Raw genomic sequence first — 226716 nt, 5'->3', positions numbered from 1 at the left:
AGGATTACGACCAGCTCTTCGAGGAGAAGCTCGATCTGCTCCTGGCGCTGCGCGATAATGAGACCGTCGCGTGGAAGGGCGAGCTTCGCGCGCCGATCAACGGCCGCAGCGTCTATCCCCGGCCGCTGCAGGATCCGCTGCCGCTCTGGGTCGCCGTCGGCGGCACACCGCAATCGGTGGCGCGCGCCGGCGCGCTCGGGCTGCCGGTGGCGCTCGCGATCGGCGGCGAGCCGCGCCGCTTCGCGCCGCTCTTCGATCTCTACCGCGAGGCGGCGCGCCGGGCAGGTCAGGACCAGGCGAAGCTGAAGACCAGCATCAATGTTCACGGCTTCATCGCCGACACGACCGAGGCCGCCGCCGACCAGTTTTACGGTCCGCAGGCCGAGGTAATGAACCGTATCGGCCGCGAACGCGGTTGGGGGCCGACCAACCGGGCGCATTTCGATCTGTCGCGCGGACCGAACGGCGCGCTCTTCGTCGGCGATCCCGAGGTGGTCGCCGAGAAGATCATCGCCCATCACGTGCTTTTCAAGAATGACCGCTTCCTGCTGCAGATGGCGATCGGCCTGATGCCGCATGATCAGATCATGCGCGGTATCGAACTCTATGGGACGAAAGTGGCGCCGATCGTCAGAAAGGCATTGACTGAAAGGGGCGAAGGGGCGAAAGCCACGGCTTAACCAGCGCAACCCCTCAGCGCGTCCTCGCGCTCTAAGGCGGCTGCGGCCGTCCCGCGCAAGGCCGGAAGAGACGAATGGTAATCGCAAACGACGATGAACTGACAAAGCTCAAGGAGATCGGCCGGATCTGCGCCAACGCCATCCAGGTGATGGCGGCAGCGATGGAGCCGGGCATGACGACGCTGGAACTCGACCAGATCGGCCGCAAGGTGCTCGAGGAATCCGGCGCGCGCTCGGCGCCGGAGTTCTGCTACCAGTTTCCCGGCGCCACCTGCATCAGCGTCAATGAAGAAATCGCCCACGGCATTCCAGGGGCGCGGGTCATCCAGGCCGGCGACCTGATCAATATCGATGTCTCGGCGGAAAAAGACGGCTTCTTCGCCGATACCGGCGCCTCCTTCGCGATGCCGCCGGTCAAGCCGAGGATCGAACGGCTCTGCCGTGACGGCAGGCGGGCGCTCTGGGTCGGGCTCAACCAGGTGAAAGCAGGCGAGCCGCTGGCAAAGATCGGCACTGCCGTCGGCGCATTTGCGCAGAAGAACCGCTACACGCTGGTCGCCAATCTGGCGAGCCACGGCGTCGGCCGCTCGCTGCACGAGGAACCGGCCGAGCTCTCGACCTGGCCGGATCCCTCGGAAAAGCGCGTGATGACGGATGGCCTCGTCTTCACCGTCGAGCCGTTCCTTTCGCTCGGCGCGACATGGGCCGAGGGCGGCGACGATGCGTGGACGCTCTATGCCGATCCCAAAGCCCCGACTGTCCAATATGAGCACACAGTGGTTGCGACGCGGAATGGACCGGTGATTTTGACCTTGCCGGACGGGCGGGTGTAGGGCCGGGACCTGGAATTTAGAGTGGAGCGCCCGCATCACCCTTCGAGGTTGGTATCTCCATGACGCTTTGTAAGCGCTCACCACCTTGTCCTCCCTCATTCCTGTGACGAGCACAGGAATGAGGGAGGAGGGGTTAGCGCACCATCAACTTACTGGGCCTGTTGGCCGTTCTTCCTCCTCACCCCCGCGCGTCCGGCCTGCCGCCCTGCAGGATTTCGGTGGCGGCGCGTTCCAATATGCCGGCGATGCGGGCTGCTTCGGACTTCGACCAGGGATAGCGCATCTGGAGAGCAGAGCGCAGCAGCATGCGGGCAGCGCGGATATCGCCGCCGTCCTGCATGAAGTCGCCGTCATCGCTGTCGACGCCGTGACGGTCGGTTTCGAAGACACGCTTCACATAGGCCATCTTCTCGCCGATGCGTTCAAGCTTGGCGAGCGTGTGCAGGATCATATCGCGGTTTTCCTCGACACGCTGGCGACCGGCTTCGGTGATGCGATAGAGCTTCTTGGTCCCTTCGTTCTCCACTTCGGCAAGACCGGTTTCCTCGAGATAGGTGAGCGCGGGGTAGATGACGCCGGGGCTCGGCACATAGAAGCCGCCGGAACGCTCCTCCAGCAACTTTATCAATTCGTAACCGTGGCGCGGCTGCTCGGCGAGCAGCGCAAGGATAACGAGCTGCAGATCGCCTGCTGCGAATTTGCGGCCCATGCGGAAAGCTTCGCCGAACATGCCACCTTTAAAACCTCTCATGGTCTTTCCTTTCATCGTCAGATGTATCGTTGGCTATGTCGTAAAACATATATCGTAAGATAGTTGCGTTCAAGGCAGGTCGAGAATTTTTCGACCTTTCCGGAAATTGATCGATCGATCAGAAATAGTCGTTTGCGATGCCGGTGCTGCGGCGCGATAAGCGCTGCATGCTTTCCCGCCCGCCGCACTCCCCGCCAGATCTTGTCTCCACCGCTGCTGCCGGCGCCGTTGCCATGGCGGCGGCCATGGGTTTCGGGCGCTTCTCCTACACGCCGATCCTGCCCGGCATGATGAGCGGCGTGCCGCTTTCGGCCGCCGATGCCGGCTTTATCGCGTCGGCGAATTTCGTCGGTTATCTCGTTGGCGCCGTGCTTGCGGGCTATGGCTGGGCGGCGGGACGCGAACGGCTGGTGGCGCTGCTGGCACTGCTTGCCACCGTAATACTGCTCGCGGCGATGGCGGCCACAGATTCCGTCGCGATCTTTGCGGTCATCCGGTTCCTGGCCGGTCTTGCCAGCGCCTTTGCGATGGTCTTCACCTCATCGATTGTGCTCAGCCACGGGGCTGCTGCCGGCAACGATCATGTGCAGGCGGCGCATTTCGGCGGGCCGGGCGCGGGCATCGCGCTTTCCTCGGTCATGGTGCTCCTGATTGGACTCGGCTTTCACGACGGTCCGGACGGCTGGCGCGCCGACTGGATCGGCGGGGCGCTTTATTGTGCTGCGAGCCTGCTCATCGTCTGGTGGCTCCTGCCTTCGGCGCCGGCGCAATCGGCACGCGCGGGCAAGGAGCCGGCGCTCGTCTGGAACCGGCCGATGGTGCTCGTCACATTGTCCTACGGCCTGTTCGGCTTTGGTTATGTCATAACCGCGACCTTCCTCGTCACCATCGCGCGCCTGTCGGCAACGGGAGCTTTCGTCGAATTTCTCTGCTGGTTCATCGCCGGCGTGACGGCGGCGGTTGCGCTCTTTGGGTGGAAGCCGCTGGTGCGGCCGCTCGGCCTTGGCGGCGTCTATGTCGCGGCGCTTCTCATCGAGGCGGCCGGCGTGCTCGCCACCGTGGCGCTGCCGCCTTCGGTCGCGCCGCTGATCGGCGGCGCGCTGTTCGGGGCGACGTTCCTGGCAATTACCGCTTACGGGCTGCAGATCGGCCGCAAGCTATCCCCCGAAAGCCCGCGGCGGATATTAGCGATGATGACCGCCGCCTTCGGCGTCGGCCAAATCCTCGGGCCGGTCGTGGCGGGCTGGATCGCCGAACGCTCAGGCAGTTTCACCACGCCGACAGTAATCGCCGCCGTCGCCCTCGTCGCCTGCGCTGCAATGGTGATGCCCGTGATGAGGAAAATCGCTTAACCGGTTACATCTCCGTAACAATCGGCCGAACCCATTGCTGCTTCCTTCGAACTGCCTTAGTTTCCGGCACAATCAGTGTTCCGTGACACTCCCGAGACTCACAGTTCAGGAAAGCAAAGTCCCCCGTGTTTCATTCCTTCTTTCCCCAGCCGAAGCCATTCTTCATTTCGCTCGTCGTCTGGACGCTAATTTCAATATTGGGCTGGTATTTCTTCGCGGCCGGTCTCGGCGCGTCGTTTGGCTTTGCACCGGTTGCGGAAGAGCAGCAGCCGATCGATCTTTCATTCTTCCTGCTGCCGGAAAATATCTGGTTTTACAGCTATTTCTTTCTGTCGGCGCTGATCTTCTGCGGCGCGTGGCATCTGATAGCGCGGAACCATCCCTGGAAGCTGTGGTCGATCTGGGGTTCGGCACTTATCATCTTCGTGACATATTTCGGCGTCCAGATCAGCGTCGTCATCAATAACTGGCGCCGGCCATTCGGTGACCTCCTGCAGAATGCATTGTCGAAGCAGCCGGGCATAACCGTCGACAATTTTTACAGCCTTATGTGGGTCTTCTGTCAGATCGCTTTCCTCAGCATGTTCGTGTCGATCATGACTGACTTTTTCACCAGCCACTACATATTCCGCTGGCGTACGGCGATGAACAATTTCTACATGTCGAAGTGGGAAAAGCTGCGCCATATCGAGGGTGCCTCACAGCGCGTCCAGGAAGATACGATGCGCTTTTCGAGCACGCTCGAGGGTCTCGGTATCAGTCTCATCAATTCGGTGATGACGCTTGTGGTCTTTCTTCCGATCCTTCTGGCGCTATCGCATTACGTGACCGAATTGCCGGTCATCGGCCGGCTGGCGAATTCGCTCTTCTGGCTGGCGCTCTTCTGGTCGGCGTTCGGCACCCTCCTCCTTGCAGTCGCCGGTATCAAGCTGCCGGGCTTGAACTTCCGCAACCAGCGTGTCGAAGCAGCCTATCGCAAGGAACTAGTTTATGGTGAGGATCATGCGGACCGGGCGCAGCCGCCAACGGTACGGGAACTCTTCGGCAACGTTCGACGAAACTATTACCGCATGTATTTCCACTATATGTATTTCAATGTCGCGCGTTATTTCTATATCCAGGCCGACGCGCTCTTCGTGGTCTTCATGCTGGTGCCGACCATCGTTGCGGGCACGATCACTTACGGCATCTTCCAGCAGATCTCGACCGCTTTTGGACAGGTCAGCAACTCGTTCCAGTATCTGGTCAACTCCTGGACGACGATCATCGAACTGCTCTCTATCCACAAGCGCCTCAAGGCTTTCGAAGCGGCAATCGACGACGAACCGTTGCCGGAGATCGATCAGCGTTATCTGGAGCGTGAGGGGGGAGTTGTGCACGCGGATGGTTGATGGGTAAAGCTTGCTTGTGAACGGTAGGCGGTGAATTCAATACGCGGGGTGCATGTGGCCCCCTCATCCGCCTGCCGGCACCTTCTCCCCGATGGGGAGAAGAGACTTGCGGCAACGTCTCGTTTCCTCTTCTCCCCAGCGGGGAGAAGGTGCCGGCAGGCGGATGAGGGGGCCACACGGCACCGCCCCTCATTCCAAAGCCCGGTCAGAGCCCCGACGTCCGCTCCAGCTTCCCGCGTCCCTCGATCATCGGGATCGCTTCCGAATAGCTGACGCAGGCCACCTCCGCCCGGTGGCAGACGTCGCCGACCAGGCGGTTCAGGGCGCGCCAATAGGCGCCGCCGTTCATTTCGACGAAGTGGAAGCCGAGCTGGAGGGGGATGCGGTTGCCGTCATACTGGCGGTCGAAGGCCCTGGAGAAGGCGGCGTAGGCGCGGTCCTCGAACTCCTTCGAATCCGCGCTGTCTTCCTCACCCTTGGAATGGCGGACGAAGAGGTTGTAGTCCATGCCGATGATCGGCTTGTCGTTCGGGCCTTCCGGGATCAGGGGAAGGCCGAAGCGGATCATGCCGTCTTCCTCGACAGGCATGGCCGGGCCTTTGGTGACGAGGCTCGCGTCATAGGTGAAGCCCGCCTTCTTCTCGGCGGTGATCATGTCGGCGCCCGCCGTCGCGGAGAGATAGGGGGCGCGAAAGCCCTTGATGCCGTGATCGACCAGATCCTGCCAGCCGGCGGGTTCCTCGAGGCCGACGCTCTTCCAGGCATTCTTCAACGTGGCGTGAAAGGTTGCGTATTCGGCCGACCAGTCGGCTTCGCTCCATTGCCGCCCGTCGAAATGGCCGCAGGCATGGCTCGATATGTCGTGACCTTCGAGATGGGCATGCCAGATATTGCCGAGGCGTTCGCGAACCTCGTCATCGCTCTGGGCAAAACCGACATTGGATTTTCCGCGTTTCTGATGCGGCGCTTGGTAGGCCTTCTTCGCCGCCTCGTTCATCAGAAAGGTGCAGGAGAGGAAATAGGTGAAATGAGCGCCATTCTTCGCCGCCATCTCGCGGCTCTTCAGCCAGAGCGCATTGTCGTGGGCGCCGTCGAAGGAGATGATGACGAGCTGCTTCGGCCTGTCGGCTGCTGTTGCCGTCGCAGGAAGAATGAGGGAAGCAGCCAGACAGGTGGCGAGAATAGGACGAGACATAGGCACCGCGACAATTTGTTCGCGGTTTCCCTCCGATAGAATTGCGGCGAAGCTGCGGTCCTGCTGGTATTTTTTCCCGCCAGGCTCTAAGCCATGAGAAACGGCACGGAAGGGATGCGCAATGACGCTGCTTATCGTCGGAATCATACTTTTTCTCGGGGTGCATCTGGTGCGGGTAGTCGCCCCCGATTTCCGTCGCTCGATGATCGCAAGCCTCGGCGAGAGGGGCTGGCGGGCCGGCTATTCGATTGCCAGCATTCTCACGCTCGTCCTCTTGATCTACGGATTCGGGCAGGCGCGTGGCGTGACCGGCATGCTTTACAATCCACCGGTCTGGACGGCGCATATCGCCATCACGCTGATGCTGATCGCGATGATCTGTCTCGTCGCATCGCTGCTGCCGGCGGGGCATATCGCGACGAAAACCAAGCATCCGATGGTACTGTCGGTAAAGATCTGGGCGCTGGCGCATCTGCTCGCCAATGGCGAGACGTCATCGGTTCTGCTGTTTGGCGCTTTTCTCGCCTGGGGGGTGATCGTCCGCATTTCGCTCAAGCGCCGCGAGCGAGCGGGCGATACCACGCTCCGCCCCTTCGTCTCGGCCAAGTACGACCTCTATGCCGCCGTCATCGGCATCGTTGCCTGGGCGCTGATCATCTGGAAGCTGCACGAGTGGTTGATCGGCGTTTCGCCGCTCGTCGTGTGACGATTCTTTGATATCCCCCTTACAACGGCGGCAAAATCGGGTAGAAGGCCCGGCAACGTGCGTTTTGCACAGCCTATAGCTATTGCCGCGGCCGGAGACGAGAATGGCATTCAATGACGACAGCTTCATCCGTGAAGTCAATGAGGAACTGCGGTCCGACCAGATGAAGGGCGCCTGGCGCCGGTTCGGCCGCTATATCATCGTCGTTGCCATCCTGATCGTCGTCGGCACCGCCGGCAAGGTGCTCTTCGAATACTGGGACGATACCCGCTCCTCCGGCGCCGGCGATCAGTTCCTGGCGGCGATGAAGCTTGCCGATGAGAACAAGAACGACGAGGCGCTGGCCGCGCTCGACAAGCTGGAGAAGGAAGGGCACGGCGCCTATCCGGTGCTGGCGCGCATGCGGGCCGCGACGGTACAGGCGCAGAAGGGTGACGCCGGCGCGGCGATCGCCGCCTTCAACGAGATTGGTAAGGACAACGGCGTTCCTGCTGCCGTGCGCGATGCCGCAAAAATGCGCGCCGGCTGGCTGTTGATCGAGAACGGCTCTTATGAGCAGGTTTCGGCCGCAATCGAGGAAATGGCTGTGCCGGGAAACGCCTTCCGCCATTCGGCCCGCGAAGCACTCGGCTTGGCCGCCTACAAGGCCGGCAACATGGCGCAGGCGCGGCAATGGTTCCAATCGATTATCGATGACACTGACAGCCTGCGCCCCGTTGCCAATCGCGCCCAGATGATGCTTGATCTCATCACCGCATCCGGCAAGGCGCCCGCCGCGCAGGGCTGAGTTTTAAGGAAAAAGAATGAGTTTCACGGTCGCCATCGTCGGTCGTCCGAATGTCGGTAAGTCGACGCTTTTCAACCGCCTGGTGGGCAAGAAGCTTGCGCTCGTCGACGACACGCCCGGCGTGACGCGCGACCGCCGGCCGGGTGAAGCGCGGCTGATGGGCCTGACCTTTACGATCATCGACACGGCCGGTCTGGAAGAAGCCGACGAGGAAAGCCTGCAGGGTCGGATGCGCGCCCAGACGGAAGCGGCGATTGACGAGGCTGATTTGTCGCTTTTCGTCGTCGACGCCAAGAACGGCCTGACGCCCGTCGATACCGCGCTTGCCGAAATGTTGCGTCGGCGCGGCAAGCCGGTGGTGCTCGTTGCCAATAAATCCGAAGCGCGGGGCTCCGACAGCGGTTTCTACGACGCCTATACGCTCGGCCTCGGCGAGCCGACGCCGATCTCGGCCGAGCACGGGCAAGGCATGCTCGATCTGCGCGACGCGATTGTCGAGGCGATCGGCAAGGACCGGGCCTACGCCAAGGACGATGTTGCCGTCACCGACGTCGATATTCCGCAGACCTCGGATGAGGGTGAGGACGAGGACGAAGAGCCCGTCTATGACGAAACCAAGCCGCTGAGGGTGGCGATCGTCGGCCGTCCCAACGCCGGCAAGTCGACGCTGATAAACCGCTTCCTCGGAGAGGACCGGCTCTTGACCGGGCCTGAGGCAGGCATTACCCGCGATTCCATCTCGGTCGAATGGGACTGGCGCGGCCGCACCATCAAGATGTTCGACACCGCCGGCATGCGCCGCAAGGCGCGGGTGACCGAGAAACTGGAGAAGCTTTCGGTCGCCGATGCTCTGCGCGCCATCCGTTTTGCCGAGACCGTCGTCATCGTCTTCGATGCGACGATCCCGTTCGAGAAGCAGGACCTGCAGATCGTCGACCTGGTGCTGCGCGAGGGCCGTGCGGCGGTGCTTGCCTTCAACAAATGGGACATGATCGAGGACCGTCAGGCGGTGCTTGCCGACCTGCGCGAAAAGACTGACCGGTTGCTGCCGCAGGCGCGGGGCATTCGCGCCGTGCCGATCTCCGGCCAGACCGGCTGGGGGCTCGACAAGCTGATGCAGTCGATCATCGATACCGACAGGGTCTGGAACAAGCGCATCTCGACGGCGCGGCTCAATCGCTGGCTGGAGACGCAGCAGATCCAGCATCCGCCACCGGCCGTTTCCGGCCGCCGGATCAAGCTGAAATACATGACGCAGGTGAAGGCCCGCCCGCCAGCCTTCATGATTTCGTGCACCCGCTCGGATGCGCTGCCCGAATCCTATACACGCTATCTGATCAATGGGTTGCGCGCCGATTTCGACATGCCGAGCGTGCCGATCCGTATCCATTTCCGCTCGCCTGATAATCCTTACGAGTCGAAGAAGAGGCGGACATAGGGGGCTGGACGTCGCTGACTGGCGTTGCTTTGCTCGGCACCCCCTCTGTTCCTGCCGGACATCTCCCCCACAAGGGGGGAGATCGACTCGCGGATGGAATCTCACCAGACCATTGATGTTGAAACGAGCGGGTGCGCCCACCCAATCTCCACCCTTGAGGGGGAGATGCCCGGCAGGGCAGAGGGGTGTCACAAACTTTGTGACAGCCATCTGCTGTTCAGCGCCTAAGCCACGCTTCCATTCAGCGCCTCACGCAACGCCACGATCTCAGCCTGAAGGCGGGTGAGGTCGACTGCATCGCGACCACTGGCGGCGGCGATGCAGTCGGGGATGGCGAGCGCTTTTTCCTTGAGGCGCTTGCCCTCCTCCGTCAGCCGAAGCACGACGACGCGTTCGTCCTCCTTGCTGCGTTCGCGTCTGACATAACCAGCGGTTTCCAGGCGTTTCAGCAGCGGAGTCAGCGTGCTCGATTCCAGGAAAAGCTTCTCGCCGAGGCCGCCGACGGTCTGCCCGTCCTCGCCCCACAGCGCGACCATGGCGAGATATTGCGGGTAGGTGAGGCCGAGCGTGTCGAGAAGCGGCTTGTAGACGCGCTTCAGAGCGTGGCTTGCCGTATAGACGGCGAAGCAGATGAAATCGTCGAGCTTCAGCTGATCCTGCATGGTCATCTCCAGAACTGATTGAAATTATATCGTGCGATAAATAATAGGAAGCGATTTTCATGCATGGCAGATATGCAGAGATTTGAATTGTTCAACAAATAATCGTGCGCGATACAAATGCTGTGTTCACGATGGACACCGAAACCGAGAGGACAAGACAATGTCGACCATCAAGACCGCAGTTTCCGCAGCAGCACTCCTGGCAGCTTCCGCCATCGGCGCGCTGGCCGATCCGGTACTGGAACCGACAACGCAGAAATTCATAGATAGCCTTGCCGGCGGCAAGCCGATCTATACGCTGTCGCCGGCCGATGCCCGCAATGTTCTGGCCGGCGCGCAGAAGGGCGAGGTGAAGAAGCTTGCCGCGCAGGAAGAGAACAAAGTCATCAAGGCAGGCCCGACTGATAGCATCAAGCTGCGCATCGTCCGCCCGGAACATGCCAAGGGCACGCTGCCGGTCATTCTCTATTTCCATGGCGGCGGCTGGGTGCTCGGCGATGCCGATACACATGACCGGCTGGTGCGCGAGATGGCCAACGGCGCCGATGCCGCCGTCGTCTTCGTCGATTATGAGCGCTCGCCTGAGGCTCGTTATCCCGTCGCCATCGAGCAGGCCTATGCCGCGACCAAATATGTCGCCGAACATGCCAAGGAATTCAATGTCGACGCCAGCAGGCTCGCGGTTGCGGGTGACAGCGTCGGCGGCAATATGGCGGCGGTGGTGACGCTGCTTGCCAAGGAGCGCGGCGGCCCTGCCATCGACCAGCAGGTGCTGTTCTACCCTGTCACCGACGCGAATTTCGACAATGGTTCCTATAACGAGTTTGCCAATGGCCCGTGGCTGACGAAGGAAGCGATGAAGTGGTTCTGGAACGCCTATCTGCCCGACCAAGCCAAGCGCAAGGAGCCGACAGCTTCGCCGCTGCAGGCATCGCTCGAGCAGCTCAACGGTCTGCCGCCGGCTCTTATCATCACCGATGAAAACGATGTGCTGCGCGATGAGGGCGAAGCCTACGGCCGCAAGCTCAGCCAGGCCGGCGTCAAGGTCACCTCGATCCGCTACAACGGCACGATCCACGATTTCGTGCTGCTGAACGCGATTACCGAAACGCCGGCCGTCCGCAGCGCGATTGCGGTCGCGAACGATACGCTTCGCAGCGCCCTGCACCAGAAGGATTGATCAGTCTCCGGAAGGGAGAGGCCCGGCGGTTTCGCCGGGCTTTCTGCTTCTCGGAAGCGACTTGGCGAATTGCCAGGCCTTCTTCCATTTCGGCGTGATCACGCCGTTGGCGGCGCGGATGTTGTTGATGAACTGCAACGTCGCCGCTTCCCAGGAATATTGCATGGCAAGCGCATGCGCCTTCTCCCGTGAAGCGGAGAGGGCGGCAAGGCAGGCGGCGCGCAGATCCCTATCAAGCGCGCCGACCTCGTTGTCCTCGCCGATGATGTCGAGCGGGCCGGTGACCGGATAGGCGGCGACCGGCACGCCTGAGGCCAGCGCTTCCAGGATGGTGTTGCCGAAAGTGTCGGTGAGCGAGGGGAAGACGAAGACGTCGGCCTGGGCATAGGCTTGGGCCAGCTCCTCGCCGAACTTCACGCCGGCGAAAAAAACATCGGGATATTGCTTTTCGAGCTCGGCGCGGGCCGGCCCGTCGCCAACGACGACCTTCGAGCCCGGCAGATCGAGATCGAGGAAGGCCGGCAGGTTCTTTTCCAGCGCCACGCGGCCGACGGTCATGAAGATCGGGCGCGACAGGCCGAACGGTTTTTCCTCGAGCGCCATCGGGCGGAACTGGGTGGCGTCGATGCCGCGGCTCCAGGGCATGAGATTGCGGATGCCTTTTTCCGACAGTTCACGCGCAAGGCTCGGTGTCGCCACCATGCAGCCGGCGCCGCCATTGTGGAACCAGCGGACGAAGGAATAGAGCCAGCTCTTGGGGATCGGCAGGCGGGCTGCGACATATTCCGGGAAGCGGGTGTGGTAGCTCGTCGAAAACGGCATGCGGTTCTTCAGGCACCAGCGGCGGGCGGTCAGTCCGAGCGGCCCTTCGGTGGCGATATGCACGTAGGAGGGATTGTGCTTTGCGATCTCGCGGGCGATGCGGCGATAACTGGCGATCGACAGGCGGATCTCGGGATAGGTGGGGCAGGGGATGCTGTTGAAGCGCTCCGGCGTCACCATCGCAACCTCGACGCCCATCTTCGCCAGCTCGCGATTGGTGTTCTCGATCGAGCGCACCACGCCATTGACCTGCGGATGCCAGGCATCGGTGACGATCACCAGCCGTTCCGGCAGTTTGCAGGCGGAGGCGGCATTGGCCCAGCTCTCGCCGCTGTAAGTGTTTGCCGGACGTTGCAGCATGTCGCGATTTCCATCCGCGTTGCAGTGATCTGTCAACGCTCAACCCCAAAGCGGGGTTCCGGAACGGCGATTCCCGCTTGCTTATTTTGAGGCATGACCATGATGGAAATATTACAGCCGCATGCCAGCATTTTCAGGCTCTTAGCGGCTCGATCACCGCGAATATGTCAGCGGCCGATCTGATATCCAGGGAGAAAGAATGACGGCGCCGGTCGAGGACCGGCGCCGCTTGGGAGGTTAGGCGGCAGCGGAAGAGGAACCGGCGAGCGGAACTTCCGAAATCGTCTTCAGAACCTGCGAAGCGATCTGGTAGGGGCAGCCCTGCGAATTCGGGCGGCGATCTTCCAGATAGCCCTTGTAGTCGTTCTTGATGAAGGAGTGGGGAACGCGGATCGAGGCCCCACGGTCGGCAACGCCGTAGGAGAACTTGTTCCACGGAGCCGTCTCGTGCTTGCCGGTCAGGCGCTTGTCGTTGTCAGGACCGTAGACATTGATGTGGTCCATCAGGTTCTTTTCGAACTGCGCCATCAGCGCTTCGAAATAGGCCTTGCCGCCGACTTCGCGCATGTACTTGGTCGAGAAGTTGCAATGCATGCCCGAACCGTTCCAGTCGGTATCGCCGAGCGGCTTGCAGTGATACTCGATGTCGATGCCGTATTTTTCGGTCAGGCGCTGCAGCAGATAGCGTGCCATCCAGATCTGGTCGGCGGCCTTCTTGGAGCCCTTGCCGAAAATCTGGAATTCCCACTGGCCCTTGGCCACTTCGGCATTGATGCCTTCGTGGTTGATGCCGGCAGCGAGGCAGAGATCGAGATGTTCTTCGACGATTTCGCGGGCGACGTCGCCAACGTTCGAATAGCCGACGCCGGTGTAGTAGGGGCCCTGCGGAGCCGGGTAGCCCTGCTCGGGAAAGCCGAGCGGACGGCCGTTCTGGTAGAAGAAATATTCCTGCTCGAAGCCGAACCACGCATCTTCATCGTCGAGGATGGTCGCACGAGCGTTGCTCGGGTGCGGGGTGACGCCATCGGGCATCATGACTTCGCACATGACGAGCACGCCGTTGGTGCGGGCCGGGTCGGGATAGATGGCGACGGGCTTCAGCACGCAATCGGAGCTGCGGCCTTCGGCCTGCATCGTCGACGAACCATCGAAGCCCCAGAGCGGAAGCTGTTCCAGCGTGGGGAAGGCGTCAAATTCCTTGATCTGCGTCTTGCCACGCAGGTTCGGTACCGGAGTGTACCCATCGAGCCAAATATACTCGAGCTTATATTTTGTCATCGTGACTCTCTCAAATGCTACGAAGGTGAGCAAATCCGGAGACGATCTCGACGCGTGAACGCATCCGACCGCCAGGGGATGCACCTATCGAAGCACGTAGCGTGCCAGTTTGATTGCCGACGAGCGAAAAATCTGGAATCAGCCGGCCATCGGCACTTTTGTTTTCCTTGAAAGGAGCCCGGCTGGCGCGGCCGAAGGCTGATTCATCAGCAGGATAAAGAGATTTCCTGCCTTGGAACCGGATGAAAATTTGGGCGTTAAGTGGAGGTGCTGAAGTGTTGAACAAATAGGCGGAAGCTTCTGGCGTAAACAGCATACCGATCAATCACATGGTGGTTGTGCTTATATTTTATGCGATTTGCATAAACCATGTGCATCATGCTATGGTTTTGCTGCCAAATGTTGATGCGCGAGCTGAATGGAGGCGATCTGATGCCCACCGGTTTCCATCGTGAATCCGCAACGATCTACCAGTTTCCCGTCAGGCCGTTGCGGGCCGCCAGCCGGTTCGAACGCACCCGAGTGATGGAGCGTGAGGCAGCCGAAATCTGCGATTCGGCCCTCGACAGCTGCTGGTATCATGACGAGGCGGTTCGCGAGGCCGATCGGCCGACGAAATCCTGACTTCTGTTTCACTCCTGGGGAGCGGAAATGCCGTAAGGCCCCTCCGCATGGCGTCTTGTTATATCGTCGTGCGCGGGGCTCAATCGCCCAAACCGAGCTTTTCCTTTACGACCAAAGCGCCGTGTTCACTGACCACCCGGGCTGCGACGCGTGCGGCGAAGCGGGCGGCGGCCGTTGCGTCCCCTGTTTCCAGATAGGATGCGAGAAAGGCACCGTTGAAACTGTCGCCAGCACTGGTGGTATCGACGACCGTCTCGACTTTTTCGGCCGGAACGAAGGTCTCCTCGCCGGCGAAATTCAAGCTGACGCCATCCGCGCCATTCTTGACGACGATATGGAGAGCGCCGAGCGCGCGATAGCGATGGATCGTCGCCTCGATGGAATCGTCGCCGAAATGGGCGGCCTCATCGTCGAAGCTCGGCATGACAAGCACGGAAGAGCGAGCGCCCTCACTGATCGTCGCGTGCATGACATCGTAGCTGGACCATAGGCGAGGGCGGATGTTCGGATCGAATACCACGAGTTTCCCGGCCGCCTTGGCGCGGCGGACCTCCGCAAGCAGCGTCGCGGCATCCTCCGGCGGCAGGATGGCAAGGGTGATGCCGGAGAAATAGATGAGGTCGGCGCTTTCCACCGCCTCGCGCAGCCGGTCGGGATCGGCTGCGAGGCAGCGGGCGGCCGAACTGTCGCGCCAGTAGCTGAAGGAGCGTTCGCCGTCCTTGAGGTTGATCATGTACAGACCGGGGGTCTTGCCCTTGATGCGGCGGATGAGGCTCGTGCCGATTCCCGCCTTGGCGATGAAGGCGGCCATCTCGTCCGACATGGCGTCGTCGCCGAGCGCGGTGAAATAATCGACCGACCAATCGGAGCCGAGGCAGGCACGCGCATACCAGGCGGTGTTGAAGGTATCGCCGGCAAAGCCCTTGCGCAGCAGGCCGTCGCCGGCCTGAGAGAGCTCCACCATGCATTCACCGATCGACAGAAACCGTCTTGCGCTCACCTGATCCTCCCGGCATCGGAGCGCCGTTGATCAAACAGGACGCTCTATTTACTTTGAATGGACGCTTTATCCGCTGATACGCGGAGCCGGGCGGAGTGACAAGCGCCGATGTTGCGAGCGCCGATCCGACAAGAAATGAAAAGCCCGCCTTCGAGCGAAGGCGGGCGCGGCGGAGGATGTTTATTCGTGGATGGTGTAGCTGCCGAGCTCGCATAGATCCTGCGTATCTTCCGTCGTGTCGAGGTTCGAGTTTTCGTCGAATTCGAAACGCATGTCGTATTTGCAGACGGTGCGGCCATCGGCGATGGTGATGTTCGCGGTTTCGCCCGGATTGAGGACGTTCTCGCCGAATACGTCTTCTTCCCAGCTATCGACGCCCGCCGGCGAGCTGTAGAAGCGGGTCAGCACGGAGCTGGTGCCGTTGGTGAGTTGGAATTTCAGATCTTCGGCATGCGACGGCACGGCGAAGGCAGAGACGATCGCGGCTGCGAGCGCGATAGATCCCAATAGTTTTGATTTCATGTATGCGTTCCCCAGGCCCATGATTAGGCGGAACCGGAATAGCACATACTCATCTAAGGCTTTCTTATCTTGCACTTTGGATTCCGAAATAAGTCTGCTGAATCTTGACGATGCTGGGCCGTGGGAGAGGGGCGAAGGCCGCTTCATGCGGCCGTCGTTTCGTTCATGGCCTGTCCATATGATAGCAGGCTGCCTTCTGGCCGGGGCGGACTTCCTCGGTCGGCGGCATTTCGGTGCGGCAGATATCGGTCGCCTTCCAACATCGCGGCGAGAAGACGCAGCCTTTCGGCGGATTGAGCGGCGAGGGCGGATCACCCTGCAGGCGGATGCGGGTGCGCAGGCGCGCGAGCTTCGGGTCCGGGATGGGGGCTGCGGAAAACAGCGCCTGCGTATAGGGGTGGGCTGGATGATCGAAGACGGTTGCGCAATCGCCCGATTCCACCACGCGGCCGAGATAGAGCACCAGCACATCGTCCGAGATCAGGCGCACGACGGAGAGGTCGTGGCTGATGAAGATCAGCGTCAGGCCGAATTCCTTGCGCAGCTTGCGCAGAAGCGTGATGACCTGGCCCTGGATGGAGACGTCGAGGGCCGAAACCGGCTCGTCGCAGATGATGAGCTTCGGCCGGGTGATGACGGCGCGGGCAATGCCGATGCGCTGCGCCTGGCCGCCGGAGAACTCATGCGGATAGCGGTTGATCATTTCGGGCACCAGGCCGACGGCGGCCATAATCTCGCGGACGCGCTCCAGCCGCTGGGCTTTCGAAAGCTTTGGCTCGAAGACGGTGAGCGGTTCGGCGATGATGTCTCCAACGGTCATGCGCGGGTCGAGCGAGGCGATCGGATCCTGGAAGATGATCTGCATGTCGCGCCGCGCGGCGCGCATCTCCTCCTCAGTGAGGTCGAGAAGGTTGCGGCCCTGCCAGAGGATGCGGCCCTTCTGCGATTTCAACAGCCGCAGGATGGAGCGGCCGAGCGTGGACTTGCCGCAGCCGGACTCGCCGACGACGCCGAGCGTACGGCCTTCCGCGAGGTCGAAGCTCACATTGTTGACGGCGGTGAGGAAGACCGGCGGCTTGAAGAAGCCTTTCGCCGGCAGTTCGAACTGGGTCGTCAGGTTTTCGACCCTCAGAAGCGATCGGTCAGCCATGGTTCAGCAACTCCTCACGACGCGGGAAGGGATGGTAGCAGGCGGCACAGTGGCGCGGTGCCAGCGTTTCCAGCGCCGGCGGGCGGTCGATGCAATCGTCCTGGACCTGCGAACAGCGTGGCGAGAAATTGCAGCCTTTCGGCAGGTGCTGCAGGTTCGGCGGGCGCCCGGGAATGACGACGAGGTCGTCGACGTCCTGGTCCGGGCGCGGGATCGAGGCATGCAGCGCCGCCGTATAGGGGTGAGCCGGATTGTCGAAGAGTTCGTCGACCGGCGCCTCCTCGACGATGCGGCCGGCATACATGACGGCGACACGCTCGGCGAGGCCGGCGACGACGCCGAGATCGTGGGTGATCATAATGAGCGCCGTGTTCATCTCCGCCGTCAGGTCGTTGAAGAGATCGAGGATCTGTGCCTGGATGGTGACATCGAGTGCGGTCGTCGGCTCGTCGGCGATGAGGAGCTTCGGCTTGGTGAGCAGCGCCATGGCAATGACGATGCGCTGGCGCATGCCGCCGGAGAGTTCGTGCGGATAGAGATGGAAGCGCCGCGTCGGGTCGGGGATTCCGACGCGCTTCAGCATGTCGAGGGCAGCGTCCGATGCGGCGCGGGCCGTCAGGCCGCGGTGGACCTCGAGCTGTTCGGTCAGCTGCCTTGAAATCTTCAGCGACGGATTGAGCGCGGTCATCGGGTCCTGGAAGACCATTGCCATATCCTTGCCGCGGATGTGGTCGAGGTCGCGCGGTTTCAGCGACAGCACGTCCTTGCCTTCGAGCAGCGCCTGTCCCGTCGTCCTACCGTTCTTGGCGAGCAGCCCCATGAGGCCGAGAAAGGTCTGGCTCTTGCCGGAGCCGGACTCGCCGACGATGGCGATGCGCTCGCCGCGCCGGACGGTGAGGTTCATGTTGGAAACCGCCTTCACCTCGCCGTCGGGCGTTGCGAAGGTGATCGAGTAGTCCTTGAGTTCGAGGAGGATGTCTTTTTCCTTGGGCATTTATCGATCCTTCGGGTCGAACGCGTCGCGCAGGCCGTCGCCAATGAAGAGCAGGCTGAGCAGCAGGGCCACAAGGAAGCTGGCCGGGAAGATCAGCAGCCAGGGCATGCTTTCCATGGCGTCGGTCCCCTCGGCGATCAGCGTGCCGAGCGAGGTCAGCGGTTCCTGCACGCCGAAGCCGAGGTAGGAGAGGAAGCTTTCCGTGGCGATGATTTCGGGCACGGTCAGCGCTGCGAAGATGACGACCGGGCCGACGAGGTTCGGAATGATGTGTTTGACGATGATCTTGAACGGCCGCTGCCCGGATGCGCGCGCCGCCTCGATAAATTCGCGGTGCTTGATCGACAGCGTCTGGCCGCGGACGATACGGGCCATGGTCAGCCATTCCAGTGCGCCGATCGCGGCGAAGAGCAGGTAGACGTTGCGGCCGAAGATCACCATCAGCAGGATGACGAAGAGGATGTAGGGAAGCGCATACATGATATCGACGAAACGCATCATGATCGCATCCAGCCTGCCGCCGATATAGCCGGAGATTGCCCCATAGAGCACGCCGATGACGACGGAAACGACGGTTGCCGTCAGCGCCACAGCCAGCGAGACGCGGGTGCCGTAGAGGACACGCGCAAGAAGGTCGCGGCCATTCGGGTCAGTGCCGAAATAATGGCCGGTTTCGATCGACGGCGGGATGCGGAAGGCGGCCCAATCCGGGTCTTCGTAGTTGAAAGGAATAATCCAGGGGCCGAGGAAGGCGGCAAGGATCAGCAGCGCCAGGACGGCGATGGAGAGGACCGCGGCCTTGTTGCGTCCGAGACGGCGCAACGCATCCCTGGTGAGCGAGCGGCCTTCGGGCGCCAGACCCTCCGCTTCCAGGAGCTCCTGGGCGAGCAGTTCGCGTTTTGCGGGGTTGAGCATCATCGGTTTCTCACTTTCGGATCGAGCCAGGCATAGGCGATATCGACCAGAAGGTTCAGGAACACGATCAGCACCATGTAGAAGATGACCGTGCCGAGAACCATGCCGTAATCGCGGTTCAGCGCCGCATTGACGAAGTAGCGGCCGATGCCGGGCAATCCGAAGATGCTTTCGACAACCAGCGAGCCGGTGAGAAGATAGCTTGCCGCCGGGCCCAAATAGGAAACGACGGGCATCAGCGCAGGCTTCAGCGCGTGGCGCATCACCGTCAGCCGCGGCCCGATGCCCTTGGCCTTGGCGGTGCGGATGAAGTTCTGGTTCATCACCTCGATCATCGAGCCGCGCGTGATGCGCGAGATGCGGCCGGCATGCGGCAGGGCAAGCACGACGATCGGCAGGATCAGGAATTTGATCGAGCCGTCACCCCAGCCGCCGACAGGAAACCAGGCAAGATGAATGCCGAAGACAAGCTGCAGGATCGGTGCGATCAGGAAGTTCGGCAGCACAACGCCCACCAGGATGAGGGCGCCGAGAATATAGTCGGGCGCCTTGTTCTGGTAGAGCGCGCCAAGACAGCCGACGGCGACGCCGACGATGATTGCTATCAGAAAGGCGGCGGTGCCGATGGTGAAGGTGTAGGGCAGGCCGATCATGATCTGCTGGGCGACAGTGAAATCCTCGCTGGCGAAGGACGGGCCGAGATCGCCCCTGAGCAGGTCGCCGACATAGATCAGGTACTGTTGGATCAGCGGCTTGTCGAGATTGTAGTGGATGGCAAGATTCTTGAGGATCACCGGCGGCAATGGCCTTTCGCCATCGAAAGGGCCGCCGGGGGCAAGGCGCAAAACAAAAAACGAGGCTGTCACGGCGATCCACATGACGGGGATCGTCGACAGAAGGCGACGGAGGGCGTATTTGATCATGGTCGTGGGCCGGTCCTTCCCGCTCTGCGCGGAAAGGACCGTTTTCCCTTACTCTTTTATCGACAGCCAGCGGGTGCGGTGGATGTCCTGAATGTTGTCGACGAAGCCTTCGATTTTCGGCGACACGACGTTCTTCGAGACATAATAGTAGATCGGCAGGGCGGCGGATTCATCCAGCGCCAGCTGCTCGGCCTTCTTGAAGATTTCGGCGCGCTTCTTGAGGTCCGTCTCGGCGTTGCCTTCCTTGATCAGCTTGTCGTAATCAGGATTGGACCAGCGGCCGTAGTTCATCTGCACGCCCGTTACCAGCAGGTTCAGGAAGTTGTCCGGGTCGTTGTAGTCGGCAAGCCAGCCGGCACGGCCGATTTCCACCTGACCACGCTGCATCTGGTCGTAATGCACCTTGGTTTCGGCGTTGACGAGCTCGACATCGACGCCGAGCGGCTTCCACATGGAGGCGATCGCGACGGCAATGCGCTTGTGGTTGTCGTTGGTGTTGTAGCTGAGGACCGCATGGAGCGGCTTGTCCGGGCCGAAGCCGGCGTCGGCGAGCAGCTTCTTGGCTTCGGCGACCTTGTCCTTATAAGGCAGGTCCTTCCAGCTGACATAAGCCGGCTCGCCGTAATTGGCCGTGCCTGGCGGAACCCAGGAATAGGCCGGCAATTCGCCGGTGCCGAGGATCTGCGGACCGATCACTTCACGATTGATCGCCATCGACAGCGCCTGACGAACGCGCTTGTCGCTGAAGGGCGGTTTCTGCGAATTGACGACATAATAGTAGAGGCCGGAGAAGGGCGCGACATGCGCCTGGCCCGGCAGGTTCTTCTTCATCCACTCGTACTGGTCGGTCGGAAAGTCGGTGAGGATGTCGAATTCGCCGGCGCGGTAGCGTTTCAGTGCAGCTTCCTGATCCTCGAGGACGAAGAACTTGGCGCCGTCGATCTTCAGGTCCTTGGTGCCGTACCACTGATCGTTTTTGACTGTCGTGACGTGTGAACCGGGGACCCACTCGACCGGCTTGTAGGGGCCGTTGGTGACGATGTTGCCGATCTTGACCCAGTCCTGGCCCTTTGCCTCGACAACATGTTTCGGCAGCGGATAAGCGGTGTAGTGCATCAGGGCATTGATGAAATAGGGGGTCGAGTTCTCAAGAGTGATTTCGAGCGTCTTGTCATCGATCGCCTTGACGCCGAGCTGGTTGAGATCGGTGATTTCGCCCTTGTTGATTTTCTCGGCATTCTTGATGGTGAACTGCAGATAGGCGTATTCGGCGGCGTTCTTGGGGTCGACGAGGCGCTGGAAGGCGAAGACGAAGTCTCCTGCCGTTACCGGCTGGCCATCGGACCACTTGATGCCGTCGCGAAGTTTGAAGGTGTAGACCTTGCCGTCAGGCGAAATCGTCCAGCTTTCGGCCTGGCCGGGAATCGGATTGTCCTGGGTGTCCTCGGTGACGAGACCTTCGAAAATGTCGCCGGCAATACGGTTCTCCCAGTCGCCGGAAAGTTTCTGCGGATCGAGCGACTGCGGATCGCCGCCGTTGTGGATGTTGAGCGTGGCCGCGTGCGCCGAAAAGGCCAGCAAAGTGCCAAGCATTGCGGAGGCGAGAAATTTTTTCGTGAACTGGTTCATGGTGGGTCCACCTTTCTAGGCTTTGCGCCTTTATTAGACATTTGTTCCCGGTATTCGACCTCTTACGTGCAGGTCAGAGCGCACCTTATCGCAAAGGAATCGCGTTGCAACCCCAAATCCGGAGAGTCGAAACCGGTTGTGGACAAGCCAATATGCGTCTCCCCCTTGTCCGATCACGACCGTGCCTCGCGAGTATTCCGCGCACCTTCATAACGGCTTCATGCGGTTGTCTTTTGCGTCGTCCGCTTTAGTGTGGCGGGCGCAAACGAGGCAGGAGATGTAGCCGATGGCATTGCAGGCAGGCGGGAATGCGGATTGGTGGCGCGGCGCGGTGATCTATCAGGTCTACCCGCGCTCATTTCAGGACACCAACAGCGACGGCCTCGGCGACCTCAAGGGGATTACCCGTCGGCTGCCGCATATTGCCAGCCTCGGTGTCGATGCGATCTGGCTCTCGCCCTTCTTCAAGTCGCCGATGGCCGACATGGGCTATGACGTTTCCGACTATTGCGACGTCGACCCGATCTTCGGAACGCTCGCCGATTTCGACGAGATGATGGCCGAGGCGCACAGGCTCGGCATCAAGGTCATCATCGACCAGGTGATCTCCCATACATCGGACCGGCATCCCTGGTTCGTCGAGAGCCGGGCCAGCCGGACCAATCCGAAGGCGGACTGGTATGTCTGGGCCGATCCCAAGCCGGATGGCACGGCGCCGAACAACTGGCTGTCGATCTTCGGCGGGCCGGGCTGGGAATGGGACGGCGTGCGCCGGCAATATTACCAGCACAATTTCCTGACCTCGCAGCCGGACCTCAATTTTCACAGCAATGAAGTGCAGGATGCCGTGCTGGAGACGGTGAAGTTCTGGCTCGACCGCGGCGTCGACGGCTTCCGGCTGGATACGGTCAACTACTATTTCTGCGACAAGCAGCTTCGAAGCAATCCGCCGCACGAACCCGATACCAGTGACGGAGGGCTCGATGCGCCGGACACCAACCCTTACGGCATGCAGAACCACCTCTACGACAAGACGCAGCCGGAGAATATCGGCTTCCTCAAGCGCTTCCGGGCGCTGCTCGACCAGTATGAGGATCGCACGACGGTCGGCGAAGTCGGCGACGGCGCGCGCTCGCTGAAGACGGTCGCCGCCTATACAGGCGGCGATGACAAGCTGCATATGTGCTATACCTTCGATCTGCTCGGATCGGATTTTACCGCCGCGCATATTCGCGGCTGCGTCGAAGCCTTCCAGAAGGTAGTCACCGACGGCTGGGTCTGCTGGGCTTTCTCCAATCACGACGTCATGCGCCATGTCAGCCGCTTCGCGCTGACCGAGGAGGAGCGCCCCGTCATCGCCAAGCTCGCAATCTCCGTGCTGGCGGCACTGCGTGGCTCGATCTGCCTCTACCAGGGCGAAGAGCTCGGCCTGCCGGAGGCCGAGCTCGCCTTCGAGGATCTGCGCGATCCCTACGGCATTCGTTTCTGGCCCGCCTTCAAGGGCCGCGACGGATGCCGCACGCCGATGCCCTGGGAAGCCGGCAAGGCGCATGCGGGTTTCACTTCGGCCGAAAAGAGCTGGCTGCCGGTGCCTTACGAGCAGGCTGCGCTTTCCGTGGATACGCAGGAGCATAGCGACAGCTCGGTGCTGCACCACTACCGCAGGACGCTCGCTTTCCGAAAGAGCCACCCGGCGCTGATCGACGGCGAGATGACCTTCATCGGCACCAACCAGGACCTGCTCGCCTTTACCCGCGAGAAGGACGGAGAAAATCTGCTCTTCGTCTTCAACCTGACGCGCAAACCGGCGGAATTCCGCCTGCCTGACGGCATGGCGTTTGGGGAACCGCTTGAGATTCCGGGCTTCGAGGCGGTGGCGGGCTCAGGGTCGGTGAAGCTTGCGGCGCTGGATGCGTTTTGTGCTCGGGTTTCGGCAGTTGGCGCGACCGGGGATGGTCTGTCGAAGCTGCTCGACAAGGTATCTGATGCCGAGCCGATCGAAGGCGACGAACTGCCGGAAGGTTGGCGATAATTCGAGGCTTGTCGACCTGCCGCCGCGCGAGTCGTCAGTCGATCAGCGCGAACTTATCCACGTCGACCATGCCGCGGTCGGATATCTTCAAATGCGGGATTACGGGCAGCGGCAGGAAGGCGAGCTGCAGGAAGGGTTCTTCAAGCGTGGCGCCGAGCGCGAAGGCGGCCTTGCGCAGATGGTGCAGCGTGTCGCGAACCGTCTCATAAGGTTCGAGGCTCATCAGACCGGCGACGGGCAGGGCAATTTCGCCGGTGACCTTGCCGTCCTCCACCACGACGAAGCCGCCCTTGATTTCGCCGAGGCGGTTTGCCGCGCGCGCCATGTCGTCTTCGTTGACGCCGACGACGCAGATATTGTGACTGTCATGGCCGACGGTGGAGGCGATCGCGCCCTTCTTCAGGCCGAATCCCTGGACGAAGCCGTTGGCATGATTACCGTTCTTGCCGTGGCGCTCGATGACGGCGACCTTGATGATATCGTTGGCAAGATCGACCGTCGTCTCGTTGCCCTTGACCGGCAGGCGGTAGCGGCGGTGCTCGGTGATGATCTTTCCCGGAATGACGCCGATGACCGATGTTTCGCCCTCGGCGACCGGAACGCCGAAATGGGCGGCGTTGACGGGTCTGGCCTTGACGCTGTCGAGGCCGATCGGGGCAACCGGCCTGCGCGTGGCAAAAAGTGCATCGGTCACCCGGCGGCCGGCGGAAAAGACCATCTCGGCGCGGCAATTTTCCAGGCTGTCGAGAACCACAAGATCGGCGCGCCAGCCCGGCGCCACCAGGCCGCGGTCCCGAAGGCCGAAGGCGCGGGCGGCGGAGATCGAAGCGGCGCGGTAGATTGCCAGGGGTTCGACGCCGTTGGCGATCGCAGTGCGGATCATATGATCGAGATGGCCCTGTTCGGCGATATCGAGCGGATTGCGGTCGTCGGTGCAGAGTGCGAGGTAGGGTGAAAGCCGCTCGGTGATGATCGGGATGAGCGCGGCGAGATCCTTGGAAACCGAACCTTCGCGCACGAGGATATGCATGCCCTTGCGGATCTTTTCCAGCGCTTCGGCTGCGGTTGTGCACTCGTGCTCGGTGCGGATGCCGGCCGAGAGGTAACCATTGAGGTCGTTGCCGGACAGAAGCGGTGCGTGACCGTCGATATGGCCGCCCTGGAAGGCGTCGAGCTTGGCCATGCAGACGGAATCCTTATGAATCACCCCGGGAAAATTCATGAACTCGGCAAGGCCAATCACTTTGGGATGGTCGCGGAAGGGCAGGAGGCGCTCGATCGGCAGGTCGGCGCCGGCGGTTTCCAGATGTGTTGCCGGCACGCAGGAGGAAAGCTGGACGCGGACATCCATGATCGTCTCCAGCGCGGATTCGAGAAAGAATTCGATGCCTTCGGTACCGAGCACATTGGCGATTTCATGCGGATCGCAGATGGCGGTCGTGACGCCATAAGGCAGGACGCAGCGGTCGAACTCATGCGGCGTCACCAGCGAGGATTCGATATGCAGATGCGTATCGATGAAGCCGGGAACGACTGTTCTGCCCGATATGTCGATCTCGGTCTCGCCCTCATAGTCGCCGGAAGTCCCCACGATGCGGTCAGCGCCGATGGCGATGTCGGAGCGGACGACCTCGCCGGTGACAAGATCGAAGAAGCTGCCGCCCTTCAGCACGATATCGGCAGGCACGCGGCCCACACCCTGGTCGATGAGACGTTCGAGTCTGTTGGTCATGGCATGGCTCACATTGCAACCGATTCCGGAACTTATAACCGATCTGCGGCGACATGCGATGCCACAAACGAAAGCGGGCGCCTTATGGCGCCCGTCCCAGTCTCTATATTCCTGACTTATTCGGCAGCGACGATCTTGCCGTCTTCCCACTTGTAGAGCGAGAAGCTCTGCGAGGTCAGGTCGCCGGTCTCGCCATAGGTGAGTTTGCCGATGGCGGTCGGGATCTCCATCCCGCCCTTCAGCGCGGCGGCGACGGCTTCCGCATCCTCGGCGCTGCCGGCCTTCTCGATGCCGGCTTTCAGAACCTCAACGGCGGCATAGGCGTTGAGCGTAAAGGCCTCGGCCGGGATGTTCTTGGCGGTGAGCGCATCGGCGGCCGACTTGGAGTCAGGGCTCTTGGTGGCGTCGGAAGCATTGGTGAACAGCGTGCCTGCAGCCGCATCCGTGCCGATCGCCCAGAATTCGGTGTTGGAGAGGCCGTCGCCGCCGATGATCTTCGCATTGGCGGAGAGGTCATGCAGCTGGCGGGCGAGCAGGCCGCCTTCCGGGTGGTAGCCGCCGAAATAGACGATGTCGACCTTCTCGGACTTGATGCGGGTAGTGAGCGCACTGAAATCCTTGTCGCCGGGCGTGATCGCGTCGTTGACGACTTCGGTGACGCCGCCGGCGTTCAAGGTTGCCTTGAAGGCATCGGCGAGGCCCTTGCCGTAAGCGCCCTTGTCGTTGACGATGGCGATGCGCTTATCCTTGAAATTCTGCAGCACATATTTGGCGGCGACTTCGGCCTGCTGATCGTCGCGGCCGCAAGTCCGCAGCACGTTGGTGAGGCCTCGCTTGGTGAGGTCGGGAGCGGTCGCGGTTGGGGTGACCATCAGCACGCCGTTTTCAGCCAAAACGTCCGACACGGGGATGGCAACGCCTGAGGTCACTGGGCCGACGACGAAGCGGATGCCATCGCCGACCACCTTGTTGGCGGCGGAAACGCCCTGCTTCGGTTCGCCGGCATCGTCGGCCAGTTCGAGGACGACCTTTTCGCCGAGAATCCCGCCTTTCTTGTTGATCTCATCGACGGCGGTCTGAGCGCCGTTCTTCACCTGATCGCCATAGGCGGCAACGGGGCCGGTCAGCGGCGCGATCAGGCCGATGGTGATATCGGCATGAGCAAGCGGCGCAAAGGCGAGTGACGCGACGAGGGTCGCCGTCAATGTCTTGAGGGTCATTGTGTGTCTCCTTGGATGGGGTCCTCGACCCGCGATAAGATGCCGCCGGCTTTCCCGACCATTCCACAGCCCTCAGGGGCCGTGCCAAGGACGATCGGTAACCGTGCGATCAGCGAGCCCGCCGGCCATGTTTGACTCGGAGAGGGCTCATGGCGAGATTTTTAGAAATTTTGACGAGATTGCGCAAGTTCATAACAAAAGAGAAGGAAAATTCGGTCGATCCGGCCGCAAATCCGTTCGAGAGGATCATTTTCTGCGTTTTTTGGTGATTTTCGGGAGTGGCGCGAGGCCGCGACACGCGTCCAAAGAAAATCATAACCGCAAGGTGGTCTTTATCTTCCGCATTAACCGTTAGTTCGGCCAATGGCGGTAGTATTCCGTGAGACCCCCATGCCGCCGCATTGAAAAGAGAACTATTCCAAGATTACATAGATATATAGGGAAACAGAGATCTGGATGCTCAAGCGTATCGATGCCGGTCAGGTGCGTATCGGGATGTTTGTGGAGGCGATCGAGGGCTTGTGGCAGGACCCGTTTTTGTCCAAGCGCAGATTTCCGCTGCGGCGCGAGGTGGATGCCGCCAAAATTCGTAAATGCGGTACTGTCAGCGTCGTCATCAATACCAGCAAGGGGCTCGATACCAACGGCCTGCCGGGCCGCGACATCGAGATCGACATCCAGGCCGCCCGCGAGAGCGTCCAGAAATCCGTGCAGCTGCTGGAAAAGGCTTTCGCGCGGCTGCGAAATGGTGAGGGAATCAGCGTCGATCACTTGGCGCCGGTGCTTTCTTCGGTCTCCAAATCCATGGATGAGAACCCTGCGGTTTTCCTGAGCGTCACGCGTCTGAAATCAAAAGACGAAGTGACCTTTCTGCATTCCATTTCGGTGAGCGCCCTGATGATTCTTTTCAGCCGCCATCTCGCTCTCGACGAACATACGATTCAGATGCTCGGCACCGCGGGTTTGCTGCACGATGTCGGCAAGCTTGAAATTCCGCTTGAGGTGCTCAACAAGGCAGGGCCCCTCGAAAAGGACGAGATCAGCTTGCTCCGCGACCATCCGGAGAAGGGGCACGCGATCCTGTCGCGGCAGGAGGGTCTGTCGGAGATCGTTCTCGACGTTTGCCTCAATCATCACGAGCGCATCGACGGCAAGGGCTATCCGCGCAGATTGTCCGGCAGCGAGGTGAGTCTCCACACGCGGATTGCAACGATCTGCGACGTCTATGACGCCATCACGTCCGTGCGGCCGTATAAGGAGCCATGGAGCGCGAGCGAGGCATTGAAATGGATGTTCGGCGCTGAGGGGCATTTCGATCGCCAGCTGCTGAAAAAATTCGCCCTTTGCCTTTCCGTCGCCTCTGTGAGCTGAGGTTTCGCATCTTCAGACCAAAAGACCCGCGAGACCATTGGTCATCGCGGGTCTTGAGTGGAAAGGGCTCGGAAGCGCCTTCAGATATTGTTCTGGAGGATGGATCGCAGCTTGCCGAAGAGCTCGTCGATATGATGTTTCTCGATGATCAGCGGCGGGGAAAGCGCGATGATATCACCGGTGGTGCGGATCAACAGGCCGCTTTCATAGGCCTTTAGGAAAGCAGTGAAGGCGCGCTTGGTGGGCTCGCCGGCGATCGGATTGAGTTCGATCGCGCCGATCAAGCCTGTGTTTCTGATATCGATGACGTTGGGGCAGTCCTTGAGCGAATGCAGCGCATCGGCCCAATAGTCGGAAAGCTCGGCGGCGCGGGTGAGCAGGCCTTCTTCCTTGTAGGTGTCGAGCGTGGCGAGCGCAGCGGCGGATGCGATCGGATTGCCGGAATAGGTATAGCCGTGGAAGAATTCGATCATATGCTCCGGGCCGTTCATGAAGGCGTCATGGATCTCGGAGGTGACGAACACGGCGCCCATCGGGATGACGCCGTTGGTCAGCCCCTTTGCCGTGGTGATCATGTCGGGCTTGACGTCGTAATATTGCGCGGCGAAGGGGGCGCCCAGACGGCCGAAACCGGTAATGACTTCATCGAAGATCAGAAGGATGCCGTGCTTGGTGCAGATTTCGCGCAGCTTCTGCAGATAGCCCTTCGGCGGGATCAGCACGCCGGTGGAGCCCGCCACCGGCTCGACGATGACGGCGGCGATGGTTGAGGCGTCGTGAAGCGTAACGATGCGCTCGAGTTCGGTGGCGATGTCGCCGCCATGCTCAGGCTCGCCGCGGGTGAAGTTGTTTTTGCCGGGCTGGTGGGTGTGCGGCATGTGATCGACACCGGTCAGGAGCGTGCCGAACATCTTGCGGTTGGCGACAATACCGCCGACGGAGATGCCGCCGAAGTTGACGCCATGATAGCCGCGCTCGCGGCCGATTAGGCGGAAGCGCGAGCCGTTGCCCTTCACGCGGTGATAGGCAAGCGCCACCTTGAGCGCGGTCTCAACGGATTCGGAACCGGAATTGGTGTAGAGGACGTGGTCCAGGCCTTCCGGGGCGATGTCGACCAAGCGGTTCGCCAGTTCGAAGGCCTTGGGATGTCCGAGTTGGAAGGCCGGCGCATAATCGAGTTCGCCCGCCTGCTCGCGGATCGCCTCGGTGATCTTCGGACGGCAGTGGCCCGCGTTGACGCACCAGAGGCCCGCGGTGCCGTCCAACACCTGGCGGCCGTCATGGGTGGTATAATGCATGTCCTTGGCGCCGACGAACAACCGCGGCTCCTTCTTGAACTGGCGATTTGCCGTGAACGGCATCCAGAAGGCGCGAAGATCGTTCGGTGCATTGAGACGGTTGGACATGCTGTTCTCCTGGCCGTTGATGGCCCGTTCCCGGGGGCTTGTCGCCCCGAATTTTTACTGCCCGGTCAAATTATCAGGGCTTCCCCAGGCGTCAACGAGAAAAGCCGCACATGCTTCTATTCAGCATCCGACGCTGCATCGCCAGCAGAAGCCGGCAGTCGGACCAGGGCGGCACCCGACGAAGGTCATCAAGAATTCCCCAAAAAGACACGACCGGCAAATCGCGCGATTTGCCGGTCGTGTCGTTAAGGTTCAGGTGCTGAAATACGAGTGCCGCGGCTTGCGGCCGGTGCAATCCCGTGCGGGGCGGCACCGGCCGACGTTCATGTCAGCGCTATCATCAGGCGGCAGATCTGTTTCTGCTCGCAACGAGATAGATGTCTTCAAGCGTCGCGAGGATCTTCATGACCGGCTCGGACGTGCTCGAATAATAGATGGTCTGCGCGTCGCGGCGGGTCTTGACCAGTTTCTGTGCGCGCAGCTTCGAAAGGTGCTGTGAAAGAGCCGACTGGCTGAGGCCAACTTGTGCGGCAAGCACGCCGACGGCGACTTCGCCCTTCACCAGGCTGCACAGGATCAGCAATCTTTTGGGGTTGGCCATGGCTGACAATAGTGCTGCCGCCACATTCGTGTGGTCAGCCAAATCAGGGGTTTCCATAATGTTATCTTCCTAATGCGAAACGTACGTCATCTGTCTGTACAGGCCGCCTGCCGAAGCTGGCGGACGAAATTAGCAACTAGGCTCGAAGATTGTATATACCTAAATTTAAGGTATCGAGTATGCTATTTTAGATATGTTTGAACAAATGTGATCGGAATCCGCAGCGAGGGTTTCGAATTCGTATCGCAGCAAAAAGTCACCGGAAATGATCTCGAAACCTGCCGGATCGATGCCGCAGATGCGCCAAGCAGCCGATTTCGGGGCGTTTAAGCGCTCTGCAAGGCTATCCGCCACATCGGGATGGCGCTCTACTAAATCTCGCACTGTTTCGGCCGCTTTGGCGGCGATTGCCTCGTTTGCGGACGATTGGATGATGAGGTCCCTTCCGTCGAGACGGTAGGCGCGGCCGAAGCCGCCGTTGAGGCTCGCCTGCTCCGGTTTGAGGCGGAAGAAGAGGAAATCGGGAAAATCGATATAAAGTTTTGCCTTGGGATGGCGATCAAGAAAACGCGCGCGAATGCGCTCGTGGAACCGATGCCCCCTCTCCACCGGCTCCGCAATGCATTGGGTCGTCAGCCGGCCATAGGCGAGGGGATCGCCCTTGCCTGGTTCACCGGTGAGCAGCGAGGCGCGTGGATCTTTCGTGAGCGCCTTGGTGTGAGCCGAAAGCTTCGAAACAAGGATGACGGGCGCGCCGTCGATATCCGTGGCGAGGAGGACGCGGCTGGCGAAGGGAAAACCGGTGTCCGGATCGAGAACGGCAATCGCCGCGTACCGTGCGGAGCGCAACAGCACGCGGGCGAGCCTGCGGGCCTCATCGTCGGTTTCGCGTAAGGGCGAGGGTTGATCTTTCATGACCGCCTTGTCGCAAAGCGGCTTGAAAACATCAAGCGTCCTCCTTGCGGCGATGGCGGGTGAGGCCGGCGACGATATCCTGGGCGGTGATGGTGCCGATGACCGCGCCGTTTTCCACGATGCCGATGCTGCCCGGCTGGCGGGCGAGGACGTCGAGGACATCGACGAGCGGGGTCGCGGCGCGGGCCGTGGCGCTGACGCTCATGCCGGCGGCCGTCTGGCCGAGGCCGGGCTGCATGACGTCGGCGGCAGTCAGCATGTTGATCGGATTGAGGTTCTGCACGAAGTCGGCGACATATTGGTCGGCAGGATTCTTCACGATGTCGTGCGGCGTTCCACACTGTATGATCCGGCCGCCCTCCATGATGGCGATGCGGTTGCCGATGCGGAAGGCCTCGTCGAGATCGTGGCTGACAAAGAGAATGGTCTTCTTCAGCCGCCGCTGGAACTCCAGGAGCTCGTCCTGCAGCCGGGTGCGGATCAAAGGATCGAGCGCCGAGAAAGGCTCGTCCATCAGCAGGATCGGTGCGCCAGTGGCAAAGGCGCGGGCAAGACCGACACGCTGCTGCATGCCGCCTGACAGTTCGTTGACCTTGCGGTCGGCCCATTTCGTCAGGTTGACGAGCTCGAGCTGCTCGCCGACGCGGACCTTGCGTTCGGCCTCCGGCATGCCGGCAAGCTCGAGGCCGAAGCCGACATTCTCGGCGACGGTGCGCCAGGGCAGCAGCGCGAACTGCTGGAACACCATGGAAACGGTGTGGGTGCGCAGGTCGCGCAGGGCTTTGGCATTGCATCTATAGGGGTTGACGGGACCAGTGGATGTCGACACCGAGACGTCGCCGCGCACTACGGGGGCGAGCCCATTGACGGCGCGCAGCAGCGTCGACTTACCGGAACCGGAAAGGCCCATCAGCACGAGGATCTCGCCTTCCTCGATCGTCAGCGAGGCATTGGCGACGCCGAGCACCAGGCCGGTCGCGGTGCCGATCTCGTCACGCGTTTTGCCCTGGTCGGCCATGGCAAGCGCGGTTTCCGGCCGGTCGCCGAAGATGATGCTGACATTCTTGAAGCTAACCGCGGTCATGCGCCATCTCCTTCATCCGCCGTGCGGAACATGCGGTCGAGAATGATCGCCAGGATGACGATGCAGAGACCGGCTTCGAAGCCTTTGGCGACGTTGACGGTATTCAGTGCGCGCACGACAGGCACGCCAAGACCATCGGCGCCGACGAGGGCAGCGATGACCACCATAGACAGCGACAGCATGATGGTCTGGGTGAGGCCCGCCATGATCTGCGGCGCGGCGAAGGGAAGCTCGACCTTGCGCAGCACCTGCATTGGCCTGGCGCCGAAGGCAACCGCGGCTTCGACGAGGGATGGCGGGGTCGAAATGATGCCGAGGCGCGTCAGCCGGATGGGGGCAGGGATGGCGAAAATGACGGTCGCGATCAGGCCCGGCACCATGCCGAGGCCGAAGAGGATCAGCGCCGGAATCAGATAGACGAATGTCGGAATGGTTTGCATCAAATCGAGCGCCGGGCGCATCGCGGCATAGACCCAGGCGCGGCGGGCCGCTGCAATGCCGAGCGGAATGCCGATCACCATACTGACGAAAGTGGAGGCGAGCACGAGAGCGAGCGTCTCCGTCGTTTCCTTCCAGTAGCCCTGATTCATGATGAGCAGCAGGCCAAGGCAGGTAAAGAGGGTGACCGCGATCGACCGGCGTAGCCAGAAGGCGATGGCGGCGATGGCGGCGATGACGATCAGCGGGGGAGGCTCCTGCAGCACGAAGAGCAGGCCGTCGATGACGTGCGACAGCAGGGAGGCGAGCTGGTCGAAGAACCAGGCGCCGTTCGAGGTGAGCCAATCCACGAAGGACTTGGCCCCGGGGCCAATGGGAATCTTAAAGTCGGTGATCCAATTCAAGGGGCGCGCCTATCCGAAAAAATCAACTATGGACAAAATGAAAAGGGGCGGCGAGCCGCCCCGTTCACATTATCAAAGGCCAAGGCTGGTCTTGGCAGCGGCCAGCGCATCGCCCTTGCCGTCGCGGGTCTTGACGCCCGCAAGCCAGGGCTCGAGGGCGGAAGGATTCGCCTTCAGCCATTCGGTCGCCGCGGCCTCGGGCTCCTTGCCGTCGTTGAGGATCTTACCCATGATCTGGTTTTCCATGTCGAGGGAGAACGTCAGGTTTTTCAGCATCGCGCCGACATTCGGGCATTCGCCGAGATAGCCGGCGCGGACATTGGTGTAAACCTTAGCGCCACCGAAATCGGGACCAAAGACGTCGTCGCCGCCTGTCAGGTAGGTCAGCTTGAAATTGGTGTTCATCGGATGGGGTTCCCAGCCGAGGAAGACGACGGGCTTGCCTGCTTTCTCGGCGCGAGCGACCTGCGCGAGCATGCCCTGTTCCGAGGATTCGACGACTTCCATATCCTTCATGCCGAAGGTGTTCTTTTCGATCAGATCCATGACGAGGCGGTTGCCGTCATTGCCGGGCTCGATACCGTAGATCTTTCCGTCGAGTTCGTCCTTGTGGGCGGCGATATCCTTGAAGTCCTTGATGCCGAGTTCCGCGCCCTTGGCGTTGGTTGCGAGCGTGTACTTGGCGCCGACGAGGTTGGGGCCGAAGGATTCGACCGATTTGTCGTCGATATAAGGGCGGACATCCTTTTCCTGCGTCGGCATCCAGTTGCCGAGGAAGACGTCGATATCCTTGTTCTTTAGCGAAGTGTAGGTGACCGGCACCGAGAGAACCTTGACGTCGGTCTCATAGCCGATGCTCTTCAGGACGACGGATGCTGTGGCGGTGGTGGCGGTGATATCAGTCCAGCCGACGTCCGAGAAGCGGACGGTGGAGCAGCTGTCGGGATCGGCGGCGAAGGCAGCAGTCGCGACGGAGAGGGCAGCGACGGCAGTAGCGGTGACGAGTTTGAATGTGCTTATTGTTTTCATATTAGACTCCCAGTCTTTAGTTCCCCAAGCCAATCACCAATAACCCAGTTTGACAAGCGACCTCAGTGTGTTTGCGTCGTATCGACGGGTGCGATTGCGACGTCTGCAGATTTTTCGCAGTGGCCGGTTTTGGCGCCGATTCCTGTGATTATTGCCGTTACGGGCTTTTCTTTGCCTGTCGGAGCTTTCAATAAACCGATCAAGGAGAACTCGGATGGCAAAGCTCTATTTCAACTACTCGACGATGAATGCCGGCAAATCGACGATGCTGCTGCAGGCCTCCTATAATTATCAGGAGCGCGGCATGCGTACCGTGCAACTGATCGCCGCCTTTGACGAGCGCGCCGGTCGCGGCGTCATCGGTTCGCGGATCGGACTGGAGGCGAGTGCCATTCCGTTCGAGCCGGACGAGGATCTGTTCCGGCTGATCACGGCGCTGAACGCCGATGGGGCGTCGATCTCCTGCGTCTTCGTGGACGAGGCGCATTTCATGACTCCTCTCCATGTCTGGCAGCTTGCCCGCATCGTCGACAGGCTCGGCATCCCGGTCATGGTCTACGGGCTGAGAACGGATTTTCAGGGCAAGCTGTTTCCGGCCTCGCAGGAGCTGCTGGCGATCGCCGACGAGATGCGCGAAGTGCGCACGATCTGCCATTGCGGGCGCAAGGCCACGATGGTGGTGCGGCTCGATGCGGGGGGAAAGGTGTTGCACGAAGGCGCGCAGATCGACGTCGGCGGCAACGAGAAATATGTCTCGCTCTGCCGCCGGCATTGGGACGACGAAATGAACGGCGCCTGGATCGCCGAGCCGGTCTGAGGCCGACGCCGCCTGTTTTCTTCGGCGCTGCAAGCGGCTAGGTTGGGCAGGAGATTCCCTGGAGAGATCAGGTGCGCAAAGCCCCGCCATTCGACAGCCAGCGTGAAGCCGCAGGCGACCTCGCCGAGAAGATCGCGGCCGAGGCAGCCTATTGTGTGGCGTGCATCCGTGCCTTTGACGGTGACGAGACTCGGTCGGCCGACGAGGTCTTCCTCGAACAGAATGGGCGTTTCCAGACCCACATCGCCGATAATGCCGCATTGGATGCATTGCTTGCCGGGCTGGTCTTTTCGCTCGACCGGATGACGGCCGAGGTTTCGGCCGATCTCGACAGTTTTCGCGGATTGACGTTGCGCGAGAAGATGGCCGGCTGGACGTCGCGCCAGCGGATGTGGCGCATGTATACCGAACGCGTGCGCGAGGCGCCCGTCATCGAGCGGCTGCTCGACCTCCTGGCGAAATCGGATGCACTCGCCAGGCTGATCGCCAGCCAGCGCACTTCGATCATCGAACGCCATAAGGAAGCCGAACGCGGCCTCGTCGACATCGTCGAGCAGCGGCGCCGGCTGGTCGATTCCATCGATATCGCCCGCCTGAAAATGAAGGAACTCAACGCCAAGGCGCTGACAACCGAGGGCCGGATCGGCGTCTACGGCAACAGGGCGCATTGGGAGCAGATGGAGGCTGAGCGGCGGGCGCTGAAGGCGGAGGCAGAGCGCATTTCCGGCGAGGAGCACGAGATGCGGGACGAAAGCCAGCGGCGCGAGCGCTTCATCGGCCTGTTCCAGGCCTTCGTCGATTCACTGAATGGCCGGATCGCCGCCTGCAACGTGCTGCTGCGCAAGCTGATGATCGATGTCGAGGAGCGGCTGATCATCTATCAGGCGCAGGTCGATACCGACCGGCCGGGCATGAAGGTCAGGATCAAGCCCGAATTTTTTCCGGACATCGCGGCGCCAATCAGGCTGTTCGAGAAGGGTATGCTGGTCGCCCAGGATCTGGAGCGGCGCAAGGGCCGCGCTGATCTCGAAGCCGCCGGAAAGTTTAAGGCCTATGCCGAACCGCCGCCGGAAATATCGGGAGCGCCGCTGATCGACCCGGCCCGCAGGCCCTTCCGCTTCAACCTGCCGTTCCTGCGCTCCTGATCCGCAAGGCACGCCGTTCGCGCTGCTTTCATTCGCAAAAATCGAGAGGCGCGTGTTGTGCTCGGCCTACCGAGCGCATATGTGGATGCAACGGGGCGGCGATGTCCTCCTGCATAATTCCTCAGATCGGAATCGATTTAAGGAATTATGCAGCAACTCAAAGTGCTGCAGCGTCCTTAGCGCGTCTTAAAAACGCGCGGCGCTGCAGTGTCCGCCTCGCCTGACAGGAGACGACGATGCTTGACCGGATAGCCGGTTTTTTCAGGCTGATCGGCCAGACGATCGGCCGCCAGGTCCGCCTGTTTTCCGCCTGGGCGTTCTGGCCCTTTCTTGCCGCGCATGGCTGGTACCAGCGCCGGAGCTGGATGATCCGGCTGCCTATCATCGCATTCGTCGCGCTCTTCGTCGTGCTTTACGGCTATTTCTTCTGGCAGACGCAGGTCTGGTCGAACTTCAACACCGCCTTCGTCGAGCAATACCGGCTTTCCGAACGCAAGGTCCCCGCCGGGCAGCAACTGCCGGCCGCCGAGGGTGCTGCGACCGCCAAAACCTGCCAGCGCTCGGCTATCGTCGACGTCACGGCCGACCTGACCGATTTCAATGTCAACCAGAACGCATGGATATCCTCCATGCTGCTCTACAAGGCGGGCTTCTTCGGTATCGACTGGGATCACACGCCCTTCCTCGACAACAAGGCTTCGTTCCAGCGCGGCATCAATCAGGCGGTTCGTCGTACTTCGGCGGAGCTTGTCGATACGCTCGGGCGCGTGCGCGGCACCTCGGGTATCAATAACGATTTGCAGCGCGCGCGCGGCAATCTGCAGTTCGACGAACACAGCTGGTATTTCGGGCTCAATCCCTTCGGTCCGAAGACGCCGACGCCTTCCTTCTATCGCACGGCGATCGGAGACCTGCGCAAATTCAACACCGATCTCGCTGCCTGCAATGCCATTTTCGACGGCCGCGCCGACAATCTGATGCAGTTCATCGACCGTATCGCCAATGATCTCGGCAGCACCTCCGACATGCTCGCAGAACGCTCGGAGCACCATAATCGCGGCTGGTTCGATACGCGTGCCGACGATCGATTCTGGTTCGCCTACGGCCAGCTCTACGCCTACCACGCAATTCTGAGCGCCGCGCAGGCCGATTTCTCGCAGGTGGTTCAGGAACGCAATCTCGGCGCGATCTGGGGCGGCACGACGCGGCAGTTCCAGGCGGCACTGCGCATCCAGCCGGCGATCATCTCGAACGGGCGCGAGGACGGCTGGATCATGCCAAGCCACCTCGCCACCATGGGCTTCTATATTCTGCGGGTGCGCTCGAACCTCGTCGAGATCCGGTCCATTCTCGATCGTTAAGCGTTGCGCGTCAGAGGCTGGCGGCGCGCTGTATGATCCTCGAAGCCAACGACGCGCAGTTTCTCTACGAATTCGTAGGTGACGCCGACGATGCCGCTGCCGCTCGCATCGTCACGGAAGCGGCCGATGCTGCGCACCAGTTTATAGCCGCCAAGCCGGTTGTCGACGCGATAGACGAAATGGAAGCCGACGCCCTGAAGGCTTGCCTCCTCGAAGGTCTGGGCGATCAGACCGCGGTCTTCCTCGTGAATGCGCGACATCAGTTCGGTCAGATTGACCGGTCCGTCGCTATAGGGAAGATCGAAGATCGTGTGGACATCCTGGCTTGCAAAGAAATGTCCGGTTTCGATGTCGATGCGCCAGAAGCCGAAAAGACGATAGGCAGCAACCATCTGGACGATTTCCGCATCGGTGATGCCGATATGGGCGCGGGACTGTTCTACCTTGTCAATGACGGGCTGTTCGAAGCGAAGAGACACGATTCCCCCAATTTCACGGGACGACGTGCTGAAACTGTATCTGATTCTTCAGCTGATCAGCTTCAATCGAATTGCTTTTGCTACCAACTGGGTGCGATTGACGCAATCAAGTTTTTTGATCGCATTGGTCATATAGGCATTCACCGTATGATCAGAGAGCGTCAGAATCTGGCCGATCTCGATCGAGGTCTTGCCCTGTGCCGTCCAGCGCACGACTTCGAGTTCACGAGCCGACAGCGCATTGTGCGCGCTTTCCTCGTTCCGTCTGACGGCGTTGTATGCGTCTAGGGCGTGGAGGATGATGATCGCCAACTCGTTGATCTCGCTCTGGCCGAGCGCGGCACGCTCGCCGCAGAACCAGAAGACCAGGCGCCGGCCATCGACTGCAATGGTAGGCATGGCAACGCCGGCAGGTATTGCATAGCGCAGCATCAGGGCGCGCAGTTCGGCCGGAAAGGCCTGCCCATTGACGGCATCGTCGAGATGCCAAGCCTGCGGCACGGCCGACTCTCTCAGCCGCACGCCAAAAGGGCAGCCGCGCATCATGTTGCCGCGATCGAAATCTCGGATGTAGGCTGCGGGAAGCGAGCTTTCGATCAACAGCGGTTTCAGGAGAAGGTCTTCCGGCGAGGGGGCGTGCATCAACGTCGCATGCGACAGCCCGAAGGCGGCGGACACTCCGCCGAGCGCCTGCGCAAACTGGCCGCGCGTCCCTGCTACTGCAAGCTCCGCCGAAAGCAACGACTGTCTCTGAGAGGTGGACATGTAAGACATTTGTACGCCCCCGGCAGCCTCAATGTTAACGCAATCCAATACAGAAACACCGCTGGATGCTAGCCCAATTGACTTGTCATAAACCGATTAATGCGAATTGTGAAGAAATAGTCACACAATTGCGCGCGTCTTCGGTCGAGTCGCGGTTGTGCAAGTAGCGTTGTGGTATCTTTGACTTCTCCTGCGGCGGGATAGTTGCGGATCCGGCTGCGCCAGGCGGGAAGAGAATCACCTCGGGAAGAGCCAGGCGGCGAGAGACGTCGAAATCCGACTTGCTGCGATATGATGCAATTGCTAAGCGTATCAGCATGTATAACTGAGGCGATTTAATCGTGCGCTTTGCATCCCGCTTGCATCTGAGGTATCTGTTTTTTCTTATATTACTTGGTTTTCTTCTATTGAGCTTGCCGATCGGTGCCGCAACCTCGCAGGCTGCCGGGCAGAAGAAGCCGGCAGGGCAGCCGCCGATGCGCTTCATCCTTGTGAATCGTCTTCTCTGTATGGAAGACTGTCCGGGATGGATATCGGCAGAGGGACGCATAACCTCCGATACGCCGGTGCAACTCCGAAAAATCCTTAAGAAGATCGGCGACCGGAAGCTCCCGATCGTCTTCCGTTCCGAGGGCGGTGATGTCGATGCCGCCTATGCGATGGGCCGGATGATTCGCAAAGCCGGTTTGGAAACGGCGGTGGGCGGCACGAGGCTGAAGGATTGCCCGGCGAACGATCCGCGCTGCGATGCGGCTATCGCAAAGGACGGGACGGCGCTTGGCAACACCTATTCGGACGGCGCATATTGTTTTTCCGCTTGTCCGCTGGCATTCGCAGGCGGTACGTCGCGTGTCGCGTCGCAATGGGCCCTCATCGGTGTCCACCAGATCACGACGGTCTATAACAAGGTGCGCGTCTCCTACCGCATCGAATATAAGATCGTAAACGGGAAGAAGAAGGAAATCTCCCGCAAGGAAGTTGGACGCAAGTCAGCTGGGCAGAGCAGCTCCACCAAACTCGGCAAGAAGGCCACCGCCGCCCTGAGGGGCTATTTGAAGGAAATGGGCGTCGACGAGGATGTGATCGGCATGATGATGAGCGCCGCGCCCGACAGCATCCACATCGTGCCGTCTGGAGACGGTCTTCGAACAGGTCTCATGACGGAGATGCTGGCGTTCAACGAGTGGCCCGGCATGCCGCTTTGCGCACCGGACGCTGCGGCCGAAACGGTTTGCCGTCGCCGTCCGGCAGCTCAAGCGCCCGTGGCAGCTAGCGCACCCGTGGCAGCTGCCGCCGTGCAGAATGCCGCCGTGTATGGCGAGAGCCTGCCGAAAACCCAGCCGATGGATTTTCTGCTGATGTTCAACGGTAATTGCCAGGAAGAGTGCTCGCAGTGGATTTCCGCTGATGGTGACATCACCCCGGATACACCGGCTCGGCTGAAGGCGTTTCTGGAGACACTCGACGGAAGAAAGCTTCCGATCGTCCTTCAGTCGTATGGTGGGGATTTGAATGCGGCTTTCGCGATGGGGCGTATGATCCGTGCGGCAGGCCTGGAGACCTCAGTCGGTAGAACGCGGTTGCCGAATTGCCCAATGCAGGATCCCCGTTGCAAGGCGAGCATGGCCAAAAGCGGACCGACCGAAGGGGAGGTTTTTGCGGGTGGTGCCTACTGCTTTTCGAGCTGTACCTTTGTCCTGATGGGCGGAACACCGCGGCTCGTGGGAAATTCCGTCGTCGGCCTCAATCAACCCGGCAAGAGCGAGCTCACAGAGGCTGAGCGTGAGAAATTTCTCTCCTATTTCCTGGAGATGGGCGTCAGTAGCGACGCATTCGACACGATGATGATCACGCCGCCCAGCGGCAGAGGCGATCTGCTTCAGTACCAGCAGATGGCACTCGGCATCATCAATGGCGCTATTCCCTATGGGGAAGAGCCGGGTTTGCATGTCTGTGGACCAGGGGCGAAGGAGAGTCTCCGATGCCCCAGAAATCAGAAGGCCGTAGAGATTGCTCCTGCCGCGGGTTTGGCAAATTGAAGCCGGGCTGAGGGCTGTCCCGTCAATTCCCGTCCTTCATCGTTTTTCGACGTGACGCTCATCAGCTTCTCCAGGAAGCCGAGCATGACGGCGGAGGTGACGAAGGTGAGGTGCATGAGCGTTAGCCACATCATTTTGCCGTCGTCATATTTGTCGGCATTGAGAAAGACCTGCAGCAGGTGGATGGAGGAGATGGCGACGATCGAGGAGGCAACCTTGATCTTCAGGCTGCCTGAATCGAGCTTGCCGAGAAAGGAGAGTTCGTTGTCGGCGTCGCCGGCCTCATCAAAGCGGCTGTCCCGGCTCGACAGGATAGGTAGCCACAAGGCGCCGCGCTATTCACACCCCGCCGATATTTCGTTATCCGATGAAGAGGAAACATCGGCTCCGCTGCTGCGGAGGCCGGGGAGGGGGAGCACCTATGCCGTCAATGAAATCCGATATCGAAATCGCGCGCGCGGCGGCCAAGAAGCCGATCTTCGAGATCGGGGCGAAACTCGGTATACCAGTCGAGCAGCTCGCTCCTTACGGTCACGACAAGGCGAAGGTCAGCGCCGAGTTCATCGCGGCGCAGGCGGGCAAAAATGACGGCAAGCTTATCCTCGTCACCGCGATCAATCCGACGCCGGCGGGCGAAGGCAAGACGACGACGACCGTCGGTCTCGGCGATGGTCTGAACCGCATCGGCAAAAAGGCGGTCGTCTGCATCCGCGAGGCTTCCCTCGGTCCCTGCTTCGGCGTCAAGGGCGGTGCGGCCGGCGGCGGTTATGCACAGGTCGTGCCGATGGAAGATATCAACCTGCATTTCACCGGCGATTTCCATGCGGTCACCTCGGCGCACAATCTCCTGGCGGCGATGATCGACAACCACATCTACTGGGGCAATGAAGAGAATATCGACATCCGCCGCGTGACCTGGCGGCGGGTGATGGATATGAACGACCGGGCACTCAGGAGCATGGTGTCCTCGCTCGGCGGCGTCGCCAACGGCTTTCCGCGCCAGGGCGGCTTCGACATCACCGTCGCCTCCGAGGTGATGGCGATCCTCTGCCTTGCCACCGATCTCAAGGATCTGGAGCGGCGGCTCGGCGATATCATCGTCGGCTACCGCTTCGACCGGACGCCGGTGCGCGCACGCGACCTCAAGGCCGACGGCGCGATGGCGGTGCTGCTCAAGGACGCTATGCAGCCGAACCTCGTGCAGACGCTGGAAAACAATCCGGCCTTCGTGCACGGCGGACCCTTCGCCAACATCGCCCATGGCTGCAATTCGGTGACGGCAACGAAGACGGCGCTGAAGCTTGCCGATTACGTGGTGACCGAAGCGGGATTCGGGGCCGATCTCGGTGCGGAGAAATTCTTCGACATCAAATGCCGCAAGGCCGGGCTGAAACCCAATGCGGCCGTCATCGTCGCGACCGTCAGGGCGCTGAAAATGAATGGCGGGGTGAAGAAGGATGATCTCGGCACCGAGGATGTCGCGGCGCTGAAGAAGGGCTGCTCCAATCTCGGCCGGCACGTCGCCAATGTGCGCCGCTTCGGCGTGCCCGTCGTCGTCGCGATCAATCATTTCGTCACGGATACCGATGCCGAGATCGCGGCGGTGAAGGAGTTCGTCTCGAGGCTCGGCGCCGAGGCGATCCTCTGTCGGCACTGGGCCAAGGGTTCGGCCGGCATCGAGGAACTGGCGCATAAGGTGGTGGAGTTGGCCGAATCGGGCCAGGCCAAATTCCAGCCGCTCTATGGCGACGACATTTCGCTGTTCGAGAAGATCGAGATCGTCGCCTCGAAGATCTACCACGCCGGCGAAGTGACGGCCGACAAGGCGGTGCGCGATCAACTGCAGACGTGGGAGGAGCAGGGTTACGGCAAATTGCCGGTCTGCATGGCGAAGACGCAATATTCCTTCTCTACCGATCCGAACCTGCGCGGCGCGCCGGAAGGCCATATCGTTCCCGTGCGGGAGGTGCGGCTGTCGGCCGGTGCCGGTTTCGTCGTCGCGATTACCGGCGAGATCATGACGATGCCCGGCCTGCCGAAGTCGCCATCGGCGGAACGAATTTTCCTGAATGACCAAGGTTATATCGAGGGGTTGTTCTGATCCGGAAATGGCTTTCCGAAGCGCTCGCCCAGACGACGCTCCCGGCGCTTTTCAAAGTCTGGATCGACAAACAGCCAGATAAAAAGGCTTTGCAGCGCGCCGAGTAACAGCATTCCGACGGCAAAGAGCCAATGCAATTCACCGGTAAAGATGAAGCCGACGGCGACGGCCAGGAGAACCGCGATGATGTTCGCTATGATCTGAATTCGCCACCGGCCCCTCTACCCATTTTGCAGCCTCTATGTGGTCATTTCGCCGCACGGTTCAAGCGATGATCGCAGCCATTGAATGATCAGTGGCAATAACGATAACCGCCCTTCCGCTTGATCACGTCGAGATGGAAATGGGTTTCGTGGGCCGAGTCGCTTTCGGGGTCTAGGACGGTGGTGAAATAGAGGCAGCCGGCGGCGCTGACGGTGCGTTGGAAGGCGCCGGTGAGCGTTGCGTCCTCGCGCCGGGAGCGGACGGCGACATCCTCGCCCTTTTCGAAATGGAAGCTCGCAATGTCGATGGCGTTGCCGCGGGCATGTTCGGAGATCTTGCCGGTTTCGGCGCCGTTGCGCAGGCGGCACATATAAGCCGTTGCCTGGTTGACGGTGTTAATGCGGCCCTGCTCGGGCAAGGCGGCGGTGGCTGCCGGGATAACGCTCTCCCTCATCCAGCGGGCAAGGGCAAGAGCTGCCGGGCAGCGGATCGTCGCCTCCGGCTTCAGCTTGATGCCGGGCAGGGCTTCTGAAACGATGATTGGCTTGTCGATGCCGCAGCCGTTGCCGTCGTCGATGCGCGGGGCGTCCTTGAAGACGACGCCGAGCGCCTTGAGGGCGGCGGTGCATTCGGCATGCTCGGCATCGCTTTCTGGTTCGATCGTCAGATGCTGCTCTTCGAGCGTCTGCTCGGCCGGGGACTTGGTCTCTTCCGGCGTCTGCGAACTTTCGAGTTTGCCCGGCGGCAGCGGCGGGCCTTGCATGGGTTCTGTCGGCGGGGGCTTCGCCGTTTCGGCTGGCGGAGCGGACGGCTGGTCTGGCGATGTTCCCGGCGCCTTTACTTCAGGTTTCGGCTGAGGGGCCGGCACCTCTTCAGGCGCGGGCGGTTCCACCTTTTCAGAGGGGGAGGCCGGGCTTGTCGCCTGTGCGTTATCGGGCCTGGGCTGAGGCAAGGGACCTTGTGAGGGCAAGCGGGTGCCGGCAAGAAAGGCTGTAGCGGCGAGAAGGATCGCCAATGTCGAAAGTTTTCTCAACGCGTCCAAATCCTAGTATTCCTTAACCGGAAACAACGCATGAGAGCGTTTTTCGTTGCAATTGTGCAACGTCTGAAAAGATCGCTAAAACTTGATATGAATATTCAACATAAGGGAACCGCTTATGTTGACAATAGGGCTCATGTTTTTTTATGCGGCGAAAAGAAGGCGGAATTCTGCTTCGCCTTCATCCGTAAAAGCCCAGCCAGCCCCTCGAGCGTTCGACGCGCCACGACCAGCCAGCCCGGTAATCATCATGAGAGGGTAGGTTATGATCGTCCGGCATTGGCGCTCGGTTCTATTGGTCTGCACAGCCGTTGCTGCTGTTCTTCCTGTTTCGCAGTCTTTCGCTCAAACCGCTTCGGCAACGACGCCTCAGGCGACGACAGATGACAGTACCATTCTGCAGAAGATCGTCGTCAAGGGCAAACGCGTCGCGCCGGGCAGCGTCGCCGATACGCCGCTCGCGACCGAGATTACGAAGAAGCAGCTGGAAGAGAAGCAGGTCACCAACTATGACGATATCGGCCGCAGCGTCGATGCGGGTGTGAACTATTCGCGCGCCGACGCGGGCTTCAACCTGCGCGGCCTGTCCGGTGCTCGCATCCTGACTACCATCGACGGTATTCCGATTCCTTATATTTCGAACAGCTCGCGCCAGGGTGCTTTTGCGCCGGCCAACGCCAATGGCGGCGGAGACACGTTCGATTTCGATTCGCTGTCATCGCTCGATATCGTGCGCGGCGCGGATTCGAGCAAGGGTGGTTCGGGCATGCTCGGCGGCGCCATCGTTCTCAATACGCTGGAGCCGGAAGATCTCATTCCTGAAGGCCGCGACTGGGGTGCGATCGTCAAATCGACCTATGACAGCGAAGACAGGAGCCTTTCCGGCTCGGCCGCGGCTGCCAAGAAGATCGGCGGTACCTCGATCCTGTTCCAGGGCGGTTACCGCAAAGGCCACGAACGCGACAATATGGGCGATAACGACAGCTACGGTGCTCTTCGCACCGAGGCGAATCCGGCTGACTTTGATCAGAACAACCTGCTCTTCAAACTGCGTCAGGAACTGGAAGGCGGCCATCGCATCGGCTTGACAGCGGAACGGTTCCGCTGGGATCTAAAAACCGACCTGCGCCACCTTCAGGGAGGAGCCAGCCCTCGTAACTTCATGATCGACAATTATGACGGTCGCGAACTGCGCGACCGCGATCGCGTATCGATTGATTATGATTATGAAGCGCAGTCCTCCGACGCGTTCTTCAGCAGCGCGCGGGCTACGCTTTATTGGCTGGATTTGAAGAAGGAAGCTGGTAGCGGGGGGCGTACGACCGCAAATGTCGCCTATGGCCGTAACAACGAGATCGAAAACGAAACCTGGGGCTTCAGCGGGACCGCGACGAAGGATTTCGAATATTCTGGCCTCAGCCACTCGGTTCGCGTCGGCCTCGATGTCGGCGTCTCCAGCTGGAGCCAATACAGCTGGGCTCTTTGCCCGACGTCGACGACCTGCCCGTCGCTGAACAATCAGGCGGAAGTTCCCAATGTGGACAGCCAGACCCTGGGGCTTGTTGTCGAGGACAAGATTGAGATCGGCAATACCGGCTTCACCCTGACACCCGGCTTCCGCTTCGACTGGTTCAACTACGATCCCTCGACCGGCGGTGGTTTTGCCAACAATACCGGCATTACCCGTTTCGGCGAACTTCGGGACCGGACGGAAGCTGCCATGTCGCCGAAGATCCTTGCGACATACGACCTGACGCCTGATGTAGAGCTCTACATGCAGCTGGCGGTCGGCTTCCGCGCGCCAACCGTCGACGAACTCTACAGCCGCTTCTACAACCCCACGGGCCGCTACGCCCAGCTCGGCAATCCTGATCTGGAACCGGAAATCGGCCGCGGCATCGAAATCGGCGCCAATTTCGACACGGGCGATTTTACCGGCCGGGTCGCGGCTTTCCATACCCGTTATCAGAACTTTATCGAGACGGTGACGAGCGTCGACGCGACAGGCTTTACTGAGTTCAATTACACGAACGTGGCAGCGGCGACGATCTCGGGTCTTGAAGTCAGCGCCGCCAAGTCGTTCAACAACGGCATCAATCTGCATGCCTCGCTTGCCTATGCCTATGGCAGGAACGAAGAAACTACCCAGCGCCTGCGCTCGGTGGCGCCGTTCAAGGCGATCGTCGGCGGCGGCTGGAGCAATGAGACCTTCGGCTTCGACCTTTCCTCGACGCTTTCGGCCGGCATGCTGACCGACCACCTCAATACTCCCGTCACCAACACCGCCGACACGACCTTCGATGCGCCCGGTTATGCAATCGTCGACCTGACCGGCTGGTGGACGCCGGAACAGTTGCCGGGCCTGCGCGTTCAAGCCGGTGTCTACAACATCTTCGACCAGGAATATTTCAACGCGCTCGCCGTGCGCGACGTCAATCTCAGCTCTGCGACCGCATCGCAGCCGCGCGATTGGTATTCCGAGCCGGGCCGTACCTTCAAGGTCTCGCTCACCAAGACCTTCTGATTGCGCCTTTAAGGCTGAGGGAGGGCGGCTTTCGGGCCGCCCTTTTCATTCCCGCAATCGCCTCTTGCGCGACGGCTGATCTCAGGCTAACAATTTCCCATGATCAAGTCTTCGAACATTGCTGTTTGGTGGTGGGCTCGCTGAGGCGGCCTCGACCAATCGTGTCCAAATACGACGAGTGAGCCGCCCGAAACTTCGAGGCGGCTTTTTTTGTTTTATCGCCGCCTGTCGTCCGGGCCCCGATAACGGAGTGGAATTATGGTAACGATCCTGCGGGATGATGGTGCGGAAATCTACGAGACCAAGGGCGGGATATCCGTCACGCGGCAGCGGCGGGCGATCCCCTATAGCGACGCGGTCTCTTCCTATGTCGACAAGCTCGACGAACGTCGCGGCGCCGTCTTTTCGTCGAACTACGAATATCCGGGCCGTTATACGCGCTGGGATACCGCCGTTGTCGATCCGCCGCTCGGCATCTCCTCCTTCGGGCGCGACGTCTGGATCGAGGCCTACAACGAGCGCGGCGAGGTGCTACTCGGCTTCGTGACCGAGCGGCTGAAGACGGTGCCCGAACTCGTGCTCGGCGCTTCCTCCACTCGCCGTCTCGACCTCTCCGTCAAGGCCCCGGACCGGGTGTTCACCGAGGAAGAGCGTTCGAAGATGCCGACGGTCTTCACGGTGTTGCGCGCCGTTACCGATCTGTTCTATTCGCAGGCGGATGCAAGCCTCGGTCTCTACGGCGCGTTCGGCTACGACATCGCTTTCCAGTTTGATGCGATCGATCTGAAACTGACGCGGCCCTCCGACCAGCGCGACATGGTGCTCTATCTGCCGGACGAGATCCTTGTCGTCGACAACTACGCCGCCAAGGCCTGGATCGACCGGTATGATTTCGAGAAAGGCGGCCTTTCAACCGAGGGCAAGGCCGGCGATATCGCGCCGGAGCCTTTCAGACATACGGATGCCATTCCGCCGAAGAGCGACCACCGGCCGGGCGAATATGCCGAGCTTGTCGTCAAGGCCAAGGAGAGCTTCCGCAAGGGCGATCTATTCGAAGTCGTGCCCGGGCAGAAGTTCATGGAGCGCTGCGAAAGCAAGCCTTCAGACATTTCCAAGCGGCTGAAGGCGATCAATCCGTCGCCCTATTCCTTCTTCATCAATCTCGGCAATCAGGAATATCTGGTCGGCGCCTCGCCGGAGATGTTCGTGCGCGTGTCCGGCCGTCGCATCGAGACCTGCCCGATCTCGGGCACGATCAAGCGCGGCGACGATCCGATCGCCGACAGCGAGCAGATCCTGAAGCTTCTGAATTCCAAGAAGGACGAATCCGAACTCACCATGTGCTCGGACGTCGACCGCAACGATAAGAGCCGTGTGTGCGAGCCGGGCTCGGTGAAGGTGATTGGCCGCCGGCAGATCGAGATGTATTCGCGCCTCATCCATACGGTCGATCACATCGAGGGGCGGCTGCGCGACGACATGGACGCCTTCGACGGTTTCTTGAGCCACGCCTGGGCGGTCACCGTCACCGGTGCGCCGAAACTCTGGGCGATGCGGTTTATCGAGAGCCATGAAAAGAGCCCGCGCGCATGGTATGGTGGTGCAATCGGCATGGTCGGCTTCAACGGCGACATGAATACCGGTCTGACTCTGCGCACCGTGCGCATCAAAGACGGAATCGCCGAGGTTCGCGCCGGCGCGACGCTGCTCAACGATTCCATTCCAGAAGAAGAAGAAGCCGAAACTGAACTGAAGGCCTCCGCCATGCTTTCCGCCATCCGAGACGCCAAGATCGGCAATTCCGGCAAGATGCAGCGCGACGTCGCCAGCGTCGGCAAGGGTGTCAGCATCCTGCTCGTCGATCATGAGGACAGCTTCGTCCACACGCTCGCCAATTATTTCCGCCAGACCGGCGCGACGGTTTCGACCGTGCGCACGCCGGTAGCGGAGGAGATCTTCGACCGGCTGAACCCGGATCTCGTCGTGCTGTCGCCGGGTCCCGGAACGCCGAAGGATTTCGACTGCAAGGCGACGATCAAGAAGGCGCGGGCGCGTAACCTGCCGATCTTCGGCGTCTGCCTCGGCCTGCAGGCGCTCGCCGAAGCCTATGGTGGGGAACTGCGGCATCTCGCGCTGCCGATGCACGGCAAGCCGTCGCGCATTCGCGTGTTGGAGCCGGGCATCGTCTTCTCCGGCCTATCGAAGGAAGTGACCGTCGGCCGCTACCACTCGATCTTCGCCGATCCCTCGACGCTGCCGCGGGAATTCATCATCACGGCGGAGAGCGAGGACGGTACGATCATGGGCATCGAACACGAAAAGGAGCCGATTGCCGCGGTGCAGTTCCATCCGGAATCGATCATGACGCTCGGCGGTGATGCCGGCATGCGGATGATCGAGAATGTCGTGGCGCATCTGGCGCGCAAGGTGAAGACCAAGGCTGCTTGAGGCCGGTTCCATCTCGCCCCTTTCTGTGCGCGGATGGGGGCGAGGGTTGACTCTGTCGGGCAAATCAGAACATTTCCGGAACGGTCAACCGGGAATTATCGCTGTGGCCAATGCCGAGAAGTTCATCGTCCTTCCCTACCGCAAGAACCGGGGCAATCTCGTGCCCGGTGAAATGCGCCAGGCATCGAACGCCGTCAGCGCGGAAAAGATTGCCTCGGCGATGGCCGAGCGCTTCGTCGGCGTTGCGGCCTATGCCGTCATGGTCGATGAGGAAACCGGCGACATGACCTCGCCGCGGCTGCTTGCCCAATACGGCGAGATTGCCGATCTCAACGCCGCGTGAGGCGGTTTTTCGATGGAGACGTCGCTCTATCTGCCGGTCAAAGCCTTCCTGGAGGCTGCGGGTTATGTCGTCAAGGGTGAGGTCGCAGGATGCGATCTCGTCGGCTTGAGCGACGGCGAGCCGCCGGTTGTGGTGGTCTGCGAATTGAAGCTCTCCTTCAACCTCGAACTGCTTCTCCAGGCGGTCGACAGGGCCTCGATGAGCGATGAAGTCTGGATCGCGGCGCGCATTTCGGCCAAGGGGCGCGGGCGAGAGACCGACAAACGCTACCGCGACCTCTGCCGGCGGCTCGGCATAGGCATGCTCGGCGTTTCCGATGGCGGCGAGGTCAGCGTCATCGTCAGCTCCGTCTCGCCGATGCCGCGCACCAATCCGAAACGGCGCTCGCGGCTTGTCAAGGAACATCAGCGTCGTCGCGGTGATCCTGCCATTGGCGGCGGTTCGCGGGCGCCGATCATGACGGCCTATCGCCAGCAGGCGCTGCTGTGCGCGGCCGCGCTCGACCGGGGCGTCGTGCGCCCGCGGGATATGAAGGCACTGACGCCAAAGGCCGGGCCGATCCTGCGCGACAACGTCTACGGCTGGTTCGAGCGCCAGGAAAAGGGCGTCTACGCACTGACGCCGGCAGGGCAGGCCGCTCTTCTGCGATGGCCGCAATCTGTCCAGTCCGATCCCGCTCCCTCGGGGCTGTAACAAGATCGCCTGTCGTGCGTCTGTGCCGCTGCCTGTCGGGGCGGGAACAGCTGCGAAGGACGCGTCATTCTCTTTGACAAATCCTCCGTCATCGCCCATATCACCCTCAACTGGGCCGCCTGCGCGACATTCGCGTGGGCGGTTTTGCATTTCAATGGCTTAGACCCTGCAATTCATTCGCAACCGCAGGAGGACGATATGAGCGATAACGGCGATCTGACGGTTCAGAAGCTGGCGATGTGGGGCATCCCGCTGTCGCTCGGCGTCATGGGGCTGAAGATGGTGGCCTGGTGGGTGACCGGCTCGGTGGCCCTGCTGTCGGACGGGCTTGAATCGACGGTGAATGTCGCTGCCGCCTTCATCGCCTTCTTCGTCATTCGCTACGCGCAGAAGCCGGCCGATCACGACCACCCCTTCGGCCATCACAAGGCGGAATATCTGTCTGCCGTCACCGAGGGCGTGCTGATTGTCGTTGCGGCGCTTTTGATCGTCAACGAGGCGATCGGCTATCTCAGCGAACCGCGCATGCTCGATGCGCCGGTGCTCGGCCTGGCGATCAATTTCGCGGCTGGGGTCATCAATGCGGTCTGGGCGCGGCTGCTGATCCGGACCGGGCGCAAACATCGCTCGGCAGCACTGACGGCCGACGGCCAGCATATCATGTCGGATGTGGTGACGTCCGTCGGTGTGCTCGCCGGCCTGTTGCTGGCCCTGGCGACGGGTTATGCGATCTTTGATCCGGTGCTCGCCATTCTCGTTGCTTGCAACATCCTCTATCAGGGCTGGAAGGTGATCTCGCAATCAATCAGCGGGCTGATGGACCAGGCGGTCGATCCGCAGGAGGAGGAGGCGATCAAGCAGGCGATCGCCACCTATGCGACGGGCTCGATCGGCGTGCATGACCTGAAAACAAGGCGGGCGGGCACCGTCACCTTCATCGATTTTCATATGGTGGTGCCCGGCTCTATGTCCGTGCGGGAGGCGCATGATATATGCGATCGCCTTGAGGATGCCATCAGTGCCGTGCATGAGGGCGCCAAAATCGCCATTCATGTGGAGCCGGAGGGCGAAAAGGCCCATGGCATCCGCGTCAAAGTCATCAAGGAGGCATGATGCCGAATACCGATGTTTCCAGCCTGTCAATGCTGGGTCACCAAACCGAAACTGCGAAATCGCCTGAGGAGGCGGTGCTGGAAAAAGTGCCGTCCAATCATGCCGGCACGGATTATGTCGTGCGCTTCACCGCGCCGGAATTCACCTCGCTCTGCCCGATGACCGGCCAGCCCGATTTCGCCCATATCGTCATCGACTATATTCCGGGCGAGTGGCTGGTGGAGTCGAAGTCGCTGAAGCTCTTCCTGTTTTCGTTCCGTAATCACGGCGCCTTCCATGAGGATTGTTCGATCTACATCGCCAAGCGCATCGTGGAGCTGCTCGATCCCAAGTGGCTCCGGATCGGCGCCTACTGGTATCCGCGCGGCGGCATTCCGATCGACGTTTTCTGGCAGACCGGAAAGCCCCCCGAAGGCGTATGGCTGCCGGAGCAAGGGGTTGCTACATATCGCGGGCGTGGGTGAGAAGCGGTCGGGCGCAGCCCGAGCAATCGATCTTGTGAATCGATTGCAGCGACGAACGCGCTGAGCCCAAGCGAAGGGCCGGGCAACGGTGCGGCAACCGCTGCCCGTTTCCGACTGCTAAACCTCCGTGATGTCGTCACCAGAAGGGCCGTCACTGTAATCACTGTCGTCATAATTGGCCTGCTGCACGTTGGCGTCATCGTTGTCATCGGCTGTATTGTCCGAAGCTTGGCGCGTGTCGTCGTTGCCGAAATAATTGTTGATGACGGTTTCCTCTGTGGGGGCGCTGGCATTGCCGAAGGGGTTGGCGCCGAAGGGCGAACCCCAGCCGAGCGAGGACATGTGATTGCCGAAGATGCCGCTCAGTGAATTGGCGAGCAGCATGCCGCCGGCTACGCCCGCTGCCGTGCCGAGCGCGCCGCGCAGGAAGCTGCCGCCGGCGGACGGCGCATAGGCCTGCTGGCTCCAGGGACCGCTTGGATGCTGCGGCATCTGGCGAGCGTTGCTCTCGTAGCCACGTGGTTCGTCATAGGAGCGGGAGGGCTGACCCCAGGGGCCGGGATTGGATGGAACCGGTGCGGGCTGTTGCGTCTGGGTGTTGCCGAATATCGAGCTCAGGAAGCCGCCGCCCTGCTCGGCTTGGCGGTGCTCGCTGGCGCCGGCTTCGAACTGCCGCACACGCTCTTCCAGTTCCTTGATGTGATTGGCGGCTGCTTCCAGACCTTTTTCCTGCACGATGACGGCCTGGGCGAGATAATAAGTGGCGGACGGCTGCGCCCGCGTCGCCTGGTCGATCAGGGCTTCGGCCTCGCGGTCGCGCGGCGTGGCTTCGGCCGTGCGCACGCGGTCGAAGAGGGCGGTCAGCAATTGGCGTTCTTCGGGTGACATGTCCTGTCTCCTCTTGATCTGGTATGGCGGTTGCCACGTGAGGGTGGAGGTAGGAACCGATTCAGGCTTTTCAAAGCCTTCCACCGTTACATTTCAGTAAGGCTTGCGGAACGCTGCGCGGCTTCTTAAGGATATCTCCATCGCTTCGGTGCCTTGTGTTTTTCCCGCATTGTTTTAGGCATTGAGTCGCACTATGTGCGAGGAACCCGAATTCATCTCCGAGAGGTTCGAATGAACGACGAAGAACAGGACGACAAGACGAAGGAACTGCCGCTCGGCAAGGAAACGGAGGCGAATCTTTTCAAGTCGCGTTCGATCTTCATCTATGGACCGATCAATCAGGAACTGGCGCAGAAGGTCTGCTCGCAGCTTGTGGCGCTCGCCGCGGCCAGCGACGAAGACATCCGCATCTATGTCAATTCGCCCGGCGGCCATGTCGAATCCGGCGATTCCATCCATGACATGATCAAGTTCATCAAGCCGAAGGTCTGGATGATCGGCACGGGCTGGGTCGCCTCCGCCGGTGCGCTGATCTATGTCGCGGCTCCCAGGGAGCGGCGCCTGTGCCTGCCGAACACGCGCTTCCTGCTGCACCAACCGTCGGGCGGCACGCGCGGCATGGCATCCGACATCGAGATCCAGGCGCGCGAGATCATCAAGATGAACGAGCGCCTGAACAAGATCATGGCTGAGGCCACCGGCCAGCCGCTCGACAAGATCGCCAAGGATACGGATCGCGACTACTGGCTTTCTGCCGAAGAGGCGAAGGACTACGGCCTCGTTTCGCGCATCGTGACGTCGCAGGTCGATATCTGAGCTTTTCGAGCGGAAGTTTTGAAACGCCTCGCCTGCCGATCGCAGACGAGGCGTTTCATTTTATCGCAGTGCTTCTACCTGTCTTAGTACGAGCGCGTGAATCCGCCGTCGTGCATGATGTTCAGACCGGTCATATGGTCGGAGAAGGGCGACAAGAGCCCTTCAACGGCGACGGCAACTTCTGCCGGTTCTCCGTATTTTCCCAAGGGAATGTTCGACGTCTCCTCGGCAAGGCGCTCCTCGAACGTGATGCCTGCGGCCTCGGCTCGCTTTTCGATCCCTTCTCGATACCAAGGGGAGAGCGTACCGCCGAGCGAAAGCGTGTTGACGTGAATGCCGCGGGCGCCGAGCGCAAAGGCCAATGTCTTTGCCTCGCCAATCCAGGCGCAGCGCAGCACGTTCGAGGTAGCGTAATGACCAAGCACCTGAGCGGATGATATCCCAGATATGATGACGATTTTTGCGCGGCGGCCGTTGATCGGGTCGGAGCTCATCCGGTCGATCGCGACCTTCAGGACCTCGAGAGGTCCGATGAAGCAGTTTTGAAATAGCGCCCGCCATGCCTCACTTGATGGCATCGGGTCATTCGTGCTGTGAGCCTGTGGCGGCATGAGCACGGCGCCGTCGAGAGCAATGTGCTTCGCCGCCAATTCCTCCGCGAATTGACGGATCGACTGATCGCTCGTCATATCCAACCGCAGCCACATATGGCCGTTGCCCGTCACGTCGTCTGAAAGTGCTTTCAGCTTCGCCTCGTCGCGTGCCGCCAGAACCAGTGAATAGCCGCTCCCGGCGAGCTGACGGCAAATTGCCGTTCCAATGCCTCCGGTCGCCCCGGTGACGAGAATTCTTCGTGCTTCGCCAACCATTCGTCTATCCCCTCATCTGACGAAAATGGAGATACTCTATGCGCGCGGCAAGCGAGCGCAAAGGCGTTCGCTTGCGAAGTTCTCATGGCGGGGATGACGCTAATACTTCCATCGGCGGCCAGTGAACCGAAAGCTGTAAATCTGAACTTGCGCATTTACCAATGCTCATGCTCCATGCGCATTCCCGCAGCCCGCGAGTCTCCGCCATGCTCAAAGATTTTTCCGTCCAGGCCCTGTTCATGGGGCTGCTGACCGCTTTCGTCGGTTCCGCCAGCTCTTTTGCCGTCGTGCTGCACGGGCTGCGGGCGGTCGGCGCCACAGAGGCGGAGGCGGCCTCGGGGCTGATGGCATTGTCGATCTCCATGGGAATCTGCGCCATCGTGCTCAGCGCCGTAACCCGATTGCCGATCAGCATCGCCTGGTCGACGCCGGGCGCAGCACTGCTCGCAAGCACCGGGGCGGTCGAGGGCGGCTTCACTGCGGCGGTCGGCGCATTCCTGATCTGCGGGCTGCTGATCATCGTCGCCGGGCTGTTCAGGCCGCTCGGCCGGGCGGTCACCGCCATTCCTGCGCCGCTCGCCAATGCGATGCTAGCCGGCGTGCTGATCGGCCTCTGCTTTGCGCCGGTGAAGGCGATCGGCTTCAACCCGCTGCTCGGGCTGCCGATCCTAATTTCCTGGATCGTCGTCGGTGCCTTCAAGCGGCTCTGGGCGGTGCCGGCCGCACTCGCAGCCTTCGTGCTGGTACTTGCCTTCGGCGTCGATATGCCGGACGGCGCCTTCGCCTCGCTCGAACGATCGCTGGTGCCGGTGGCGGAATTCGTCCGGCCGGCGTTCAACCTTGCGGCCTTCATCTCGATCGCGCTGCCGCTTTTCATCGTCACCATGGCCTCGCAGAACATTCCCGGCATCGCCGTCCTGAAAGTCTGTCATTACGATCCGAAGCCGGGCCCGCTCTTTGCCGTCACCGGCTTCTTCTCGCTGCTGTCGGCACCCTTCGGGGGCCATGCAATCAATCTGGCGGCGGTCACTGCGGCGATGTGCGCCGGGCCGGATGCTCATGCCGATCCGAAACGGCGCTATTGGGCATCGCTGAGCGCGGGGGTCGGCTATATCATCCTGGGGCTGCTTGCCGGCGCGGTGACGGCCTTCGTGGCGCTCGCGCCTCCCGTGCTGATCGAGGCGGTGGCGGGACTGGCGCTGGTCGGCGCTTTTTCGTCCTCGGCGATGTCGGCGTTTCAGGCGCCGGAATCACGCGAGGCGGCGGCGATCACCTTCCTCATCACCGCATCCGGCGTGTCTTTCGGCGGCATTTCAGGCGCCTTCTGGGGATTGATCGCCGGCGGGCTGATGATTGCGCTGTCGCAGCTGCTGAAGATGTCGAAAGATCGCGCTCAGGAGAAGTAACGGAAGCTGACGGGCCGCAAGGGCTTGCCAGTTCTGCAGCCCAAGGCTATAAGCGCGGCCATGAAGACCACTGGCGCCAAGATTTCCGACACGATTGCACGCGGCCGCATGGCCCTGCGTGACAACTCGCGCGCCCTGACCTCGCTTCTTCTCCTCGGCCTTACGCGCGGTTGCCGGGTTCTTTGAGGAGCGCCCGGCGGCCGAAAGCCCGCCCGGCCATCGCTCCTCGCGACTCACTTTGAAAATTGACCTATCGACCGACGAAGGTCCGCATTTGTTTATCGCCAAGCCCGATGTGATCGGCTAAGAGCGGGGGCAAATGCCGGGACGAGGAGACAAGACAATGGACAACACCACCAGCCGAGCCTCCGCCAAGGGCATGCCCGATGCCGCGGTGAAATACCGGCCCTATCCTCAGGTTAACATTCCTGACCGTACCTGGCCTACCAAGACCATAACCAAGGCGCCTGTCTGGTGCTCCGTCGATCTGCGCGATGGCAATCAGGCGCTGGTCGACCCGATGGGCCACGACCGCAAGGCGCGCATGTTCCATCTGCTGCTCGAAATGGGCTTCAAGGAGATCGAGATCGGTTTCCCCTCGGCTTCGCAGACCGATTTCGATTTCGCCCGCTGGTGCGTCGAGGAGGGCAACGTGCCCGCTGACGTTTCGCTGCAGGTGCTGGTGCAATGCCGTCCGGAACTCATCACTCGCACCTTCGAAGCGCTGGAAGGGGCGAACCGGCCGATCGTGCATTTCTATAACTCGACCAGCGAGCTGCAGCGGCGCGTCGTCTTCGCAAAGGATGTGCAGGGCATCAAGCAGATCGCCGTCGACGCCGCCAAGATGATCACCGACATGGCCGCCAGGGCCGGCGGCGGCTATCGTTTCGAATATTCGCCTGAAAGCTTCACCGGCACGGAGCTGGAAGTGGCGCTGGAAATCTGCAACGCCGTCATCGAGGTGGTGAAGCCGACGCCCGACAACAAGCTCATCATCAACCTGCCCTCGACCGTCGAGATGGCGACGCCGAACGTCTATGCCGACCAGATCGAATGGATGTGCCGCAATCTCGACAATCGCGAGAACCTGATCGTCTCGCTGCATCCGCATAACGACCGCGGGACCGGCATCGCTGCCGCCGAACTGGCCCTGCTGGCGGGCGCCGACCGCGTCGAAGGCACGCTCTTCGGCAATGGCGAGCGCACCGGCAATGTCGACGTCGTGACGATGGCGCTCAACATGTTCACGCAAGGGGTCGATCCCGGGATCGACTGCTCGAACATCGAGCGCATCAAGGAAGTATTCGAATATTCGAACCAGATGACGATTGCCGAGCGACACCCCTATGTCGGCGAGCTGGTCTATACGGCTTTCTCCGGCTCGCATCAGGATGCGATCAACAAGGGCATGAAGGCCGCGCAGATCGCCAACGATCCGGTGTGGGAAGTGCCATACTTGCCGATCGATCCGCGCGACGTCGGCCGTTCCTACGAGGCGATCATCCGTATCAACTCGCAGTCCGGCAAGGGCGGCATCGCCTATATCCTGCAACAGGATTATGGGCTGAACCTGCCGCGCAACCTGCAAGTCGAGTTCCGCGAGGACATCCAGCGCATCACCGACGTAGAGGGCAAGGAGCTTCCCTCGAAGCGCATCCATGACCGCTTCATAGAGCGCTATGTGACGCAGCCCGATGCGCGCCTGAAGTTCGTCGACCACCACACTTATCCCGACACAGAACGCAAGGGCCAGCGGATTGTGGCGGCCGAGATCACCGACAATGGTGAGATCAAGCGCATCGAAGGCCGCGGCAACGGCCCGATCGACGGCTTCATCAACGCGCTGTCGCATTATCTCGGCATTGAAATGTCGGTCGAGGACTATTCCGAGCATTCGCTGCAGCACGGTTCGAACGCGGCGGCGATCTCCTATGTCGAGACATCCTATCCGGGCGGCAAGCTCTTCGGTGCAGGCATCAACACCAACATCGTCGCGGCATCGCTGGAAGCGATTGTCTCGGCGGCCAACCGGGTGCTCGAGGTGAGGGCCGGCAAGGCCTGATCTGATTGTGTTTCAGGCCGCGATCGCTTCGGCGCGGTGCGGCCTGACGATTAGGTTGGCTTCGTTGCGTCTTCACTGAGCAAGAGCAATAAAGGCTTGCCGTGTGGCCCCCTCATCCGCCCTACGGGCACCTTCTCCCCGAGGGGAGAAGAGGGAACAAGCCTCCCGCTATGCCTTTCTACTACAGACGCTTTTAGGAGCCGAGACGTAGCCACACGTCCCTTCTCCCCAGCGGGGAGAAGGTGCCGGCAGGCGGATGAGGGGGCGGCTGATGCTGACGGTCGGGTTTGGTTCGCTGGCATGCTCACCATTCGCGACATGCGATAGGCGGAATCAAATCGCGGTCGCGATCTTCATGGCGAGTTGGCCGAGGGCGGCTTCGGCGGACGGGCCGGCAAGCACATAGGATGTGCCGGCATTGTGCCAGGTCACCAGCCCGATCTCGTCCCTGATCGTTTCCTTGAAGTCGTCGGTCTCAGGCAGCTGGGCATCCTTGCGGAAGCAGATGGAGATGATGTCGCCGTCGGTGTTGGAATAGACGAGCTGGCCGACAGGGCGGTTGTCGCCGAGAATGACGCGGGCGCCCTGGAAGGTCCAGGATTCGGCGCTGAGATCGGGTACGCGGAAGGGCACGCCGATCGCGGTCGTCAGCCAGCTGGAAATTTCCTCGGCCTGCGAGGCCGGCACTTCGACGAGGTGACGGGGCTGGCGGATCAGCAGGCGCTGATAGGCGGTGACGTCGCCGAGCCAGTCGTTGGTATTGGCGGGCGCCGTGGCGGTTGTGGTGGCGATCTCGTCGGCATCCGGACTGATGCCGACGAAATAGCCGATGCCGCAGCCGACGACGAAGAGGATGAGCGCGGCGGCCAGCGCCTGCGGGCCACTCGGCGCCAGCTTCACCGGCGGACGGGTGGCGCGCTGCGCGATCGGCGTCTTCGGCGGCTGCGTGCTCTTGATCGAGCGGACCAGGGCAAGCGGCACCGGTTCTTTCAGCACATCGTCGAGGCGGCGGCGGCCGAATTCGGCGCCATGGCGGAGCTTTTCATGCAGCCGGCGCGCGTTCTCATCGCTTGCCAGGCGCTGCTCCAGTTCGTGTCGCTGTTCGGGCGAGACTTCGCCGTCGAGGAGGGCGGTGAGCTGGACTTCGAGCGGCAATTTCCTGAGATCGAGCAATTCAGTACCTGTGGATGGGGTGGGTGCCGGCAAGTCCGGCGAAATGCAGCCTTGCGGCGGCAAGCTGGGACACGACGCTTGCCACGGAAATGCCCATGATATCGGCCGCCTGTTGGTAGCTGTGGCCTTCGACGTCGACGAGCAGGAAGACGCTGGAAACGCCGTCCGGCATCTCGGAGATCATGCGGTGGATCGCGTCTGGATCGACCGAGGCCGAGCGATCGCGCGCAGCCTCTCTGATATCGGTGACGTTGCCGCGGGCGGACGCCTTTGGCTTGCGCTTGCGGCTGTCGTCGGCCCATTGCTGGCGGGCAAGCGTGTAAATCCAGCTTTCCAGCCGGCCTTCGCCGCTCCACTGATGCCCCTTGGCAATGGCGCGCAGACAAACGGCCTGGACGAGTTCATCGGCAACGGCAGCCTCACGCGCGAGCGTGATCGCGAAGCGGCGAAGGCGGGGCAAGAGGCCGACGAGATCACGCCGGAGGTCGATGGTCGTTGCGGGCTGACGCATTGTCTATCCAAGAAGCATTCATGATGGTTTCGCGGACGAAGGGGGTGGCCGTCGGGCGCGAAACCGGCTTTTATCGGCATCGGAGATGCAGGTACGTTATGAAACAAGTCTCCTGCACTTCGCAAGCATTCGGTCGTCTTATCCCCCTTTCCCAAGGGGTTTTCGCAATCTAGCCCGCAAAGCTTGCGTCAATATGTCCTGTAACCGTTCAGGCTCTGCAGCAGGGAGCGATAGGCCCAGGTGCCTTCGCCGCCGCGGTCGCGGATTTCGACGAGCTGGACGCGAGCGCCTTGGATATCTCCCTGTTCCACCAGCGCCATGCCCATATAGGAGCGGGCGAGGATGTAATTTTCATCCGCCTGCAGCGCCTTGCGGTAGTAGGACATGCCGAGCTCCATGCGGCCGGCCTTGCGGTTGGCGTAGCCGAGATAGTTCAGGAAGCGCGGATCGTTCTGGTTGCTGGCGAGATTGAGCACGGCGATGGCGTTCTCATACTGGCCGGCATAGGCGAATTCGCGGGCGAACTTATAGAGATCGTCGTCGTTGAAGCTGTTCTTCTTCGGGGTGACGCATTCTTTCTTGGCTTTGTCCCAAACCTTGCCGCCGGTACAGGTCCTGGTCGTCTCGGTCTTCGGCGGCGGGTTGGTATCATCGTTGCTGTCTCCAGCCGCGAAGGCGGCGGTCGCAATGCCGAGGGCAAAGCCGGCGGCAAGGGTGGTTCTGCACAGGCGATGGAGGGGGGAAGTCATTGGCGGCTCCGTTCTGAGGCGATGCAGTTGCGCGGATTGTACGCTTACGGGTAAAAATACCAAGAGGGGTAAGCGACCTCGATGACAAATGTTGCGATGGAAGCGAGGCGCTTTTCGAGATTGCTTCAAGTGCCGCACAAAGAGAGTCCGAGGTCGACGCTAAGGTGCGAAAATATCGACGCTTTCCGGCATGACGGCGTCGCCGGCCCGGTTCAGGCTGAAGCGTTCGCCGCTGAGTTCCCAGGCGCCCGGAGAGCCATCGATGGTGAACAGGTTGTAGGCGGCTGGCGGCTTGACGCTGCCCGGTCCCTGAGAGGCCGATGCGATGCCGACGACCGGCACTGGCTGCACCTGGCCGCGCAGCCAGTGCAGTGTGTTCAGATGCGTGTGGCCGTGCAGCACGAGTTCGGCGCCGCCGGTCGAAATCACGGCCGCGAAACGGCGGATGCCGATCATGCGTTTGTAGAAGGTGGTGGCGCCGCGGATCGGCGGATGATGGATCATCACGACGCGGAAGAGGCCGGCCTCGCCGGCCGCGCGCAGCATGTTCACCGTGTCGCGGGCCTGGCGTGCGCTGAAAAAACCGGAGGCGGCGAAGGGGGGCGTGGCGACGGCCGTCGAACAGCCGACGATCGCGACCTTGCCGCGGACGCGCAGATAGGGAAAGATGTGACGGTCTTCCTGCCATTGCGGCGAGGCGAGGTCGCCGCGGACATAATCGTACCAGGCGCGCATCGACTTCTCGTAGGCACCTGGCACATAGGCGTCGTGATTGCCTGGAACGACAGAGGTGTCTGCGGGATCGCCGAGCGCGCGCAGCCAGGCGGCCGCCGCCCGGATTTCAATGCCACTCGCCAGGTTGACGAGATCGCCGGTGACGGCCAGATGATCGGCCTGATGCGCGCGGATATCCTCGAGCAGCAGATCCAGCGTGCTGCCAAAAAGGTGCTTGCGTCGATTTCGATGCCAGTTCACAAAGCCGGTTATGCGTTTCGAAAACAGCTCTTGAATAGAAAGACGGGGCAGTGGTCCGAGGTGGACGTCGGAAATATGCGCGAGCTTGAACATGCTACGAGACATAGACCAGCTTATTGACAAATCAAACACATCCGGCGCGATGAAGAGCCGAAACGGAACGAAGGTGGATAAAGAAAAGCGGCCCCCTCACATCAGGCTGGCCTTGCGCCTCCTGCATGTCTATTTCTCCTTCGCGCGCGGCATGACCATGGGCGTCAGGGCTGCCTGCTTCGATGCGGACGGCCGGATCTTTCTCGTGCGCCATAGCTATGTCGGCGGCTGGCATATGCCGGGCGGCGGGCTGGAGCGCAACGAGACCGCCGAAGAAGCGCTGGTCAAGGAGCTGCGCGAGGAAGGGAACCTCAGAATCATCGGCAAGCCGCAGCTGGTCCAGGTCTATTTCAACACCACCACCACCCGGCGCGACCATGTGGTGTTTTATCGGGCGACCGTCGAGCAAACGGCGCCGCGGCCACCGGATTGGGAGATATCCGACAGCGGTTTCTTTTCGCTCGACAGCCTGCCCGCAGGCACGACCGAGGCGACGTATCGCCGCCTGGCGGAACTTCGCGGCGAGCAGGAACCCGACCACCGCTGGTGAGAAGCGTCAGGCGGCATTCAGCCTGGCACGGCCATGCGGACTGTCGAGATCGAGGGCCGGGCCGACCGGGACGATGCCGGTCGGGTTGATCGTCTTGTGGCTGCGGTAATAGTGCTGCTTGATGTGGCTGAGGTTTACCGTCGCGGCAACACCTGCCGTCTGGTAGAGATCCCTGAGATAACCGGGCAGGTTGCGGTAATCGACGATGCGGCGGATGTTGCACTTGAAGTGGCCGACATAAACAGGGTCGAAGCGCACCAGTGTGGTGAACAGGCGCCAGTCGGCCTCGGTCAACCTGTCGCCGAAGAGGTAACGGCCCTTGCCCAGGCGTTCATCGAGAATGTCGAGCGTTTCGAACAGCTTGCCGACGTTTTCCTCATAAGCCTCCTGAGTGGTGGCGAAGCCCGCCTTGTAGACGCCGTTGTTGACGGTGTCGTAGACGGTGGCGTTCAGCGCGTCGATTTCGGCGCGAAGCTCCTCCGGGTAAAAATCGGTCTTCGAGCCGGTCAGCCCGTCGAAGGCGCTGTTGAACATGCGGATGATCTCGGCCGATTCATTGCTGACGATCGTGCCGGTCTTCTTGTCCCAGAGGACAGGAACGGTGACGCGGCCGGAATAGTGCGGATCGGCCTTAACGTAAATCTGCCAGAGGGTGGAGGCGCCGAAGAGCTGATCGCCGGTGGCGCCGTTACCGACCTTGAACTCCCAGCCGTTTTCGAGCATCAGCGGATCGACGACGGAGACCGAAATCAGATCCTCCAGCTTCTTCAGCTTGCGGAAGATCAGGGTGCGATGCGCCCAGGGGCAGGCGAGCGAGACGTAGAGATGATAACGCCCGGCCTCGGCCCTGAAGCCGCCGCTGCCGGAAGGGCCGGCCTCACCATCCGATGTCACCCAGTTGCGGAACTGCGAGGGCTGCCGTTTGAATTGGCCCTTGCTCTCCTTCGTGTCGTACCAGACGTCATGCCAGACGCCGTCCACCAGCATTCCCATGATCTTCATTTCCTTTGACTGATGTGTCGGGATCGAAGGTAGCTGAGATAGCGTGGCTTTGCAGGCGGTAAAGATTGAACAGTGCGTCACGCCGCTGACGCATTGCACAATCCGGATTGGTGCAGCCTGCATTTTGCGTTGGACGGCGGAAATTTTTCCTGCTATCGGCCTCTTCACGATTTGAGAGACGCCTGCTTGATGTTCATTTCCAGAAACCCGCGACGACGCTGATGCTCCCGAACGCCCAGGGCGTGTTCGAGACCCATCAATCTGTCCATCCGGTTTCTGTCATCATGTACAAGCACGATCTCGTCTACCTCACTGAAGACGCGTCTCATGACGCCGCCATTGAACACATCAACGAAGAAGCCTTCGGTCCGGGCCGCTTCGCGCGGGCGGCTGCACGCATCCGTGAGCAGGGGCCGCATGACCTGTCGCTCTCCTTCATCTGCGCTGACGACGGCGAGACCATCGCCTCCGTGCGTATGACGCCGGTGCTGGCCGGGGCTGTGAAGGGGCATCTTCTCGGTCCGCTTGCCGTCCGCCCCTCGCATAAAAACATCGGCATCGGCCGGGAACTGGTGCGGATCGCGGTGGAAGCTGCGCGGCGCAAAGGCTCGGAAGCCGTCATCCTTGTCGGCGATCCGCCCTATTACGGTCCGCTCGGCTTCGAAAAGGTCGCCTACAACGCGCTTTCCTTTCCAGGTCCGGTCGATCCCGGCCGCGTACTCGTCGTTCCCATCGCTGCCGGCGTGCACGAGCGGCTGAAGGGCACGATTGCATGGCGCGATATCTATTAGAGACTTTTCCGTAGGAAGCTGCGAATGCGGCCTTGCGGGAAATCCTCGAGTTCACCGAAGACTTCGTAACCCTGCCGCCGATAGGCGTGGAGGGCTTGTGGGCTGAACGTATCAATCCAGGCGCCACGGCAACCTCGGGCCCTGGCTTCTTCCTCCGCCTTTGCCAGGATCTTGCCTGACACACCCGTGCCGCGTAGCGCCTCGGGAAGATAGCGCATCTGGATGAAGAGCCAGCCCCAGGCAGTAAAGCCCGAGAGGCCGCCGGTCACCTGACCGTCGGTGTCGCGGATGAGGACGGCGAGCGACCGGCGATCCGAGGGGCCGACATCGCCGGTGTTGAAGGCCGCGAGCGCGTCGGTGATCGCCGCGAGTTCCTCCGGCGAAGGCGAGGCAGTAAGCTCGAATTCCGGCATGCAGTTATCGTCCCTCGCGCCACCACATGGCGCCGAAGGCGAAGAGCAGGATGCCGACACCGGCAAACCCGGCAAAGAGCGGCAGCGTATTGATGCCCTTCAAGACCGTTTCGCTGGTCATGCGGATCATCATGCGATCATTGTCGGAGACGCGGACCTGGCCGCGCACCGGCAGGATCGGCGGCACGCTGATCGCGCCATTTGCGTTGGAGACACGGGTCACGAGACCTTTGCTCCTGTCGGCAACCGGCTTCAACATATCGGTCGTCGAGATCATTGCCTTGAATTCCGGCGCGTCGACCGCGCCGATATGGACAAGTGTCGACAGCTTGCCGTTGCGGATTTCAAAGAGGCCAATTTCGTCCATCCGCTTCTCGGCCTTGTAGAGCCCGGGTTCGGATTCGGTCAGCGGCAAGGTCTCGGTCTTGCCGGAGGGGTAATGCACGGTTGCGTTGCCGGGATTGTCGCCGATCGTCTGGCGCGTGACCTCGAGGGTCCGGCCGGAGGCGCGGGCGGTCAGGGCTTCTTCCTCGAGCGCCGGCTCCTTCATCAGCCAATGGGCGATGCGGCGATAGAGCGACACATTCGGACCGCCGCCTTCGAAGCCGCGCGCCCAGAGCCAGCCCTGGTCGGAAAGCAGCATGGCGACGCGGCCCTGGCCGGCGCGGTTCAGCACCAGCAGCGGGTGATTGTCGGAGCCGAGCATGATCGTCTCGCCTTGTGGTCGGTCGACATCGACACTGCGGAACCAGCGGCCCCAATGCGGCGGGTCCTCGCCCGAACCATCAAGGCCGCGCGTAACGGGGTGTTTGCGGCCTTCCTCGGAGAGGCGGGGATAGAAGGCTTTCTCGATCATCTCTCCGGTGGGCGTTGCAGGCAGTACCGTGGACAACGGCGTCAGCGCAATGGAATCGGGGCCGGCATGCTCGGGACCGGCGGCAATCAGCAGCGCGCCGCCGTTTTCGACATATTGCGAGATGTAATCGTAGTACAGCAGCGGCAGCACGCCGCGGTGCTGATAGCGGTCGAAGATGATCAGGTCGAAATCCTTGATCTTGTCGACGAAGAGTTCGCGCGTCGGGAATGCGATCAGCGACAGTTCGTTGATCGGCGTCCCGTCCTGCTTTTCCGGAGGACGCAGGATTGTAAAATGGACGAGATCGACCGAGGCGTCGGATTTCAGGAGGTTCCGCCAGGCGCGCTCGCCGGCATGCGGCTCGCCGGAGACCAGCAGAACGCGGAGATTCTGACGGATACCGTCAATGACGTGGACGGCGCGGTTGTTGGCGGTGGTGACTTCGCCGGGGAGGGCGGCGACCGAGAATTCGAGCACATTGCTGCCGCCACCCGGCACCTTGAAGGAGAAAGGCGTGTCCTGACCGGGCGTTGCCTGCAGGGTGGCGATCTCGTCACCGTTCAGCTTCACCGTGACATCGGCTGTTCCGCCGGGGCTCGGACCATCGTCGAAAACGCGCAGGACGACCTGTTGCTCCTCGTTGACAATGCCGAAACGCGGCCCCTTGATGACTTCGATGCGGCGATCGAATTCATTGGCCTTGCCTGTCACGAGGCCGTGGATCGGCGCGTCGAAAGCAAGGGCCTGATTGGCTGCAGGAACGTCATGGACCTCACCATCGGTCAGCATGATGGCGCCGCCGATGCGGGCGGGCGGGACATCGGCGATGTTGGCCGACAGCGCATCGAACAGCCGGGTGGCAGGCACGTCGGAATTGACGTCGCCTTCGACATCGATGAAGCGGGGCTCTATCTGCGGAAAGCGGGCGAGCTGCCCCTTCAAGGCCGCAAGGGCGTCGTCGGTCATCTTGACGCGATCGGCCGTCTGTTGGCTCTGGCTTCGATCGACGAGAACGGGGACTATGGTCGACAGCTGGTCCCGGTCCTCCTGCAGCAGCACCGGATTGGCGAGGGCCATTAGCAGGGCGGCTGCAGCCAGCGTCCTGATCCAGGCGCCGCGAATGCCCCGCCAGATCGCGAAGGCGGCGATAACGGCGCTGACGGCCGCCAGTGCAGCCAGGAGCGGCCAGGGCAGGAAGGGCGAAAAGTCGAAGGTCATCTCACTGTCCTAACCGTTCCAGTAGGTCGGGAACATGAACCTGGTCGGTCTTGTAGTTGCCGGTCAGCATGTACATCATGATGTTGACGCCGGCACGGTAGGCATATTCACGCTGCGCTTCGTCCGAGGGCACGGTCGGCAGCATCGGCACACCATTGGCATCGACGGCCCAGGCGCCGGCGAAATCGTTGCCGGTGATGAGGATCGGCGAAACGCCGTCGGCTGTCGCCGCCGATTTTTCGCTTGGCTCGCGACCGCCCTGGCGGGCCTCGATCCAAAGGGCGCTGCCGGCGTAACGACCCGGAAAGCTCGACAGAAGATAGAAGGATTTCGTCAACACGTGGTCTGAAGGCACCGGCTCGAGCGGCGGAATGTCGAGATTGGCGAGGATTTGCTGCAGCCTCTGGCCGTTGGTACTGACATTGCCGCCATTGTCCAAGGCGCTGATCTGATCACGCGTGTCGAAAAGCACCGTGCCGCCATTGCGCATATAGGCGTCGATGCGGCTGATCGCCGCCGACGACGGCATCGGCGCCGTTGCCGATATCGGCCAGTAGATGATCGGATAGAAGGCGAGCTCGTCCTTGGTGAGATCGAGACCCACGGGCGGCGCCGGTTCCAGCGTCGTGCGGAAGGTCAGGAACTGCGTCAGGCCCTCGAGACCGCGCTCGGATATATTGTCGACGTCCTGCTCGCCGGTGACGACATAGGCGAGGTGGGTATTGTCGAGACGCTGCAGGATAAGATCATCGCCAGGCTGGGAGTCGTCGGCGTGAAGCGTGCCGGGCTGCGCGAGAAAGCCTGCCGCGACGGCGATCGCGATCAATGCCGCCGTACGGCCGGCCGGCCGCAATCGCGAGAAGGCGCCATTCATGAAAAGCACGATCAGGCTATCCGCCAGCAGCAGCAGAAAGGCTACGAAAAACAGCGCGGGTTTTGCCGACCAGCTTTCGCCGCCGATCAGGCCTTCACGCACGGCATTCGTCCCCGTCGCATCGAGCGGCTTCAATTCGGCCTCCTCCGGCAGCACGTTCAGTGAGGTGAAACCGTCCTCGGAACCGTAGAGTCCGGGCGGGTTGTCGAAATTCGCGGTCGGTTCGGCTCCGGCTTTCGGAATGAGCGGCCGCGCAGAACCGGTCTCGGAGACGAGCGCCCCCTTGGCCGTCAGCATGCGGAACGGCGGCAGGGTTTCGGAGACGCGCGCATTGCCACGGGTTTCCGATGTCACTCCACCCGAGCGCGAGATCTGCAGGAGGTGACGCAGCATATCGACGAAAGTGCCTGAGATCGGCAGATCGGACCAGGTTGCTTCCGCGGTGACGTGAAAGAGAACGATCTGGCCGGATGCGAGCTGCTTCGTCGTGACCAGCGGCGTGCCGTCGGCGAGGCTTGCCCAGGTGCGTTCGGCAAGGTCGGGCGTCGGCTCGGCGAGCACCTGCCGTTTGACGACGACATCAGCGGGACGCGGGATGCCCGCGAACGGTCCGATGCTCGGAAATTCTGCAAGCGATTGTGGCTCGCTCCAGGACAAGGTCCCGCCCAGCGCCCGTTCGCCCTGGCGCAGGATGACGGGAATGAGCGGATCGTCGGCAGGCGCCGCCGCCATGCGCGGGCCAGCGAAACGCAGGAGCATGCCGCCATTCGATATCCAGCGCGTCAGGGGCTGGTAAGTCTCCTCGGGCAGCCGGCCTATATCGGCCATGATGATGATAGAGGGGTTGTTGGCGAGAAGTTTCGGTATCGCGACCGAAAGATCGGAATCGGTCGGCTGGATCAGATCGGCATAGGGTTGCAGCGCCCGCTGGATATAATAGAGCGGCGAGAGCAGCGGCTGGAATGCATCGCCTCCTCCACCGGACAGCAAGACGACGCGGCGGCGCTTGAAGGCGTCGTCGAGCAGATGGACTGCGCCTGCCGTCGCGCCGTTGTCGACGCTGATGCGTGCGAAGTCATTGCGCATTTCGAAGGGAGCGGTGATCGAACTCGTCGCGACGCTTTGGCCGGGTCGGAAATCCGCCCTGCCATTGGCGATCGAGCGGCCTTGGGCGTCGACGGCGTTGAGGCCCACGGACGCTGTACGCGAAGGGTCGAGCCGCGTCACCTTGACCGTCATGGCATCTGCCGCATTGTTGGCGGCGGTGATTGCGACCGTCCGCCCGGCATCGCCCTCGATCAGGCGGAGATCGGCGGGCTGGAGTTCTGCGAGCTTGCGCACCGTGTCGTCGGCGGCGCTGGCGGCGGCGCCGTCGGTCAGGAAGGCGAGGGTGCCGGGTTTGACGCCGTTCAGCGCGGCGCGCAGCGCCTGCAGGGCACGGCCGCGGTCCGGCACCAGCGGCCGCGGCTCGGCGGCGCGCAGCTTGTCGCGGGCGCTCGCGGCAGTCCCAGGTACGGCATCGTTGGTCGGATCGGCGGTGAAGGCGATCGCTACAGGCGTGCCGGCTGACTCGGCATCGTCTATCAGCGCGTCGGCGGTCTGGACACGGCGCTCCCAATCGGGTGCCGCCGCCCAGCTGTTGTCGACGAAGAGGACGAGCGGGCCGCCGGATGCGAGCGAACTGGTGCGCGGATTGAAGACCGGATCGGCAATCGCAAAGATGATGACGGCGGCGAGCAGCATGCGTAGCAGCGTCAGCCACCAGGGGCTTTGTGCCGGCGTTTCCTCACGCTTCAGCACCGACGCCAGGATCTTCAGCGGCGGAAAGAACTCCGCCTTCGGACGTGGCGGCGTCAGCCGCAGCAGCCACCAGATGACCGGCAAGGCGATGAGGGCGCCGAGAATGGCAGGAAAGGCGAAGGCGAAGGGAAGGGCGTTCATAGCTGCCCTCCATGCGTTGCCTTGGCCGGCATGCCGGAGAGGTACATGTGGACCGCGACCAGCGCCTGCGAGGCAAGATGATCGGTGCGGTGGGTCGTGAAGGTCCAGCCGAGGTGGCGCAGCGAGTGACCGAGACTTTCCCTGCGGGCGAGGTAGGCGTTGCGATAGGCTTCGCGGATGTGTTCGGCGCGGCCGGAGATGAGCTTGGTCCCGGTCTCCGGATCGGTGAATTCGGTGCGGCCGCTATAGGGGAATATCTCTTCGGCGGGATCTGATATCTCGACCACATGGCCGCGCAGGCCGCGGCGGGCGAGCGGGCCGAGCCGCTCCATGATCGCCGGCGCGTCGTCAAGGAAATCGCCAATGAGCACGAGGTCGCTCCAGCCGCGGATCATACCCGTTTCCGGCAGGCCGCCGGTCAGCGGCGTGTGCATCAGCGCGGATGCGAGGCGTTCGGCGGCATTGCGGCTGGAGGCGGGTTCCATGATGCCGGGGCAGCCGATGCGTTCGCCGGAGCGGGCGAGGATTTCAGCAAGCGCCAGCATGACGACCAGCGCCCGGCTTTCCTTCGAGACGCTCCCGTAGCTCGATTTGTACATCATCGAAGGCGACATGTCGCACCAGAGCCAGATTGTGTGAGCTGCCTCCCATTCGCGCTCGCGTACATAGGTATGGTCGTCGCGGGCGGAGCGGCGCCAATCGATACGCGACAAGCTTTCGCCCTCGGCATAGGGCCGGAACTGCCAGAAATTCTCGCCGATACCGCGCTTGCGGCGGCCGTGCCAGCCGGCGATCACGGTGTTGGCGATGCGCTTGGCTTCCACCAGGCAGTCCGGCAGGAGGGCGGCCCGCTGCCTGGCGCGGGAAAGGGCATCGCTGCCTGGAGTCGGATTGACGATCTGTCCGATAGATGCCACGCGTCCGGCTTCCTTATCCCTTTGCCTGCCTGACCAGTCCGGCGATGACGTCGCGCACTGACATGCCTTCGGCGCGGGCGGCGAAAGTCAGCGCCATACGGTGCTGGAGAATAGGTTCGGCAAGCGCGAAGATGTCGTCCAGCGATGGCGCCAGACGGCCTTCGTAGAGGGCACGCGCACGCGCGCAGAGCATCATCGCCTGGCCGGCGCGAGGGCCTGGGCCCCAGGCGACGTTCTTGTCGGTCGAGGCATTGCCCTGACCGGGGCGGGCGGAACGGACCAGAGCCAGAATGGCGTCGACGACCGTGTCGCTCACCGGCATCTGACGCACCAGGGTCTGGATCTCGATCAGCCGTTGCGCATCGATGATGGCTTCCGGCCGGGTGTCGCCGAGGCCCGTCGTCTCGAGCAGGATCTGGCGCTCGGCGGCAAGGTCGGGATAGTTGACGTCGACCTGCAGCAGGAAGCGGTCAAGCTGAGCCTCGGGCAGAGGATAGGTGCCTTCCTGCTCCAGCGGATTCTGGGTGGCGAGCACATGGAAGGGCGCCGGCAGGTCATAGCGCTGACCGGCGATGGTGATGTGGTATTCCTGCATCGCCTGCAGAAGCGCCGACTGGGTGCGCGGCGAGGCGCGGTTGATTTCGTCAGCCATCAAGAGCTGGGCAAAGACCGGGCCTTTGACGAAACGGAAGGAACGGCGGCCGCTGTCGTCCTGATCCATCACCTCGGAGCCCAGAATATCAGACGGCATCAGATCGGGCGTGAACTGGATACGGTTGGCGGCAAGGCCGAGCACTTCGCCGAGCGTCGTCACCAGTCTGGTCTTGGCAAGGCCGGGGACGCCGACGAGCAGGGCATGACCGCCTGACAGCACAGCGAGGATGGTGTTCTCGACGACGCTTTCCTGACCGAAGATCACTTTCGAGACTTCCCCGCGGATGGCGGCGATGTCGGAGAGCGCCTTTTCGGCGGCGGCGACGATCGCCTTTTCATCGAGGCTGGCTTCGGTCTTCATCATACCCACGGGCATCTCCAACGGCTGAAATCATTCGGCAGCGAATCGGCGGACGTATACATCTGCCTCATACTCGATAGAGTTATGGAGATGCGACGGGCTGACAAGTTCGTTACGAATGACTATCTCGTGACTTCACTTCGTTAAGGACAAACCGGGACGGAAGAATGGCAGCCGAGGAAATCAGCGGACAGGCGGATGCGGCGGGGCTTGCCGCGCTGATTTCGCGCGCGTCCGAGGAAAACAGCGGTAAAAAACGTGGATTACCGCCGGTCGATCGGTGGAATCCGCCTTTCTGCGGCGATATCGACATGGAAATCCGGGCCGACGGTACGTGGTTCTACATGGGCACGCCGATCGGCCGGCCGGCGCTTGTAAGGCTGTTTTCGACCATTCTGCGAAAGGACGACGATCAGAAGACCTATCTGGTAACTCCTGTGGAAAAGGTCGGGATAAGGGTCGTCGACGCGCCGTTCATCGCCGTCGAGATGAACGTGAGCGAGCGGGAGGGCCAGCAGGTGCTGACCTTCCGCACCAATGTCGGCGATGTCGTCGAGGCGGGAGCAGAGCATCTGCTGCGCTTTGCCATTGCGGGCGGCAATGCCGAACTGAAACCCTATCTGCATGTGCGCGGGCGGCTGGAGGCGCTGGTGTCGCGTGCGGTGATGTATGAACTGACCGCGCTTGGCGAGACGCTCGAGGTGGAGGGGCAGGCGATGTTTGCGATCCGCTCCGCCGGCGCGGTCTTCCCGGTCATGCCGGCCGACGAACTGGATGCGCTTTCCCGATGAACGATGCGATCACCCAACGTTATCCGCTGTTCTCAGCAGCTGAATTCCGCCGCCGCGCGCTCAGCCAGAATGGCGGCCCGGTGGACCATGCTTGGCGCGATCATGGCGATCATCTCCTCAACCCGGACATCGTGGCTGAGGTCGAGACCTTCAAGCTGCGCGATGCCGCTGTGCTCGTGCCGGTCGTCGACGACGGCGAGGAAGCGCGTGTAATCTTCACCAAGCGCACGACGACCCTGCGCAAACATTCCGGCCAGATCGCCTTTCCCGGCGGCTCGATCGATCCGGCCGATATCTCGCCCGAAATGGCGGCGATCCGCGAGACGGAGGAGGAGATCGGCCTGCCCGGTTCCTTCGTCGAGACGGTCGGGCGGCTGCCGGACTACCTCGCCTCGACCGGGTTCCGCATTACGCCGGTGCTTGGCGTCGTCACGCGGGGTTTTGCGCTGACGCTGAACCCGGCCGAGGTGGACGACGTGTTCGAGGTGCCGCTTTCCTTCCTGATGAACCCGGCCAATCATAGCCGCGACAAGCGCGTCATCGACGGCATCGACCGGCATTTTTACCGGATGCCCTATCAAACCAGAATGATCTGGGGCATCACCGCCGGCATCGTTCGCACGCTCTATGAAAGGCTTTATGCATGACCGGCATTGCCGACCAAGCATGGTTCCGCGATCCGGCGCTCGCTCGGGTCCTTGCGCTGCTCAATGCCGATGACGGCGAAGGACGGGTGGTCGGTGGCGCCGTGCGCAACAGCCTGATGGGTCTGCCGGTCAGCGATATCGACATCGCCACGACGCTGAGGCCCGAAATCGTGATGGAGCGGGCGGCGGCGGCCGGCATCAAGGCGGTGCCGACAGGTCTGCAGCACGGCACGGTGACGCTCGTCATCGACGGCAAGCCCTTCGAAGTGACGACGCTGCGCACCGATGTCGAGACCGACGGACGTCGTGCCAAGGTCGCCTTCAGCACCGACTGGAAGGCAGATGCCGAACGGCGGGACCTGACGATTAATGCGCTCTATGCCGATGCCGATGGCGAGGTGGTCGATCTCGTCGGCGGGCTTGCCGATATCGAGACGCGCAACATCCGCTTCATCGGCGATGCGGCAAGACGTATCGAAGAGGACCATCTGCGCATCCTGCGCTTCTTCCGCTTCTTTGCCTATTACGGTTCCGGACGGCCGGATGCCGAGGGGCTGAAGGCCTGTGCGGCGGCGCGTTCGAAACTGAAAACGCTGTCGGCGGAACGTGTCTGGTCGGAGCTCAGAAAACTGCTCGCTGCTGCCGATCCCGGCCGGGCGCTCCTCTGGATGCGGCAGGTGGCCGTGTTGACGGAAATCCTGCCGGAATCGGAACGATGGGGGATTGATGCGATCCCTTCGCTGGTTGCCACCGAGAGGGCACTCGGCTGGGCGCCGGATCCGCTGCTGCGCCTCGCCGCGATCGTGCCGCCCGATGCGGCGCGGCTGGAGGCGCTTGGGGCCCGGCTCAAGCTCTCGAATGCGGAAGCGGCCACCCTGAAGGCCTGGGCGCTGGCGGCCCCGGTCAAGGACGAAATCTCCTCGGCCGCCTTCGAACGGCTGCTCTACCGCAACGGCGCCGACGGCATCACGACGCGGCTGAAGCTGGCGCTTAGCCTTGCGCGTGCCAAGGCCGAGAGCGATCTTGACGAAATGGCGCGCTCGGCGCGGCTCGGCAAGCTATTGGATCAGGCCATGAACTGGAAGAAGCCGCAATTTCCTCTGAATGGCGGCGACGTGCTCGCGGCGGGTGTCGCCTCCGGCCCTCGAGTCGGCGAACTGCTTGCGGTGCTGGAAAACCAGTGGGTGGAAGAAAATTTTACGTCCGACCGAACGGCCCTGCTCGCCCGGCTGAAGGAAAGCGCGCAATAGCCGACATCGCGCCGCATCGGGTGGATGCGGCGCAGCTTCGATGGTTGTTGCCGGGACTCGCTCACCGGCCGTCAGGCGGCGGTGGCTTCGTCGCGGATGCGGGCCTTGATGTTGTCAACCATGTTTTCGCGTATGGTCGTTTCGCCGTGAGCGGTCTTCAGGTGCTCGACGGCGCGGCGAACCACTTCTGCGTCATTATCCGCCCGGGTGTGCCAGGCGCAGCCGGGAACGAGCGTGCCGCATTCGAACAGTCGCATGGTTTTCTCCTCTGTCTGGAACGCAACGGCCATCGCGCTTTCACGCGATTGATGAAATGTACGTGCGAAGAGAAGGTTCCGGCCGGCAGGAGGTGGCGACCGGAGAAGGTGGTTCAGTCGGGCATTGCCCAGGCTTTGTAGGTTTCCGAGAGATGGCCGGGCGTGTTGCTGTTGGCTGCGTCGTTCTGCAGATCCTCCGGCGACTTTCCGCCGGCCAGCTGCAGCTTGACCTGCTCGATGAAGCAGCACAGCGGCAGATCGGAGCCACTCTTGGCCCGCAGTTTCTCGGCAATGCGGACAAGGAACTCGGGTGTGTCGATGGCACGGAATGTTTCCTGGGCATCCGTGGACGCATGCGAGCCGCTTTCTGTCGTCATGACAATCCTCCTCCGATTGTTACGCACGTACATATAAAGTTAGGACTCACTGAATTTTTATGAAGGTCCCTCAGCTCGAATAATCGATGAGATTTTACAGTCTCACGGCCAGCGCACAACAGGCGGCAACGAGGAGAGAATGGATTCCACGTTGCCGCCGGTCTTCAGGCCGAAGATGGTGCCGCGATCATACAGCAGGTTGAACTCGACGTAGCGGCCGCGGCGGATCAATTGTTCGTCACGATCGGCTTCCGTCCACACTTTGTTGAAGTTGGAGCGGACGATCTTCGGATAGACCATGGCGAAGGCCCGGCCGACATCGCGCGTGAAGGCGAAATCGGCGTCCCAGCCGCCGGCTTCCTCGCTCGAATGCAGCCAGTCGTAGAAGATGCCGCCGATGCCACGGGGCTCGTTGCGGTGCTTCAGGAAAAAATAGTCGTCACACCAGGCCTTGTAGGCGTCGTAATCGGCGACGGCATGGTTGCGGCAGGCGATTTCCATGGCTTTGTGGAAGAGCTGGCTGTCCTCGTCCTCCTGCGTTCGACGGCGCGCGAGCACCGGCGTCAGGTCTGCCCCGCCGCCGAACCAGCGGCTTGTGGTGACCACCATGCGGGTATTCATATGCACGGCGGGAACGTTGGGATTGACGGGATGGGCGATCAGGGAAATGCCGGAGGCCCAGAACCGCGGATCGTCCTTGGCGCCGGGAATCTGTGTGCGGAACTCCGGAGAGAATTCGCCATTGACGGTAGAGGTATGGACGCCGACTTTCTCGAAGACGCGGCCTTCCATCATCGACATGCGGCCACCGCCGCCGGCGCCGTTTTCACGCGACCAATCCTTGGCGACGAAGCGGCCGGGCTCCTGATCGGAAAGCGGGCCTTCCAGCTCATCCTCCAGCGCCTCGAAAGAGGCGCAGATCGTATCGCGCAGCCCTTCGAACCATTTGCGGGCGGCTTCCTTCTTCTCCTCGATATCGTCAGGCAAGCCGATCGGCAGTTCCGGTCTTTCCATGTCACGCCTCCGCGGCCGGCTTCCTTTGCGGAGGCGACTCGCTCATTCCTGGTTGCCGGCCACATCTAGCAGGCGGCGCGGTATCTCGCCAAGCTGGGCTTGGGGCATAAGATTCGACTCGCAAATCAAGTATTTCGATACTACCTTTCCTCTGCAGAGGTAGGTTTAATGGCAAAAATACCGGGACCTCCGTCCTTCGACGGCCTGAAGCGCAGAATGGCGAGACACCGGGCGGAAAATCCTCCCCGTAAGAAAGACCATTTCGTGCGTGAGACATATTGCCTCGGTCTTCTCGACGCACGCGCCAAAGCGCGCGAATGGTTCGACGAATATCCGAAGGCAGCCTATTGGACCGAGGTGGAAAGCTGGCGCCAGCTCGAGGGCGACCGGATCGAATTCACCATGCGCCGCCTGCCTTCGGCCGACTGACCGTCACTCCGCAGCGGTCCTTACACGGCTTTCGATCAGCAGACCGCTTTCATCCATGATCGGATGCGCTACCGACACGATATGGGCGTTGATCCGCTTCAGGTCGCGCAGCATGTCGAGATGCAGCGAACTCGTCTGCAGGCTGTCGGCCCGGCCGTCGCGCAGGCGTTCAAGATGGTGTTCGGCCGATTGCTTTTCCATGCGCCGCACCTCGACCTTCACCTCCATCATCTGGCGCGCGAGCTTGAAATCGCGGGTGACGAAGATCGTCTGGGCGACGCGCAGATTGTCGATCGTCAGGTCGAACAGTTTGCGCAACTCCTGATGACCGTCATCGGAAAATTTGAGCCCGAGCGAAATTTTCTTCGATACCTGCTCCAGCAGGCCCTTCTCGATGATATCGCCCATATGTTCGAGATTGATGGCATAGTCGATGACGACGATCGAGCGGCGGGCATTTTCGTCGCTGAGGCCTTCGCGGCCGAGCTTCGAAAGATAGACTTTCACTGCCTGCTGCAGCCGGTCGACGCGCTCTTCGAGAGAGGGGATCTCGGTAAGCTTGGATGCGTCGTTGTGTTCGAAAGCATCGGAAACCCGGATCAGCATGCGCTCGATAAGGTCTCCGATGCCGAGCACTTCTCGAGTGGCGCTGGTCAGGGCAATGACCGGCGTCGAAAGTTCATGCTCATCCAGATATTTCGGCCCGTTGTCGGGCTCGGGCTGGTCCGGCACCAGCCGGGCCATCAGGGCGGCGAGCGGCCTGGAGAATGGCCAGGCGAGGGCGGCGAGCAGAAGGTTGAAGAGCAGATGCGCGTCGACCGGGAGCTTTGACGGTCCGAAGGGCAGCATCTGGATGAATTGCGCGCCGTAGCCGGCGAGAGGCAAGGCGATGATGCAGCCGAGCGCACGGACGGCCAGGTTGCCGAACGTGACGCGTCGCGCCGAGACCGGGCCGGACATGGTGGCGACGACAGGCGGTATCGCGCCGCCGAGATTGGCGCCGAGCACGAGCACGATGACCAGCTCGGCAGAGATCAGGCCGGCTGAGGCGAGGGACAAGATGAGGACCACAACCGCCAGGCTCGACGATGAGACGAAGGCGAGGGCTGCCGAGAAGAGGAGCGCCACGGGCAGAGCGTCGTCCAGCAGGCTGATGAAGGCGGCGAGAGCAGGGGAGGCGCGCATCGGCTCCGTCGCAAGCCCGAGGAGATGCAGCGACAACAGCATCAGGCCGATCCCGATCAACGCTGCGCCGCCGCCCTGGCGGGTGCTGGAACGGCCGCGGTAAAGCACGATGCCGGAGAGGACCAGGAGTGGGGAGAGCCATTCGATGCCGGTGGCGACGATCCATGCGGTTATCGCCGTGCCGACATTGGCGCCGAGCAGGACGATCTGTGCCATGCGAGGTTTGATCAGATCCCGTTCGACGAAGGAGGCGGTCATCAGCGCCGTTGCCGTCGAGCTCTGCAGTGCGACGGTCGCCAGCAACCCTGACAGGAATGAGCGAAGGCCGCCGCGCGTGCCGGTCGCCAACCCCGTTCGCAGCCGGGCACCGAAAGCCCTAGAGACGCCGTCCTTCACCTGCGCGAGGCCGAACAGCAGCAGGGCCACGGCACCGAGCAGGTTGATCATGATGATTGTCGAGGCCATTTTGTTGTTATTGTTCTTCTTTCATCTCAGGAGGGAAACTTCCAGGCATGACCTTCCAAGTCATTGGAATTAAATGAGGTCAGTCAGAAAACTTATTGTTCGGCTAAAGAATATAGCCTAGTTCGAGGACTTGGCAATGTCCTTTTCCGACACGGGGCGTAGCTGTTTGCGAATCCGCGCCTATGTCCGATTTCGCACCGAAGTCGTCCGAAGCGCGTCTCTCTGGATCCGTTCCTCGCGCTTCAGGTCTCGTATTTACCCATGTCGTCATCGCAAAACCGCTGCACACTTTCGCGCGGCGTGCTCTAGGTCCAAAGCGTTTGGCGCATGGCCTCGCCAACAATCATCGCGGCCGAGACGGCGACGTTGATCGAGCGCTGGCCCTCGACCATCGGGATGAGAATGCGGGCGTCAGCTTTCTCATGCACCTGGTCCGGTACGCCGGCGCTTTCGCGCCCGAAAAGCAGCACATCGTCGGGGCGGAAGGTAAAGTCGGTGTAGCGATCGGCGGCCTTGGTCGAGGCGAGGATGAGACGGCGGCCGGTCGTGGCGCGCCAGGCCTCGAAACGGTCCCAGCTGACATGGCGGGTCAGTGCGGCGGCCGCGATATAATCCATGCCGGCGCGTTTCAGATTGCGGTCGGAGACGTCGAAGCCGGCGGGCTCGATCAGGTCGACGGCGAAGCCGAGGCAAGCGGCAAGGCGCAGGATCGTGCCGGTATTGCCTGCTATATCCGGCTGGTAGAGTGCCAGTCTGAGGTTGGTCATTCAAGCGCTGCTTGTTCGTTTCGACGCGGCAGGCCTAATACAACTGTGATTTCGGCGCAACAGGGCGCGGTGTGGCCCAGAAACATTCCGTTCGCGCCAGTTCAGGGCTGGAAATTTCGCGTTTTTCGCGTTATGCATGCACGTCTTCGAACGCCAGCAGGGAGGGCCACATGAATATTTTGCTCATTATGCGCTTTCCCGCCGTGATGCCGATCAAGGTGACATGGCACCGCTAGAGCGGGCTTCTTTCTAAAACTTCCCTTTTGATCCATTGCGCGGCTGATTGAGCCTCGCCCCTTGAACGTTCGGCTCCCATATGTGCTTGCATGGCGTCCAGATGGCGCGAAGCCGGGAGCCGGAACGCTGATGTTTCGGAGCAAATTCATGTTTGGCTGGTTCGAACAGCGACTCAATCCCTTTCCGAGCGAGGAGCCGGTGGCTCCGCCGAAAGGTCTCTTTGCCTTCTGCTGGCATTACAGCAAGCCGGCCGCGCCCTGGCTCGCTCTGATGGCCGTGCTGACAGCGTCGATCGCAGTCGGCGAAGTGGCGCTCTTCCAGTTTCTCGGCGACATCGTCGACTGGCTGACCAAGGCCGACCGGGCCACCTTCCTGGAGACGGAAGGCCACAAGCTATTCTGGATGGCGGCGCTGGTGCTGGTCGGCCTGCCGCTGGCGGCCGGGCTCGATTCCCTCATCATGCACCAGATGCTGCTCGGCAACTATCCGATGATGGCGCGCTGGCAGATGCACCGCTTCCTGCTGCGCCACAGCATGTCGTTCTTCGCCAACGAGTTTGCCGGGCGCGTCGCAACGAAGGTGATGCAGACCTCGCTTGCCGTGCGCGAAACGGTGATGAAGATCCTCGACGTCTTCGTCTATGTCGTCAGTTATTTCCTGACGATGATCATCGTGATTGCGGCGGCTGACTGGCGGCTGATGATCCCGATCCTCGTCTGGCTCGTCATCTACGTCAGCATCGTCTCCTATTTCGTGCCGCGGCTTCGCAAGATCGCGGCGACGCAGGCGGATGCGCGCTCGATGATGACCGGCCGCGTGGTCGACAGCTATACGAATATTGCAACCGTCAAGCTGTTCTCCCATGCGGGGCGCGAGGAGATCTACGCCAAGCAGGGCATGGATGAGTTCCTGCAGACCGTGCACAAGCAGATGCGCAAGGTGACGCTCTTCCATATCAGCGTCTACCTGAACAACTGCGTCGCGCTCTTCGTCGTCTCGGGCCTGTCGATCTGGTTCTGGCTGAACGGGGCGATTTCGGTCGGCGCGATCGCCATCGCCATCGGCCTTGCCATGCGCGTCAACGGCATGTCGCAATGGATCATGTGGGAAGTCTCGGCGCTGTTCGAGAATATCGGCACGGTCTATGACGGCATGGAGATGATGAGCAAGCAGCACGATATCGTCGACAAGCCGGGGGCGCCCGCGATGACGGCGAAGAAGGGGGCGATCCATTACGACCGCATCCGCTTCCACTACGGCAAAGGCAAAGGCGTCATCGACAACCTGTCGCTCGACATCAAGGCAGGCGAGAAGGTGGGGCTGGTCGGTCGCTCCGGCGCCGGCAAGACGACGCTGATGAACCTGCTGCTGCGCTTCTACGACCTGGAGGCCGGCCGCATCACCATCGACGGGCAGGATATATCAGGCGTCTCGCAAGAGAGCTTGCGTTCGCTGATCGGCGTGGTGACGCAGGACACTTCGCTGCTGCACCGGTCGATCCGCGACAACATCGCCTACGGGCGGCCGGAGGCGACCGATGCCGAGGTGATCGAGGCCGCCAAGCGCGCCAATGCCTGGGAGTTTATCGAGGGGCTCGTCGACATGCAGGGCCGCGGGGGGCTCGACGCCCAGGTCGGCGAACGTGGCGTCAAGCTCTCCGGCGGCCAGCGGCAGCGCATCGCGATCGCCCGCGTCTTCCTGAAGGACGCGCCGATCCTGGTGCTCGACGAGGCGACCTCGGCGCTCGATTCCGAAGTCGAGGCGGCAATCCAGGAAAACCTCTTCGCCCTGATGGAGGGCAAGACGGTGATCGCGATCGCCCACCGGCTTTCGACGCTGACGGAGATGGACCGGCTGATCGTGCTCGACAAGGGGCGGATCATCGAGGCCGGCTCGCACGCCGAACTGATCGAGAGCGGCGGCATCTATGCCGACCTCTGGAACCGCCAGTCCGGCGGCTTCCTCTCCGATCACGCCGAGGAGGCAGAAGAGGCCGCGGAATAATGATCGGCCCTCCCGGCGCAAGCGGGGAGGGCCTTTTCACCACGACGATCTGGGCTCGCCAGACGGTTGCGGAAGACCGGTGGCGGGCGTGCCGTTCAGAGGCTGTCGGCCCAGTCGATCACGCGGTCGTGTGCGACAACGACGATGGTGTTGGCGGCGGCGAGCGTGCGCAGTGTGGTGATGCGGCGACGCTCCTCGCTGTCGAGCCAGGCGGTGATGGCCTCGGTGACGATTACGTCGCGCGGCAGCGCCAGGTCGAGAGCCAAGGCATCCAACCTGTCTGCAAGCGGAAGCGGAATATGCGTATCGAGCATTTTCGTTTCCATGGACGTTGTCTCCGGTGAAGCGCGATCGTATCGTCAGATTGTGACGGGTTCGGGGGCAATCAATGGCGATGCCGCCGATGTTATCGTTTATTACCAAAATATTAGGTTGCGTCCGTTTTCATTCCCTTTGCCGCTCCCCTCAATCCGCCTATATCGCTTCCATGTTCCTGCGACCTGTCTTCCGCCTGTTCGAAACCTGGATCGATCCGTTCCGCCCGCGTGACAACTTGCAGCCGCCGCGCGCAACGCTCGGTTTCATCTGGTTTTATATCGGCCAGGCGAAAATGCCGTTCATCGCCATGCTTATTCTCGGCGGCACGTCGGCAGCCATCGAGGCCGCGCTCTTCTGGTTTGTCGGACGCCTTGTCGATATTCTCGCAAGCATTACGCCCGGCGCCGGCTGGAGCGGCCTTCTCGCGGCCCATGGCGGCGAGCTGTTCGGCATGCTCGCTCTGATCGGGCTCGTGCGTTTCGTCGTCGCCTTCCTGATTGCCCTCGTCGATCAGCAGGTGATCACGCCGGGCTTCTACAATCTAGCACGTTGGCAATCTTATCTCCACGTCTCAAGACAATCATTGTCGTTCTTTCAGAGCGATTTTTCCGGGCGCATCGTCACCAAGGTCTGGTCGGCCGGCCAGGCAACCGGCGATCTCGTTACTTCGTTGATGGAAAGCGTCTGGTTCGTCGGAATTTATGCCGTAACGACGCTGGTGCTCGTCGCCCGGCTCGATCTTTCACTCGCCGCCGTCGTGCTGTTCTGGCTTGGCGCCTTCAGCCTGCTTGCCCGCCATTTCGTCCCGCGGATCCGTCATCATTCCCGCGAAACGGCGGAGGCCGGATCGATGCTGAACGGCCGGATGGTCGACGCCTACAGCAACATGCAGACGCTGAAGCTGTTCGCACGCGACGAGGAGAGCGACCGCTACATGCGCCAAGGTTTCGATATCTATCAGGATACGGTGCTTCGCTTCACCCGGTTCATCACCGGTGTGAGGGCCTCCATGGCGCTGCTCTCCGGCCTGATGATCGTGACGATGGCGGGCTTGAGCGTCGATCTCTGGCTGCGCGGCCTCATCAGTTCTGGTGCGGTGGCATTCTCGCTGGCGCTGGTGCTCCGGCTGAATTTCCTGCTCGGCCGATTGATGACGCAGTTCAATGGCATCATGCGCAATCTCGGCACCATCCAGAATGCTGCTGAACTGATCTCCCAGCCTCTGGGACTCGTCGATCGGCCTGACGCCAAGAGCCTGGTGATCCGCCATCCCGGCATTCGCTTCGACAATGTTTCTTTCCGCTACGGCAAGGATCAGGAGCCAGTGGTCGAGAACTTCTCCCTGACCATCCGTCCAGGCGAGAAGGTCGGGATCGTCGGCCGTTCGGGCGCCGGAAAATCAACGTTGATGAACCTGCTGCTGCGTCTCTACGACATTCAGGAGGGCCGCATTCTCGTCGACGGTCAGGATATATCGGCAGCGACCCAGGAATCGCTGCGGATGCAGATCGGCGTCGTCAGCCAGGATACTTCGCTGCTGCATCGTTCCGTGCGCGACAATATCCTGTTCGGCCGGCCCGATGCCGACGAGGGGCGGCTGATCGAGGCGGCCAGGCGCGCCGAAGCGATCGACTTCATCGCCCGGCTGCAGGATCAGCAGGGCCGCAGAGGTTTCGACGCGCATGTCGGCGAACGCGGTGTCAAACTCTCGGGCGGCCAGCGGCAGCGCATCGCCATTGCGCGGGTCATGCTGAAGGACGCACCGATCCTCGTTCTCGACGAAGCGACGTCGGCGCTCGATTCGGAAGTGGAGGAAGCGATCCAGTCCAATCTTCATCGGATCATGGAGGGCAAGACGGTGTTGGCGATCGCCCACCGGCTGTCGACGATCGCCGCGCTCGACCGGCTGATCGTCGTCGACCTCGGCCGGATGATCGAGGAGGGAAGCCACGATGAGCTGCTTCGTCGCGGCGGCCTCTATGCCGGGCTTTGGGCGCGTCAGTCCGGCGGTTTTCTCCCGGCCGACGAGGATGCAGACTCAAGGATCGACGACGAATTCCGCCATGAGGCCAAAATGGTTTGATCCGAAGCTATTCTCGATGCGGCGGACAGATTTCAGGCGCAAGGGCGCTTTGCTGAAGACGTGATCGATCGCAATGCCGAGCGGGCCGGCGGCGATCGGCCATGTCGCCGGTTCCAGCGATGCCGTGCCCAAGCCCTGGCTGCGCATAAGATACTGCATGTCGGGCGCCAGAATCGACGTGTTGAAATCACCGGCAAGCACGAGCGGTCCCGGCAGAGAAGGGATGATCTCGGCGAGGTCCCCGATTTCCAGGCCGTGGAATTCGTCATAATAGGGTTTGGTCAGGTGCGCGGCGAGGAAATTGACCTTCTGGCCGTCGAAGTCGATCGTCGAGATCGTCAGCCGGTTGCGCCAGAGCAGCCCAAGGTTGCGGATGCGGGGCTCGATCAGCGGGCGCTTCGACAGGACGAGTGTATCGCATTGCTCCATGCCGACGCCGCAGCCGATGTAGTAGGGGTAGACCTCTAGTAGCCGCGGCAGTTCGGACAGTAACGGTTCGGCTTCCAGGATGTTGACGACATCGGCGCCCGAGGTGATCGCCATGTCGGCGATCGCGGTGCCGTTTGCGAAATTGTCGTTCTCGATATTGAAGGACATCAGCTTGAAGAGAGCGGGGCGGCCGTCGTCGAGCGCGGGCTCGACGAATTCACGCGTCATCACGATGCCGTGGACGACGAGCACCATCGATGCGCCGAGCGTCAGCAGTCCGTACCAATGCCGCTTGACGAGGAGGGCTATGCCGGACGCCACGGCCGCGGCCGCGGCCAGATGAATCTGAAAGCTGTAAAAGAAAGAAAGCAGATAGAAATCTTTGGCATAGCGCAGCGAGACGACGGCGAGGACGAGAGTCGTGAGGACGCTGAATACGCAAAAAATCGTGTCTCTCATCCGCTCCGGTCCGGCTCGCTGGCGTGATTGCGACTGCGCCTATCACGGCGGCCTTTTTGTTGCAATGCAACATAACTGCAGGGGCGTGTTTGCCCTAATAAATTCATCGGAAATTTCCCGCGACATTGTGCCCTCGTGCCCTTGTCAAGGCTGGACATAATTTGCGATCAAGCTTAGAACGCGCCGGATTGCCGGGGAATCTATGGCCGAAATGTGTCCAGATCGATTCGTCAGCAGAGGGGGCAGGGCGGAATTCCGCGATAATTGCGCAGAGGATGGTTAAGCCGTGAGCGAACACGAAACGACAAGCGAGGCTTCGACAGAGCCCACTCGCCGTGATTTCCTTTATCTCACCACTGGTATGGCTGGTGCCGTCGGCGCCGCAGCGTTCGCATGGCCGTTTATCGACCAGATGCGCCCGGACGCGTCGACACTGGCGCTGGCTTCCATCGAAGTCGATGTCGCAAGCCTTGAGCCCGGCATGTCCTTGACGGTGAAGTGGCGCGGCAAGCCGATCTTCATTCGCAACCGCACGCCGGAAGAAGTAAAGGCCGCAGCCGATGTCCCGGTGTCGGATCTCAAGGATCCGGTGGCCCGCAATGCAAACCTTCCTGCCGACGCTCAGGCAACGGGCGCCGACCGCTCGGGCGGCGAAGGCAAGGAAAACTGGATCGTCATGATCGGTACCTGCACCCATCTCGGTTGCGTCCCGCTCGGCCAGGCCGGCGAATACAATGGTTGGTTCTGTCCCTGCCATGGCTCGGTCTACGATACGGCCGGCCGCATCCGGAAGGGTCCTGCGCCTGAGAACCTGGCGATCCCGACCTTTTCATTTGTGTCCGATACCAAAATCAAGATCGGTTGAGGGGAGACTGATTCATGAGTGGCCATTCCAGCTACGAACCATCAACCGGCTTCGAGAAATGGGTCGATGCGCGCCTGCCGCTGCCGCGCATGGTCTATGACAGCTTCGTGGCATATCCGGTTCCTAGAAACCTGAACTATGCCTATACCTTCGGCGCCATGCTCTCCGTGATGCTGGTTGTGCAGATCCTGACGGGCATCGTGCTCGCCATGCACTACGCCGCCGACACGACGATCGCCTTCAACTCTGTTGAAAAGATCATGCGTGACGTCAACCACGGCTGGCTGCTTCGCTACCTGCATGCTAACGGCGCATCGTTCTTCTTCGTCGCCGTCTACCTGCATATCGCCCGCGGCCTCTACTACGGCTCCTACAAAGCCCCGCGCGAGATCCTCTGGATCCTCGGCGTCGTCATCTACCTCCTGATGATGGCGACGGGCTTCATGGGCTATGTTCTGCCCTGGGGCCAGATGTCCTTCTGGGGCGCTACCGTCATCACCGGCTTCTTCTCTGCTTTCCCGATGATCGGCGAATCGCTGCAGCAGTTCCTGCTCGGCGGCTTTGCGGTCGAACAGCCGACCCTGAACCGCTTCTTCTCGCTGCACTACCTGCTGCCCTTCATGATCGCCGGCGTCGTCGTCCTGCACATCTGGGCGCTGCACGTCACCGGCCAGACGAACCCGACGGGCGTCGAGGTCAAGACGAAGACGGACACGGTGCGTTTCACGCCTTATGCGACGATGAAGGATGCGCTCGGCGTATCGGTCTTCCTACTGGTTTATGCCTATTTCGTCTTCTACATGCCGAACTTCCTCGGCCATGCCGACAACTATATCCCGGCCGACCCGTTGAAGACGCCGGCCCACATCGTCCCGGAATGGTATTTCCTGCCCTTCTACGCGATGCTGCGTTCGATCACCTTCAACATCGGCCCGATCGACTCCAAGCTCGGCGGCGTGCTCGTGATGTTCGGCGCGATCATCGTGCTGTTCTTCCTGCCCTGGCTTGATACCTCCAAGGTCCGCTCTGCGGTCTACCGTCCCTGGTACAAGCTGTTCTTCTGGCTGTTCGTGATCAACGCGATCATCCTCGGCTGGCTCGGCTCTCAGCCGGCGGAAGGGAGTTTCGTCATCATCTCGCAGATCTGCACGCTCCTCTACTTCGCCTTCTTCCTGGTTGCCATGCCGGTGCTCGGCCTCGTCGAGACGCCGCGCCGCATCCCGAACTCGATCACCGAAGCGGTGCTCGAGAAGCGCAACAAGACAGCTGCCGCCAGCGCAGCGGCCAATGCGTAAGCGCGCGACGGAAGGGAACAGAAACATGAAAACGCTTGTTGCAAGCATTCTCTCGCTCGCTGTCGTCGGTCTCGGCAGCGCTGCTCTGGCCGAGGAGGCGCCCGCCAACGGTGCGGCTCCGGCTCATCACGCGGAAGGTGAGACGCCGCATTATCCGCTGAAGCATCCGAAGGAGGAGGAATGGTCTTTCGCCGGTCCGTTCGGCCATTATGACAAGGGCCAGCTCCAGCGCGGCCTCAAGGTCTACACGGAAGTCTGTGCAGCCTGCCATTCGATGAAGCTCGTGCCTTTCCGCATGCTCGGCGAACTCGGCTATTCCGAAGCGCAGGTGAAAGCCTTCGCGGCGAATTACGAGGTCCAGGACGGTCCCAACGCCAGCGGCGAGATGTTTACCCGCAAGGCGGTTCCTTCCGATTACTTCCCGTCGCCTTTCCCCAACGCTGAAGCCGCGGCTGCTTCCAACAATGGCGCGGCTCCGCCCGATTTCTCGCTAATCGCCAAGGCCCGCGCCGTCACCCGCGGCTTCCCGCAATTCGTTTTCGACATCTTCACCCAGTATCAGGAAAGCGGTCCGGATTACATCCATGCACTGCTGACCGGCTATGAAGAGCCGCCGGCGGGTTTCCAGGTGCCGCAGGGTGGACATTATAACCCTTATTTCAATGCCGCCGCCGTTCTCGCCATGCCGAAGCCGCTCTCCGATGGTCAGGTGACCTATGACGATGGGGCGCCGGCGACCGTCGACCAGTATTCCAGGGATGTCTCCGCCTTCCTGATGTGGGCTGCCGAGCCGCATCTCGAAGAGCGCAAGCGCACGGGTTTCATGGTCATCGTCTTCCTGGCGATCTTTACGGTGCTGATCTACCTGACGAAGCGTTCGGTCTACGCCAACAAGGAGCACTGAGCGTTCCTTGCCTGACTCCGAAAGGCGGCCTGCGAGCCGCCTTTTTTGTTGGTTCCATCCTTGGCAATTGATAGGGTGCGGCCAATTTCCTGCGCTCGCTACTACGGATTTTCGATGAACAATACGATTTCGGAGCTCGCAGCCAGCATCCGCTCCATCCCCGACTATCCCAAGCCCGGCATCATTTTCCGCGACATCACCACGCTGCTCGGCAATCCCCGCGCTTTCCGCCGGGCGGTCGATGAGCTGGTGCAGCCCTATGCGGGGACGAAGATCGACAAGATCGCCGGCATGGAGGCCCGCGGTTTCATTCTCGGCGGTGCGGTGGCGCACCAGCTTTCCTCGGGCTTCGTTCCGATCCGCAAGAAGGGCAAGCTGCCGCACGAAACCGTGCGCATCGCCTACAGCCTGGAATATGGCGTCGACGAGATGGAGATGCATCGTGATGCGATCGAGCCCGGCGAAAAGGTGATCCTGGTCGATGATCTCATCGCCACCGGCGGCACGGCCGTTGGGGCCACCAAGCTTCTGCGCCAGATCGGCGCGGAGGTGGTCGGCGCCTGCTTCGTCATCGACCTGCCTGACCTCGGCGGCCGCCGGAAGCTGGAAGAGCTCGGCGTCGTGGTGCATACGCTGGTCGAATTCTCGGGGCACTGAGCCGGCGGCGTCAGTCGAACTCCAGGACACCACTTTCGAAGCGCATGACGGGATCGCCGTTCTGATTGACGCCTTCGCAGAGGATGGTGTTGAGGTGCCAGCCCGGCCGCGAAGCGAGCGGCCGGCTGGAGAGAAGCGTGACGGAATAGGTCACGACATCGCCTGCGAAGACCGGCCGCAGCCATTGCAGCTTCTGGAAGCCGGGTGAGGGGCCGAGGTTCGGCGCCGTCAGGCCTCTTTCTTTAAGGGCGGTGCTTTGCTTTTTCCAGAAAGCGAGAAAGGTGCGCATCCAGGCCGCTGTGGTGTGCCAGCCCGAGGCGCAGAGGCTGCCGAAGAGGGTGTCCTTCGCAGCTTCCTTGTCGATATGAAAACGCTGCGGATCGTAGCGTCTGGCAAAGCGGACAATATCTTCCTCGGTGAAGGTGTAGCTGCCGATTTCGGCTTTCTCTCCAACGGCGTAAAGTTCGGACATTCTCATGCCGGCAGCTCCGAGCTCATATTGGCGCCCTCCGGTGGAAGGCGCATGCGGATCATTACCGAATTCTCGGAGAGGCAGACGACCTCCCCGCGCTGATTTTCCAAAGCGTGGCGGAATTTGACGATGCCCATGCCCGGGCGCGAGCGCATCTGCCGGGCTTCGAGTACGGTGGAGTGGCCTTGCAACGTATCGCCTGCCAACACCGGCTTTCGCCATTCCATCAGATCGATGCCCGGCGCACCCTCGCAAAGCGCCCTCACTATATAGCTGTCGGCCATCATGCGCATCAGCATCGCGGAGGTATGCCAGCCGGAGGCGGCAAGCCCGCCAAGGATGCTGGCGCGGCCGGCGGACTCATCGAGATGCATCGGCTGCGGATCGAACTCTTGGGCGAACTCGATGATTTCCTCGGCGAGCACCGGCTTAGGGCCGAGGGCGAAGCGACGGCCCGGCTCAAAATCCTCAAAGGAAAGCTTTTCTGCCGACATTCGCCCCTCCGTCATATGCAGCGCCTGGAACAGGATGTTTTTAGGCCGGTCGGCCGAATCCCGTTCTACATTAAAGAGTTAGAGCATGATGTGGTCCGAAAACCGCTTACACTTTTCGGCATCATGCTCTAGTGCTTACAATAGCATCCACGCGGGCTCAATGATTCCGGGGAGACAAACCGGCATGACTGATCTGAGGTCGATACTCAACGAGGCCGCCCGCCAGGGGCTGATTTCGCCGGAGGCCGGAGGGCGGCTTCTGCCGTTCCTTATCGAGCGCGGCGTGGCTGTCGCCGAAGCGCGGCCGGCAGCCGCAGCCGAGGGGAAGGCGTGGTCGGATACGGAGACGCCGCGTTTCGTGCGCGGCTTCCACGATGTGCTGATCACCATCGGCGTTATTGTCGCGATCATCGGCCTCTGGGGGCTTGCGTCGCTTTACGCCGTGCCGGCTGCCATCATCGTCCTTTCGGAAATTCTGGTGCGCCGCCAGCGGCTCGCCCTGCCGGCCGTCAGCCTGACGATCGCGCTGTTCTGCTGGACATCTCTGTTGATGTCCCATTTCTTCCCGCCTTGGACACCCTCCAGTTCCTTCGGCCCGGCGGTGACGCACTTCGTCACCGGCTTCCCGATTCTACTCGGCGCCTATTATGTCCGCTATCGCGTGCCTCTGTCGCTGGCGCTCTCCATCATGTCGGGGCTTGCCGTCGTGCTCACCCTGCTTTTGCGTTTCGTGCAATGGCGCAGCGGCAATCCCGCATTTTTCGTCGATCATCCCGCCATGTTGGCTGCGGTGGGCCTCGTTTGCGCGCTCGGCCTCTTCGCTATGGCTCTCTATTTCGATCTCGGCGACCGGCTGCGGCGGACGACGCGTTCGGATATCGCTTTCTGGCTGCACTTAGGCGCGGCCCCTGCGCTGCTCTACAGCACAGTCTCCCTGCTGTCTTTCGGAGAAGGCGGCAATATTTTTTTCGTGGGGAACATGTCGTCGCGGGCACCTGTGGTGGTCGCGACGGTGGCAGCGCTGATGCTGATCGGTCTTGTCATCGACCGCCGCGCCTTCGTCACCTCAGGGCTGCTGTCGCTCGGCGTTGCAATTTTCGGCGTCTTCCGCCAGGGAAGTGCGACTGTCGATACCTACATCTATACGACGCTGATCGTCGTCGGCGCGATCGTGCTCATTATCGGAACGGGATGGATGCCGCTACGCCGCCTCGTGCTGCGCGCGCTGCCTGCCGCGATTTCAGGGAGACTGCCGCCCGGTTGAGCGGCAGCTTATTCCGATCAGGTATTGAAGCGGAAGTGGATGACGTCGCCGTCCTGGACGACGTATTCCTTGCCTTCGTCGCGCGCCTTGCCGGCATCCTTGGCGCCGACCTCGCCGTTGTACTTGATGTAGTCGTCATAGGCGATCGTGTTGGCACGAATGAAGCCGCGCTCGAAATCCGAATGGATAACGCCGGCAGCCTGCGGCGCCTTGGTGCCGCGCTCGATCGTCCAGGCGCGCGTTTCTTTCGGGCCGACGGTGAAATAGGTGATGAGGTCGAGCAGCTTGTAGCCGGCGCGGATCAGCCGGTCGAGACCCGCCTCGTCGAGGCCGAGGGCGGAGAGGAATTCCTTGGCTTCCTCCTCGGCAAGCTGGGCGACCTCGGCTTCGATCGCCGCCGAGATGATGACGGTTTCGGCACCCTGCTCCTTCGCCATGGCGGCGACGGCCGCGGTGAATTCGTTGCCGGTAGAGGCGTCGCTTTCGGCGACATTGCAGACATAGAGCACCGGATGCGAGGTCAGGAGGTTGAGCCCCTTGAGGATGGCAATCTCGTCAGGCGCGAGCGTCGACAGCAGCGTGCGCACCGGCTTGCCTTCGTTGAGCAGCTTCAGCGAGGCTTCCATGATCGGCAGCATCGCCATGGACTCCTTGTCCTTGCCGGTGGCGCGCTTGCGCGTCTGTTCGGTGCGACGCTCCAGGCTTTCGAGATCGGCCAGCATAAGCTCGGTTTCGATCGTCTCGGCATCGGCAACGGGATTGATGCGGCCTTCGACATGGGTGATGTCGCTGTCTTCGAAGCAGCGCAGCACATGGACGATCGCATCGACTTCGCGGATATTGGCGAGGAACTGGTTGCCCAGGCCTTCACCCTTCGAGGCGCCGCGGACGAGGCCGGCGATATCGACGAAGGAGATGCGGGTCGGGATCAGCTCCTTGGACTTGGCGATATCGGCCAGCTTGCGCATGCGCGGATCGGGCACGGCGACTTCGCCGGTATTCGGCTCGATCGTGCAGAAGGGATAGTTCGCAGCCTGTGCGGCCGCCGTCTTGGTGAGCGCATTGAAGAGGGTCGATTTGCCGACGTTCGGCAGACCGACGATGCCGCATTTGAAGCCCATGGCTTAATCCATTCTATTGGTAACTTTGCCCTGCCTATGCGGGAATGGCCGCCTCGGGTCAAGGGTTTGCGGCATGAATTGGAAAGGCATTGAGGCGCGAACGGCGATCCATGCCGCAAGTTGGCCTCGCCATACTCGCCGCCTTCGATCGGAAGCGGGTGCAGTGATTTAAGAGAAGCGATGGTAACTTCTGCTGTCCATAGCGACATTTACGTCATTGAACTGCCGTGCTGACGGTGCAATATAGTCCTGCGGAGGGTTCCTCCGCCTTTTCATGTCATCAACGGGTGGATTTTCCGATGAGTGACAATGACGTTGCCCTGAAACCGAAGACCAAGGTGAAGCCGAAGCTGGACAAGCCGAAGCTCTACAAGGTCATTCTCGTCAACGATGATTACACACCGCGCGAATTTGTCATCCTGATCCTGAAGGCCGTCTTCCGCATGAGCGAGGAGACCGGCTACCGGGTGATGATGACCGCGCACAAGCTCGGCTCCTGCGTGGTCGTGGTCTGCGCCAAGGACATTGCCGAGACCAAGGCCAAGGAGGGTATCGACCTTGCCAAGGAGATGGGCTTCCCGCTGATGTTCACAACCGAGCCGGAGGAATAGGCCTTCGGATCAGGACCGGCGGATCTGGTAGCCGGTTTTGTCCTGCGTGAAGCCGCAATTTTCATAGAAGCGCAGCGTGGCCGGATTCTTCGAGCCGGTCAGCAGCATTACCTTATAGCAGCCGGCTTTCCAGGCCTCGGCCACCGCATGGGCGATGACGGCGCCGGCATAACCGCGCTGGCGGTGCTCGGCGTGGGTGACGACGGTTTCGATGAGGGCATAGGAGGCGCCGTTTCGGGTCAAGTTCGGCACGACGATCTGCGTCACCGTGGCAGCAGCCAGATCGCCGGCAAAGCCGATGAAAACAGTCATGCCCGGCTGGGCGAGTATGGCGGAGAATCGCTCTTCGGCCACGGTTTCGTCGAGATGTGGGTCTGTCGGGTTCAAATGCCGGTAGAGGACGGTCAGCCCCGGGAGATCGCCTGATACGGCGGGGCGGATGATGAAATCCTGATCCGGCATCGGTCTATTCCCCTTTGTTGCCGAACATCTTCTTCAGCATGTCGGCCATCGGACCGCTGGCGGGCAGTTTCGTCTGATGGTTGCGAGCCTGGTGAATATGCGACTGAGCGGCCGGCTTCTTCTCGCTGTTTTTCTTTTCCTTCCGCGGCTTCTCCTCCTCCGCATTGCCGCCGAGCGCCAAGGCGATCTTGTTCATCAGCTGCGAATCCTCGTTCCGCACCAGCATGTCGGCATTGTCCGCGAGCGTGTCGAGCAGCGGCTCGAGCCAAACGTTGTCGGCCTTGGCGAAATCGCCGAGCACATGATGCTGCACCATTTCCTTGACGCCGGGATGCCCGATGCCGAGGCGCAGCCGCCGGTATTCCTTGCCGCAATGAGCGTCCAGCGACCTGATGCCGTTGTGGCCGCCATGGCCGCCGCCGGTTTTCAGCCGTGCCTTGCCGGGAGGAAGGTCGAGTTCGTCATAGATTACGACGAGGTCGGCGGGCTGCAGCTTGTAGAAGCGCATCGCTTCGCCGACGGCCTCGCCGGACAGGTTCATGAAGGTCTGCGGCTTGATCAGCAGCACTTTTTCGCCGCCGAGTTCGCCCTCGGCGATCTCGGCCCGGAACTTCTTCGACCACGGCGAGAAGCTGTGGCGACGCTGAATGGCATCGACGGCCATGAAGCCGATATTGTGGCGATTGCCGGCGTATTTGCCGCCGGGATTGCCGAGACCCGCGATGATCAGCATGGCCTGTTTTCCTCGCTAAAGCATGTCGCGCAAAAGCATGCGGCGGTTTTGCGAAACGACATGCGTAAGAATAAAAGAGCTAAAGCGCGAGGCGCGAATGCAAAAAGATCGCGGGCGCGCTTTAGAGCGTCTCGCTGTTCACCACCCGGAAACGAGGGCGATGTCAAGCGGAAAGGGCAGGCCCGCCGGCAGCATTACTCCGATAGGTCCATGCCGTATTTGAGGAAGATCTTTTTCTGCTCGCCATTGGCGATCAGCACATCGAGAGCGGCCTGCATCTTGGCGCGCAGGTCCTCGGGAAAGCTCTTCTCGCAGGCGATGCCCATCGGCTGCGAGGAGAGCACGGTGACCATCTCCAGCGGCTGATCGCCCTTCAGCTTTTCGAAATAAAGTTCGGAGATCGGCATCATATCGATGCGGCCACTCAAAAGCTTGCGCAGCGTCGCATTGAAGTCGCTGGCGACATCGAGCTTCGTGAAGCCCTTCTCCTTGAGGATCGTCTCGGTGTAATCCTCTCGCTGGGTCCCGATCGTATATTTCTTCGCTTCCTCCAGCGTGCCGGCGGTGACGCCCGAACCCTTGCGGGTGATCAGGATATTGCGGTCGACGAGCAGCGGTTCCACCCATTTGAACAGCGGATCGCGCTGGCCGTTGTGGGCGGTGGCAAAAACACAGGTCATCGGCGCCGTGCGGGCGAGGCCGAAAGCGCGCGCCCACGGCAGAACCTCGATCGTGTAGTCAACGCCGATCGCCGCCATGACCTTTTCGACCTGCTCGACGGTCGCGCCCTTGATCTCCTTGCCTTCTCGATAGTTGAAGGGGGCATAATCCTCGGTGGTGAAGGCCACCGTTTGCGCCTGGGCGACGCAGGGCAGCGCCAGGCATGCGAGAAACAGGAGCTTTTTCATCGTATCATCTCCTTCGTTCTTCGTTTACGAGGCGCGTGCAACTGCAGGCTGAGGGGCCGTCAGTTCCTCGATGAGCGTGGCTGCGTGTTGCGGACGATGGAACAGATAACCCTGGCCATAGTCCAGCCCCATCAGGTGAAGCGTGCGGCATTCCTCTTCGGTCTCGATGCCCTCGGCAATGACGGTGCAGTTCATCTTGTGGGAGAGCGTGGTGATTCCTTCGATCAGCATGCGGCTCTTCTGGCGCACGTCGTCGTCGCCGTCGTTGATTGCGCGGGTAAAGGACTGGTCGATCTTGATGATGTCGACAGGGAAGCGGTTGAGGTAGCTCAGCGACGAATAGCCTGTTCCGAAATCGTCGAGCGCGATGCGGCAGCCGAAGCGACGAAGCTCTGTGACAATCATGCGGATCTGCGGGTTGTCGTGCATCAGCACGGCTTCGGTGATTTCGACGACGATGCGCTCGGGGCGGATGCCGTGACGACCGACGATGGCGGCAAGGCGGGCCGGCAGCGTCGCCTCGAACTGCAGCGGCGAGAAATTGATGGCGAGATAAGTATCCTGCATGGCTGGAATGCGGGAAATCTTCGCCACATTGGCGATCGCCTTCTCCATGATGACGTTGCCGATGCGGACGATTTTTCCCGTCTCCTCGGCGACGTTGATGATCTCGGCCGGCGGCATCAGCCCCTTCTGCGGATGGTTGAGGCGCATCAGCGCCTCGAAACCGGCAATGCCGCGGCCATTCAGATTGACGATCGGCTGCAGGAACGCCTCGAACCAGTTTTCGGCAAGGCCGGCTTCGATATTGGCCTCGGTCTCGGCGCGGCTGCGGGCGCGGTCGAGCATGGCGCTGTTGAAAAGCTGCGCGCCATTCTTGCCATCGCGTTTCTTGGCATACATCGCCATATCGGATTTCTGCAGCAGCTCGGCCGCGGTTGCGGCGTGGCGCGGATAGATGGCGATGCCGACGGAAGCACTCAGATGCATGTCGGGGGCGAACGGCGTTTCGAAGATCGAGGCGATCTGCTCGCACATCGCCTTGGCGCGCCTCTCGGCGTCCTTTGCCGGCAGCAGGATGGCAAATTCGTCGCCGCCGAGACGGGCGGCCTCGTCGGAAGGCGCAAGGTGGGTCTTCAGGCGCTCGACGAGCTCGATCAGCGCCGTGTCGCCCGCGGCATGGCCCATATTGTCGTTGATCCACTTGAAGCGGTCGAGATCGACGAAGAGGCAGGCGAGTTCCTGGCCGGCAGCGTCGGCGGCGGCGATCTTGCTGTCGAGAACGGCTTCGAAGCCCTGGCGATTGAGCAGCCCGGTCAGATGGTCGGTGATGGCCTGGCGGTGGTTGCGGTCTTCGGAAGCCTTGAGTTCGGTGACGTCGGTCATGACCGATAGCGAGAGGCGGTCGTGAGCCTCGGCATCCGCTTCCGATTCCATGATCAGCACGTCCATGATGCGGCCGTCCAGGCAGACGAACTTGACGGTGACGGTCATGCCGCTTTCGGCCTGGCGGCGCTTGATGAATTTGTCGCGGGTGGCAGGAGTGACCAGATCGGCGAAGTTGCGGCCGATGACGGCGGCGCGCGTGTAACCGGTGGCAAGCAGCCAGTAGTCGCTGACGGCGGTGATGCGGTCCTCCTCGTCGAGCGAGAAGAGCATGGCAGGCGTCAGATTATAGATGTCGGTGGCGCGACGATGAGCAAACTTCAGCTCCTTCTCCTCGCTTTCGAGCTTTGTCTGCATCTCGTTGAAGCTGCGGGCAAGCCGCCCCATCTCGTCGTTCGACTGCCAGTCGACGTGGTGGCGGGAGCCGAGCTGCCGGGTGGCTTCGATCGCTGCCGTCAGCCGCATCAGCGGCTGGATGACGAAGAAGCGATTGCCGATCAGCGCCGTGCCGAAAACGGCCAGAACCGCGAAGATGAAGATCGAGATGAAGACGACCTCTTCCTGTTTCAGGCCGGAAAAAAGACCCAGCGCGGGATAGTAGACGCTGATGCTGCCGAGGTTCTTCGGGCCGTCGACGGTGTTGTAGATGATGGCGCGCGACACCTGCTCGAGCTTGCCGTCAAAGGAGCGCGGAATGGTGGACTGGCTGACGTCGAGCTGGCCCGACTGGTCGCGCACTTCGACCTTGACGATGGCGCCCTGGGAAACGACCGTCGCGCTGATCTGGGTGACGCTGTCCTCATCGAGGTCCCAGAGGGGTTTTGCCAGCGCTTGGGCGTTGGCGACAAGAAGAACGGAAATATGATCGCGTATTTCCTTGTCGGCGCGCTCCGAAGATAGAAATAGAAAGAGAACAAAGAGGGGAGCGACAAAAACAAGCAGCGCTCCGCAAACAATCCCAAAAAACCTGTTCTCAACGGAATTGTTCATGGTTCCGTCTACTCCCCCAGGCCGGCCATATTTGCTGTCGCGCGTTTGGGCCGGCTTCTTCGCAGCTGACGGCACATGCTTTCACGAATATGTTAAATGTTGCTGAAACGGGGGGCTGTCGGGCAATGAAAAGCCCGCCTTCCCTAGGGGAGGCGGGCCATATGCTTTACAAGTGGTCGAAGCGATCAGGCTTCGGCTTCACCTTCAGCTTCCGCGGCGCTGTCGTCGACGCCGGCAGCCGGAGCGACGATAGTCGCGATCGTGAAGTCGCGGTCGATGACGGTGGTGACACCCTTCGGCAGGGTGACTTCCGAAATATGGATGCTGTCGCCGATCTTCTTGCCGCTGAGGTCAATGTTGAAGAATTCCGGGATCGCATCGGCCGGGCAATGAACTTCGATTTCGTGGCGAACGATGTTCAGAACGCCGCCGACCTTGAGGCCCGGGGACTTGGCATCGTTGATGAAGTGGACCGGGATTTCGACGGTCACCTGGGTATTGCCGGAGACGCGCAGGAAATCGACATGCAGCGTGAAGTCGCGGACCGGATCGAGCTGATAGTCCTTCGGCAGAACCTTGTACTTCTTGCCGCCGACTTCGATGGTCGCTACGGTGGTCATGAAGCCACCGGCGTGAATGCGCTTCGTCACCTCATTGGTGTTGAGAGCGATGGCAATGGGGGCCTGCTTGTCACCATAGATGACAGCGGGAATCAAACCGTTGCGGCGAAGTTCACGGGCGGACCCCTTACCAACCCGTTCGCGCGCCTCGGCCTTGAGCTCGTAAGTTTCCTGGCTCATGGCTATTCCTTTCGAGGTTATTTGGAGAGTTCGGCGGCGGCGGGAAGCCTTGTTCCGTCGAACCGGAGGCGGGTTTCCCCATCCTCATCCGCGTTGCCTCCAAGGGTGTCTACGCGGACCGGTGGCCTATATTATAAGTCGGCCGTAAAGGCAAGTTGCGGATTGCTGCGGCTTTCCGATGGTATGTAGGCATTCGCCGAGGCGCTCAATTATCGAGTCCTGGCAACCTGCCGAGATCGCATCCGCCCTCCGGTCTCAACGCGACTATTCTTAAATCAGTCGCGATCTGCGCCTGTTCAAAAGCAAATTTGTCAGTGCCTGCCGCCACTTGGCTTGACATCGGCGCGCTTCGCATCTTTGGATGGCCGCAATCAAAAAAGCGGCTGAGGAGAAACTGGACTATGCGTCTTAAACTTGTCACGGCAACGAGCATGCTTGCCCTTTGCCTTTTTACCGCGGCCGAAAGCGCGGAGATTAACCAGGACGGCGCCGATGCGGTCAAGGAGACTTTGACCAAGCTGCTTCCCGATGATCTGGCGAAGAGCGGCTTTATCACCGTCAATCCCGCCGGCACGCGCTACGAGATCATCTATGATCTGGCGAAGCTGCTCACGAAAGGCGATCCGACGACCTTTACGATCAACGGGCTGACGCCGCTTTCGACGTTCGCGACGCCGCTCGACAGCGGGCTCTGGAACATCGAAGGCGACAACAGCTTCAACGTCTCCGGCCATTTCAAGGGTCCGGATCAGAAGCCGACGGATTTTACCTATTCCATCGCGTCGCTTGTTTATACCGGCGTCTTCGACCCGGCGATCAGCTATCTGCGCTCCGGCACCTTCGGGGCCAAAGACATCAAGATGGCCAGCAAATCCGAAACCGAGGAGGTCCATGCCAGCATCGCCAGCATGGACCAGAAGCTGAGTTCGACGGACAGCGCAGGCGGCAACGGACGTATCGATTTTGCCGGCAGCGGCTCGATGAGGAATTTCGTCGAGAAGGTTTCCGGCCTGCAAATGCCGCCCGTCGAAATCCGTGCCGATTCGATCGATGTCGACGCCAAAGTGAATGGTCTGCCGGCCAAGCAGATCCGCGAGATGGTCTTCTTCGTTCTCGATCACGTCGACGAAAAGGAATTGAGCCCTGAAAACAGTGACAAAATAAAGGGAATAGTAAAGGAAGCATTCCCGCTTCTTACCCTGTTCAGCGAGACGATCGGGGTCAACAATTTGACCATCAGCAGCGAGATGGGCAAGGGTGGCGCCAAAGCACTCGGCTATAGCCTGGCCATCAACGGGCCGAGCGACGCCATGCGTTTTGGGTTCGGTATGAATGCCCAGGAGATCAGCCTCGACACGCCGTTGATGCCGGCAAACTACGCCACCTTCATGCCGACCAACTTCGATTTTCAGCTCGCTATACCGAATCTTGATTTCGCAAGCTTCGGCGATGCCCTCATGGCGGTGGATTTCAAGGATGGGGCACCCGAGAAGACCGGCGAAGAGATGGCCAAGAAGCTCTTCCGCGACGGCCGGCTTGCCGTCGAGTTTCCGAGGATCAGCGCCAAGTCGCCGGTTTATGACGTCGATATGACGGGCAAGATCGAGGGGCGGGTCGACACCGAGAAGGATTATTCGATGGAGGCGACGATCCTTGCCCGCGATCTCGACAAGACGATCGCGGCAGTTCAGGAGCTGGCCAAGACGGATCCCGATCTCAACCAGGTCTCCTTCGGCATCATGATGGTTAAAGGCTTCGCCAAGACGGACCCCGACGGCCGTTCGCGCTGGGACGTCAGCATCAGCCGCGATGGTTCCGTGGCGGTCAATGGCCAGCAGATCAAGGGACCGGATGGCCCGGATCAGGATCAGGGGCTGGAGCCGGATGAGGAGCAGGAACCAGATCAAGGTCAGGACGCGGTACCTGCGCCGCAGCAGCAGCCTTGAGCGATATCAATTGGGATCAGAAATGAAAGAGAAAGGCCGGCCTTGTGCCGGCCTTTTCCGTTGGCTCAAACCGAGTCGCGATTCATGCGGCTCGGAGAGCATGCCCGGTGCTTGGTTCATCCGATGCGAAAATGGAAAGAGCCGGTCAAATGCCGGCTCCTTTCAATCAAATAGGCTGGAGACGGACTCTTCCTGGCTCGTTCGGCTGATGGCTTCGCCGATCAGCGGCGCCGTCGTCACGACGCGGATATTGTGCGCGGAGAGCACCGCCGTGGTTGGCTGGATCGAATCCGTGATGACGAGTTCGCGCAGCTTCGAGGAGGTGACACGGGTGACCGCGCCGCCGGAGAGAACGCCATGCGTGATATAGGCGGTGACGCTGGAGGCGCCCTGGGCGAGCAGTGCATCGGCCGCGTTGCAGAGCGTGCCGCCGGAATCGACGATGTCGTCGATCAGCAGGCAGTCCTTGCCGGTGACGTCGCCGATGATGTTCATGACTTCGGATTCACCTGGCCGATCGCGACGCTTGTCGACGATGGCCAGAAGACAGTCCAGCCGTTTGGCGAGCGCACGGGCGCGCACCACGCCGCCGACGTCGGGTGAGACGACCATGACGTTGCTGAGGTCATAATGGCTCTTGATGTCGCGCGTCAGCACGGGCAGGGCGAAAAGGTTGTCCGTCGGTATATCGAAGAAGCCCTGGATCTGGCCTGCGTGGAGATCGAGCGTCATGACGCGATCGGCGCCGGCTTCGGTGATCAGGTTTGCGACCAGCTTTGCCGAGATCGGCGTGCGGCCGGAGGCGCGGCGGTCCTGACGGGCATAGCCGAAATAGGGAAGAACAGCGGTGATGCGGCGTGCCGACGAACGACGCATGGCGTCGATCATGATCAGCAGTTCCATCAGGTGGTCGTTGGCGGGAAAGGCGGTGGGCTGCACGAGGAAGACGTCCTCGCCGCGCACGTTTTCCTGGATTTCCACGAAGATTTCCTGGTCGGCAAACCTTCGGACACTGGCTCTCCCCAAGGGAACATTGAGATAGTTGCAGATCGCTTCGGCGAGTTGCCGGTTCGAATTGCCTGCGAAAACCTTCATTTTGGTCCGCCTGTTATGCGCTGATAGCCGCGCTTTTTAGTCAGCTTCCCCGTGAATGCAAGGGCAAAGGCGTCACAGGCTTTGATATTTGCAAAAAGTTTGTGACTAACCGCCCTGAGTCTGCCGCCAGGAGGTGAATTCCGCGATGGTTTTCGATCCGATCTGCTGCATCACCGAGGCCGGAACGCCCGCCCAGGGATCGGCCGCCGCCGTGGGTACGCTTTCCTGGCCCTGGATGCGGTGCAGGCGAGCGCCGCCATTGTCGAGAATGTCCCAGACATAGACGACGGTAACCTTGCCGTCGTCGCTGAAGGCGGAAAGATAGCCTTTGAGGATGTAGTCGCTGCTCGCGTCGTTCGAACTTTTGATGGAAAGGCCGTGCGAGCGCGCCTCGGAGCCGAGCTGGCGCGAGAGGGGCGTCACCACCTGAACCGGCGCGCCGATGATCGGCAGGAAGCGCACGGTATTGCCACGGGCGGACGAGGATCCGGGGTCGAGCGCGGCGGTCTGCTGCGGCTGCCGCGTCTCGGCCGCCGGAGCGGCAGGCTCACCGACGCCGGCAGCCGGCGGCAGCGATTGGCCCACGATCGGGGCGGAGGCGGCGGGCGACGAGCCGCTCCTCGACAGGGCGTCTGCCTGCTCCTGCATTGTTGTCGGCGGCGCGCCGCTGCCGGGCCTGTAGGCCCGCTGCGATTGATTATAGGCCGGGTGATAGCCGCTCGGCTGCGCGCTTCCGGCGAAAACCGGCTGGCGGGCGCCCGCCAAACGTTCTGCCTCGCCCTGCGTGACCGGGCTCGACGGCGGGGGTGCGGAGGAATCGCCGATGCCGACTTGCGGCGTCAGCGCGTCGGTGGTGTTGCAAGCGGTCAGCAGAGCCATGACGGACAGGAGAGTGGGCACAGTCGCAGCTCGCGTCATCCGTCATCCGTCCTTCCCGCAATCGCATCAGCCCGCCCGAATTTATGCGGGCGGCGACCGTCGTCTGTCAATTCCGGATTCTCACCGGTTAATCTCGGTCTTCAAAGCCCGATAAAATCGAGCGGATGACGGGAAAGCGTGCGCGGTGCATCTGCCGTCGTCAGATAGGTCTGTCCGAGCGTCATCGCCGTACCCGTATCGGAATCGGCGATGATCATGTGCACGAAGAGCGACATGTTCGGCTCGATCGGCTGCGGATTGCCGACATGGAACATCTGGTGCTCCATCCAGGAGGGAGAGAAGCGGGCGCCGAGCGAATAACCGCAGGCATTCAGCCGGTGGCGGGCGAGGCCGCGCTCGTCCATGATCCGGGCATGCATGTCGAAGACGTCGCCGAAGGTGTGGCCGGGCTTCAGCACGGTCTCGATCGCCTCAATGGTTTCGCGGCAGGCATTGTAGAGCTCGCGGTGGCGTTGCATCGGCTCGCCGATGACGATCGTGCGCATCATGGCGGCATGGTAGTGCGCGTAGGTGCCGGCCCATTCGAGCGTCAGTTGGTCGTTGGCGTCAAGCTTGCGGCGGCCGGCCTTGTAGCGGCAGAGCAGGGCGTCGGCAGCGGAGCCGATGATGAACTCGTTGGCGGGATAGTCGCCGCCGCCCGAAAAAATCGCACCTTGCATGGCGGCGAGGATGTCGGCCTCGTCTGCCCCCGGTTTCGTCAGCCGGATTGCGGCGTCGAGTGCGTCATCGGCGAGATCGGCAGCGCGCTCGACATAAGCGACTTCCGTCGGGCTCTTGATAAGACGAAGGCGGCCGACGAGATAGGAGGCATCGACGATCTGGCCGAAGGTGGTCAATTGCGCGTCGAGCAGGCGGGCGACGTGGCCGGTCATGCCGTGCGTATCATATTCGACGCCGATGCGGGCGCCGAGCAGATCCATCTCGACCAGGAGGTTCTTCAGGTCGAGCGTCGGATCGGCATTGACCCTGTCGACCCAGATGTGGATGTCTTCGAGGATCGACGTGTGCTTGGCCTGGCGGAGATCGGCCGAGCGGGTTATCAGCGCCATTGTGCCGTCGCTCTTGACGACCAGCGTCTGGAAAAAGCAGTAGCCGAAGGTGTCGTAGCCGGTCAGCCAATACATGCTTTCCTGGGCGAAGAGCAGCAGGGCGTCGAGCTTTTCTTCCTTCATCTTCTCGGTGAGGCGTGCAAGCCGGCTTGCGAACTCGGCCTTTTCGAAATGCAGTGCCATTCTGCTCAAGTCTCCCTGATTGATATCGCTGAAATCTGGCGGCCGTAGTCAGGCTCGTTGCGATGTGTCGTCCTGCGGTAGGAAAAGAAGCGCTCGCTATCCGGATAGGTGCAGAGGCCGAGGCTTTCGGCCTGCACACCAGCCCGCGTCAGCCTGTCGATCGTCAGCGCCGGCAGATCGAACATGGCGCGGCCCGGCGTTGCGGACGGCTTGAAAAAGCGCTCATATTCCGGATTTTCGGCGACGAAGCGATCGACGAATTCCGGTCCGACCTCGTAGCTCGTCTGACTGATCGAGGGGCCGAGGCAGGCCAGTATGCTGGCGCGACCGGCCCCCAAGGCTTCCATGGCCGAAATGGTGTTTTCGAGAACACCATTCAGCGCACCCTTCCAGCCGGCATGGGCAGCGCCGATGACGCGATTTTGGGGGTCGGCAAAGAGGATCGGACCACAATCGGCGGCCAGCACGCCAAGCGCAATGCCGGGAACCGCCGTCACCATCGCGTCGGCGTCGGGGCGGGCGCCGTCGTAATCAGCGCCGATGGTCACGACGTCGGACGAATGCACCTGATGAACGGTTGCCAACCGCTCGAGCGGCAGATTGAACCAGGCAGCGACGCGGCGGCGGTTTTCCATGACGTTTCCGCGCTCGTCGTTGGAGCCGAGGCCGACATTGAGACCGCGATAGATCCCTTCGGAAACGCCGCCGGTCCGGGTGAAATAGCCGTGGCGGATAGTGCCGCCCGTCGCTTCGTTCAGCAGCGTGCTTTGGATCGGTGCGGGAGAGGCCGCGTCCTGCATCTGTAATTCCGGGTTTTTCGAGGGGTTTGTTTTTGTCCCGAGCGCATCGCATCCACGGCGCGCTTCAAGTTCCTGTTTGGCGCGGATGTTGGCTCAGCCGCGTGCGCCCTGTCAATCCACTGGGCGAAAGGGCATGAGATCGACTGCAGGATGGGAGACTGCCATGACCTTGAAGAGTTCGCCCATCCGGCCTTCACCGGCGCCGGCAAGCCTGTCGACTGCCGACTGGATTACCTGCTGGGTCTGCGGTTCGCGGTCACGCCCTAGGGCGGCGGCGCGTTCGAGAATGCCGAGGCCAGTCAGAAAATCGCCCTGGTGCAGGGCACCGTTCAGATGCAGGCCGGCCGAGAGCGCCGTTTCGGCGAGCTGTTGGAAATCGACATGGCTTGTCAGATCGGCTTCGCCGGGATGGGCGAGCGGCGGATCGAATTCATGCATGCGCACCGCCTGCAGTGTATCGCCGAAACCGGTGACGAGATGGCCGTAGTCGATCACCAGCGCCGTCCCGCCGAAGGCGCGCAGCCGCTCGCAGATCGCCATCATCACCGCCTGACGGGCCGGCGAAATCTCGAAAAGCGTGCCGAGCGCCAGATTCTGCACCGGTTCGGGAAGAAGCGCAGGGTCGAGACCGGCGACGCCGGCTGCGAAGGTCAGCTCGCCGTCGGCGTCAAGCCCAACCATACGCTCGCGGAAGCCGGTCTGCGTGCGGATGAACTGGCGGATCGGGATCGCGTCGAACAATTCGTTGGCGGCGATCAGCGTGAAGCCGGGCGGGACTTCGTCGAAACCGTCGTGCCAGAAGATTCTTTCGCCATACGCTTCGAGAGTCTGGCTCTGGACGTCGCGCAGGCGCTCGCTGGTTTCGACGAGATGAACGCTCATCGTGTCGAAAAGCGGCGGGGCGATGCGGGCGATGACACGCAGCATATCCGCCATCATCGTGCCGCGGCCGGGGCCGATCTCAACGAGGCGCACCTCTGTCGGCTTGCCGTGGCGCTGCCAGGCATGGACGATGAAGACGCCGATCATCTCGCCGAAGATCTGGCTGACTTCAGGCGCGGTGACGAAATCGCCGGAGCGGCCGAACGGCTCGCGGGTGCGGTAATAGCCATGTTCGGGATCGGCGAGGCAGAGGGAGAAATAGTCGGTAACGCTGATCGGGCCGTTGGCCTGGATGATCGCCTTGATCTTTTCGCCTAAAGCGGTGGTCATGTCGCGCGTCCTGCCATGGTCAGAGCTGCGGCGCAGCCTGGTGGCGGGCGCGAAGGACCGCCCAAAGGCCGAGCAGGATCATCGGGGAGGAGAGAACCATGCCCATGGTCAGCCAGCTCGTTCCGAGGAGGTAACCGAGCTGAGCGTCGGGCTCGCGGAAGAATTCGACGAAGATGCGCGACAGCGCATAACCGCAGACGAAGACGCCGGTGACGAAGCCGGGGCTCTTCAGCGCGCGCATGCCGTAGACGAAGGCGGCCAGTACCAGAAGCAGGACGATGCCTTCCAGGCCGGCCTCGTAAAGCTGGCTCGGATGGCGGGCGAAGGGGCCGCCGGTCGGGAAAACCACAGCCCAGGGGACGTCGGTCAGCCGGCCCCAGAGCTCGCCATTGATGAAATTGGCGATGCGGCCGAAGAAAAGGCCGAAGGGAACGACGGCGGCGACAATATCGAACAGGCTCCAGATCGGAATCGCGTTGCGTCTAGCAAAGATGATCATGGCGATCGTCGTGCCGGCCAGTCCACCGTGAAAGGACATGCCGCCGTTCCAAATCTCGACTGCGCGGATGGGATTGCGCAGGACGGCGGACAGGTCGTAGAAAAAGATATAGCCGAGACGGCCGCCGAGGACGACGCCGAGGGCTGCCCAGACGATGAAATCGTCGAGCTGCGTCTTCGTTATCGGCGATCTATTGCCGGGCCAGAGACTGTCATTGGCAGCGATGCGACGCGCATAGGCCCAGCCGAGCAGGATGCCGGCGACGTAAGCCAGGCCGTACCAGTGAATCGCCAGCGGACCGATCGAAAAAGCGATCGGATCGATGTCAGGGAAAGGCATGATGGCAAGGAGATTGGCTGCTGTCGGCAAGGTTTTCCCATCCGTTGAGGTCGGCGGAACATGCCGCCGCGATCCCGGACGGTCAAGTGCATTGTTCGTGATCGCTCCTGCGCGCGCCCGCGTCCGGACAAGGCTAGCCGGCGCAAAGCGCTTGCATCGCGGGTGGCGAAGCCCTACCTCAATCTTCGAAGCCCTGAAGGGCTGAATTCACCTTATGCGAAGGAGAAAAACGCCATGACGACCGGAACGAACCGCATCATGGACGAGTTCGCCAAGCTGATGACCGACGCGGCAGGTGCCGCGCAGGGAGTCCGCAAGGAGATCGAGACGGCTTTCAACGCCCAGGCCGAGCGTTGGTTGAACAGCATGGACGTGGTCAAGCGCGAGGAATTCGAGGCCGTGCGCGAAATGGCGATCAAGGCGCGCGACGAAAACGAGGCGCTTGCCGCCCGTATCGCGGCGTTGGAGGCCAAGCTTGCCGGCGAGAGCAATTGAAATCCCGGTAGGGTGCAGATGCGGCGTTGCCTTCATGTCACACGCCGCACCTGTCATAAAAAATTCCAGGTGAGTTTTCCACCTGTGGACACTGCCAAAAAAGCCAATTCGCAGAGTCGCTTATTCTCCCTTCTGAATTGAGTTTCGAAGAGCTTTCCACAACGGCCCGACCGTATTTTCCTCTCGGGGGGCTGGCAGGTGGCAAGGGTCATTATACACTGATTTTAAATGATGATTCGAAGTGACTTGGTAAGCTCCGGGCAGGTTATCTGCGTTAAGTCTGGCAGCGGTTCAACGATCATCCGGTGGTGGTTTCCGGTATTTGCGTGTGTCTTTCTTGTGTTCGTATACCAAGCTAAGTCGCATTCGTTCCGGTCAAGAAGGTGCTGCATGAACCTGATGGAATTGGAAGTCGAGCGTCAGTCGAACCCGGTCGATATGATCGAGTACGTGGCCTCCAACAATGACTGGTCGTTCGAGCGGTCCGGCGAGGACGAGATCGCGATGACGGTCGAGGGGCGCTGGGCCGACTATCATGTGTCCTTCTCCTGGATGGAGGAATTCGAGGCGCTGCATCTTGGCTGTGCTTTCGATATCAAGGTGCCCGACATCCGGGTCAACGAAGTGGTCAAGCTGCTCTCAGCGATCAACGGGCAGGTGCTGATGGGGCATTTCGACCTCTGGCGTCAGGAAGATGTTGTCATCTTCAGGCAGTCGCTGCTGCTTGCCGGCGGCGCGGAGCCGACCAACCGTCAGGTAGAGGTGCTGCTTTCCAGCGCGCTCGATACCTGCGAAGCCTATTTCCAGGCATTCCAGTTCGTCGTCTGGTCCGGTATGGACGCGACGAAGGCGATGGAAGCTGTGCTCTTCGAAACGGTCGGCGAGGCATAAGATGCCGGCGAAGGCTTTCTCCTCCAGGAATCCCGTTGTGCTGATCGGCGCCGGAAACATGGGCGGGGCGATGCTCTCCGGCTGGCTGAAAAGCGGCGTGCCCGGCTCGGCCGTCATCGTCGTCGATCCCGGCCCGTCACCGGCGATGCTTGCAACGATCGGCGAGGCTGGGGCGAGGCATCTGACAGCAGTTCCGGCCGAGCTGAAGGCAAGCGTGCTGTTCCTGGCGGTCAAGCCGCAGGTGATGGAGACGGTGTTGCCAGCGGTGAAGAGCGCCGTCGGAGCGGAAACGGTCGTCGTTTCGGTCGCCGCCGGCAAAACGCTCGGCTATCTCGAGAAGCACCTTGGTAAGGCCGCGATGGTGCGGGCCATGCCGAACACGCCGGCGATGGTCGGCCGCGGCGTCACTGGAGCCTTTGCCAATTCAGCGGTTAGCGATCAGCAGCGCGAGCGCGTCGATTCCCTCCTGCGCGTCTCCGGCCCTGTGGAATGGGTGCCTGCGGAGGCCGATATCGATGCCGTGACGGCGCTTTCGGGCAGCGGTCCGGCCTATGTGTTTTATCTCGTCGAATGTATGGCGGAGGCAGGCCGCAAACTCGGCCTGCAGGCGGACCTCGCCATGCGTCTTGCGCGGGAAACTGTCGCGGGGGCTGGTGAGCTTTTGCACCAGTCCCCCGACGAAGCTGCGCGGCTGCGGCAGAATGTAACTTCTCCCGGCGGCACGACGGCGGCCGCACTTGCCGTGCTGATGGCCGAGAACGGCATGCAGCCGCTGTTCGACGCGGCGCTCGCTGCGGCGCGCAAGCGGGCCGAGGAACTGGCCGGCTAGAGCGCCGCGCGTCCATAAGAAGCGCTACTACTTTAAACATGCGCTAGGGGAGCCCCTATGGCCGAAGAGATCACCTATGCCGATTTCGAGCGTGTCGACATCCGGGTCGGCACAATCGTCGAGGCCAACGCCTTTCCGGAAGCGCGCAAGCCGGCGATCAAGCTGGTCATCGATTTCGGCCCCGAAATCGGCGTGAAAAAATCCTCGGCGCAGATCACCGTACATTACACGCCGGAAAGACTGATCGGCCGGCAGGTGCTCGGCGTCGTCAATTTCCCGCCGCGGCAGATCGGGCCGTTCCGCTCGGAAGTGCTGACGCTGGGATTCGAGGACGAGAACGGCGCGATCGTGCTTGCGGCGGTCGAGCAGCCGGTGCCGAACGGCAGGAAGATGATGTGAGCATGGGCTCACATCGTTTTATGAGTCTCGCCTGACGCCTTGGCGCTGGAAGCTCCACCGGTTCTGATTTCCTGCAGAAACGGATTGCTCCGCCGTTCGTCGCCGATGCGGCTGCCGGGACCGTGGCCGCAGATGAAGCCGACGTCGTCGCCGAGCGGCAGGACCTTGTCGCGGATCGAATCCAACAGCTGCTGGTGATTGCCGCCCGGCAGGTCGGTGCGGCCGATCGAGCCGTTGAAGAGCACATCGCCGAGATGGGCGAAATTCTGCGCCCGGTTGAAATAGATCACGTGGCCGGGCGCATGGCCGGGCGCGTGATAGACCTCGAAGTCGTGGGCGCCGAAGGAGACCTTGTCGCCGTCCTTCAGCCAGCGGTCGGGGAGGACGTTGCGCAATCCCGGTATGCCGTATTTTTCCGCCTGTGCCTCGATCCGCTGCAGCAGCGGCAGGTCGTCCTGATGCGGCCCCACGATGTCGACGCCCAGGGCTTCCTTCAAGTCCCGGGCGCCGCCGGCATGGTCGAGATGGCCGTGCGTCAGCCAGATTTCCTTTATGGTCAGGCCGCTTTTCTCGATCGCCTGCAGGATGAGCGGCACGTCGCCGCCCGGATCGACGACGACGCCTTCTTGAGTCTCGGGGTCGAAGAAGACCGTGCAGTTCTGCTGAAAGGGGGTCACCGGAATGATGCCGGCCTGGAGCATGCCCATGGGTGCCTCGCTTGGGTGTCTCGGGTGCTCAGGGTATAGTCCGAAACGGCGGCGAGGACAGCCGAAATCTTCTGCTTTTGACGGGTGTTTCACGGCAACAAGACCGGCTGCAACACAAGTTTATAGAGCTTCTCCGCCGTCCCGACATCGATAAAATCAAACTTTATTCTATTTTTTCAAAGGCTTGTGCGGATGTGTCTACAGTTGTCGTTTTGGCGGACGGGGCGCATGGGAACATCGTGGAACCCCATGCGTTGTCCGGCCATCGAAACCAAGGAGACGCTCAAATGACCTTGAAGAGAAACATCTTGCTGGCTGGAGCCGTGCTCCTGGCGAGCAGCGGTCTGGCGCAGGCGGAGATGGTAGCGACCGCGGTCAACGATCTCAACGTGCGTGCCGGTCCGGGCCCGCAATATCCGGCCGTCGGTCTTGCAACCCGCGGCTCGACCGCGGTGCTTGATGGCTGTATCGAAGGCAGCCGCTGGTGCCGTGTCGACGTCAACGGCATGCGCGGCTGGGTCTATGCGGATTACCTGCAGATGGAATACGCCGGCAACCAGGTTATCGTCGAGCAGCATCGTGCCGAGATCGGCGTTCCCGTCGTGACCTACGAGTCGACCGCCAGCGTTGTCCCGGCTGACCCGCAGCCGGCGCCGGGCGATGAATTGATCGGCCCGGTCGGGGCTGTCGACGCCATCACGCCGCCGGAGACGGTACGCACCTATATCGAGACCAATCCGGCTCAGACTGTGCGGCTCGGCGGTGACGTTGTCGTCGGTGCGGAAGTGCCCGGCGATGTCACCTTCCAGACCATTCCCGACTATGAATACCGCTATGCAAGGATCAATGACCGTCCGGTACTGGTCGATCCCGGCACGCGGCGGATCGTCTATGTCTATGAATGACGGGATCGATCACTCGAGATGAGGCGGCCGCCGGCCGCCTCATTCCTGCCAAAACCCCGTCCACTCTTCCCTCCCGTATGGGTTGATTTTTCCTCACTCTTTCTTTTAGGATATGCTAAAATAAAGATATGCCGAGGGTTCGGCATAGAACGGCGATCGGGGAGATTGCCAGAGGAGGAAATCATGGAAGCGCTACTTCCGTTCATCGTCCAACTGATTGCCGGTGCCATCGGCGGCAACGCTGCGAGCGCCGCCTTGAAGCAGCATGCGATCAACGTCGTCGGCCGGACGATTGCAGGTGCGATCGGCGGTGTCGGCGGCGGCATGCTGCTCGGCATGGTCGGTGGTGACGCCACGATGGCCGGCCTGATCGCCGGTGGAATCGGCGGCCTGATCGGCGGTGGTATCCTGTCGACGCTCGCCGGCCTGGTGATGGCGCGGGCACACAGGTAAAGTCCGACGGGCGTTTGCTGCGCCGGACCGATCGCGTGGGAACCGTTATCCGGCGGCGACCGCCGCCGGATAAACGTTTTTCATATAGTCGTTCATCAGAGTCTGGGAGATCGTCGCCGGCCGAGCCGGTGAGAAACACTTGCTGAACACAGGTGGTTTCTCCGGCAGGATCGCGCGCTCGATCACCAGATGTCGCGGCGCCTGGCGAGTTCGATGACGGGCTGGCGGGTGATGCCGTTTCAGGAATTGGTCCCGGGTCGCCGTATCAATGACGCCATCCTTGACGAAGAAGATGTTGGCGCCCGTGGCTTCGGCGACCTGGTCGCGATAATCGGGAATCATAACTAAGCCATCCCAAAGCTCCTCCGGCCCTTCGCGCGCCATGCCTGTTGATTGTTGTCCCAATTACGTTTTATCCACAGACGCAGGAGGAAATCATGTATTGCGTCGGAGCTCCGGGCAGGCCTTGGTTTCTCCTGCATAATTCCTCAAATCGGAATCGATTTGAGAATGAAGTTATGCAGTAATTCAAGGTGCTACAGCTTCTTGTGCGTCTGAAAGACTGCAGCACTGTGGGGAAATACAGTCCAGGCGGGGCTCCCGCAGAGTTCCGGGAAGCTAACAGCGACGCAAAAACTGACATACCGTCGCGGTGCGTTTCCCGGAATGCGCGGAAAGAGAAAGGAAATGCCGAGTGTCACGACAGACCGGTCCGAAAGCAGCCAAGCCGGAGCCGCTGGCAACGCCAATGGAAGATGCAGGGGGTATCGATTTCGAGATCATCGAGCTGTTCTTCTTCGCCTATCGCGACTTCGTTTCCGATCCTGACGCCATCCTCGAAAAGAGCGGCTTCGGCCGGGCGCATCACCGCGTCGTGCATTTCGTCAATCGCAATCCCGGCATGACGGTGGCCGATCTTCTCGACACGCTGAAGATTACCAAGCAGAGTCTCGCAAGGGTGCTGAAACAGCTGATCGATTCAGGCTATATTCGCCAGGTGGCCGGTCCCGAGGACCGTCGGCAACGCAAGCTCTATCCGACGAAATCGGGGCGCGAGCTGGCGCTTGCGCTTGCAGAGCCGCAATCGCGCCGCATTGAGCGGGCATTCGAAGGAGCTTCTGCGCCGGTGCGGGAGGGCGTGAAGGCCTTCCTCAGCGGCATGCGGGACAGGAAGAAGGCGGATTGAATGGCGGTCAAGACAGGTATTTCCGACGATGCTGCGCATCTGCTGGTGGTCGACGATGACTCCCGCATCCGCGCACTGCTCAATCGTTATCTCGCCGAGAACGGTTTTCGCGTCACTGTTGCGGCCGACGGCGCCGAGGCGCAGCGTAAGCTCGCGGGTCTTGATTTCGATCTCATCATCATGGACGTGATGATGCCCGGTGAATCCGGCATCGACGTTACCCGTGGGCTTCGGGCGATCAAGAACGTGCCGATCATCATGCTGACCGCGCTGGCGGAATCGGGCAATCGCATCGAAGGCCTCGAGGCCGGCGCCGACGACTATCTCTCCAAGCCCTTCGACCCGCGCGAGCTGGTGCTGCGCATCAACAATATCTTACGCCGCAACGCCAGCGGCGAGGGGCTGAAGATCGAACAGGTCATGTTCGGACCCTACACCTTCTCCTTGACCCGCAAGGAGCTGAAAAAAGCCAGCGAGGTGATCCGGCTTACCGACCGCGAGCAGGAAATCATGCTGCTCTTTGCGCGGCGCGCCGGTGACACCATCCCCCGCCACGAGCTGATCGGCAATGACACCGAAGTCGGCGAGCGGACGATCGACGTGCAGATCAACCGGCTGAGGCGCAAGATCGAGGAGGATCCGGCCAACCCCGTCTGGCTGCAGACGGTGCGCGGCATCGGATACAGGCTGAGCATCGACTAGAATTGAGGAAGTGGAGTATAATGCCGATTACGGTTCGCACTTTCCGGCATTATGCTTTGAACGGCCGGGACGGACGCTGATGGCGACAATGGACAGCTTGCGGCGGGAAGACCGCGCTCCTGCGGCGGGCTGGCGCTGGTTCGTCCGTTGGCTGCGGCGCCGATTGCCCACAGGACTTTACGCCCGCTCACTGCTGATCATCATCATCCCGATGGTGCTGCTGCAATCCGTCGTCGCCGCCGTCTTCATGGAGCGTCACTGGCAAATGGTGACCGAGCGGCTGTCGCTCGCCGTCACCCGCGACATCGCCGCGATCATTGAGATCGTCGAGACCTATCCGCAAAATTCGGATTATAGCGAGATCACCCGCATCGCGCGCGATCAGCTCAACTTGCAGATCTCGATCGAGCCGGACGGCGACCTGCCGCCACCGCGCGTCAAGCCGTTCTTCTCGATCCTTGACGGCATCCTCACCGACGAGATCACCAACGAGATCCACCGGCCTTTCTGGATCGACACGGTCGGCAACTCGAATCTTGTCGAGATCCGCATCAAGCTCGAGAACAAGATCCTCAGGGTGTTGGCCAAACGTAGCCAGACCTATGCTTCCAACACCCATATCTTCATCGTCTGGATGGTCGGCACATCGCTGGTGCTGATCGGCATCTCGATCCTTTTTCTGCGCGGGCAGATCCGGCCGATCCTGACGCTGGCGCGGGCTGCCGAAAGCTTCGGCAAGGGGCAGAAGCCAGACAATTTCTATCCGCGCGGCGCCGACGAAGTCAGGCGCGCCGGCCTTGCCTTCATCCTGATGCGCGAACGCATCGAGCGGCAGATCGAGCAACGCACGGCGATGCTTTCCGGCGTCAGCCACGACCTGCGCACCATCCTCACCCGTTTCAAACTGCAACTGGCGCTCGCCGGCGACAATCCTGACCTGCATGGCCTGAACGACGACGTCAATGATATGCAGACGATGCTGGAGGCTTACATGGCCTTCGCCCGCGGCGAAGTCGAAGAGGATGTCGGCGAGCTGAAGCTCAGCGAGATTTTCGCCAAGCTGGAATCCGATTTCGTCCTGCACGGCAAAAAGTTCGCCTATTCGATCGAGGGCGACGACGACATTTCCGTCAGGCCGAATGCCTTCATGCGGCTCGTCACAAACCTTGCCTCGAACGCGCGCCGTTATGCCGATAGGCTCGACATCGAGGCCAAACACAATGCCAAGTGGTTGACGGTTATTTTCGACGATGACGGGCCGGGCATTCCGGAAAAGAATCGCGAGGACGTGTTCAAGCCATTCTTCCGGCTGGACACGGCCCGCAATCTCGATGCGTCGGGCACCGGGCTCGGTCTTGCCATCGCCCGCGATATTGCCCGCAGCCATGGCGGCAACGTTACGCTCGGTGACAGCCCGCTTGGGGGCTTGCGGGCAACGATCCGTATTCCCGCTTAACTCTTTGCCGTCAACTTTACGGCGTTGCGCGTATCGAAATCATCCAGGCGCTCCACGATCCAACGCCAGAGGGTGACGACCTGCATCAGGAGGTCGCGGCCGAGCGGCGTCAATTCATATTCGACGCGCGGTGGAATCTCGGGATAGAGCGTACGAATGACGAGCCCGTCGTTCTCGAGCGTGCGCAGCGTTTGCGTCAGCACTTTCTGGCTGATGCCCTCGACCCGTTCCAGCACGCGTGAGAAGCGTAAGGGCGCGCCGGCATCGGAGAGCACGTGCAGGATGCGCAGCGGCCACTTCGCCGCCGCCCGCTCGATCAACGCGCGCGCCCGTGCATCCTGTTCATCCGTCATGTTGCAGCAGAAATCGAATATGTCATCGGCCACTCGGTTACCTCGAGGTGTCTATAGATCGTTCTGGTACCTTCTTTCGATTGGAAACAATAGTACATACATGGTCCGGGAGCCAATCAAGGAGAGGTTTCCGATGTCGAAGGTATGGTTGATTACGGGGAGTTCGCGTGGTCTCGGCCGCGCACTGGCGGAGGCAGTCCTCGCCTCCGGCGACAATCTGGTGGCGACGGCCCGCGATCCCGCCCGGCTTGCCCATCTTTCCGAACGTTATGGCGGCCAGGTGCTGACGCTGGCGCTCGACGTGACCGACGAGGCGGCGGCAACGGCGGCGGTGGAGGCCAGCGTGAAACGGTTCGGACGCATAGACGTGCTTGTCAATAACGCCGGCTACGGCAATGTCGGCTCGGTCGAGGATACCAGTCTTGCCGATTTCCGAGCCCAGATCGAGACCAACCTGTTCGGCACGATCATCATGAGCAAAGCGGTCATCGCTCTGATGCGCGGACAGGGGGCGGGACATATCATCCAGCTCTCGTCCGTGGGCGGGCGCATCGGGCCTGCCGGGCGTGGAGCCTATTCAGCGGCGAAATTCGGCGTCGAGGGCTTTTCCGAGGTGCTGGCGAAGGAGGTTGCGCCATTCGGCGTCAAGGTGACGGTGATCGAGCCCGGCGGCTTCAGGACGGATTTCGCTGGCGCCTCGACGGTGCTTGCCGAGGGGCGGGCGGAGTATGCGGAGACGGTCGGCGCTACGGTGCGCTTCCAACGTGAATATGACGGCCGTCAGCCTGGCGATCCCGCCAAAGCGGCTTCGGTCATCATCCACATTGCCGGTCTCGACGCACCACCGTTCCGGTTGCTGCTCGGCAGCGACGCCGTGCGCAATGTCGAGAAGGCGGACGCGGCACGCATCGAGGCCGATCGCGAATGGCGCGCCGTCAGCGTCTCGACAGATTTCGAGCCTGATGCGGAGGTGCAGGCGATGCCCTGGGAGAAGAAGGCCGGCTGAAATGAGCCAAAAACAAAGCGCCGCGGAAGAGCGGCGCCTTGCGATGCATGGGTTGGAAGATCAGCCGGCGGTGCAGAAATGGCTGCGGCCGTCATAGCCGATATAGGTGCCGCTGCGCGGATCGAAGGAGCGGTAGCGGTACGAGCAATAACGCTCCCATTGCGGTGTCCAAGGCTCAACCGACGCCCGGACCGGCGCATAATATCGCGGCTGCTCAACATAGCGCGGCTCTTCAACGTAGACGCGGCGCGGGGCGCGGTAGACAGGAGCGGGTTCATAGTAGTCCGACCCGTAGGGCGGGTCGATGTAGCGGGGTTCGTCGTAAACAGGGCCGTTATTGGCGTTGGCGATAACCGAGCCAACAATCAAGCCGGTGGCAAGACCGACAGCGCCGCCGACGAGGGCGTCGTTGTTGTTATGATGGCGCCAGTGGCGGTCGCGGGCCGAGGCCTCGCCGATGACGGAGAGAGTAAGCGCAGCAGCCGTTGCGGTCAGCAGAAGAGTCTTGGCGAGCCTGTTCATAACCATCAAGTCCTAATCCCGGAAGCCGAACGCCGGCTCCTTCTCGATGGTGTCAGTCCTAGAGATTTCTAGCTGAACGAAGGCTGAACGACAAAACCCGGCATTGCTGCCGGGCTTCAACTCGAATTCGACAGCCTTGTTAAGCGCTCAGCCCGCAATCTGCAGATTGACGGCCTTGGGGCCCTTGCCGCGGCGATCCGGCTCCGTGTCGAAGCTTACCTTCTGGTTTTCCGTCAAACCGGCCAGCCCAGAGGCCTGAACGGCAGAAATGTGAACGAAGATATCGGCGCCGCCCCGGTCCGGCTTAATGAAGCCGAAGCCTTTGTCGGTATTGAAGAATTTTACAGTGCCAGTCTCGGCCATGCGTCAGGTCCTTTTCTCTCTGCCCGCCATCCACACGGGCAGCATCATAGCATTTGCCTCCTTGCGGGAGGTGTTGGCAGGCAAGTCTTGAAATGTGAGAAAAAGGTCCCCTCTACCTCGGCCTTTTCCAAGCAGGACTTTCGCCTGCCTTATTTGGAACCGGCTGACCGGAATATTAGCGTTCCCGGCGCGCAAATACTTAAGGACTTCCCATGCTCGCAAAATGCCCGAACGCGCCGAGAGTGCTGCGTTTAGGGGATTTTGGCAAGCAAAAGTTTTTTAACGTGTCCTTCCGGGCACACTTTCGCCGCTATCCGATTTGGCGCAAAAACGCAAAATTTCCTTCGCGAATGGCGAATGATTAACGTTTTATATCGTCTGCAATCTAAGTTGCGAGCAGATTTTCCCAAAAATGCAACGTAAACGGGCTTTCCGGGTTCCCTAATTTTTTTTTAGAATCCGGCATTCACCCATATTTGGACGCGTGTTCAGGCCGGGGGCAGCGGCGGCGGGCGAATCCAGGCACGAGTTCGACTACAAGCATAGCGGTAAACATTAGCGCACAACCTGTATATCCCGTCGCCGGCATCGACTCACCGAGGAGCACGGCTGCAAGCGACGCGCCGAAGAGTGCTTCCGAAGAGAGGAAGATCGCCGCCTGGGAGGGCGTCGTATAGCGCTGGGCGATCACCTGCAGCACGAAGGCCAGCCCCGACGAGAAGATGCCGACGTAGAGGATTTCAGGTGCTGCGGCCCATATTGCCGAAAAACTGATCGGTTCGACGGCCGCGGCAATGGCGAGCGCGCAGACCGCGGTGACGGAAAATTGCGTGGCCGACAGGGCGAGTGGCCTTCCAGTCTTGGAAACTGTCGTGCCGGCAAGGGTAATCTGGATCGCCCAGAAGACGGCGCAGACGACGGTCAGCAGATCGCCTGATGTGAGCGCCGAGAGATGGCCGCCGGACAGGAGATAGATGCCGGCGAGCGCCATCAGCGCGCCCGGCCAGATGATCCAATGCGGGGCACGACGCAGGAAGAAAACGGCGATAACAGGCACGAAGACGACATAGAGGCCGGTGATGAAGCTGGAGTTCGTCACCGTTGTCGTCTGCAGGCCGATCTGCTGGGTGGCCGCGCCACCGAAAAGGGCAAGACCGGTGAGGATGTAAAACTTCGCATGGCGGACGCTCGTCTTCTCTCTCGGTTTACGCGCTTCCAAAAGAACGAAAGGCAGCACGGCCAATGCGGCGACGGCAAAACGCAAGGCGATGAACCAGAAGGGGCCGATCGCCTTCATCGCGGTCGACTGGGCGACGAAGCCGCCGCCCCAAATGGCGGCTGCAAGCAACAGGAGGAGGTTCGCCTGAATGCGTGTCATGTCGTCCTCAAAGGAGAAGGGAGATTGTCCAAGCGGTTAGCAGTTGCGTTTCCTGTAAGCAAGGGCGAAGACTTGGCGCCTGATGATGGAGTCGAGGGCATGCAACGCGAAAAGCAGCAGCCGGCCAGCAACACGGAGGCACCGGTCACGGCAGGCTATTCCGGTACGCCGCTCGCCAGGAAGCTCGGGCTTGCGCAGGGGCAGGCTGCCGCTCTTCTCGGTGTTCCCGAAACGATCAAAGACATCAATGGTTTCGACGGTTTTGCCTCGGTCGTCCGCGTGCTTCCCGAGACGCTGCGGGCCTTCGACTATGTGCATTTCTTTGTGGCTGAGCGCAGGGTCCTGGAAGCAGCCGGGCCCACGCTTTTCCGTGCTCTGAAGCCCGACGGCATGATCTGGATCTCCTGGCCGAAGAAGAGTTCACGCGTGCCGACCGATATCACCGAAGACGTGCTGCGGGAAATCCTACTGCCTATCGGTCTGGTCGACATCAAGGTCTGTGCAGTCGACGAGATCTGGTCCGGGCTGAAATTCGTCATTCGCAAGGAATTGCGCGGCGCGTTGTGACCGCTCAACCATTGTTGGCTTGCGCCCGCGAGACTCTGAGCAGTGCGCCGTCATCCTCGTCCGTCACCATCAGCAGTGCGCCATCGGGTGCCACGACGACGTCGCGCAGGCGCCCATATTCCCCTTCGAACAGGCGTTCCTCGGCGACGAAGGCGCCGCTCTCATCACGCTGCATGCGCGAGAGCAGCTGGAATTTCAGGGCCGCGACGAGGAAGTCGCCGTCCCATTCCGGGAACATGGCGCCGCGATAGACGGCGAGCGCGCCGGGCGCAATCGACGGGTCCCAATACTGCAGCGGCTGCTCCAGTCCTTCCTTAGCGGTGCCTTCGCCGATCTCGGCGCCCGAATAGTCGCGGCCATAGGTGATGATCGGCCAGCCGTAGTTCTTGCCGGCTTCGGGCTGATTGATCTCGTCGCCGCCGCGCGCGCCGTGTTCGACGGTGTAGAGCTTGCCGTCCTTGGCATCGAAGGTGATGCCCTGGGGGTTGCGGTGGCCTTTCGACCAGATCTCCGGCAACGCCTTGCCGCCGCCCTTGAACGGATTGTCAGAGGGAATACTGCCGTCGGCATTGATGTGGATGATCGCGCCGGCATTGTCCTGCCAGTCCTGCGAACGCTCGCGGTCACCGCGGTCGCCGACGCTGATGAACAGCGTGCCATCACGGGCGATGGCGATGCGCGAGCCATAATGCATGTTGGTTGATGTGAAACGCCGCATGGTAAAGACAGGCTTCACGGCCTCGAGCGTCTTTTCGTCGGCGGAAAGCGTCGCGCTGAAGGCTGCGGTGCCGGAGCCCTGAGCATTGGCGATGGCGGCGGTGAAATAGAGTTTTCTGCTCGTGGCAAAATCCGGGGCGAGCGCCAAGTCCAGGAGGCCGCCCTGGCCGCGGGCACTGACCTTGGGCACGTTCCCGAGCGGATCGGACAGTTTGCCGTCGCGGATAATGCGCATGCGGCCGGGCCGCTCGGTGACAAGATAGGCGCCGTCGGGCAATGCCTCGACCGCCCAGGGATGTTCGAGGCCATCGGCCAGTTTTTCGACACGGACGGTTGGGCCTTGCGTGTTCACGGTATCTGCCGCGTTGGCCGATATGGCGCTGACCAGAACCAGCGCCGCCGCGAAATGCAAGGCGGATATTCTCTTCATCTTTGCTCCCGTCGTCTTTTCATGCTGAACGTGGAGCGGGCAGGGGGCGGCTTCAAGCCTTATTCGCCCTTCAATAACGGCTTTGTGTTCGGCGCTTGAACGGAGCCGGTCGCCTCATCGTCCACCAGTTCCGCCTCGAGGATGTAGCGCAGCGGCCCGCGTTCGGTCGCATCGAAGGGCCAGCAGGTGGTCAGCACGAGTCGGCGGCCATCCGAGGCGGGGTCGATGCCGCTCGCATCCCAGGCGGCGATCCGGCCCTCGCCGGCCTTGAAGGTCAATAATTTGCCGTCACGGCGGGTGACTTCGATCGTGTCGCCCGGCTTTACATATTGCAGCCAGCGGAAATGCGTGTCGCGATGGGCGGCGATGACGGACGTGCCTTGCTCTCCCGGCTGCGGTGTGTTGGCGAGCCAAGCCGGACCGAAGGCGAGCGCCTCGCCGGAGGCGCCGGAGAGCACGATCGCCTCCTTGCCGAGGCGCGGCGCGCGCACTTTGGCTTCGGTGGTGAAATCGGCCCAGGGCCATGGTTTCGCTTCCCTGCCGCTCAATTCGGCGGCAAAGGCGCGCTTCAGCAGCACCTGCGAGACTTCCGCCTTCGCCTTCAGCAGGAAGCCGTCGCCGATCAGCGCCAGACCGTAGAGGGCAAGAGCTGATATGGCGAATGCAACCCCTTTTTCGATCGGCGAAAGGCGCCAGAGGAAGAAACCTTTCTTCCCACGCGCCTTCGGCATGTCGTGGGCCGTGGCGGCGGCCATGGCGAGCTCCAGATAGGTCGGAAGCGGCTCGAATTCAGCCGCCTCCTCGATCTGGTTGCCGGAGAGGCTAGAGGCCATTGCGCTTGGCTCCAGTCATGAGGCCCTTGAGGCGGCGACGCCAGACGGCGAGTCCGCTTGCGGCCGCCAGCGCCAGGAGCAGCATGGTGAGCCCGCGCATGATCTGCTCGTCGGCGCGGGTCGCCGTCTGCGGCAGGTTCACGGTCGCGCTCTTCTGCGCGATCAGCGTGGCGGCTTTCGCCGTCGGCGCCGCGGCGATCATGTTCGCGATCTCCGGCGTTGCCGCTGCGGCCTGTTCCGGTTTCGCGCTCCCACCAGGCGTGGCTGCGCCGTGGCGCTCTGCGCCGCCAGGCGGAACAGCATTTTCGCCGAAGACCTTCGCGAAATCCCAGCCCTCCGGCAGGTTGAGCGGTAGCTTCGCCGAGCCGAGCGCCTCGTTTTCCGGTCGCGACGGCGTGACGTCGACGGCGACAAGACTGGTGACGCGCGAGACGAGGTGGTGGGCGAGCGCGACCGCCTCAATGTCCTTGTCGAGTGCCGCAGGATCATGGCGTTCATAGGCGCGGGCTTCGAAATCGTCGATCTTGCGCCGCGCCCATAGCTTGGAAATGCCGCTGCCGTCGGCGGCATTGGCGATAGCCATCTCGACGCGCCAGGGCTGATCGCCGGTCTTGCCGACGATCTGCAACTTGCCGGCAGGCTTGTCCTGCGGCAGTTCCGCCGTCAGCACGACAGGTTCGCCGCTATAGAGATCGGGCATTGGGTTCGGCGTGATATCCTCGGCCGCGATGCCTTCGAAATTTGCGGCGATATCGGTCATGGCGGGGTTCTGCAGCTTGGCGAAGAGCTCGCCCATGCGGCTTGCCACCTGGTCGGTCGAGCCGATCTGGGTGAATGTTCCGCGGCCGATCTCGGCGGCCTTGGTCATGAAATAGGTGTTCGGCGCCGAGCCGATGCCGACGGTGAAGACGCGGGCATCGCCGCGGTTTTCGGTGATTTCCTGGAACAGCTGCTGTTCATTGCCGATCGCGCCATCCGTCAGGAACACAACCTGGCGCAGCGCGCCACTTGCGACCGGGCCCTGGTTGCGCAACGCCTCTTCGAGGGCGGGCAGCATTTCGGTGCCGCCGTCGGCGGTCAGGCCTCTGACATAAGCGATGGCCTTTTCGCGATTATCGGGCGTGGCGGCGACGAGGCCCTTGAAATAATCGGTCATCGTATCGTCGAAACGGATGACGTTGAAGCGGTCGTCCGGGTTCAGTCTGGAGATGGCAAGCGCCAGGCTCTGTCTTGCCTGCTCGATCGACTGGCCGGACATGGAGCCGGAATTGTCGATGACGAAGATCACCTCGCGTTTTGGCGGGGCTGCGGCATCGGGCGCCGTGGGCGGGGTGACGAAGGCGAGAAGATAGGTCTTACCATCAATCACCTCGCGGAAGAGGCCGGCGCTCGGCGTCTTGCCGGCAACGGCCTTCCAGGTGAGCTCGAAATCCTTGTCTGCGGGAACTGCATCTCCCTTCAGGCTGATCGTCCTCGCCTGCTCGCCGTCCTGCCGGATATCGATGTCGTGGAAGGAGGATCTGACGTCGCCGAGCGGGAAGCCGGCCTTGAGGTCGACGGTCAGGGAGACCGGATTGATCCTGGCGTTTTCGCTGGGATTGAGCACCGGGGCTTCGATCTTCTCCCGATTCTCCACCGGGTCGCGCGGTTTCGCGAAACCGGCGCCGTTGTTGAATTCGACGGTCTGGACGATCGGCGCCGGATTGTAGCGCGGCGCGACGACCATCGGGAAGCGCAGCAAGAATTCGCCGCCCGATTGGCGGACCGTCTGCTGATATTCGATCTGCACGACGATTTCTTCGCCGGGGCCGACATTGGCGACCTGGTTGGTGAAGATGTTCGGTCGCTGCTGTTCAAGAAGTGCGGTCCTCTTGCCCTCGGCCTTGGCCTGCTCGTAAATCTCGCGGGCTTGCTGGCGCGGCTTGATCTGGCCTTCGATGAAGCGCTTGCCGATCTGCATCTTCAGCATATCGACGGCGGAATTGTCCGGCAGCGGGAAGACGTAGGTGCCCTCGACCCAGCCCTGGCTCGGGTTGCGGAAGCGCTGCGTCACCTTCACCCTGGCGATCGGACCGGAGACACCGACTGCGACATCGGATTTCACCCGCGGCGCTTCGACAAAGAAGCCCGGCTCCTTCGACGGAAAGAGCAGTGAGCCGCTGTTCACGTCGTTCGGCCGGACAAGGGCCGCGAGCTGGCTGGATGCCTGCGCCGTCTCGGCGCGAGCGGCGGAGGCAAGCCCGAACATCGCGGCGATGCAGGCGACCAAGGCGGTGATAGCAACAAGGAATGAAATGGAGATCCGGCGCATGCGTATGCGGCCGATGGCGAACTCATCTTCCAGAAACATTGGCCTACCCTCAATAACCAATTTTGGATGAGGGAATGATGCGGCTTCGATCTCGGCGCGCTCGCGACCGAATTAAGGCGGCGTGCGGCATTTGTTGCGGCTTATTCGTGGCGATGACGAAATCCGACGATCTGTCTGATTTTAAAAGATATAGGTGACGAAAACGCGTGATCGTCGGCTCAGGGACGGGTGATCCTGTAGACCAGCAAATCATCCGAATCCACAAGTTTGGTTGCGGTCCTGTCCAGATGGTCGATGACCCCATCATGATGCTCGACGAACAGCAGATCCTGTTTGTCGGTGGCGTTCTTGGCCACGCCGAACAGATCCGCGCCCTGCGCGCGCAGTTCCTCGAGCTGCGCGATCGCAGTGGCGTCGTCCGCGACGAATTTCGACCATTCGGAATCCCCTCCGCCAGGCGGGAACACCCATCCGCGCGCCCTGCTATAATAGACTGCTACGGGATCGCCGACCTCGGGCGCGATAGCGACCACGAGGTCGCCTGGTTGCGCTAACCGCGCCATTTCCTCGCCCAGCAGCTTGCCCTTCATGGCAATCGGCTTCTTCATCGTCCTGACGAGGGGAAGGGTCGACCAGGAAAGGGTGACGGCCACGATGCATATCGCGCGAAGCACGACCGCCGGCGTCAGAGCGGTTCCCGATGCGAGCGTTGCCAGCAGAAGCGCGCCGCGGCCGCAGAACATTGCGGCCGGCACATGGAAGATGTGGAAGTTCCACACATTGCTGGTGATCTCGCCCGCCGCCGCCAGATAGATGATCATGGCAGCAACCAGCCACACAAAGGGAATGGCGGAAAGGATGCGTTGTTTCGGATCTTGAGCGGTTCTCGGCGGCATCCACAAACCGACCGCGAGCAGCATGAGGAACGGATAGCCGTAGAACCACAAGACCGAGGTATTCCATGCTGAATTGAAGTAGAACCTGTCCTTGACGTATGCCCAGAAGCCGTAATCCCAGATATAGCCGCCGCTGCCGGCGACGTGAAACGGCGGATAGCTGCGGCCGAGATAAATCGCCCAGCCGAAATATGCGCCGATGACGGCCAGGCTCAAAAGCCCTGACAGTAAGACTGAGGTCGCATGCTTCCACCTCTTCTCCAGGATCCAACAGATCATCAGATAGAAGATGACGGCGCCGGCGGCGAGGCCTGGCGGCTTTGACAGCGCGCCGAGCGTGAAGCTGACCGTAGCCAGCGGCAAGAGCCAGCGGCTTCCGCCGGCCCAGTATTTGACGAACAGCCAGACCCCAAGTGTCACCAAGGCCAGCATTGCGGGATCGGGAAGAAACGAGCTGTCGATCATGATCGCCGCCGGCATCAGCGCGTAGGCCAGTGCCGCTGCATGAGCGTGCATCTCGCCCCAGCATAGCGCCGTCAGCCGGTGCAGTGAAAACAACGTCACCAGTCCGAAGAAGGCCGCAACCACGCGGCCGAACCAGTCGTGCCAGCCGAAGAGCTGATAGAGCAGGGCTGTGAGATAGCTGACGATCTGGAATTCGCGGCCCTGATAACTGGGCCCAGGCCCGGTCCAGCTGACCTCCGGAAAAAAGATGTTCCAGCTGCGCTGCTGGAAATTGTCGGCCATCATTGCGGTGCTGGTCTCACGCCAGCTGAAGCCGTCGACCAGCGGCAAGGTGATCTTGTAGAACCTGAAGACGATCGCGATAAGCAGGATCCCCAGCAGGATCGCCGTATCGAGGTTCAGGTAGCTGCGAACAGCTATACTTCGGCGGGTCGTCTGCGGCTCTAATTGCTGGCCTTCGGCTTGATTCAATTCCGGGATATCAGTCATCTGAAACCGCATCCAATCGGATCGAGCGGAAGATTGGGCTGGGCGTGATTTCACCGCCGGCGCGGCCGGCTGCGGGGAGCGGCGCGTCGATATCACTGAGCAGCGGCTTCAAAGACTTGCGAGGCGGCTTTGTCATGACGGCAGTTCACCAACAATGCCTCGAAAAGCAATTAGCCCAGAATGATTAGTGACCTCATCCCTTGAACCGCTCGCCGCAAGCCTTGCGGGAAAGGACGGCGGGCCGGCTTGCCGGTGCGGCAAAGCGATCAATAAGAATCATTGCTCCCATCACGCCTTTGCGCTTGAAATGCCGTCATACATTGGACATAGAGCTAACCGCAGAACTCCGGTCCCGGCTTTCTGCCCGTTTCAACCATTAGGACCGATATCATGGCCTTCCTTGCCGATGCTCTTTCCCGTGTGAAGCCTTCAGCCACCATCGCCGTCTCCCAGAAAGCGCGCGAGCTGAAAGCGAAAGGACGCGACGTCATTGGCCTCGGCGCAGGTGAGCCGGATTTCGATACGCCCGACAATATCAAGAAGGCCGCCATCGACGCGATCAACCGCGGCGAGACGAAGTACACGCCTGTTTCCGGTATCCCTGAGCTGCGCAAGGCGATCGCCGCCAAGTTCAAGCGCGAAAATGGTCTGGAATATTCCTGGGAGCAGACGATCGTCGGCACCGGGGGCAAGCAGATCCTGTTCAACGCCTTCATGGCGACGCTGAACCCCGGCGACGAAGTCGTCGTCCCCGCGCCCTACTGGGTTTCCTATCCGGAGATGGTGGCGCTTTGCGGCGGCACGCCGGTTTTCGTTTCGGCCACGCAGGAGCACAATTTCAAGCTCCAGGCCGCCGATCTCGAAAAGGCGATCACGCCGAAGACCAAGTGGTTCATCTTCAACTCGCCGTCCAATCCGACGGGCGCTGCCTATACGCATGCCGAGCTGAAGGCGCTGACCGATGTGCTGATGAAGCATCCGCATGTCTGGGTGCTGACCGACGATATGTACGAGCACCTGACCTATGGCGACTTCAAGTTCGTCACGCCTGTCGAAGTGGAGCCGAAGCTCTACGACCGCACGCTGACGATGAACGGCGTCTCCAAGGCCTATGCGATGACCGGCTGGCGTATCGGCTATGCAGCCGGCCCGATCCAGCTGATCAAGGCGATGGACATGATCCAGGGCCAGCAGACCTCGGGTGCGACGTCGATCGCCCAGTGGGCGGCTGTCGAAGCGCTGAACGGCACGCAGGACTTCATCCCCGAGAACAAGAAAATCTTCGAAGGCCGCCGCGACCTCGTGGTATCCATGCTGAACCAGGCCAAGGGCATCGTCTGCCCGGTGCCGGAAGGCGCCTTCTACGTCTATCCGTCCTGCGCCGGCCTGATCGGCAAGACGGCGCCGTCGGGCAAGGTCATCGAGACGGACGAGGATTTCGTTTCCGAACTGCTGGAAACCGAAGGTGTTGCCGTCGTCCACGGTTCGGCCTTCGGCCTCGGTCCGAACTTCCGTATCTCCTACGCAACGTCGGAAGAGCTACTCGAAGAAGCCTGCCGCCGCATTCAGCGCTTCTGCGCAGCCTGCAATTAAGCGGACTGCGATTGTATTGATCGAAGGCCTGCCGGTGACGGCGGGCCTTTTTATTTGTTGTGATGTTGATGGTGTAGCGGCATGTGGCTACATCGAATTTCATGAAGACCGTCTCGATCCGCGATGCAAAAAAACACCTGACCGAGCTCGCCCGCGAGATCAGGGAGGCGAGACCGTTGTCGTGACGCGGAACGGCCGGCCGGTATTCGATCTCGTGCCGCATCAGAAACGCGGTGGTTTGAATCTGGAGGCCGGCGAGGCCTATCTTCGTTCCAAGGGGATCAAGAGGACGGAGATGTATATCGCCGATGACTTCGACGATCCTTTGCCGAAAGATTTCCTTCTCAAGCCACTGCCGTGACTATGTGGGTGTGTTGCTCGATACGCACAGGATGGTCGCGATTGCCCAGCAGAAACTGCAGGGGCTCTAAGTTCACGTTTCGATTCAACATGCTCCGCATCTGAATCCGCTTTGCCTCGCAAGTCGTTGAATTCCGATTCAAAACGTGAGGGCGAGTGCCGGTGGGATGGGCGGTCTGTAGTTGCGGGCGGACACCAAACCAACTAGATATCCGGCATCAAGTTCAATTGCCGCTTCGGGAGGCCGGATTTTGCAGCAGAGTGCCGTCATCGTCTGTTCTGACGTCAACATGCTGCCGGCCGCCTGCTGCACCCTGCTTTCCGTCAAGCGCAATCTCGCCAACGCCGGTGTAGAGTTCCTGCTTCTCGGCATCGACCTCAAGCCGAACGAGGTCTCCGAGGTCGACAATTTTGGGCGGCTTCACGGTATGGCGATCAGGGTGCTGCCCTATAAGACGCCCGACACCGGCCTCCAGGCGCGGGGCCGCTGGTCCGGCGCCACGCTGGCGCGGCTCTACATGGATCGTGATATACCCGGCAATATCGAGCGCCTGCTTTACCTCGATGCCGACGTACTGGCGGTCGCGCCTGTCGATGAACTCTTTAATCTTGATTTTCAAGGCAAGGCGCTTGCCGCCGTCGACGATTACGTCATGGCTTTCCCCGAGAAATCAGGCGCGCGGCAGCGCAAGATCGGCATGGGTGAGGGCGGCCGCTACTTCAATGCTGGCGTGCTGCTGTTCGACTGGTCGGCCTGCCGGGCGAAGGGGCTTTTCGCCAGGACCCGGGACATCTTCGAGGAGCGGTCGCATCTGTTCGAGAACAACGATCAGGATGCTTTGAATGTCACCTTCGACGGTGATTGGCTGGTGCTCGATCCGCGCTGGAATACGCAGACGGGCCTGCTGCCTTTCGTCGATCGGCCCGCGATCTTTCATTTCACCGGCCGCAAGAAGCCGTGGCAGGCGACCGTTCCCTGGGTGCACCGGCGGATGGCCAAGCGTTACGCCGAGGATCTCCGCGACACGTCCTGGGCCTCCTTCAGCAGGCAGCCGTCGACGGCAGGCCGAGTCGCGGGCTTCCTCTCGCATGTGGGAAAGCAGATCGGCGGGCTGACGCGGCTTGCACGGATGCGCGCCTATTTCAGCAACAGCTAGTGGGGCGGGCCGAGCGCATCGTCCTTGGAAAGTGCATGTGAGCCGATATGGAATCAATTCCCAGCGAGACGCAAACCATGGCCACCGCAGATGACGGTTTCAATGTCTTGACGCCGGACGCGTGGAAGGCGCTGCTGTCACGCTATTCGCACATCGTGCTGGTGGCAAACAGCGAAGCGGTCGATTTCGAACGGCTGCTCAGCGAATTGCCGGAGTCGGCGCTCTACGTCTTCTTCAACAATGTCTACAAAGTGCTCGACGAACCCTTTGCCGGCCATGCGGTGCTGGTTGCCCGCAGCGGCGTGATGGGCGCCAATATCGTTCACCGGCGCGAGGTGGGGGATGTCCTGCGTTTTTTTGCCGGCGACGATTTTCTGGGCGTCGTCAACATTCGCGTCTCGCCTGAGGAAAACTTTAGCGAGGAGAGCGGCTTCAAAGGCGCCAAAACTCGCCACCTCGATCTGACGCAAATGCTCGTCGATCTCTATCCCGCAGGCAAGATTGCGACGAGCGGCTTTGCGATGGCGCTCTGGCTCGCCGAACTGCAGCTGCCGGGCAAGATCCTGCTGGCCGGCTTTTCGGCAAAGAGAAGCGAGAAGTGGAAGGTCTTCGACGTGCATGATTGGACGTTCGAACAGATCTTCCTGCGTCTCTTTGCCCGCATGGGTGCGATCTCGATGATGGGCGGCGTCGATGCCAGCCCCTATGCCGCGCTCGCCAAACGGTTTCCACAGGTGCCGCCGATCGAGATCGCGATGACGGCGGCCGAAGTCTTGTCCGAGCGCCTCCACAATGCGAACGGCCAGATCGATAGGCTGATGTCGGTCACCAAATCCATTCGCGCCATCGAAAACTTCTTCCGGCGCTTCAAGCCGAAAACCCGTAAAGAGCGCTTCCTCGAAAAATCGAAGCAATGACTGTCGCCTTTCAGGCGTGACCTGCCGAGAGCTTCTCTCGCACGCCGGTCTCAGCGCGCCGTCTTCAAAGGCCCAGCGCCGTCAGCATGACGAAGGTGGCGAAGAGGATGAAATGCGTCATGCCTTCGATGGCGTTGGTCTCGCCGTCGTTGAGGTTGATTGCGGCGGCAATCAGCGTGATCGCCACCATCACCGTCTGCACGGGGGTCATCGCCATGATGAAGGGCTGGCCAGTGTAGAGCGCGATCGCCTCCATCACGGGGACCGTCAGGATCACTGTCGAGAGCGACGCGCCCATCGCAATGTTGACCGTCGCCTGCATGCGGTTCCTTAGTGCCGCCCTCAATGCGGTCAGGATCTCGGGTGCGGCGGAAATCGCCGCGACGACGACGGCGGTGACGGCGATTGGTGCGCCGCTGTCGCGCAGGCCTTCGCTCATGAAGGCCGACATGAACTCCGCCAGCAGGCCGATGATGACGACGCCGACGAGGATGGTGGCGATTGAGACGACGGCCGGTCTGTCGGCGCCCTGTTCATCGTGACTTTCCTTCTTCCGGTCGGACCGCGGATAGCTGTAGCTGAAGAAATAGCTGTGCTGGCCGACCTGCATGCGCAGGAAGAGGCCGTAAAGCGCAATCATCGCGACGATGGTGAAGGCGGAATAATAATGCCACTTATCTCTCGGCACGAATTCCGGCACGATCATCGAAATGCCCATGGCGGTAAGGATCATCACGCCGTAGGTCTTGCCCGAATTGTCGTTGTAGGGCTGCTCGCCGTGCTTGAGGCCGCCGAGAAGGGCGGCGAGGCCGAGAATGCCGTTGATATCGATCATCAGGGCCGAATAGATCGTGTCGCGCACCAGTGTCGGAGAGCTCTCGCCGGCCATCATGATGGCGAGGATGATGACTTCGACGGCGAGAGCCGAAAGCGTCAAAATCATCGTGCCATAGGGATCGCCGACCTTGACGGCGAGCAGTTCGGCATGATGCGCAACACGGATCGAAGCAAGTACGATGGTGGCGACCAGGACGCCGGCGGCGAGCAACGCGACGCCGCGTCCCAATTCGACCACAGCGTGTTCCAAGAGATAGGCGATCATCGCAACGATCAGTGCGGCGATCAGAAACTTTTCCTCTTCAAAGCGTGAAACGATGCTCAAACCCAGCTCCTGTCGCCGTGGACGCGTCCGCTACAAGCCCTTGATCTCGCGACGGCAGCATGCTCCGATACTCGTCCTATTTGCAGTCTTCAGCGTTTAATGGAATACTGACGATTATCGGGGCCGGAAAGCAGATCGCGGCGTCCTCGTATTCTCGTCTAGCGGCCGCGATGATCCGGATCCTGTCCGGAAGCGCGCGTATGTGCAACAAGAAGATGAGGAGACGGATGCATGGTCAAGGTGGTCTACGAAGTCGTGCCGCATGACGGCGGTTGGGCCTACAGACTGGGAGGCGTTTATTCCGAGGCATTCCCGACCCACGCCGAGGCGCTCGAGGCTGCGCGTATCGTTGCGGCCGAACAGCAGGTCGGCGGCGATTCCGCCGAGATCAGCTGGCAGGACGAAAACGGAAAATGGCATGAGGAATATGCCGAGGGCGGCGATCGGCCGGAAACCGAAGTGGTTGACGCCCTGTGGAAGGACCGTGCGGCCGAGGCCTCGCAAGGCATTCGAAGCTAATTATCGCCCGCCAATGCCCGCGCGACGACCGTATCGACGAATTCACGCTTAAGTGCGGTATAGCGATCGCCATCCATCCTGAATTCGGCGGCCAGCTCGCGCTTGAGCGCGGCATAATCGCTCGCCGACTGAGGATGCGCGATGAGATAATCCCGGAAAGCCAGTCTGTCTCGATGCGTGTGGTTGCCGGCCGGGCAAAGATAGACGCGTTCCGCCGGCACCGAACCTCTCGACATGAATGCCCATACTTCGTCGTCATAGCGATTGCCGCGCGGTTCGTAACCTTCTGCCAGAAGTACCCGCGTCGCATCCTCGACATGCTCGAGGCTGGGAAGAACGATATCGACATCGATGAGCGGCTTGGCGGTCATGCCCGGTATGGCAGTGATTTCATTATGTGCCGGTGGAATAACGCTGATAGGTCTGGAGGCCCTTGACCAGTGCGTCAAACGTGGCCCGGCAGCGCGGCGAGGTCTTCAGGCTCTCATGCATCACAACCCATGTGCCGAGCGGTATGACGAAAGCATCGGGCAGGACGTGCACGAGGTCGGGATTGTCTCGCGCCAGTCCGATCTGACAGATGCCGATGCCGACGCCGGCACGGATTGCGGAAAGCTGAGCAAGATTGCTGTCGGTCCTGTAGGCGAATTTGATGCCCTCGGGTGCCGGGTAGCGTTTCATCACCATGCGAACATAGGCTGTCTGCCGGTCGAAGCCGATCAGCCGGTGGGTGGCGAGATCCGCCATAGTCTGCGGAATGCCATGGCGTTCGAGATAGTGGCGATGAGCATGGAAGCCGAGCGGAATATCGCCGATGCGGCGCACGACGAGCGCGTCTTGTTGCGGCTCGGCCATACGCACGGCGATATCGGCCTCGCGGTTCACCAAGTCCTCGATTGTATCCGATGCCGAGAGCTCGATCTGGAGCTCGGGATAGGTTTCCTGCAGCGGCCCGAGAATCCCAGGCAGGACCTCGACGGCGACAACCTCGCTGGCGCTGACCCTGACCGTTCCCGCCACGCTCTCGCGCTCGCCGGATGCGGTGCGTAAAAGGGCGGCGGCGGTTGCCGCCAGCGTCTCGGCATAGGGTTTCAGCGCCTGCGCCGCGTCGGTCGGCAGCAGGCCGTTCGGCGATCGGATGAAGAGCTCGGCGCCGATCGCCTGTTCCAGAGCATCGACATGCCGGCCTATTGTCGGCTGGGTCAGCCCCAGCTCGCGCGCGGCGGCCGAAAGCGATCCCTGCTGGAGCACGGTCAAAAAACTGCGGTAGAAATCCCAGCTCGGTTCGAAAGTCATATGTTTTTGTATAGCCAATGCACTTTTTTCGTCAATTTCGTTTATCTTAAGTCGGGAGCATAGTCGTCTCATGCAATCGAAGGAGATGATTGTGATGAGTGGAGATATCAAGAAGACGGCACTGGTTCTCGGCGCGACGGGCGGTATCGGCGGCGCGATCGCGCGCAAGCTTCTGGCGCGAAGCTGGCGCATCCGGGCGCTCAACCGCGACGCTGCCAAAGCATCGAAGAACGAGCCGGCATTCGAATGGGTGCAGGGCGACGCAATGAACGCCGGCGATGTGCTGAGGGCGGCCGAAGGCGTCGGCTTGATCGTCCACGCCGTCAATCCGCCGGGTTATCGCGACTGGGAAAGGCTGGTGCTGCCGATGCTCGACAATAGCATCGCTGCGGCTCTCGCCGTCGGTGTGCGCATCGTGCTGCCGGGTAACGTCTACAACTTCGGCCCCGATGCCCTGCTGGCGCCGACGGAGGAAAGCCCGCAGCATCCGGTGACGAAGAAGGGGGTGATCCGCGTCGAGATGGAGAAGCGGCTGGAGGCTGCGTCGCGATCGGGCGCCGGCGCCATCATCGTTCGTGCCGGCGATTTCTTCGGTCCTGGCGCCACAGCCAACAGTTGGTTTTCATCGGGACTCGTGACACCTGGAAAACCGGTCGGCACGATCAAGAATCCCGGGCGGCGCGGCGTCGGCCATCAATGGGCCTATCTGCCCGACATGGCGGAAACCATCGCCCAGCTCGTCGAGCGGGCCGATCGGCTGTCGCCCTTTGCCGTCTATCATATGGATGGCTTCTGGGATGCGGATGGCATGCAGATGGCGGAAGCAATCAAGCGCGTTTCCGCCGGCAAGGCAAAGATCGCGCGGTTTCCCTGGTGGATCGTGCCGCTCGCGGCACCCTTTATGCCGATCATGCGGGAGATCCAGGAGATGCGCTATCTCTGGAAGGTGCCGCTAAGGATGAGCAACGCCAAGCTTGTGGCCGAACTCGGCCGGGAGCCGCAGACGCCGATCGACGAGGCGGTGAGAGCCTCACTCGTGGCGCTCGGCTGCCTGCCTGAACCGCGTCAGGACACGGCAACCGCCTTCGTCGGGCATTCGCTGCAGAAGGCGCACTAGGCCGAGAGTTCCGAAAGGGCGATCCGGGCAACCGTCAAGGCCGTCTCGGCCTGCTCCATATTCGGGTCACCAAGGAACCAGGCGGCGGAAAGGCCGGAATAGGCGGCGATCCATTGCAGCAGCCGCTTCGGCTCGAGCCGGGCCTCCGCCGAGACGATCGCGAGCTGGCGGCGGAAACGGGCGGGATCGGTGATGGTCGGCAGTTCCTCATTGGCGAAGATATTGGCGAAATCGAAGCCGCGCTCGCCATGGAGCCGCTTCGGATCGATCGCCAGCCAGCCGCGGGCCTCGAAATCGAGAATGTTGCCGTGATGGATATCGCCATGGAGGACGACGGGCTCGCGCGGGTCGGCAAGGAGGGCGTTGGCTATTGCCGAGCAATCGGTTAGCGTGCCGCCATATCTGCCGGCGGCCGGTTCGAGATCGCGGAACCAGCGGGTGAGGGGAATAGGATTGGGAAGCGGTTTTTGGCGCGGCGCATGCAGCCGTGCGGCGGTGCGGCAGAGGATGCGGCTCGCCTCATCGTCTTCGCCGTCCATCGCCATGGAAAGCAGCGAGCGTTTTCCCAGCGCCCGTTCCAGGAGCACGGCGTCGCCCTCATGGGCATAGACATGGGCTGCGCCGTCGCCCTCCCACCACTGCATCAACAGCGCGCCGTATCGTTCGTCGATATCGGCCGCGACTTTCAGCATGGCGGGCCGATCCTGCCAGAGGACCGGTAGCAGGCGGCTCGAATGGGTGATGATGGGCTCGCCGTCTGAGATGAGCGACCAGCGATCGAGATAGGGAGCGAACATGGCGGCTTATATAGGGATCTTGAACGCAGAAATCCCGCCTCTCGGCGGGATTTTGCGGTTCGTATCCTGAGGGTTCAAGCGACCTTTTCGAGCGTGGGGTAATCGATATAGCCCTTGGCGCTGCCGCCATAGAAGGTCGATTGATCCGGCGTGTTGAGCGGCAGGTTCTTTGCCAGCCGTTCGACGAGATCCGGATTGGCGATGAAGGGCTTACCGAAGGCGACGAGATCAGCGCGGCCGCTTTCGGCAGCATCGATCGCGAGATCGCGGTCATAGCCGTTGTTGACCATCCAGCTGGCCTTGCCGCCGGCCTTTTCATAGGCTTGGCGCAGCGCCTCGTAGTCGAAGGAGGGGTTGTCGCCCTGCTTGTAGTCGCGGTCGCCGCCGGTCTGGCCTTCGACGACGTGGATATAGGCGAGATCGTATTTGGCCAGCCTCTCGACGACGTAGGTGAAGGTCGTCTGCGGATTGGAATCGTAGCTATCGTTCGACGGCGTAACCGGCGAGATGCGGATTGCCGTGCGGCCGGTGCCGATTTCCTTCACGACGGCATCGACGACCTCGAAAGTCAGGCGGGCACGGTTTTCGATCGACCCGCCATATTCGTCGGTTCGGTCGTTGATGCCGTCGCGCATGAACTGGTCGAGGAGATAGCCGTTGGCGCCGTGGATTTCGACGCCGTCGAAGCCGGCATCGATCGCGGCGCGCGCCGCTTTGCGGTAGTCCTCGACGATGCCGGGAATTTCAGCGGTTTCGAGCGCGCGCGGTTCGGAGGTGTCCGCAAAGCTGCCGCTGCCGTCGGGATTGACCAGATAGGTCTTGGATTTTGCGGCGCGGTTGGTCGAGGAGACCGGCTTTCCGCCGTCCGGCTGCAGCGTCGTGTGCGAGATTCGGCCGACATGCCACATCTGGACGACGATCTTGCCACCTGCCGCGTGAACGGCATCGGTCACGCGCTTCCAGCCGTCGAGCGCTTCCTTGGTGTAGAGGCCTGGCACGTTGGCATAGCCCTGGCCCTGATGGGTTATTGGGGTCGCTTCGGTGATGATCAGGCCTGATGTGGCGCGCTGGCGGTAATATTCGACATTGAGGTCATTGGGGATCGCGCCCGGCGAGCGATTGCGGGTGAGCGGCGCCATGACGATGCGGTTCTTGACACTGATGTCGCCAACCTTGGTGGGTTCGAAAAGCTTGGCCATGATGGTCCTTTCTTTTGCGGGAGGATCACTCGGCAGGGGCAAGGGCGGCCCGGCCCTTGGCGGAGAGATAGGTGAGCGCCGTAGCACCCAGGCCGATCAGGGCCATCAGGGCTGCGGCGAGAGGAACGCGGGTGAGATCGAAGCCGGCATCGATGACCAGGCCGCCTGCCCAGGCGCCGAGCGCATTGCCGGTGTTGAAGGCGCCGATATTGATCGTGGAGACGAGGTTCGGCGCGTCCTTGCCGAAGCCGACGACGCCGACCTGAAGCGCCGGCACGGCGGCGAAGCTTGCGGTCGCCCAGAGGAAGAGGGTGATCTCAGCCGGGATGAACAAACGGCTCGTATAGCTGAAAGCGAGGGAGGTGATGGCGATGGCGGCGAAGACGCCGGCGAGCGTCGTGCCGAGCCGCCAATCGGCAAGCTTGCCGCCGACGAGATTGCCGACGGTCAGCCCGAGCCCGATCAGGAACAGCGTCCAGGTGACGCCTTCCGGCGAAACGCCGGTGACATCGCGCAGCAGCGGCGCGATATAGGTGAAGAGCGCGAACATCGAGGCGGCGAAGAAGACGGTGGTGGAGAGCGCCAGCCACAGACCCCCATTCCTGAGGGCCGCGATTTCACGCAGAATGCTGCCGCTTTCCTGCTGCCGGTCACGCGGCAGGATGGCGATCAGGCCCGATATGGTGACGATGCCGATGACGGTCACGACCCCGAAGGTGGCGCGCCAGCCATAGGCTTGGCCGATCGCGGTCCCGAGCGGCACGCCGAGGACATTGGCGAGCGTCAGGCCGGTGAACATCAATGCGACGGCGCGGGCCTTGCGGTCTTCGGCGACCAGGCCAGCGGCGACGACCGAGCCAATGCCGAAGAAGGCGCCGTGGCAGAGTGCGGTGACGATACGGGCGACCATCAGCACCCAATAATCGCTCGCCAGGGCGCAAAGCAGATTGCCGGCGATGAAGAAGGCCATCAGCGCAATCAGTGCCGTGCGCCGCTTCAGCTTCGCAGTCGAAGCGGCCATGACGGGTGCGCCGATCGCGACCGCCAGCGCATAGCCGGTTACCAGCCATCCGGCCTCAGGGATGGTGACCGAGAGGTCGGCGGCGACCTCCGGCAGCAGACCCATGATGACGAATTCCGTTGTGCCTATCGCAAAGGAGCTCAAGGCAAGCACGAGAAGAGCGACGGGCATTCTAAAGATCCTGGGCTAGCTGCTTGAGGAAAGCGGCGATCGTTTCTTCGTTGCGTTTGTAGAAGATCCACTGACCGACGCGCCTGGTGGTGACGAGGCCGGCGCGATGCAACGTTCCGAGATGGGCCGAGACCGTGGATTGCGATAGGCCGCAGCGTTCGAACTGGCTGGCGCAGACGCCCATCTCGAAGGGATGCTCCTGCGTTGGAAAATGCTGCTCGGGATTTTTCAGCCAGTTCAGAATGTCCATCCGGGTGGGATGGGCGAGCGCCTTAATGATCTCGTCTTTGTCCATCGTCGTTTGCCGAACTATAAATCGTCTTTGATCGATATATCGATCGGCCAGCTTCGATATGCAAATCACGGTGACGTGAGGCGGCTGCTTTTTGCCCGTGCGCAAATTTTGGGCAAAAAAAGAGGGCCACCGGAAAACCAGGGCCCTTTGAATTGTGAAGGTCAATAACCTCCAGAGGGGAACAGCTAATGCGGTGGTACTGGGAGAGAAACCACGAAATGCATCAGCTGAAAGGGATATGGTGCTTCCTTAGGCAGGTTTCAATGCTTTTTTGTGCATGCCTGCTATGCGCCGCACAATTTTTTTGCGGTGCGGCATTTTCCGCTGAGCCAAGGCAAAAAAAGAGGGCCGCTGGAAAACCAGGGCCCTTATAAGTGTGAAGGTTAAAAACCTCCAGAGGGGAACAGCTAATGCGGTGGAACTGGGAGGAAAAGCCACCATGTGCATCAGCTATGTGCGATATGGTGGTTTAATGGGCAAACGGCAACCCACATTTGTGCATGCCAGTTATGCGCTCTCTGCATAGTATGGAAATCATTCCATAAAACTGGCTTAAAAGTTCCAGTTTCTGGCTTTGCTGACGATGAAGTCGCGGAAGGCTTTCAGCTTGGCTGCGTTCTTGATCTCATCCGGATAACAGAAATAGGTGTCGAAGGATGGCACATCGGCGTTGATCGCCAGCTGAATCAAGCCGGGATCGCGGCCGACGATATAATCCGGAAGGCAGGCGACACCGATTCCGAGCAGGCAGGCGCGTTTGATCGAGGTTTGGCTGTTGATCTGCAGATGCGGGATCCGCTTGTTGTCCGAGGAGCGGCCGGCGACTTCGAGCCAGTTGACGTCGAGCAGATAACTCGGCGCCGGTTCGCCGAAGGTGATGATGCGGTGATTGTCGAGATCCTCGATCTTCTGCGGTTCGCCGTGGCGATTGATATAGGAGGGGGCCGCATAGACGTGCATGTGCACGGTGAAGAGCTTGCGCTGGATCAGGTCGGACTGTTGCGGCTGGCGCAGCCGGATCGCGCAGTCGGCATGGCGCATGTTCACATCCACTTCCTCATTGTCGAGGATGAGCTGGATCTGCACGTCGGGATAAAGCTGCAGAAATTCCTGGATTTTGTCGGTGAGCCAGCCCTGGCCGAGGCCGACCGTTGTCGTGACGCGCAGCTTGCCGGACGGCGTCTCGGTGGTCTCGGTGAGCTGCATCTTCACGGTTTCGAGCTTGAGCAGCACGTCATGGGCGGTGCGGTAAAGCAGTTCGCCCTGTTCCGTCAGGATCAGCCCGCGCGCGTGACGGTGAAACAGCTTGGTGCCGACATCCTGCTCCAACGCACTGACCTGGCGGCTGATGGCGGATTGAGACAGATGCAGTTTGTCCGCCGCATGCGTGAACGAACCCGCTTCGGCAGCTGCGTGAAAAATACGCAGCTTGTCCCAATCCAATGGCATTCCCCCGCCCCTCATGCCGATCTTACTCCGCGGCCACGGCGACGGGCATGTGACCCGTCAGATAGCGCTCGGCCTCAAGCGCTGCCATGCATCCCAGGCCGGCGGCGGTGATAGCCTGGCGGAACGTATCGTCCGTCACGTCGCCGGCGGCATAGACCCCTTCCAGACTGGTCGCAGTCGAATCCGGCGCGGTCCAGAGATAACCATTCTCCTTCAGCTTCAGCTTGCCCTTGAAAAGCTCGGTTGCCGGCGCATGGCCGATCGCGACGAAGACGCCGTCGATCGCCATTTCGGTGATCGCGCCGGTTCTGACATCGCGCAGGCGCGCGCCGGATACCGACGGCGGCATCGGCGGCTTGGCAGGCGTTCCCGTGATCTCGGCCACCTCGGTGTTCCACAGCACCTTGACGTTCTCCTTGGCGAACAGGCGTTCCTGCAGGATCTTCTCTGCCCGGAAGGAGTCGCGGCGGTGCACCAATGTGACCGACTTGGCGATATTGGAGAGATAGAGCGCCTCTTCGACGGCGCTGTTGCCGCCGCCGACCACGATCACATCCTTGTTGCGATAGAAGAAGCCATCGCAGGTGGCGCAGGCCGAAACGCCGAAGCCCTGGAAATGCTGCTCGCTCTCGATACCGAGCCACTTAGCCTTGGCGCCGGTGGCGATGATCAGCGTATCTGCGGTCCAGACTTGGCCGCTGTCGGTACGTGCGACGAAGGGGCGCTGGTTCAAGTCGACTTCGGTCACCAGATCATTGACGATCTCGGCGCCGACATGTTGTGCCTGCTGCAGCATCTGCTCCATCAGCCAGGGGCCTTGGATCGGATCGGCAAAGCCCGGATAATTCTCGACATCGGTGGTGATCATCAACTGGCCGCCCTGTTCGAGGCCGGCGATCAGAACCGGCTTCAGCATGGCGCGCGCGGCATAGACTGCGGCAGTATAACCCGCGGGTCCGGAACCGATGATGAGCACCTTTGTGTGGCGGGCGGGCATGTCATTTCCTTTCGACTGGCAGGAGGGCGGCGGCTAAAATGCGATTGCGGCCGTTTCGCGGTCCATGCGCCATTTATGAACGTCCAATGCTTTTATTCAAGGGCAGCCTTGCATTACCAACAAGGCAAATCGCCTTGATGTGCAAGAATCCGTCATCAGCTTGAAACTTTCTTGCGTATTCCGCCGCTTTATATAGAAGCTCGCCGCTGCGAATTAAAGAAAGGCAAGGATGTGGGTCGGACCGAGCTCGACGTCATCGACATAAAGATCCTTCGGGAGCTGCAAGCCGACGGCCGCATGACTAATGTGGAGCTCGCCGACCGCGTCGGCATTTCCGCGCCGCCGTGTCTGCGCCGGGTGCGCAAGCTCGAGGAAGCCGGCATCATCGAAGGCTACCACGCCATGCTAAACAGCCCGAAGCTCGGCTTCGATCTGGTGGCTTTCTGCATGGTCGGCCTCAAGCACCAGTCGGAAGGCAATCTCAAGGCGTTCGCCGCCGCCACCACCGAATGGCCGCTGGTGCGCCAGGCCTGGATGGTGTCGGGCGACAGCGATTTCCTGCTGCATTGCGTGGCTGAAAATCTCACCCACTTCCAGGATTTCGTCATCGAAGTGCTGACGGCGAACGAACATGTCGATACCGTGCGCACCATGCTGACGATCCGGCAGGTGAAAAAGCTGGGACTGGTCGAAGTCTAGGGCAAGGCGACATTCAGCCCCAACGGATCTGCAAAGCGCGATTTCCTGCTCGAAACCTAGTTTCCGGCGCCATCTGAACGGACGGTCGATCGGCCTGGGCCGGAAACGACGCCGTCTGTCTGATCGAGGAGAGCATCGCATCCGACGGCGGCACTCTCCTTCCAATTCCTTGGGGACCTATCCCTCTCGATAATAGTAGCTGTAGCCATTGAGCGCCGGGGCGCCGCCAAGATGGGCGTAGAGAACCTTCGACCCCTCCGGGAAGAAGCCTTTGCGTGTCAGGTCTATGAGGCCCTGCATGGATTTTCCTTCATAGACCGGATCGGTGATCATCGCCTCGGTGCGGGCGGCAAAGCGTATGGCCTCGTTGGTCTCCTCTGACGGTACGCCGTAGGCCGGATAGGCATAGTCGGGATTGATGACGATTTCGTCGTCTCGAATGGCTCGGCCCAGCCCGACCAGCTCGGCAGTGTTGTCGACGATGTGGCGGACCTGGGCTCGCGTCTGATCGGGCGTGCCCGATGCATCGATGCCGATCACGCGATCGGCGCGGTTCTGCGCGGCGAAGCCGACAATCATGCCGCCTTGCGTCGATCCGGTGACGACGCACACGACGACGTAGTCGAATCTGAAGCCGAGCTCTTCTTCCTGCTTTGCCACTTCTTCGGCAAAGCCGATATAGCCGAGGGCGCCGTATTTATGCACCGAGGCGCCCGCGGGGATGGGATAGGGCTTGCCGCCCGCATCCTTCACGGACTGGATGGCATCTTCCCAGCTCTTTCGGATGCCGATGTCGAAACCGTCATCAACAAGGCGGCTGTCGGCGCCCATCAGCCGCGTCATCAGGATGTTGCCGACGCGATCATAGACGGCGTCATAGTGCGGCACCCATTTCTCCTGAATTACCACGCATTTCATGCCAATCTTGGCTGCAGTGGCGGCGACCATGCGGGTATGGTTGGATTGCACGCCCCCGATGGAAACCAGTGTATCGGCACCCGAGGCGATTGCGTCCGGCACTATATATTCGAGCTTTCTGAGCTTGTTGCCGCCCATGGCGAGGCCCGAATTGCAGTCGTCGCGTTTGGCGTAGATCTGCACCTTTCCGCCGAGCGCTGCCGTCAACCGCGGGAGATGCTCGATCGGGGTCGCGCCGAAAGTGAGGGGATAGCGTTCGAATTTTTCGAGAAGGGACATCAGGCGGCTCCGTCGTGTGGCATCGGCGCCGATTTTAAGGCAAACGGCGTGAGAGGTGCTCTCTATTTTGCGAGTAAAGCTTTTGTGATCCGCGAATTTATTGTAGTCGAATGAAGCTTTCAGTAGGTGAATACTCGAAATATGAAAGATTCTTTCATGGAGCCGCTGGACCGGATCGACGTCAAGATTCTGAGGGCTTTGCAGGCCGAAGGCCGGCTGACGAATGCCGAGCTTGCCGAACGCGTCAACGTCAGTCCCGCCACCTGTCACAGGCGCACGCAGCGCCTGTTCGACGATGGCTACATCACGGGCGTGAGAGCGGAGGTGGCACCCGCCTCGGTCGGTCTCGGGGCACTCGTCATGGTCGGTGTCGTGCTCGACCGCTCCACGCCGGAGAGCTTTGCAGCCTTTGAAAGTGCGGTGCTCGAATTGAAGGAAGTCCTCGACTGTAATCTCGTCGCCGGTGACTTCGATTATCTTCTCAAGATCAGGGTTCGCGACATCGCTGATTTCAACAAGCTGCACGGGCAAAAACTGATCGCGCTACCCGGCGTCAGGCAGACCCGTACATTTTTCGTCATGAAGGAAGTCAAGGAGGATGCGCGTCTGCCGTTCTGACAGCGCGGTTCAATGCCGGTTCGGCTCACTTGCCCTTGATGTAGCCGCCGCGGCTGATGCCGTGGCGCTGGAGCTTGTCGTAAAACGTCTTTCTGGGGATGCCGAGCGCTTCGATGGTGCGGCGCACGTCGCCGTCATTGGCCGTCAGAGCCTCGCGGATGGTCTCCGCCTCGTAGCGTTCCAGCCGTTCGGGCAGCGTGCCGCCCGCCGGCTGCGGAGGGACCGCCGCAACGCCGCCGCCTTCCACGCCCAGCACAACGCGTTCGGCATAGTGGGAGAGCTCGCGGACGTTGCCCGGCCAAGCATGGGAGGCGAGATGGCGGCGAACATTTTCTGAAAGCTGCGGGACATCGCGGCGGAAGCGCTCGGCGGCGCGGGCGGCGAAGTGGGAAAACAGCAGCGGAATATCGTCGCGGCGCTCCCTCAGCGGCGGAATGGAAATCGTCACGACATTCAGCCTGTAATAGAGATCCTCGCGAAAATCGCCGCGCAACTCGGGATCGCCGAGGTCGATCTTGGCGGCGGCGACGACGCGCAGATCGACCGGGCGCACCTCATTTGTGCCGAGCGGCGTGATTTCGCGCATCTCCAACACACGCAGCATCTTGACCTGCGTGGCGACGGGCATGCTTTCGATCTCGTCGAGGAAGAGCGTGCCGCCGCTTGCATGTTCGATGCGGCCCATGCGGCGCTTCTGGGCGCCGGTAAAGGCGCCGGCCTCATGGCCGAACAGCTCGCTTTCGATGACGGTTTCGGGGAGCGCTCCGCAGTTCAATGCGACGAAATTGCCCTTCCGGCGGTAGCTCCATTGGTGCAGGATCTGGGCGACGACTTCCTTGCCGCTGCCGGTTTCGCCGGCGACGAGCACGTCGACATCTGTATCGGCGATATGGCGAAGGATCTTCCTCAGGTTTTCCATGGCGGGTGTCTGGCCGATCAGCGGCAGGGTTTCCTGCGCATTCTCGGCCGCTTTGCGCAATGCGCGGTTTTCCAGAACGAGCCGCCGCTTTTCGCTCGCGCGGCGCACGCTCTGCACCAGCCGATCGGCCGGAAAGGGTTTGGCGATGAAATCATAGGCGCCGTTCTGGATCGCCTGAACGGCCATGGGGATATCGCCGTGACCGGTCATCAGGATTACCGGGAGGTCGGCATCCATGTCCTTGAGCGTGGCGAAGAGCTGCAGCCCGTCGATCTCCGGCATGCGGATATCGGTGACGACGGGGCCGGCAAAATCGGCCGTCAGCTCCGCCAGCACCGCTTGCGCGCCGTCATAGGCCGAAACCGAAAAGCCGGCGAGTTCAAGCGTCTGGGCGGTGGCGCGGCGCAGATCCCTGTCGTCGTCGATCAGCGCGACGGGACTCAGTGTGTCCATGACATCAAGCCCTCCTCAGATGAACGATGAACCGGGCTCCCTCGCCATCGCTCTCGACTTCCATTCGGCCGCCGTAATCGCTGACGATATCCTTGGAGATCACGAGCCCGAGGCCGAGACCTTTTTCCTTCGAGGTGTTGAACGGGGTGAAGAGGCCCTTGCGGATCTCCGGCGAAATGCCGGGACCATTGTCGGCGACCGTCAGCGTCACGGTCTCCGCATCGGCCGAGGTCCTGACTCGGACGCGGGCCTGATCGGCTTTCGGCGCCACAGCCTCCAGGGCATTCTGGAGCAGGTTGATGAGCACCTGTTCCAGGCGGATCCTGTTGCCCATGACCTGCAGCTCGGCAGGCGGCAGATCGATGTTGAGCGTATCCATGCGCCCGGCAAAGCGGCTCCGCAGCAATATCACCGCCCCTTCGATCACATCCTTCAGGCCCGTCGGCTCGGCGCTGCCGCGGCCCTTGCGCGCGAAGGTCTTCAACTCCTCGGTGATCGCGCCGATGCGCTCCGTCAGCGCCGCGATATTCTCGAGATTCTTGCCCGCAGGTACGGTCTGGCCGCGATCGAGGAAGATGCGGGCATTATCCGCATAGGCGCGGATGGTTGCGACCGGCTGGTTGATCTCATGGGCGACGCCAGCGGCGACCTGGCCCAGGATCGCCAACCGGTTGGCCTGCACCAGATCCTGCTGCACCGCCTGCAGCCTCTGTTCCGTATTCCTGTGGCCTGTGATTTCGGCCTGCAGCCGGTCCCGCGCCTGTCTGAGATCCAGCGTCCGCTCGGCCACCCGCCGCTCCAGCTCCTCGCGTGCCTGCTGTTCTCTGAAAATTCGCAAAGTGACCGCCTGGCGGCGCCGCAACAGCAAGGCTCCGCCAGCAAGCAGCGGCAAGAGTATCAGCAATGCCAGCATGCGGGCTTCGCGAATGCCTGCATCGACGGCCGGCCCGAGCGCCACCAGATGCTGCAGCACCCATCGGGTCCCGGGAACCGGGGTGCCGATATCGAGAAACCTGGTCTTTCCGGCGCCTCCCGGCATGACGATCTCGACGACATCGAGCCCGTCGCCGAGGTTTCGGACGGTGTCGAGCGGCAGGGGCTGAAGCGGCGCATCGCCGAACTGCAGGCTTTCGCGGATCGCGGTCAGCCGGTCCTCGGCGATCCGGCCGATCGTCATGAACCGCCACGAGGGGATGCTTGTTATGAGGACTATGCCGCGTTCGTCGACGACGTAGGAGGGGGCGTCGGTGGCATCCCAATCCGCCTCGACGTCGTCGAATTCAAGCTTAACGACGACGACGCCCAGGAGGCCGTTGCTGCCTGATATCCGCTCGGAGATATAGAGGCCGGGTTTCTTGCTGACGGTGCCGAGCGCGAAGTGCTCGGCCTGGCCATTCGCCACCGCACCCTGAAAATATTCGCGGAAACGATAGTCGTTGCCGACGAAGCTCGTCGGTTCGCGCCAGTTGCTGGCCGAAACCGCAATGCCGTCCTTGTCGATGACATAGATGACCGCAGCCTTCGTGCCTGCCGCCAGCATTTCCAGCTTCTGGCTCAGCTGCTCGAACGTGCCGGCGTCGTTTTCCGCCAGCGCGGCTGCGAGCGCGGCGTCCTGCGAGAGCACGAAGGGAAGCGCCCGGTATTTTTCGAGGACAGTGCGCAGCAAAGCTACATTCAGCCTGGCATCCATGCGGGCCTGTTCCTCGAGAGCGCTCTCGGCTTGCTCGCGGCCGATTTCGCCGCTTGCCCACAGGCTCGCGACGACAGCCAGAAGCGCGATCGCCGCATAGGCCCACCACATCCGCCGGATGCGATGATGCAGCGGCAGGGACGGCCACAGCTTTTTCGAGACGGATAAGGACATGGCGGATTTGTGCATGTTTCTGCACGAGATGCAAATGAGTTTGTGCGGATTTCCGCATTTCTCGGCGGAGCGCGACACGTCCAAAAATTTTTTACACTTACAAATCAATAGTTTAATTCATATTGTCAAAACTGGCACGGCGATTGCGAAGAGGGACGGCAACAACGGCTGAGCTGTTGGACTTGAAGCGGACGGCTCGGGAGGCCGGAGTTCGTTCCGGACGAGCCTTTAGGAGGACATCATGATCGCAGCCCCATTCGACGCAGTCGCAGACAGCAAGGGCAAGAAGCCCTTTTACACCCATCTCTACGTTCAAGTACTCGCTGCCATCGCCGCGGGTATCCTGCTCGGCCATTTCTATCCCGAGCTCGGCACGCAGCTGAAGCCGCTTGGCGATGCCTTCATCAAGCTGGTGAAGATGGTCATTGCGCCGGTCATATTCCTGACGGTGGCGACCGGCATTGCCGGCATGAGCGACCTGAAGAAGGTCGGCCGCGTTGCCGGCAAGGCAATGCTGTACTTCCTGACCTTCTCGACGCTGGCTCTCGTCATCGGCATGGTCGTCGCCAATGTCGTTCAGCCCGGTGCCGGCATGAACATTGATCCGGCTTCGCTCGACCCGAAGGCCATTGCTACCTTTGCCGAAAAGGCGCATGAGCAGAGCATTGTCGGCTTCCTCACCAACATCATCCCGTCGACGATCGTCGGCGCGTTTGCCGACGGCGACATTCTGCAGGTGCTGTTCTTCTCGGTGCTTTTCGGCATCGCGCTCGCCATGGTCGGCGAAAAGGGCGAGCAGGTCGTGACCTTCCTCAATGCGCTGACGGCTCCGATCTTCAAGCTCGTCGGCATCCTGATGAAGGCTGCCCCGATCGGCGCTTTCGGCGCCATGGCCTTCACCATCGGCAAGTACGGCATCGGGTCGATCGCCAACCTCGCCATGCTGATCGGCACCTTCTACATCACCTCGCTGCTCTTCGTGCTTGTCGTTCTCGGCGCCGTCGCCCGCTACAACGGCTTCTCGATCCTGGCGCTGCTGCGCTACATCAAGGAAGAGCTGTTGCTCGTCCTCGGCACTTCGTCTTCCGAAGCCGCCCTTCCGGGGCTGATGAACAAGATGGAAAAGGCTGGCTGCAAGCGCTCGGTCGTCGGCCTCGTCATCCCCACCGGCTATTCCTTCAATCTCGACGGCACCAACATCTACATGACGCTGGCCGCACTTTTCATCGCCCAGGCAACCGGCATCCAGCTCTCCTGGGGTGACCAGATCCTGCTGCTGCTCGTGGCGATGCTGAGCTCGAAGGGTGCCGCAGGCATCACCGGCGCCGGCTTCATCACGCTTGCCGCCACCCTTTCCGTCGTGCCCTCCGTGCCGGTTGCCGGCATGGCGCTCATCCTCGGCATCGACCGCTTCATGTCGGAATGCCGGGCACTGACGAACCTCGTCGGCAATGCTGTCGCGACGATCGTCGTGGCGCGCTGGGAAAAAGAACTGGATACGGCGCAGCTCGCGGCGGCGCTCGGCGGCCAGACGGAAGAGACGGCTCCGGCTGCGGGACTTCAGCCGGCGGAATAACAAGGTTTGATTTTTGGCAATCTTTGCAGCGGCCCGTTTTTCAGCGGGCCGTTTGCTTATGGTAATTTCGTTCTCTACCATCGTCATCCTCGGCCTTGTGCTGGTCAAGCCCGAGCATGGTGGAGGAGGGGGTGGCGGACTTCTTTAGTGGCCCTTGCGCCCCTTATCCAATCGGCCGTTTCTCTTTTCGCTCAGCCGCGGTTCTCACCGAGAAGGCGATCGTAGATAGCGCCGATCGCGCTTGCTTCCTTCTCCAGCGCAAAATTCGCCCTGACATGGCGCAGCGCATTCTCGCCATGGGCGATCGCCAGCGTGGGATTTGCGATGTAGGGCGCGATGGCCCGCGTCAGCGCCTCGCCGTCGCCGGCGGCCACCACCGTGCCGGTCTCGCCTTCGGCGATGAGTTCGGCATAGGCGCCGGCATTCGAGGCCACCACCGCAGTGCGCGAGGCCATAGCCTCGAGCGGCGTCAGGCCGAAGCCCTCGTTGCGGGACGGGGCGACGTATAGCGTCAGACGGCGATACCAGACCTTGATATCGGGCACTTCGCCGAGGAAGACGATCCGGTCGCTCAGGCCGGCGGCGGCAACATCCGCTTTGAGTTTGTCGGCGAAGCCGGTGTGCTCGACGGTCACTCGGCCGGAGACGACGGCCGTCCATTCAGGATGGTCTGGCAGCAGCTCGATCATCGCCTGGACGAAGAGATCGGTGCCCTTCTGGTGGCGGACGCGGCCGAAGCAGCCGACGAGATAGCGGCCGGGCAGGCCGGTGGCGGCAATGCCGTCGTCGGCCGTTTCCGGCGGGTGGAAGAGGGAAAGGTCGACGCCGTGCTGGATGACCGTGTGCGGCACCTCAAGGAAGGAGCCGGAACGGTCGCTGGTTGCGATGACCGCGTCCATGCGGCGGATCAGCCATTTCGTATAGGCGGTGTGGCGGCGCTGCGCGGCCGAGGTGAAGAGCAGCTTCAGCGGCATGCGAAGGACATGGCGAAGCAGGATGCCGACGGCCATCTCATTGTTGCGGCGGGCGTGCCATACGCGGCGGCGCCGACGCGCAGGCGGGCGCCACAGGCCAAGAAGCTGCGGCCATCGGAGTTTCGCCAAGCCCTCCGGCAGGCCGGGACCCAGTGTCGCGATCCTGATGCCGAGCCGGCTCTGGCAGGGAATGAGCTGGACGATGGTCGACGTGACGCCGGAGAGCCGGCGCTTGAAATTGGGCGCGATGATCTCGACGTCACGCATATCAGGCAAGGAAGGGATCTCGTGTCTGGCGGGCGATCAGCCCCAGGAAACCTGGAGAATTTCGTAGGCCTTGGAGCCGCCGGGTGCATTGACTTCGATGGAATCGCCAACTGCCTTGCCGATCAGCGCACGGGCGATCGGGGAGGAAATCGAGATGCGGCCGGCCTTGACGTCGGCCTCCTGGTCGCCAACGATCTGGTAGGTCTTTTCTTCCTCGGTGTCCTCGTCGACGAGCTTCACCTTGGCGCCGAACTTGATCTTGTCGCCCGACATCTTGGTGAGGTCGATGACTTCGGCACGTGCTGTCAGATCTTCCAGCTCAGTGATGCGGCCCTCGTTGTGGCTCTGGGCTTCTTTGGCGGCGTGGTATTCGGCATTTTCGGAAAGGTCGCCGTGGGCACGGGCTTCGGCGATCGCCTCGATGATTCGAGGACGCTCCTCCTGCTGGCGCCAGCGCAGTTCTTCCTGCAGCTTGACGAAACCACCCTGTGTCATCGGTACCTTATCAACCATTTTTCTGTCCTTCACTCCTTGTGGCCGCCCGTCTTGCTTCAGCACAGTTAGGCACACACAAAAGAAAACAGGTCCCGAAGGGAACTTCGGAACCGTGCCACAATCCTAGTCGCGTGCTTATAGCAGATCGGTAAGGCCGATTTCCAGAAAATTCGCATAAATGAAACGCTACCCACTGCGACACCGGGCGATGCGCCCCAAAAATGGACAGGGGCGGGGTCGGCCATATTGACTTTGCCGACAAGAACATATAGCGAACATAGGGATGAAGAAGTCGCTTGCCGAACGCTTGGCCATTCTTTCCGATGCCGCCAAATATGACGCCTCCTGTGCCTCCAGCGGTACGGAGAAACGCGATTCGGCCGCGAGCGGCGGGCTCGGTTCGACCGAGGGGTCGGGCATCTGTCATGCCTATGCCCCGGACGGGCGGTGCATTTCGCTTCTGAAGATATTGCTGACCAATTTCTGCATCTACGACTGCGCCTATTGCGTCAATCGCTCCTCCAGCAATGTCGAACGCGCGCGCTTCACGGCGGAGGAGGTCGTCTGGCTGACTCTGGAATTCTACCGCCGCAATTATATCGAAGGGCTCTTCCTTTCGTCCGGCATCATTCGCTCGTCCGACTACACGATGGAGGAGATGGTCCGGATCGTCCGCGAGCTGCGCCTGACGCATAATTTCCGCGGCTATATCCATCTGAAGGCGATCCCCGAAGCATCGCCGCATCTGATCGAGGAGGCGGGGCTTCATGCCGACAGGCTGTCGCTCAACATCGAATTGCCGACGGACAACGGCATCACCCGCCTGGCGCCGGAAAAGAAGCCGGCCCATATCCGGCGGTCGATGGCTGATCTGAGGCTGAAGATCGAGGCGGCCGGCGAGCCGACGCTGCAAAGCAAAAAGCGCCAGCGTTTCATTCCGGCCGGGCAGAGCACGCAGATGATCGTGGGTGCAGACGGAGCCAGCGACGCGACGATCCTTGCGAGTAGCGGCCGGCTCTACAGCAGTTATGGCCTGAAGCGGGTTTATTATTCCGCCTTCAGCCCGATCCCCGACGCCTCGAAGAACCTGCCGCTGATCAAGCCGCCGCTTGATGCGCGAACACCGGCTCTACCAGGCCGACTGGCTCTATCGGTTCTACGGTTTCGGCGTCGAGGAGATCACCGCAAACCAGGCCGGCGGCATGCTGGATCTCAACCTCGACCCGAAGCTTGCCTGGGCGCTTGCCAACCGGGGCGAATTTCCCGTCGACGTCAACAAGGCCGAGCGGGAACGATTGCTGCGCGTGCCCGGCCTCGGCACCAAGACAGTCAAGGGGATCGTTTCGGCGCGGCGCTTCCGCCGTCTGCGGCTTGACGACCTCTCCCGGCTCGGTGTTTCGATCAAGAAGGTTCAATCCTTCATTTCAGCGGAAGGCTGGTCGCCGCGTCGGTTGATCGACCGCCCGGATCTGCGCGCCATGTTCGAGCCGCAGCCCGAACAATTGTCGCTGCTGTGATGCGCCGCGTCGTGCTTGCAGGACGCGGAGACCTTGCCGAATGGCGCGATGCGGCACGCGCGCTTGCGGCTGCCGGCATTTTGCCAGAGGAAATCGACTGGCGCGAGAAGACCGCGGAGGCGGATCTTTCGTTTCAGCGCGACGCCATGCCGCCGGTGCCTGCAACATCGCGCAAGCCAATGACGGTGCCGCCTGCCTTCATCGAGCTTGCCGAAACCGTTCTCTGCCATTCCGACCCGGCGCGGTTTTCCCTGCTTTACCGCCTGCTCTGGCGGCTGCAACTGGACCGGCAGTTGCTCGAGGTGACCTCCGATGAGGATGTCGTGCGGGCCAGGCTGATGGCGAAGAACGTCCGGCGCGACGCGCACAAGATGACGGCTTTCGTCCGTTTCAAGGAAATCGATGCCGCGTCGGCAGGCCGTCGAAAATTCCTCGCCTGGTTCGAGCCGGATCATCATATCGTCAGGCGCACCGCTCCCTTTTTTCAGCGGCGCTTTAACGACATGGACTGGCTGATCGCAACCCCGAAGGGATCGGCAGCCTGGGACGGCGAGCGACTGACGATCACCGATGAGGCATGCGAAAGGCCCAACCTCAGCGATGCGACGGACGAGCTTTGGCGGACCTACTATTCCAGCATCTTCAATCCGGCGCGATTGAAGGTGAAGGCGATGCAGGCGGAGATGCCGAAGAAATACTGGAAGAACCTGCCGGAAGCCGATCTCATTCCTGGCCTGATTGCCTCGGCCGAGAGCAAAGTGCGGGAGATGGCGGCGCGGGAGGCGACGCAAGCGCTGCCCTTTCACGACCGGCTGCAGCAGGCCGCGCGCCATCTGCCCGCCGAACCGCAGGCACCGAAGGGAACGCTGGAAGCGCTGCGCGCGGAAGCCGCCGTCTGCACCCGCTGTCCGCTTCATGCCAATGCGACGCAGACGGTGTTCGGCGAGGGGCCGCGGGATGCACAGGTCATCTTCGTCGGCGAGCAGCCGGGTGACCAGGAGGATATTTCGGGGCGTCCCTTCGTCGGCCCCGCCGGCAGGCTTCTCGATCAGGTGATATCGGAAGCGGGCATCGACCGTTCGAGGCTTTATGTCACCAATGCTGTCAAACATTTCAAATACGAGCCGCGCGGCAAGCGGCGCATCCACCAGAAACCCAACATGGGCGAGGTAAGGCATTGCCGCTGGTGGCTTGATCGGGAGTTGGCGCTCCTCAAGCCGAAGCTGATCGTCGCGATGGGGGCGACCGCGCTTGCGGCGCTGACCGATGTGAAGGAGCGCCTGCAGGATGTCAGGGGCAAGGCGATGGCGATCGACGGCGAACGCACGCTTTTCGTGACCGTGCATCCGTCCTATCTCCTGCGTATTCCGGACGAACAACTGAAGGCGGAGGAGATGGCGCGGTTTCGCGAGGACATGCTGAAAATTCAGCGGCTTATGGTGTCAGGTAGATAAACTGATTCCGGCTGGGTTCGCGCCACCGCCTGTCGAGCGATGGCGCTGTCTCTTTGTTTTTACGCAATCCCGGGCGCAAAACCACGGCACAGTTTTGCTGGAATTGCTTTCATCTCAGGCGAAGTAGCTCTGCAGCGGTCGGACTTCGAGATTGCCTGCTTTCAACGCCTTGATCGCCTGGGCTGCGGCTTCGGCGCCGGCCATCGTCGTGTAGTAAGGCACTTTCTGCATCAGCGTCGCACGGCGCAGCGATTTGGAGTCCGAGATCGCCTTGTTGCCGTCGGTGGTGTTGATGACAAGCTGGACCTGGCGGTTGCGGATTGCGTCTTCGATATGCGGGCGGCCTTCAAGGACCTTGTTGATCTTGGTGGCAGTGATGCCGTTTTCGCCGAGGAAGCGGGCAGTGCCGCCGGTTGCCAGCACCTTGAAGCCTTCCTCGACGAGAATGCGGATCGCCGGCAGCACGCGCGGCTTGTCCTCGTCGCGCACGGAGACGAAGACCGTTCCGTCACGCGGCAGTTCGACACCGGCGCCGAGCTGCGACTTGGCGAAAGCCAGCGCAAAATCGGTGTCGAGACCGATGACTTCGCCGGTCGAGCGCATTTCCGGGCCGAGCAGCGTGTCGACGCCGGGGAAACGGGCGAAGGGGAAGACGGCTTCCTTGACGGCGATATGGGTGAGGTTGCGCGGATCGGGCTTTTCGCCATAGGCGGCGAAGGTCGCGTCGAGCTTCTCGCCGGCCATGACGCGGGCGGCGATCTTGGCGATCGGCGCACCGATGGTCTTGGCGACGAAGGGCACAGTGCGCGAAGCGCGCGGATTGACTTCGAGCACGTAGACGGTGCCGTCCTTGATGGCGAACTGGACGTTCATCAGGCCGCCGACGTTGAGCGCCTTGGCCATCGCCTTGGCTTGGCGCTCCAGTTCGTCGATCAGTTCGACGGGCAGCGAGCGCGGCGGCAGCGAGCAGGCGGAGTCGCCGGAGTGGATGCCGGCTTCCTCGATGTGCTCCATGATGCCGGCGACATAGACGTCGGTGCCGTCGGAGAGGCAGTCGACATCGACTTCGATGGCATGGGTGAGATAGCTGTCAAAGAGCAGCGGGTTCTTGCCGAGCAGGGTATTGATCTGGCCGGTCTTGTCGTTGGGATAGCGCTGCTTGATGTCTTCCGGTACCAGTTCGGGCACCGTATCAAGCAAGTAAGTCTGCAGCTGGCCTTCCGAATGCAGAATCTGCATGGCGCGGCCGCCGAGCACGTAGGAGGGGCGCACGACCAGCGGGAAGCCGATTTCGGCAGCGACCAGGCGGGCCTGCTCGACCGAATAGGCGATGCCGTTGTTCGGCTGGTTGAGGTCGAGCTTCATCAGCAGCTTCTGGAAGCGGTCGCGGTCTTCGGCGAGGTCGATCGCATCAGGTGCGGTGCCGAGGATTGGGATGCCGTTCTTTTCGAGCGCCTCGGCAAGCTTCAGCGGCGTCTGGCCGCCGAACTGGACGATCACGCCGACGACTTCGCCCTTTTCCTGTTCGGCGCGCAGGATCTCGATCACGTCTTCGGCGGTCAGCGGCTCGAAATAGAGGCGGTCCGACGTGTCGTAGTCGGTCGAGACAGTCTCCGGATTGCAGTTGATCATGATCGCTTCATAGCCTGCATCCTTCAACGCGAAGGCGGCATGGCAGCAGCAATAATCGAACTCGATGCCCTGGCCGATGCGGTTCGGGCCGCCGCCGAGGATGACCACCTTCTTGCGGTCGGAGACCTGGGCCTCCGAGCGCGCGGCGCCGACGAACGGCGTCTCGTAGGTCGAATACATATAGGCGGTCGGCGAAGCGAATTCGGCCGCGCAGGTATCGATGCGCTTGAAGACGGGGCGGACGTTGAGACCGTTGCGCAGTTCGGCGACTTCCTTCGGGCGCTTGCCGGTCAGCGTCGCGAGGCGCGCGTCGGAGAAGCCCATCGCCTTCAGCATACGCAGGTTGGCGGCATCGTTCGGCAGGCCGTGCTCGCGGATGCGGGCTTCCATGTCGACGATGTTCTTGAGTTCGGCGATGAACCAGGGATCGATCTTGCAGCCTTCATGCACCTCTTCGATGCTGAGGCCCTGGCGCAGTGCCTGCGCGACCATGCGCAGGCGGTCCGGCGTCGGCGTGCCGATGGCGGCGCGGATGGCGTTCTGGCTGGACTCGCCTTCCTCGAAGTCGGGAATCTCGATTTCGTCAAGGCCGGTCAGGCCGGTCTCGAGGCCGCGCAGCGCCTTCTGCAGCGATTCGGCGAAGGTGCGGCCGATCGCCATGACTTCGCCGACGGATTTCATCGCGGTCGTCAGGACCGGCGAAGCGCCGGGAAATTTCTCGAAGGCGAAACGGGGGATCTTGGTGACGACATAGTCGATCGACGGTTCGAAGGAGGCCGGCGTTGCGCCGCCGGTGATGTCGTTTTCGAGTTCCTCGAGCGTGTAGCCGATGGCGAGCTTGGCGGCGACCTTGGCGATCGGGAAGCCGGTGGCCTTGGAGGCGAGTGCCGAGGAGCGCGACACGCGCGGGTTCATTTCGATGACGACGAGGCGGCCGTCCTTCGGGTTGACGGCGAACTGCACGTTGGAGCCGCCAGTCTCCACCCCGATCTCGCGCAGCACCGCGATCGAGGCGTTGCGCATGATCTGGTATTCCTTGTCCGTCAGCGTCAGGGCCGGAGCGACGGTGATGGAGTCGCCGGTGTGGACGCCCATCGGATCGATGTTCTCGATCGAGCAGATGATGATGCAGTTGTCCGCCTTGTCGCGGACGACTTCCATCTCATACTCTTTCCAGCCGAGCACCGATTCTTCGATCAGCACTTCAGTGGTGGGGGAGGCATCGAGGCCGCCGCCGACGATCTCGAAGAATTCCGAGCGATTATAGGCGATGCCGCCGCCGGTGCCACCGAGGGTGAAGGAGGGGCGGATGATGGCGGGAAGGCCGACATGGTCGAGCGCCTGGGCGGCGATCGCCATGGCATGGTTCAGGTAGCGCTGCTTGCGGTCGCTTTCGCCGAGGTTCCACTGGTTTTCCAGCTCATCCAGCGCCTTGTCGAGATCGGATCCGGAAAGGCTTTCGCGCAGCTTGTTGCGTTCGGCCTCGTGCGTCTTGCGGTCGAGATCCTTGATGTCAGTGGCGTTCGCCAGCATCGAGCGCGGCGTTTCCAGGCCGATGCGGGCCATGGCCTCGCGGAACAGCGCGCGATCCTCGGCCATGTCGATGGCGGCGGGCTTGGCGCCGATCATCTCGACATTGTAGCGGTCGAGCACACCCATGCGCTTCAGGGAAAGCGCGGTGTTGAGCGCTGTCTGGCCGCCCATGGTCGGCAGCAGCGCATCGGGGCGCTCCTTAGCAATGATCTTGGCGACGACCTCGGGGGTGATCGGCTCGACGTAAGTTGCGTCGGCCAGGCCTGGATCGGTCATGATCGTCGCCGGGTTGGAGTTGACGAGGATGACGCGGTAGCCTTCCTCCTTGAGCGCCTTGCAGGCCTGGGTGCCGGAATAGTCGAATTCGCAAGCCTGGCCAATGACAATCGGTCCCGCGCCGATGATGAGGATCGATTTGATGTCTTGGCGCTTCGGCATGGGCGATATCCATTGTCTGGCTGCGCAAAAAGCCGGCCAGGGTGGGAGATCACCGGGTCGGGTCGCGCATTGAGGTTTTTTCAGGCTAGAAGCGGCTTATAGGCAAATGTATTTGCAAACGGAACCCCATAAATCGCGGAATCGACAGGAATCCCGACATGGCGCGAAAGCTATTTCCCGTCGGGCACGACGAGCACCCGGATTTCGCCGCTGCGCGCCGGATTGACGATCGCTTCGGGGGCCTCGGCGAGCCCGATCCGGCGGGAGATCAGTGGCTCGACCCTGATCTCGCCGGAGGCGATCAGATCGGCGGCGCGGCCATGGGTGAATGGGTTGACGAAAGAGGTTATCAGCCGGATTTCGCGAAACAGCAGGTCGAAAGGTTCGATCTCGATCTTTGCGCCCTGCGCCATGACGCCGAGAATGACGGCGGTGCCGCCGCGCCGGGCAAGCCGGGGCGCCTGCTGCATGGTCTCGGCAACACCGGCGCATTCGAAGACGACATCGGCGCCACCCGGCAGCAGTCCATCATCAGCGGTGATGCGCGCGATAATGTCGCCTCCACCGGGATCGGCCGTCGCAGTGGCGCCAAGGCTTTCGGCCAGCCGGCGTTTCTCGGAACTGCGCGTCACCAGCAAGACGCGGGTGGCGCCGGCGAACCGCGCCAGTTGAAGGGTGAGCAGTCCGATGACGCCGCCGCCGAGCACGATGACCGATGAGCCGGTTTGCAGTCCACCGAGATCGACGCCGTGGATACAACAGGCGAGCGGTTCGCAGAAGGCGCCGTGCAGCGGATCGAGATCGGACGGCAGTGCGAAGGCCTGACTTTGCGGCATGCAGACATAATCGGCGAAACCGCCATCGCGGTGAATGCCGATCGCCTGCAACTTCCGGCAGAGATTGACACGGCCGCGCCGGCATTCCTCGCAGCCGCCGCAGGAAATGTTCGGATCGCCGGTCACGCGCATGCCGGGACGGAAATCGGTCACCCCCGGTCCGACCGTCTCGACGATGCCTGCAAATTCATGGCCGAGTGTCACCGGCGGCTTCGACGGAAAATCGCCGTGGAAGATATGGCGGTCGGTGCCGCAGATGCCGCAGGCCTCGATCCGGACGAGCAATTCGCCCGGGCGTGGCGCCGGTTTTTCGACCTCGCAAAGCTGCAGCTGTCCTGTTGCCTGCAGGCGCACCGCCTTCATCGCCATCTCCTCCCGCATTCTCCTCTTTTCAGGAAGAGCGAAAGCGGGAGTCTCGTCAAGCGCTTGACGCATCTTCTTTACGCATCGGAAGACAAATGTGAGGCATGGTCGCGGCCGATCGGCGCCTCGCGGCCGTCACGATCGGAAGAGCGAGCGCTTGCTCCGTCAAGGGAACAATATCACGTCCTTCAGGTTTGCGGTCGAGAAGCTGGAGGTTGTGATGGTTGATCCGAAAGACAAGGACCCGGCGGAAGGCTCGCGGGAGACTGTGGATAAGGAGCTGGCACGTCAGGGGGAGGGCAAATCGCACGGCAGCGCCGGCAAAAGCGACGGTCAAAAGGGACCGGCGCAACCAGGCCCAAGCCCTAGGAAAAAGTGAGCCGTTCAACCGGCTGTCTCGCGGACGGATGGAGCCGCTGGAATTCCTCCGGCCAGCGGTTATATAAATCCTTTAGTGCAAGCACGAGCATTGCCGGGGAGAACGAGAATGGAATGGAGAGGCCGGCGTCAGTCCGACAATGTCGAAGATCGTCGCGGCGGTCGCACAGGGGGCGGTTTTGGCCGCGGGGGCGGTTTCAGCTTTCCCTCTGGCGGCGGCGTTCGCCGCGCCGGCGGCGGCTTGAGCATCGGAACGATCATCTTCCTTATCGTCATCTATTTCATCTTCAAGCTGATGGGTGTCGATCTGCTGCAGGTGCTCGAAACCGGCGGCATGTCGAGCGGCCCAGGCTACGAGCAGAGCCAATCGGACACCCGCACGCCGGCCAATGACGAGATGACCGCCTTCATGCGCACAGTACTTGCCGAGACCGAGGATACCTGGAACGGCATTTTCCAGGCACGGGGCCAGACCTACGAAGAGCCACGTCTCGTGTTGTTCTCCGACCAGACGCAGTCGGCCTGCGGCTTCGCCTCAGCCGCCACCGGTCCGTTCTATTGCCCGGGCGATCGTAAGGTCTATCTCGACACGACCTTCTTCCAGGAGCTTTCCGAGCGGTTCGGCGCATCCGGCGATTTCGCCGAGGCCTACGTCATCTCCCATGAAGTCGGCCACCACGTGCAGAACCTGCTCGGCATCCTGCCGAAGTTCAACCAGGCCCGTCAGCGCATGAGCGAAGAAGAAGCCAACAAGATGTCAGTCCGCGTCGAGCTGCAGGCCGATTGCTTCGCCGGCATCTGGGGCAAATATACCCAGCAGAAGGGCATACTGGAGGCTGGCGACCTTGAAGAGGCGTTGAATGCCGCCCAGCAGATCGGCGACGATACGCTGCAGAAGCGCTCGCAGGGTTATGTGGTCCCTGAGAGTTTCAACCACGGCACCTCGGCGCAGCGCGTCAGGTGGTTCAAGCGCGGCTTCGACAGCGGACAGCTAACGGCCTGCGATACGTTTTCGGGGCCGGTTTGAGGACTGCACGGCAGAACGCGCCGCTTACTTCTCACTGTCCATATGCTGCAGCATATGTTCGGGATAGCGCCCACCGGCCGCCGCATCCTTCGGCACGGCGCGTTCGATAGCCGCGAAATCTTCAGGTGACAGCTCGACTGCGCGTGAGCCGAGTGCCTCGGTCAGCCGGTCGCGGCGGCGGGCGCCGATGAGCGGAACGATGTCCTTGCCCTTGGCGGCGACCCAGGCGATGGCGATCTGGGCGACGGAGACGTCTTTTGCTTCGGCGATCTCGCGCAGCTTTTCCACCAAAGCGAGGTTCCGCTCGACATTTCCTTCCTGGAAGCGCGGGCTATGGGTGCGGAAGTCACCTGCCGACGTGCCCTGGTCTTTCTGCCAGTGACCGCTGATCAGACCGCGCGAGAGCACGCCGTAGGCGGTGATCGAAATACCGAGTTCACGGGTGGTTGGCAGGATGCGATCCTCGACCCCGCGCGAGATCAGCGAATATTCGATCTGCAGGTCGACAATCGGGGCGATGGCGGCGGCCCGGCGGATTGTGTTTGCGCCGACTTCCGACAGGCCGATATGTCTGACATAGCCAGCCTTGACCAGATCGGCTATGGCGCCGACGGTGTCCTCGATCGGCACGTTGGGATCCAGGCGGGCCGGGCGATAGATGTCGATGTAATCGACGCCGAGCCGCTGCAGCGTGTAGGCGAGGAAATTCTTCAAGGCGACGGGGCGGGCATCGATACCGCTCCAGCCACTTGCTGGATCACGGAGCGCGCCGAACTTGACGCTGATGACTGCGTCTTCGCGCCTGCGGCCTTTCAAAGCTTCACCGATCAGCATCTCGTTATGGCCCATGCCGTAAAAGTCGCCGGTGTCGAGCAGGTTGATGCCGGCATCGAGCGCTGCATGGATCGTTGCGATACTCTCTGCACGGTCGGCGGGACCGTACATGCCTGACATGCCCATACAGCCGAGGCCGATGGCCGAGACTTCGGGTCCGGTCTTTCCCAAACGATAGGTCTGCATTCTCTTTCTCCTTCATTGCGCCGCCGAGCGCGACCGGCATCCGCGCCCGAGCGGCGCGATCGATGCCGTTTTACCGCGTTCGCATCCGGGCGATAATCGGACGACATCGAACAGCCTGTGCGTAAGAATGCACAATGAGCGATGTTTCCTTGGCTTTGATCTGAATGCCTCCCGGCGATTGCAAGGGAACCGCGTCGCCTGTCGATACGCTGGAACGGCAGCGCGCCCGTCGGTTGAAGCTCTTTTGAATTTCTCGTACAACTCATCAGAAGCTAGTGAAATGTTCACGGATTGTTTCGGTCCCTTTTCTAGGCTATGTCACATGGCTGGCGACGAGATCGTCTTTTCAGAAACAACCGCTGTAGAGATGCGTCATGCTTGATCCGAAATTCGTGCGCCGCGGCTTGTTCCTGGTCTTCGTCATCCTCTTCCTCGACATTATCGGCATCGCCATCATCATGCCGGTGCTGCCGGCCTATCTGGAGCAGTTGACAGGCGGCAGCATCAGCGATGCGGCGATCGACGGCGGCTGGCTGATGCTTGTCTATGCCGGCATGCAGTTCCTGTTCGCGCCGTTCCTCGGAAACCTGTCCGACCGTTTCGGCCGCCGGCCGATCCTTCTGTTGTCGGTGCTGACCTTCGCAATCGACAATTTCATCTGCGGAGTGGCCACCAGCTTCTGGATGCTGTTCGTCGGCCGGGTTCTTGCCGGCATCAGCGGCGGCAGCTTCGCCACCTGCTCGGCCTATATCGCCGACATCAGCACTGAGGAGAACCGGGCAAAGAACTTCGGGCTGATCGGCATCGCCTTCGGGGTCGGTTTCACTATCGGCCCGGTCATCGGCGGGTTCCTCGGGGAATTCGGCCCGCGTGTGCCGTTCCTCGGCGCAGCCGCTTTGTCGCTTCTCAATTTCATTGCCGCCTGCTTCCTGCTGCCGGAAACGCTGGAAGCCAAGAACCGACGCCGCTTCGAGTGGAAACGTGCCAATCCGCTCGGCGCGCTGCGCCAGATGCGCCATTACCCCGGCATCGGCTGGGTCAGCCTCGTCATGTTCCTGTTCTTCCTGGCGCATGCCGTCTATCCGTCGGTCTGGTCCTTTGTCTCGACCTACCGCTATGGCTGGAGCGAGGGCCAGATCGGCCTGTCGCTCGGCATTTACGGCATCGGTGCGGCGCTCGTCATGGGCTTGGTCCTGCCGCGTGTCGTGCCTCTGCTCGGCGAATGGAAGACGGCGCTTCTCGGCCTCTGCTTCTCCGCCGCAGGACTGACCGGCTATGCCTTCGCCTGGGAGGGCTGGGTGGTGTACGTCGTTATCGTCGCGACCGTCATAGAAAATGTCGCCGATCCGCCGCTGCGCAGCATTGCCGCCGGCATGGTGCCGCCGTCGGCGCAGGGCGAGTTACAGGGTGCGCTGACCAGCCTCAGCAGCATCACCACCATAGTCGGCCCGCTGATCTTCACGCAGATGTTCGGCTATTTCACAAGGCCTGAGGCGCCGGTCACTTTTGCCGGCGCGCCGTATCTCACGGCCGCCGTGCTCATCCTTCTAGCCGCCGGGGTATTCCTCACACGGGTTCGGGCGAGGGAGCCGGCCGAGGCGCTGGAAGTCGCTGGCTGATCGATTAGAAATGGTGATGCGATGATGAATTTTTCATCATCTGCCTGTTTTGGGGTAGTTCTTGTCCGGACTTTGATCTAAGTCCGAATGATATTTCGCCGCAAGTTGCGACGACCACATATTTCAATCACAGGACTGGTGTCATGGACACGTCGATCGACGCGCACAGCCTTGCGCCGACAAACGATAATCGGTGGGGCGCACATTTCCGTGCGACGCTGGCGCTCGGCATTCCGCTGATCGGCGCCCAGCTCGCTCAGCTCGGTATCCATACGACCGATGTAATGATCATCGGCCGCCTTGGCGCCGAGCAACTGGCGGCCATGGTGCTGTCGGCCCAGTTCCTGTTCACGATCCTGATCTTCGGCTCGGGCTTTTCCATTGCCGTCATTCCGATGGTGGCGCAGGCCTATGGCCGCGGCGACGTCGTCTCGGTGCGCCGATCGCTGCGCATGGGGCTCTGGGTGGTGATCGGATTCTGGATCATCGCGCAACCGGCCTTTTTCAATGCGGAACAGATCCTGCTTTTTGCGCAGCAGAAGCCGGAGGTAGCCAGGCTCGCCCATAGCTATATTCTGATCGGCCAGCTCGGCGTGCTGCCGGCTCTTCTTTTCAACGTGATGCGGGCCCTCGTCAGCGCCATCGGCAAGGCGGGCATCATCCTCAACGTCACGATCGTCACGTTGGTGATGAATGCGATCTTCGCCTACGCCCTCGTGCTCGGCCATTTCGGCTTTCCGGCAATGGGGCTCGAGGGGGCGGCGATCGTCTCGGTGGTCGTACAGACGGCGGGTTTCCTCTTCATCCTCGTCTTCGTCCAGCGGCGGGAAGAGACGCGGCGCTACGAGATCTTCGTGCGGTTCTGGAAGCCGGACTGGCACGCTCTGCTGGAGGTCATCCGGCTCGGTTTTCCGATCAGCGTCACCGTGCTTGCCGAGGTCAGTCTGTTTACGGTCGCGTCGCTCTTGATGGGTTATATCGGCACCATCGAACTCGCCGCCCACGGCATCGCGCTGCAATGGGCCTCGATCGCCTTCATGATTCCGCTCGGTCTGAGCCAGGCGGCGACGGTGCGCATCGGCGTCGCGCACGGGCAGGGCGATTATGACGGACTGGTGCGTGCTTCGATCATGGTTGTTGTCATCGCCTGCGCCATCTCGGCGGTCGGATCGGTTATCTTCGCCACTATGCCGCAATTCCTCGGCAGTTGGTTCCTCGACGTCAGCTCGCCGGAGGCGCCCGAGGTGCTTGCCTATGCCGGGCCGCTGATCGTCGTTGCCGGGCTTTTCCAGCTCGTCGACGGCCTGCAGGTTATCGCCAACGGATTGTTGCGCGGCCTGAAGGACGCGCGCGTGCCGATGATCATGGCGCTGATTGCTTACTGGCCGATCGGCTTCTTCCTTGCCTGGGCCTTTGCCTTCCCGCTGGGTTTCGGCGGCATCGGCATCTGGTTCGGCTTCCTCGTCGGGCTGGCGGCTGCCGCGACAATGCTCTGCGGAAGGTTCTACCTTCTGCTTCGCCGCGAGGGGACAGCGGCCGGCGCCTGAGCCGGCCGTCTTATCCTCAGGCAGCGACCGGCTTGTAGCTGGCAATATCGGCTCGAATGCCGAGACGTGCGAACATTTCCTGCGGATCGAAATTTGCTGCCTTATGCGCGGCCGCCACGGCTGCCCGCGCACGCTCGACCACCTCGGTATTTTCCCATTCGGCGATGGTGACGAAATTGAATTCGCCGGGACCTGCGACCTGCTCCAGCACCTTGTGATCGATAAAGCCCTCCTGTGCCTCCAGCACCTTGTGGGTCATCATCACTTTGACGAGAAATTCCTCCCGTGCTGCAGCCGGCACCACGAATTTGTCGACACGATAGAAAGCTACATTCATCTATTTCTCCTGCATCGGATCTGCAGGCACTTGTGTAATTCCTCAAGCTTGGTTGAGGTCAATATGAAAATCAAAGAAATGGGGCCGGTTGAACGCCCAGTCGTTCTTCAGGCACCCTTCCGCGCATCCTGAAAATAAAGCCGTTGCTCTCGTTGGGGTCCGGGGCGCCGCTCTTCGAAAAAGCGGCAACGGGGCAGCGCCGCACCGGCAGCCGGAATAGAACTCAGCCGTCACGCCCTTTCACCGCCCATGAGGTGGTATCGTGATCGGGGTGCTGGTTGTTGCTCGCCTTGATCGCCGCCGCCCAATCAGCGCCGTTGGTTTCGGTCGCCCCGGTATTTTCCAGGCCCGTGATCGTTTCGAACCAGCCCACCATGTTCTCGGTGCAGGTATTGGCAAGCGGCGGGAAGGCGTGCGGATTGTCGAGCGAACCAATCATCAGGTTGGTGCGGCCGTTTTCGAGGTGGTGAAAAAACAATGGCGTGCCGCAATTGGCGCAGAAGCCGCGCTCGACGAGTTCCGAACTCTTCCAGACGCTTGGCTTGGCGCGTGTCCAGGTGAGCGCATCATCGGGCGCGGCGACGAGCGCCGCAAAGATGTTGCCCGAGGCCTTCTGGCACATGCGGCAGTGGCAGAGATGCGAATTGTCGAGCATAGCGGTTGCGCGGTAGCGCACGGAACCGCACTGGCAGCCGCCGCTCACCTCCATCTCGATGCGTTTCATCTTTTCTCCTCCTTCAAGAGGCGGGATGGGCCTAATCTCTTTTAGGTTTTCGTTTTCTGATCGTCCAGCCTGGAGCGGGTCCAATTCTGATGTTCGTGGCCGTGGCCGTTGCCATTGCCCGGTTCATTTCGGCATTGGGCTCCGTCATCTTTGCCAGCATACCGAAATTCCTCAGCAGCTGGTTCCTTGACGTAGGTGAGAGTGTCTTCTCACCAGATCGAAGGCCATGATAGGTGGTGCCTATGGGAATCAAGAACTATCTCATCGAAGGCGGTTCCGGCACTGGGAAAACGTCTGTCGCGACCGAATTGGAGCGGCGGGGCTACCATGTCGTCCATGGTGATCGGGTCTTGGCCTATGTCGGCGACCCCGAGACGGGCCAGGCACTCGCAGGACCACCCAAAGGCGCGGACCGCATCGTTTGGGGATACGCCCACTGGATCTGGCGTGTCGACAAGGTCCGCGCTATTGCTGCCGACACCAGCCATCCTGCCACCTTTTTCTGTGGCGGCTCGCGCAATTTCCACAAATTCCTGGAGCTTTTCGACAAGGTTTTCGTGCTCGATATCGACGTTGAGACCTTGAACCGGCGGTTGGATGGGCGGCCAAATGAGCCGGGCTTCGAGCCGGCCGAGCGAGCGCTGGTGCTCCGTTACCATCATACCCGGGAATATCTTCCCATCGGCATCGATATCGACACCACGGGTACCGTCCAAAGTGTTGTCGACGACATCCTCGCTCAACTCACCTGACGCCTGAAACTATTGAGGACCTTCTTCGGAGCAATCCCAAACGCAGGAACCTCGAAGTCGCGATAGACTTTTGAAATAGTCGTCTTACAATCCGATCTCTGCGTTCTAGGAAGGCAATGTGAAATGTCCGAAGAACGGGCCCAGCGCCGTCTTGCCGCCATATTGGCGGCCGACGTGGTGGGTTACAGTCGACTTCTGGACCAGGACGAGCAGGGAACACTGGCCGCGTTAAGGGGGCGGCGAAAGGAGATCCTTGAACCGCTGGTCCGCGACCGCCAAGGCCGTGTCGTAAAGGTGATGGGTGATGGCGTTCTCGTGGAGTTCGGAAGTTCTGTGAACGCTGTGTTATGCGCCGTCGAACTCCAGAAGCGGATGGCGGCCGCCAACGAGGGTATGCCTGCCGACCGGCAAATCAACCTTCATATCGGCATTAATCTGGGTGACGTCGTTGTCGAGGCCGGCGATCTGTTCGGCGATGGCGTCGTTGTCGCCGTGCGACTTCAGGCGATGGCCGGGGCAGGAGATATCTGTGTCTCCGGCGGCATCTACGACCAGGTCAAGCGGAAGCTTGATTGCGGCTTCGACGAACTTGGTCCGCAATCGATCAAAAACGTCGCCGAACCGGTGTCCGTCTACCGGATTCGGTTGTCGGCCGCATCGGAAGGTGGCGTGCCGGCGGACAAAGCGCCGCTGCCCCTCCCCACCAAGCCCTCCATCGCCGTCCTCCCATTTACGAACATGAGCAACGATCCGGAGCAGGAGGCATTTGTCGATGGCCTCACCGAAGACCTGATCACGGATCTGTCGAGAACCAGTGAGTTGTTTGTCATCGCCAGCAACTCGGTGTTTGCCTACAAGGGCAGGCATATGGATGTGCGTCGCGTCGCGCGCGAGTTGGGAGTGCGCCATCTTCTTGAAGGGAGTGCACGGCGGGCAGCGGGACGGGTGCGTATAAATGCCCAACTGATCGACGCGATCGCGGGTGACCATCTTTGGGCCGAACGATTCGACCGGAGCCTTGAAGATATCTTCGCTGTTCAGGACGAGGTGACCGGCAAAATTGTCGAAGCTTTGGTGGGCCGCCTGATCGCCGCGCCGGCGCGCAACAGACCAAGCAACCTGGAAGCCTACGACCTCTGTGTACGCGCGCGGGCCCTTGGCCTGCAAACGGCGCTCACCGCGAAGGAAGCTATTTTCCTGCTGAACCGGGCAATCGAACTCGATCCGGATTACGCGGAGGCGCACCGTTGGCTGGCACTGAACCTCTGGCTGGGCTGGGAGTTCTGGGACGAACCGATGGATCCCAACCGCGCAAAAGCCCTTGCCGAAGCACAGCGCGCGGTAGAACTCGATCCGAACGATGCAGGGAATCGCTGGGTATTGGGCGTAATATTGGGCCACGAGAGCCGCTGGGCGGATTCGGATGCCGAATTTAACGCCGCCCACAGGCTGGACCCCAACCACGCCGACGCATGGGCGATGCAGGCTGAACTGACGACCGAAAACGGGCGGCCTGCGGAAGCCATTGAGCAGGTGCGGAAGGCGCTCCGGCTCAATCCTCACCCGCCCGGTTGGTATTACTGGATGTTGGGCCAGGCTCAATATTCCATCGGCGACTACAAATCAGCGGTCCAAACGCTGCGCAGGCCCGAAACTTATCGCACGACTTCACGACGCCTGCTGGCAGCGAGCCTGGCGCAGCTTGGCCGCTTGGAGGAGGCGCGCTGGGAGGCGAAAATGTTCATGATAAGCAACCCGCACTTCACCACCCGGCACTGGTCGGCATCGCAGCCTTTCCCGGCGGAAGACGTGCGCCAGCATATCGTGGCTGGCTATCGCCTAGCGGGGCTTCCGGAATGAACCGCGTTTGGCAAGTCTCCCGAAGCCCGAAGTCCGAAGCCGTTCGCCAGCACTTCCGCTCCATGCTCGAGTCGTCCCCATCCACCTTGGCGAGTGGCCGCTCTCCACCCCAGATCGGATGTCGAGAAGGCCCGAGCCCAACGTTTGCCTTCGGGGATTAGGCATAGCCGCCGGAACGGCTGGCTGGAGGTCGCAAAGCAGCGTTATCCTTCTACAACGAAAAAAGACCGCTTACGCAAATAGCGGTCCTTCCCCTCCTTGCTGCCTCCCAAAATTCAAGAGAGACCAGATCAAGTTGGTGGGCGCCGGCTTAAGGAGCCTTGCGAAACCACACGTCTTGAAATCAGCGTTCGGCGAGCGCCGGTTCGCCTTTCTTCTCGCGCACCATGTTGATGAAGCGGCGGAAGAGGTAGTGGCTGTCCTGCGGGCCGGGGGAGGCTTCCGGATGGTGCTGGACCGAGAAGACCTGCTTGCCAAGGACTCGCAGGCCGCAATTGGTGCCGTCGAAAAGCGAAATGTGAGTCTCTTCAACGCCATCCGGCAGCGATTTCGAGTCGATCGCGAAGCCGTGGTTCATCGAGACGATCTCGACCTTACCGGTCGTGTGATCCTTGACCGGATGGTTGGCGCCGTGATGGCCCTGATGCATCTTCTCGGTCTTGGCGCCGAGCGCCAGCCCCAGCATCTGATGGCCGAGGCAGATGCCGAAGACCGGGATATCCGTCTTCACAAGCGTCTTGATGACAGGCACGGCATATTCGCCGGTTGCCGCCGGATCGCCCGGGCCATTCGACAGGAAGATGCCGTCCGGCTGCATGGCGAGAACGTCTTCGGCGCTCGTTGTCGCCGGCACGACGGTCACCTTGCAGTCGAGGCCGGCAAACAGGCGCAGGATGTTGCGCTTGACGCCGTAATCGAGGCAGACGACGTGGTATTTCGCATCCGCCGCGCCGAGTTCGCCATAGCCCTGGTTCCAGACCCACGGCGTTTCGGTCCATTGCGAGGACTGGCCCGATGAGGCGATCTTGGCGAGGTCGAGACCTTCGAGGCCGCTCCAGGCCTTGGCTTCGGCCTTCAGCGCCTCGATGTCGAAGACGCCGTTCGGATCGTGGGCGATCACCGCGTTGGGAGCGCCGTTCTCGCGGATCCAGGCGGTCAGCGCACGGGTATCGATGCCGCAGAGGCCGATGACGCCACGCGCCTTCAGCCACTGGTCGAGGTGCTTGGCGGCGCGGTAGTTCGAGGGTTCGGTGATGTCAGCCTTGAAGATGACGCCGACGGCGCCGTGGCGGGCGGCAGGCGTCAGATCCTCGATGTCTTCATCATTGGTGCCGATATTGCCGATATGGGGAAAGGTGAAGGTGACGATCTGCCCGAGGTAGGAAGGGTCCGTCAGGATCTCCTCGTAACCGGTCAGCGCCGTGTTGAAGACTACCTCGGCCTGCACCTTGCCGGTGGCGCCTATGCCCTTGCCTTCGATCACCGTGCCGTCGGCAAGGACGAGCAGGGCGGTCGGCTTTTCAATTGTCCAGGGTGCTGTCGCGGTCATCTTTATCCCGTTTCCGGCAGCCGGCGCGTTGCCGCGCGCGTCGCCATTTGATCTCCCAGGCGTCTAGGCACTGCAATGGCGCGCGCTTCTGGCCTGATCACGAATTTTGGTGCAGGTGGCGGTAAATAGCCACGCAATTGCCTAGCGTCAATCTTTGTAGCCTGGATTGCCGCCGTTTTCCTGCGCTTTATCGCGCCGATCGCGCAATTTATTTGATCCCCCGCATCGGCGTGGTTTATGAAGCGGCATCAAAAAAGGAGTGAAGACATGCTGCGCGATCAACTCGCCACCCAGCTGAAAGAGGCGATGAAGGCCAAGGATGCGGAGCGGCTGTCGACCGTTCGGCTGATTCAGGCCGCGATCAAGGACCGCGACATTGCCAATCGCGGCACCGGCAAGGAGCAGGCGAGCGACGACGAGATCCTGCAGATCCTCGCCAAGATGGTGAAGCAGCGCGACGAATCGGCAAAGATCTACGAGGAGAATTCCCGGCCGGAGCTTGCCGCCAAGGAGCGTGCGGAAATCACCGTCATCCAGGATTTCATGCCAAAGCAGCTTTCCGACGGCGAAGTGCGCGCCAACATCTCGGCAATCATCGCGGAGACTGGTGCGGCCGGCGTCAAGGACATGGGCAAGGTGATGGCGGCGCTCAAGGAGCGTTATGCCGGCCAGATGGATTTCGCCAAGGCATCGGCGACCGTCAAGGAACTCTTGAACTGATCGCTCAAATGACCCGTCTTGCCTGCGGTTCGTCCTGGACCGCAGGCCCGAGCACCGCCTCGGCGGCGGCGTCGACAATGGCGAATTTCGCCGCCTGATAATTCCGGTATTCGCAGATGAAGCGGCCCGACAGCCAGAAGTCGCCCCTACGGGCAGGCTCGGTCCAGCCGACGCTTTCCATGATTGTTGCCTGCGTCAGAAGCCGCTTCAGGTGCGTATTGGATATCATGAATTGTTCGCGGAGCTCCCTGAGCGACAGGGGACCGAGAACGACGCGTTCGGCCGTTCGGGAAAAATCCGGAAGGCGCGAGATTAGATAATCCATCACCAGCCCGCCGGAATTCGCCCAGTTGAAGAGGTTGAAAGTAGGCCCGGGACTGCGAACGGCTTCGCTGCCAATGATCGCCCTTGCGATCCGCGGCTGAATGGCTGCCATCATCGTGGAGGGATCGGCGGTGATCCGGTTGGCGCGTTCACCCCCGTCGAGGCTGTCGAGGATCATCATATGGGTGACGAGCCATCGGGTGAAATGCTGCTCGGCGCTTTCGGTTGGCTCCAGATAGCGTGTGCGCTTGTCGGGACCGGGGACCGGCCGCAGGAAGCGATAGGCCAGCATTTCCTGCATGAAGGCCGCAGCCGTGTTGCGGCTGGCGATGTCATTCTTGACCGCGAAATCGATGAAGCGTCCGGAGTAGAGGCCGACGTTCTGGCCGTCGTCGGGATGGCCGTAATGAAGCGCGAAGCCCGCATGGGCCATCAGCCAGCGCTGCTGCGCGGCGAAGATCGAGGCGATGCGCGGGCTCTCGCGATAGATCGCAAGCAGCTGATTGGCGCAATGCAGGATAGCGGCCAGAAAGCGATCGTCTGCTGCAAGATTGTCGGCGGTGAAGGCCATTGGAAGGGTCCAGGATGTCGGCGCATACATCTTTCATGCCGACGCGGCCTGTCAACGCCTTTGTTAACAAACTGTTAATTTCAAAGGGGAAACTCTCTCGGGGCGTGCCAAAAATTAAGAAGGCAGGAGCTGGGGGCGCTCCTGCCTTCTTGCTCTTTGCTTCCGCCGGCACGCAGGGCCGAAGCCCAAACCGGAGGGTCTTTGCAAAGGCACCCTTGCGAAGCGGCGCCGGGGGTAGGGATGGTGCTTCGCTCGGGGATCGCTTGGTTGAGATCGAACCTATTGCGGGCTGGCTGCTTGTTCAAATTACAAAAAAATAATGATTGCCGGAAAAGGCGGTCGGGGAAGCTTCGAAGCGATGGGCGCGGAGGCGGCCAAACGACGATGATGCTCAATTGACAAAGTCGATAAGGAATTGTTTTAGCGGCGGTTTCATTCCTCCTTCTTCTAAGTACGAGGTTCTTGGCGCAGGACTCGCCGCGGTGGAATTTCGACCGGTGAAGACAATAATGTCGCACCCCTGTCGCAGGTGCGGTAACGCGTTGTTGATCGAATAAGCGCCACCGCCGGCGACAGCTGCACTTGCCTGTGAATAGCGGGTTTTCGCGACAAGTTTCGTGGCATGGAGCGGCAAAGCAGCTTATATGGAGGTTGGCCAAGAGGTATAAATGCGCTTTTCCAACACTTTTCTCGATGAGATTCGCGACCGCGTTCCGATTTCGAACGTGATCGCGCGCCGCGTCAGCTGGGATAAGCGCAAGACCAACGTCTCGCGTGGCGACTACTGGGCCTGCTGCCCCTTCCACGGCGAGAAATCGCCGAGCTTTCACTGCGAGGACAGGAAGGGCCGGTACCACTGCTTCGGCTGCGGCGTAACCGGCGACCATTTTCGCTTCCTGACGGAGCTCGAGGGGCTGAGTTTTCCGGAGGCGGTGCAGCAGATTGCCGACATGGCCGGTGTGCCGATGCCGCTTGCTGACCCTGTCATGGAGAAGCGCGAGAAGGAACGCGGCTCGCTGATCGACGTCATGGAAATGGCGACGGCCTTCTTCCAAGACCAGCTGCAGACGGCAAATGGCGCAAAGGCGCGCGCCTATCTGCGCGATCGCGGGCTGACGGGACGCACCATCGAGACCTTCCGTCTCGGATATGCACCCGACAGCCGCAATGCGCTGAAGGAATTTCTCGCCGGCAAAGGCGTCACCAAGGAGCAGATCGAGGCCTGCGGTCTCGTTGTGCATGAAAACGTGCCAGTGTCCTACGATCGCTTCCGCGACCGCATCATGTTTCCGATCCTGTCGTCGCGGGAGAAGGTCATCGCCTTCGGCGGCCGCGCCATGTCGGCTGATGCGCCAGCGAAATATCTGAACTCCAACGAGACCGAGCTCTTCCACAAGGGCAATGTCCTTTACAATTTCGCCCGCGCGCGTCGCGCAATCCAGGGGCCGGGCCGTGGCGATCCGCAGGATGACAATGCGGCCGGCACTATCATCGCCGTCGAAGGCTATATGGACGTGATCGCGCTTCATCAGGCGGGGATCGAGAACGCCGTTGCGCCGCTCGGCACGGCGCTCACCGAAAACCAGCTCGAGCTGCTCTGGAAGATGGTTCCGCAGCCGGTGCTCTGCTTCGACGGCGACGGCGCCGGCATTCGCGCCGCCAATCGCGCCGCCGAATTGGCGCTGCCGCACCTGAAGCCCGGCCGCTCCGTCCGCTTCGCGCTGCTGCCGGATGGCAAGGACCCGGACGATCTGGTGCGCGATGACGGGCGGGCGGCTTTCGACAAGGTGATGAGCCAGGCAAAGCCGCTTTCGGAAATGCTGTGGAGCCGGGAAATCAATACCGGCAAGTTCGACACGCCCGAGGCGCGCGCCGAGCTTGAAGCGCGATTGAAACAGCTCGTCGCCGTCATCGCCGATGAGAATGTGCGCCGCCACTACCAGCAGGATATTCGCGACCGGCTGAATGCCTTCTTCCAACCGCAGTTCCTGAACCGCGGCAATGGCGAGCGACGCGGCTTCAACGGGCGGACAGGCCGCGGCAATGCCGGCAAGGAAGGGCCGAAAAGCCCGAACGTCATTTCCGACCGGCTTGCCCGCTCCGGCCTGGTGCGCGGCCATCAGGACAATACGGCGCTGCGCGAAAGCGTGCTGGCGCTGACGATCGTCAACCATCCGTCGCTGATGATCGACGATTATGACGAAATCGCCGCGATCGAATATGACAGCAAGCCGCTGCAGCGGCTCTGGTCGGCGATGCTCGGGGCTGCCGCTGCCGTCGCCGGTCCGCATCTGACGCGGGAATATCTGACCGAACGGCTGGAATTCGAGGGCTTCGGCCCACTCATCAAGAGCCTCGACCAGCAGGTGCGCAATGCCCGGCTGTGGACGGCGACCGAGGAGGCGGCGATGGAGGATGCGCGCGAGGGTTATCGCCAGGCGCTCGCCTTCCATAAACGGGCCAAAGCGCTGCGCCGCCAGAAGATCGAGCTCGAGCGCGAGATTGCGCTCGCGACCGAAGCCGGCGATGGCGAGGCGATAGCCCAGCTGATGCGGGCACAGCAGGAAGTGCATTTCGAAGGGGTGCGCCTCGAAAATCAGGAGGCGATCATCGACGGCTTCGGCGTGCTCTCCGGCCGCGTCAAAGGGGCGGCGAACCACTGATGCCGCTCAGCGAACGCGATGAACCGGGGTTTTCCGCTGCCGACGCGCTGTTTTCGGCCGGCCGCGCGCCGCTCGATGTGCTGAAGCAGATCTATGGCTATTCCTCCTTCCGCGGCAAACAACAGCAGGTGGTCGAGCACGTCGTGTCCGGCGGCGATGCGGTGGTGTTGTTTCCGACTGGAGCGGGCAAATCGCTGTGTTTCCAGATCCCGGCGCTCTGCCGGGAGGGCGTCGGCATCGTCGTTTCGCCGCTGATCGCCTTGATGCGCGACCAGGTGGAGGCGATGAAGCAGCTCGGCATCAGGGCCGCGGCGCTGAATTCTTCGCTGTCGCGCGAAGAGTTCGTCGAGGTTCGCCGCACGCTGTCGGCGGGAAAGCTCGACCTTCTCTACGTGACGCCCGAGCGGATCCTGACCGACGGGTTCCGCGAGCTCATCGCCCATGAGAAGATCGCGCTGTTTGCGATCGACGAGGCGCATTGCGTCTCGCAATGGGGTCATGACTTTCGGCCGGAATACCGCGAGCTCGGCCGCCTCGGCGAGCAATATGCCGGTGTGCCCAGAATAGCGCTGACGGCAACGGCCGATCCGCACACGCGCGACGATATCGTCGAGCGGCTGGGGCTCAACGATGCCGAAATCTTCACCACCAGCTTCGATCGCCCGAACATCGCCTATGAGATCGTCGAGCGCGACCAGGCGCGCCAGCAGCTCCTGCGGTTCCTCTCCGGCCATAAGGGCAACAGCGGCATCGTCTATTGCCTGTCGCGCGCCAAGGTCGAGGATACGGCCGAGTGGCTGAACGGGCAGGGTATCCGCGCTCTGCCCTATCATGCCGGCATGGACCGGCGGCTGCGCGACACCAATCAGGATGCTTTCCTGAAAGAAGAGAACCTCTGCCTGGTCGCAACCGTCGCCTTCGGCATGGGCATCGACAAGCCGAACGTGCGTTATGTCGCCCATCTCGACCTGCCGGGTTCGGTGGAGGCCTATTATCAGGAGACCGGGCGTGCCGGTCGTGACGGCCTGCCGTCCGAGGTCTGGATGGCCTATGGCATGGCCGACGTCATCCAGCGCCGCCGGATGATCGATGAGGGCAATGCCGCCGATGAGATTAAGCGGGTGGAGCGCGCCAAGCTCAACGCCTTGCTGGCGATCTGCGAAACCGCCTCCTGCCGCCGGCAGGCGATCCTTGCCCATTTCGGCGAGGCGCATGCCGGCCAATGCGGCAATTGCGACACCTGCCTGAAGCCGGTCGAGACCTGGGAGGGCACGGAGGCGGCGATCAAGGCGCTCGCCGCCGTCTATCGCACCGGCGAACGGTTCGGCGCCGGCCACGTCATCGACGTGCTGGTCGGCAACGTCAACGAGAAGACCGAGCGTTTCGGGCATATCGACATGCCGGTCTTCGGCGCCGGCAAGGATATTCCGGCGCGCACATGGCAATCCGTCTATCGCCAGCTGCTCGCCATGGGATTAATCCGCCTCGATCACGGAGCCTATGGCGCACTGAAGCTGGAGCCGGAGGCGCGCGCCGTGTTCAAGCACGAGCGGCAGGTCTTCTTCCGCAAGGACCGCCCGGCGTCGGAGCGTCGCACGAAGAAAGCCGAGCGCAGCGAGCGCAAATCCGGCTTGTCCGGCGCCGACGGCACGCTCTTCGAAGCGCTCAGGGCCGAGCGCATGTCGATCGCGAAATCGCTCGGCGTGCCGCCCTATGTCGTCTTTCCCGATACGACCCTTATTGCCTTCGCCACGGAACGGCCGCGCAGCCGCAAGGAACTGCTCGGCATATCAGGCGTCGGCCAGTCGAAGCTCGAGCGCTACGGCGATGCCTTCCTTGAGATCATTCTCTCGCACGACCGGTAGTCCGCGGAGATTGGCGACGGTCCCGATCCTGGAGCTGTTGGTCAGGCGAGGTCTGTGTGGTGGAAATCGTTGCCTTTGTAGAGAAGGCGCGTTTTCAACGCTTTGGCGCAAGCATATGCAAAGCAATCGCCGAAATTCAGGTCTGCCCGATGACCAATGACTTTTCCATAGCTCCTGCTTGCAGACAGTGCATCTTCGCCGATCTCCTGCGAAATCGAAATCTCTTCGAGACCCAGATCTTCGGCGAATGCGTCGACCGCCTCGGCTGATGCCCTTAGAAGGTCGGGTGTGGTTTTCCTGCCCGTCGGCGTCTTCTGGCGTGCGAGCGCCTGGATTGCCTCGAAGCGGACTAGCGGCGAGATGTGCGTGATGGGATCGCCCGAGGCCGCCAGAGACTTCTCCAGTTCTTCATGGCCGGGCTCTCGCGCAAGAATGGCGACGATCGCCGATGCGTCGATAAACATCAGGTATCCCACATTTCGTCGCTGAATTTCTTCATGTCGAATGACGGGTCGTTTGCTCCCATCGCATCCGCCAGCGATTTTGCGCGCGCAAGGCGTTCATGCAGTGGACGGCTTTGCCGCGCGCGCGTCAGCTCATGATGAAGGGCCGTTCGCACGGCGTCGGTTTTTGTCGCAGCCTTGGTCAGTCGCTGCAGCTCATTCGCAAGCTCGTCTACTTCAGGGTCTCGAATGTAAAGCGCCATGTTGATATTCCTTCTGCATATACAGATATCATTTTTGAATATTCATTTGAATTTCTCTCGCTGCTTCTCTCGCTGCGGACCCTTCTGAAAATATTTCGTACCGGATCGGCGACATCTGCACTTGCTTTGTGTTAATTGCAGCGCCCATCGGAGGACGTTTGGGGAAAAAGGGGCGTTTACAATGACAAAAGCATTTCTCTCCCACCTGCAAGCTGAGCTTGCCTCTCTTAGGGATGCCGGCCTTTACAAGTCCGAACGCGTCATCACCTCGAAGCAATCAGGCGAAATCGCCGTTGTTTCCGGCGAGCGGGTGCTGAATTTCTGCGCCAACAACTATCTCGGCCTCGCCGACAATGAGGAGCTGGCCGAGGCCGGCAGGAGGGCGCTCGACCGCTACGGTTACGGCATGGCCTCGGTGCGCTTCATCTGCGGCACGCAGGAGGAGCACAAGCAGCTTGAAGCGCGCATTTCCGCCTTCCTCGGCATGGAAGACACGATCCTCTATTCTTCCTGCTTCGACGCCAATGGCGGCCTGTTCGAGACGCTGCTTGGTGAAGAGGATGCGATCATTTCGGACGCCTTGAACCACGCTTCGATCATCGATGGCGTGCGCCTCTCCAAGGCAAAGCGCTTCCGCTACGCCAATAATGAGATGGCGGCGCTGGAAGAAGAGCTGAAAAAAGCCGAAGGCAGCCGTTTCAAGCTGATTGCCACCGACGGCGTCTTCTCGATGGATGGCATCATCGCCAATCTGCAAGGGGTGTGCGATCTCGCCGAAAAATATAGCGCGATGGTCATGGTCGACGACAGCCATGCGGTCGGCTTTGTCGGCAGGAACGGCCGCGGTTCGCCGGAACATTGCGGCGTCGAAGGGCGCGTCGACATCATCACCGGCACGCTCGGCAAGGCGCTCGGCGGTGCTTCCGGCGGTTATACCTCGGCAAAGGCCGAGATCGTCGAATGGCTCCGGCAGCGCTCGCGGCCCTACCTGTTTTCGAATACGTTGGCGCCCGTGATCGCCGCCGCCTCGCTCAAGGTGTTCGATCTCATCGAAAACGGCGATGCCTTGCGCAAGCGCCTTTCCGACAATGCCGATCTCTTCCGCAGCGAGATGACCAAGCTCGGCTTCAAGCTCGCCGGCGAGGGGCATCCAATCATCCCGGTCATGCTGGGTGACGCCAAGCTGGCGCAGGACATGGCAAGCCTGATGCTGAAGAAGGGGATCTATGTGATCGGCTTCTCCTTCCCCGTCGTGCCGAAGGGCCAGGCCCGCATCCGCACGCAAATGTCGGCGGCACATTCTAAGGCCGATGTGGAGCGGGCGGTCGCCGCCTTTGCCGAGGCAGGGCGGGAATTGGGTGTGATTTGAGCGGGGCTTGCTTCCTCTTCTCCCCAGTGGGGAGAAGATGTCCGTCAGGACAGATGAGGGGGTGAGCGAAGCGAGGTTTCGAGCGGTAAGCGAGAAACAATATTGGATTTGAGCGGTGTGCCGTGTGGCCCCCTCATCCGCCCTACGGGCACCTTCTCCCCGCTGGGGAGAAGAGGGAATAGCGAAGTCTGCGCCAAGCAAAGGTGGGATAGTTGAATGTCGAACATGATGAAGGCGCTGGTGAAGTCGAAGCCGGAAGTCGGGCTCTGGATGGAGAATGTGCCGGTGCCGGAAGTGGGGCCGAACGATGTGCTGATCCGGGTGAAGAAATCGGCGATCTGCGGCACCGACGTGCATATCTGGAACTGGGACCAGTGGGCACAGAAGACCATTCCCGTGCCGATGGTAGTCGGCCATGAATTCTCCGGCGAGATTGCCGAGATCGGTTCGGCGGTCACGCGCTACCATGTCGGCGAGCGGGTCTCCGGCGAAGGCCATATCGTCTGCGGCAAGTGCCGCAATTGCCGGGCGGGCAGAGGGCATCTCTGCCGCAATACGCTCGGCGTCGGCGTCAACCGGCCAGGTTCCTTCGGCGAGTTTGTCTGCATTCCCGAAAGCAATGTCGTTCCGATCCCGGATGATATTTCCGACGAGATCGCCGCGATCTTCGATCCGTTCGGCAATGCCGTGCATACCGCACTCTCCTTCGATCTCGTTGGTGAGGACGTGCTCGTCACCGGCGCCGGGCCGATCGGCATCATGGGGGCGCTGGTCGCCAAGCGGTCTGGCGCCCGCAAGGTCGTCATCACCGATATCAATCCGCACCGGCTGGCGCTGGCGCGCAAGCTCGGCATCGACCACGTCGTCGATGCATCCAAGGAAAACCTTGCCGACGTGATGAAGGCGATCGGCATGACGGAGGGATTCGACGTCGGGCTCGAAATGTCGGGCGCGGCGCCGGCCTTCCGCGACATGATCGACAAGATGAACAATGGCGGCAAGATCGCCATTCTCGGCATCGCGCCGGCGGGTTTCGAGATCGACTGGAACAAGGTGATCTTCAAAATGCTCAATCTCAAGGGCATCTATGGCCGCGAGATGTTCGAAACCTGGTACAAAATGATCGCCTTCGTTCAGGGCGGCCTCGATCTTTCGCCCATTATTACCCATCGCATCAAGATCGACGATTTCCGCGACGGTTTCGAGGCGATGCGGTCGGGCAATTCGGGCAAGGTCGTGATGGACTGGATGTAAGGGAGACCACATGCTCTATGAAGGAAGCTGCCATTGCGGCAACGTCGCCTTCGAGGTCGAAGGCGAATTCACCGAAGCGCTCGATTGCAACTGTTCACTCTGCCGCAGACGGGGCGGTACTGAAGACGCCCGAAGAAAATATCTCGACCTATACTTTCAACAGGCATGTCATTCGCCATCACTTTTGCGCCAATTGCGGCATCGCGCCCTTTGGTGAAGGCGTCGCCCCTGATGGATCGGCGATGGCCTCGATCAACCTGCGCTGCCTTCCGGCGCTCGACCTCGGCGCGTTGAAGGTGACGGCCTACGACGGCGCGTCGCGTTAGTCCGTCCGATATTTGCCCGGAAAGAGGGCGGCATGCCGCCGCCGCAACCGGGCAAAAGGTCGAAACAACGGGCGCGGCGGGCAAAATCCTTGCCACCCTTGTCTTTTGTTCGCCGCTTCTTAAATAAGGTTCGCAATCGCAGCCGCGGTTCAAAGCCTGTGGATAAGGCTTTTTCCGATTTTTCGTCGGCTTTTTTTCTGGAAAAGCTTGACGAGAACAAAAAATGTGGGAATCACCGTTCGACTTGTTGAAACGGTGAACAGGGTCAAGGCGGATCGCGCAACCATGGCCGGAAATCCAAAAGCAAGAAAGCTTTGCTGTCCGGTACCGGCGATCGTGGTTAATCAGACTTTAAATGTCATCCCGTTAGGTGGGCTCAGGTGATTGAAGGGCGACGCGAGCGGCGCGTCAAGGCCCTGAGACGGCCCATTCACCGTAGCGAGATTGGATAGCGTCAGGAAGGCGACGATATAAATGGCAACCAAGGTCAAAGAGAACGAAGACGCGGAAGTCGAACGCGACGGCGCAAGCGACGGCCCTCTTCTCGATCTTTCCGACGACGCGGTCAAGAAGATGATCAAGGCCGCCAAGAAGCGCGGCTACGTGACGATGGACGAGCTGAACGCCGTCCTGCCGTCCGAGGAAGTGACATCAGAGCAGATCGAAGACACGATGTCGATGCTGTCGGACATGGGCATCAACGTCATCGAAGACGAGGAAGCCGAGGAAGCTGGTGCTTCCGGCGGCGGCGATGACGACGACGCCGGCGGCGATGATGAAAGCGAGGGCGGCGAACTCGCGCCTTCGGGCGGCACCGCGCTTGCGACCGCCAAGAAGAAAGAACCGACCGACCGTACCGACGACCCGGTGCGCATGTATCTGCGCGAGATGGGCTCCGTCGAGCTTCTCTCGCGCGAAGGCGAAATCGCCATCGCCAAGCGCATCGAAGCCGGCCGCGAGACGATGATCGCAGGCCTCTGTGAGAGCCCGTTGACGTTCCAGGCGCTGATCATCTGGCGCGACGAACTCAACGAAGGCACCACGCTGCTGCGCGAGATCATCGATCTCGAAACGACCTATTCCGGTCCGGAAGCCAAGGCTGCGCCGCAGTTCCAGAGCCCCGAAAAGATCGAGGCAGACCGCAAGGCTGCTGAGGAGAAGGAAAAGACCCGGCGCGCCCGCTCGGGTGACGACGACATCACCGATGTCGGCGGCGAGGGCCTGCCTCCCGAAGAGGAGGAAGAGGACGAGGACGAATCCAACCTGTCGCTGGCGGCAATGGAAGCCGAGCTTCGCCCGCAGGTCATGGAAACGCTCGACATCATCGCCGAGACCTACAAGAAGCTGCGCAAGCTGCAGGACCAGCAGGTCGAGCAGCGCCTGGCGGCTACCGGCACGCTGTCGTCCGCCCAGGAGCGCCGCTACAAGGAGCTCAAGGACGAGCTGATCAAGGCGGTCAAATCGCTGTCGCTCAACCAGAACCGCATCGACGCGCTGGTCGAGCAGCTCTACGACATCAACAAGCGCCTCGTGCAGAACGAAGGCCGCCTGCTGCGTCTGGCCGAATCCTACGGCGTCAAGCGCGATAGCTTCCTGGAACAGTATCAGGGCGCTGAGCTCGATCCGAACTGGATGAAGTCGATCGGCAATCTGGCTGCCCGCGGCTGGAAGGAATTCGCCAAGGCCGAGAATACGACGATCCGCGACATCCGCCAGGAGATCCAGAATCTCGCAACGGAAACCGGCATTTCGATCTCGGAATTCCGCCGCATCGTGCACATGGTGCAGAAGGGTGAGCGCGAAGCCCGCATCGCCAAGAAGGAAATGGTCGAAGCGAACCTTCGCCTCGTCATCTCGATCGCCAAGAAGTACACGAACCGCGGCCTGCAGTTCCTCGACCTCATTCAGGAAGGCAATATCGGCCTCATGAAGGCGGTCGACAAGTTCGAATACCGCCGCGGCTACAAGTTCTCGACCTATGCGACGTGGTGGATCCGTCAGGCGATCACTCGCTCGATTGCCGACCAGGCCCGCACGATCCGCATTCCGGTGCATATGATCGAGACGATCAACAAGATCGTCCGCACATCGCGCCAGATGCTGCACGAGATCGGCCGCGAGCCGACGCCGGAAGAACTGGCCGAAAAGCTCGCCATGCCGCTCGAAAAGGTCCGCAAGGTCCTGAAGATCGCCAAGGAGCCGATCTCGCTGGAAACCCCGGTGGGCGACGAAGAGGATTCGCATCTCGGCGATTTCATCGAGGACAAGAACGCGCTGCTGCCGATCGACGCCGCCATCCAGGCGAACCTGCGCGAGACGACCACCCGCGTTCTCGCCTCGCTGACGCCGCGCGAAGAGCGTGTGCTGCGCATGCGCTTCGGCATTGGCATGAACACCGACCATACGCTCGAAGAAGTCGGCCAACAGTTCTCGGTCACCCGCGAACGTATCCGCCAGATCGAGGCGAAGGCGCTGCGCAAACTCAAGCATCCGAGCCGCTCCAGAAAGCTGAGAAGCTTTTTGGACAGCTAAGAAACTGCAAGCTGCGCTCGTGCCTCGACAGCTGAGGCTTCGACAATTGCCGTCATGATTGGAAAGCCGGGCTTCGTGCCCGGTTTTTGCTTTTGGGATTAATACCAATGATCCCGGCGGCTTTCTTGTCCCTCTATGGTGACAAGATTATAGTTTGGGCCACGGGGGAAGAAATCGATCGCCATGCGCGAGCGAGGACCGACGCATGCCCGTGTCGGGTGAATCCTCCGTTGGGAGGTGCGAAATGACCACTTACATTGTCTTGATCAACTGGACGGACCAAGGTGTGCGCACTGTTCGCGACTCGTCAAAACGGCTGGATGCGGCGAAGAAACTGCTCGGCGACATGGGCGGCTCCTTCAAGCAGTTCTTTCTGACGATGGGCGGCTACGACATGGTGGCTGTCTGCGAAGCGCCTGACGATGCCGTCATGGCGCGGTTTGGCCTGTCGCTGGCGATGGCCGGCAACGTCCGCACCCAGACACTGAAGGCATTCCCGGAGGCCGCCTATCGAGAGATCATCGGTTCGCTCGGCTAACGCATGCGGAGGTTTAGCGCCTCTTCCTGTCAAGGGCGCGGCCTCGGCTCCGCTGGCCGGTGACCCGTTGTCCACGTCTGAGGAGAGAACGGATGGCGCACCGGCCAGCGGATGGCTTCGGCGCGATCACGAGGTTTTTTGCTTTTGCGGCTTGATGCTGCCGACTTTAAAGGCCACATCGCTGCTGTGACAGACGACGTGGACCTGGCAGAGACGACTCACGAAACGGCAAGACGGCGGCCTGAAATCCGCTGGGGCGTTGCCGCGTCGGTGCTTCTGCATGTGCCGATCGTTGCCCTTCTGATTTTCGGCCTGCCGAAGATGGAGCTGAAGCCTCCGGAAGACGAGACCGTTAAGGTGGAACTCGTTCCCCCGCCGGAGGAGAAAACGCCGGAGCCCAAGCCCAAGGAAAAGCCGCCGGAGCCGAAGCCGCCTGAAGAGGCCAAGAAGGCATCGCCTCCGCCACCACCACCTCCGCCACCGCCGGCCAAGAAGCCGTCTGAGCAAGCCAAGTGGAAACCTATGCCGACCCTGAACCCTGTCACCGAGTTTGGAAGCAGGAATAGCGGTCCTGACGAGTTCATGGCCGGAAATTCTTCCCAAGGTGAAAGAAAACCCGCAACAACTACGCCGCAACGCGATAATGCATCGGAGCAAATGCCAACAAGGGCTGCTGCGGCGAAGTCGAAAACTGAGGCGCCTCCATCCAAACCCGTACCGGACGATGTGAAGCTCCCGGAGGTGGCCGCGATGGCCGTTTCTCCGGAGGCTAAAGGGCCGCCGACAGAAGCGTCTGACGAAGCCAATACAACTATCGAGCAGGGCGAACTGCCTGAGCAGAAGACCGCTGACAAGCCGAAAACGCTGCCTGACAGCAACGATCTGCGCGAGGCGAAAACGCTGTTTTCACGAATGGCAGATGGCAGTTTATTTGCGCAAACTGCAATGGATGGGCTTTCACGAAAACAGCGGGTGGCGACGCTTTGCACCACCGAGCTTCAGGGCCAGCTTATTCACGGTTCACCGGCCTATTTCCCACTCGCATTGCCGAGTTTCGGGTTGCGAACCGGTACCGTTCTTGATGTGAGGGATGCGGCGTTCGGCACAGCCAAGGGCTGGTTCCAGGTTCGCTTCCGTTGCGAAGTGGATCAGGGAGCTACAAAAGTCGTGTCGTTTGCCCACCAGGTTGGCGGCTTGATCCCCCGCGGTCAGTATGCGAAGTATGAAATTCGCGACTAAGTCCTCGCGGTCGGATCCCGTCGTACCGGCAACAAGCCACACGCAAGGAACCACACCTAGCCTCTTTTCATGGCCGTGATGGCACGGTGAAGAAGAGGACACATGATATGTCGAACGAGATCGAGCAGTTTTTGGAACGTCAGGACGAAGCCGTCAGCGCGCTGTTTCTGGAAAACAAGGGCGACGAGCTGACCGATATTCTGGTGGCGGCGCTCGAAGAGGCTTTCGAGATCCTTCTCGAATCTGCGCCCGCCGAAACGCTTCATTGACATCTTTCGGGACATTGCCGGCTGGACCGCTGACAGCACGTCTGTCCGGCTACCGCATGGAGCGCGATGCGCTGGGCCGGTCGGCGGCGCGCGTCTTCCGCCTGGAAGGCGAGGGCTTGCCGGCGCTCTATCTGAAGATCGAGGAGGCAGGTCCGTTCGGCGAGCTTGCCGATGAGGCGGCCCGGCTCGATTGGCTCAAGGCCGCCGGCCTGGCGTGCCCCGACGTGATTGCGCGGGAAGGCGACGGTGGGCGCAACTGGCTGCTGATCGGTGCGCTGCCTGGAAGCGACCTTGCCAGCGCTGCGGCGCTGACGCCGCTGGCGCGCGTCGAGCTGCTGGCGCAGGCGCTTCTCGATCTCCATCGCCTGCCGATCGCCTCCTGCCCGTTCGATCACCGACTGGAAAAACGCCTGCCGGCAGCGAAGGCGCGCATGGAGGCTGGGTTCGTCGACGAGGACGTTTTTGATGCGGCCCGGCTAGGCAAAAGTGCTGCCGCGCTTTTCGCCGATCTCGAGCGTCTGAAGCCTGGCGACGAAGATCTCGTCGTCACGCATGGCGATGCCTGCCTGCCGAATTTCATCGCCCTTGACGGCCGGTTCTCCGGCTATATCGATTGCAGCCGCCTCGGCGTCGCCGACCGCTATCAGGATATCGCGCTTGCCTGCCGCAGCATCGCCGATAATTTCGGCGAGGCGCTGGTGCAGCCTTTTCTCGATCGCTACGGCCTGCCGGCGCCGGATCCGGCGCGGCTCGACTATTATCAGCTGCTCGACGAGTTCTTCTAGGCAGCAATGATTGCGTCCTGTCCGTCCGGCTGGCAAAGTGGCGGGGACCGGACCTGCGGACCAGACATGCCGAAAAACCAGTTCAGAATGCTGCGCTCGACGCTCACTGGCGTCGAAGCGGTGGAAGCGGAGACGCATCACAGCTTCGCCAGGCACACGCATGAGCAGTTCGGCATCGGGCTCATTTCATCGGGGGCGCAGAAATCGCTCAGCGGTCGCGGCATGGTGGAGGCCGAGGCCGGCGACATCATCACCGTCAACCCGAACGAGGTGCATGACGGCGCGCCGATCGGCGAGGGACGATCCTGGCGCATCCTCTATTTCGACCCCGAGATCGTCACCGGCCTCTCGCAGGAGATCGGTCCAGGGCGCTCGGAAATCCCGCATCCTGTCATGCGCGATGCGGCGATGGCCGGCCGCTTCGAAACGCTGTTTTACGCGGCGACCGCGAGTGCTGCCGACGGCCTGCTTTGCGAGGAACTGCTGCTGCAACTCGTCGCCGATGTCATGCGCGAAGGCGGCGGCAGCGAAGAGAGGCCGCCGGTGCCGTCATCCATCCGTGCGGCGCGGGATCTGATCGACGACGATCCTCTTGCCGCCGTCTCGCTTGCCGACCTTTCCAGGGGGAGCGGGCTCAGCCGCTTTCAGGTGCTGCGCGGTTTTGCCAGGGCAACCGGATTGACGCCGCATGCCTATCTCATCCAGGCCCGCATCCATATCGCCCGACGGCTGATCGCGCAGGGTACGCCGCTTGCGGAAGCCGCCTTTGCCAGCGGCTTTGCCGACCAGAGCCATATGACGCGTGTTTTCGTGCGCAAATACGGCCTGTCGCCGCGGCTTTACGCCGATGCTTTTCTCTGAGGTTCGATTTCCAGCCACCCGCCCTCGTCCTTCTAGACTCCGCCTTCGGCCTGCGTACCTTAGGATGAGGGCTGTTCGTGGGTGACGCCCTGCAATTTCGTTCAAGACCCCGACCGGTCCCTGCTGTTTCTTCGGCGCATCCAATCGGAGGCGCGGAATGTCGAGACAGGTTCAAGGCTATTTCTATCTGGCGCTGGCCATGCTGACGGTCGGCAGCACTGTCATCGCGAGCAAGATCATTGCTTCGGAGCTGCCGCCGTTTACCGCCACCGCCTTACGCTTCGCCGTCGCTCTTCCCGTCTTTTTCCTGCTCATGCGGGTAATCGGAACCCGCTTGCCGAAACTCTCCAGCCATGACCGCCTCATCCTCGTCATTCAGGCCGGCGCCGGCAGTGTCGGATATACGACTCTGCTGATATCGGGTCTCAGCCTGACCTCGGCCGCCGATGCGGGCGTCCTCATCGGCACGCTGCCGGTGGTCTCGGCGGCGGTTTCGATCCTGCTGCTGCGCGAACGGCCGGGGCGGGCCCTGCTGCTGGCGGTGGCGCTGGCAAGTGCCGGCGTGTTTTCGATCGCCTTCAAGCCGGAGGCGACCGGCGGGTCGCTTGCCGGCAATCTGCTGATTTTCCTCGCGGTCATCTGCGAGGGCCTATTCATTCTCTTGAACAAGCGGCTGGCGGCTGACATTCCGCCGCTTGCCCAGTCGACGCTGATGACCGGCATCGGCTTCGTCGTCTCGATTGTTCCGGCGATCTTCGAGGCGCCCCTCGTGCATGGATTTTCCGCAAGCGCTGCCGCTGCCGTCGTCTATTACGCCCTGGTGCCGACTGTCGGCGGCTTCCTGCTCTGGTATGCGGGAGCGGAGAGGGTGAGCGGCACCGAAGCCGCGCTCTTCACGGCGCTTGCTCCGGTTTCGGCCGTCATGCTCGCTTTCGTCATCCTCGGCGAGCCAGTTGGCTTCAACCAGATTGCCGGCATCGCCTGCGTGCTGGCGGCCGTGTCCGGGCTTGCCTTTGCAGGAAACCACAGGAAATTCATCGAAGGGAAATGACCATGCAATTCAGCCATTCCGATGCGATATGGCAGGCTTTTCCGGAGCTTCGCGCCGGCGCGCTTTGTGCCGATGGCATTGATGCGGCGGCCGATGTCGAAGAGGCGGTCGCAAGTTTCAGCGCGATTGCCGGGGCCCGCCTGGCTGAAGCCCAGGAAAGCGAGTTCCCGGAGATCCAGGCCTGGCGGCGCGGTTTTTCCCGCATGGGCTTGAAGCCGACGCAGTATCGCTCGGCCTCCGAGGCGCTGCTGCGCCGCTTCCGCCAGGAATGCGTGCTGCCGCGCCTTCATCCGCTCGTCGATCTCTGCAATGCGATTTCACTCGCCTTTGCCATTCCTGTCGCCGTCTTCGACACGAAAGAAATTGCCGGCGATCTGCAGGTGCGGCACGCAACGGGGCATGAGACCTATCTCACCTTCGGCGGTCAAAGCGAACATCCGGAGCCTGACGAAGTGATCTTCGCTGATGGCGAAGGCAGAGCCCATGCGCGCCGCTGGACGAACCGGCAGAGCGGGCTTTCAGCGGTGCGGGAGACGACGCGCTCGGTGCTGATCGTTGCCGAGGCGCTGCATGCCGGCGCCGGCGAGGATACCGCCAGGCTGGTTGCGACGTTCGCCGAAGCGCTCGCGCATCACTGGCCGGTGACGGTGGCGACCGCTGCTCTCAGCCGCGCGTCATCGCGCTTCGAATTGCAGGCGTGAGTGGAGGAAGGTTCGAGGCTTGGGCCGGCGGCATGCGCGCCCTATCTCAGGGGCATCGTTATCTTCTGGAGACGAACCCATGTTGGACAAGTCGATCAAGATTCCCGGGCCGGACCATCCGATCACCGTCGAGCACAATCCCTGCCGCGTCGTCGTCACCGTCGCCGGCAGGACGATTGCCGATAGCCGCAACGCGCTGACGCTACGCGAGGCCTCCTATCCGCCGGTCCACTATATTCCGCGCAGGGATGTCGACATGTCGCTGCTTCAGCGCACCGATCACGCCACACATTGCCCCTACAAGGGCGATGCCTCCTATTACAGCATTGGTTTGGGCGGCGAACGCACTGAGAACGCGGCCTGGACCTACGAAACCCCTCATGCCGCCGTCAGCAACATCAAGGACCATCTCGCCTTTTATCCCGACCGTGTCGACGCAATCGAGGAATTGGCTTCGCCCGAGGCCGGCGCCTTCTGAGGATCGCCTGACGGCGGGCGCTGAAAATCGTTCGGGCGGAACCTGTCGCCTCCAGCTTCGTTAGGGGCATCACCGAAGGAGCATGCCGTGCCGAAATTCCACTTCCAGCTCTTCGATCGCGATGGTGTTGGCACCGAGACCGGATACGAATTCGAATCCGTCGAGGCTGCCAAGGCAGAGGCGCGAAGGGTCCTCGCGGAAATGGCAGCCGAAGGCCTGCCGACTGCGCCTTTGAACATGCTTTCGGTCGAACTTTTCGACGAAAGCCGCAAACCGCTCGCGGAAATTCGGCTGATTCTGGAAGAGATCGCGAAATAGAAGCGATCGGAATTCGACCGGAGGAATGCCTGTCGACGCGTCCCGGGCAATCGCGGAACTATGTCAAATTTAATTGCCGCCTGCCGGGGCGGGGTCTTAATGCATGTCGCCCGGAAGTGTGCGGATGACGACATGCATGAAAGCAAGGAGCTAGAGCGCATCCATCGACCGAGTCGAATTGATGCGTATATGGGACCCGGCGGCAACCAGAGGCCGTCATCGGATGACGTCGAGCCATTCATTGCTGAAGACGAGACTGGCGACTGTGACAGGATCGCCGCGCTCGTCGCGGACGGTGACTGCAATCGTCATGCGGTCACCTGCGGGCAACTCGTCTCGGGCCACGTCCAGCAGGATGCGGGTCACCTCTTTGGGGATGTCATCACGAGATTTGAGCTCGGTGCCGTGCTCGTCGCGGGTCGGACCTTCCCCGTTGTGTAGATCGAAATAGTAGCGAGCCATGTTCTTTCCTGCGCGTCAGAGAAGAAATAACCAGTGAAGACAATTGTTCCCGAGGCTAGGCGTTGATTCCTATAGAAAATACAGTTCGCACCGAAACGGTCCCCAGCCCTCGCGATAGCGGGAGACAGGACCGTGATTGAGTCCTTGTTGCTGAACCTTGGAAGCCGTGATCTCCTGTCGAGCGAAGAGGAAAACCTTCTTCGGTCGATCCTCGTCAAGGACAGGCAATTCGCCGTCGGAGAAGATCTCGTTTCCCAAGGCAGCCGGCCGCCCTTCAGCACGCTGCTGCTCGATGGGTTCGCCGCGCGCTACAAGGTGATGGCGGACGGCAGCCGGCAGATTACCGCTCTTCATGTTGCCGGCGACTTTGTCGACCTTCATGCTTTTCCCGTCAAGGTAATGGATCATGGCATCGTTGCGCTCTCACCCTGCCACGTCGCCTTGGCCGATCATGCCGACTTGAGGGCGATCACCGAGCGCATGCCGCATTTGACGCGGCTGCTTTGGCTCGACACGCTGGTCGATGGCGCTATTCACCGAGAATGGATCGTCGCCATGGGGCGGCGCTCCAAACGCGCCCAGATCGCCCATCTCGTCTGCGAACTCTTCATGCGGCTGAAGGTCGTCAGGCGGACCCGGGGCGAAAGCTTTCAGTTTCCGCTGACGCAGATCGAGATGGCTGACGTGCTGGGCATATCGGTGGTCCACCTCAACAAGACGCTGCAGGCCCTCAGGCGCGAGGGTGTCTTCACGTGGGAGAACCGAACGATCACCATCGTCGATTGGGAACGTCTGCAGGAGATCGCCGAATTCGACCCCGCCTATCTCAGCATCTCCCGGGAGCCGCGCTGATATCAGCGGCATCGCATGCGTTGAAAGGGAGGAACGGCGCCGTTAGGCTGGCGGGAATCACTTGACGGGGCGGTGCGTGACGAAGACTTCTCTACTCTACGTATTGGCGGTGGTTTTCGCGGCGGTACCGGCTGTGGCGCAGACCGAATGGCAGGCGGTCGAGGAGGTGCGGCCCTATTCGATTACAGGCAAGACCGGCGCCGAACTTTATGAATCGATCGGAGCCCATGGCCCCAAGGCCGGGGTGACCGGCCGGGTCATCGCGCATACCACGTTCAAGCTCACCTGGACCCGAAAATACGAGTCGCAGGGCAATGCCTGCGTGATCGTCACCAACCGGCCGAAGCTCATCATCACCTATACGCTGCCGAAGCCGGCGGGTGCGCTGCCGGCCGCTGTCGAAAGCAGCTGGGAGGCCTTCATATCGGGCGTTGCGTCGCATGAGCGGGTGCATGGCGAGACCATCAAGGACATGGTCAAGGAAATCGAGACGATGAGCATCGGCCTCACCGTTGCCGACGATCCCGAGTGCAAGAAGATCAGGATCGAACTGACCCGGCGCCTCGGCGAGATTTCGGCAAGGCAGCGCCAGCGCGGCCGCGACTTCGATAAGGTCGAAATGGGCGACGGCGGCAACATCCAGCAGCTCGTGCTCAAGCTGGTGAACGGGCCGTGATTGCCTGAAAGAGCTTGGCCGCCGTTTCATCCCTGGACCTGCCCCGCCGGCCGCCTATCTCTTCCGCTGACGAGGATGGATCGAGGAGTCGTGCCATGTCTTATGTCGATGGTTTCGTCGTGGCGGTGCCGAGGGAGAATATCGACGCCTACAAGAAATTCTCCACCTTTGCCGGCTCGCTCTGGAAGGAATATGGCGCGCTCGAATTTGTCGAATGCATCGGCGACGACGTGCCCTATGGAGAGCTGACCTCTTTTCCCCGCGCCGTGCAGGCCAAGGAGGACGAGGTGGTGGTGTTATCCTGGATCACCTACAGGTCGCGGCAGGAACGCGACGACATCAATGCCAAGGTGATGGCCGATCCGCGGCTCAAGGGCGACCAATGGCAGATGCCGTTCGACGGCAAGCGGATGATCTATGGCGGGTTCGAGACGCTGCTGAAGCTCTGAAGCCGGCGCAGCCGCATCTTCGCCAGGGCATTGACTTGGCCGTCATGGCGCGCCAACTCGCGGGCAATGTCATTGCCAGATGGAGAGCGCCGGTGCCCCAGACAATCCTCACCTTGGCCACGCGCGGCCAGGGCCTCTACGAATTCACCGATCAGGCGGAAGCTTTCGTCAGCGCCTCGGGGCAGGAGGAGGGGCTTCTCACCGTCTTCGTGCGCCACACATCGTGTTCGCTGCTGATCCAGGAAAACGCCGATCCCGACGTGCAAACCGACCTTCTTTCCTTCTTCCGCCGCCTGGTGCCGCCGGCCTCCGATTTGTCGATGGGCTGGGTCGTGCATAGGGCCGAGGGGCCGGACGACATGCCGGCGCATATCAAGGCGGCGCTGACGCAGGTGTCGATCGGCATTCCCGTCGCCGACGGGCGCTTGATGCTCGGCACCTGGCAGGGCCTCTATCTCTTCGAACATCGCGACCGGCCGCACCGGCGCGAAATCGTGCTGCATCTCGGAGCCTGAGGAGGGGGCAGCGGCCGCCCTCGCCCTTCGCGGCCCCTGCAGGGCGCCTCAGGATGAGGGCGGAGAGAGAGGGCGCGGTTTGCCTCACCACAAGGTCCTGTGCGGTACCGCTCAGCCGCTCAGGAAACATACGTCATACAGGTCGGCCACCGGCCACATGACGCCCCGATCAAACCACCAGCCGCACGGCAGAGGTGCGATCCGCAGGATCGCCTCGAACGATCATCCTGAGGCGCGTAGGTCATAGGCCGGAACCTCGAAAGACGGGGACGGGTGATGAGCGGTATTCATCGGACGAGATGTCAAGACGATCGTGCGAATCCGATCAAAGCAAGAGCCGTCGAAAGCCGCTCATCGTCAGTGAATGCAAACTGAATGGCCGGTTCGAACAGCATTCAGCTTGCCCCGGTTAGTGTCGAAGCAATCCCTGAAGGGAGAGCTTAAAAGACCGATCGACGGAGACACTCAATGACGCATTTCCTCACCAAGGCTTGCCTTGCCGCAGTGCTCGCCCTTTCATCCATTCCGGCCACTGTTTCCACGGCAGCCGCCGCAGGCCCGCAGACGAACTTCATCGTCGAGGCGCAATATCATCGTCCGATCCGCGGCTGCTCGCCGATGCATGCCGTGAGCAAGGCGCGCGATTACGGCCTGCGCAGAGCCCATATCACCCGCATGTCGCCGCGCGTCGTCGTCGTTGCCGGGCGCGATCGTCGCGGCTGGGACAGGATGGTCTTCGCCAATGTCCGCGGTTGCCCGCTGATCCGCCGCTGACCAAAGGCGCGGCAAGCGCCGACAAGCGCTTGCCGCCTGTTTTGCCTTGACGGCGATACTTTCAGCCGTTTTTTCTCTGGTTGTATGAGTGATTCCCAATGGCGCTTCGGCGTGACGCGGAGAGTTGGGAGGGCGGCTCGACCGCACCGACTATCAAACGAAAGGTTTTTTGAAGATGCAGTTTCTGGCAAAGGCGGGTCTCGCCGCCATGCTGACCGCCGGCACCCTTGCCGGCACGGTGGTTCCGGCTGCCGCCCAGTTTAATATCATTATCGGCGATCCGGATCGTGAGCCGCCGCGTGATTATCGCCGTCCGCCTCCGGGCTTCGAAGGCCGCCGGCCGCGCGGCTGCGATCCGCGTCTTGCCGAAGATCTCGCCCGCGATTACGGCTTCCGCCGCCCCCGCGTCGTCGATATCACCCCGCGCCGCGTCATCGTCCAGGGCTGGACCCGCCGCGGCCCCGACGAGATGAGCTTCGGCAACGTGCGCGGCTGCCCCGCGCTGCGCCGCGGATATTAATAGAATACCGCCTGCACGTCTGACCGAAGTGTTGTGCAAAAAGCCGCCTTTGCCAGTCTCCCCGATCGGCAAGGGCGGTTTTCATTTGTGGGATTGATTTGCGCTCGGTTTGACTGCGCTCTTTCCTCCGGTGTTTTCCCAGGCCCTTGTATGGATACAAACCCTCCCCATCAGGGGGAGGGCTAAGCTCTGGTTCCCGGCGGCGATCAAAAGCAGAGGTTCTCACGGCTGTCTCCCCTACGGATTGCTAGGATACGGGTTATTTGAAGCGGTGCGGCCCCGCCCCCTTGTGGGGAGGAGTTGGGGAGAGTCTCGGGTAGCCGCCGGCGCAAACAGCATCGACCTATACCGAGGATCCCGCAGCCATGGCGCGCCTGAAAGACACGCGGCGCCTTCATTTCTATTGTTCGATCGCGAAGGTCACCGTGACGCTGACGGTGTAATTGTTCTCGCCGCCCTGGACGGGAACGGCAGCGTCGGCTTCCTTCATCATCGTGGCGCGATAGGCAGGCTGCGGCAGCGGGCGGGGCACATTCTCGGTGATCTCGATGATCCGGCCGAGCTTGACGCCGGCCGCCTCACTCAGTGTCTTCGCCTTCTTGACGGCCTCAGCGACGGCGTTCTTGCGCGCCTCTTCGATCGCTGCTTCCGGCTTGTCGTTGGTAAACTGAATATCGCCGCCCTGGTTGATGCCGAGGCTGACCGACTGGTCGATCACCTGGCCGAGTTTGGCCAGATCGCGCAGCCGGATGGTGACCGAATTGATCGTCTGGTAGCCGATCAGCTGGGGCTGCTGTTGCTGGCCGTCGACGGGCTGCGGATAGTTATACTGCGGCTGGATGGAAAAGCCGGAGGTCTGCAGATCGCGCTCGGCAACGCCGCCCTCCTTCAGCGCCTTCAGCACCTCGGTCATCGCCTTGTTGTTCTCGTCGAGCGCTTCGCGGGCGGTCTTCGCCTGCTTGACGACGGCGAGAGTGACGACGGCCATATCCGGCGCCAGCGCCGATTCGCCGTCGCCGGTCACCGAGATCACCGGCTCGCGCGGCTTTGCCTCCTGCGCCGATACGGGCGCGGCGCTGCCGAGCGGCAGGGCCAGAAGGGCAGTCATCAGAAGAGTCTTGGAAAGCATCGGCGCCATGTTTCATTCCCTAGTTGTCGTTTCCCGGGTGAACTTTCTGTCGGTTGATTGTGAAGCTATTGCGGCGGAAGGGAAGGGCGCGGGCGGATGAAGAGAAAAATGTGAGGGATAGGTGCGTCGGGCGCGGAGCGATTCTTTCGATCGGCCTCGCCATCGGCCTGGCGGGCTGCTCTCAAGTGGCGGAAAAGGCGGAGAACGCCGCCAACCGCTCTTACACCAGCTATGCGCTGGGCAAATCCTACTCGGAGATCGCCAATCTCGGCCAATCGCCGATGTGGCGCCTTTCCGGTTCCGAAGCGACCTTCGGGTCGATGATCGGTGCGACGCCGTTGAAAAACGGCATGACGATCTACCGGCATATGGCGCCCGCCGCCAGGACCGAGACCGGCACGAATTTCGCCGGCCTGGTCGGCGACTCCACCGTTTCTGAGAATAATCGGCTTTCCTATTTCCTGGTGGACGCCGACGGGATGGTCAAGGATTCGGCCACGGGCTCGGTGCAGGGCAGCGCCAGCGATTGCGTGCAATATATCGGCGGCATCATCAACCGCTGCAATGATACGCGCCAGCTCCAGGCCTCGCTTGCACTTTACGACATCAGGGTGGCGACCAAGGGCGGCCAGCCCATTTCCAGCTGGGGCGAGCCGGCTGCACCTGTCGTGAACTGAGGCGTTTGCCTTAGCGGGTGGCCAGCGGCTGCATTGACGGCTGAGCGCCGGACAGAATTAACCCCGTCGGCTTCACCTAAAGAACTAGGCTTGGCGAAACGGTCGCGCCAGGCACCAACTATCGATGATCTAGCCACTGGTTGCCAATTCACCGAGGATGGAGAGCTAGTGGGCAGGCCGCTCGAAGAGCGGATAGCGCACGCATTCGAATTGCTGGGGGACTTCATGCTTCATATCGCCAATATTGCGCCACCTCGGTTCAGGTTATGGACGCGCGCGTCACGAGAATGGCGCCGTGGTGAGCCAGAACTTCGGATCCTCGATAGATTATGCCGGCGAAGCCAGACTGCGATCGATATAGGGGCGAACTACGGTGTCTATTCCTGGTACTTGACCAAATATGCACGCGATGTCGTCGCCTTCGAACCTCAGCCAAATATGGTCGCTTTTCTGAAGGCTGCGCTTGGTTCGTCGGTTCGGGTCGAGCAGGTCGCCCTTTCCGACAGCGCCGGCGTTGCAACGATGCGAATCCCCAGCGATCAACTCATGGATGGCTGTGCCACGATTGAGGAGCAAAACACGCTTTCGATGCAGAATGTCGAGGAAATTTCCGTTCAGACCCGGCGCTTGGACAGCTATCAGTTCGGGGCGGTCGGCTTCATAAAGATCGACGTTGAAGGGCACGAACTCAAAGTACTCAAGGGCGCGGAGGCTATATTGAATCGGGATCGCCCAAACCTGCTCATCGAAGCGGAAGAGCGACATCGACCCGATGCTGTCGCCAGCGTGATCGACTATCTCAAACCGTTTGGTTATTCCGTATATCGCCTGAAAGATCGAGTACTTCGGCCCCTGTCGATCGACGAGGTCCAAAAGGGCTCTTCCGGAATGCCTTATAACTACGTGTTTTCTATCCGCCAGGATCTGTAAAAGCATGTCCCGTTCAACGAAGGCTGGAAGGCCGACGGGAACCGGGCACAATAAAAGGCGACACGACGCCGGCCATTTAGGACCTTTGAAGGGCTTTCAAACAGCGCGCCGGCCGGGCGAGGCCGTTTATCTCACCCGGCAGCCGGCGGACGCATGGGAGCCTATGCGCCGAAATCGTCCATGAAGGATGGATGAATGGCGGGCCTGCGTTCTTCGCGTGCGCCGCGAATGCGCTGGGGAACCGCACCGAGGCCGGCGACGAAGCGGGTCAGGAGATTGCGGTTGAAAAGTTTCTGTATGCTCATGGCAGTTCACTCATTCTTTTTTTTGTTAGCCGGCGGCGTATATTTTGCCCACCCTGCCTTCACAATAGGCATTTTGGCATGACAGCTATGCGCACGTGTGCAATTCGATCACATTGACGTTAGGAGCAGCCTGTCACGGTGGTCTTCTTGTATGAGTTCTCGCTTATATTTGCTGCGTCGTGGTAAGTTGCGCACTTGGGGTAAAGACATGCCCTTGCGAAGGAGAAGCTCAGATGACCCGATTTTTCGCATTTGTCGTAGCCGGAACGCTGGTCAGCCTTGTCACGATCCTTTCAGCCTGCACGTCGTCCGGAAACCTCGATTACACGTCGTCGATCGACGGCGGTTACTATCACGAAGCGCGTCCGCTCAACCCGGCCTGCGCGGATGGGTTCAGGCCGAGTGATGGGCGGTCTTGCAGTTATTAGACGACGCGACACTTGCCATCATCGTTTCCGCGGATAAGTTCTCTATCGTACAGTCCTGCGAGTGTGTCTTTGGTGTTACAGCTATTTGTTGAGTTAGGCTGTATCCTCTAGTTGTGTTGCAAGATATGGGGTAACGAAAATGAAGCTCACGATCGCCACCACTTTTCTAGCACTTGTCGCAACGACCGCGGTTGCAGCGGATGCCGTGCAGGACGTCCCGGCCGCACCCGTTGCGGCTGCGCCAGCTTTCACCTGGTCAGGCCCGTATCTCGGTCTCGATGGCGGCGCCAGCTGGCTGAACGGTGACTTCAGCATCGGCGGCGCCAGCGATTCTCAGAATTTCAACGGCGGCGTCTTCGGTGGATTTGCGGGTTACAATTTCCAGTTCGATAACAACTTCGTTGTCGGTGTCGAGGGCAACCTCGAATACAACTGGAACGAAGAGGAAGCGCTGGGAGCGGACGTCGGCACCGACTGGGCCGGCGCTGTTCGCGGTCGTGTTGGCTACGCCTTCGACAGAGCGCTCCTTTATGGCGCAGCCGGTTGGACCGCCACGCGTGGATACGTGGACCTGCCGGGATTCGACAAAGAAACGGAGACCTTCAACGGTTACACCGTCGGGGCCGGTGTCGACTTTGCCATCACCAACAACATCTTCGCCCGTGGCGAGTATCGGTATAATGACTTCGGCGAGAAAGATATTCTCGGTGTTGATGTCGACCTCGACCAGCACGAACTCAAGTTCGGAATTGGCGTGAAATTCTAGGAACTGTTGGTTGGATCAGCAATGAGAAGCCTCGCCTGGGATTGCGGGGCTTTTGTGTTTCATGACAACGCCGGCACCAAGATGCCAATTTCAACTAGGCTCTACCGATGTGCGCCGCATGCAATCTGCATAGCGAAATCAGCGGTAGCAAGCGCAAATGCGCGAAGGCGACCACGTTGGCATCGGGAACCGGGGCAATCGATCACCACAAATTCCGCCATTTACCGCCATGCCGTGCTGGATTGAGGGCTTGGACCAGAGCCGTACCCTCCGAAGGAAAAAGACGCTCTTCTAGTTACTAGAATCGCTTGGCGGAGGTTGTCCGAGACTATGGGTGACATTGAGGATATACGACGTCGGGTTAAGCTCTTGACCCAAGGCGATTTTAGCTTTGATAATTTTTGTTATATTTTCCTTTGGCTTCGCGAGACGTTTGAGCGGCGCCTGCCCACAGTAAGGGAAATTGCCGACTTCCTGGCTCACCCAACGCGGGATCAAGGGCTGTCGTCAGATCGGCTAGGAGTTTTAATCGGCTACCTATTTTATCAACTCGATCGGCCTCTAGATCAGTATGATCTTCCACAGGACTTTCCAATCGTTGCGAGACAGCGACTTAAGGTTCTCGGTGACAGATTTTTTGAAGTTGATCGCAGGCTGACGCTTGAAAGGTGTAAAGGGCTATTAAGGTCCATTTTAGAGCAATTCAACCAAGATAGCTCCGGTCTATATTCAATTTCTGACTTAGGTTTGAACAAGCTCCAGCAGAAATTGCTATCACTGCTGTTGACTCAGCAACCTCCTCCCGACCCACTTGATGCCGCAATCCTTCACTTTGAGTTCCGACAGGGACTAATTGACGGTGGCCTACTAACACCGGAGGATGACGATGCCCTCGCTTCGGCCTATGAGCCACTAGTTCTGTTTTCTTTGACGGTGATGCACAGGTGCAACATTCGAGTACTGAATGAGGCATACCCAAAACACGTGAAGGACGATCAGTATACTATAATAAACAAGAAGGGACTTGAGGAGACGCATTATAGATATATAAGAACTTTTCAAATATTTCTTGGTGAAAAAAATGGAAAACTCGGTATATTCTTAGAGTTCTCAATGGCTTCTAATAATTCTGGAGCGTATATCGTCCACTGTCCAATTCTTACTACCAATCTCGCGGCTGCGAAGTTCCTTCAATTGCCCCACGGCCTTCAGCGATTCCACTCTACCAGCGGCAATTTTGCTGCTGTAGCCGTACGCTACCACGAAGCCCCGCATATCGCAGCTCTCTAAGCGGCCGCGGCCGTTGATAGCGCGATAATTGAAATAGCGGGGACATTCAAATTTGTGAATCGATCTACCGGCGTTACCATCACCCGTTTCTGCTAACGCTGCTTGCGGTTTAGGTAACCTGCAATTATTGCGATTGACCGGCCTCAGCTTTATCAACAAGGTCTCCTCGCAGGGCATCACAAGATACTTAGCTGTTTTTGGTGCCGGCGCCGAATGAAGCAGATGGTTAGATGAGCGGTGACAAGGGGCATTATGTGTTGCGATCAAAAGCTATCGAAGCAAGGCGATATCCATCCCCCGGTAGATGTATCTTCTGCGGCGTTTCATCAAATCTCACTGACGAGCACATAGTTCCCAGGGCGTTGTCAGGAACAGGCGAAATGATCTTTGAGGACGCTTCTTGTAAGGAATGTAATAGCTATGCCAACAGAACCTACGAGCAAAAGGCGTGGGAGAATGATTTCGTGGGGGTCCGCCACATTCTCGAGCTGAAACAGAATAGTCGGCGTCGAAAGGGTGAGCGGCGAATGCCGAAGGTGTCGTTTCGGCAATCATCTTCTCCTGAACCACCGCACGCCTTTATCGACACTCTTCCTGCAAAGAGCTATCCACCAGTTTACAGTTTCGTAGTTCATGAGCCCGCAGGAAGATTGGTCGGTGTCGAGCGTGATGGAGCTTCGTCTTTAATACTGGGTGATCTCCACCTAGGTTCGAAAAACATCGTGCCAACTCCTTTACAGACGAGAATGCCAATGATCATGGGACTCACTGAGATGGTGGTCGCAAAGATGGCTTACTGCTATGCAATAGCTGAGCGAGGGCTAAACGCGTTCGATGCGACGGATTTGCTCGACCTTCTGATGGGGCGTCGCGATGATATCTTCAACTTTGTTGGAAGACCGGTTGAAGATGAGCATCTCGCAATGCTGCGGTTACACAAGTTCTATTTTCGAAAGCGCGGAGATATAACCACAGTTATCGTTCATCTGTTCGCGTCCTTCGGTGGCCCAAAGCACGAAGTAGTCATTGGTCCCGATCGTCAGCTATAGCGCCCGCTTGGGCGGGCACTAGATAGTCTTTACGGCAATGACAAACAGTTGAGCACTGCGGCTCCCCCATCGATTCGGTCAGCCGCTGTCCCAAGCCGCCGTATACCTTGATGCGCTCTCCTGTGGTGAAGGTAGCGTCGAAGACTAGAAACAGAACTGCGCGCGCCACCCTCATCCGGGGTACCGTGGCGCTTCATCGGCGTCACGGTGTCCGGCCGAGGGCATCGTTGTGGGAGGAGACTCCGCCGGCGTGGGCGCTCTGTTTGGTGGCCTGCTTCTCGCCAAGCAGAGTGCCCTTCCCATGCCGGTTGCGGCGCTGTCGATTTCCGGCTGGGTCGATTTCACCCAATCGGGCAGATCGTATCAGACAAACCGAGAGCGGGATGCGTTCTTCCAGAAGCCGACGGTCGATTTCCTCGCCTCATTGGTGCTGGACGGCCTCGACGCCCGCGAAGCCAGCCCACTTTTCGCAGATCTCACCGGCATGCCTCCCACGTACCTGCAGGTGGGGGAGCACGAGGCATTGCTGGACGACAGCGTCAGGTTCGCCGAGGCGCTGAAGGCGGCCGGCGTGGAAACTCGCATCGACATCTTTCCTGAGATGCTGCACTCGTTCCAGATGATGGCCGGCTTTGCGCCTGAGGCCGACGATGCGATAACGCGCTTTGCCGGCTGGGTCCGGCCACGCCTTGCTCAAAGGGTGCCGCCGAGTGCTAATGGTGACCAGGCAGGCGGCGAATGCATGGCCACTGTAAGCTCGCGAGTTCGGCAGGACAGCCTCAATCCCACAGTGGGTACGATAGCAGACATTTAAGTCACTGCTAATTTTCCCCATATATCACGCTGCGCCGGTCGGGTTCTTCGTCCGGCGTAGCGGCGTGCTCCTGCGTTCATGGATGGTGCAGTTGAGCCGCCGCACTTCTTCTCAACGGAAGCCGAAAAAGCTCAAGATAGCGAGCACGATGACTACGGCGCCGACGAGCCAGATAAGATTATTCATTTGAATCTCCTTCAAAATGGTATGAGTCAGTCTGCAAGCACATAATGTGTGGCGGCAGTTCCTGTTCCATTCCCATTATCTGGCGCGCCAACTCTCGCGACAGGTAGTCCTGCGCCGGGCTCCCTTCGGGTTGAGCTCGGCGCTTTCGCTATTTCTTGAGACGCTCGGCCGCCTTGTTAGCCTCATCCCGAGAACAAAAGTATCCCACTTGGTGATCAAGCTTGAAAGAGTGGGACTGGGAAGCCAAAATCAGAAGGAAAAACAATAGCTTGAAAAAATAAAATGGTGGGCCCGGAGGGACTCGAACCCCCAACCAAGCGGTTATGAGCCGCCGGCTCTAACCATTGAGCTACAGGCCCTTGGCGCGATGACAGCACCTGGGTGCCGGAGGCCGGCACCGTGATGCCGGGGCAATGGTTCCCGCAGCATCGGTTTCGCTCTAGCCCAAATTGCAGGGAGCCACAAGCGGGCAGGGCAACATCTGTGGATGAGGCCCATTTCGCGGGCAAAAACACTGGAACCTTCCAGCGCGGAATCCACTTATGCGAATCATATTCCGCATGAAAAGGGCGTTTGCAGATGGTGGCTTCGAACAGTGCCGTGGTGCTCATCGTGGAGGATGAGCCGCTGATCCGGTTCAATATCCTCGATGTGCTGGAGGATGTGGGTCATGTGGCACTGGAAGCTGCCAATGCCGATGAGGCGCTGGTGGTGCTGAAGGGCCGGCAGGACGTCGATATCCTGTTCACCGATGTCAACATGGCCGGATCGATGGACGGTATCCAGCTTGCCAAGCGGGTGAGGGCGATGCGGCCGAATATCGGCATCATCATCACGTCAGGGATGGTGCGGCTCGATCCGATGGCGCTGCCCGCCAACACTGCCTTCCTGCCAAAGCCCTATATGCACGACACGCTGATTTCGACGATCGATTCCCTGATGGCGTGACGACCTTGATCACGTAACCAGGGGCGCGCAGCCGCAAAACGGGGACAGGTTTTGCGGCTGCGCGAGGCGCCGGGAGACTTGCCCCCTCTTCAGGCGCGGCGGAGGGGAACCGCGCCCTCAGCTGAAGCTGCTCTTCAGCGCCTCATTCTCGTGATGGGCCTTCTTCTCGTAAATCGTAAACAGCGCCATCGAGAGGAGATAGGAGAGGAAGGGATCTCCTATCTGGGTGGCGATGTCGCGGGATGCGAGTACGTGGCGCTCCAATGCGCTGATGTCTTTCTGGATTGCGGTCTGCGTTGTGGTTTCAGCGAGGCGGTTCATGCTGCCATCTCCAGGAATTGGGTCACGACCGAGCGGGCCGGAACATGTCTGACATAAAGGGGTAGGGTCAGGCCGAGGGCGGCGCGCATCTTGCGCAGCACGCGGTCCGACACTTCGAAGGCGCCGCAGCAGACGGGGTACTTGCCGTAGCCGTCTGCGCGGCCGAGTTCTTCCACTTCGGCGCCTGCGCGCTTGTAGACGCGCTTGAGATAGGGTTCGTAGTTGGAAATCATCGTATGGATGCCGTGATCGAGCGCGCATTCGCACAGCGCAAGCAGCATCATCGAGAAGGCGCGGGCGGCATCGATACTGGGGAAGTCCTTGGCGATCGCCTCTTCGTCGATGCACATGCGCGTGCCTTCCCAGATACCGGGGGCGACGAGATCGGCCGCGGCCGGAAAGGTCTCACGGAACACGTCGTAAAGCAGCGTCGGGCCGGTCGTCGGCATCAGGCGCATGCCGCCGTAAAGGCGCGTGCGGTTGTCGTTGCACCAGACGAGGTAGGCCGGAGAGAGCGAATCGTAGCTGTCGCGCTCGTAGGGGCCGATAACGGGAACGTCCCAGCCGAGCTTGTCGGCGAACACCTTCTTGCGCAGACGGAACATCTGGTCGAGTACGGCAGCGTATTTCTGATATTCGTGTGCCTGAATGATAACGAACATTTTGCCCTCCAGCGTTTTCAAGTTCGTGGAGAGCAGAATGGTTCAGGCGGGCCGGATCGGAAATTCCCTCAGATAGGCCCCCCCAGATGAGGGGATTAGCCCAAAAGTATGACGAATTAACCCAAAGGTATGATGGATTGGGTCGCGCCCCGGCACTGGCGCAATTGCATCGACGCCTCCGCTCCGACAATCGATTCCGATTTTCGGAAAGCACGATGCGCTAGGGATTGATGATGCGCAGCTGCACGGCTCGCGAGGCGGCGGCCGAAATCGTGGCGCAGCCGAGCTTGAAGCGGGCGGTCTTCAGGTAATCGCGGGTGGTGTGCTCGGATATGCCCAAGATAACCGAGATATCCTTGTAATCCTTGCCGAGCGCCGTCCAGTGCAGGCACTCGATCTCGCGCGGCGACAAGGTCGGCACCGGATCATTCTCGCCATGCAGTTCATAGACGGCCTTGCGGTGGATCAGATGGGCGATCTCGATCCATTCGTTGCGGCAGCGGCGCACAAGTTCGTTCCATTCCTCGACCGGTTTGCGGGCGTTCAGCGAGAGCAGGGCGCGGCGCTGCGCCTTGTCGGCGACGGGAATGGAATAGCCATTGCCGCCGATGCCGTGCTTCTGGGCGTCGACCAGCATGGCATAGGCTTCCGGCGTCGGCTCGACCTCGCTCCAGTCGAAGGGCAGCTGGCGCTCGAATCCCTGCTTGACGATCGGATCGACCTTCACATAGCTGTTCAGGAGGTAGCGGGAGACCCAGGCATCCGGATAGGTGGTGCGCACGAAGGGCGCATCGATCTTGCTGGCGATCGTCTGGGCGAGATGATAGGTCACGAAATCGAGGCCGTATTCCGCCTGGAGAACGCGGATAGCGGCATCCACATTGGCCGCAGCCTTGATCCCTTCGAAAGCGGGTTCGAACTTGTCGCTGTAGGTATTCTCGATCATTTCCACTGTCCCAATTCCCTCAATCCTACCGTGAGGACCATCTAAAATACAAGGCATCCCCACATATGCGGGGAATGACAATCTGGGCACCACCTGCTAGCGCCTTCATGAGGAGACCTCATATGGACAGCAAGAGATCATTCGAGATTGCCGAATGCCGACAGGCCGCCAAAGGCCTGAAATCCAGTTGGCAGGACATGGCAGGTTCCGAAGCGTTGATCCGCGCCCTTGTTGCCGAACGCAACGGCGACACCCCGCTGGCGCTGTTCTGGACCGAGGTCCACCGGGCGCTTTCCCAGGAAAACAACGCTTTCTGACATGGCCCGCCCCGGCGGGCGGTTTGAGGTTTTCCCCGGTATAACAGGCTCGGCCCGGGATCGATCAGCGCCGTGGCGAGACGAAATCCGCGCTTCGCGCATCAGCACGTTTTCATTCCATTCCGTTTCCGATTTTGCGAAGAGCGTGTCGAGCGGCAATCTAACGGTCGGGCGGGAGAAAATCCCGTCCTCCATGGAATTGTGCCAATATGGTTGACGAAACGTATCAGACGGAAGCAGCCGCCTTCGGGGAAGGGGTTGGACTGTGCCATTGTTGACCTTCCCGTGAGATAACCCGCAGCTCTCTCCTACTCATCCTGAGGTGCCCTGCGGATGGTCATCCCCGCTCCCGTCCTTTGAGGCTCCGGCCTGCGGCCTGAGCGCCTCAGGATGACGGCCAATCTGTGCGCCGTGTGGCTGATGGGACTCATCGCTGTGCACAGCGGTTGGGCTGGCGTGTGCCGGGTGCCGATCGGCGTGCCGTATGGCCGATGGGCGGGCGGAGTGCCGTGTGGGTGGTGGCTGATCGCTATGTGGTGTGGTTGTTGAGCAGCGGCGCCACGCAGTGTTGGCACGCCCAGACCTTTCCGTGATACTGTACGCTCCTCTCCACCCTCATCCTGAGGCGACCCGCAGGGGCCTCGAGGTGGAGGGCGGCCACCTGGCGGCCGCCTCATCTTGTATGCTTGTTGTATGCTTACCGACCGCAGCGCAGCCAGCACCACATGGCGTCAGCCGGCCTTCGCCGGTGGGGTGACCCAGCCGCCGCGCGGCAGTTCCGGGCGCTGCGGCTTCGGGCGAAACTTCAGCAGCACCTCGCGTCCGTCGATCGAGGCCTGGGTGCGTTCCAGCGCGTCGCGCTCGGCAACCGCCTGGCGCCAATGTTCATCGTCCCGACCGTCAGGGCGGCCCTGTTCTTCCCAAATTGAATAGGCTCGTTTGCTGATCCACTCGTGGCGTGTGTCGCTCATCGATCGATTCCGTTCGTGAAAGGCGTCATTCGGCAATTCTGTCCGGCAGAACAGGCGCGCGGCGCTTGGCCGCCATCAGTAGATCAAGTTCGATCGAGGAAGGCCCGAAACGGGTGAACAGGCTCTCGGCCTGGTCGCTGCGCAGGCCATATTTGGAAGCGAATTCGTCAAGGCTGTAAGGACGGCCGCGCAGGACTCTGGTCCGCCGCTCCGGTTCGCGGATCTGCGTCATTGATGCTAACCCCATATGCTTTTACGAAGTGTGCGAACAAAACAGATTACAGTCCCAAAAGTTCCGTGATTTTTCAGGGTTTTTTCGGCCTCTCGTGCCAATTCGGCGCGGCTGGCATGGATTTTCAAGAATAGCGCGCACTGAGAAAATTTCGCCTAAAACATGCAGGAATTTCATGCCCTTAAGAAATCGGTTGCCCGCCAGATCGAGAAATGGGCTTTATCCCCGGCACGTTACTCTATAGAATCAATCGTGTTATTCGGTCCGCAGGGGGAAAAAACGCTGCGTTTCCCCGCTTCGTTGCCGACCGATCCAGGAGGAAATTGGCTTCAATCCATCAAGAGGAGACAGACATGATGAATGCCCTGCCGCCACTTCATAACGGCCACGCGCCGTTCACCCTCCAGCAGCTGTTTCGCGAAGCACTTTACGCCTTCGAGGAATGGGACAGCGAATTGACCGAACCGATCGTGACCCATGAAGGACGGGTCATCCCGATCAGTTTCGTTTTCGAAGCCATGCGCGAATGCACCGATATCGTGCCGATGAATATCGTCGGCGCCGTCACTGAACGGCTGACCAAGCCGTGGGAGGGCGAAGGTCCGCTCGACCAGATGACCTTCTCGACGGCGGCGCGCGTCATGCGCGTGCTGGTGCGCAAACGCCTTCTCGCCAACGGCACGGCCGACCTCGTCGCCGTCTCGGCGCATGCCGCCGAAGATCAAAGCCGCGACTGACAGGGAAATGGGATCGCGGCCTTGGCGTCTGCGATCCTTTTCTGCTGCGGCGGAACCTCCCCCATTCCCAGCCGTTTACTGCATAATCCCAATTCACACCGAACTGGAATTATTCAGTCATTCAGCGCGCTACAGCTTTCTGCGCGTTTTGACACGCGCGGCGCTGAAGGCGCCAGATACAGCCCGCTGCAAGATGACGGGCGAGGAATAGCATCATGCTGAAATCCATCGTTCAAGAAATCATCGGCACGCCGCGGCGTGAGCCGGAACTTCCCCAATCACTCGAGCAGTTTCGCGAGATCAAGCGGGTGCTGATCATCTTTGCCGACGCGCAGGATGACCGTGCGGTGATCCAGGACGAATGGCTGCGCAACGCGCATATGCGTCTCATCGAGGAAGACGTCGAAGTGTTCATCATCGCCGGCGGCGGCGCTTTCTCGCTGTTCGACGACGCCTGGGAACTCGATGCCGACGATATTCGCGAGCGGCTGCAGGGGCCGCCGTCCGGCGAATTCGGGCTGATCCTGATCGGGCGTGACGGCACGGTGAAGCTGCGCTCGAGCGAGCCGCGCACGGCGGAAGAGGTTTTCGCTGCGCTGGAGAACCTGCCGAAAAAGACCCCGTGGTAGCTGCGGGCGCCGCGTCCGGCGGCACGCGCTGACCGGTCAGAGTTCGAAGGCTTCTTTGAGGCCGAGGCTCTTGCGTTCGCGCAGGTCGAGGTCGGCCTCGATATGGGCGATGTGATGCAGCATCAGCTGGCATGCGCGGTCGAGGTCGTTGCTTTCGATCGCCGAGATGATCTCGCCATGTTCGGAATGGCCGCAGCTCGACGCCGTCGACTGGCCGTAGAGCGCGATCACCAGGGAGGAGCGGGCGACGAGTTCTTCCATGAAACGCTGCATGATCGCATTGCCGGAAATTGCCGCGAGCGTCAGGTGGAAATCGCCGGATGCCTTGATCTCGGCGCGGCGCGCCGTCTGGCCGCGCTCGCTCATCAGGCGGCCTTCTTCCAAGAGCAGCTGCTTGAGATGCCGGATATCGTCAGGCGTGATCCGTGCCGCTGCCTCACGCAATATGCCGGGTTCGACAAGGCGGCGGGCGGAAAAGATTTGCCGCGCCTCGTCGGGCGAGGGATAGGCGACAAAGGCGCCGCGGTTCTTCTCGACGCTGACGAGGCCCTCATAGGAGAGCGCCTGCAGAGCTGCGCGGGCAAGCGTGCGGCTGACGTTGAAAAGATTGCCGACATCGCTTTCGGAAAGCTTGGTGCCGGGCGAGAGCCTGCGCTCGACGATTGCTTCACGAATGGAGTCGCGGATGAGTTGTGCGCTGGTTTCAGCGGAATCTTCAGCCGGCGTGGCCTTGGCAGCGGACTTCATGAAAATCGATTTCCTGATGATCGGCAGACCATAACCGGCTTTGCTGCAAAAGTTAAACGGAATTTGTGAGCGAAAGCCGGCCGAAATTGTATACGATTTTTTGCACGAATTGGGCACAATAGCCTAAATCATGTGCATAATCCTTGATGCTCATAATTTGCTCCGGTTGGCTTAATTCCGATAAAATCCTTGAATCAAAAGGATTTAGGCCCCGGAGCGGAATCTGGCATGGCGGATGCATTGTCTTGTCCGAACAGGGGAAGGCATGATGTCGAAAGCGGCAGAGATCGATATAGTATCCGTTTCGAAGGTCTATGGCATGACGACGGCGGTCCATGCGATCAGCCTGAAGATTCCGGCCGGCTCCTATTGCTGCTTCCTCGGGCCCTCCGGCTGCGGCAAGACCTCGACGCTGCGCATGATTGCCGGCCATGAGAGTATCTCGTCGGGCGATATCAGGCTTGGCAATCTGGTCGTCACCGATCTGCCGCCGGCCCGGCGCGGCACGGCGATGATGTTTCAGTCCTATGCGCTGTTCCCACATCTCGACCTGGTCGACAACGTCGCCTTCAGCCTGAAGATGAAGGGCGTCGACAAGGCGGAGCGGCGGGCCAAAGCGCTCGAGATGCTGAAGCTGATGCAGATGGAACCCTATGCCGACAGGCGCCCGGCCCAGCTTTCCGGCGGTCAGCAGCAGCGCGTGGCGCTGGCGCGCGCGCTGATCACCGATCCGGAGGCGCTGCTCCTCGACGAGCCGCTGTCGGCGCTGGATCCGTTCCTCAAGATCCGCATGCGCGCCGAACTCAAGAAGCTCCAGAAGTCGCTCGGCATCACCTTTGTCCACGTCACCCATAGCCAGGAAGAGGCGATGGCGCTCGCAGACGTCATCGTCATCATGAATGACGGCCGGATCGAGCAGGCGGCCGCACCGCGCGAAGTCTTCGAGCGGCCGGCAACCGCATTCGTCGCGCGTTTCATGGGCGATCACAACGTGCTGTCCGGCCGGGTGACGTCGAGCGAGAACGGCGTGATCGTCATGACCGTGCCGGAGGGACAGAGTTTTTCGGTGCGCGGAACGGGCAGGGCGGTCGGCGAGCCTGTCGATATCGGCATCCGCACCGACCGCGTGCGCCTGCAGGTCGCGACCGAATGGACGCTTGGCTTCAATGGCATCGTCTCAAACATCGAATATCGCGGCTCTTCGGTGAAGATCACCGTTTTCGGCGCCGGCAGCGACGATTTCACCGTCATATCCGATGACGGCGACTATTTCGCCCGGCCGGTTGGCGTCGGCGACACCGTTTCGCTCAGCTGGGCGCTCGACGATGCCGTGCTCCTCGGCCGCGCCTCGGCATGACCAATCGAGAACCATGAACTTCCACATCAAGAAAAGGGGAACTGACATGACGACTGAGACAACATCGACCAAGGCGGAAAAGGGTCTTTCCCGCCGCACGCTCCTGAAAACCGGTGCCGCCGCCGTCGGCGCGATCGCCGGCTCCGGCGCCATCACCGGCTTTCCCACCATCTGGGCGAAAACCAACATCACACTTCGTCAGTTCGGTACCGGCGTTTCGAACATCAACGCCATCGCCGAGAAGTGCAAGGCCGACCTCGGCATCACGCTGGAGATGACGGCGACCGATTCCGACGCCGCCGCCCAGCGTGCCGTCACCCAGCCCGACAGCTACGATATCGCCGACATCGAATACTGGATCGCCAAGAAGGTGTTTCCAACAGGCGTGTTGCAGCCGATGGACGTCAAGAAGCTCAAATATTACGACAAGATCGTGCCGCTGTTCATCAACGGCAAGCTGAAGCCGGACAGCGTCATCGCCCAGGGCACGGCGCCGCACACCGTCGGCTTCGTCGAGGCACAGGACGCCAAGAAGTTCGCCAAGGAACCGACGCAGTGGATGACGATGGTGCCCACCATCTACAATGCCGATACGCTCGGCATCCGTCCCGATCTCGTCGGTCGCGACATTACCACCTGGGCCGATATCATGGATCCCAAGTTCAAGGGCAAGACCTCCATCCTTAACATCCCGTCGATCGGCATCATGGATGCGGCGATGATCATGGAAGCCATGGGCAACATCAAATATGCTGACAAGGGTAACATGACGAAGGAAGAGATCGACAAGACGATCGAATTCCTCATCAAGGCCAAGAGCGACGGCCAGTTCCGTGCCTTCTGGAAGAGCTTCGACGAGTCGGTCAACCTGATGGCATCGGGCGAGGTCGTGATCCAGTCCATGTGGTCGCCGGCCGTCGCCGCCGTCCGCTCCAAGGGCATCGCCTGCAAATACCAACCCCTCAAGGAAGGTTATCGCGCCTGGGGTGGCGGCCTCGGCCTTGCCTCGCATCTCAAGGGCGCACAGCTCGATGCGGCTTATGAATACATCAACTGGTATACGTCCGGCTGGGTCGGCGGCTATCTCAACCGCCAGGGCTACTATTCCGCCTGCATGGAGACGGCCAAGAACTTCATGACGGCAGACGAATGGGGCTACTGGATCGAAGGCAAGCCGGCGCAGGGGGACATCCTGTCTCCCGAAGGCAAGGTCATGGAAAAGGCCGGTGCGGTGCGCGACGGCGGCGCTTTCGAGGCCCGCATGGGTGCGGTCGCCTGCTGGAACTCGGTCATGGACGAAGACCGCTACATGGTCCGCCGCTGGAACGAGTTCATCGCGGCTTGATCGTCAAGGGGGCGGATGAGCAGGATTGTCTTTCGCTAGCGCTCAAGACGTCGCTTCGCTCCGCCCCCTCATCTGCCCTTCGGGCATCTTCTCCCCGCTGGGGAGAAGCGGGAGTTTGCGGCCGGGCCGCATGACGACAGTGGAGTTGTGGTGGCGGAGACGTTGCCACGATTCTCTTCTCCCCATCGGGGAGAAGGTGCCGGCAGGCGGATGAGGGGGCGGCATCCACCCTCGGTCAACCTGACGCAATCACAACGGAGAACTGGATCATGGCGACCATCGCAGCGGAAACGGAGGAGAATAGCCAGGGCATGCGCGGCAGGCGTGGTCTGCACCTCTCCCCATCCGCCATCTCCTACCTCCAGGCCACGCCGCTCATTGCCATCCTCGGCTTCTTCTTCCTGCTGCCGATCGCCATGATCGCTGTCGTCAGCTTCTGGGACTATGATTTCGCCGGCCTCTATCCCGATTTTCTCACCATGAACTACACCGACACGCTCGGCTCATGGGTGACATGGAAGACCTATCTCAATACGCTGAAATTCACCGCCATCGTCTGGGCGCTGACGCTCGTCATCGGCTTCTGGGTCGCCTATTTCCTGGCCTTCCATATCCGCAAGACCTCGACGCAGATGATCCTCTTCCTCGTCTGCACGGTGCCGTTCATGACGTCGAACATCATCCGCATGATCTCCTGGATCCCGGTGCTCGGACGCAACGGCCTTGTCAATTCGGCGCTGATCAAGATGGGCGTGATCCCGCAGCCGATCGAATGGCTGCTCTATTCCGACTTCGCCGTCGTGCTCGCCATGGTGCATCTCTATACGCTGTTCATGGTGACGCCGATCTTCAACACGCTGATGCGCATCGACCGCTCGCTGTTCGAAGCGGCGCGCGATGCCGGCGCCTCGGGCTGGCAGGTGCTGTGGAACGTCGTCATTCCGCTCTCCAAGCCGGGCATGGCAATCGGCACGATCTTCGTGGTGACACTCGTGATGGCCGATTTTTCCACGGTGCAGGTGATGTCCGGCGGCCAGAGCGCTTCGGTGGCGCTGATGATGAAGAACCAGATGTCGCTGTTGCAATATCCGGCCGCTGCCGCCAATGCCGTGGTGCTGCTCGCCGTCGTGCTGTTGATGGTCGCCGCTATTCTGCGCGTCGTCGATATCCGCAAGGAGCTTTGAGATGAGCCACGAAAAACGCGGCCTCGAATTCTATCTGCTGGCGATCTTCTTCTTGATCTTCGTGCTGTTTCTCTACGGCCCGCTGTCGGCGATCCTGATCCTCTCCTTCCAGGGGCCGGACGGTGGCCTGACCTTCCCGATGAACGGCGTTTCCACGCACTGGTTCTTCAACCTGTTCGAAAAGCAGGCGGTCGGCGATTTCGGCGCCTCGTTCCGGCGCTCCTTCACCCTCGGGCTGATGGTGATGGTGGTGACCGTCGTCGTGTCGTTGCTTGCCGGCCTTGCTTTCCGCCGCCGTTTCCGCGGTTCGACGGCGCTGTTTTATGCTACCGTCGCAAGCCTCGTCGTGCCGTCGATCATCATCTCGCTCGGCATCGGCGTCGTCTTCCAGCAGGGCGGGCTGAAGCCCGCCTGGTATTCCTCGGCCTTCGGCGCGCATCTGACCTGGACGCTGCCGTTCGGCGTGCTGATCATGTTTGCCGTCTTCAACCGTTTCTCGCCGGTCTACGAGGAGGCTGCGCGCGACCTCGGCGCCACCTCCTGGCAGACCTTCCGCCATGTCGTGCTGCCGATGATCGCCCCGAGCCTGATCGGCGTCGGCCTGTTCGGTTTTACGCTTTCCTATGACGAATTCGCCCGGACGTTGATGACGTCGGGCAGCTACAATACGCTGCCGCTCGAGATCTACGGCATGACCACCAACGTCACAACGCCGGTGCTCTATGCGCTCGGGACAGTGACGACACTGTTTTCCTTCACGATCATTCTCATCGCTCTCGGCATCATAACGATGCTGGGGCGATGGCAGGCAAAGACAGGCTGACATGCGCATCCTCATCGTCAATCCGAATACCACGGCCTCCATGACCGAGAAGGCCGCGACCGCCGCGCGCGCGGTCGCGGCATCGGGCACGGAGATCATCGCCGCCACATCGAGTATGGGGCCTGTCTCCATCGAAGGCCATTACGACGGTGCGCTTGCAATCCCCGGTCTGCTTTTTGAACTCAGGGAGCGGCAGGCATCAGGCTATGACGCAGCGGTCATCGCCTGTTTCGATGATACCGGGCTCGAAGCGGCGCGCAGTTTCGCCGATGTGCCGGTCCTTGGGCTTTGCGAATCCGCGATCGCGACGGCGGGCTTCCTGGCGCAGCGTTTCACCGTGGTGACGACGCTGGAGCGCTCGCGGGTGCTGATCGACAATCTGGTGCGCCGCTACGGCATGGGGGAGCGGGCCAGGGTGCGCGCCTCCGACATTCCGGTGCTGGAGCTGGAGGATGCGGCTTCGGGCGCGATCGGCAAGCTCGGGGCCGAGATCGAGCGGGCGCTTTCAGAAGACGGCGCCGAGGCGATCGTGCTCGGATGCGCCGGCATGACGGATCTCGCCAGGGAATTGCAGGGGACTTACGGCGTGCCGGTCGTCGACGGTGTTGCGGCCGCCGTCAAGCAGGCCGAGGCGCTGTTGTCGCTCGGCCTTTCCACCAGCAAGCGCGGCTCCTATGCCTCGCCGCTGCCGAAGCCCTTTACAGGCGCGATGAGCGGCTTTTCGCCGGTGCCGAGGGCCGGTTAACCGATGGCGGTGTCCTTCGACTTTACGCAGCTTTCGGAGCGCGAGCGTTACAAGCTGATGATCGGCACGATCATTCCGCGGCCGATCGCGCTGGTGACGACGGTCGACGAGCGCGGCCGGATCAATGCGGCCCCCTTCAGCTTCTTCAACTGCCTGTCGGCCGATCCGCCGATTCTGGCGATCGGCGTCGAGAACAATGCCGACATGTCGTTCAAGGACACCGGCCACAATATCCGCATGACCGAGGTCTTCACCGTCAACATCGTCTCCTTCGCCATCGCCGAGGCGATGCATGTCTGCGGCGCCCGATATCCGCGCGGCGTCGACGAGTTGAAGGAGGCGGGCCTGACGGCAATGCCGGGCGCGAGGGTGGCGTCGCCCTTCATCGCCGAGGCGCCGGCCGCCTTCGAATGCCGGCGGCACGTGACGCTGGAGCTCGGCCGTTCGCGCCAGATTGTCATGGGCGAGATCGTCTATGCGCATTACCGCGACGGGGTCGTTGACCCGGAAAGGCTGCATGTCGATCCGGCTAGGGTCGATGCCATTGCGAGGCTCGGCGGCGATACCTGCGCCACCATCCGCGACCGTTTCGAAATGCTGACGCCGAAGCTCTGACGTCAGGGCAGATCCAAGTTTTTGCTTTACTTTTTTGCCTTCCGTGAGAATGGTCTGCTGCGGATCAAAGCGGCAGAGGAGGGCTTTCCCATGACAATCGAGAACGATCTCAGCCGGATCGCCGAACAGGAGAAGGCGCTAAGCTTCGACGCTTTCGACCTGACGACGGCATGGCAGCTCGGCAAGCTTCTGCAGGAACTCGGCACCGAGCGCGGCCTCGGCATCGCGATCGACGTGACCCTGCATTCGATGCCGGTGTTCTACGCGGCCCTCCCGGGTGTGACGCCCGACAACGTCAATTGGGTCCGCCGCAAGCGCAACATGGTGCTGCGTTATTTCCGCAGCAGCTATGCCTCCGGCCTGAAGCTCGCGAAGGACGGCAAGACGGTCGAGGATAACGGGCTTGCCGGCGCAGACTATGCGCCGCATGGCGGCAGCTTCCCGATCAACGTCAAGGGCACCGGTTGCATCGGTGCGGTCACCGTCTCCGGCCTGCCGCAACGCGACGACCATAATCTCGTGGTCGAGGCCTTGGCGCTGATGCTGGCGAAGGACCTGGATACGCTGCGGCTCGCCCCGCCGCTCTGATGCGGTCGCTCTGATCGAATCGCGTTCGCCGTAATTTTGACAGAAAAAAGCCATGAAAATTGCAAAATCGCGTCTCCGCTCCGGTGACGCGGGCTTATCCTGCGGCTAAGCTGCGGCATCGCACTCCTCATTTTACCCGGGACGCCATGATCCGCTTGCTTGTTGCGCTTGCCGCCACTGTCGGCTTCGGCCTTTTCCTCGCCTCCTGCAACACGCTGTCCAAGGAGGAATGCGTCGCCGCAGACTGGCGGGTGATCGGCGAGAGTGACGGAGCGGCGGGCTACGAGCCGCAGCAGCGCTTCGCCGCGCACGCGAAATCCTGCGAGCGGGTGAAGATCGTGCCCGACCAGTCGATCTGGTTCCAGGGATACCAGGCTGGCCTGGTGCGCTACTGCACGCCGCTCAGCGGGCTGGCGCGTGGCCAGTCGGGCGGCGGTTACGCCAATGTCTGCCCGCCGGAAACCGCATCTGGCTTCCTGCGCGGCTTCAACCTCGGAGCCAAGCAGCACGGGCTGCAGGAGCGCTTCAACGCGATGCAGAACGACTATAGCTCCAAGGAGACCGAGATCGACGAGCTTTCCGACAAGCTGAGGAATGCCAAGGACGAGGAGAGATCCGCACTGCGGCGGCGGATCGAGGATCTCGAAGACGACATGCACGACATCCGCCGCGACCAGCGCGACGTGCAGGACGATCTCGACCGCGTCAACGAGGATGTCGAATGGTTCCAGCGCAACCCGAGCGCCGAACTGCCGGCGCCGGGCTATTGAACCTCAGAGCTTGCCGCCGGCTTCGACGATGCCTTTCGTCAGGCTGCCGGTGGCCGGGAAGAGCGGGATGAGGCAGGCCTGCAGCGCGTGATAGATGTCGCCCTTGCCGGGAAAGAGCGCGTGCGAGGGAACGAGTTCTTCGGTCAGTTCCTCGTGCCAGCCGCCGTTCTTGTGGTCGATGAAGGCGCGTTCGATCACGTTCCAGATCTTGCGGTAGCATTCCTCATGATAGTCGCTCGGCAGGTGCTCGTTGAGGAAATGCGCGGCAGCCGCACCCTCGCAGGCCGGCCACCACAGCTTGTTGCGCTTGGCCGGTTTATCCGCCCAGTCGAGCGTATAGAAGAAGCCGCCCTTGTCGTTGTCCCAGCCCAGCGCCATGGACTGTTCGAAAAGGGCTTTCGCCGCATCCGGCATCCAGGCGATGCGTTTGCCGCCGAGCGCCCAGAGCTGCAGAATGAGGCGCGCCCATTCAAGCCAGTGGCCGGGCGTCGTGCCGGCCGGGCGGAACATTTCGTTCGGATGATAGTAATCCTTATCGAGGTTCCATTCGGCGTCGAAATGTTCGGCGACGCGCCAGTCGACCGAACCGGCCGCGCGGCGGATGACGAGATCGGCGATGCTTTCGGCTTTGGTCAGGTATTCCCTGTCGCCGGTGGCTTCGAAGGCTGCCATCAGCGCTTCGGTCAGGTGCATGTTGGAGTTCTGGCCGCGATAGGCGCCGCCGTCGAGCGGCTGCCAGTCGGCGGTGAATTCCTCGGCGATCGCGCCGTGGCGCGGTTCCCAGAATCTGGTAATCAGGGTCTCGGTAATATCGGCGAGCATGCCGTCGGCCAGCGGATGGCCGATCGTCCTGGCGGACGAGGCGGCGAGCAGGACGAAGGCGTGACCGTAGCCCTGCTTGTTGGAATCGACCGGGCCGTTATTGTCGAGCGACCAGAAATAGCCGCCATTTTTCCGGTCGCGATGGTGGTTCCAGAGATAGTCCATGCCGTGGTCGACGACGTCGGCTGCACCGGGACGGCCGAGCAGGGCGCCGATCGAAAAGCAATGGACCGCTCGCGCGGCGATATGGATTCCGCGCACCTGTCCATCGGCATCGAGCGGCTTGCCGGTGTCGTCAAGATCGTAGAAGCCGCCCTTGGGATTGATCGAATTGTGCTGGAAGAAATCGAAGAGGCTGTTTGCCTGGTTCAGCAGCCAGCCGCGATGGTAGGCGCGGCTTGCCCAGTTTCCAAGCGTGCCGTTGCCGGTTGCGGGTGCCATGATACTCCTCCGATTTCGTGCACAAGCGTAGCAAAGGCCTATATAGAGCTCGCGCGGGCCTGTCATCGGGCAAGGCTCGCAAAGCACGAAATCGACCGGCATATATTGACATAAAGATATCTTTATGTGATCTGGAAGTCTGGTCTTACGACGTCAAGGAGCCCTCCCGTGTTTGACAATCTCTTTGGTCCGGAAACGGGCAAGCGTGACGGCAGTGAAGTTTTCGCCGCTTTGAAAAAAGCCGCGAGCGAGCGCATCCTTGTTCTCGACGGCGCCATGGGCACGCAGATCCAGGGCCTCGGCTATGACGAGGACCAGTTCCGTGGCACTCGCTTCATCGGCTGCGCCTGCCACCAGAAGGGCAATAACGACCTTCTGATCCTGACCCAGCCGGATGCGATCGAAGAGATCCATTACAAATACGCCAAGGCCGGCGCCGATATTCTCGAGACCAACACCTTCTCCTCGACCCGCATCGCCCAGGCCGATTACGAGATGGAAGGCGCGGTCTACGACCTCAACAAGGAAGGCGCCGAGATCGTGCGCCGCGCGGCAATCCGCGCCGAGCGCGAGGATGGCCGCCGCCGCTTCGTCGCCGGCGCCATCGGCCCGACCAACCGCACCGCCTCGATCTCGCCCGATGTCAACAATCCCGGCTTCCGCGCCGTGACCTTCGACGACCTGCGCGACGCCTATGGCGAGCAGATCGACGGCCTGATCGACGGCGGCGCCGACATCATCCTCATCGAGACGATCTTCGACACGTTGAACGCCAAGGCGGCGATCTTCGCCTGCGAGGAGCGCTTCGCGGCCAAGGGCGTGCGCCTGCCGGTGATGATCTCCGGCACGATCACCGACCTTTCCGGCCGTACGCTGTCGGGCCAGACGCCCTCGGCTTTCTGGAACTCGGTGCGCCATGCCAAGCCCTTCACGGTCGGCCTCAACTGCGCGCTCGGCGCCAATGCGATGCGTCCGCATCTGCAGGAATTGTCAGGCGTTGCCGACACGTTCATCTGCGCCTATCCGAATGCCGGCCTGCCGAACGAGTTCGGCCAGTACGACGAAACGCCGGAGCTGATGGCCGCACAGATCGACAGCTTCGCCCGTGAGGGCCTGGTCAATATCGTTGGCGGCTGCTGCGGCTCGACGCCGGAACATATCCGGGCGATCGCCGAGACCGTAGCCAAATACAAGCCGCGGCCGATTCCCGAACATCGCCCCTTCATGTCGCTGTCCGGCCTCGAACCCTTCGAGCTGACCAAGGACATTCCCTTCGTCAACGTCGGCGAGCGCACCAACGTCACCGGCTCGGCGAAATTCCGCAAGCTGATCACCAATCACGATTACACCGCAGCGCTCGATGTCGCCCGCGACCAGGTCGAGAACGGTGCGCAGGTGATCGACATCAACATGGACGAAGGCCTGATCGATTCCGAAAAGGCGATGGTCGAATTCCTGAACCTGATCGCTGCCGAGCCCGACATCGCCCGCGTGCCCGTGATGATCGACTCGTCGAAATTCTCGATCATCGAATCCGGCCTGAAGCGCGTGCAGGGCAAGCCGATCGTGAACTCGATCTCGCTCAAGGAAGGCGAGGAGAATTTCCTCGCCCAGGCGCGGCTCCTGCGCAATTACGGCGCGGCCGTCGTCGTCATGGCCTTCGACGAGACAGGCCAGGCCGACAATTACGACCGCAAGGTCGAGATCTGCACGCGCGCCTATAAGCTGCTGACGGAAAAGATCGGTTTCCCGCCCGAGGACATCATCTTCGACCCGAATATCTTTGCGGTCGCGACCGGCATCGAAGAGCACAACAATTACGGCGTCGACTTCATCGAGGCGACGCGGACGATCCGTCAGCGCATGCCACTGGTGCACATCTCCGGCGGCGTCTCGAACCTCTCCTTCTCGTTCCGCGGCAATGAGCCGGTGCGCGAGGCGATGCACGCCGTGTTCCTCTACCACGCCATTCAGGCGGGCATGGACATGGGTATCGTCAATGCGGGCCAGCTGGCCGTCTATGACAATATCGATGCCGAGCTGCGCGAGGCCTGCGAGGACGTGGTGCTGAACCGCCGCTCCGATGCGACCGAACGGCTGCTCGAAGTGGCCGAGCGTTTCCGTGGCGCGGGTGCCCGGGAAGGCCGCGTCCAGGATCTCTCCTGGCGCGAATGGAGCGTCGAGAAGCGTCTCGAACACGCGCTCGTCAATGGCATTACCGAATATATCGAGGCCGATACGGAGGAGGCGCGGCGGCAGGCCGCCCGGCCGCTGCACGTCATCGAAGGGCCGCTGATGGCCGGCATGAACGTCGTTGGCGACCTCTTCGGCTCGGGCAAGATGTTCCTGCCGCAGGTCGTTAAGTCAGCCCGCGTCATGAAGCAGGCCGTTGCCGTCCTTCTTCCCTACATGGAAGAGGAAAAGCGCCTCAATGGCGGCGACGACGATCGGCAATCGGCCGGCAAGATCCTGATGGCGACCGTCAAGGGCGATGTGCACGATATCGGCAAGAACATCGTCGGCGTCGTGCTCGCCTGCAACAATTACGAAATCGTCGATCTCGGCGTCATGGTGCCGGCAACGAAGATCTTGGAAACGGCCATCGCCGAGAAGGTCGATGTCATCGGCCTTTCCGGGCTGATCACTCCGTCGCTCGACGAGATGGTGCATGTTGCGGCCGAAATGGAGCGGCAAGGCTTCGAAATCCCGCTCCTGATCGGCGGTGCCACAACCAGCCGCGTGCATACAGCGGTGAAAATCCACCCCGGCTACAACAAGGGTCAGGCGGTCTACGTCACCGATGCCAGCCGCGCCGTTGGCGTCGTCTCGGCGCTGCTCTCGCCGGAAACCCGGCAGGGCTATGTCGACGATGTAAGAGCCGAATATGCCAAGGTGGCGGCCGCTCATGCCCGCAGCGAGGCCGAGAAGGTGCGCCTGCCGCTGGCCCGCGCCCGCGACAATGCGCACAAGACCGACTGGTCGGCCTATCAGCCGACGAAGCCGCAATTCTTCGGCACGCGCGTATTCGAGGATTACGATCTCGCCGAGCTTGCCAGATACATCGACTGGACGCCGTTCTTCCAGACCTGGGAATTGCGCGGCCGTTTCCCCGCCATTCTCGAAGACGAGAAGCAGGGCGAGGCGGCGCGTGCGCTCTGGGCTGATGCCCAGGCGATGCTGAAGAAGATCATTGACGAGAAGTGGTTCCGTCCGCGCGCTGTCATCGGCTTCTGGCCGGCCGGTGCCGTCGGCGACGATATCCGCCTCTTCACTGACGAAAGCCGCAAACAGGAGCTCGCCACCTTCTACACGCTGCGCCAGCAGCTGTCGAAGCGGGACGGGCGGGCGAATGTGGCGCTTTCGGACTTCGTTGCGCCTGTCACAAGCGGCGTGCAGGACTATGTCGGCGGCTTCGTGGTCACGGCCGGCATCGAGGAAATCGCCATCGCCGAACGCTTCGAGCGGTCGAACGACGATTACTCGTCGATTCTCGTCAAGGCGCTGGCCGACCGCTTCGCGGAGGCCTTTGCCGAGCGCATGCATGAAGAGGTGCGGCGCGACTATTGGGGCTATGCGAGAGATGAGCATCTCAGCAATGAGGAGCTCATCGGCGAAGCCTATGCCGGCATCCGCCCGGCGCCCGGCTATCCCGCCCAGCCCGACCACACCGAAAAGGCAACGCTCTTCAGGCTGCTTAATGCGGAAAAGGCGGCCGGCGTGAAGCTGACGGAGAGCTATGCGATGTGGCCCGGCTCGTCCGTATCCGGCATCTATATCGGCCATCCCGACTCCTATTATTTCGGCGTCGCCAAGGTGGAGCGGGATCAGGTGGAAGACTATGCGAAGCGCAAGGGTATGGAGGTGTCCGAGGTCGAGCGTTGGCTCGGACCGGTGCTGAACTACGTGCCGCGCAAGGCGGACGAGGAGATCGAGGACGCGGCATAAAGACTGCTCGCCACCGTTCTTAATGCGATGAATCAAGAGACGTTGAAGCCGGAAAGTGATTCACTTTCCGGCTTCATGCTTTTGATGCTGCTCGATAATTTCCCATGGTCAGGCTGTCGGGCTCATGTCACCCCGATCGTCAGCTCGGCCACGAAGTCATAAGCGTCGCCGCGATAAAGCGAGCGGGTGAATTCCACGGCGCGGCCGGAGCCGAGATAGGAGATACGCTCGATCGACAGGCCGGCCGCACCCAAGGGGACGCCGAGAAGCTGGGCATCGGCTTCTTTCATATTGGTTGCCGAGATACGCTGAACGGCGCGCACCGGACGAACCTGGCGACGTTCGAGTTCGGCGTAGAGCGAAGTGGTGACGATGGAGGGATCCGGCAGGAATTCGCCGGAGACGCTGGCGTTCTCGATCGCCAGCGGCTGGTCATCGGCGATACGCAGGCGCGAGAGGCGCGAAACCTTCACGTCGGCGGCGAGGCCGAGGATCATCATTTCGTCGGGTGAGGGGGTGTGAATGCCCTTGTGCAGCCATTCGGAGCGGGAGGACATGCCGCGGCGCGCCATATCCTCGGTGAAGGAGGTGAGCTGCGACAGCCGTTGCTCGACCTTGGATACCGGCTTGGCGACGAAGGTGCCCGAGCCGTGGCGGCGAACCAGCAGGCCGTCGGCGACGAGCTCGTCGATCGCCTTGCGCACGGTGACGCGGCTGACGGCGGCAAATTCGGCGATGTCGCGCTCCGGCGGCAGGGCATCGCCGTGGCCGAGCGTGCCGGCGCGCACGGCTTCTTCGAGTGTGCGGCGCAGCTTAACGTAGAGCGGGCCCGTGCCGGCCGCCTGCAGGCGCTGCAAGGACAGGAGGGTGGCGAGGTCGTCGGTCATGCCTCACCTCTCTGCTGGCCGTTCAAAAGCTTGACGGCAAGTTCCACCGCGCCCTGCAGGGCATCGTTCTTCGGTCTGGCAAGCAGCGGCTTGTAGCGTTCGGAAAGCCACGGCTCGTAGGCTTCGGCAAGGCCGCCGAGAAGGCAGATCGACGGGCATTCCGGCCAGAGGAGAGTATCGAGGCTTTCGGCGATCGCCGTTGCGGCATCCCTGACGATATCGACCGCGACGGCATCACCCTCGGCGGCATGCTTGAAGACCATGGGCGCGTAACGGGCGAAATCCTTCGGCCGTGCCGTATGGGCAAAATCGACGATCTGCTCCGGGTCGTCCCCGTATTCGGCCATGACCGCTTCTGTGATCGGCGATGCCGGGCGCACCCTGTCATGGGCGAGCAGCGACCGCTCCATGAGGTCGCGGCCGAGGCGGGCGCCGCTCGCCTGGTCGCCGACGACGAAGCCCCAGCCGCCGATACCCTTCAGCCGGCCATCCCTGCGGGCATTATAGACCGAGCCGGTGCCGAATGCGCCGACGATGCCGTCTGCATCGCCGAGCGCCCCCTGGAGTGAGATCAAGGCATCGGTAACGACACGGCCTTCGGCAAAGGGCAGGGCTCCTTCGATTCGTTGGCCGTAGTCCATGACATTGGCGCCGGCGACGCCGACGACTGATGCGATGGACGAAAGGGCTTCAGCCTCGAGCCCGGCATCGCGCAGCGCCTGCCGGGCGGCTTCGACGATGTTGAGAAGCGAGTTTTCCAGATCGGACAGGATATTGGCAGGGCCCGATTTGCCGCGGCCGAGAACATTGCCGTCTCTATCCGCGACCGCTGCCCGGCAGCTCGTTCCGCCGCCGTCTATGCCGATTGCAAGCTCCGTCATCGGCCCTCCGAATATGCCGTTCCCCGTGTTTTCTATACAATACCAAAAAAATACCATTTACCAAGTGGGAATGATGGAGAAATTTCGCCTTTTTATCATTCTGATTTTGTTTGCTAAAATTCCTTAACGAGTTTTTGGAAGCCAAAAAGTTAATTTTCGACTGGACAATTGGTATTTTTTTGGCCTTAATTCGAAAAAAGGGAACAGCGTTTCGAAGCCCACGAAAACCGGCAGCAAAGCCAGCCGGAGCCGCTTCGAGAATGATCAAAGAACGATCCGCCGGCTTGTGGGCCAGTGGTGAATTCCGGGATCCATCGGCTTTCCCACCGTCATTTCGCCGCGCCCGGTGCAGGGCGCGCAGTTCGACCGAGGTGATCCGCTATCGGTCAATCGAGCTTTCGGGGCCGGCAGCCGGCTGGCGGCCCTCCAAGGGGCATTGGGTGTTTCCTCAGACGCGCCAATTGCTTGTTTCAGATCGAAAAACGGCGCATTCGCGCCTGACAACAGGAGAGGGAAATGAAAAACACTGCTCTGAAAAGCTTGCTGCTTGCCTCTAGCCTGCTGACGTCGGCAGGTCTCGTCCATGCCGCCGACGTCACGCTGACGCTCGAAAGCTGGCGTAACGACGACCTGCAGATCTGGCAGGAGAAGATCATTCCGGCGTTCGAAGCAAAGAACCCGGGCATCAAGATCGTCTTCTCGCCGACCGCGCCGACCGAATACAATGCTTCGCTGAACGCCAAGCTCGATGCCGGTTCTGCAGGCGACATCATCACCTGCCGTCCGTTCACCTCGCTCGAGCTCTTCAACAAGAAACAGCTTGTCGACATCACCAGTCTGCCGGGCATGGAGAACTTCTCGCCGGTCGCCAAGGCCGCCTGGACGACCGACGACGGCAAGTCGACCTTCTGCGTGCCGATGGCATCGGTCATCCACGGCTTCATCTACAACAAGGATGCCTTCGACAAGCTCGGCATCTCCGTGCCGAAAACGCAGGACGAGTTCTACGCGGCCCTCGACAAGATCAAGGCTGACGGCACCTATATTCCGCTCGCCATGGGCACGAAAGATCTATGGGAAGCCGCGACCATGGGCTACCAGAACATTGGCCCGAACTATTGGAAGGGTGAGGAGGGCCGCCAAGCCCTGATCGCCGGCAAGCAGAAGCTGACCGATCCTGAATGGGTCAAGCCGTTTGAAGAACTTGCCAAGTGGAAGCCCTATCTCGGTGACGGTTTCGAGGCCCAGACCTATTCGGACAGCCAGAACCTTTTCACGCTCGGCCGCGCCGCCATCTACCCTGCCGGCTCCTGGGAGATTGCGCTCTTCAACACGCAGGCGCAGTTCAGGATGGGCGCCTTCCCGCCGCCGGTTCCGAAGGCCGGCGACCAGGGGTACATTTCCGACCATCCTGATATCGGCGTCGCGCTCAACGCGAAGAGTACGCATCCCGAGGAAGTCAAGAAATTCCTGAGCTGGGTCGCTTCGGCTGAATTCGCCGATCTCTATGCCAACGCGCTGCCCGGCTTCTTCAGCCTGAACTCCCACCCGGTCAAGATGTCCGATCCGCTCGCCCAGGAATTCGTGTCCTGGCGCGGCCCGTACAAGTCGACCGTGCGCTCGACCTACCAGATCCTGTCGCGCGGCACGCCGAACCTCGAAAACGAGACCTGGGTCGAATCGGCCAATGTGATCAACGGCACGGATACGCCGCAGGTTGCTGCCGAGAAGCTGCAGAAGGGCCTCGACAGCTGGTACAAGCCGGCGAAGTAATATGATCGGGGGGCTGCAATCTGCAGTCCCTCATCCGGCCTGCCAACCACCTTCTCCCCACTTGCGGGGAGAAGGTGACTCGAAAGCGACCTCCCAGCCCGACAGAGCATATCAGCAGGGCGCGTTCGCTCTCTTCCCAGGCGGCAGAGAGCTAGGGTGAGGCGCAATGTTTTCCATCTGCGCCCGCAAAATTGCGGCCAGTCGACAGAACAGGCAAAAGCCATGAGCGAAACCCACAACGCGGCCGAAATCGTCCCGATCAAGCGCCCGGTGCGCTGGCACATCGTCATCTTCATGCTGCCTGCGGTGATCATCTATTCCGCCGTCATGGTGCTGCCGCTCATCGAGACGCTCAGGCTTTCGCTCTACAACACGGTCGATGGGCAGCCGGCCTTCGTCGGTCTTGCGAATTTCAAGGTGCTGTTCGGCGACCCGCGCTGGGCGCGAGATTTCTGGAACGCGCTCGTCAACAACCTGATCTTCTTCGTCATCCACATGTGCGTGCAGAACCCGATCGGTATTGCGCTTGCCGCCCTGCTTTCGGTGCCGAAGCTGAAGGGAGTTGCTTTCTATCGTACGGCGATATTCCTGCCGACGCTGCTCTCCTTCGTCATCGTCGGCTTCATCTGGAAACTGATCCTTTCGCCGATCTGGGGTGTCGCGCCCTGGATGCTCGATCTCATCGGCCTGAAATTCCTGTTCGCGCCCTGGCTCGGCAAGCCGGGGTCGGCGCTGATCGCCGTGTCGCTGATCTCCAACTGGCAATATATCGGTATCCCGATGATGTTGATCTATGCAGCGCTTCTCAGCATCCCGGAAGAGGTGATCGAGGCGGCCGAATGCGATGGCGTCACTGGCTGGGCCCAGTTCTGGAAGATCAAGCTGCCGCTCATCCTGCCGGCAATCGGCATCATCTCGATCCTGACCTTCGTCGGCAATTTCAACGCCTTCGACCTGATCTACACGGTGCAGGGGGCGCTTGCCGGGCCCGACATGTCGACCGACATTCTCGGCACGCTGCTCTACCGCACCTTCTTCGGTTTCCAGCTGCAGCTTGGGGACCGCTCAATGGGCGCGACGATCGCCACGGTGATGTTCCTCATCATTCTCGCCGGTGTCTCGCTTTATCTCTTCGTCATCCAGCGGCGCATGCGTCGCTACCAGTTCTGAGGAGCGCGCATGTCCAAGGCACGCACATCTCCGATCCGCACCGGTCTCGTGCATCTGGCGCTCGGCGCCTATACGCTGGTCGCGCTGTTTCCGGTGTTCCTGACCATCGTCAACTCGTTCAAGGATCGCTCCTCGATCTTCCGCGAGCCGCTGATGATACCGACGCCGTCGACCTTCAGCTTGGTCGGCTACCAGACGGTGCTGGGGCAGGGCGATTTCGCCACCTATTTCCAGAACAGCTTCATCGTCACGATCGCCTCGATCTTGCTGGTGCTGCTCTTCGGAGCCATGGCCGCCTTCGCGCTGTCGGAATACCGCTTCCGCGGCAATATGCTGCTCGGGCTCTACATGGCGATCGGCATCATGATCCCGATTCGTCTGGGCACGGTGGCGATCCTGCAGGGCATGGTGGCGGCCGGCCTCGTCAATACGCTGACGGCGCTGATCCTCGTCTATACCGCGCAGGGCATACCGCTTGCGATATTCATCCTGTCGGAATTCATGCGCACGGTTTCGGACGACCTCAAGAATGCCGGGCGCATCGACGGGCTTTCCGAATATGCGATCTTCTTCCGCCTAGTGCTGCCGCTCGTGCGCCCGGCCATGGCGACGGTTGCCGTCTTCACCATGATCCCAATCTGGAACGACCTCTGGTTCCCCCTTATCCTCGCACCTTCTGAAGCCACCAAGACGGTCACACTCGGCTCGCAGATCTTCATCGGCCAGTTTGTCACCAACTGGAATGCGGTGCTGGCGGCGCTGTCGCTTGCGATCCTGCCGATCCTCATCCTCTACGTCATCTTCTCGCGGCAGCTGATCCGCGGCATCACGTCGGGAGCCGTCAAGTGAACCTGGAGAAACCGATCCGTGTCCTCGTTGCCGGTCTCGGCAATATGGGCCGCAGCCACGCGCTCGCCTATCACAACAATCCCGGCTTCGAGATCGTCGGCCTCGTCAATCGCTCGACGCCGGCGCTGGAACCCGAATTGCAGGGCTATACCGTTCATCGCGACTTCATGACGGCGCTTGCCGAGCTGAAGCCGGACCTCTGCTCGATCAATACCTATTCCGACAGCCATGCCGATTATGCCGTCGCTGCTTTCGAGGCCGGTTGCCATGTCTTCGTGGAAAAGCCGCTGGCAACCACCGTCGCCGACGCCGAGTGCGTCGTGGCTGCTGCAAAGATTGCGGGGAAAAAGCTGGCGATCGGTTATATCCTTCGCCATCATCCATCCTGGGTGAAGCTGATCGAGGAGGCGCGCAAGCTCGGCCCGCCTTACGTATTCCGCATGAACCTCAATCAGCAGTCCAGCGGTCCGACATGGGCGACGCACAAGTCGCTGATGCGCACGACCTCGCCGATCGTCGATTGCGGCGTCCATTATGTCGACGTCATGTGCCAGATCACCGATGCCAGGGCCGTCGAGGTGCGCGGCATGGGGCTGCGTCTCTCCGACGAGATCGCCCCCGACATGTATAATTACGGTCACCTGCAGGTGCTTTTCGAGGACGGTTCGGTCGGTTGGTACGAGGCGGGCTGGGGGCCGATGATCTCGGAGACCGCCTTCTTCGTGAAGGATGTGATGTCGCCGAAGGGCGCGGTGTCGATCGTCATGGATCCGAACGCAAAGTCGGACAACATCGATACACATACCAAGACATCCGTGATCCGTCTGCACACGGCTGAAACCGGCCCTGACGGCAAATTCATCCGGCCCGACCAGGATATGAGGATGACTGGCGAGCCCGGTCATCAGGCGCTCTGCGACCTGGAACAGGCCTTCATGCTGAGGGCGATCCGCGAGGATCTGAACCTCGACCGCCATATGGCGGATGCTGTGGCGTCGCTGCGCATCTGCCTTGCCGCCGACGAGAGCGTGCGCACCGGCCAGCCGGTCAGATTGTAAGGGAAAGACAGTGGGATCGCTTCAACTCAAATCCATCCGCAAGACCTATGGCACGCATGAGGTGCTGAAAGGCGTCGACCTCGAAGTCAAGGACGGCGAATTCGTCATCTTTGTCGGGCCGTCGGGCTGCGGAAAGTCGACACTGTTGCGCAGCATCGCCGGCCTCGAGGATGTGACATCGGGCGCCGTCGTGATCAACGGCCGCGACGAGACGCTGACACCCCCGGCCAAGCGCGGCATCGCCATGGTCTTTCAGTCCTACGCGCTCTATCCGCACCTCACGGTCAAGGACAATATGGGCCTCGGCCTCAAGCAGGCGGGAACGTCGAAGGACGAGATCGAAAAGCGCGTTGGCAAGGCGTCCGGCATGCTGTCGCTTGCGCCTTATCTGGGGCGGCGGCCAGCCGAGCTCTCCGGCGGCCAGCGGCAGCGCGTCGCGATCGGCCGCGCCATCGTGCGCGAACCGGAACTCTTCCTGTTCGACGAGCCGTTGTCGAACCTCGATGCGGCGCTGCGCGTGCAGACCCGGCTTGAAATCGCCCGGCTGCACCGTAGCCTCAAGGCGACGATGATCTATGTCACCCACGACCAGGTCGAGGCGATGACGCTCGCCGACAAGATCGTGGTGTTGAACGCCGGCGCGATCGAGCAGATCGGCTCACCGATGGAACTGTACAACCGCCCGGCCAATGTCTTCGTCGCCGGCTTCATCGGATCGCCGCAGATGAATTTCATCGCGGCCGAGAAGGTCGGCGATCACAGCGCCAAGACGATCGGCGTGCGCCCCGAACATATGACGCTGTCGCGCGAGCAGGGGAGCTGGGCCGCCAAGGTCGTGCATGTCGAACATCTCGGCGCCGACACGATCATCTATCTGGAATCGGAGCAGTGCGGTCTGCTGACGGCGCGGCTCTTCGGAGAGCACCAGTACGAGCCGGACGAAGTCGTCTACGCGACTCCGGATCAGGAGCGTGTGCATCGCTTCGACGCGGACGATCGGGCGATCCGGTGAGGTGTCCTTTCCCTTCTCCCCGCTGGGGAGAAGAGATTCGCGGCCATGCCTTCGTCCCAAGGCTGCAGTCTCCTGCATCATTCCGAGTAACAAAAAGGCGCCGTTTTGCGGCGCCTTTTGCGTGAGCGGTGCTTGTGAACTCAATCGCGGATGATCAGCAAATCCGCGGCCATGAAGCGCAGCGTCACGGTTTCGCCGGCCTGCGGCGGGGTGACGCCGGGGCTGTTGAACATGTCGAAGGAGATGACGTTGCCGCCGACATTCATCCGGGTGCGGATGACCGAGCCGAGGAAGTGGGCCGAGACGACCTGGCCGGTCAGCGCGGTATCGCTTCGGGCGGTGTCGGAGAGCGAGCCTGCCTCCGGACGCAGCGCCAGCGAGATGGTTTCACCGGCCTTGTGGGCTGCGACCGACTGCTTCAGCGTGATCTTCTGATCGCCGATCTGGATGAGGTTGGCGTCGGGATCGACGACCTTGGCTTCGATGAGGTTCAAGGTGCCGACAAAGGAAGCAACGAAGCGCGTGGCCGGCTTGTTGTAGATCTCGAAGGGCGAGCCGATCTGATCGGCCTTGCCGGCATTCATCACGACGATTCGATCGGAGATCGACAGAGCCTCTTCCTGGTCGTGGGTGACAAAGACGGTGGTGATACCGAGTTGCTGCTGGATCTGGCGGATTTCCTCGCGCAGCGATACGCGGATCTTAGCGTCGAGCGCCGACAGAGGCTCGTCGAGCAGCAGCACCTGCGGCTTGACGGCGAGCGCGCGGGCAAGTGCGACGCGCTGCTGCTGGCCGCCAGACAGCTGGTAGGGGTAGCGGTCGGCCAGATGATCGAGCTTGATCAGGCCGAGCATCTCCTTCACGCGGGCGTCGATTTCGGGCTTCGGCGCGCCGGCGACCTTGAGGCCGAAGGCGACGTTGTCATGCACGGACATGTTCGGGAACAGGGCATAGGCCTGGAAGACCATGCCGATATTGCGCTGGTTGGGCTTCAGCGTGCTCTGATCCTTGCCGTTGATGGTCAACGTGCCGCCGGTAGGGGTCTCGAAGCCGGCGATCATGCGCAGAACGGTCGTCTTGCCGCAGCCGGACGGCCCGAGGAAGGAGATGAACTCGCCCTTCTCGATGTTCATGTTGAAATTCTTGACGACCTGAACCGGGCCGAAGGACTTCTGAATGTTGTTCAGTGTGAGAAAAGACATGAGCCGGTTACCTTAAGCCTTTGCCGGGCGGGCTTTGCCGAAGCGAGAAACGAGGTTGAGCAGGCCCATGCTGAGCCAGGTGATCGAGAAAGCGATGACGGCGAGCGCCGAGGGTTCATAGGCCTTGTTGGCGCCGACGAGCTGCAGGTAGGGGCCGAAGGCCGGGCGGTTGAGCAGGGCGGCGAAGGTGAATTCGCCCATGACGATCGCAAGCGTGATGAAGGCGCCGGACAGCACGCCGCTCATCACGTTCGGAAAGATGCAGCGGAACATGATGGTCGTCCAGCGGGCGCCGAGGCTTTCTGCCGCCTCCGTCAGCGTACGCACATCGATGGCGCGCATGGCGGTATCGACGGCGCGGTACATGTAGGGCAGCGACAGCGTGATATAGGAGAAGACCAGCAGGGCGTTAGTGCCGGTCGTCGAACCCGTCAGCGGCAGATACGACGAGGAATTGTACATTCTGAGGTAGCCGAAGACGATGACGATCGCCGGAATGACGAGCGGCATCAGCGTGATGAATTCGACGACCGGGCGCATCTGCGGCAGGCGCAGCCGCACCCAATAGGCCGTCGGCACGACCAGCAGCATGCCGAAGACGATGGTGAGCAACGCCATCAGCATGGAGTAGCCGAAGGTTTCGCGGAACTGAATGTCCGAGAAGACTGATGCATAGGCATCCAGGCTGTATTCACCGCGGCGCATGCGCAGCGAAAACTCGATGGTGCCGATCAGCGGGATGATGAAATAGGATGCGCCGAGAATGATCGCGATCCAGGCCCCCAAGCGTTGCGTTTTCATTTTTGCCACCTCTCGGCGCGCATGCGCAGCATGAGGTAAAGGATGTTGGACACGCCTGTGATGACGATCATGCCGAGGGCGATGGCGTAACCGAGGTTGGGATTGTGCAAAACGTCGCCGCGGATCTGCGCGTAGAGCAGGATCGGCACGATGTTGAGCGAGCTGCCAGTCAGCGCGAAGGCGGTCGCAATGGCGCCGAAGGCGTTGGCGAAGAGCAGCAACGTGGTGCCGAGCAGGCTCGGCCAGAGGATCGGCAGCGCGACCATCGTCCAATATTGACGGTTGGTGGCGCCGAGAATCTCGGAGGCTTCACGCCATTCCTTCTTCATTCCATCCAGCGCCGGGGTCAGGATCAGCACCATCAGCGGAATCTGGAAATACATGTAGGTGATGGTGAGGCCGAAGAAGGACAGCAGGTTGAAGCCGGTGCCATAGAGATTGAAGCCGAACCATTCCCGCAGGAAAACCGTCACGAGGCCGGTGCGGCCGAGCGTCGCCAGGAAGGCGAAGGCAAGAGGCACGCCGGCGAAATTCGAGGCGACGCCGGAGAAGGTTAGGAGCGTCGAGCGCACGGAGGCGGGCAGTCCGCCGAGCACGACGGCCCAGGCCAGGAAGAAGCCGATCAGCGCGCCGCCAAGAGCGGAGGCCACCGAGACCTTGATACTGATCCAGTAGGCGCTCATGATCGATGGCGTAAAAAGGTCGCCGATATTCTTCAGCGTGAAATCGCCCTCGGGCGTCAGGAACGCGCCCGCCACAAGATAAAGCGTTGGGATGATCAGAAACAGCAGAGAGAAAATAATGAAGGGCGCAATGCCCAGCCAGTCGATCACGCGATCTTTGCTGATCAAGGGGGTGCTGCCCACCATCGGCGTTGAAACGGTACTCATGAAAAGCTCATCCAGGGGCGTCGGAGTGAGAAAACCTCCCCGCCTTTTGGGGCGGGGAGGCCGGATCGGATATTACTTAACGTTGGCGCCGACGACGGAATCCCAGTTCTTGGTAATGGTCTCCTTGCCAGCTGCCTGCTCTTCGAGTGTCGGGAAGACGGCCTTTTCATAGGCTGCTGCCGGCGGCAGCTTGTCGAGCAGTTCCTTCGGGATCTTGTTGTTCTTGGCAAGATCGTTGAAGCGGATCGGATGGCAATAGCCCTTAAGCCAGCCGAGCTGACCTTCGTCGGAATAGAGATATTCCATCCAGAGCTTGGCAGCGTTCGGGTGCGGAGCGAAGGCGGAAATCGCCTGGACATAAACGCCGGCGACGACGCCCGTCTTCGGAACGACGACTTCGAAGGGAGGATTGCCCTTCAGGCTTTCACCCCAGGACAATGCGTTGTAGTCCCAGGCTATGATGATTGGTGTGGAGCCCTGCGCGAAGGGAGCGGCCTTACCGACGACGGGCACGAAGTTGCCGACCTTATTCAGCTCGGCGAAGAACTTCAGGCCTTCTTCGCCCGCCTTGGCAGCGTCACCGCCGGATGCAGAAAGACCGGCAGCATAAACGCCCTGAACAGCCTGGTTGGCGGTGCGCGGATCACCTGCCAGAGCGACGCTGTTTGCGTAATCGCTCTTCTTCAGGTCGGCCCAGTCAGCCGGCGATTCCTTGATGAGATCCTTATTCACGAGGAACGAGAGAACGCCATAGTAGTCGCCGTACCAGTAGCCTTCCGGATCTTTTGCGGTGTCCGGGATCGAATCCCAGGTGGAGACCTTGTAAGGCTGGATCAGACCGTCCTTCTTGGCGGACGGGCCGAAGGAGAGGCCGACGTCGATGACGTCGGGAGCCTGCGGGCCGGTGTTGCCCTTGTTGGCCTTGATCGCTTCGATTTCGTCGCCCGAGCCGGCATCGGGGTTCAGCTCGTTGACCTCGAGGCCGTACTTGGCCTTGAAGCCGGCAATGACCTCGCCGTAGCCGCACCAGTCGTGCGGGAGAGCGATCGTGGTCAGCGTGCCTTCCTTCTTGGCGGCGGCGATCAATTCTGCGCTCGGTTCTGCGGCGGCAATCGCGGTCGAAGCCACGATCATCGCAGTAGAAAGCGACAGGAGTCGAGAAATGTTAGAGATCACTGTTGTACTCCTTCGGTTTTCAGTGTCTGGCGATGCTGTTAATCAGCTTGCATGAAGCTTGTGTGACGGTTGAATGACGTTAATTTTGTCGGAATAGCAGGCGCTTGTGGCTGATGTTTCATTTGCGACGGCATCGTTCACTTCCGCCAAGTCCGCGATTGTTTTTCCCTCTCTTTTAGTCTTGCCCTCTTAACCTGGTTTGCGGAAAAGCCTGCTCTGCTCGAACAGCCCTTCAAGCGTCTTCATGCGCTCCTTCGTCTCGTCCCAGGTGGAGTTCTGGACGGCTTCAATCAGAGCCTCGACGATGAAAAGTGTGACGACCGATGAGTCCCAGGCCGACGGCGCTTCGATGCGGACGCGGAAAGCGTGCCGGGCGAGTTTGGCGGCAGGCGAGGCCCATTGGTCGGTGAAGACGACGATTTCGGCGCCGCGCTTGCGAGCGGCGGTGGCAAGGCTGACCATTTCCTGCTCATAGCGGCGGATATCGAAGATGATCAGGATGTCGCCGGCGTTCATGTTGAGGGCATATTGCGGCCAGCTGCTGGAATTGGACGACAGCAGTGTTGTGGCCGGCCGGATGACCTGCATATGGGTGAAGAAATACTCGGCCAGCGCGCCGGTGATGCGGCCGCCGACGAAATAGAGGCCGCGCTTGCGGTCCGACAGCAGCGAGGCGACGCTGTCGAAAGTTGCGGTATCGAGGTCGGTCAGCGTCTGGCGCAGATTGCCCATGATGGCATCGGCGAAGCGGTTGAGGATATGGGTGCCCGGCGCGTTCTGCGCCCAGCGGTCATGCTTGGCGATGGGGTTGGAGATCGTCGCCTCGACCTCTTGATGCAGGCGCGCCTGAAAATCGGGATAGCCCTTGAAGCCCAGCTTCTGCACCATTCGCACGACGGTCGGCGTGGAAACGCCAGCGTTCTCCGCGATGGTGGTGATGCTGCCGAGGCCGGAAACCGGATAATTGTCGAGCAGGCTTTCCGCCAACTGCTTCTCAGCACGCGTCAATACGCCAAGATGCGAATGTATGACGTCCGAAACCGTCTTCGACGCGGTGGTCACGTGACTTTGCTCCCCGGGGGTGGTCTGGCGCCACTCTCCCGACCAAAGTTAACAACGCTGTCACAATCCATGTCAACCACTGTCATGAAAAGAAATTTTCAGCGGATGCTTGACAGTCGCCAAAAGCTGAAGAATTCTTTTCTTATAAAGCCTTTATTAAGGGATAGGAGAGGCGCCTTTGGTGCTGGCCCGGCCGAAAATCCTCAGCGAAGCGGATGGCGATTGCGTCGGGATAGAACGCATCGAAGGCCGGAGCCCCGTGTTGCTCGTCTGCGAGCACGCTTCGAAAACGCTTCCTGCCCGCTTCGGCGATCTCGGCCTGCCCAACGAAGCGCTGTCAAGCCACATCGCCTGGGATCCGGGTGCGCTCGCGGTTGCCCGCGGCATGTCGCAGGCACTCGACGCGACGCTCGTCTACCAGCGCTTCTCCCGGCTGATCTACGACTGCAACCGGCCGCCAAGTTCACCGGGCGCCATGCCGGAGACCAGCGAGATCTTTGCCATTCCGGGCAACAAGGATCTGACTGCCGAGGAACGTTTGGCGCGCACCGAC

Annotated in this window: 220 protein-coding genes, 1 tRNA gene and 5 pseudogenes (2 of these 226 only partly in view); 116 read left to right on the top strand and 110 right to left on the bottom strand. The window is 61.2% G+C overall.

All coding sequences use genetic code 11. The features are described from left to right. On the top strand, positions 1–680 hold the 3' portion of the coding sequence (locus tag J0663_RS03090) for an LLM class flavin-dependent oxidoreductase (RefSeq protein WP_207243009.1). Its footprint begins 379 nt before the window's first position; the window shows 680 of its 1059 coding nt (coding positions 380–1059); its start codon lies off the left edge, out of view; its stop codon occupies positions 678–680. Positions 681–754: 74 nt separating this feature from the next. Beyond that, the gene (gene map, locus J0663_RS03085; protein WP_207243008.1) at positions 755–1513 is read left to right on the top strand and encodes a type I methionyl aminopeptidase; all 759 of its coding nucleotides are present in this window, start codon (positions 755–757) and stop codon (positions 1511–1513) included. A 178-nt stretch (positions 1514–1691) separates the two neighbouring features. Here map and J0663_RS03080 read toward each other — a convergent pair whose 3' ends face one another. Continuing rightward, positions 1692–2264: a PadR family transcriptional regulator gene (locus J0663_RS03080; protein WP_207243007.1), complete on the bottom strand. Its 573-nt coding sequence runs from the start codon at positions 2262–2264 to the stop codon at positions 1692–1694. A 137-nt stretch (positions 2265–2401) separates the two neighbouring features. On the opposite strand from J0663_RS03080, the gene J0663_RS03075 reads away from it, so the two are divergent. Both J0663_RS03075 and sbmA read left to right on the top strand, forming a co-directional pair. Further along, positions 2402–3616 (top strand): MFS transporter, encoded by a 1215-nt coding sequence (locus J0663_RS03075; protein WP_207243006.1) that lies wholly within the window; start codon positions 2402–2404, stop codon positions 3614–3616. 125 nt (positions 3617–3741) lie between these two features. After that, the gene (gene sbmA, locus J0663_RS03070) at positions 3742–5007 is read left to right on the top strand and encodes a peptide antibiotic transporter SbmA (protein WP_207243005.1); all 1266 of its coding nucleotides are present in this window, start codon (positions 3742–3744) and stop codon (positions 5005–5007) included. A gap of 205 nt (positions 5008–5212) precedes the next feature. Here the strand turns inward: sbmA and J0663_RS03065 are convergent, their stop codons facing one another. After that, positions 5213–6202 carry a polysaccharide deacetylase family protein gene (locus tag J0663_RS03065; protein ID WP_207243004.1) on the bottom strand — a complete coding sequence of 330 codons (990 nt, stop codon included), beginning with the start codon at positions 6200–6202 and terminating at the stop codon, positions 5213–5215. Between the two features lie 121 nt (positions 6203–6323). Between J0663_RS03065 and J0663_RS03060 the strand changes: the two genes are divergently transcribed. From J0663_RS03060 to der, 3 genes are all read left to right on the top strand, one after another. Next, positions 6324–6908 carry an NnrU family protein gene (locus J0663_RS03060; RefSeq protein WP_207243003.1) on the top strand — a complete coding sequence of 195 codons (585 nt, stop codon included), beginning with the start codon at positions 6324–6326 and terminating at the stop codon, positions 6906–6908. 103 nt (positions 6909–7011) lie between these two features. Next, entirely contained in the window at positions 7012–7695 is a 684-nt protein-coding gene (locus J0663_RS03055) for a tetratricopeptide repeat protein (protein ID WP_207243002.1), read from the top strand. Positions 7696–7711: 16 nt separating this feature from the next. Further along, positions 7712–9133, top strand: a complete 1422-nt coding sequence (gene der, locus J0663_RS03050) for a ribosome biogenesis GTPase Der (protein WP_207243001.1) — start codon at positions 7712–7714, stop codon at positions 9131–9133. A gap of 224 nt (positions 9134–9357) precedes the next feature. Here the strand turns inward: der and J0663_RS03045 are convergent, their stop codons facing one another. Then, positions 9358–9795: a MarR family winged helix-turn-helix transcriptional regulator gene (locus tag J0663_RS03045; RefSeq protein WP_207243000.1), complete on the bottom strand. Its 438-nt coding sequence runs from the start codon at positions 9793–9795 to the stop codon at positions 9358–9360. Positions 9796–9955: 160 nt separating this feature from the next. Between J0663_RS03045 and J0663_RS03040 the strand changes: the two genes are divergently transcribed. Further along, positions 9956–10975: an alpha/beta hydrolase gene (locus J0663_RS03040; protein ID WP_207242999.1), complete on the top strand. Its 1020-nt coding sequence runs from the start codon at positions 9956–9958 to the stop codon at positions 10973–10975. On the opposite strand, the gene J0663_RS03035 is transcribed toward J0663_RS03040, so the two are convergent. The 3 genes from J0663_RS03035 to J0663_RS03025 form a co-directional block, all read right to left on the bottom strand. Next, positions 10976–12157 carry a glycosyltransferase family 4 protein gene (locus J0663_RS03035; RefSeq protein WP_207242998.1) on the bottom strand — a complete coding sequence of 394 codons (1182 nt, stop codon included), beginning with the start codon at positions 12155–12157 and terminating at the stop codon, positions 10976–10978. A gap of 237 nt (positions 12158–12394) precedes the next feature. Further along, positions 12395–13435, bottom strand: coding sequence for a glutamine synthetase beta-grasp domain-containing protein (locus J0663_RS03030; protein ID WP_207242997.1), 1041 nt, complete (start codon positions 13433–13435; stop codon positions 12395–12397). Positions 13436–13445: 10 nt separating this feature from the next. Further along, complete coding sequence (locus tag J0663_RS03025; RefSeq protein WP_207242996.1) at positions 13446–13751, bottom strand: hypothetical protein; 306 nt, start codon at positions 13749–13751, stop codon at positions 13446–13448. A gap of 116 nt (positions 13752–13867) precedes the next feature. Here J0663_RS03025 and gstI point away from each other — a divergent pair, with 116 nt between their 5' ends. Continuing rightward, positions 13868–14059 carry a glutamine synthetase translation inhibitor GstI gene (gene gstI / locus J0663_RS03020; RefSeq protein ID WP_207242995.1) on the top strand — a complete coding sequence of 64 codons (192 nt, stop codon included), beginning with the start codon at positions 13868–13870 and terminating at the stop codon, positions 14057–14059. Between the two features lie 79 nt (positions 14060–14138). Here the strand turns inward: gstI and J0663_RS03015 are convergent, their stop codons facing one another. The 7 genes from J0663_RS03015 to J0663_RS02985 all read right to left on the bottom strand — a co-directional run bounded on the left by J0663_RS03015 (position 14139) and on the right by J0663_RS02985 (position 21192). Next, positions 14139–15023 (bottom strand): sugar kinase, encoded by an 885-nt coding sequence (locus tag J0663_RS03015; protein WP_246590392.1) that lies wholly within the window; start codon positions 15021–15023, stop codon positions 14139–14141. Positions 15024–15239: 216 nt separating this feature from the next. After that, complete coding sequence (locus J0663_RS03010) at positions 15240–15581, bottom strand: hypothetical protein (protein ID WP_207242993.1); 342 nt, start codon at positions 15579–15581, stop codon at positions 15240–15242. Between the two features lie 163 nt (positions 15582–15744). Further along, positions 15745–16731 carry an ABC transporter ATP-binding protein gene (locus J0663_RS03005; protein WP_207242992.1) on the bottom strand — a complete coding sequence of 329 codons (987 nt, stop codon included), beginning with the start codon at positions 16729–16731 and terminating at the stop codon, positions 15745–15747. Further along, the gene (locus tag J0663_RS03000) at positions 16724–17725 is read right to left on the bottom strand and encodes an ABC transporter ATP-binding protein (protein ID WP_207242991.1); all 1002 of its coding nucleotides are present in this window, start codon (positions 17723–17725) and stop codon (positions 16724–16726) included. The genes J0663_RS03005 and J0663_RS03000 overlap by 8 nt, the downstream gene beginning before the upstream one ends. Next, positions 17726–18643 carry an ABC transporter permease gene (locus tag J0663_RS02995; RefSeq protein ID WP_207242990.1) on the bottom strand — a complete coding sequence of 306 codons (918 nt, stop codon included), beginning with the start codon at positions 18641–18643 and terminating at the stop codon, positions 17726–17728. It abuts the gene before it with no gap. Beyond that, positions 18640–19563 carry an ABC transporter permease subunit gene (locus J0663_RS02990; protein ID WP_207242989.1) on the bottom strand — a complete coding sequence of 308 codons (924 nt, stop codon included), beginning with the start codon at positions 19561–19563 and terminating at the stop codon, positions 18640–18642. The genes J0663_RS02995 and J0663_RS02990 overlap by 4 nt, the downstream gene beginning before the upstream one ends. 48 nt (positions 19564–19611) lie before the next feature. Further along, the gene (locus J0663_RS02985; protein ID WP_207242988.1) at positions 19612–21192 is read right to left on the bottom strand and encodes a peptide ABC transporter substrate-binding protein; all 1581 of its coding nucleotides are present in this window, start codon (positions 21190–21192) and stop codon (positions 19612–19614) included. Between the two features lie 286 nt (positions 21193–21478). Here J0663_RS02985 and bglA point away from each other — a divergent pair, with 286 nt between their 5' ends. Beyond that, positions 21479–23224: a beta-galactosidase BglA gene (gene bglA / locus J0663_RS02980; RefSeq protein ID WP_207242987.1), complete on the top strand. Its 1746-nt coding sequence runs from the start codon at positions 21479–21481 to the stop codon at positions 23222–23224. Between the two features lie 34 nt (positions 23225–23258). Here the strand turns inward: bglA and ade are convergent, their stop codons facing one another. Then, positions 23259–24956 (bottom strand): adenine deaminase, encoded by a 1698-nt coding sequence (gene ade / locus J0663_RS02975; protein ID WP_207242986.1) that lies wholly within the window; start codon positions 24954–24956, stop codon positions 23259–23261. Between the two features lie 116 nt (positions 24957–25072). Next, positions 25073–26176, bottom strand: a complete 1104-nt coding sequence (locus J0663_RS02970) for a branched-chain amino acid ABC transporter substrate-binding protein (protein ID WP_207242985.1) — start codon at positions 26174–26176, stop codon at positions 25073–25075. Between the two features lie 456 nt (positions 26177–26632). Between J0663_RS02970 and J0663_RS02965 the strand changes: the two genes are divergently transcribed. Beyond that, on the top strand, positions 26633–27547 hold the full coding sequence (locus tag J0663_RS02965; RefSeq protein ID WP_207242984.1) for an HD-GYP domain-containing protein: 915 nt from the start codon (positions 26633–26635) through the stop codon (positions 27545–27547). Positions 27548–27627: 80 nt separating this feature from the next. Here the strand turns inward: J0663_RS02965 and aptA are convergent, their stop codons facing one another. The 6 genes from aptA to J0663_RS02935 form a co-directional block, all read right to left on the bottom strand. Next, the gene (aptA, locus tag J0663_RS02960) at positions 27628–28953 is read right to left on the bottom strand and encodes an omega-aminotransferase AptA (RefSeq protein ID WP_207242983.1); all 1326 of its coding nucleotides are present in this window, start codon (positions 28951–28953) and stop codon (positions 27628–27630) included. A 340-nt stretch (positions 28954–29293) separates the two neighbouring features. Beyond that, the gene (locus J0663_RS02955; protein WP_207242982.1) at positions 29294–29611 is read right to left on the bottom strand and encodes an ArsR/SmtB family transcription factor; all 318 of its coding nucleotides are present in this window, start codon (positions 29609–29611) and stop codon (positions 29294–29296) included. Between the two features lie 108 nt (positions 29612–29719). Further along, positions 29720–30469: a HugZ family pyridoxamine 5'-phosphate oxidase gene (locus J0663_RS02950; RefSeq protein WP_207242981.1), complete on the bottom strand. Its 750-nt coding sequence runs from the start codon at positions 30467–30469 to the stop codon at positions 29720–29722. A gap of 31 nt (positions 30470–30500) precedes the next feature. After that, complete coding sequence (gene choV, locus J0663_RS02945) at positions 30501–31553, bottom strand: choline ABC transporter ATP-binding protein (RefSeq protein ID WP_207242980.1); 1053 nt, start codon at positions 31551–31553, stop codon at positions 30501–30503. Then, complete coding sequence (gene choW, locus J0663_RS02940) at positions 31550–32395, bottom strand: choline ABC transporter permease subunit (RefSeq protein ID WP_207242979.1); 846 nt, start codon at positions 32393–32395, stop codon at positions 31550–31552. Before choW ends, choV begins: the two co-directional genes overlap by 4 nt. A 72-nt stretch (positions 32396–32467) precedes the next feature. Then, positions 32468–33424, bottom strand: a complete 957-nt coding sequence (locus J0663_RS02935) for a choline ABC transporter substrate-binding protein (protein WP_207242978.1) — start codon at positions 33422–33424, stop codon at positions 32468–32470. Positions 33425–33638: 214 nt separating this feature from the next. Here J0663_RS02935 and J0663_RS02930 point away from each other — a divergent pair, with 214 nt between their 5' ends. The 3 genes from J0663_RS02930 (at position 33639) to J0663_RS02920 (ending at position 36747) form a co-directional block, all read left to right on the top strand. Next, positions 33639–34241, top strand: a complete 603-nt coding sequence (locus J0663_RS02930) for a thymidine kinase (protein ID WP_207242977.1) — start codon at positions 33639–33641, stop codon at positions 34239–34241. Between the two features lie 71 nt (positions 34242–34312). Next, on the top strand, positions 34313–35386 hold the full coding sequence (locus J0663_RS02925) for a hypothetical protein (RefSeq protein ID WP_207242976.1): 1074 nt from the start codon (positions 34313–34315) through the stop codon (positions 35384–35386). Positions 35387–35622: 236 nt separating this feature from the next. Continuing rightward, positions 35623–36747, top strand: a complete 1125-nt coding sequence (locus tag J0663_RS02920; protein WP_207242975.1) for a DUF2333 family protein — start codon at positions 35623–35625, stop codon at positions 36745–36747. On the opposite strand, the gene J0663_RS02915 is transcribed toward J0663_RS02920, so the two are convergent. The 3 genes from J0663_RS02915 to J0663_RS31150 all read right to left on the bottom strand — a co-directional run bounded on the left by J0663_RS02915 (position 36744) and on the right by J0663_RS31150 (position 38478). Beyond that, a complete protein-coding gene (locus tag J0663_RS02915) occupies positions 36744–37226 on the bottom strand; it encodes a PAS domain-containing protein (protein ID WP_207242974.1) in 483 nt (160 codons plus the stop codon). The two genes, J0663_RS02920 and J0663_RS02915, sit on opposite strands and share 4 nt — an antisense overlap. Before the next feature lie 48 nt (positions 37227–37274). Beyond that, the gene (locus J0663_RS02910; protein ID WP_207242973.1) at positions 37275–38000 is read right to left on the bottom strand and encodes a helix-turn-helix transcriptional regulator; all 726 of its coding nucleotides are present in this window, start codon (positions 37998–38000) and stop codon (positions 37275–37277) included. A gap of 76 nt (positions 38001–38076) precedes the next feature. Further along, positions 38077–38478 carry a hypothetical protein gene (locus tag J0663_RS31150; RefSeq protein WP_246590358.1) on the bottom strand — a complete coding sequence of 134 codons (402 nt, stop codon included), beginning with the start codon at positions 38476–38478 and terminating at the stop codon, positions 38077–38079. Here J0663_RS31150 and J0663_RS02905 point away from each other — a divergent pair. Next, positions 38468–40030 carry a COG3904 family protein gene (locus tag J0663_RS02905; RefSeq protein WP_246590357.1) on the top strand — a complete coding sequence of 521 codons (1563 nt, stop codon included), beginning with the start codon at positions 38468–38470 and terminating at the stop codon, positions 40028–40030. The two genes, J0663_RS31150 and J0663_RS02905, sit on opposite strands and share 11 nt — an antisense overlap. A 38-nt stretch (positions 40031–40068) precedes the next feature. Here the strand turns inward: J0663_RS02905 and J0663_RS02900 are convergent. Further along, positions 40069–40326 (bottom strand): annotated as a pseudogene (locus tag J0663_RS02900) (YqhA family protein); the annotation flags it as partial. Between the two features lie 125 nt (positions 40327–40451). On the opposite strand from J0663_RS02900, the gene J0663_RS02895 reads away from it, so the two are divergent. After that, complete coding sequence (locus tag J0663_RS02895; protein ID WP_207242971.1) at positions 40452–42131, top strand: formate--tetrahydrofolate ligase; 1680 nt, start codon at positions 40452–40454, stop codon at positions 42129–42131. A gap of 292 nt (positions 42132–42423) precedes the next feature. Here the strand turns inward: J0663_RS02895 and J0663_RS02890 are convergent, their stop codons facing one another. After that, positions 42424–43098 (bottom strand): extensin-like domain-containing protein, encoded by a 675-nt coding sequence (locus J0663_RS02890; RefSeq protein WP_246590356.1) that lies wholly within the window; start codon positions 43096–43098, stop codon positions 42424–42426. A gap of 541 nt (positions 43099–43639) precedes the next feature. Between J0663_RS02890 and J0663_RS02885 the strand changes: the two genes are divergently transcribed. From J0663_RS02885 to queF, 6 genes are all read left to right on the top strand, one after another. Further along, positions 43640–45898 carry a TonB-dependent hemoglobin/transferrin/lactoferrin family receptor gene (locus J0663_RS02885; RefSeq protein WP_207242969.1) on the top strand — a complete coding sequence of 753 codons (2259 nt, stop codon included), beginning with the start codon at positions 43640–43642 and terminating at the stop codon, positions 45896–45898. A gap of 258 nt (positions 45899–46156) precedes the next feature. Beyond that, the gene (locus J0663_RS02880) at positions 46157–48346 is read left to right on the top strand and encodes an anthranilate synthase (protein WP_207242968.1); all 2190 of its coding nucleotides are present in this window, start codon (positions 46157–46159) and stop codon (positions 48344–48346) included. Between the two features lie 103 nt (positions 48347–48449). After that, complete coding sequence (locus tag J0663_RS02875; protein ID WP_207242967.1) at positions 48450–48689, top strand: hypothetical protein; 240 nt, start codon at positions 48450–48452, stop codon at positions 48687–48689. Between the two features lie 12 nt (positions 48690–48701). Next, positions 48702–49382, top strand: coding sequence for a DUF2161 domain-containing phosphodiesterase (locus J0663_RS02870; protein ID WP_207242966.1), 681 nt, complete (start codon positions 48702–48704; stop codon positions 49380–49382). Positions 49383–49580: 198 nt separating this feature from the next. After that, positions 49581–50495, top strand: coding sequence for a cation diffusion facilitator family transporter (emfA, locus tag J0663_RS02865; protein ID WP_207242965.1), 915 nt, complete (start codon positions 49581–49583; stop codon positions 50493–50495). Then, positions 50495–50959, top strand: a complete 465-nt coding sequence (queF, locus tag J0663_RS02860; RefSeq protein ID WP_207242964.1) for a preQ(1) synthase — start codon at positions 50495–50497, stop codon at positions 50957–50959. The genes emfA and queF overlap by 1 nt, the downstream gene beginning before the upstream one ends. Positions 50960–51076: 117 nt before the next feature. On the opposite strand, the gene J0663_RS02855 is transcribed toward queF, so the two are convergent. Next, on the bottom strand, positions 51077–51847 hold the full coding sequence (locus tag J0663_RS02855) for a DUF2076 domain-containing protein (RefSeq protein WP_207242963.1): 771 nt from the start codon (positions 51845–51847) through the stop codon (positions 51077–51079). A 231-nt stretch (positions 51848–52078) separates the two neighbouring features. On the opposite strand from J0663_RS02855, the gene J0663_RS02850 reads away from it, so the two are divergent. After that, a complete protein-coding gene (locus tag J0663_RS02850) occupies positions 52079–52663 on the top strand; it encodes an ATP-dependent Clp protease proteolytic subunit (protein WP_207242962.1) in 585 nt (194 codons plus the stop codon). Positions 52664–52746: 83 nt separating this feature from the next. Here the strand turns inward: J0663_RS02850 and J0663_RS02845 are convergent, their stop codons facing one another. After that, positions 52747–53532, bottom strand: a complete 786-nt coding sequence (locus J0663_RS02845; RefSeq protein ID WP_207242961.1) for an SDR family oxidoreductase — start codon at positions 53530–53532, stop codon at positions 52747–52749. A gap of 167 nt (positions 53533–53699) precedes the next feature. On the opposite strand from J0663_RS02845, the gene J0663_RS02840 reads away from it, so the two are divergent. From J0663_RS02840 to leuA, 3 genes are all read left to right on the top strand, one after another. Then, on the top strand, positions 53700–54938 hold the full coding sequence (locus J0663_RS02840; protein ID WP_207244408.1) for a benzoate/H(+) symporter BenE family transporter: 1239 nt from the start codon (positions 53700–53702) through the stop codon (positions 54936–54938). A gap of 60 nt (positions 54939–54998) precedes the next feature. Beyond that, positions 54999–55124, top strand: a complete 126-nt coding sequence (locus tag J0663_RS31590) for a hypothetical protein (RefSeq protein ID WP_259665867.1) — start codon at positions 54999–55001, stop codon at positions 55122–55124. 157 nt (positions 55125–55281) lie between these two features. Next, positions 55282–57000 carry a 2-isopropylmalate synthase gene (gene leuA / locus J0663_RS02835; protein ID WP_207242960.1) on the top strand — a complete coding sequence of 573 codons (1719 nt, stop codon included), beginning with the start codon at positions 55282–55284 and terminating at the stop codon, positions 56998–57000. 333 nt (positions 57001–57333) lie between these two features. Here the strand turns inward: leuA and J0663_RS02830 are convergent, their stop codons facing one another. From J0663_RS02830 to J0663_RS02815, 4 genes are all read right to left on the bottom strand, one after another. After that, positions 57334–58173, bottom strand: coding sequence for an anti-sigma factor family protein (locus J0663_RS02830; RefSeq protein ID WP_207242959.1), 840 nt, complete (start codon positions 58171–58173; stop codon positions 57334–57336). A 1-nt stretch (position 58174) separates the two neighbouring features. Further along, on the bottom strand, positions 58175–58684 hold the full coding sequence (locus J0663_RS02825; RefSeq protein WP_207242958.1) for an RNA polymerase sigma factor: 510 nt from the start codon (positions 58682–58684) through the stop codon (positions 58175–58177). Positions 58685–58872: 188 nt separating this feature from the next. Next, positions 58873–59433: a tetratricopeptide repeat protein gene (locus J0663_RS02820; protein ID WP_207242957.1), complete on the bottom strand. Its 561-nt coding sequence runs from the start codon at positions 59431–59433 to the stop codon at positions 58873–58875. 159 nt (positions 59434–59592) lie between these two features. Continuing rightward, positions 59593–60501 (bottom strand): metallophosphoesterase family protein, encoded by a 909-nt coding sequence (locus tag J0663_RS02815; protein WP_207244406.1) that lies wholly within the window; start codon positions 60499–60501, stop codon positions 59593–59595. Positions 60502–60550: 49 nt separating this feature from the next. Between J0663_RS02815 and J0663_RS02810 the strand changes: the two genes are divergently transcribed. Further along, positions 60551–61051 (top strand): NUDIX domain-containing protein, encoded by a 501-nt coding sequence (locus J0663_RS02810; protein WP_207244407.1) that lies wholly within the window; start codon positions 60551–60553, stop codon positions 61049–61051. Positions 61052–61057: 6 nt separating this feature from the next. On the opposite strand, the gene J0663_RS02805 is transcribed toward J0663_RS02810, so the two are convergent. Continuing rightward, positions 61058–62044 (bottom strand): glutathione S-transferase family protein, encoded by a 987-nt coding sequence (locus tag J0663_RS02805; RefSeq protein WP_207242956.1) that lies wholly within the window; start codon positions 62042–62044, stop codon positions 61058–61060. A gap of 230 nt (positions 62045–62274) precedes the next feature. Here J0663_RS02805 and J0663_RS02800 point away from each other — a divergent pair, with 230 nt between their 5' ends. Next, entirely contained in the window at positions 62275–62844 is a 570-nt protein-coding gene (locus J0663_RS02800; protein ID WP_207242955.1) for a GNAT family N-acetyltransferase, read from the top strand. On the opposite strand, the gene J0663_RS02795 is transcribed toward J0663_RS02800, so the two are convergent. From J0663_RS02795 to J0663_RS02775, 5 genes are read right to left on the bottom strand one after another with little or no spacing between them, the layout of a single operon-like run. Next, positions 62841–63257 carry a GNAT family N-acetyltransferase gene (locus J0663_RS02795; RefSeq protein ID WP_207242954.1) on the bottom strand — a complete coding sequence of 139 codons (417 nt, stop codon included), beginning with the start codon at positions 63255–63257 and terminating at the stop codon, positions 62841–62843. The two genes, J0663_RS02800 and J0663_RS02795, sit on opposite strands and share 4 nt — an antisense overlap. Before the next feature lie 4 nt (positions 63258–63261). Continuing rightward, the gene (locus J0663_RS02790) at positions 63262–65331 is read right to left on the bottom strand and encodes a hypothetical protein (RefSeq protein WP_207242953.1); all 2070 of its coding nucleotides are present in this window, start codon (positions 65329–65331) and stop codon (positions 63262–63264) included. 1 nt (position 65332) lies between these two features. After that, entirely contained in the window at positions 65333–68146 is a 2814-nt protein-coding gene (locus J0663_RS02785) for a DUF4159 domain-containing protein (RefSeq protein ID WP_207242952.1), read from the bottom strand. Then, entirely contained in the window at positions 68143–69063 is a 921-nt protein-coding gene (locus J0663_RS02780; RefSeq protein WP_207242951.1) for a DUF58 domain-containing protein, read from the bottom strand. Before J0663_RS02780 ends, J0663_RS02785 begins: the two co-directional genes overlap by 4 nt. Positions 69064–69076: 13 nt before the next feature. Continuing rightward, complete coding sequence (locus J0663_RS02775) at positions 69077–70087, bottom strand: AAA family ATPase (protein ID WP_207242950.1); 1011 nt, start codon at positions 70085–70087, stop codon at positions 69077–69079. A 158-nt stretch (positions 70088–70245) separates the two neighbouring features. Between J0663_RS02775 and J0663_RS02770 the strand changes: the two genes are divergently transcribed. The 3 genes from J0663_RS02770 to J0663_RS02760 are packed head-to-tail and all read left to right on the top strand — an operon-like array spanning position 70246 to position 72766. Continuing rightward, positions 70246–70869, top strand: coding sequence for a DUF1285 domain-containing protein (locus J0663_RS02770; RefSeq protein ID WP_207242949.1), 624 nt, complete (start codon positions 70246–70248; stop codon positions 70867–70869). Continuing rightward, the gene (locus tag J0663_RS02765; protein WP_207242948.1) at positions 70866–71516 is read left to right on the top strand and encodes a CoA pyrophosphatase; all 651 of its coding nucleotides are present in this window, start codon (positions 70866–70868) and stop codon (positions 71514–71516) included. The genes J0663_RS02770 and J0663_RS02765 overlap by 4 nt, the downstream gene beginning before the upstream one ends. Continuing rightward, positions 71513–72766: a CCA tRNA nucleotidyltransferase gene (locus tag J0663_RS02760; RefSeq protein ID WP_207242947.1), complete on the top strand. Its 1254-nt coding sequence runs from the start codon at positions 71513–71515 to the stop codon at positions 72764–72766. Before J0663_RS02765 ends, J0663_RS02760 begins: the two co-directional genes overlap by 4 nt. A gap of 71 nt (positions 72767–72837) precedes the next feature. On the opposite strand, the gene J0663_RS02755 is transcribed toward J0663_RS02760, so the two are convergent. From J0663_RS02755 to hemF, 3 genes are all read right to left on the bottom strand, one after another. Further along, the gene (locus J0663_RS02755) at positions 72838–73023 is read right to left on the bottom strand and encodes a DUF1059 domain-containing protein (RefSeq protein ID WP_010029983.1); all 186 of its coding nucleotides are present in this window, start codon (positions 73021–73023) and stop codon (positions 72838–72840) included. A gap of 113 nt (positions 73024–73136) precedes the next feature. Further along, positions 73137–73400 carry a hypothetical protein gene (locus J0663_RS02750; protein WP_207242946.1) on the bottom strand — a complete coding sequence of 88 codons (264 nt, stop codon included), beginning with the start codon at positions 73398–73400 and terminating at the stop codon, positions 73137–73139. 102 nt (positions 73401–73502) lie between these two features. Then, entirely contained in the window at positions 73503–74414 is a 912-nt protein-coding gene (hemF, locus tag J0663_RS02745; protein ID WP_207242945.1) for an oxygen-dependent coproporphyrinogen oxidase, read from the bottom strand. Between the two features lie 168 nt (positions 74415–74582). Here hemF and J0663_RS02740 point away from each other — a divergent pair, with 168 nt between their 5' ends. Next, on the top strand, positions 74583–74843 hold the full coding sequence (locus J0663_RS02740; RefSeq protein WP_207242944.1) for a hypothetical protein: 261 nt from the start codon (positions 74583–74585) through the stop codon (positions 74841–74843). Between the two features lie 3 nt (positions 74844–74846). Here J0663_RS02740 and J0663_RS02735 read toward each other — a convergent pair whose 3' ends face one another. Together J0663_RS02735 and J0663_RS02730 are read right to left on the bottom strand one after the other, a co-directional pair. Beyond that, positions 74847–76493, bottom strand: a complete 1647-nt coding sequence (locus J0663_RS02735; protein ID WP_207242943.1) for a Na/Pi cotransporter family protein — start codon at positions 76491–76493, stop codon at positions 74847–74849. Between the two features lie 305 nt (positions 76494–76798). After that, on the bottom strand, positions 76799–77260 hold the full coding sequence (locus tag J0663_RS02730) for a tRNA (cytidine(34)-2'-O)-methyltransferase (protein WP_207242942.1): 462 nt from the start codon (positions 77258–77260) through the stop codon (positions 76799–76801). A 384-nt stretch (positions 77261–77644) separates the two neighbouring features. Between J0663_RS02730 and J0663_RS02725 the strand changes: the two genes are divergently transcribed. Beyond that, entirely contained in the window at positions 77645–79501 is a 1857-nt protein-coding gene (locus tag J0663_RS02725; RefSeq protein ID WP_207242941.1) for an ABC transporter ATP-binding protein, read from the top strand. 95 nt (positions 79502–79596) lie between these two features. Here the strand turns inward: J0663_RS02725 and J0663_RS02720 are convergent, their stop codons facing one another. Continuing rightward, complete coding sequence (locus tag J0663_RS02720) at positions 79597–79827, bottom strand: CopG family transcriptional regulator (RefSeq protein WP_207242940.1); 231 nt, start codon at positions 79825–79827, stop codon at positions 79597–79599. Positions 79828–79988: 161 nt separating this feature from the next. Here J0663_RS02720 and J0663_RS02715 point away from each other — a divergent pair, with 161 nt between their 5' ends. Continuing rightward, complete coding sequence (locus J0663_RS02715; protein WP_207242939.1) at positions 79989–81902, top strand: ABC transporter ATP-binding protein; 1914 nt, start codon at positions 79989–79991, stop codon at positions 81900–81902. Here the strand turns inward: J0663_RS02715 and J0663_RS02710 are convergent. Continuing rightward, on the bottom strand, positions 81858–82790 hold the full coding sequence (locus J0663_RS02710; RefSeq protein ID WP_207242938.1) for an endonuclease/exonuclease/phosphatase family protein: 933 nt from the start codon (positions 82788–82790) through the stop codon (positions 81858–81860). The two genes, J0663_RS02715 and J0663_RS02710, sit on opposite strands and share 45 nt — an antisense overlap. A gap of 286 nt (positions 82791–83076) precedes the next feature. Between J0663_RS02710 and petA the strand changes: the two genes are divergently transcribed. The 4 genes from petA (at position 83077) to J0663_RS02690 (ending at position 86511) form a co-directional block, all read left to right on the top strand. Further along, positions 83077–83655 (top strand): ubiquinol-cytochrome c reductase iron-sulfur subunit, encoded by a 579-nt coding sequence (petA, locus tag J0663_RS02705; RefSeq protein ID WP_207242937.1) that lies wholly within the window; start codon positions 83077–83079, stop codon positions 83653–83655. Between the two features lie 14 nt (positions 83656–83669). Further along, entirely contained in the window at positions 83670–84950 is a 1281-nt protein-coding gene (locus J0663_RS02700; protein ID WP_207242936.1) for a cytochrome b, read from the top strand. 25 nt (positions 84951–84975) lie between these two features. Further along, the gene (locus tag J0663_RS02695) at positions 84976–85854 is read left to right on the top strand and encodes a cytochrome c1 (RefSeq protein WP_207242935.1); all 879 of its coding nucleotides are present in this window, start codon (positions 84976–84978) and stop codon (positions 85852–85854) included. Between the two features lie 114 nt (positions 85855–85968). Continuing rightward, on the top strand, positions 85969–86511 hold the full coding sequence (locus tag J0663_RS02690) for an adenine phosphoribosyltransferase (RefSeq protein ID WP_207242934.1): 543 nt from the start codon (positions 85969–85971) through the stop codon (positions 86509–86511). Between the two features lie 10 nt (positions 86512–86521). On the opposite strand, the gene J0663_RS02685 is transcribed toward J0663_RS02690, so the two are convergent. Both J0663_RS02685 and J0663_RS02680 read right to left on the bottom strand, forming a co-directional pair. After that, on the bottom strand, positions 86522–86989 hold the full coding sequence (locus J0663_RS02685; RefSeq protein ID WP_207242933.1) for a MaoC family dehydratase: 468 nt from the start codon (positions 86987–86989) through the stop codon (positions 86522–86524). Continuing rightward, positions 86986–87477 (bottom strand): MaoC family dehydratase, encoded by a 492-nt coding sequence (locus J0663_RS02680; protein WP_207242932.1) that lies wholly within the window; start codon positions 87475–87477, stop codon positions 86986–86988. Before J0663_RS02680 ends, J0663_RS02685 begins: the two co-directional genes overlap by 4 nt. 184 nt (positions 87478–87661) lie before the next feature. On the opposite strand from J0663_RS02680, the gene J0663_RS02675 reads away from it, so the two are divergent. Further along, positions 87662–88741 (top strand): hypothetical protein, encoded by a 1080-nt coding sequence (locus tag J0663_RS02675; RefSeq protein ID WP_207242931.1) that lies wholly within the window; start codon positions 87662–87664, stop codon positions 88739–88741. A gap of 17 nt (positions 88742–88758) precedes the next feature. Here J0663_RS02675 and ychF read toward each other — a convergent pair whose 3' ends face one another. Next, positions 88759–89862 (bottom strand): redox-regulated ATPase YchF, encoded by a 1104-nt coding sequence (ychF, locus tag J0663_RS02670; protein WP_207242930.1) that lies wholly within the window; start codon positions 89860–89862, stop codon positions 88759–88761. 299 nt (positions 89863–90161) lie between these two features. Between ychF and clpS the strand changes: the two genes are divergently transcribed. Next, positions 90162–90473, top strand: a complete 312-nt coding sequence (gene clpS, locus J0663_RS02665; RefSeq protein WP_207242929.1) for an ATP-dependent Clp protease adapter ClpS — start codon at positions 90162–90164, stop codon at positions 90471–90473. A gap of 9 nt (positions 90474–90482) precedes the next feature. Here the strand turns inward: clpS and J0663_RS02660 are convergent, their stop codons facing one another. The 5 genes from J0663_RS02660 to J0663_RS02640 form a co-directional block, all read right to left on the bottom strand. Then, a complete protein-coding gene (locus J0663_RS02660; RefSeq protein WP_207242928.1) occupies positions 90483–90935 on the bottom strand; it encodes a GNAT family N-acetyltransferase in 453 nt (150 codons plus the stop codon). Between the two features lie 4 nt (positions 90936–90939). Next, entirely contained in the window at positions 90940–91668 is a 729-nt protein-coding gene (gene pth / locus J0663_RS02655; protein ID WP_207242927.1) for an aminoacyl-tRNA hydrolase, read from the bottom strand. 194 nt (positions 91669–91862) lie between these two features. Further along, the gene (locus tag J0663_RS02650) at positions 91863–92576 is read right to left on the bottom strand and encodes a substrate-binding periplasmic protein (RefSeq protein WP_207242926.1); all 714 of its coding nucleotides are present in this window, start codon (positions 92574–92576) and stop codon (positions 91863–91865) included. A 24-nt stretch (positions 92577–92600) separates the two neighbouring features. Further along, a complete protein-coding gene (locus J0663_RS02645; protein WP_207242925.1) occupies positions 92601–94952 on the bottom strand; it encodes an EAL domain-containing protein in 2352 nt (783 codons plus the stop codon). A gap of 185 nt (positions 94953–95137) precedes the next feature. Next, the gene (locus J0663_RS02640; RefSeq protein ID WP_207242924.1) at positions 95138–95752 is read right to left on the bottom strand and encodes a 50S ribosomal protein L25/general stress protein Ctc; all 615 of its coding nucleotides are present in this window, start codon (positions 95750–95752) and stop codon (positions 95138–95140) included. A gap of 401 nt (positions 95753–96153) precedes the next feature. Here J0663_RS02640 and J0663_RS02635 point away from each other — a divergent pair, with 401 nt between their 5' ends. Continuing rightward, a complete protein-coding gene (locus J0663_RS02635) occupies positions 96154–97698 on the top strand; it encodes a hypothetical protein (RefSeq protein ID WP_207242923.1) in 1545 nt (514 codons plus the stop codon). A gap of 162 nt (positions 97699–97860) precedes the next feature. Here the strand turns inward: J0663_RS02635 and J0663_RS02630 are convergent, their stop codons facing one another. From J0663_RS02630 to lgt, 6 genes are all read right to left on the bottom strand, one after another. Continuing rightward, positions 97861–98793 (bottom strand): ribose-phosphate pyrophosphokinase, encoded by a 933-nt coding sequence (locus J0663_RS02630; protein WP_011426263.1) that lies wholly within the window; start codon positions 98791–98793, stop codon positions 97861–97863. A gap of 105 nt (positions 98794–98898) precedes the next feature. Continuing rightward, a complete protein-coding gene (locus tag J0663_RS02625; protein WP_207242922.1) occupies positions 98899–99711 on the bottom strand; it encodes a hypothetical protein in 813 nt (270 codons plus the stop codon). 101 nt (positions 99712–99812) lie between these two features. Beyond that, positions 99813–100964: a M24 family metallopeptidase gene (locus J0663_RS02620; protein WP_207242921.1), complete on the bottom strand. Its 1152-nt coding sequence runs from the start codon at positions 100962–100964 to the stop codon at positions 99813–99815. A 5-nt stretch (positions 100965–100969) separates the two neighbouring features. Beyond that, on the bottom strand, positions 100970–101764 hold the full coding sequence (gene pgeF, locus J0663_RS02615) for a peptidoglycan editing factor PgeF (RefSeq protein WP_207242920.1): 795 nt from the start codon (positions 101762–101764) through the stop codon (positions 100970–100972). Between the two features lie 111 nt (positions 101765–101875). Then, positions 101876–102976 carry a class I SAM-dependent methyltransferase gene (locus tag J0663_RS02610; protein WP_207242919.1) on the bottom strand — a complete coding sequence of 367 codons (1101 nt, stop codon included), beginning with the start codon at positions 102974–102976 and terminating at the stop codon, positions 101876–101878. Between the two features lie 19 nt (positions 102977–102995). Continuing rightward, the gene (lgt, locus tag J0663_RS02605; RefSeq protein ID WP_207242918.1) at positions 102996–103844 is read right to left on the bottom strand and encodes a prolipoprotein diacylglyceryl transferase; all 849 of its coding nucleotides are present in this window, start codon (positions 103842–103844) and stop codon (positions 102996–102998) included. A gap of 204 nt (positions 103845–104048) precedes the next feature. Here lgt and J0663_RS02600 point away from each other — a divergent pair, with 204 nt between their 5' ends. The 4 genes from J0663_RS02600 to J0663_RS02585 all read left to right on the top strand — a co-directional run bounded on the left by J0663_RS02600 (position 104049) and on the right by J0663_RS02585 (position 106428). Beyond that, on the top strand, positions 104049–104309 hold the full coding sequence (locus J0663_RS02600; protein WP_207242917.1) for an accessory factor UbiK family protein: 261 nt from the start codon (positions 104049–104051) through the stop codon (positions 104307–104309). Between the two features lie 390 nt (positions 104310–104699). Then, positions 104700–105200 carry a type III secretion system chaperone family protein gene (locus J0663_RS02595; RefSeq protein ID WP_088673092.1) on the top strand — a complete coding sequence of 167 codons (501 nt, stop codon included), beginning with the start codon at positions 104700–104702 and terminating at the stop codon, positions 105198–105200. A gap of 1 nt (position 105201) precedes the next feature. Next, on the top strand, positions 105202–106029 hold the full coding sequence (gene proC, locus J0663_RS02590; RefSeq protein WP_207242916.1) for a pyrroline-5-carboxylate reductase: 828 nt from the start codon (positions 105202–105204) through the stop codon (positions 106027–106029). A 57-nt stretch (positions 106030–106086) separates the two neighbouring features. Continuing rightward, the gene (locus J0663_RS02585; RefSeq protein WP_207242915.1) at positions 106087–106428 is read left to right on the top strand and encodes a tRNA-binding protein; all 342 of its coding nucleotides are present in this window, start codon (positions 106087–106089) and stop codon (positions 106426–106428) included. Positions 106429–106436: 8 nt separating this feature from the next. Here the strand turns inward: J0663_RS02585 and J0663_RS02580 are convergent, their stop codons facing one another. Next, positions 106437–107135, bottom strand: coding sequence for an MBL fold metallo-hydrolase (locus J0663_RS02580; protein WP_207242914.1), 699 nt, complete (start codon positions 107133–107135; stop codon positions 106437–106439). A 287-nt stretch (positions 107136–107422) separates the two neighbouring features. On the opposite strand from J0663_RS02580, the gene J0663_RS02575 reads away from it, so the two are divergent. Further along, positions 107423–108040 carry a DUF1236 domain-containing protein gene (locus tag J0663_RS02575; protein ID WP_207242913.1) on the top strand — a complete coding sequence of 206 codons (618 nt, stop codon included), beginning with the start codon at positions 107423–107425 and terminating at the stop codon, positions 108038–108040. Between the two features lie 183 nt (positions 108041–108223). Further along, positions 108224–108493, top strand: coding sequence for a hypothetical protein (locus tag J0663_RS02570; RefSeq protein ID WP_207242912.1), 270 nt, complete (start codon positions 108224–108226; stop codon positions 108491–108493). Between the two features lie 45 nt (positions 108494–108538). Here the strand turns inward: J0663_RS02570 and J0663_RS02565 are convergent, their stop codons facing one another. After that, the gene (locus J0663_RS02565; RefSeq protein ID WP_207242911.1) at positions 108539–108877 is read right to left on the bottom strand and encodes an aminotransferase class IV; all 339 of its coding nucleotides are present in this window, start codon (positions 108875–108877) and stop codon (positions 108539–108541) included. 310 nt (positions 108878–109187) lie between these two features. Between J0663_RS02565 and J0663_RS02560 the strand changes: the two genes are divergently transcribed. From J0663_RS02560 to J0663_RS02550, 3 genes are all read left to right on the top strand, one after another. After that, positions 109188–109679 (top strand): MarR family winged helix-turn-helix transcriptional regulator, encoded by a 492-nt coding sequence (locus J0663_RS02560; RefSeq protein WP_207242910.1) that lies wholly within the window; start codon positions 109188–109190, stop codon positions 109677–109679. Next, positions 109680–110381 (top strand): response regulator, encoded by a 702-nt coding sequence (locus J0663_RS02555; RefSeq protein ID WP_064695876.1) that lies wholly within the window; start codon positions 109680–109682, stop codon positions 110379–110381. A gap of 79 nt (positions 110382–110460) precedes the next feature. Then, a complete protein-coding gene (locus J0663_RS02550) occupies positions 110461–111837 on the top strand; it encodes an ATP-binding protein (protein WP_207242909.1) in 1377 nt (458 codons plus the stop codon). Here J0663_RS02550 and J0663_RS02545 read toward each other — a convergent pair. Further along, positions 111834–112288, bottom strand: a pseudogene (locus J0663_RS02545) (winged helix-turn-helix transcriptional regulator). The gene J0663_RS02550 and the pseudogene J0663_RS02545 overlap by 4 nt on opposite strands. Before the next feature lie 35 nt (positions 112289–112323). On the opposite strand from J0663_RS02545, the gene J0663_RS02540 reads away from it, so the two are divergent. Next, positions 112324–113196 carry an oxidoreductase gene (locus tag J0663_RS02540; protein ID WP_207242908.1) on the top strand — a complete coding sequence of 291 codons (873 nt, stop codon included), beginning with the start codon at positions 112324–112326 and terminating at the stop codon, positions 113194–113196. Between the two features lie 60 nt (positions 113197–113256). Here J0663_RS02540 and J0663_RS02535 read toward each other — a convergent pair whose 3' ends face one another. From J0663_RS02535 to J0663_RS02525, 3 genes are all read right to left on the bottom strand, one after another. Further along, positions 113257–113718: a BA14K family protein gene (locus J0663_RS02535; RefSeq protein ID WP_207244405.1), complete on the bottom strand. Its 462-nt coding sequence runs from the start codon at positions 113716–113718 to the stop codon at positions 113257–113259. A 147-nt stretch (positions 113719–113865) separates the two neighbouring features. Continuing rightward, positions 113866–114081 (bottom strand): cold-shock protein, encoded by a 216-nt coding sequence (locus J0663_RS02530; protein WP_003561293.1) that lies wholly within the window; start codon positions 114079–114081, stop codon positions 113866–113868. Between the two features lie 466 nt (positions 114082–114547). Continuing rightward, positions 114548–115459, bottom strand: a complete 912-nt coding sequence (locus J0663_RS02525) for a DMT family transporter (RefSeq protein ID WP_207242907.1) — start codon at positions 115457–115459, stop codon at positions 114548–114550. A 99-nt stretch (positions 115460–115558) separates the two neighbouring features. On the opposite strand from J0663_RS02525, the gene J0663_RS02520 reads away from it, so the two are divergent. Beyond that, a complete protein-coding gene (locus tag J0663_RS02520) occupies positions 115559–116026 on the top strand; it encodes a DUF3052 domain-containing protein (protein WP_207242906.1) in 468 nt (155 codons plus the stop codon). A gap of 4 nt (positions 116027–116030) precedes the next feature. Here J0663_RS02520 and J0663_RS02515 read toward each other — a convergent pair whose 3' ends face one another. From J0663_RS02515 to J0663_RS02500, 4 genes are all read right to left on the bottom strand, one after another. Further along, positions 116031–117173, bottom strand: coding sequence for a PQQ-dependent sugar dehydrogenase (locus tag J0663_RS02515; protein ID WP_207242905.1), 1143 nt, complete (start codon positions 117171–117173; stop codon positions 116031–116033). A 59-nt stretch (positions 117174–117232) separates the two neighbouring features. Then, entirely contained in the window at positions 117233–118006 is a 774-nt protein-coding gene (locus J0663_RS02510; RefSeq protein WP_207242904.1) for a class GN sortase, read from the bottom strand. Continuing rightward, on the bottom strand, positions 117996–120356 hold the full coding sequence (locus tag J0663_RS02505) for a marine proteobacterial sortase target protein (protein ID WP_207242903.1): 2361 nt from the start codon (positions 120354–120356) through the stop codon (positions 117996–117998). The genes J0663_RS02510 and J0663_RS02505 overlap by 11 nt, the downstream gene beginning before the upstream one ends. Before the next feature lie 179 nt (positions 120357–120535). Next, positions 120536–122167: an ArnT family glycosyltransferase gene (locus J0663_RS02500; RefSeq protein ID WP_207242902.1), complete on the bottom strand. Its 1632-nt coding sequence runs from the start codon at positions 122165–122167 to the stop codon at positions 120536–120538. A 390-nt stretch (positions 122168–122557) separates the two neighbouring features. On the opposite strand from J0663_RS02500, the gene J0663_RS02495 reads away from it, so the two are divergent. The 4 genes and pseudogenes from J0663_RS02495 to J0663_RS02480 all read left to right on the top strand — a co-directional run bounded on the left by J0663_RS02495 (position 122558) and on the right by J0663_RS02480 (position 126194). Continuing rightward, on the top strand, positions 122558–123760 hold the full coding sequence (locus J0663_RS02495; RefSeq protein WP_207242901.1) for a pyridoxal phosphate-dependent aminotransferase: 1203 nt from the start codon (positions 122558–122560) through the stop codon (positions 123758–123760). A 101-nt stretch (positions 123761–123861) separates the two neighbouring features. Beyond that, positions 123862–124121: pseudogene (locus J0663_RS02490) on the top strand (type II toxin-antitoxin system Phd/YefM family antitoxin). Positions 124122–124371: 250 nt separating this feature from the next. Further along, a complete protein-coding gene (locus J0663_RS02485; RefSeq protein ID WP_207242900.1) occupies positions 124372–125277 on the top strand; it encodes a glycosyltransferase family 8 protein in 906 nt (301 codons plus the stop codon). 47 nt (positions 125278–125324) lie between these two features. Continuing rightward, on the top strand, positions 125325–126194 hold the full coding sequence (locus J0663_RS02480; RefSeq protein WP_207242899.1) for a 3-deoxy-manno-octulosonate cytidylyltransferase: 870 nt from the start codon (positions 125325–125327) through the stop codon (positions 126192–126194). 64 nt (positions 126195–126258) lie between these two features. On the opposite strand, the gene J0663_RS02475 is transcribed toward J0663_RS02480, so the two are convergent. Further along, positions 126259–127356, bottom strand: coding sequence for a calcium:cation antiporter (locus J0663_RS02475; protein WP_207242898.1), 1098 nt, complete (start codon positions 127354–127356; stop codon positions 126259–126261). A gap of 231 nt (positions 127357–127587) precedes the next feature. On the opposite strand from J0663_RS02475, the gene J0663_RS02470 reads away from it, so the two are divergent. After that, positions 127588–127875 carry a DUF2188 domain-containing protein gene (locus J0663_RS02470; RefSeq protein WP_207242897.1) on the top strand — a complete coding sequence of 96 codons (288 nt, stop codon included), beginning with the start codon at positions 127588–127590 and terminating at the stop codon, positions 127873–127875. Here the strand turns inward: J0663_RS02470 and J0663_RS02465 are convergent. Both J0663_RS02465 and J0663_RS02460 read right to left on the bottom strand, forming a co-directional pair. Further along, entirely contained in the window at positions 127872–128324 is a 453-nt protein-coding gene (locus J0663_RS02465) for a GrpB family protein (protein WP_246590354.1), read from the bottom strand. The two genes, J0663_RS02470 and J0663_RS02465, sit on opposite strands and share 4 nt — an antisense overlap. Continuing rightward, complete coding sequence (locus tag J0663_RS02460) at positions 128269–129171, bottom strand: LysR family transcriptional regulator (protein ID WP_207242895.1); 903 nt, start codon at positions 129169–129171, stop codon at positions 128269–128271. Before J0663_RS02460 ends, J0663_RS02465 begins: the two co-directional genes overlap by 56 nt. A gap of 94 nt (positions 129172–129265) precedes the next feature. Between J0663_RS02460 and J0663_RS02455 the strand changes: the two genes are divergently transcribed. Next, the gene (locus tag J0663_RS02455; protein ID WP_207242894.1) at positions 129266–130288 is read left to right on the top strand and encodes an NAD(P)H-binding protein; all 1023 of its coding nucleotides are present in this window, start codon (positions 129266–129268) and stop codon (positions 130286–130288) included. On the opposite strand, the gene J0663_RS02450 is transcribed toward J0663_RS02455, so the two are convergent. The 6 genes from J0663_RS02450 to trxB all read right to left on the bottom strand — a co-directional run bounded on the left by J0663_RS02450 (position 130285) and on the right by trxB (position 136217). Beyond that, positions 130285–131085, bottom strand: coding sequence for an aminoglycoside phosphotransferase family protein (locus J0663_RS02450; protein ID WP_207242893.1), 801 nt, complete (start codon positions 131083–131085; stop codon positions 130285–130287). The two genes, J0663_RS02455 and J0663_RS02450, sit on opposite strands and share 4 nt — an antisense overlap. A gap of 74 nt (positions 131086–131159) precedes the next feature. Continuing rightward, entirely contained in the window at positions 131160–132284 is a 1125-nt protein-coding gene (locus J0663_RS02445; RefSeq protein ID WP_207242892.1) for an alkene reductase, read from the bottom strand. A 25-nt stretch (positions 132285–132309) separates the two neighbouring features. Next, entirely contained in the window at positions 132310–133476 is a 1167-nt protein-coding gene (locus tag J0663_RS02440) for an MFS transporter (RefSeq protein ID WP_207242891.1), read from the bottom strand. Position 133477: 1 nt separating this feature from the next. Then, positions 133478–133771 (bottom strand): ArsR/SmtB family transcription factor, encoded by a 294-nt coding sequence (locus J0663_RS02435; protein WP_207242890.1) that lies wholly within the window; start codon positions 133769–133771, stop codon positions 133478–133480. A 552-nt stretch (positions 133772–134323) separates the two neighbouring features. Beyond that, a complete protein-coding gene (locus J0663_RS02430; protein ID WP_004671024.1) occupies positions 134324–135220 on the bottom strand; it encodes a LysR family transcriptional regulator VtlR in 897 nt (298 codons plus the stop codon). A gap of 22 nt (positions 135221–135242) precedes the next feature. Beyond that, entirely contained in the window at positions 135243–136217 is a 975-nt protein-coding gene (gene trxB / locus J0663_RS02425) for a thioredoxin-disulfide reductase (RefSeq protein WP_207242889.1), read from the bottom strand. Positions 136218–136448: 231 nt separating this feature from the next. Here trxB and J0663_RS02420 point away from each other — a divergent pair, with 231 nt between their 5' ends. Beyond that, positions 136449–136916, top strand: coding sequence for an Lrp/AsnC family transcriptional regulator (locus tag J0663_RS02420; RefSeq protein ID WP_009992419.1), 468 nt, complete (start codon positions 136449–136451; stop codon positions 136914–136916). A gap of 177 nt (positions 136917–137093) precedes the next feature. Here J0663_RS02420 and J0663_RS02415 read toward each other — a convergent pair whose 3' ends face one another. After that, positions 137094–138113 (bottom strand): 1-aminocyclopropane-1-carboxylate deaminase, encoded by a 1020-nt coding sequence (locus tag J0663_RS02415; RefSeq protein WP_207242888.1) that lies wholly within the window; start codon positions 138111–138113, stop codon positions 137094–137096. A gap of 141 nt (positions 138114–138254) precedes the next feature. Here J0663_RS02415 and J0663_RS02410 point away from each other — a divergent pair, with 141 nt between their 5' ends. Continuing rightward, a complete protein-coding gene (locus tag J0663_RS02410) occupies positions 138255–138731 on the top strand; it encodes an Lrp/AsnC family transcriptional regulator (protein ID WP_207242887.1) in 477 nt (158 codons plus the stop codon). A gap of 25 nt (positions 138732–138756) precedes the next feature. Here the strand turns inward: J0663_RS02410 and J0663_RS02405 are convergent, their stop codons facing one another. After that, positions 138757–140103 carry a sigma-54-dependent transcriptional regulator gene (locus J0663_RS02405; RefSeq protein WP_207242886.1) on the bottom strand — a complete coding sequence of 449 codons (1347 nt, stop codon included), beginning with the start codon at positions 140101–140103 and terminating at the stop codon, positions 138757–138759. A gap of 4 nt (positions 140104–140107) precedes the next feature. Continuing rightward, complete coding sequence (locus tag J0663_RS02400; RefSeq protein ID WP_207242885.1) at positions 140108–141982, bottom strand: sensor histidine kinase; 1875 nt, start codon at positions 141980–141982, stop codon at positions 140108–140110. Between the two features lie 226 nt (positions 141983–142208). On the opposite strand from J0663_RS02400, the gene J0663_RS02395 reads away from it, so the two are divergent. Next, positions 142209–143543: a dicarboxylate/amino acid:cation symporter gene (locus J0663_RS02395; RefSeq protein WP_207242884.1), complete on the top strand. Its 1335-nt coding sequence runs from the start codon at positions 142209–142211 to the stop codon at positions 143541–143543. Positions 143544–143734: 191 nt separating this feature from the next. Here the strand turns inward: J0663_RS02395 and J0663_RS02390 are convergent, their stop codons facing one another. Both J0663_RS02390 and greA read right to left on the bottom strand, forming a co-directional pair. After that, positions 143735–144793 (bottom strand): glycosyltransferase family 4 protein, encoded by a 1059-nt coding sequence (locus tag J0663_RS02390; RefSeq protein ID WP_207242883.1) that lies wholly within the window; start codon positions 144791–144793, stop codon positions 143735–143737. A 27-nt stretch (positions 144794–144820) separates the two neighbouring features. Next, entirely contained in the window at positions 144821–145297 is a 477-nt protein-coding gene (gene greA / locus J0663_RS02385; protein ID WP_207242882.1) for a transcription elongation factor GreA, read from the bottom strand. A gap of 265 nt (positions 145298–145562) precedes the next feature. Between greA and J0663_RS02380 the strand changes: the two are divergent. Then, positions 145563–146796, top strand: a pseudogene (locus J0663_RS02380) (putative DNA modification/repair radical SAM protein). Further along, entirely contained in the window at positions 146796–148250 is a 1455-nt protein-coding gene (locus tag J0663_RS02375) for a UdgX family uracil-DNA binding protein (protein WP_207242881.1), read from the top strand. The pseudogene J0663_RS02380 and the gene J0663_RS02375 overlap by 1 nt, the downstream one beginning before the upstream one ends. Positions 148251–148364: 114 nt before the next feature. Here J0663_RS02375 and carB read toward each other — a convergent pair whose 3' ends face one another. Together carB and J0663_RS02365 are read right to left on the bottom strand one after the other, a co-directional pair. Further along, positions 148365–151853: a carbamoyl-phosphate synthase large subunit gene (carB, locus tag J0663_RS02370; protein WP_207242880.1), complete on the bottom strand. Its 3489-nt coding sequence runs from the start codon at positions 151851–151853 to the stop codon at positions 148365–148367. Positions 151854–152023: 170 nt separating this feature from the next. Beyond that, positions 152024–153052: a zinc-dependent alcohol dehydrogenase family protein gene (locus tag J0663_RS02365; protein WP_207244404.1), complete on the bottom strand. Its 1029-nt coding sequence runs from the start codon at positions 153050–153052 to the stop codon at positions 152024–152026. A 487-nt stretch (positions 153053–153539) separates the two neighbouring features. Here J0663_RS02365 and ypfJ point away from each other — a divergent pair, with 487 nt between their 5' ends. Further along, positions 153540–154457 (top strand): KPN_02809 family neutral zinc metallopeptidase, encoded by a 918-nt coding sequence (ypfJ, locus tag J0663_RS02360; protein WP_207242879.1) that lies wholly within the window; start codon positions 153540–153542, stop codon positions 154455–154457. A gap of 24 nt (positions 154458–154481) precedes the next feature. On the opposite strand, the gene J0663_RS02355 is transcribed toward ypfJ, so the two are convergent. Further along, entirely contained in the window at positions 154482–155477 is a 996-nt protein-coding gene (locus J0663_RS02355) for an aldo/keto reductase (protein WP_207242878.1), read from the bottom strand. 374 nt (positions 155478–155851) lie between these two features. On the opposite strand from J0663_RS02355, the gene J0663_RS02350 reads away from it, so the two are divergent. Beyond that, entirely contained in the window at positions 155852–157096 is a 1245-nt protein-coding gene (locus J0663_RS02350; RefSeq protein WP_207242877.1) for a TCR/Tet family MFS transporter, read from the top strand. A 143-nt stretch (positions 157097–157239) separates the two neighbouring features. Then, on the top strand, positions 157240–158643 hold the full coding sequence (locus J0663_RS02345) for an MATE family efflux transporter (RefSeq protein ID WP_207242876.1): 1404 nt from the start codon (positions 157240–157242) through the stop codon (positions 158641–158643). Between the two features lie 16 nt (positions 158644–158659). On the opposite strand, the gene J0663_RS02340 is transcribed toward J0663_RS02345, so the two are convergent. Further along, the gene (locus tag J0663_RS02340; RefSeq protein WP_207242875.1) at positions 158660–158980 is read right to left on the bottom strand and encodes an antibiotic biosynthesis monooxygenase family protein; all 321 of its coding nucleotides are present in this window, start codon (positions 158978–158980) and stop codon (positions 158660–158662) included. A gap of 223 nt (positions 158981–159203) precedes the next feature. Beyond that, complete coding sequence (locus J0663_RS02335; protein ID WP_207242874.1) at positions 159204–159704, bottom strand: GFA family protein; 501 nt, start codon at positions 159702–159704, stop codon at positions 159204–159206. A 242-nt stretch (positions 159705–159946) separates the two neighbouring features. Between J0663_RS02335 and J0663_RS02330 the strand changes: the two genes are divergently transcribed. Together J0663_RS02330 and J0663_RS02325 are read left to right on the top strand one after the other, a co-directional pair. Then, entirely contained in the window at positions 159947–160456 is a 510-nt protein-coding gene (locus tag J0663_RS02330) for a DEAD/DEAH box helicase family protein (protein ID WP_207242873.1), read from the top strand. A gap of 123 nt (positions 160457–160579) precedes the next feature. Continuing rightward, positions 160580–162316, top strand: a complete 1737-nt coding sequence (locus J0663_RS02325) for an adenylate/guanylate cyclase domain-containing protein (protein WP_207242872.1) — start codon at positions 160580–160582, stop codon at positions 162314–162316. A 343-nt stretch (positions 162317–162659) separates the two neighbouring features. Here the strand turns inward: J0663_RS02325 and carA are convergent, their stop codons facing one another. Then, positions 162660–163865: a glutamine-hydrolyzing carbamoyl-phosphate synthase small subunit gene (gene carA, locus J0663_RS02320; protein ID WP_207242871.1), complete on the bottom strand. Its 1206-nt coding sequence runs from the start codon at positions 163863–163865 to the stop codon at positions 162660–162662. Between the two features lie 267 nt (positions 163866–164132). Between carA and J0663_RS02315 the strand changes: the two genes are divergently transcribed. After that, positions 164133–164585 (top strand): GatB/YqeY domain-containing protein, encoded by a 453-nt coding sequence (locus tag J0663_RS02315; RefSeq protein ID WP_207242870.1) that lies wholly within the window; start codon positions 164133–164135, stop codon positions 164583–164585. A gap of 4 nt (positions 164586–164589) precedes the next feature. Here the strand turns inward: J0663_RS02315 and J0663_RS02310 are convergent, their stop codons facing one another. Further along, positions 164590–165480, bottom strand: a complete 891-nt coding sequence (locus J0663_RS02310; RefSeq protein WP_207242869.1) for a hypothetical protein — start codon at positions 165478–165480, stop codon at positions 164590–164592. Between the two features lie 668 nt (positions 165481–166148). On the opposite strand from J0663_RS02310, the gene dnaG reads away from it, so the two are divergent. Both dnaG and recQ read left to right on the top strand, forming a co-directional pair. Beyond that, complete coding sequence (gene dnaG, locus J0663_RS02305) at positions 166149–168143, top strand: DNA primase (RefSeq protein WP_207242868.1); 1995 nt, start codon at positions 166149–166151, stop codon at positions 168141–168143. Then, positions 168143–170008, top strand: coding sequence for a DNA helicase RecQ (gene recQ / locus J0663_RS02300; RefSeq protein WP_207242867.1), 1866 nt, complete (start codon positions 168143–168145; stop codon positions 170006–170008). Before dnaG ends, recQ begins: the two co-directional genes overlap by 1 nt. Before the next feature lie 41 nt (positions 170009–170049). Here recQ and J0663_RS02295 read toward each other — a convergent pair whose 3' ends face one another. Further along, positions 170050–170472 (bottom strand): type II toxin-antitoxin system VapC family toxin, encoded by a 423-nt coding sequence (locus tag J0663_RS02295; RefSeq protein WP_207242866.1) that lies wholly within the window; start codon positions 170470–170472, stop codon positions 170050–170052. Then, positions 170472–170714 (bottom strand): type II toxin-antitoxin system VapB family antitoxin, encoded by a 243-nt coding sequence (locus J0663_RS02290; RefSeq protein WP_207242865.1) that lies wholly within the window; start codon positions 170712–170714, stop codon positions 170472–170474. The genes J0663_RS02295 and J0663_RS02290 overlap by 1 nt, the downstream gene beginning before the upstream one ends. 181 nt (positions 170715–170895) lie before the next feature. Here J0663_RS02290 and J0663_RS02285 point away from each other — a divergent pair, with 181 nt between their 5' ends. The 13 genes and pseudogenes from J0663_RS02285 to J0663_RS02225 all read left to right on the top strand — a co-directional run bounded on the left by J0663_RS02285 (position 170896) and on the right by J0663_RS02225 (position 182435). Beyond that, complete coding sequence (locus tag J0663_RS02285) at positions 170896–172083, top strand: glycine C-acetyltransferase (RefSeq protein WP_207242864.1); 1188 nt, start codon at positions 170896–170898, stop codon at positions 172081–172083. Between the two features lie 216 nt (positions 172084–172299). Beyond that, entirely contained in the window at positions 172300–173337 is a 1038-nt protein-coding gene (tdh, locus tag J0663_RS02280) for an L-threonine 3-dehydrogenase (protein ID WP_207242863.1), read from the top strand. A 10-nt stretch (positions 173338–173347) separates the two neighbouring features. After that, positions 173348–173663 (top strand): annotated as a pseudogene (locus J0663_RS02275) (GFA family protein). Between the two features lie 474 nt (positions 173664–174137). After that, the gene (gene rpoD / locus J0663_RS02270; protein ID WP_207242862.1) at positions 174138–176195 is read left to right on the top strand and encodes an RNA polymerase sigma factor RpoD; all 2058 of its coding nucleotides are present in this window, start codon (positions 174138–174140) and stop codon (positions 176193–176195) included. Between the two features lie 244 nt (positions 176196–176439). Beyond that, positions 176440–176733, top strand: coding sequence for a GYD domain-containing protein (locus J0663_RS02265; RefSeq protein WP_207242861.1), 294 nt, complete (start codon positions 176440–176442; stop codon positions 176731–176733). A gap of 144 nt (positions 176734–176877) precedes the next feature. Further along, the gene (locus tag J0663_RS02260) at positions 176878–177972 is read left to right on the top strand and encodes a DUF930 domain-containing protein (protein WP_207244403.1); all 1095 of its coding nucleotides are present in this window, start codon (positions 176878–176880) and stop codon (positions 177970–177972) included. 107 nt (positions 177973–178079) lie between these two features. Beyond that, entirely contained in the window at positions 178080–178241 is a 162-nt protein-coding gene (locus J0663_RS02255) for a hypothetical protein (RefSeq protein ID WP_207242860.1), read from the top strand. 56 nt (positions 178242–178297) lie between these two features. Then, entirely contained in the window at positions 178298–179026 is a 729-nt protein-coding gene (locus J0663_RS02250; RefSeq protein ID WP_246590390.1) for an APH(3') family aminoglycoside O-phosphotransferase, read from the top strand. 66 nt (positions 179027–179092) lie between these two features. Beyond that, complete coding sequence (locus J0663_RS02245; RefSeq protein ID WP_207242858.1) at positions 179093–179887, top strand: AraC family transcriptional regulator; 795 nt, start codon at positions 179093–179095, stop codon at positions 179885–179887. Positions 179888–180044: 157 nt separating this feature from the next. Beyond that, positions 180045–180938, top strand: a complete 894-nt coding sequence (locus tag J0663_RS02240; protein ID WP_207242857.1) for a DMT family transporter — start codon at positions 180045–180047, stop codon at positions 180936–180938. A gap of 2 nt (positions 180939–180940) precedes the next feature. Beyond that, positions 180941–181639, top strand: a complete 699-nt coding sequence (locus J0663_RS02235; protein WP_207242856.1) for a B3/B4 domain-containing protein — start codon at positions 180941–180943, stop codon at positions 181637–181639. A 79-nt stretch (positions 181640–181718) separates the two neighbouring features. Further along, a complete protein-coding gene (locus tag J0663_RS02230; RefSeq protein ID WP_207242855.1) occupies positions 181719–182117 on the top strand; it encodes a DUF427 domain-containing protein in 399 nt (132 codons plus the stop codon). A gap of 87 nt (positions 182118–182204) precedes the next feature. Continuing rightward, entirely contained in the window at positions 182205–182435 is a 231-nt protein-coding gene (locus tag J0663_RS02225) for a DUF6894 family protein (RefSeq protein WP_020921849.1), read from the top strand. Positions 182436–182651: 216 nt separating this feature from the next. On the opposite strand, the gene J0663_RS02220 is transcribed toward J0663_RS02225, so the two are convergent. After that, the gene (locus J0663_RS02220; RefSeq protein ID WP_207242854.1) at positions 182652–182897 is read right to left on the bottom strand and encodes a DUF6894 family protein; all 246 of its coding nucleotides are present in this window, start codon (positions 182895–182897) and stop codon (positions 182652–182654) included. A gap of 132 nt (positions 182898–183029) precedes the next feature. Here J0663_RS02220 and J0663_RS02215 point away from each other — a divergent pair, with 132 nt between their 5' ends. The 6 genes from J0663_RS02215 to J0663_RS02190 all read left to right on the top strand — a co-directional run bounded on the left by J0663_RS02215 (position 183030) and on the right by J0663_RS02190 (position 186683). Beyond that, on the top strand, positions 183030–183749 hold the full coding sequence (locus tag J0663_RS02215) for a Crp/Fnr family transcriptional regulator (RefSeq protein ID WP_207242853.1): 720 nt from the start codon (positions 183030–183032) through the stop codon (positions 183747–183749). A gap of 76 nt (positions 183750–183825) precedes the next feature. After that, positions 183826–184425: a DUF922 domain-containing Zn-dependent protease gene (locus tag J0663_RS02210; RefSeq protein WP_207242852.1), complete on the top strand. Its 600-nt coding sequence runs from the start codon at positions 183826–183828 to the stop codon at positions 184423–184425. 95 nt (positions 184426–184520) lie between these two features. Then, positions 184521–184874: a DUF1428 domain-containing protein gene (locus tag J0663_RS02205; protein ID WP_207242851.1), complete on the top strand. Its 354-nt coding sequence runs from the start codon at positions 184521–184523 to the stop codon at positions 184872–184874. Positions 184875–184966: 92 nt separating this feature from the next. Next, positions 184967–185389: a secondary thiamine-phosphate synthase enzyme YjbQ gene (locus J0663_RS02200; RefSeq protein ID WP_207242850.1), complete on the top strand. Its 423-nt coding sequence runs from the start codon at positions 184967–184969 to the stop codon at positions 185387–185389. A gap of 468 nt (positions 185390–185857) precedes the next feature. Then, positions 185858–186163: a hypothetical protein gene (locus J0663_RS02195; protein WP_207242849.1), complete on the top strand. Its 306-nt coding sequence runs from the start codon at positions 185858–185860 to the stop codon at positions 186161–186163. A gap of 175 nt (positions 186164–186338) precedes the next feature. Next, positions 186339–186683 (top strand): hypothetical protein, encoded by a 345-nt coding sequence (locus tag J0663_RS02190; protein WP_207242848.1) that lies wholly within the window; start codon positions 186339–186341, stop codon positions 186681–186683. Positions 186684–187083: 400 nt separating this feature from the next. On the opposite strand, the gene J0663_RS02185 is transcribed toward J0663_RS02190, so the two are convergent. Then, complete coding sequence (locus tag J0663_RS02185; RefSeq protein ID WP_207242847.1) at positions 187084–187821, bottom strand: SIMPL domain-containing protein; 738 nt, start codon at positions 187819–187821, stop codon at positions 187084–187086. Positions 187822–187922: 101 nt separating this feature from the next. Here J0663_RS02185 and J0663_RS02180 point away from each other — a divergent pair, with 101 nt between their 5' ends. Beyond that, the gene (locus J0663_RS02180; RefSeq protein ID WP_207242846.1) at positions 187923–188489 is read left to right on the top strand and encodes a hypothetical protein; all 567 of its coding nucleotides are present in this window, start codon (positions 187923–187925) and stop codon (positions 188487–188489) included. A gap of 225 nt (positions 188490–188714) precedes the next feature. Then, positions 188715–189419, top strand: coding sequence for an FkbM family methyltransferase (locus J0663_RS02175; RefSeq protein ID WP_207242845.1), 705 nt, complete (start codon positions 188715–188717; stop codon positions 189417–189419). A 161-nt stretch (positions 189420–189580) separates the two neighbouring features. Here the strand turns inward: J0663_RS02175 and J0663_RS02170 are convergent, their stop codons facing one another. After that, a complete protein-coding gene (locus J0663_RS02170; protein WP_207242844.1) occupies positions 189581–189724 on the bottom strand; it encodes a hypothetical protein in 144 nt (47 codons plus the stop codon). Positions 189725–189957: 233 nt separating this feature from the next. Between J0663_RS02170 and J0663_RS02165 the strand changes: the two genes are divergently transcribed. From J0663_RS02165 to J0663_RS02145, 5 genes are all read left to right on the top strand, one after another. Next, entirely contained in the window at positions 189958–190152 is a 195-nt protein-coding gene (locus tag J0663_RS02165; protein WP_207242843.1) for a hypothetical protein, read from the top strand. Between the two features lie 139 nt (positions 190153–190291). After that, a complete protein-coding gene (locus tag J0663_RS02160; RefSeq protein WP_207242842.1) occupies positions 190292–190918 on the top strand; it encodes an outer membrane protein in 627 nt (208 codons plus the stop codon). 330 nt (positions 190919–191248) lie between these two features. Continuing rightward, positions 191249–192208 (top strand): hypothetical protein, encoded by a 960-nt coding sequence (locus tag J0663_RS02155; RefSeq protein ID WP_207242841.1) that lies wholly within the window; start codon positions 191249–191251, stop codon positions 192206–192208. A gap of 230 nt (positions 192209–192438) precedes the next feature. Next, positions 192439–193257 (top strand): HNH endonuclease, encoded by an 819-nt coding sequence (locus tag J0663_RS02150; protein ID WP_207242840.1) that lies wholly within the window; start codon positions 192439–192441, stop codon positions 193255–193257. A gap of 250 nt (positions 193258–193507) precedes the next feature. After that, positions 193508–194071, top strand: a complete 564-nt coding sequence (locus J0663_RS02145; RefSeq protein WP_246590353.1) for an alpha/beta hydrolase fold domain-containing protein — start codon at positions 193508–193510, stop codon at positions 194069–194071. 469 nt (positions 194072–194540) lie between these two features. Here J0663_RS02145 and J0663_RS02140 read toward each other — a convergent pair. Further along, positions 194541–194616 (bottom strand) — tRNA-Ile (locus J0663_RS02140). A 220-nt stretch (positions 194617–194836) separates the two neighbouring features. On the opposite strand from J0663_RS02140, the gene J0663_RS02135 reads away from it, so the two are divergent. Further along, positions 194837–195205: a response regulator gene (locus J0663_RS02135; protein ID WP_207242839.1), complete on the top strand. Its 369-nt coding sequence runs from the start codon at positions 194837–194839 to the stop codon at positions 195203–195205. Positions 195206–195322: 117 nt separating this feature from the next. On the opposite strand, the gene J0663_RS02130 is transcribed toward J0663_RS02135, so the two are convergent. The 3 genes from J0663_RS02130 to J0663_RS02120 form a co-directional block, all read right to left on the bottom strand. After that, positions 195323–195526, bottom strand: a complete 204-nt coding sequence (locus J0663_RS02130; RefSeq protein ID WP_207242838.1) for a hypothetical protein — start codon at positions 195524–195526, stop codon at positions 195323–195325. Beyond that, positions 195523–196188 carry an acyl-homoserine-lactone synthase gene (locus J0663_RS02125; protein WP_207242837.1) on the bottom strand — a complete coding sequence of 222 codons (666 nt, stop codon included), beginning with the start codon at positions 196186–196188 and terminating at the stop codon, positions 195523–195525. The genes J0663_RS02130 and J0663_RS02125 overlap by 4 nt, the downstream gene beginning before the upstream one ends. 220 nt (positions 196189–196408) lie before the next feature. After that, complete coding sequence (locus J0663_RS02120; protein WP_207242836.1) at positions 196409–197134, bottom strand: LuxR family transcriptional regulator; 726 nt, start codon at positions 197132–197134, stop codon at positions 196409–196411. A gap of 122 nt (positions 197135–197256) precedes the next feature. Here J0663_RS02120 and J0663_RS02115 point away from each other — a divergent pair, with 122 nt between their 5' ends. Then, on the top strand, positions 197257–197451 hold the full coding sequence (locus tag J0663_RS02115; RefSeq protein ID WP_207242835.1) for a hypothetical protein: 195 nt from the start codon (positions 197257–197259) through the stop codon (positions 197449–197451). A 731-nt stretch (positions 197452–198182) separates the two neighbouring features. Here J0663_RS02115 and J0663_RS02110 read toward each other — a convergent pair. Continuing rightward, entirely contained in the window at positions 198183–198422 is a 240-nt protein-coding gene (locus J0663_RS02110) for a DUF2934 domain-containing protein (protein ID WP_207242834.1), read from the bottom strand. 25 nt (positions 198423–198447) lie between these two features. Further along, a complete protein-coding gene (locus J0663_RS02105) occupies positions 198448–198654 on the bottom strand; it encodes a hypothetical protein (protein WP_207242833.1) in 207 nt (68 codons plus the stop codon). A 353-nt stretch (positions 198655–199007) separates the two neighbouring features. Between J0663_RS02105 and J0663_RS02100 the strand changes: the two genes are divergently transcribed. Both J0663_RS02100 and J0663_RS02095 read left to right on the top strand, forming a co-directional pair. Further along, positions 199008–199391 carry a BRA0787 family protein gene (locus J0663_RS02100; RefSeq protein ID WP_038690240.1) on the top strand — a complete coding sequence of 128 codons (384 nt, stop codon included), beginning with the start codon at positions 199008–199010 and terminating at the stop codon, positions 199389–199391. 215 nt (positions 199392–199606) lie between these two features. Beyond that, the gene (locus J0663_RS02095; protein WP_207242832.1) at positions 199607–200020 is read left to right on the top strand and encodes a DUF4174 domain-containing protein; all 414 of its coding nucleotides are present in this window, start codon (positions 199607–199609) and stop codon (positions 200018–200020) included. 36 nt (positions 200021–200056) lie between these two features. On the opposite strand, the gene J0663_RS02090 is transcribed toward J0663_RS02095, so the two are convergent. Continuing rightward, complete coding sequence (locus J0663_RS02090) at positions 200057–200767, bottom strand: GntR family transcriptional regulator (RefSeq protein WP_207242831.1); 711 nt, start codon at positions 200765–200767, stop codon at positions 200057–200059. Positions 200768–201035: 268 nt separating this feature from the next. Between J0663_RS02090 and J0663_RS02085 the strand changes: the two genes are divergently transcribed. From J0663_RS02085 to J0663_RS02050, 8 genes are all read left to right on the top strand, one after another. Next, on the top strand, positions 201036–202124 hold the full coding sequence (locus J0663_RS02085) for an ABC transporter ATP-binding protein (RefSeq protein WP_207242830.1): 1089 nt from the start codon (positions 201036–201038) through the stop codon (positions 202122–202124). 46 nt (positions 202125–202170) lie between these two features. Beyond that, positions 202171–203469: an ABC transporter substrate-binding protein gene (locus J0663_RS02080; protein WP_207242829.1), complete on the top strand. Its 1299-nt coding sequence runs from the start codon at positions 202171–202173 to the stop codon at positions 203467–203469. Between the two features lie 269 nt (positions 203470–203738). Further along, positions 203739–204653, top strand: a complete 915-nt coding sequence (locus J0663_RS02075; RefSeq protein WP_207242828.1) for an ABC transporter permease — start codon at positions 203739–203741, stop codon at positions 204651–204653. 1 nt (position 204654) lies between these two features. After that, on the top strand, positions 204655–205476 hold the full coding sequence (locus tag J0663_RS02070) for an ABC transporter permease (protein WP_207242827.1): 822 nt from the start codon (positions 204655–204657) through the stop codon (positions 205474–205476). 1 nt (position 205477) lies between these two features. Beyond that, the gene (locus J0663_RS02065; RefSeq protein WP_207242826.1) at positions 205478–206221 is read left to right on the top strand and encodes an aspartate/glutamate racemase family protein; all 744 of its coding nucleotides are present in this window, start codon (positions 205478–205480) and stop codon (positions 206219–206221) included. Positions 206222–206224: 3 nt separating this feature from the next. Beyond that, positions 206225–206836 carry a flavin reductase family protein gene (locus tag J0663_RS02060; protein WP_207242825.1) on the top strand — a complete coding sequence of 204 codons (612 nt, stop codon included), beginning with the start codon at positions 206225–206227 and terminating at the stop codon, positions 206834–206836. Positions 206837–206926: 90 nt separating this feature from the next. Next, the gene (locus tag J0663_RS02055; RefSeq protein ID WP_207242824.1) at positions 206927–207424 is read left to right on the top strand and encodes a heme-degrading domain-containing protein; all 498 of its coding nucleotides are present in this window, start codon (positions 206927–206929) and stop codon (positions 207422–207424) included. 146 nt (positions 207425–207570) lie between these two features. Then, a complete protein-coding gene (locus tag J0663_RS02050; RefSeq protein ID WP_207242823.1) occupies positions 207571–208194 on the top strand; it encodes a DUF2799 domain-containing protein in 624 nt (207 codons plus the stop codon). A 3-nt stretch (positions 208195–208197) separates the two neighbouring features. On the opposite strand, the gene J0663_RS02045 is transcribed toward J0663_RS02050, so the two are convergent. Next, positions 208198–209457, bottom strand: coding sequence for an AGE family epimerase/isomerase (locus J0663_RS02045; RefSeq protein WP_207242822.1), 1260 nt, complete (start codon positions 209455–209457; stop codon positions 208198–208200). Positions 209458–209625: 168 nt separating this feature from the next. Here J0663_RS02045 and metH point away from each other — a divergent pair, with 168 nt between their 5' ends. Then, on the top strand, positions 209626–213402 hold the full coding sequence (metH, locus tag J0663_RS02040) for a methionine synthase (protein ID WP_207242821.1): 3777 nt from the start codon (positions 209626–209628) through the stop codon (positions 213400–213402). Between the two features lie 122 nt (positions 213403–213524). Here metH and J0663_RS02035 read toward each other — a convergent pair whose 3' ends face one another. Together J0663_RS02035 and J0663_RS02030 are read right to left on the bottom strand one after the other, a co-directional pair. After that, entirely contained in the window at positions 213525–214289 is a 765-nt protein-coding gene (locus J0663_RS02035; protein WP_207242820.1) for a GntR family transcriptional regulator, read from the bottom strand. Further along, positions 214286–215170, bottom strand: coding sequence for a glucosamine kinase nucleotide-binding domain-containing protein (locus J0663_RS02030; RefSeq protein ID WP_207242819.1), 885 nt, complete (start codon positions 215168–215170; stop codon positions 214286–214288). The genes J0663_RS02035 and J0663_RS02030 overlap by 4 nt, the downstream gene beginning before the upstream one ends. A 516-nt stretch (positions 215171–215686) precedes the next feature. Between J0663_RS02030 and J0663_RS02025 the strand changes: the two genes are divergently transcribed. From J0663_RS02025 to J0663_RS02005, 5 genes are all read left to right on the top strand, one after another. Further along, a complete protein-coding gene (locus J0663_RS02025) occupies positions 215687–216943 on the top strand; it encodes an ABC transporter substrate-binding protein (protein WP_207242818.1) in 1257 nt (418 codons plus the stop codon). Positions 216944–217165: 222 nt separating this feature from the next. Continuing rightward, positions 217166–218113, top strand: coding sequence for a carbohydrate ABC transporter permease (locus J0663_RS02020; RefSeq protein ID WP_207242817.1), 948 nt, complete (start codon positions 217166–217168; stop codon positions 218111–218113). Between the two features lie 9 nt (positions 218114–218122). Further along, positions 218123–218962: a carbohydrate ABC transporter permease gene (locus J0663_RS02015; protein WP_207242816.1), complete on the top strand. Its 840-nt coding sequence runs from the start codon at positions 218123–218125 to the stop codon at positions 218960–218962. Positions 218963–219006: 44 nt separating this feature from the next. Then, positions 219007–220020 carry a Gfo/Idh/MocA family protein gene (locus tag J0663_RS02010; protein WP_425504992.1) on the top strand — a complete coding sequence of 338 codons (1014 nt, stop codon included), beginning with the start codon at positions 219007–219009 and terminating at the stop codon, positions 220018–220020. Between the two features lie 10 nt (positions 220021–220030). Further along, a complete protein-coding gene (locus J0663_RS02005; RefSeq protein ID WP_207242814.1) occupies positions 220031–221032 on the top strand; it encodes an ABC transporter ATP-binding protein in 1002 nt (333 codons plus the stop codon). 140 nt (positions 221033–221172) lie between these two features. Here the strand turns inward: J0663_RS02005 and J0663_RS02000 are convergent, their stop codons facing one another. The 5 genes from J0663_RS02000 to J0663_RS01980 all read right to left on the bottom strand — a co-directional run bounded on the left by J0663_RS02000 (position 221173) and on the right by J0663_RS01980 (position 226163). After that, positions 221173–222234 (bottom strand): ABC transporter ATP-binding protein, encoded by a 1062-nt coding sequence (locus J0663_RS02000; protein ID WP_207242813.1) that lies wholly within the window; start codon positions 222232–222234, stop codon positions 221173–221175. Positions 222235–222246: 12 nt separating this feature from the next. Then, positions 222247–223035: an ABC transporter permease gene (locus J0663_RS01995; RefSeq protein ID WP_207242812.1), complete on the bottom strand. Its 789-nt coding sequence runs from the start codon at positions 223033–223035 to the stop codon at positions 222247–222249. Beyond that, on the bottom strand, positions 223032–223925 hold the full coding sequence (locus tag J0663_RS01990) for an ABC transporter permease (RefSeq protein WP_207242811.1): 894 nt from the start codon (positions 223923–223925) through the stop codon (positions 223032–223034). The genes J0663_RS01995 and J0663_RS01990 overlap by 4 nt, the downstream gene beginning before the upstream one ends. A gap of 72 nt (positions 223926–223997) precedes the next feature. After that, complete coding sequence (locus J0663_RS01985) at positions 223998–225101, bottom strand: ABC transporter substrate-binding protein (RefSeq protein WP_207242810.1); 1104 nt, start codon at positions 225099–225101, stop codon at positions 223998–224000. A 189-nt stretch (positions 225102–225290) separates the two neighbouring features. Further along, on the bottom strand, positions 225291–226163 hold the full coding sequence (locus tag J0663_RS01980) for a MurR/RpiR family transcriptional regulator (protein ID WP_207242809.1): 873 nt from the start codon (positions 226161–226163) through the stop codon (positions 225291–225293). A gap of 178 nt (positions 226164–226341) precedes the next feature. Between J0663_RS01980 and J0663_RS01975 the strand changes: the two genes are divergently transcribed. Then, positions 226342–226716, top strand: partial view of an N-formylglutamate amidohydrolase gene (locus tag J0663_RS01975; protein ID WP_207242808.1) — the 5' portion only. 396 nt of this gene lie beyond the right edge of the window; 375 of the gene's 771 nt are visible here — the first part of the coding sequence; its start codon is at positions 226342–226344; its stop codon lies beyond the right edge, outside the window.

The sequence above is a fragment of the Rhizobium lentis genome (assembly GCF_017352135.1).
GTDB lineage: Bacteria > Pseudomonadota > Alphaproteobacteria > Rhizobiales > Rhizobiaceae > Rhizobium > Rhizobium lentis.
This window is presented reverse-complemented; position numbering and strand designations above follow the sequence as displayed.

Coding starts and splice junctions, on each gene's coding strand:
- J0663_RS02020 (WP_207242817.1), top strand. CDS start 217,166: ATGAGCGAAACCCACAACGCGGCCGAAATCGTCCCGATCAAGCGCCCG.
- J0663_RS02480 (WP_207242899.1), top strand. CDS start 125,325: ATGGAATCAATTCCCAGCGAGACGCAAACCATGGCCACCGCAGATGAC.
- tdh (WP_207242863.1), top strand. CDS start 172,300: ATGTCGAACATGATGAAGGCGCTGGTGAAGTCGAAGCCGGAAGTCGGG.
- J0663_RS02350 (WP_207242877.1), top strand. CDS start 155,852: ATGCTTGATCCGAAATTCGTGCGCCGCGGCTTGTTCCTGGTCTTCGTC.
- J0663_RS02760 (WP_207242947.1), top strand. CDS start 71,513: ATGACCGGCATTGCCGACCAAGCATGGTTCCGCGATCCGGCGCTCGCT.
- J0663_RS02885 (WP_207242969.1), top strand. CDS start 43,640: ATGATCGTCCGGCATTGGCGCTCGGTTCTATTGGTCTGCACAGCCGTT.
- J0663_RS02845 (WP_207242961.1), bottom strand. CDS start 53,532: ATGGTTGGCGAAGCACGAAGAATTCTCGTCACCGGGGCGACCGGAGGC.
- J0663_RS02125 (WP_207242837.1), bottom strand. CDS start 196,188: ATGTTCGTTATCATTCAGGCACACGAATATCAGAAATACGCTGCCGTA.
- J0663_RS02600 (WP_207242917.1), top strand. CDS start 104,049: ATGACGACCGGAACGAACCGCATCATGGACGAGTTCGCCAAGCTGATG.
- der (WP_207243001.1), top strand. CDS start 7,712: ATGAGTTTCACGGTCGCCATCGTCGGTCGTCCGAATGTCGGTAAGTCG.
- J0663_RS02130 (WP_207242838.1), bottom strand. CDS start 195,526: ATGAACCGCCTCGCTGAAACCACAACGCAGACCGCAATCCAGAAAGAC.
- J0663_RS02070 (WP_207242827.1), top strand. CDS start 204,655: ATGAGCCACGAAAAACGCGGCCTCGAATTCTATCTGCTGGCGATCTTC.
- J0663_RS02015 (WP_207242816.1), top strand. CDS start 218,123: ATGTCCAAGGCACGCACATCTCCGATCCGCACCGGTCTCGTGCATCTG.
- J0663_RS02700 (WP_207242936.1), top strand. CDS start 83,670: ATGAGTGGCCATTCCAGCTACGAACCATCAACCGGCTTCGAGAAATGG.
- J0663_RS02910 (WP_207242973.1), bottom strand. CDS start 38,000: ATGTCTTACATGTCCACCTCTCAGAGACAGTCGTTGCTTTCGGCGGAG.
- J0663_RS02075 (WP_207242828.1), top strand. CDS start 203,739: ATGGCGACCATCGCAGCGGAAACGGAGGAGAATAGCCAGGGCATGCGC.
- J0663_RS02010 (WP_425504992.1), top strand. CDS start 219,007: ATGGGCCGCAGCCACGCGCTCGCCTATCACAACAATCCCGGCTTCGAG.
- J0663_RS02035 (WP_207242820.1), bottom strand. CDS start 214,289: ATGACCGACGACCTCGCCACCCTCCTGTCCTTGCAGCGCCTGCAGGCG.
- J0663_RS03065 (WP_207243004.1), bottom strand. CDS start 6,202: ATGTCTCGTCCTATTCTCGCCACCTGTCTGGCTGCTTCCCTCATTCTT.
- J0663_RS02095 (WP_207242832.1), top strand. CDS start 199,607: ATGCTGAAATCCATCGTTCAAGAAATCATCGGCACGCCGCGGCGTGAG.
- J0663_RS02450 (WP_207242893.1), bottom strand. CDS start 131,085: ATGTTCGCTCCCTATCTCGATCGCTGGTCGCTCATCTCAGACGGCGAG.
- J0663_RS02045 (WP_207242822.1), bottom strand. CDS start 209,457: ATGGCACCCGCAACCGGCAACGGCACGCTTGGAAACTGGGCAAGCCGC.
- J0663_RS02310 (WP_207242869.1), bottom strand. CDS start 165,480: ATGGCCTTCACCGCCGACAATCTTGCAGCAGACGATCGCTTTCTGGCC.
- J0663_RS02365 (WP_207244404.1), bottom strand. CDS start 153,052: ATGAAGGCGGTGCGCCTGCAGGCAACAGGACAGCTGCAGCTTTGCGAG.
- J0663_RS02000 (WP_207242813.1), bottom strand. CDS start 222,234: ATGTCTTTTCTCACACTGAACAACATTCAGAAGTCCTTCGGCCCGGTT.
- J0663_RS02205 (WP_207242851.1), top strand. CDS start 184,521: ATGTCTTATGTCGATGGTTTCGTCGTGGCGGTGCCGAGGGAGAATATC.
- pgeF (WP_207242920.1), bottom strand. CDS start 101,764: ATGCAGGACGCGGCCTCTCCCGCACCGATCCAAAGCACGCTGCTGAAC.
- J0663_RS31590 (WP_259665867.1), top strand. CDS start 54,999: ATGAAGACCACTGGCGCCAAGATTTCCGACACGATTGCACGCGGCCGC.
- recQ (WP_207242867.1), top strand. CDS start 168,143: ATGCCGCTCAGCGAACGCGATGAACCGGGGTTTTCCGCTGCCGACGCG.
- leuA (WP_207242960.1), top strand. CDS start 55,282: ATGGACAACACCACCAGCCGAGCCTCCGCCAAGGGCATGCCCGATGCC.
- choV (WP_207242980.1), bottom strand. CDS start 31,553: ATGACCGCGGTTAGCTTCAAGAATGTCAGCATCATCTTCGGCGACCGG.
- J0663_RS02060 (WP_207242825.1), top strand. CDS start 206,225: ATGGCGGTGTCCTTCGACTTTACGCAGCTTTCGGAGCGCGAGCGTTAC.
- J0663_RS02660 (WP_207242928.1), bottom strand. CDS start 90,935: ATGCCGGATCAGGATTTCATCATCCGCCCCGCCGTATCAGGCGATCTC.
- J0663_RS03025 (WP_207242996.1), bottom strand. CDS start 13,751: ATGCTGTTTACGCCAGAAGCTTCCGCCTATTTGTTCAACACTTCAGCA.
- J0663_RS02265 (WP_207242861.1), top strand. CDS start 176,440: ATGACCACTTACATTGTCTTGATCAACTGGACGGACCAAGGTGTGCGC.
- J0663_RS02430 (WP_004671024.1), bottom strand. CDS start 135,220: ATGCCATTGGATTGGGACAAGCTGCGTATTTTTCACGCAGCTGCCGAA.
- J0663_RS02955 (WP_207242982.1), bottom strand. CDS start 29,611: ATGGAAACCCCTGATTTGGCTGACCACACGAATGTGGCGGCAGCACTA.
- J0663_RS03015 (WP_246590392.1), bottom strand. CDS start 15,023: ATGGTGGAGCTCTCTCAGGCCGGCGACGGCCTGCTGCGCAAGGGCTTT.
- J0663_RS02245 (WP_207242858.1), top strand. CDS start 179,093: ATGCCGAAAAACCAGTTCAGAATGCTGCGCTCGACGCTCACTGGCGTC.
- J0663_RS03045 (WP_207243000.1), bottom strand. CDS start 9,795: ATGCAGGATCAGCTGAAGCTCGACGATTTCATCTGCTTCGCCGTCTAT.
- J0663_RS02625 (WP_207242922.1), bottom strand. CDS start 99,711: ATGACGCGAGCTGCGACTGTGCCCACTCTCCTGTCCGTCATGGCTCTG.
- J0663_RS03010 (WP_207242993.1), bottom strand. CDS start 15,581: ATGAAATCAAAACTATTGGGATCTATCGCGCTCGCAGCCGCGATCGTC.
- J0663_RS02290 (WP_207242865.1), bottom strand. CDS start 170,714: ATGGCGCTTTACATTCGAGACCCTGAAGTAGACGAGCTTGCGAATGAG.
- J0663_RS02765 (WP_207242948.1), top strand. CDS start 70,866: ATGAACGATGCGATCACCCAACGTTATCCGCTGTTCTCAGCAGCTGAA.
- J0663_RS02935 (WP_207242978.1), bottom strand. CDS start 33,424: ATGAAAACAATAAGCACATTCAAACTCGTCACCGCTACTGCCGTCGCT.
- J0663_RS02235 (WP_207242856.1), top strand. CDS start 180,941: ATGCAATTCAGCCATTCCGATGCGATATGGCAGGCTTTTCCGGAGCTT.
- J0663_RS02240 (WP_207242857.1), top strand. CDS start 180,045: ATGTCGAGACAGGTTCAAGGCTATTTCTATCTGGCGCTGGCCATGCTG.
- J0663_RS02165 (WP_207242843.1), top strand. CDS start 189,958: ATGACCCGATTTTTCGCATTTGTCGTAGCCGGAACGCTGGTCAGCCTT.
- J0663_RS02805 (WP_207242956.1), bottom strand. CDS start 62,044: ATGGGAATGCTGGTGGACGGCGTCTGGCATGACGTCTGGTACGACACG.
- J0663_RS02790 (WP_207242953.1), bottom strand. CDS start 65,331: ATGACCTTCGACTTTTCGCCCTTCCTGCCCTGGCCGCTCCTGGCTGCA.
- J0663_RS31150 (WP_246590358.1), bottom strand. CDS start 38,478: ATGAAGCGCATCGGCGGCTGCCCTGCCGGCTTCTTCTGCCCGGCAGCC.
- J0663_RS02635 (WP_207242923.1), top strand. CDS start 96,154: ATGCGTCTTAAACTTGTCACGGCAACGAGCATGCTTGCCCTTTGCCTT.
- J0663_RS02435 (WP_207242890.1), bottom strand. CDS start 133,771: ATGGACAAAGACGAGATCATTAAGGCGCTCGCCCATCCCACCCGGATG.
- J0663_RS01995 (WP_207242812.1), bottom strand. CDS start 223,035: ATGAAAACGCAACGCTTGGGGGCCTGGATCGCGATCATTCTCGGCGCA.
- J0663_RS02340 (WP_207242875.1), bottom strand. CDS start 158,980: ATGAATGTAGCTTTCTATCGTGTCGACAAATTCGTGGTGCCGGCTGCA.
- J0663_RS02585 (WP_207242915.1), top strand. CDS start 106,087: ATGGCCGAAGAGATCACCTATGCCGATTTCGAGCGTGTCGACATCCGG.
- J0663_RS02570 (WP_207242912.1), top strand. CDS start 108,224: ATGGAAGCGCTACTTCCGTTCATCGTCCAACTGATTGCCGGTGCCATC.
- J0663_RS02895 (WP_207242971.1), top strand. CDS start 40,452: ATGCCGTCAATGAAATCCGATATCGAAATCGCGCGCGCGGCGGCCAAG.
- J0663_RS02690 (WP_207242934.1), top strand. CDS start 85,969: ATGAACAATACGATTTCGGAGCTCGCAGCCAGCATCCGCTCCATCCCC.
- J0663_RS01990 (WP_207242811.1), bottom strand. CDS start 223,925: ATGAGTACCGTTTCAACGCCGATGGTGGGCAGCACCCCCTTGATCAGC.
- J0663_RS02155 (WP_207242841.1), top strand. CDS start 191,249: ATGGGTGACATTGAGGATATACGACGTCGGGTTAAGCTCTTGACCCAA.
- J0663_RS02230 (WP_207242855.1), top strand. CDS start 181,719: ATGTTGGACAAGTCGATCAAGATTCCCGGGCCGGACCATCCGATCACC.
- J0663_RS02870 (WP_207242966.1), top strand. CDS start 48,702: ATGGAGACGTCGCTCTATCTGCCGGTCAAAGCCTTCCTGGAGGCTGCG.
- J0663_RS02730 (WP_207242942.1), bottom strand. CDS start 77,260: ATGACCAACCTCAGACTGGCACTCTACCAGCCGGATATAGCAGGCAAT.
- J0663_RS02315 (WP_207242870.1), top strand. CDS start 164,133: ATGCTGCGCGATCAACTCGCCACCCAGCTGAAAGAGGCGATGAAGGCC.
- J0663_RS02620 (WP_207242921.1), bottom strand. CDS start 100,964: ATGGCACTGCATTTCGAAAAGGCCGAGTTCGCAAGCCGGCTTGCACGC.
- J0663_RS02815 (WP_207244406.1), bottom strand. CDS start 60,501: ATGTTCAAGCTCGCGCATATTTCCGACGTCCACCTCGGACCACTGCCC.
- J0663_RS02595 (WP_088673092.1), top strand. CDS start 104,700: ATGAACCTGATGGAATTGGAAGTCGAGCGTCAGTCGAACCCGGTCGAT.
- bglA (WP_207242987.1), top strand. CDS start 21,479: ATGGCATTGCAGGCAGGCGGGAATGCGGATTGGTGGCGCGGCGCGGTG.
- J0663_RS02255 (WP_207242860.1), top strand. CDS start 178,080: ATGTCGAACGAGATCGAGCAGTTTTTGGAACGTCAGGACGAAGCCGTC.
- J0663_RS02510 (WP_207242904.1), bottom strand. CDS start 118,006: ATGGCCTCTAGCCTCTCCGGCAACCAGATCGAGGAGGCGGCTGAATTC.
- J0663_RS02840 (WP_207244408.1), top strand. CDS start 53,700: ATGCTCCATGCGCATTCCCGCAGCCCGCGAGTCTCCGCCATGCTCAAA.
- J0663_RS03000 (WP_207242991.1), bottom strand. CDS start 17,725: ATGCCCAAGGAAAAAGACATCCTCCTCGAACTCAAGGACTACTCGATC.
- J0663_RS02150 (WP_207242840.1), top strand. CDS start 192,439: ATGAGCGGTGACAAGGGGCATTATGTGTTGCGATCAAAAGCTATCGAA.
- J0663_RS02675 (WP_207242931.1), top strand. CDS start 87,662: ATGACTGATCTGAGGTCGATACTCAACGAGGCCGCCCGCCAGGGGCTG.
- J0663_RS02680 (WP_207242932.1), bottom strand. CDS start 87,477: ATGTCGGCAGAAAAGCTTTCCTTTGAGGATTTTGAGCCGGGCCGTCGC.
- greA (WP_207242882.1), bottom strand. CDS start 145,297: ATGGTTGATAAGGTACCGATGACACAGGGTGGTTTCGTCAAGCTGCAG.
- J0663_RS02135 (WP_207242839.1), top strand. CDS start 194,837: ATGGTGGCTTCGAACAGTGCCGTGGTGCTCATCGTGGAGGATGAGCCG.
- J0663_RS02295 (WP_207242866.1), bottom strand. CDS start 170,472: ATGTTTATCGACGCATCGGCGATCGTCGCCATTCTTGCGCGAGAGCCC.
- J0663_RS02810 (WP_207244407.1), top strand. CDS start 60,551: ATGAAGAGCCGAAACGGAACGAAGGTGGATAAAGAAAAGCGGCCCCCT.
- J0663_RS02065 (WP_207242826.1), top strand. CDS start 205,478: ATGCGCATCCTCATCGTCAATCCGAATACCACGGCCTCCATGACCGAG.
- J0663_RS02610 (WP_207242919.1), bottom strand. CDS start 102,976: ATGACCACCGCTTTAGGCGAAAAGATCAAGGCGATCATCCAGGCCAAC.
- J0663_RS02995 (WP_207242990.1), bottom strand. CDS start 18,643: ATGATGCTCAACCCCGCAAAACGCGAACTGCTCGCCCAGGAGCTCCTG.
- J0663_RS02355 (WP_207242878.1), bottom strand. CDS start 155,477: ATGCAGACCTATCGTTTGGGAAAGACCGGACCCGAAGTCTCGGCCATC.
- J0663_RS02795 (WP_207242954.1), bottom strand. CDS start 63,257: ATGCCGGAATTCGAGCTTACTGCCTCGCCTTCGCCGGAGGAACTCGCG.
- J0663_RS02175 (WP_207242845.1), top strand. CDS start 188,715: ATGCTTCATATCGCCAATATTGCGCCACCTCGGTTCAGGTTATGGACG.
- J0663_RS02170 (WP_207242844.1), bottom strand. CDS start 189,724: ATGAGCATACAGAAACTTTTCAACCGCAATCTCCTGACCCGCTTCGTC.
- J0663_RS02920 (WP_207242975.1), top strand. CDS start 35,623: ATGCTTGACCGGATAGCCGGTTTTTTCAGGCTGATCGGCCAGACGATC.
- J0663_RS02990 (WP_207242989.1), bottom strand. CDS start 19,563: ATGATCAAATACGCCCTCCGTCGCCTTCTGTCGACGATCCCCGTCATG.
- J0663_RS02535 (WP_207244405.1), bottom strand. CDS start 113,718: ATGAACAGGCTCGCCAAGACTCTTCTGCTGACCGCAACGGCTGCTGCG.
- J0663_RS02330 (WP_207242873.1), top strand. CDS start 159,947: ATGGGAATCAAGAACTATCTCATCGAAGGCGGTTCCGGCACTGGGAAA.
- J0663_RS02415 (WP_207242888.1), bottom strand. CDS start 138,113: ATGTCCCTTCTCGAAAAATTCGAACGCTATCCCCTCACTTTCGGCGCG.
- ypfJ (WP_207242879.1), top strand. CDS start 153,540: ATGGAATGGAGAGGCCGGCGTCAGTCCGACAATGTCGAAGATCGTCGC.
- pth (WP_207242927.1), bottom strand. CDS start 91,668: ATGCTGATCATCGCGGGTCTCGGCAATCCCGGCGGCAAATACGCCGGC.
- J0663_RS02525 (WP_207242907.1), bottom strand. CDS start 115,459: ATGACACGCATTCAGGCGAACCTCCTCCTGTTGCTTGCAGCCGCCATT.
- J0663_RS02520 (WP_207242906.1), top strand. CDS start 115,559: ATGCAACGCGAAAAGCAGCAGCCGGCCAGCAACACGGAGGCACCGGTC.
- J0663_RS02470 (WP_207242897.1), top strand. CDS start 127,588: ATGGTCAAGGTGGTCTACGAAGTCGTGCCGCATGACGGCGGTTGGGCC.
- J0663_RS02800 (WP_207242955.1), top strand. CDS start 62,275: ATGCTCCCGAACGCCCAGGGCGTGTTCGAGACCCATCAATCTGTCCAT.
- J0663_RS03030 (WP_207242997.1), bottom strand. CDS start 13,435: ATGACAAAATATAAGCTCGAGTATATTTGGCTCGATGGGTACACTCCG.
- J0663_RS02855 (WP_207242963.1), bottom strand. CDS start 51,847: ATGTCACCCGAAGAACGCCAATTGCTGACCGCCCTCTTCGACCGCGTG.
- J0663_RS02115 (WP_207242835.1), top strand. CDS start 197,257: ATGGACAGCAAGAGATCATTCGAGATTGCCGAATGCCGACAGGCCGCC.
- clpS (WP_207242929.1), top strand. CDS start 90,162: ATGAGTGACAATGACGTTGCCCTGAAACCGAAGACCAAGGTGAAGCCG.
- J0663_RS02770 (WP_207242949.1), top strand. CDS start 70,246: ATGGCAGCCGAGGAAATCAGCGGACAGGCGGATGCGGCGGGGCTTGCC.
- J0663_RS02905 (WP_246590357.1), top strand. CDS start 38,468: ATGCGCTTCATCCTTGTGAATCGTCTTCTCTGTATGGAAGACTGTCCG.
- J0663_RS02100 (WP_038690240.1), top strand. CDS start 199,008: ATGATGAATGCCCTGCCGCCACTTCATAACGGCCACGCGCCGTTCACC.
- J0663_RS02540 (WP_207242908.1), top strand. CDS start 112,324: ATGTCGAAGGTATGGTTGATTACGGGGAGTTCGCGTGGTCTCGGCCGC.
- J0663_RS02825 (WP_207242958.1), bottom strand. CDS start 58,684: ATGCGTCAGCCCGCAACGACCATCGACCTCCGGCGTGATCTCGTCGGC.
- J0663_RS02345 (WP_207242876.1), top strand. CDS start 157,240: ATGGACACGTCGATCGACGCGCACAGCCTTGCGCCGACAAACGATAAT.
- J0663_RS02575 (WP_207242913.1), top strand. CDS start 107,423: ATGACCTTGAAGAGAAACATCTTGCTGGCTGGAGCCGTGCTCCTGGCG.
- queF (WP_207242964.1), top strand. CDS start 50,495: ATGCCGAATACCGATGTTTCCAGCCTGTCAATGCTGGGTCACCAAACC.
- J0663_RS02395 (WP_207242884.1), top strand. CDS start 142,209: ATGATCGCAGCCCCATTCGACGCAGTCGCAGACAGCAAGGGCAAGAAG.
- dnaG (WP_207242868.1), top strand. CDS start 166,149: ATGCGCTTTTCCAACACTTTTCTCGATGAGATTCGCGACCGCGTTCCG.
- J0663_RS02325 (WP_207242872.1), top strand. CDS start 160,580: ATGTCCGAAGAACGGGCCCAGCGCCGTCTTGCCGCCATATTGGCGGCC.
- J0663_RS02985 (WP_207242988.1), bottom strand. CDS start 21,192: ATGAACCAGTTCACGAAAAAATTTCTCGCCTCCGCAATGCTTGGCACT.
- map (WP_207243008.1), top strand. CDS start 755: ATGGTAATCGCAAACGACGATGAACTGACAAAGCTCAAGGAGATCGGC.
- J0663_RS02085 (WP_207242830.1), top strand. CDS start 201,036: ATGTCGAAAGCGGCAGAGATCGATATAGTATCCGTTTCGAAGGTCTAT.
- J0663_RS02890 (WP_246590356.1), bottom strand. CDS start 43,098: ATGCAAGGCCCGCCGCTGCCGCCGGGCAAACTCGAAAGTTCGCAGACG.
- J0663_RS02440 (WP_207242891.1), bottom strand. CDS start 133,476: ATGCCCGTCGCTCTTCTCGTGCTTGCCTTGAGCTCCTTTGCGATAGGC.
- J0663_RS02580 (WP_207242914.1), bottom strand. CDS start 107,135: ATGGGCATGCTCCAGGCCGGCATCATTCCGGTGACCCCCTTTCAGCAG.
- J0663_RS02755 (WP_010029983.1), bottom strand. CDS start 73,023: ATGCGACTGTTCGAATGCGGCACGCTCGTTCCCGGCTGCGCCTGGCAC.
- J0663_RS02185 (WP_207242847.1), bottom strand. CDS start 187,821: ATGGCGCCGATGCTTTCCAAGACTCTTCTGATGACTGCCCTTCTGGCC.
- J0663_RS02505 (WP_207242903.1), bottom strand. CDS start 120,356: ATGTTTCTGGAAGATGAGTTCGCCATCGGCCGCATACGCATGCGCCGG.
- J0663_RS02400 (WP_207242885.1), bottom strand. CDS start 141,982: ATGCACAAATCCGCCATGTCCTTATCCGTCTCGAAAAAGCTGTGGCCG.
- J0663_RS02725 (WP_207242941.1), top strand. CDS start 77,645: ATGTTTGGCTGGTTCGAACAGCGACTCAATCCCTTTCCGAGCGAGGAG.
- J0663_RS02640 (WP_207242924.1), bottom strand. CDS start 95,752: ATGAGCCAGGAAACTTACGAGCTCAAGGCCGAGGCGCGCGAACGGGTT.
- J0663_RS02375 (WP_207242881.1), top strand. CDS start 146,796: ATGCGCCGCGTCGTGCTTGCAGGACGCGGAGACCTTGCCGAATGGCGC.
- J0663_RS03080 (WP_207243007.1), bottom strand. CDS start 2,264: ATGAGAGGTTTTAAAGGTGGCATGTTCGGCGAAGCTTTCCGCATGGGC.
- J0663_RS02710 (WP_207242938.1), bottom strand. CDS start 82,790: ATGAGAGACACGATTTTTTGCGTATTCAGCGTCCTCACGACTCTCGTC.
- J0663_RS02550 (WP_207242909.1), top strand. CDS start 110,461: ATGGCGACAATGGACAGCTTGCGGCGGGAAGACCGCGCTCCTGCGGCG.
- J0663_RS02970 (WP_207242985.1), bottom strand. CDS start 26,176: ATGACCCTCAAGACATTGACGGCGACCCTCGTCGCGTCACTCGCCTTT.
- J0663_RS02220 (WP_207242854.1), bottom strand. CDS start 182,897: ATGGCTCGCTACTATTTCGATCTACACAACGGGGAAGGTCCGACCCGC.
- carA (WP_207242871.1), bottom strand. CDS start 163,865: ATGACCGCGACAGCACCCTGGACAATTGAAAAGCCGACCGCCCTGCTC.
- J0663_RS02030 (WP_207242819.1), bottom strand. CDS start 215,170: ATGACGGAGCTTGCAATCGGCATAGACGGCGGCGGAACGAGCTGCCGG.
- J0663_RS03005 (WP_207242992.1), bottom strand. CDS start 16,731: ATGGCTGACCGATCGCTTCTGAGGGTCGAAAACCTGACGACCCAGTTC.
- J0663_RS02105 (WP_207242833.1), bottom strand. CDS start 198,654: ATGACGCAGATCCGCGAACCGGAGCGGCGGACCAGAGTCCTGCGCGGC.
- J0663_RS02720 (WP_207242940.1), bottom strand. CDS start 79,827: ATGGAAACGAAAATGCTCGATACGCATATTCCGCTTCCGCTTGCAGAC.
- J0663_RS03060 (WP_207243003.1), top strand. CDS start 6,324: ATGACGCTGCTTATCGTCGGAATCATACTTTTTCTCGGGGTGCATCTG.
- J0663_RS02190 (WP_207242848.1), top strand. CDS start 186,339: ATGCAGTTTCTGGCAAAGGCGGGTCTCGCCGCCATGCTGACCGCCGGC.
- J0663_RS02410 (WP_207242887.1), top strand. CDS start 138,255: ATGAAAGATTCTTTCATGGAGCCGCTGGACCGGATCGACGTCAAGATT.
- J0663_RS02195 (WP_207242849.1), top strand. CDS start 185,858: ATGACGCATTTCCTCACCAAGGCTTGCCTTGCCGCAGTGCTCGCCCTT.
- J0663_RS02820 (WP_207242957.1), bottom strand. CDS start 59,433: ATGACTTCCCCCCTCCATCGCCTGTGCAGAACCACCCTTGCCGCCGGC.
- J0663_RS02025 (WP_207242818.1), top strand. CDS start 215,687: ATGAAAAACACTGCTCTGAAAAGCTTGCTGCTTGCCTCTAGCCTGCTG.
- J0663_RS02500 (WP_207242902.1), bottom strand. CDS start 122,167: ATGACTGATATCCCGGAATTGAATCAAGCCGAAGGCCAGCAATTAGAG.
- aptA (WP_207242983.1), bottom strand. CDS start 28,953: ATGTCCAACCGTCTCAATGCACCGAACGATCTTCGCGCCTTCTGGATG.
- J0663_RS02495 (WP_207242901.1), top strand. CDS start 122,558: ATGGCCTTCCTTGCCGATGCTCTTTCCCGTGTGAAGCCTTCAGCCACC.
- J0663_RS02565 (WP_207242911.1), bottom strand. CDS start 108,877: ATGGCGCGCGAAGGGCCGGAGGAGCTTTGGGATGGCTTAGTTATGATT.
- J0663_RS02120 (WP_207242836.1), bottom strand. CDS start 197,134: ATGATCGAGAATACCTACAGCGACAAGTTCGAACCCGCTTTCGAAGGG.
- rpoD (WP_207242862.1), top strand. CDS start 174,138: ATGGCAACCAAGGTCAAAGAGAACGAAGACGCGGAAGTCGAACGCGAC.
- J0663_RS02555 (WP_064695876.1), top strand. CDS start 109,680: ATGGCGGTCAAGACAGGTATTTCCGACGATGCTGCGCATCTGCTGGTG.
- trxB (WP_207242889.1), bottom strand. CDS start 136,217: ATGCCCGCCCGCCACACAAAGGTGCTCATCATCGGTTCCGGACCCGCG.
- J0663_RS02160 (WP_207242842.1), top strand. CDS start 190,292: ATGAAGCTCACGATCGCCACCACTTTTCTAGCACTTGTCGCAACGACC.
- J0663_RS02695 (WP_207242935.1), top strand. CDS start 84,976: ATGAAAACGCTTGTTGCAAGCATTCTCTCGCTCGCTGTCGTCGGTCTC.
- J0663_RS03040 (WP_207242999.1), top strand. CDS start 9,956: ATGTCGACCATCAAGACCGCAGTTTCCGCAGCAGCACTCCTGGCAGCT.
- J0663_RS02750 (WP_207242946.1), bottom strand. CDS start 73,400: ATGACGACAGAAAGCGGCTCGCATGCGTCCACGGATGCCCAGGAAACA.
- J0663_RS02965 (WP_207242984.1), top strand. CDS start 26,633: ATGCTCAAGCGTATCGATGCCGGTCAGGTGCGTATCGGGATGTTTGTG.
- J0663_RS02080 (WP_207242829.1), top strand. CDS start 202,171: ATGACGACTGAGACAACATCGACCAAGGCGGAAAAGGGTCTTTCCCGC.
- J0663_RS02445 (WP_207242892.1), bottom strand. CDS start 132,284: ATGGCCAAGCTTTTCGAACCCACCAAGGTTGGCGACATCAGTGTCAAG.
- J0663_RS02110 (WP_207242834.1), bottom strand. CDS start 198,422: ATGAGCGACACACGCCACGAGTGGATCAGCAAACGAGCCTATTCAATT.
- J0663_RS02685 (WP_207242933.1), bottom strand. CDS start 86,989: ATGAGAATGTCCGAACTTTACGCCGTTGGAGAGAAAGCCGAAATCGGC.
- J0663_RS02050 (WP_207242823.1), top strand. CDS start 207,571: ATGATCCGCTTGCTTGTTGCGCTTGCCGCCACTGTCGGCTTCGGCCTT.
- J0663_RS02055 (WP_207242824.1), top strand. CDS start 206,927: ATGACAATCGAGAACGATCTCAGCCGGATCGCCGAACAGGAGAAGGCG.
- J0663_RS03055 (WP_207243002.1), top strand. CDS start 7,012: ATGGCATTCAATGACGACAGCTTCATCCGTGAAGTCAATGAGGAACTG.
- J0663_RS02785 (WP_207242952.1), bottom strand. CDS start 68,146: ATGAACGCCCTTCCCTTCGCCTTCGCCTTTCCTGCCATTCTCGGCGCC.
- J0663_RS03075 (WP_207243006.1), top strand. CDS start 2,402: ATGCCGGTGCTGCGGCGCGATAAGCGCTGCATGCTTTCCCGCCCGCCG.
- J0663_RS02090 (WP_207242831.1), bottom strand. CDS start 200,767: ATGAAGTCCGCTGCCAAGGCCACGCCGGCTGAAGATTCCGCTGAAACC.
- emfA (WP_207242965.1), top strand. CDS start 49,581: ATGAGCGATAACGGCGATCTGACGGTTCAGAAGCTGGCGATGTGGGGC.
- J0663_RS03035 (WP_207242998.1), bottom strand. CDS start 12,157: ATGCTGCAACGTCCGGCAAACACTTACAGCGGCGAGAGCTGGGCCAAT.
- J0663_RS02645 (WP_207242925.1), bottom strand. CDS start 94,952: ATGAACAATTCCGTTGAGAACAGGTTTTTTGGGATTGTTTGCGGAGCG.
- J0663_RS02630 (WP_011426263.1), bottom strand. CDS start 98,793: ATGAAGGTTTTCGCAGGCAATTCGAACCGGCAACTCGCCGAAGCGATC.
- J0663_RS02515 (WP_207242905.1), bottom strand. CDS start 117,173: ATGAAGAGAATATCCGCCTTGCATTTCGCGGCGGCGCTGGTTCTGGTC.
- J0663_RS02850 (WP_207242962.1), top strand. CDS start 52,079: ATGAACGACGAAGAACAGGACGACAAGACGAAGGAACTGCCGCTCGGC.
- carB (WP_207242880.1), bottom strand. CDS start 151,853: ATGCCGAAGCGCCAAGACATCAAATCGATCCTCATCATCGGCGCGGGA.
- J0663_RS02715 (WP_207242939.1), top strand. CDS start 79,989: ATGTTCCTGCGACCTGTCTTCCGCCTGTTCGAAACCTGGATCGATCCG.
- J0663_RS02650 (WP_207242926.1), bottom strand. CDS start 92,576: ATGAAAAAGCTCCTGTTTCTCGCATGCCTGGCGCTGCCCTGCGTCGCC.
- ade (WP_207242986.1), bottom strand. CDS start 24,956: ATGACCAACAGACTCGAACGTCTCATCGACCAGGGTGTGGGCCGCGTG.
- J0663_RS02735 (WP_207242943.1), bottom strand. CDS start 76,493: ATGGCCTCGACAATCATCATGATCAACCTGCTCGGTGCCGTGGCCCTG.
- J0663_RS02930 (WP_207242977.1), top strand. CDS start 33,639: ATGGCAAAGCTCTATTTCAACTACTCGACGATGAATGCCGGCAAATCG.
- J0663_RS02460 (WP_207242895.1), bottom strand. CDS start 129,171: ATGACTTTCGAACCGAGCTGGGATTTCTACCGCAGTTTTTTGACCGTG.
- proC (WP_207242916.1), top strand. CDS start 105,202: ATGCCGGCGAAGGCTTTCTCCTCCAGGAATCCCGTTGTGCTGATCGGC.
- J0663_RS02405 (WP_207242886.1), bottom strand. CDS start 140,103: ATGGACACACTGAGTCCCGTCGCGCTGATCGACGACGACAGGGATCTG.
- J0663_RS02285 (WP_207242864.1), top strand. CDS start 170,896: ATGACAAAAGCATTTCTCTCCCACCTGCAAGCTGAGCTTGCCTCTCTT.
- J0663_RS02250 (WP_246590390.1), top strand. CDS start 178,298: ATGGAGCGCGATGCGCTGGGCCGGTCGGCGGCGCGCGTCTTCCGCCTG.
- J0663_RS02950 (WP_207242981.1), bottom strand. CDS start 30,469: ATGAAAGATCAACCCTCGCCCTTACGCGAAACCGACGATGAGGCCCGC.
- gstI (WP_207242995.1), top strand. CDS start 13,868: ATGCCCACCGGTTTCCATCGTGAATCCGCAACGATCTACCAGTTTCCC.
- J0663_RS02740 (WP_207242944.1), top strand. CDS start 74,583: ATGGCAAAAATACCGGGACCTCCGTCCTTCGACGGCCTGAAGCGCAGA.
- J0663_RS02455 (WP_207242894.1), top strand. CDS start 129,266: ATGAGTGGAGATATCAAGAAGACGGCACTGGTTCTCGGCGCGACGGGC.
- hemF (WP_207242945.1), bottom strand. CDS start 74,414: ATGGAAAGACCGGAACTGCCGATCGGCTTGCCTGACGATATCGAGGAG.
- ychF (WP_207242930.1), bottom strand. CDS start 89,862: ATGGGCTTCAAATGCGGCATCGTCGGTCTGCCGAACGTCGGCAAATCG.
- J0663_RS02530 (WP_003561293.1), bottom strand. CDS start 114,081: ATGGCCGAGACTGGCACTGTAAAATTCTTCAATACCGACAAAGGCTTC.
- J0663_RS02880 (WP_207242968.1), top strand. CDS start 46,157: ATGGTAACGATCCTGCGGGATGATGGTGCGGAAATCTACGAGACCAAG.
- J0663_RS02335 (WP_207242874.1), bottom strand. CDS start 159,704: ATGAAACGCATCGAGATGGAGGTGAGCGGCGGCTGCCAGTGCGGTTCC.